The sequence below is a fragment of the Rhodococcus sp. AG1013 genome (assembly GCF_003350365.1).
GTDB lineage: Bacteria > Actinomycetota > Actinomycetes > Mycobacteriales > Mycobacteriaceae > Prescottella.
In genome coordinates this window covers 1-182702 of sequence record NZ_QQAT01000007.1, presented here as the reverse complement: position 1 = coordinate 182702, position 182702 = coordinate 1, and the positions used below count along the sequence as shown (strand labels likewise).

173 protein-coding genes, 2 tRNA genes and 5 pseudogenes are annotated in these 182702 nt (G+C 68.1%); 102 read left to right on the top strand and 78 right to left on the bottom strand.

What is annotated here, in order from left to right:
- Window positions 1-522: 522 nt before the first annotated feature.
- The 4 genes and pseudogenes from DEU38_RS11785 to DEU38_RS11765 form a co-directional block, all read right to left on the bottom strand.
- Complete coding sequence (locus DEU38_RS11785; protein ID WP_114721298.1) at window positions 523-1875, bottom strand: MFS transporter; 1353 nt, start codon at window positions 1873-1875, stop codon at window positions 523-525.
- Between the two features lie 86 nt (window positions 1876-1961).
- Window positions 1962-2184: pseudogene (locus DEU38_RS11780) on the bottom strand (integrase core domain-containing protein); the annotation flags it as partial.
- Between the two features lie 145 nt (window positions 2185-2329).
- Window positions 2330-2845, bottom strand: a complete 516-nt coding sequence (locus DEU38_RS11770; protein WP_114721415.1) for a carboxypeptidase regulatory-like domain-containing protein — start codon at window positions 2843-2845, stop codon at window positions 2330-2332.
- Between the two features lie 57 nt (window positions 2846-2902).
- Entirely contained in the window at window positions 2903-3853 is a 951-nt protein-coding gene (locus tag DEU38_RS11765) for an AraC family transcriptional regulator (RefSeq protein WP_114721296.1), read from the bottom strand.
- Window positions 3854-4089: 236 nt separating this feature from the next.
- On the opposite strand from DEU38_RS11765, the gene DEU38_RS11760 reads away from it, so the two are divergent.
- Entirely contained in the window at window positions 4090-4455 is a 366-nt protein-coding gene (locus tag DEU38_RS11760; RefSeq protein WP_114721413.1) for a YbjQ family protein, read from the top strand.
- 194 nt (window positions 4456-4649) lie between these two features.
- Here DEU38_RS11760 and DEU38_RS28435 read toward each other — a convergent pair whose 3' ends face one another.
- Window positions 4650-5798 carry a hypothetical protein gene (locus tag DEU38_RS28435; protein WP_181818749.1) on the bottom strand — a complete coding sequence of 383 codons (1149 nt, stop codon included), beginning with the start codon at window positions 5796-5798 and terminating at the stop codon, window positions 4650-4652.
- Window positions 5799-5985: 187 nt separating this feature from the next.
- Window positions 5986-7227, bottom strand: a complete 1242-nt coding sequence (wecB, locus tag DEU38_RS11750) for a non-hydrolyzing UDP-N-acetylglucosamine 2-epimerase (protein WP_114721411.1) — start codon at window positions 7225-7227, stop codon at window positions 5986-5988.
- A 247-nt stretch (window positions 7228-7474) separates the two neighbouring features.
- Between wecB and DEU38_RS11745 the strand changes: the two genes are divergently transcribed.
- The 10 genes from DEU38_RS11745 to DEU38_RS11710 all read left to right on the top strand — a co-directional run bounded on the left by DEU38_RS11745 (window position 7475) and on the right by DEU38_RS11710 (window position 17599).
- Entirely contained in the window at window positions 7475-10231 is a 2757-nt protein-coding gene (locus tag DEU38_RS11745; RefSeq protein ID WP_181818748.1) for a LuxR family transcriptional regulator, read from the top strand.
- 15 nt (window positions 10232-10246) lie between these two features.
- Window positions 10247-11101: a class E sortase gene (locus tag DEU38_RS11740; protein ID WP_114721290.1), complete on the top strand. Its 855-nt coding sequence runs from the start codon at window positions 10247-10249 to the stop codon at window positions 11099-11101.
- A 2-nt stretch (window positions 11102-11103) separates the two neighbouring features.
- Window positions 11104-11259 (top strand): hypothetical protein, encoded by a 156-nt coding sequence (locus tag DEU38_RS28430; RefSeq protein ID WP_181818747.1) that lies wholly within the window; start codon window positions 11104-11106, stop codon window positions 11257-11259.
- Window positions 11256-11786, top strand: a complete 531-nt coding sequence (locus DEU38_RS11735) for a DUF2020 domain-containing protein (RefSeq protein ID WP_114721288.1) — start codon at window positions 11256-11258, stop codon at window positions 11784-11786. The genes DEU38_RS28430 and DEU38_RS11735 overlap by 4 nt, the downstream gene beginning before the upstream one ends.
- 155 nt (window positions 11787-11941) lie before the next feature.
- Window positions 11942-12724 carry a septum formation family protein gene (locus DEU38_RS11730; protein ID WP_147283498.1) on the top strand — a complete coding sequence of 261 codons (783 nt, stop codon included), beginning with the start codon at window positions 11942-11944 and terminating at the stop codon, window positions 12722-12724.
- Window positions 12721-14331, top strand: a complete 1611-nt coding sequence (locus DEU38_RS28425) for a hypothetical protein (RefSeq protein ID WP_181818746.1) — start codon at window positions 12721-12723, stop codon at window positions 14329-14331. The genes DEU38_RS11730 and DEU38_RS28425 overlap by 4 nt, the downstream gene beginning before the upstream one ends.
- Before the next feature lie 20 nt (window positions 14332-14351).
- The gene (locus DEU38_RS11725; RefSeq protein ID WP_220181903.1) at window positions 14352-14912 is read left to right on the top strand and encodes an exosortase/archaeosortase family protein; all 561 of its coding nucleotides are present in this window, start codon (window positions 14352-14354) and stop codon (window positions 14910-14912) included.
- Entirely contained in the window at window positions 14909-16282 is a 1374-nt protein-coding gene (locus DEU38_RS11720) for a glycosyltransferase family 2 protein (RefSeq protein ID WP_220181901.1), read from the top strand. Before DEU38_RS11725 ends, DEU38_RS11720 begins: the two co-directional genes overlap by 4 nt.
- Window positions 16283-16413: 131 nt before the next feature.
- Window positions 16414-16602: a hypothetical protein gene (locus tag DEU38_RS11715; protein ID WP_114721283.1), complete on the top strand. Its 189-nt coding sequence runs from the start codon at window positions 16414-16416 to the stop codon at window positions 16600-16602.
- Between the two features lie 10 nt (window positions 16603-16612).
- Window positions 16613-17599, top strand: a complete 987-nt coding sequence (locus tag DEU38_RS11710; RefSeq protein ID WP_114721281.1) for a hypothetical protein — start codon at window positions 16613-16615, stop codon at window positions 17597-17599.
- A 26-nt stretch (window positions 17600-17625) separates the two neighbouring features.
- Here the strand turns inward: DEU38_RS11710 and DEU38_RS11705 are convergent, their stop codons facing one another.
- Window positions 17626-19365 (bottom strand): amidase, encoded by a 1740-nt coding sequence (locus DEU38_RS11705; RefSeq protein ID WP_114721407.1) that lies wholly within the window; start codon window positions 19363-19365, stop codon window positions 17626-17628.
- 238 nt (window positions 19366-19603) lie between these two features.
- Here DEU38_RS11705 and DEU38_RS11700 point away from each other — a divergent pair, with 238 nt between their 5' ends.
- The 3 genes from DEU38_RS11700 to DEU38_RS11690 all read left to right on the top strand — a co-directional run bounded on the left by DEU38_RS11700 (window position 19604) and on the right by DEU38_RS11690 (window position 23950).
- Window positions 19604-20818 carry an acetyl-CoA C-acetyltransferase gene (locus DEU38_RS11700; RefSeq protein ID WP_114721405.1) on the top strand — a complete coding sequence of 405 codons (1215 nt, stop codon included), beginning with the start codon at window positions 19604-19606 and terminating at the stop codon, window positions 20816-20818.
- Between the two features lie 31 nt (window positions 20819-20849).
- Window positions 20850-22991, top strand: a complete 2142-nt coding sequence (locus DEU38_RS11695; protein WP_114721279.1) for a 3-hydroxyacyl-CoA dehydrogenase NAD-binding domain-containing protein — start codon at window positions 20850-20852, stop codon at window positions 22989-22991.
- A gap of 191 nt (window positions 22992-23182) precedes the next feature.
- The gene (locus DEU38_RS11690; protein WP_114721277.1) at window positions 23183-23950 is read left to right on the top strand and encodes an IclR family transcriptional regulator; all 768 of its coding nucleotides are present in this window, start codon (window positions 23183-23185) and stop codon (window positions 23948-23950) included.
- A gap of 57 nt (window positions 23951-24007) precedes the next feature.
- Here DEU38_RS11690 and DEU38_RS11685 read toward each other — a convergent pair whose 3' ends face one another.
- Together DEU38_RS11685 and DEU38_RS11680 are read right to left on the bottom strand one after the other, a co-directional pair.
- On the bottom strand, window positions 24008-25309 hold the full coding sequence (locus DEU38_RS11685) for a class I SAM-dependent methyltransferase (RefSeq protein WP_114721275.1): 1302 nt from the start codon (window positions 25307-25309) through the stop codon (window positions 24008-24010).
- Window positions 25306-26736: an FAD-binding oxidoreductase gene (locus tag DEU38_RS11680; protein ID WP_114721273.1), complete on the bottom strand. Its 1431-nt coding sequence runs from the start codon at window positions 26734-26736 to the stop codon at window positions 25306-25308. The genes DEU38_RS11685 and DEU38_RS11680 overlap by 4 nt, the downstream gene beginning before the upstream one ends.
- Before the next feature lie 171 nt (window positions 26737-26907).
- On the opposite strand from DEU38_RS11680, the gene DEU38_RS11675 reads away from it, so the two are divergent.
- From DEU38_RS11675 to recR, 3 genes are read left to right on the top strand one after another with little or no spacing between them, the layout of a single operon-like run.
- Entirely contained in the window at window positions 26908-27342 is a 435-nt protein-coding gene (locus DEU38_RS11675) for an SRPBCC family protein (protein WP_114721271.1), read from the top strand.
- 50 nt (window positions 27343-27392) lie between these two features.
- On the top strand, window positions 27393-27734 hold the full coding sequence (locus DEU38_RS11670) for a YbaB/EbfC family nucleoid-associated protein (RefSeq protein ID WP_114721269.1): 342 nt from the start codon (window positions 27393-27395) through the stop codon (window positions 27732-27734).
- A 9-nt stretch (window positions 27735-27743) separates the two neighbouring features.
- On the top strand, window positions 27744-28352 hold the full coding sequence (gene recR, locus DEU38_RS11665; RefSeq protein ID WP_114721267.1) for a recombination mediator RecR: 609 nt from the start codon (window positions 27744-27746) through the stop codon (window positions 28350-28352).
- 3 nt (window positions 28353-28355) lie between these two features.
- Here the strand turns inward: recR and DEU38_RS11660 are convergent, their stop codons facing one another.
- Window positions 28356-29291 (bottom strand): LysR family transcriptional regulator, encoded by a 936-nt coding sequence (locus tag DEU38_RS11660; RefSeq protein WP_114721265.1) that lies wholly within the window; start codon window positions 29289-29291, stop codon window positions 28356-28358.
- 118 nt (window positions 29292-29409) lie between these two features.
- On the opposite strand from DEU38_RS11660, the gene DEU38_RS11655 reads away from it, so the two are divergent.
- Complete coding sequence (locus DEU38_RS11655) at window positions 29410-30747, top strand: NAD(P)/FAD-dependent oxidoreductase (RefSeq protein ID WP_258557828.1); 1338 nt, start codon at window positions 29410-29412, stop codon at window positions 30745-30747.
- 70 nt (window positions 30748-30817) lie between these two features.
- Here the strand turns inward: DEU38_RS11655 and DEU38_RS11650 are convergent, their stop codons facing one another.
- Both DEU38_RS11650 and DEU38_RS11645 read right to left on the bottom strand, forming a co-directional pair.
- Window positions 30818-32362, bottom strand: a complete 1545-nt coding sequence (locus DEU38_RS11650; protein WP_114721261.1) for an acyl-CoA synthetase — start codon at window positions 32360-32362, stop codon at window positions 30818-30820.
- Between the two features lie 115 nt (window positions 32363-32477).
- Window positions 32478-33440: a DMT family transporter gene (locus DEU38_RS11645; protein WP_114721259.1), complete on the bottom strand. Its 963-nt coding sequence runs from the start codon at window positions 33438-33440 to the stop codon at window positions 32478-32480.
- A gap of 74 nt (window positions 33441-33514) precedes the next feature.
- On the opposite strand from DEU38_RS11645, the gene DEU38_RS11640 reads away from it, so the two are divergent.
- Window positions 33515-34432, top strand: a complete 918-nt coding sequence (locus tag DEU38_RS11640; RefSeq protein ID WP_114721257.1) for a LysR family transcriptional regulator — start codon at window positions 33515-33517, stop codon at window positions 34430-34432.
- Here the strand turns inward: DEU38_RS11640 and DEU38_RS11635 are convergent.
- Both DEU38_RS11635 and DEU38_RS11630 read right to left on the bottom strand, forming a co-directional pair.
- Window positions 34411-35346 carry an oxygenase MpaB family protein gene (locus tag DEU38_RS11635; RefSeq protein ID WP_258557827.1) on the bottom strand — a complete coding sequence of 312 codons (936 nt, stop codon included), beginning with the start codon at window positions 35344-35346 and terminating at the stop codon, window positions 34411-34413. The genes DEU38_RS11640 and DEU38_RS11635 overlap by 22 nt on opposite strands.
- 5 nt (window positions 35347-35351) lie before the next feature.
- Window positions 35352-36887, bottom strand: a complete 1536-nt coding sequence (locus tag DEU38_RS11630; protein ID WP_114721253.1) for an aldehyde dehydrogenase family protein — start codon at window positions 36885-36887, stop codon at window positions 35352-35354.
- A 171-nt stretch (window positions 36888-37058) separates the two neighbouring features.
- On the opposite strand from DEU38_RS11630, the gene DEU38_RS11625 reads away from it, so the two are divergent.
- The 3 genes from DEU38_RS11625 to DEU38_RS11615 are packed head-to-tail and all read left to right on the top strand — an operon-like array spanning window position 37059 to window position 39787.
- Window positions 37059-38201, top strand: a complete 1143-nt coding sequence (locus DEU38_RS11625; protein ID WP_114721251.1) for an acyl-CoA dehydrogenase family protein — start codon at window positions 37059-37061, stop codon at window positions 38199-38201.
- Window positions 38202-38210: 9 nt separating this feature from the next.
- Window positions 38211-38891, top strand: coding sequence for a GntR family transcriptional regulator (locus DEU38_RS11620; protein ID WP_114721249.1), 681 nt, complete (start codon window positions 38211-38213; stop codon window positions 38889-38891).
- A 59-nt stretch (window positions 38892-38950) separates the two neighbouring features.
- Window positions 38951-39787, top strand: coding sequence for an oxygenase MpaB family protein (locus DEU38_RS11615; RefSeq protein WP_258557826.1), 837 nt, complete (start codon window positions 38951-38953; stop codon window positions 39785-39787).
- Between the two features lie 9 nt (window positions 39788-39796).
- Here the strand turns inward: DEU38_RS11615 and DEU38_RS11610 are convergent, their stop codons facing one another.
- From DEU38_RS11610 to DEU38_RS11585, 6 genes are all read right to left on the bottom strand, one after another.
- Window positions 39797-40411 (bottom strand): hypothetical protein, encoded by a 615-nt coding sequence (locus DEU38_RS11610; RefSeq protein WP_114721247.1) that lies wholly within the window; start codon window positions 40409-40411, stop codon window positions 39797-39799.
- Window positions 40412-40541: 130 nt separating this feature from the next.
- The gene (locus tag DEU38_RS11605) at window positions 40542-41372 is read right to left on the bottom strand and encodes a CoA ester lyase (RefSeq protein ID WP_114721245.1); all 831 of its coding nucleotides are present in this window, start codon (window positions 41370-41372) and stop codon (window positions 40542-40544) included.
- A gap of 100 nt (window positions 41373-41472) precedes the next feature.
- Window positions 41473-42309, bottom strand: a complete 837-nt coding sequence (locus DEU38_RS11600) for an SDR family NAD(P)-dependent oxidoreductase (protein WP_114721243.1) — start codon at window positions 42307-42309, stop codon at window positions 41473-41475.
- Window positions 42306-43079: an SDR family NAD(P)-dependent oxidoreductase gene (locus tag DEU38_RS11595; RefSeq protein ID WP_114721241.1), complete on the bottom strand. Its 774-nt coding sequence runs from the start codon at window positions 43077-43079 to the stop codon at window positions 42306-42308. The genes DEU38_RS11600 and DEU38_RS11595 overlap by 4 nt, the downstream gene beginning before the upstream one ends.
- A complete protein-coding gene (locus tag DEU38_RS11590; protein ID WP_114721239.1) occupies window positions 43076-44404 on the bottom strand; it encodes an MFS transporter in 1329 nt (442 codons plus the stop codon). Before DEU38_RS11590 ends, DEU38_RS11595 begins: the two co-directional genes overlap by 4 nt.
- Complete coding sequence (locus DEU38_RS11585) at window positions 44388-45377, bottom strand: alpha/beta hydrolase (RefSeq protein ID WP_114721237.1); 990 nt, start codon at window positions 45375-45377, stop codon at window positions 44388-44390. The genes DEU38_RS11590 and DEU38_RS11585 overlap by 17 nt, the downstream gene beginning before the upstream one ends.
- A gap of 125 nt (window positions 45378-45502) precedes the next feature.
- Between DEU38_RS11585 and DEU38_RS11580 the strand changes: the two genes are divergently transcribed.
- Window positions 45503-46447 carry a LysR family transcriptional regulator gene (locus DEU38_RS11580; protein ID WP_114721235.1) on the top strand — a complete coding sequence of 315 codons (945 nt, stop codon included), beginning with the start codon at window positions 45503-45505 and terminating at the stop codon, window positions 46445-46447.
- 7 nt (window positions 46448-46454) lie between these two features.
- Here DEU38_RS11580 and DEU38_RS11575 read toward each other — a convergent pair whose 3' ends face one another.
- Both DEU38_RS11575 and DEU38_RS11570 read right to left on the bottom strand, forming a co-directional pair.
- Window positions 46455-46931, bottom strand: coding sequence for a DUF4334 domain-containing protein (locus DEU38_RS11575; RefSeq protein ID WP_114721233.1), 477 nt, complete (start codon window positions 46929-46931; stop codon window positions 46455-46457).
- A gap of 2 nt (window positions 46932-46933) precedes the next feature.
- Window positions 46934-48169 (bottom strand): TetR/AcrR family transcriptional regulator, encoded by a 1236-nt coding sequence (locus DEU38_RS11570; RefSeq protein WP_258557825.1) that lies wholly within the window; start codon window positions 48167-48169, stop codon window positions 46934-46936.
- A 308-nt stretch (window positions 48170-48477) separates the two neighbouring features.
- Between DEU38_RS11570 and DEU38_RS11565 the strand changes: the two genes are divergently transcribed.
- From DEU38_RS11565 to DEU38_RS11500, 14 genes are all read left to right on the top strand, one after another.
- The gene (locus tag DEU38_RS11565; protein WP_114721229.1) at window positions 48478-49257 is read left to right on the top strand and encodes an enoyl-CoA hydratase; all 780 of its coding nucleotides are present in this window, start codon (window positions 48478-48480) and stop codon (window positions 49255-49257) included.
- Between the two features lie 258 nt (window positions 49258-49515).
- Complete coding sequence (gene fadD5, locus DEU38_RS11560; RefSeq protein WP_114721228.1) at window positions 49516-51114, top strand: fatty-acid--CoA ligase FadD5; 1599 nt, start codon at window positions 49516-49518, stop codon at window positions 51112-51114.
- A 69-nt stretch (window positions 51115-51183) separates the two neighbouring features.
- Window positions 51184-51993, top strand: a complete 810-nt coding sequence (locus tag DEU38_RS11555; protein WP_114721226.1) for an ABC transporter permease — start codon at window positions 51184-51186, stop codon at window positions 51991-51993.
- A complete protein-coding gene (locus DEU38_RS11550) occupies window positions 51993-52850 on the top strand; it encodes an ABC transporter permease (protein WP_114721224.1) in 858 nt (285 codons plus the stop codon). Before DEU38_RS11555 ends, DEU38_RS11550 begins: the two co-directional genes overlap by 1 nt.
- 1 nt (window position 52851) lies before the next feature.
- Window positions 52852-54045: an MCE family protein gene (locus DEU38_RS11545; RefSeq protein WP_114721222.1), complete on the top strand. Its 1194-nt coding sequence runs from the start codon at window positions 52852-52854 to the stop codon at window positions 54043-54045.
- The gene (locus DEU38_RS11540) at window positions 54042-55091 is read left to right on the top strand and encodes an MCE family protein (protein WP_114721220.1); all 1050 of its coding nucleotides are present in this window, start codon (window positions 54042-54044) and stop codon (window positions 55089-55091) included. The genes DEU38_RS11545 and DEU38_RS11540 overlap by 4 nt, the downstream gene beginning before the upstream one ends.
- A complete protein-coding gene (locus DEU38_RS11535; protein WP_114721401.1) occupies window positions 55091-56158 on the top strand; it encodes an MCE family protein in 1068 nt (355 codons plus the stop codon). The genes DEU38_RS11540 and DEU38_RS11535 overlap by 1 nt, the downstream gene beginning before the upstream one ends.
- Complete coding sequence (locus DEU38_RS11530) at window positions 56155-57267, top strand: MCE family protein (protein WP_114721219.1); 1113 nt, start codon at window positions 56155-56157, stop codon at window positions 57265-57267. Before DEU38_RS11535 ends, DEU38_RS11530 begins: the two co-directional genes overlap by 4 nt.
- A gap of 17 nt (window positions 57268-57284) precedes the next feature.
- The gene (locus DEU38_RS11525; protein WP_258557823.1) at window positions 57285-58301 is read left to right on the top strand and encodes an MCE family protein; all 1017 of its coding nucleotides are present in this window, start codon (window positions 57285-57287) and stop codon (window positions 58299-58301) included.
- Window positions 58298-59518 (top strand): MlaD family protein, encoded by a 1221-nt coding sequence (locus DEU38_RS11520; RefSeq protein WP_114721215.1) that lies wholly within the window; start codon window positions 58298-58300, stop codon window positions 59516-59518. Before DEU38_RS11525 ends, DEU38_RS11520 begins: the two co-directional genes overlap by 4 nt.
- A complete protein-coding gene (locus DEU38_RS11515; protein ID WP_258557822.1) occupies window positions 59505-60095 on the top strand; it encodes a mce associated protein mas1a in 591 nt (196 codons plus the stop codon). Before DEU38_RS11520 ends, DEU38_RS11515 begins: the two co-directional genes overlap by 14 nt.
- A 22-nt stretch (window positions 60096-60117) precedes the next feature.
- Window positions 60118-61020 (top strand): oxygenase MpaB family protein, encoded by a 903-nt coding sequence (locus DEU38_RS11510; RefSeq protein ID WP_114721213.1) that lies wholly within the window; start codon window positions 60118-60120, stop codon window positions 61018-61020.
- Between the two features lie 119 nt (window positions 61021-61139).
- Entirely contained in the window at window positions 61140-61814 is a 675-nt protein-coding gene (locus tag DEU38_RS11505; protein ID WP_258557821.1) for a hypothetical protein, read from the top strand.
- Window positions 61811-63001 (top strand): PrsW family intramembrane metalloprotease, encoded by a 1191-nt coding sequence (locus DEU38_RS11500; RefSeq protein WP_114721211.1) that lies wholly within the window; start codon window positions 61811-61813, stop codon window positions 62999-63001. Before DEU38_RS11505 ends, DEU38_RS11500 begins: the two co-directional genes overlap by 4 nt.
- A gap of 295 nt (window positions 63002-63296) precedes the next feature.
- On the opposite strand, the gene DEU38_RS11495 is transcribed toward DEU38_RS11500, so the two are convergent.
- The 4 genes from DEU38_RS11495 to leuA form a co-directional block, all read right to left on the bottom strand.
- Window positions 63297-64010 (bottom strand): type 1 glutamine amidotransferase, encoded by a 714-nt coding sequence (locus DEU38_RS11495; protein WP_114721209.1) that lies wholly within the window; start codon window positions 64008-64010, stop codon window positions 63297-63299.
- The gene (locus DEU38_RS11490) at window positions 64003-65259 is read right to left on the bottom strand and encodes a MurT ligase domain-containing protein (RefSeq protein WP_114721207.1); all 1257 of its coding nucleotides are present in this window, start codon (window positions 65257-65259) and stop codon (window positions 64003-64005) included. Before DEU38_RS11490 ends, DEU38_RS11495 begins: the two co-directional genes overlap by 8 nt.
- 145 nt (window positions 65260-65404) lie before the next feature.
- On the bottom strand, window positions 65405-65785 hold the full coding sequence (locus DEU38_RS11485; RefSeq protein ID WP_114721205.1) for an SHOCT domain-containing protein: 381 nt from the start codon (window positions 65783-65785) through the stop codon (window positions 65405-65407).
- A 352-nt stretch (window positions 65786-66137) separates the two neighbouring features.
- Entirely contained in the window at window positions 66138-67946 is a 1809-nt protein-coding gene (leuA, locus tag DEU38_RS11480) for a 2-isopropylmalate synthase (protein WP_114721203.1), read from the bottom strand.
- A gap of 228 nt (window positions 67947-68174) precedes the next feature.
- Between leuA and DEU38_RS11475 the strand changes: the two genes are divergently transcribed.
- The 3 genes from DEU38_RS11475 (at window position 68175) to DEU38_RS29190 (ending at window position 70299) form a co-directional block, all read left to right on the top strand.
- On the top strand, window positions 68175-68531 hold the full coding sequence (locus DEU38_RS11475; protein ID WP_114721200.1) for a hypothetical protein: 357 nt from the start codon (window positions 68175-68177) through the stop codon (window positions 68529-68531).
- A 101-nt stretch (window positions 68532-68632) separates the two neighbouring features.
- Entirely contained in the window at window positions 68633-70129 is a 1497-nt protein-coding gene (locus tag DEU38_RS11470) for a SulP family inorganic anion transporter (protein ID WP_258557820.1), read from the top strand.
- Window positions 70120-70299, top strand: coding sequence for a hypothetical protein (locus DEU38_RS29190; protein WP_258557819.1), 180 nt, complete (start codon window positions 70120-70122; stop codon window positions 70297-70299). The genes DEU38_RS11470 and DEU38_RS29190 overlap by 10 nt, the downstream gene beginning before the upstream one ends.
- Before the next feature lie 11 nt (window positions 70300-70310).
- Here DEU38_RS29190 and DEU38_RS11465 read toward each other — a convergent pair whose 3' ends face one another.
- Complete coding sequence (locus tag DEU38_RS11465) at window positions 70311-70544, bottom strand: hypothetical protein (RefSeq protein ID WP_114721198.1); 234 nt, start codon at window positions 70542-70544, stop codon at window positions 70311-70313.
- Between the two features lie 113 nt (window positions 70545-70657).
- Window positions 70658-72235: a LuxR family transcriptional regulator gene (locus DEU38_RS29185; protein WP_258557839.1), complete on the bottom strand. Its 1578-nt coding sequence runs from the start codon at window positions 72233-72235 to the stop codon at window positions 70658-70660.
- Window positions 72236-72343: 108 nt separating this feature from the next.
- Here DEU38_RS29185 and DEU38_RS29180 point away from each other — a divergent pair, with 108 nt between their 5' ends.
- On the top strand, window positions 72344-73012 hold the full coding sequence (locus tag DEU38_RS29180; RefSeq protein WP_258557842.1) for a hypothetical protein: 669 nt from the start codon (window positions 72344-72346) through the stop codon (window positions 73010-73012).
- Between the two features lie 379 nt (window positions 73013-73391).
- On the opposite strand, the pseudogene DEU38_RS11455 reads toward DEU38_RS29180, so the two are convergent.
- Window positions 73392-75575 (bottom strand): annotated as a pseudogene (locus DEU38_RS11455) (arylsulfatase).
- 109 nt (window positions 75576-75684) lie between these two features.
- On the opposite strand from DEU38_RS11455, the pseudogene DEU38_RS11450 reads away from it, so the two are divergent.
- The 5 genes and pseudogenes from DEU38_RS11450 to DEU38_RS11430 all read left to right on the top strand — a co-directional run bounded on the left by DEU38_RS11450 (window position 75685) and on the right by DEU38_RS11430 (window position 83547).
- Window positions 75685-77401, top strand: a pseudogene (locus DEU38_RS11450) (SulP family inorganic anion transporter).
- Between the two features lie 102 nt (window positions 77402-77503).
- A complete protein-coding gene (locus tag DEU38_RS11445; RefSeq protein WP_114721194.1) occupies window positions 77504-79867 on the top strand; it encodes an arylsulfatase in 2364 nt (787 codons plus the stop codon).
- Window positions 79868-79901: 34 nt separating this feature from the next.
- On the top strand, window positions 79902-81290 hold the full coding sequence (locus DEU38_RS11440; RefSeq protein ID WP_114721192.1) for a DUF1254 domain-containing protein: 1389 nt from the start codon (window positions 79902-79904) through the stop codon (window positions 81288-81290).
- A 19-nt stretch (window positions 81291-81309) separates the two neighbouring features.
- A complete protein-coding gene (locus DEU38_RS11435) occupies window positions 81310-82956 on the top strand; it encodes a SulP family inorganic anion transporter (RefSeq protein WP_258557837.1) in 1647 nt (548 codons plus the stop codon).
- A 9-nt stretch (window positions 82957-82965) separates the two neighbouring features.
- Window positions 82966-83547, top strand: coding sequence for a hypothetical protein (locus tag DEU38_RS11430; RefSeq protein ID WP_258557818.1), 582 nt, complete (start codon window positions 82966-82968; stop codon window positions 83545-83547).
- Between the two features lie 4 nt (window positions 83548-83551).
- Here DEU38_RS11430 and DEU38_RS11425 read toward each other — a convergent pair whose 3' ends face one another.
- The 3 genes from DEU38_RS11425 to DEU38_RS11415 form a co-directional block, all read right to left on the bottom strand.
- The gene (locus DEU38_RS11425) at window positions 83552-84157 is read right to left on the bottom strand and encodes a LamG domain-containing protein (protein WP_258557817.1); all 606 of its coding nucleotides are present in this window, start codon (window positions 84155-84157) and stop codon (window positions 83552-83554) included.
- Between the two features lie 95 nt (window positions 84158-84252).
- A complete protein-coding gene (locus tag DEU38_RS11420) occupies window positions 84253-84579 on the bottom strand; it encodes a putative quinol monooxygenase (protein ID WP_114721189.1) in 327 nt (108 codons plus the stop codon).
- 126 nt (window positions 84580-84705) lie between these two features.
- Window positions 84706-85905, bottom strand: a complete 1200-nt coding sequence (locus tag DEU38_RS11415; protein WP_258557816.1) for a low temperature requirement protein A — start codon at window positions 85903-85905, stop codon at window positions 84706-84708.
- A gap of 136 nt (window positions 85906-86041) precedes the next feature.
- Between DEU38_RS11415 and DEU38_RS11410 the strand changes: the two genes are divergently transcribed.
- Together DEU38_RS11410 and DEU38_RS11405 are read left to right on the top strand one after the other, a co-directional pair.
- Window positions 86042-87307, top strand: a complete 1266-nt coding sequence (locus DEU38_RS11410; protein ID WP_114721185.1) for an aspartate kinase — start codon at window positions 86042-86044, stop codon at window positions 87305-87307.
- Window positions 87308-87313: 6 nt separating this feature from the next.
- Complete coding sequence (locus tag DEU38_RS11405) at window positions 87314-88348, top strand: aspartate-semialdehyde dehydrogenase (RefSeq protein WP_114721183.1); 1035 nt, start codon at window positions 87314-87316, stop codon at window positions 88346-88348.
- 69 nt (window positions 88349-88417) lie between these two features.
- Here the strand turns inward: DEU38_RS11405 and DEU38_RS11400 are convergent, their stop codons facing one another.
- A complete protein-coding gene (locus DEU38_RS11400; RefSeq protein WP_114721181.1) occupies window positions 88418-88759 on the bottom strand; it encodes an Imm51 family immunity protein in 342 nt (113 codons plus the stop codon).
- 161 nt (window positions 88760-88920) lie between these two features.
- Here DEU38_RS11400 and DEU38_RS11395 point away from each other — a divergent pair, with 161 nt between their 5' ends.
- Window positions 88921-90441 carry an acyl-CoA carboxylase subunit beta gene (locus DEU38_RS11395; protein ID WP_114721395.1) on the top strand — a complete coding sequence of 507 codons (1521 nt, stop codon included), beginning with the start codon at window positions 88921-88923 and terminating at the stop codon, window positions 90439-90441.
- Window positions 90442-90445: 4 nt separating this feature from the next.
- Here DEU38_RS11395 and DEU38_RS11390 read toward each other — a convergent pair whose 3' ends face one another.
- The 4 genes and pseudogenes from DEU38_RS11390 to DEU38_RS11375 all read right to left on the bottom strand — a co-directional run bounded on the left by DEU38_RS11390 (window position 90446) and on the right by DEU38_RS11375 (window position 93545).
- A complete protein-coding gene (locus DEU38_RS11390) occupies window positions 90446-90901 on the bottom strand; it encodes a DUF6069 family protein (protein ID WP_114721393.1) in 456 nt (151 codons plus the stop codon).
- Window positions 90902-91196: 295 nt separating this feature from the next.
- Window positions 91197-91742: a hypothetical protein gene (locus DEU38_RS11385; RefSeq protein ID WP_114721179.1), complete on the bottom strand. Its 546-nt coding sequence runs from the start codon at window positions 91740-91742 to the stop codon at window positions 91197-91199.
- Between the two features lie 320 nt (window positions 91743-92062).
- Window positions 92063-92612 (bottom strand): annotated as a pseudogene (shbA, locus tag DEU38_RS11380) (RNA polymerase sigma factor ShbA).
- Between the two features lie 9 nt (window positions 92613-92621).
- Window positions 92622-93545 carry a hypothetical protein gene (locus tag DEU38_RS11375; protein ID WP_114721177.1) on the bottom strand — a complete coding sequence of 308 codons (924 nt, stop codon included), beginning with the start codon at window positions 93543-93545 and terminating at the stop codon, window positions 92622-92624.
- Between the two features lie 257 nt (window positions 93546-93802).
- Between DEU38_RS11375 and DEU38_RS11370 the strand changes: the two genes are divergently transcribed.
- The 6 genes from DEU38_RS11370 (at window position 93803) to DEU38_RS11345 (ending at window position 101092) form a co-directional block, all read left to right on the top strand.
- On the top strand, window positions 93803-95659 hold the full coding sequence (locus tag DEU38_RS11370) for a multicopper oxidase family protein (protein WP_114721175.1): 1857 nt from the start codon (window positions 93803-93805) through the stop codon (window positions 95657-95659).
- 157 nt (window positions 95660-95816) lie between these two features.
- The gene (locus tag DEU38_RS11365; RefSeq protein WP_114721173.1) at window positions 95817-96305 is read left to right on the top strand and encodes a DUF1269 domain-containing protein; all 489 of its coding nucleotides are present in this window, start codon (window positions 95817-95819) and stop codon (window positions 96303-96305) included.
- A 31-nt stretch (window positions 96306-96336) separates the two neighbouring features.
- Window positions 96337-97530 (top strand): AI-2E family transporter, encoded by a 1194-nt coding sequence (locus tag DEU38_RS11360; RefSeq protein ID WP_114721171.1) that lies wholly within the window; start codon window positions 96337-96339, stop codon window positions 97528-97530.
- 123 nt (window positions 97531-97653) lie between these two features.
- Window positions 97654-99192: an arylsulfatase gene (locus DEU38_RS11355; RefSeq protein ID WP_114721169.1), complete on the top strand. Its 1539-nt coding sequence runs from the start codon at window positions 97654-97656 to the stop codon at window positions 99190-99192.
- 5 nt (window positions 99193-99197) lie between these two features.
- Window positions 99198-100139, top strand: coding sequence for an HAD family phosphatase (locus DEU38_RS11350; protein ID WP_114721167.1), 942 nt, complete (start codon window positions 99198-99200; stop codon window positions 100137-100139).
- Between the two features lie 77 nt (window positions 100140-100216).
- A complete protein-coding gene (locus DEU38_RS11345) occupies window positions 100217-101092 on the top strand; it encodes a formylglycine-generating enzyme family protein (RefSeq protein ID WP_397484644.1) in 876 nt (291 codons plus the stop codon).
- 156 nt (window positions 101093-101248) lie between these two features.
- Here the strand turns inward: DEU38_RS11345 and DEU38_RS11340 are convergent, their stop codons facing one another.
- Both DEU38_RS11340 and DEU38_RS11335 read right to left on the bottom strand, forming a co-directional pair.
- Entirely contained in the window at window positions 101249-101428 is a 180-nt protein-coding gene (locus DEU38_RS11340; RefSeq protein WP_147283497.1) for a hypothetical protein, read from the bottom strand.
- A gap of 182 nt (window positions 101429-101610) precedes the next feature.
- Window positions 101611-101751: a hypothetical protein gene (locus tag DEU38_RS11335; protein ID WP_181818744.1), complete on the bottom strand. Its 141-nt coding sequence runs from the start codon at window positions 101749-101751 to the stop codon at window positions 101611-101613.
- 9 nt (window positions 101752-101760) lie between these two features.
- Between DEU38_RS11335 and DEU38_RS28420 the strand changes: the two genes are divergently transcribed.
- Window positions 101761-101916, top strand: a complete 156-nt coding sequence (locus DEU38_RS28420) for a hypothetical protein (protein WP_181818743.1) — start codon at window positions 101761-101763, stop codon at window positions 101914-101916.
- Between the two features lie 52 nt (window positions 101917-101968).
- On the top strand, window positions 101969-102406 hold the full coding sequence (locus DEU38_RS11330) for an SRPBCC family protein (protein ID WP_114721161.1): 438 nt from the start codon (window positions 101969-101971) through the stop codon (window positions 102404-102406).
- Window positions 102407-102438: 32 nt separating this feature from the next.
- Here DEU38_RS11330 and DEU38_RS11325 read toward each other — a convergent pair whose 3' ends face one another.
- Entirely contained in the window at window positions 102439-102825 is a 387-nt protein-coding gene (locus DEU38_RS11325; protein WP_114721159.1) for a TraR/DksA C4-type zinc finger protein, read from the bottom strand.
- Between the two features lie 30 nt (window positions 102826-102855).
- Entirely contained in the window at window positions 102856-103062 is a 207-nt protein-coding gene (locus DEU38_RS28055) for a hypothetical protein (RefSeq protein WP_147283496.1), read from the bottom strand.
- Window positions 103063-103435: 373 nt separating this feature from the next.
- Here DEU38_RS28055 and DEU38_RS11320 point away from each other — a divergent pair, with 373 nt between their 5' ends.
- On the top strand, window positions 103436-103966 hold the full coding sequence (locus DEU38_RS11320) for a Fur family transcriptional regulator (RefSeq protein ID WP_114721157.1): 531 nt from the start codon (window positions 103436-103438) through the stop codon (window positions 103964-103966).
- Window positions 103967-103985: 19 nt separating this feature from the next.
- Window positions 103986-105452, top strand: coding sequence for a catalase (locus DEU38_RS11315; protein WP_114721155.1), 1467 nt, complete (start codon window positions 103986-103988; stop codon window positions 105450-105452).
- A 185-nt stretch (window positions 105453-105637) separates the two neighbouring features.
- Here DEU38_RS11315 and DEU38_RS11310 read toward each other — a convergent pair whose 3' ends face one another.
- Genes DEU38_RS11310 through DEU38_RS11300 form a run of 3 tightly spaced genes read right to left on the bottom strand, consistent with a single transcriptional unit; the run spans window position 105638 to window position 109553 of the window.
- Window positions 105638-106672 (bottom strand): ABC transporter permease, encoded by a 1035-nt coding sequence (locus tag DEU38_RS11310; protein WP_114721153.1) that lies wholly within the window; start codon window positions 106670-106672, stop codon window positions 105638-105640.
- A gap of 47 nt (window positions 106673-106719) precedes the next feature.
- A complete protein-coding gene (locus tag DEU38_RS11305) occupies window positions 106720-108183 on the bottom strand; it encodes an aminotransferase class V-fold PLP-dependent enzyme (RefSeq protein WP_114721151.1) in 1464 nt (487 codons plus the stop codon).
- Complete coding sequence (locus DEU38_RS11300) at window positions 108183-109553, bottom strand: MFS transporter (RefSeq protein WP_114721150.1); 1371 nt, start codon at window positions 109551-109553, stop codon at window positions 108183-108185. The genes DEU38_RS11305 and DEU38_RS11300 overlap by 1 nt, the downstream gene beginning before the upstream one ends.
- Before the next feature lie 166 nt (window positions 109554-109719).
- On the opposite strand from DEU38_RS11300, the gene DEU38_RS11295 reads away from it, so the two are divergent.
- Together DEU38_RS11295 and DEU38_RS11290 are read left to right on the top strand one after the other, a co-directional pair.
- Window positions 109720-110535 (top strand): metal-dependent hydrolase, encoded by an 816-nt coding sequence (locus DEU38_RS11295; protein ID WP_114721148.1) that lies wholly within the window; start codon window positions 109720-109722, stop codon window positions 110533-110535.
- Window positions 110536-110720: 185 nt separating this feature from the next.
- Window positions 110721-112475, top strand: coding sequence for a cholesterol oxidase substrate-binding domain-containing protein (locus DEU38_RS11290; RefSeq protein WP_114721390.1), 1755 nt, complete (start codon window positions 110721-110723; stop codon window positions 112473-112475).
- Window positions 112476-112609: 134 nt separating this feature from the next.
- Here the strand turns inward: DEU38_RS11290 and DEU38_RS11285 are convergent, their stop codons facing one another.
- On the bottom strand, window positions 112610-113353 hold the full coding sequence (locus DEU38_RS11285) for an alpha/beta fold hydrolase (RefSeq protein WP_114721146.1): 744 nt from the start codon (window positions 113351-113353) through the stop codon (window positions 112610-112612).
- An 89-nt stretch (window positions 113354-113442) separates the two neighbouring features.
- Here DEU38_RS11285 and DEU38_RS11280 point away from each other — a divergent pair, with 89 nt between their 5' ends.
- Window positions 113443-114138 carry a YafY family protein gene (locus DEU38_RS11280; RefSeq protein WP_114721144.1) on the top strand — a complete coding sequence of 232 codons (696 nt, stop codon included), beginning with the start codon at window positions 113443-113445 and terminating at the stop codon, window positions 114136-114138.
- A gap of 22 nt (window positions 114139-114160) precedes the next feature.
- Here the strand turns inward: DEU38_RS11280 and DEU38_RS11275 are convergent, their stop codons facing one another.
- Window positions 114161-114799, bottom strand: coding sequence for a TetR/AcrR family transcriptional regulator (locus tag DEU38_RS11275; RefSeq protein WP_181818741.1), 639 nt, complete (start codon window positions 114797-114799; stop codon window positions 114161-114163).
- A gap of 74 nt (window positions 114800-114873) precedes the next feature.
- Here DEU38_RS11275 and DEU38_RS11270 point away from each other — a divergent pair, with 74 nt between their 5' ends.
- Window positions 114874-115281 carry a RidA family protein gene (locus DEU38_RS11270; RefSeq protein WP_114721140.1) on the top strand — a complete coding sequence of 136 codons (408 nt, stop codon included), beginning with the start codon at window positions 114874-114876 and terminating at the stop codon, window positions 115279-115281.
- Between the two features lie 191 nt (window positions 115282-115472).
- Here the strand turns inward: DEU38_RS11270 and DEU38_RS11265 are convergent, their stop codons facing one another.
- From DEU38_RS11265 to DEU38_RS28410, 9 genes and pseudogenes are all read right to left on the bottom strand, one after another.
- Window positions 115473-115748: a hypothetical protein gene (locus DEU38_RS11265; protein WP_114721138.1), complete on the bottom strand. Its 276-nt coding sequence runs from the start codon at window positions 115746-115748 to the stop codon at window positions 115473-115475.
- Window positions 115749-115812: 64 nt separating this feature from the next.
- On the bottom strand, window positions 115813-116853 hold the full coding sequence (locus tag DEU38_RS11260) for an ABC transporter substrate-binding protein (RefSeq protein WP_114721136.1): 1041 nt from the start codon (window positions 116851-116853) through the stop codon (window positions 115813-115815).
- 357 nt (window positions 116854-117210) lie between these two features.
- A pseudogene (locus tag DEU38_RS11255) lies at window positions 117211-117744 on the bottom strand (integrase core domain-containing protein); the annotation flags it as partial.
- Window positions 117745-117772: 28 nt separating this feature from the next.
- A complete protein-coding gene (locus DEU38_RS11250; RefSeq protein WP_114721134.1) occupies window positions 117773-118171 on the bottom strand; it encodes a YbaB/EbfC family nucleoid-associated protein in 399 nt (132 codons plus the stop codon).
- Window positions 118172-118236: 65 nt separating this feature from the next.
- Window positions 118237-118800: an LppA family lipoprotein gene (locus DEU38_RS11245; protein ID WP_258557813.1), complete on the bottom strand. Its 564-nt coding sequence runs from the start codon at window positions 118798-118800 to the stop codon at window positions 118237-118239.
- Entirely contained in the window at window positions 118797-120491 is a 1695-nt protein-coding gene (locus DEU38_RS11240; RefSeq protein WP_258557811.1) for an alpha/beta hydrolase family protein, read from the bottom strand. The genes DEU38_RS11245 and DEU38_RS11240 overlap by 4 nt, the downstream gene beginning before the upstream one ends.
- Window positions 120492-120797: a type VII secretion target gene (locus tag DEU38_RS11235; protein WP_181818740.1), complete on the bottom strand. Its 306-nt coding sequence runs from the start codon at window positions 120795-120797 to the stop codon at window positions 120492-120494. It abuts the gene before it with no gap.
- Window positions 120798-120993: 196 nt separating this feature from the next.
- Entirely contained in the window at window positions 120994-121137 is a 144-nt protein-coding gene (locus DEU38_RS28415) for a hypothetical protein (RefSeq protein WP_174907836.1), read from the bottom strand.
- 217 nt (window positions 121138-121354) lie between these two features.
- A complete protein-coding gene (locus DEU38_RS28410) occupies window positions 121355-121516 on the bottom strand; it encodes a hypothetical protein (RefSeq protein WP_181818739.1) in 162 nt (53 codons plus the stop codon).
- Between the two features lie 248 nt (window positions 121517-121764).
- Here DEU38_RS28410 and DEU38_RS11230 point away from each other — a divergent pair, with 248 nt between their 5' ends.
- Window positions 121765-121956 (top strand): tyrosine-type recombinase/integrase, encoded by a 192-nt coding sequence (locus DEU38_RS11230; RefSeq protein ID WP_258557810.1) that lies wholly within the window; start codon window positions 121765-121767, stop codon window positions 121954-121956.
- A gap of 85 nt (window positions 121957-122041) precedes the next feature.
- Here DEU38_RS11230 and DEU38_RS11225 read toward each other — a convergent pair.
- Together DEU38_RS11225 and DEU38_RS11220 are read right to left on the bottom strand one after the other, a co-directional pair.
- Window positions 122042-122115 (bottom strand) — tRNA-Pro (locus DEU38_RS11225).
- 54 nt (window positions 122116-122169) lie between these two features.
- Window positions 122170-123150, bottom strand: coding sequence for a metallophosphoesterase (locus tag DEU38_RS11220; RefSeq protein ID WP_114721131.1), 981 nt, complete (start codon window positions 123148-123150; stop codon window positions 122170-122172).
- 64 nt (window positions 123151-123214) lie between these two features.
- On the opposite strand from DEU38_RS11220, the gene DEU38_RS11215 reads away from it, so the two are divergent.
- Together DEU38_RS11215 and DEU38_RS11210 are read left to right on the top strand one after the other, a co-directional pair.
- Window positions 123215-123691 (top strand): GatB/YqeY domain-containing protein, encoded by a 477-nt coding sequence (locus DEU38_RS11215; RefSeq protein WP_114721129.1) that lies wholly within the window; start codon window positions 123215-123217, stop codon window positions 123689-123691.
- 98 nt (window positions 123692-123789) lie between these two features.
- On the top strand, window positions 123790-124575 hold the full coding sequence (locus tag DEU38_RS11210; RefSeq protein WP_114721384.1) for a hypothetical protein: 786 nt from the start codon (window positions 123790-123792) through the stop codon (window positions 124573-124575).
- A 3-nt stretch (window positions 124576-124578) separates the two neighbouring features.
- Here DEU38_RS11210 and DEU38_RS11205 read toward each other — a convergent pair whose 3' ends face one another.
- The 4 genes from DEU38_RS11205 to DEU38_RS11195 all read right to left on the bottom strand — a co-directional run bounded on the left by DEU38_RS11205 (window position 124579) and on the right by DEU38_RS11195 (window position 128406).
- Window positions 124579-125142 (bottom strand): type 1 glutamine amidotransferase domain-containing protein, encoded by a 564-nt coding sequence (locus tag DEU38_RS11205; protein WP_114721127.1) that lies wholly within the window; start codon window positions 125140-125142, stop codon window positions 124579-124581.
- Window positions 125139-125780, bottom strand: coding sequence for a DUF2231 domain-containing protein (locus tag DEU38_RS11200; RefSeq protein ID WP_114721125.1), 642 nt, complete (start codon window positions 125778-125780; stop codon window positions 125139-125141). Before DEU38_RS11200 ends, DEU38_RS11205 begins: the two co-directional genes overlap by 4 nt.
- Window positions 125781-125846: 66 nt before the next feature.
- A complete protein-coding gene (locus DEU38_RS28405; protein WP_181818738.1) occupies window positions 125847-126002 on the bottom strand; it encodes a DUF6131 family protein in 156 nt (51 codons plus the stop codon).
- Window positions 126003-126099: 97 nt separating this feature from the next.
- Window positions 126100-128406 carry a penicillin-binding protein gene (locus tag DEU38_RS11195; RefSeq protein WP_114721382.1) on the bottom strand — a complete coding sequence of 769 codons (2307 nt, stop codon included), beginning with the start codon at window positions 128404-128406 and terminating at the stop codon, window positions 126100-126102.
- 316 nt (window positions 128407-128722) lie between these two features.
- Here DEU38_RS11195 and DEU38_RS11190 point away from each other — a divergent pair, with 316 nt between their 5' ends.
- On the top strand, window positions 128723-129046 hold the full coding sequence (locus tag DEU38_RS11190; protein ID WP_114721123.1) for a WhiB family transcriptional regulator: 324 nt from the start codon (window positions 128723-128725) through the stop codon (window positions 129044-129046).
- A 126-nt stretch (window positions 129047-129172) separates the two neighbouring features.
- On the opposite strand, the gene DEU38_RS11185 is transcribed toward DEU38_RS11190, so the two are convergent.
- Both DEU38_RS11185 and DEU38_RS11180 read right to left on the bottom strand, forming a co-directional pair.
- The gene (locus DEU38_RS11185) at window positions 129173-130312 is read right to left on the bottom strand and encodes an ArsA family ATPase (protein ID WP_114721121.1); all 1140 of its coding nucleotides are present in this window, start codon (window positions 130310-130312) and stop codon (window positions 129173-129175) included.
- Window positions 130309-131349, bottom strand: coding sequence for an ArsA-related P-loop ATPase (locus tag DEU38_RS11180; protein WP_114721119.1), 1041 nt, complete (start codon window positions 131347-131349; stop codon window positions 130309-130311). Before DEU38_RS11180 ends, DEU38_RS11185 begins: the two co-directional genes overlap by 4 nt.
- Before the next feature lie 54 nt (window positions 131350-131403).
- Between DEU38_RS11180 and DEU38_RS11175 the strand changes: the two genes are divergently transcribed.
- The 3 genes from DEU38_RS11175 to DEU38_RS11165 all read left to right on the top strand — a co-directional run bounded on the left by DEU38_RS11175 (window position 131404) and on the right by DEU38_RS11165 (window position 132995).
- On the top strand, window positions 131404-131568 hold the full coding sequence (locus DEU38_RS11175) for a DUF4177 domain-containing protein (RefSeq protein ID WP_005515911.1): 165 nt from the start codon (window positions 131404-131406) through the stop codon (window positions 131566-131568).
- Window positions 131569-131573: 5 nt separating this feature from the next.
- A complete protein-coding gene (locus tag DEU38_RS11170) occupies window positions 131574-132044 on the top strand; it encodes a RidA family protein (protein ID WP_114721117.1) in 471 nt (156 codons plus the stop codon).
- Window positions 132045-132164: 120 nt separating this feature from the next.
- Window positions 132165-132995, top strand: coding sequence for an enoyl-CoA hydratase-related protein (locus DEU38_RS11165; RefSeq protein ID WP_258557809.1), 831 nt, complete (start codon window positions 132165-132167; stop codon window positions 132993-132995).
- Window positions 132996-133049: 54 nt separating this feature from the next.
- Here the strand turns inward: DEU38_RS11165 and DEU38_RS11160 are convergent, their stop codons facing one another.
- The gene (locus DEU38_RS11160) at window positions 133050-133673 is read right to left on the bottom strand and encodes a TetR family transcriptional regulator (protein WP_114721113.1); all 624 of its coding nucleotides are present in this window, start codon (window positions 133671-133673) and stop codon (window positions 133050-133052) included.
- Between the two features lie 133 nt (window positions 133674-133806).
- Between DEU38_RS11160 and DEU38_RS11155 the strand changes: the two genes are divergently transcribed.
- A complete protein-coding gene (locus DEU38_RS11155) occupies window positions 133807-134571 on the top strand; it encodes an SDR family NAD(P)-dependent oxidoreductase (RefSeq protein WP_114721111.1) in 765 nt (254 codons plus the stop codon).
- 113 nt (window positions 134572-134684) lie between these two features.
- Window positions 134685-135470 carry an MBL fold metallo-hydrolase gene (locus DEU38_RS11150; RefSeq protein ID WP_114721109.1) on the top strand — a complete coding sequence of 262 codons (786 nt, stop codon included), beginning with the start codon at window positions 134685-134687 and terminating at the stop codon, window positions 135468-135470.
- Window positions 135471-135483: 13 nt separating this feature from the next.
- On the opposite strand, the gene DEU38_RS11145 is transcribed toward DEU38_RS11150, so the two are convergent.
- Both DEU38_RS11145 and DEU38_RS11140 read right to left on the bottom strand, forming a co-directional pair.
- Window positions 135484-136041, bottom strand: coding sequence for an SWIM zinc finger family protein (locus DEU38_RS11145; protein WP_114721107.1), 558 nt, complete (start codon window positions 136039-136041; stop codon window positions 135484-135486).
- Window positions 136041-137804, bottom strand: coding sequence for a DEAD/DEAH box helicase (locus tag DEU38_RS11140; RefSeq protein WP_114721105.1), 1764 nt, complete (start codon window positions 137802-137804; stop codon window positions 136041-136043). The genes DEU38_RS11145 and DEU38_RS11140 overlap by 1 nt, the downstream gene beginning before the upstream one ends.
- 61 nt (window positions 137805-137865) lie before the next feature.
- Between DEU38_RS11140 and DEU38_RS11135 the strand changes: the two genes are divergently transcribed.
- The 7 genes from DEU38_RS11135 (at window position 137866) to DEU38_RS11105 (ending at window position 144595) form a co-directional block, all read left to right on the top strand.
- Window positions 137866-138684 carry a TetR/AcrR family transcriptional regulator C-terminal domain-containing protein gene (locus DEU38_RS11135; protein WP_114721103.1) on the top strand — a complete coding sequence of 273 codons (819 nt, stop codon included), beginning with the start codon at window positions 137866-137868 and terminating at the stop codon, window positions 138682-138684.
- A gap of 127 nt (window positions 138685-138811) precedes the next feature.
- A complete protein-coding gene (locus DEU38_RS11130; RefSeq protein WP_114721101.1) occupies window positions 138812-140287 on the top strand; it encodes a 2-hydroxymuconic semialdehyde dehydrogenase in 1476 nt (491 codons plus the stop codon).
- 29 nt (window positions 140288-140316) lie between these two features.
- Complete coding sequence (locus tag DEU38_RS11125) at window positions 140317-141096, top strand: 2-keto-4-pentenoate hydratase (protein ID WP_114721099.1); 780 nt, start codon at window positions 140317-140319, stop codon at window positions 141094-141096.
- A complete protein-coding gene (locus DEU38_RS11120) occupies window positions 141093-141560 on the top strand; it encodes a RidA family protein (protein ID WP_114721097.1) in 468 nt (155 codons plus the stop codon). The genes DEU38_RS11125 and DEU38_RS11120 overlap by 4 nt, the downstream gene beginning before the upstream one ends.
- Window positions 141557-142078: a 3-hydroxyanthranilate 3,4-dioxygenase gene (locus tag DEU38_RS11115; protein WP_114721095.1), complete on the top strand. Its 522-nt coding sequence runs from the start codon at window positions 141557-141559 to the stop codon at window positions 142076-142078. The genes DEU38_RS11120 and DEU38_RS11115 overlap by 4 nt, the downstream gene beginning before the upstream one ends.
- A gap of 3 nt (window positions 142079-142081) precedes the next feature.
- Window positions 142082-143086, top strand: a complete 1005-nt coding sequence (locus tag DEU38_RS11110; RefSeq protein WP_114721093.1) for an amidohydrolase family protein — start codon at window positions 142082-142084, stop codon at window positions 143084-143086.
- Between the two features lie 165 nt (window positions 143087-143251).
- A complete protein-coding gene (locus DEU38_RS11105) occupies window positions 143252-144595 on the top strand; it encodes an MFS transporter (RefSeq protein WP_114721091.1) in 1344 nt (447 codons plus the stop codon).
- Window positions 144596-144654: 59 nt separating this feature from the next.
- Here DEU38_RS11105 and DEU38_RS11100 read toward each other — a convergent pair whose 3' ends face one another.
- The 4 genes from DEU38_RS11100 to DEU38_RS11085 form a co-directional block, all read right to left on the bottom strand.
- Complete coding sequence (locus DEU38_RS11100) at window positions 144655-145587, bottom strand: LysR substrate-binding domain-containing protein (RefSeq protein WP_114721089.1); 933 nt, start codon at window positions 145585-145587, stop codon at window positions 144655-144657.
- Window positions 145588-145700: 113 nt separating this feature from the next.
- Window positions 145701-146558, bottom strand: a complete 858-nt coding sequence (locus DEU38_RS11095; protein WP_114721087.1) for an alpha/beta hydrolase — start codon at window positions 146556-146558, stop codon at window positions 145701-145703.
- 161 nt (window positions 146559-146719) lie between these two features.
- Window positions 146720-147394, bottom strand: a complete 675-nt coding sequence (locus DEU38_RS11090; RefSeq protein ID WP_005515884.1) for a Crp/Fnr family transcriptional regulator — start codon at window positions 147392-147394, stop codon at window positions 146720-146722.
- Window positions 147395-147607: 213 nt separating this feature from the next.
- On the bottom strand, window positions 147608-147889 hold the full coding sequence (locus DEU38_RS11085) for a hypothetical protein (RefSeq protein ID WP_114721085.1): 282 nt from the start codon (window positions 147887-147889) through the stop codon (window positions 147608-147610).
- Between the two features lie 175 nt (window positions 147890-148064).
- Between DEU38_RS11085 and nth the strand changes: the two genes are divergently transcribed.
- Genes nth through marP form a run of 4 tightly spaced genes read left to right on the top strand, consistent with a single transcriptional unit; the run spans window position 148065 to window position 151370 of the window.
- Window positions 148065-148745: an endonuclease III gene (gene nth, locus DEU38_RS11080; RefSeq protein ID WP_114721380.1), complete on the top strand. Its 681-nt coding sequence runs from the start codon at window positions 148065-148067 to the stop codon at window positions 148743-148745.
- A gap of 5 nt (window positions 148746-148750) precedes the next feature.
- Window positions 148751-149419: a TlpA disulfide reductase family protein gene (locus DEU38_RS11075; protein ID WP_114721083.1), complete on the top strand. Its 669-nt coding sequence runs from the start codon at window positions 148751-148753 to the stop codon at window positions 149417-149419.
- Complete coding sequence (locus DEU38_RS11070) at window positions 149416-150183, top strand: CoA pyrophosphatase (protein ID WP_114721081.1); 768 nt, start codon at window positions 149416-149418, stop codon at window positions 150181-150183. Before DEU38_RS11075 ends, DEU38_RS11070 begins: the two co-directional genes overlap by 4 nt.
- On the top strand, window positions 150180-151370 hold the full coding sequence (gene marP, locus DEU38_RS11065; protein WP_114721079.1) for an acid resistance serine protease MarP: 1191 nt from the start codon (window positions 150180-150182) through the stop codon (window positions 151368-151370). The genes DEU38_RS11070 and marP overlap by 4 nt, the downstream gene beginning before the upstream one ends.
- A gap of 26 nt (window positions 151371-151396) precedes the next feature.
- On the opposite strand, the gene DEU38_RS11060 is transcribed toward marP, so the two are convergent.
- From DEU38_RS11060 to nhaA, 3 genes are read right to left on the bottom strand one after another with little or no spacing between them, the layout of a single operon-like run.
- Window positions 151397-152332 (bottom strand): alpha/beta fold hydrolase, encoded by a 936-nt coding sequence (locus DEU38_RS11060; protein WP_114721077.1) that lies wholly within the window; start codon window positions 152330-152332, stop codon window positions 151397-151399.
- Window positions 152333-152351: 19 nt separating this feature from the next.
- Window positions 152352-152876, bottom strand: a complete 525-nt coding sequence (locus DEU38_RS11055) for a phage holin family protein (RefSeq protein ID WP_114721075.1) — start codon at window positions 152874-152876, stop codon at window positions 152352-152354.
- A 58-nt stretch (window positions 152877-152934) separates the two neighbouring features.
- On the bottom strand, window positions 152935-154143 hold the full coding sequence (gene nhaA / locus DEU38_RS11050) for a Na+/H+ antiporter NhaA (protein WP_114721073.1): 1209 nt from the start codon (window positions 154141-154143) through the stop codon (window positions 152935-152937).
- A 321-nt stretch (window positions 154144-154464) separates the two neighbouring features.
- Between nhaA and DEU38_RS11045 the strand changes: the two genes are divergently transcribed.
- Window positions 154465-155796 carry an MFS transporter gene (locus DEU38_RS11045; RefSeq protein WP_114721378.1) on the top strand — a complete coding sequence of 444 codons (1332 nt, stop codon included), beginning with the start codon at window positions 154465-154467 and terminating at the stop codon, window positions 155794-155796.
- Between the two features lie 97 nt (window positions 155797-155893).
- Here the strand turns inward: DEU38_RS11045 and DEU38_RS11040 are convergent, their stop codons facing one another.
- The 3 genes from DEU38_RS11040 to acs all read right to left on the bottom strand — a co-directional run bounded on the left by DEU38_RS11040 (window position 155894) and on the right by acs (window position 161024).
- Window positions 155894-156259, bottom strand: a complete 366-nt coding sequence (locus tag DEU38_RS11040; RefSeq protein WP_114721071.1) for a Zn-ribbon domain-containing OB-fold protein — start codon at window positions 156257-156259, stop codon at window positions 155894-155896.
- Window positions 156260-156388: 129 nt separating this feature from the next.
- Entirely contained in the window at window positions 156389-158719 is a 2331-nt protein-coding gene (locus DEU38_RS11035) for a LuxR C-terminal-related transcriptional regulator (protein ID WP_114721069.1), read from the bottom strand.
- Between the two features lie 376 nt (window positions 158720-159095).
- Window positions 159096-161024 (bottom strand): acetate--CoA ligase, encoded by a 1929-nt coding sequence (gene acs / locus DEU38_RS11030; protein WP_114721066.1) that lies wholly within the window; start codon window positions 161022-161024, stop codon window positions 159096-159098.
- Window positions 161025-161370: 346 nt separating this feature from the next.
- Here acs and DEU38_RS11025 point away from each other — a divergent pair, with 346 nt between their 5' ends.
- The 5 genes from DEU38_RS11025 to DEU38_RS11005 are packed head-to-tail and all read left to right on the top strand — an operon-like array spanning window position 161371 to window position 167210.
- Entirely contained in the window at window positions 161371-162990 is a 1620-nt protein-coding gene (locus DEU38_RS11025; RefSeq protein WP_114721063.1) for an ABC transporter substrate-binding protein, read from the top strand.
- A gap of 3 nt (window positions 162991-162993) precedes the next feature.
- The gene (locus tag DEU38_RS11020) at window positions 162994-163920 is read left to right on the top strand and encodes an ABC transporter permease (RefSeq protein ID WP_114721060.1); all 927 of its coding nucleotides are present in this window, start codon (window positions 162994-162996) and stop codon (window positions 163918-163920) included.
- Entirely contained in the window at window positions 163913-164782 is an 870-nt protein-coding gene (locus tag DEU38_RS11015) for an ABC transporter permease (protein WP_397484594.1), read from the top strand. The genes DEU38_RS11020 and DEU38_RS11015 overlap by 8 nt, the downstream gene beginning before the upstream one ends.
- A complete protein-coding gene (locus tag DEU38_RS11010; RefSeq protein WP_114721057.1) occupies window positions 164779-166437 on the top strand; it encodes an ABC transporter ATP-binding protein in 1659 nt (552 codons plus the stop codon). Before DEU38_RS11015 ends, DEU38_RS11010 begins: the two co-directional genes overlap by 4 nt.
- A gap of 23 nt (window positions 166438-166460) precedes the next feature.
- Window positions 166461-167210, top strand: coding sequence for an oxidoreductase (locus DEU38_RS11005; RefSeq protein WP_114721054.1), 750 nt, complete (start codon window positions 166461-166463; stop codon window positions 167208-167210).
- A 405-nt stretch (window positions 167211-167615) separates the two neighbouring features.
- Here the strand turns inward: DEU38_RS11005 and DEU38_RS11000 are convergent, their stop codons facing one another.
- The gene (locus tag DEU38_RS11000; RefSeq protein WP_114721374.1) at window positions 167616-168434 is read right to left on the bottom strand and encodes an HAD-IB family hydrolase; all 819 of its coding nucleotides are present in this window, start codon (window positions 168432-168434) and stop codon (window positions 167616-167618) included.
- Between the two features lie 556 nt (window positions 168435-168990).
- Between DEU38_RS11000 and ssd the strand changes: the two genes are divergently transcribed.
- From ssd to DEU38_RS29170, 7 genes are read left to right on the top strand one after another with little or no spacing between them, the layout of a single operon-like run.
- Window positions 168991-170148, top strand: coding sequence for a septum site-determining protein Ssd (gene ssd, locus DEU38_RS10990; protein WP_114721049.1), 1158 nt, complete (start codon window positions 168991-168993; stop codon window positions 170146-170148).
- A 5-nt stretch (window positions 170149-170153) separates the two neighbouring features.
- Window positions 170154-171341: a TadA family conjugal transfer-associated ATPase gene (locus DEU38_RS10985; protein WP_397484641.1), complete on the top strand. Its 1188-nt coding sequence runs from the start codon at window positions 170154-170156 to the stop codon at window positions 171339-171341.
- On the top strand, window positions 171338-172144 hold the full coding sequence (locus DEU38_RS10980) for a type II secretion system F family protein (protein ID WP_114721047.1): 807 nt from the start codon (window positions 171338-171340) through the stop codon (window positions 172142-172144). Before DEU38_RS10985 ends, DEU38_RS10980 begins: the two co-directional genes overlap by 4 nt.
- Window positions 172144-172755, top strand: coding sequence for a type II secretion system F family protein (locus DEU38_RS10975; protein ID WP_114721044.1), 612 nt, complete (start codon window positions 172144-172146; stop codon window positions 172753-172755). Before DEU38_RS10980 ends, DEU38_RS10975 begins: the two co-directional genes overlap by 1 nt.
- 60 nt (window positions 172756-172815) lie before the next feature.
- Complete coding sequence (locus tag DEU38_RS10970; RefSeq protein WP_114721041.1) at window positions 172816-173019, top strand: DUF4244 domain-containing protein; 204 nt, start codon at window positions 172816-172818, stop codon at window positions 173017-173019.
- Window positions 173016-173375, top strand: coding sequence for a TadE family type IV pilus minor pilin (locus DEU38_RS29175; protein ID WP_258557807.1), 360 nt, complete (start codon window positions 173016-173018; stop codon window positions 173373-173375). The genes DEU38_RS10970 and DEU38_RS29175 overlap by 4 nt, the downstream gene beginning before the upstream one ends.
- Window positions 173372-173728: an Rv3654c family TadE-like protein gene (locus DEU38_RS29170; RefSeq protein WP_174907899.1), complete on the top strand. Its 357-nt coding sequence runs from the start codon at window positions 173372-173374 to the stop codon at window positions 173726-173728. Before DEU38_RS29175 ends, DEU38_RS29170 begins: the two co-directional genes overlap by 4 nt.
- Window positions 173729-173733: 5 nt before the next feature.
- Here the strand turns inward: DEU38_RS29170 and DEU38_RS10960 are convergent, their stop codons facing one another.
- Window positions 173734-176100: a DEAD/DEAH box helicase gene (locus tag DEU38_RS10960; protein WP_114721036.1), complete on the bottom strand. Its 2367-nt coding sequence runs from the start codon at window positions 176098-176100 to the stop codon at window positions 173734-173736.
- 376 nt (window positions 176101-176476) lie between these two features.
- Between DEU38_RS10960 and DEU38_RS10955 the strand changes: the two genes are divergently transcribed.
- The 6 genes from DEU38_RS10955 to DEU38_RS10930 all read left to right on the top strand — a co-directional run bounded on the left by DEU38_RS10955 (window position 176477) and on the right by DEU38_RS10930 (window position 182389).
- Window positions 176477-176680 carry a cold-shock protein gene (locus DEU38_RS10955; RefSeq protein ID WP_005515803.1) on the top strand — a complete coding sequence of 68 codons (204 nt, stop codon included), beginning with the start codon at window positions 176477-176479 and terminating at the stop codon, window positions 176678-176680.
- Between the two features lie 177 nt (window positions 176681-176857).
- A complete protein-coding gene (locus DEU38_RS10950; protein ID WP_114721033.1) occupies window positions 176858-177442 on the top strand; it encodes a hypothetical protein in 585 nt (194 codons plus the stop codon).
- Window positions 177443-177586: 144 nt separating this feature from the next.
- On the top strand, window positions 177587-180493 hold the full coding sequence (gene topA, locus DEU38_RS10945) for a type I DNA topoisomerase (RefSeq protein ID WP_114721030.1): 2907 nt from the start codon (window positions 177587-177589) through the stop codon (window positions 180491-180493).
- A 35-nt stretch (window positions 180494-180528) separates the two neighbouring features.
- Window positions 180529-181716 carry a DNA polymerase III subunit delta' gene (locus DEU38_RS10940; protein WP_114721027.1) on the top strand — a complete coding sequence of 396 codons (1188 nt, stop codon included), beginning with the start codon at window positions 180529-180531 and terminating at the stop codon, window positions 181714-181716.
- 60 nt (window positions 181717-181776) lie between these two features.
- Window positions 181777-181849, top strand: a tRNA-Thr gene (locus DEU38_RS10935).
- 342 nt (window positions 181850-182191) lie between these two features.
- On the top strand, window positions 182192-182389 hold the full coding sequence (locus DEU38_RS10930) for a hypothetical protein (protein ID WP_031939866.1): 198 nt from the start codon (window positions 182192-182194) through the stop codon (window positions 182387-182389).
- Window positions 182390-182702 lie beyond the last annotated feature (313 nt).

Below are 182702 nucleotides of genomic sequence, written 5' to 3'. Positions count from 1 at the left end.
CCCCCGAGGATGAGGAAGAGATGATGGCCGAGGCGGCCGTGCCGGTGGATCAGGCGAGCCGTCGCGACCCGGACGAGGTCGCCGCGGAGTTCCTCGGCGAGATCCTCGGCGCGCGCAAGATCGACGGTTAGGGCGTGTCTCCTGGGCCGCGGTGGAGGGATCGGTGACGACTGCTGGTCGTGTCGGCCACCAAGCACTTGAATGATGAGCGGTGGTTGTTGATCGAGCCGTTGCTTCCTTCCTCGGACGGCCTGCGGGCCGCCTGTTCCGAGACAACCGCCGGGTGGTCGACGGCATCATCTACCGCTACCGGGCCGCAATCGCGTGGCGGCGGGACGTACCTACCGATTTTCGGCCCGTGGCACACGATCTGGAAACGTCAGCGTCGGTATGCCGGCGATGGAACCTGGGACACGATTTCGGCCGCGCTCCTCGCCCATTTCAGATACGAACCGCCTGGTCTACTGGACCGTCGGTAGACACGAACATCTGCCGCGCATACCAACACTGCAGTCGATCCCGTCACCGTTTTGCACGGCGGGCGAGGACCACGAGGCAGCCTAGGGCGAGGACGGCCAGAGCGACGATCAGCAGTCCCACCCGCCAGAGATTGTCGACCTCTCCGTTGATGAGGGCCACCATAGCCATCGGAGCCATGCCCCCGAGAATGGCTGCAGCCTGGTAGCCGAGCGAGGCGCCCGAATAGCGCACCTCCGGCGGGAAGAGTTCTGCGAACAGAGCTGCCTGCGGACCGGTCTGGAACGACATGACGACGCACGAAATGATCAGGGCGGCAGCGAGCGGCCAAATGTTCTGCGGTGACGAGGCGCCGACGAGCAACCACATCGGAACGGCCCATAGCCCCATGCCCACGATGCCGATGCCGTAGATCAGCTTGCGGCCGTAAATGTCGGACAGGTACGCGGTCAGCGGCACCATGGGTACAAGCACTCCCGCTGCCACCAGGATGATCGCGAGGACATCCGATCGGGCAATGTCGAGGGTTGTAGTGGCGACCTGTACCGACCCCGTGATGGTGAGATAGAACATCACGATGCCGACCAGATAGGTGCCACCGGCCATGATCACGGTGCCCCCGTTGTTCCGGATGACCTCGAGAATTGGGGAACGCCGCTTGATCGGTTCGGCGGCCAGCTTGGCCTCGAGCTGCTGGAACTCGGGGGTTTCTTCGAGGTAGCGGTGGATGGCGAATGCGACGAAGAGCATGAACAGGCTGATCCAGAACGGGACGCGCCAGCCCCATGACATGAACGCCTCCGGCGTCACCGCCCACGCTGCGACGAGGAAGACCGCGTTGCCGACGACCACGCCGATCGGGATGCCGAGCTGGGCGAAGCTCCCGTAGAAGCCTCGTCGGTTCGGCGGCGCGTACTCGGTGGCCAGCAAGACTGCGCCACCCCATTGCGCCCCGACAGCAAGGCCTTGGCAGATGCGCAGCAGCACCAGCATCGTCGGGGCGAGCCACACGATCGAGGTGTCCGGCACCAGTCCGATCAAGGTCGTCGCGATGCCCATGATCAGGATCGCAATCACAAGCACCGGCTTACGGCCGTGCTTGTCGCCGAAGTGACCGGAGATGATCCCGCCGATGGGCCGTGCGATGAATCCCACCGCGACGGTAGCGAACGAATTGAGTGCGGCGACAACTTCGCTCTGAGTGGCAAAGAACGTCTTGTTGAAGACCAGAGCGGCGGCCGTCGCGTAGATGAAGAAGTCGTACCACTCGAGGGAGGTCGACACGGCGGCGGCAAACGCAGCCTTACGGGCCGCTCGGCGCGGGTGCGGCGGCGCAGCGTTCGCCAGCGCAGCGCTCGGCGCCGTGGTCTGCTGCGGGGAAGCCGATGATGGGGGCATCTTCGCCTCTTTCGAACTCATGGGACGGACCGAGCGAACGCTCGGTAGCGATGTTCACGTAACATAGGTGACGCACGCCACTGCGGTCAACTTCTGGCGAGGACGCCACACTGTCGTCGAATGGGACTCCGACGGTGCGCTCCCTGGTCGCTGAGTCCCGTGAGGGCGGAGTGGGCTCGGTGGTGATTGAAGTGAAGCAAGCCGGGGTAGAGCAGTTCGGCGTTCGGCTTCCGAGGTGTAGAAGCGGGCGCAGGCCCAACCGTCACCGAGAGTGCGGTGGAACCGCTCGATCTTCCCGTTCGTCTGAGGCCACCCCTCCTCCCACCACTCCCGAGGATGAGGAAGAGATGATGGCCGAGGCGGCCGTGCCGGTGGATCAGGCGAGCCGTCGCGACCCGGACGAGGTCGCCGCGGAGTTCCTCGGCGAAATCCTCGGCGCGCGCAAGATCGACGGTTAGGCGCCGGATACCGGCGACGTCGACCGTTCGAGCGTGAAGTCGATTGTGGCCCGGTCGATTCCGCCGACACCGGGTCGGGGGTCGAGGATCGCCTTCGCCGGGGCGTCGTGCCGGATCCAGGCGTCGCGGCGGAAGTACAGGCGAGTGGTCAGGGTGCGCATCCGCGGCGCCTTGACCGTGACGTGCAGGTGCGCCGGTCGCCACGCGTTCCAGCCCTCGTTCGCGATGAACCAACCGGTCGGGCCGTCAGCCGGAATCTGATAGGGCGCAGGCGTAATCGTCGCAATCGTGAAACAGCCGTCGTCGTCGGTCGTGACCGTGACGACCGTAGAGGTGCCCGCACGGACCGTCCCGCCGTTGTCGCTGCGACGGACCTGGACGGAGACACCGCGCACACCCCGGCCCGTGTCGTCGTGGATGCGACCTGTCAGCACGAGTGGGCTGCCGACGGGATGTCTCGCAGGTGAGAAGGCCGTGGTGTGGGGAGCGGGCGAGCGAAGGCGGGTCGGCACGGACGTCGAGAAGAACACGGGGATCCCTTCGGCTGGATTATGTCGGCGGACAGAGGATCAGGTAGTGCGGAGGGCCGAGGACGGGGAGACGCCGAATCGGCTGCGGTAGGTGGCCGCGAAGCGGCCGGTGTGGGCGAAGCCCCAGCGCAGGGCCACCGCGGTGACCGTGTCGCCCGGGTCTGCGGCGAGGAGATCGTCGCGGGCGCGGACGAGGCGGATGTCGTTCAGGTACTGGGTCGGACTCCTGCCCACGTACTGCCGGAACCCTTCCTGTAGTCGGCGCACGCTCACGCCGGCCTGCTCGGCCATCTCGCCGGCCGTCCACCGGTGGGCGGGGTCGCCGTGCAGGGCGTCGATGACCCGCTTGACGATTCGTGGTCGCGCCGCGACGGCGCCCCCCGTGCCCTCCGGATCGTCCGGTACGGCCGCGAGGACGAACGCGGTGGTGACGGCGCTGAGCAGTTGGTCCGCGACCAGATCGTTCTGCAGCAGGCAGTTCGGTCCTTCCATCTGGTCGGAGAGCGATTCGACGAACCGCATCCACGTCGTCCCTGCGGGGGCGGACAGGTCCACCTGGCTTGGCAGTGGACGATCGGGGCGCGCGAGTATTCGATGCATTTCCCGTTCCAGGTACTCGTGATCGAAACGGACACCGATGATTTCGCACGAGGCAGCCCAGTGAGGGATCCGGGTGTCGGTGTCGGGTGGGCACACCGTGGCGGTGCCCGGCAGCGACGACACCTCGCGCCCGCCGACGACCGAGTCGAGTCGACCCGACACCGGAATGTTGACGCCGTAGGCTCCGGGGTGATCGGACCGGATCGAGACGTCGGCACCCCAGCCGAGTCGAGCGATGCGGACAGGTCCCTCCCCGGTGCTGCGCAGGAACGCGCCGTCGGTGTGGACGGGAGTGCGAGGTGTGAGGGTGTGCGGAAAGTAGGCGTCCGCGACTACTTGCGAGATCTCGTCCCAGTCCCGCGATTCGATCTTGCCCGACGGCATCGACATCGTTCCGACCTCCCGACTCGCGTTTCGGCTCCGCGTGTCTCAGGTGTATGAGCCAATTGAACGCCGACGGCAGGCGTGCCACCAGGGGCGCCGGCGGCTCGGTGGCAGGTTCCCGCGCGATCCGGATCGGGTTCGCGCTTCCCGGCCCGGGGCAAACGAACATTCGACCGGGCGTCGCCGAGCCGCGGCCGCAGCCGATCGGGACGTTGTCGCAGCTGTTGTCTAGCCTGATCGGCATGCTTGTTGTGACGACGAACGACATTCCCGGCTGGGAGATCCAGCGCGTGATCGGCGAGGTCTTCGGACTGACCGTCCGGTCCCGCAACATCGGTTCGCAGATCGGCGCCGGCCTCAAGTCGCTGGTGGGAGGTGAGCTCCAGGGCATGACGAAGAACCTGACCGAGAGCCGTAACGAGGCGATGAGCCGACTGATCAACGAGGCGTCGCAGCGGGGCGGGAACGTGATCGTCGCGATGCGGTTCGAGACGTCCGACCTCGGCGGCAACTGGTCGGAGATCTGCGCGTACGGCACCGCGGCCTACGCGGTACCCGTCACCGACGCCGCGAGGCAGACGGCAGCCGAGTTGGGCTATCGAAACTGACGCGAGCCGTCGAGCCGAACCGGTTCCCTGTCCCGTCCGTGGGACTGGCTGTCGGGAGTCGACGCCGCACGGTCAGTGACCGAACGGCGGTCACGCGCGGCGAGGGGCCTGCGGCAAGGACGCGAAAGGCCCTGCCCGAGATCGGAATCGAACTCGGGCAGGGCCGGTCGCGCGCGGGAACCGGGTGACCGGGCTCAGGCTGTTCCGGTGCGTCGCCGGCGGAGCAGCAGGACGCCGCCCCCGGCCAGGCCCACTGCCGCCGTGATTCCGGCGACGGCCGGGTTCACGAGGGGGACGGCGGCGGTGTCGGCGGTCGCCATTTCGAGGCAGTCGGCGGTGCCGGTGCACGAGGCCGGCACGCCTCCGGGCAGAGCGGACGGGGCGGCCACGAGGGACACGAGGTTGTGGTCGCCCTGCTGCGCATACGTTTTGGTGACCACGCTGTAGACGACGGTCACCGTCTGGCCGGGCTGCAGGGTTCCGGCAATGCCGAAGGTGTCGCCAGAGCCCTGGACTGACAGGGCGGCGTCCGAACTGGTCGGTCCGGAGACGAGGTCCGCGTCGTCGAGCAGGCCCGCGAGCGCCAGCGCCTGGTCGACCACGAGCGGTTGGGCGCCGGTGTTGGTGAAGGTGACGGTGTAGTTGACCACCTGGTTGTCGTCCAGCGGGCCCGATGCGTCGGCGGTGTGCGTCAGCTGCAGCTCGCTCGGTGCCGCGTCGAGTCGCAGCGAGACGTTGTCGGCGAACGCGTCGAGGGTGCCGTAGGCGACGGAGAAGGCGAGTTCGACCGTCACGGAGCGGGTGCCGACCGGAACGGGCGCCGAGGCGTCGCGGCGGGCGAATCCCCGTACGCCACCACGGTCGCTGTTGGTCACGGCGGGCAGCGAGAAAGTGCCCAGGACCGTACCGGACGCGTCCGTGAAGGCGTAGTTGACGCCGACGCGGTCGTTCTGGCCGGCGATCCCGCCCAGATAGGCCCCGCCGAGGGCGGTCACCTTGCCTGTGTCGATGCTGGCCGCCGACGGCGTCAGGTCGACAACCTGCGTGGCGTTCCTGTTGGAACTACCCGCGACCCCGAAGAAGCTGCCGCCGCCGTCGAACGTCTGCCCGGTCGAGCCCTTCCCGTCGACGATCAGCGGCGACATACCGGCGTATTCCCTCGACATGAAGTTGGGGCCCGCCCATCCGGTGGTGCCGTTCTCGGCGTCGCCGTTGACGATCAGCTCACCCGGTTGCGCGGCAAGCGGATCCGCTCCGGCCGGTGCCGCGGCGATCCCCCAGGTGGTCGCGGTCAGAGCAACCGCCAGACCGGAGACGGTCCTTGCGAACGACGCCATCCTCATTCTTGCTCCATTCTCGTGCCGCCTGCAGCGTCACGGGTCCGCAACAGGTGGGGACTCCCCCCACGGTCAGGTTCGCCCACGAAGTGGCACGGAGACGGTTCGGCGAGATCACTGTGCGGCCTCGCGCGCGGACTGTGCGCCATCCCGCACCGCTGCGGGATGGCACGAGCACGCTCCGACGGTCCGGCTATCCGACCGATACGGCGATTCGCGTCGAGGATGAGAAGTCACCGTCGGGTGCGTAGTCCGGCAACCGCGACCCGGCCCCGACCAATTCGGCAATCGCGGCGGCGGCGCGCGCGCCGGCGTGCCCGTCGCCGTACGGGTTTCCGGCGGCCGTCATCGTTCGGTACGCGTCGGCGTCGAGGAATAGCCGCGTCGCCTCGCTGAAGATCGCGTCCGGTCGGGTGCCGACCAGCAGAGCACACCCGGCGTCGATGGCCTCGGGGCGCTCGGTGGTGTCGCGCAGCACCAGTACGGGTACTCCGAAAGTCGGTGCTTCCTCTTGGATTCCGCCGGAGTCGGTGAGGACCAGATGGGCGTGACGGAGCGCGGTTGCCAGGTCGGTGTACTCCAGCGGCTCGGTGAGCAGAATGCGTTCGTGCCCACCCAGGTTCGCGGTCAGTGTCTCGCGCACCATCGGATTCGGGTGCATCGGGCAGAGAACGACGATGTCGGGCACGGCCTCGACGATCCGTCGCACCGACTTCGCGATCGCGCTCATCGTTGGCCCCCACGACTCGCGGCGATGCAGCGTCAGCAGAACGAGGCGTCGACCGCCGGCCAACGCGGTCTGCAGGGCGGGGTCGGTGGGCGGGATGTCGCTGGACGCCACGGTGAGCAGCGCGTCGACGACGGTGTTGCCCGTCACCGTGACCCGATCGGGCACGACACCCTCGTCGAGCAGATTGCGGCGGGCCAGGTTTGTGGGGCACAGATGCAGCGCCGTCACAGCCGCCGTCATCCGCCGATTACCCTCCTCCGGAAACGGGTTGCCGAGGTCGTGCGAGCGCAGCCCGGCCTCGAGGTGGACGACGGGGATGTTCTCGCTGAACGCGGCCAGGGCGGCCGCGGTGGAGCTGGACGTGTCACCGTGGACCACCACCGCGTCGGGGCGTTCGGCGCGGAGCACCGCACTCGCGGCCGTGGTGACGCGGCCGGACAGCCGGCCCAGCGGTTGACCCGGCTCCATGAGGTTCAGGTCGTGGTCGGCGGAGATCCTGAACGTGGCGTGGACCTGGTCGACGAGGCTGGTGTGCTGGCCGGTGACGATGACGGTCGGGTCGAGTGCGGGATGGGCCTCGAGTGCCTTCACCAGGGGTGCACATTTGATGGCTTCCGGGCGGGTTCCGTAGATGACCGCGATTCGAGCCGACCGTGACTCGCTGCGCGCGGATTGGTGCGACAATTTGCTGTCCCTTTCGCTCATCTCGATCCGCAGTCCGACTGTCGGATCGGTGCATTCGTCGACAGCCAACCCGACCTCTCGATGCTGTCGGGTCTTGCGGAGCCAGGAGGCGGGGCGCCGCACAGATCGGTGCGGCACCCCGCAGTTCCCGCACCGATTCGGTGAAATCCCCGCCGACCCGTGGTTTACGGAGGCGGAGAGCTCTGGTCAAGCGTTAGATATAGGCGATCACGATCAATATGACTGGAAGAAGGGCGCGACGGCAACGATGAACGAGGGCGGATTCCGCAGCCGCACGGCCGAGCCGATCTCCACCCTTCGACAGGTTCAGGATGCTTTCGAGGCCGCCGAACTCGGTCTCGGATCTGCGCTCGTGATCACTGGACCCACCGGGTCCGGACGCACTCGTCTGCTGGGTGAGTTGGTCGTCAATTCCTCCTTCGACACGGTCTCCATCGGCGGCGCGTCGAACGTGTGCGAGCAGGTCGACTACAGCCTGATGGCGTTGCTCGGCCGATCGGGTCGGCAGCGCGATGCTTCCCGGCGGACGGCGGGCCTCGAGATCCGCGAATCCGCGATCGCCACCCGCGCCGAACATCTGCTCGACGCGATCGCGCGGCATGCCGATCACGAGGGGCCGTTGGCGATACTCGTCGACGATGCCGACCGCATGGGGGAGGACTGCCAAACGCTCCTCGGGTACGTGGGGCGAAGGCTCGCGAATCATCGGGTCGTCCTGGTGCTCGTCAGCGGAGTCGAACCGCCCGAACCGTTCCTGCCCCTGTCTCAAGTCGCAGTGCCCCCGCTCGGGAAGGCCGCTGCAGTCGCGCTCATGACCGAGGCGCTCGGAAGAACCCCGGCGCCGGCTCTCGTCGATGAGCTGCACCGCATCTCGCGCAGTAATCCGGGTGCGTTGCTGGAGCTGTGCGAGACGGTCACCGAGCGGCAGGTCGACGGAATCGAGTCGATCCGCTATCCGATCGTGGTCAGCGGCTCCCGCGCGTCGCGTTGGATGGAGATCGACGACCGTATGACCGAGAACCAGCGGACGATGTTGTCCCTTCTGGCGGTGGCGAAGTCGGTTGCAGTACCGGATCTGCTCGAACTGGCTGCGGACCGGGCAAGCGCCGACCCCGAACGCGAGTTGGACGGATTGCTCTCGCTGCGACAGCTGGAACGGATCGGGGACCGGGTACGGATCGGCAGTCAGCTGGACCGGTGGGCCGTCTACGGGACTGCCACCCCCGGCCGCCGGGCGCTCGCGCACACCCTGGTCGACGAGCGGGGGTATCAGAGAGAGCTCGGTAGCGGACGTGACGGCGTCACGGACGCTTCGGTCCTGCGTCCTGTCGACGCGGAACTCGAGCCGCAGCAGGTCCTGGAGAACGCCGACGCGATGGCCCGCGAGTGGTCGTGTTCTGTCGCCCTGTCGATTCTGCGTGACGCAATCTCGATGTCGTGCGGCACGAGCGCGAGCGCACTGCGGTTGACCGCCGCGAAGCTCGCGCTCGAACAGGGATTCCGCAGCGACGCCGAGAGTCTCGCGGACGAGGTGGTGTGGTCGGATGCATGCGTGGCAGACCGTGCCGCGGCCGAACTCGTCAAGATCGAGGCGCGCTATCTCGCCGATCGGCCGATCAACGTCGAGTCCGTCGTCGACGCAGTGCGCGAGTGTGCCGACGAGGCCCCCGCCGCCGCGATGGACCTGGCAGGGGTCGCGATACTCTTTCAGCTCGAGCAGGGCCAGTTCTACGGTGTGTACGAGCTGTACAGGTTGGCGGAGCGTATCCACACCCGCCACCCCGGAAGCCCCTGCGATGCGCTCACGCTGGCACGCATGAGCCTGGCGCTGGTGCGGGAGAACTCCGAGGAGGCGCAGTCTCTGCACAACGAGGCGGACGCCGTCGAGCCGTTCTCCCGGCGTGACTTTCGTGAGATCGTCGCCTCGGGGATGTTCCTCACCCGGCTGGGACGGGTCGAGGAGGCCCGGGCACGGTTCGAATGCGCTTCGAATCCGTCCCTGACCCCACTCCAACGGATGTACCTGCTCACGGCGCAGGTCGACTGCGAGATCATTGCGGGAAACCCCGTCGGAGCGAGGAATCTCTGGGAACACGCCGACGCGATCCTCTCGTCGCACACGCACCTGCGCACGCTGCGGCTCGCTCAGCGCGTGCAGATCCTGGGGTTGCAGGGACAGTTCTGCGAGGCCGAACAGATTGCGGCCCAGTTGCTTTCCGTCGGTGCGTCGGGGGAGATCGACAGCCTGCAGGCGAGGGTGCTCGCCGTGCTGGGCGAGAACGCATTGATGCAGGGTGATGCGGAACGGGCGATCGCCCTGCTCGAGCAGAGCATCGACCACGTCGACCGGCATGCGTGCATCTGGAAGACGCAACGGTACGTCGACCTCATCGAGGCGCTCGTGCTTGCCGGCGACCTGCGGGCCGCGGCGCGCATGCTGGACGTGACGACCGAACGGCTGCAGCGGCGCACCCAGACGACTCTGACGTCGGCGATCCTGGCACGGGGACGGCTGCTGGTCGCCGAAATCACTGATGCCCGTGAGCTGGTCGAGTTGGCGCTGGGTTCCCGGGACGACAAGGTTCCCGCGCTGGAGCGGGCTCGTTCCCTGGCGATCTATGCCGACAGGCTGCTCGAGCACGGCAAGGTGACCCAGAGCCGTCAGCGTGCGCGGACGGCCTTCGCGCTGTTCGAGCGCATCGGCGCCGACGGGTGGATCAGTGGTGGTCGTTGGTCCACCCGCACCGGCATGGAGGCCGCCGTGCCCCCGGCATCCGGTGATCCTCGACTCGGGACGCTGAGCGACATCGAGCGGCGGGTGGTCCAACTCGTCGTGCAGGGCATGCGCAACCGTGAGATCGCTGCGCAACTGTACGTTTCGCAGCGCATGGTGGAGAAGCATCTCACCAGCATCTTCCGCAAACTTGGTATCCGTTCGCGCGCCGAGGTCTTCGCGTTGATCAAGAACGAGCAGCCGGCGTCTGCCTCGAGCATCCCTGTGTGAGGTTCCGAATCCCCTATGCCCGGACGACATCGATATTCGCCGTACAGCCCCACGCGGGTGGTCCTGGACGCGCCGGTCACACGCGCGCAACGAATCTACCGTGGGGCAGGCGAGGCGCTGCTGACCCTCGCGCTGATCGGGGTCCTGTTCATCGTGTACGAGGTGTACTGGACCGACCTCACCTCCGACCGCAAACAGCGCACGGCCACAGAGCAGCTCGATCAGCTCTGGTCCGAGCCCGACCGCGAGCGGACAGCGACCGAGTCGGTGTCCGGACCGGTCGGCTTCGCGAAGCTGCACATCCCAGCCTTCGGCAACGATTTCCAGCTGACGGTGGTGCAGGGCACGTCCGACGCCGAGTTGGAAATCGGGCCGGGGCACTACGAGGGAACCGCGCAACCCGGAGAACGGGGCAACTTCGCGCTCGCCGGTCATCGCGTGGGCAAGGGATCCCCGTTCAACGACATCGACCTGCTGAACACCTGTGACGCGGTGGTGGTGGAGACCCGGACCCATTGGTTCACCTACCGGGTGCTGCCGAGCGCGAGCGAAGCGCTGGACTGGGCGACCAACAGGAAACCTGCCACGTGTTCGGCGGATTCGGTCACCGTCACGCCACTGCCGGCGCCCTATCAGCGCGCGGTGGGGCAGCAGGTGGTCGATCCGACGGCTATCGGTGTGATCGCACCGGTGCCGATGGACGCGGATTACGCGGAGCCGCCGCAGGACGGAGTCGCGCTGCTGACGCTCACCACCTGTACGCCCCGTTTCTCGGCGACGGATCGGCTGGTCGTGCAGGCAGTCCTGGTCGACACGGCGGAGAAGGATCCGCTGAATCCCGTTGTTCCCAAGTCCCTCTCGGAAGGATAGTTGTGTACGCCTGGATCTGGCGGCATCTGCCCGGCCCCTGGCCGGCGAAACTGGTCGCCGCTGTGGTGCTCTTCGTCGCGACGGTGGCGTTGCTGATGCTCGTGGTGTTTCCCGTGGTCGAGCCGTTCGTCCCGTTCACCCGGGTGGCAGTGCTGTGAGGGCTGACCACGCGTTGGCCGGTGTCGTCGTGGCCGCTCTGCTCGGCGCAGTTGTCGGTTGCGGTGCGGCACAGGATGCGCCGGAGGTGGCGGCGGCACCGTCGGCCGTCGTCGCCGCGGTACCCGACGTTCCGGTCCCGCGTACGGCGGGCGACTGCTCGGTCCTCTCGGTCGAGCAGGTCGAGGAGCTCAACGGCGAACGGGTCGGGTCGGTGCTCGTCGATCCGACCGTCGACCCGCCCGCGTGCTTCTTCACCGATCCCGGCGGCGCCGTGGTGGCCTCGGTGTGGGTGGCGCGGACCGAGGCCGAGACGACGGCGGTTGAGGTGGTCGACCGCGCGGCCCCGATATCGACCAGCTCGCCCGCGTCGGAACCGGCGGGCTGGAGCGGCGGCCGGTTCGGGGGTCCGGACGGCGCGGTGTACGCGGTTGCACGTGGAACAACCGCGGTCGTCGTCACCACTGCACAGCCGCAGTCGGTGCGTGCGCAGCGGTTGGCGCTCGCGGTCGTCGAGACGATCGGGTGACGGGCCGGCCGAGCAGGGCGGTACGGCGCTGCGCACCATCGCGTGCGTGGTTCCGCCCTTTCGTCGCGAGCCGTGGTTCGAGTGTGCGGGGACCACTACCGTCGGTGTGTTCGCGTCGCCGCGGAGCGTGTCAGGACTCAACGAGGAGCGGTTGGTTGTTCAGGTCGATCTTTGTGATCGCGGCGGCGTCGGTGGTAGCGACGTTCGTCGTCGCGTGTGGGACCGAACCGGACACCGCGCTTCCCACCTATCAGGCCGCCGAGGGCACCTGCTACGTCCGCGAGACTGCAGAGGAGATGCTCTCGCTCAGCAACGTCTCTCCGTGGATCAATTGCGAGTATCCGCATCAGCTCGAGGTGTACGGATTCGGTGTGTTGCCGGACGATCTGCTGAATCAGCCCGATCGTCCGTCCAATGCCTTGGAGCGCCTGCAGGCCTCGGATGTCTGTCCGTGGGACGGGATTCGCGGATACCTGGGTGCACGCGAATTCGATTACCAGTACGGAATATCGGTGTGGGCGAAGTACCCGACCCAGAAGGAATGGGCCGGCGGGCTCCGCACGGTGGTGTGCTCGCTCGGTGTGCAGGATCCGCTGCAGCCGGAGAGCCGCCCCGAGTTCACCGGATCTCTGCGGAACATCATGGGACGCACCATCTCCGATGGCATTCGGCTGTGCCGTTCGGGTGAGAAGCAGACGGTGTGTTCACGTCCGCACGACGCCGAGATGACCGGGTCGATCCCCGTGCCGAACGGGGACGCCCAGGTCCGCCTCGATGCGGCCTACCGCGCCTGCCAGCCGGTGATCGACCAGTACACGGCGGGGCAGCGGCCGGACGACTTCGTGATCAAGCCGCTCGTCGGTGAGACGTCCGTGGATTGCTGGTACGGCCCGGCGACCGGCACCGTCATCGGCAGCGTGCGCGGTGGACTCAGATGAGCGACAAGTTCGAACTCGTCGACTCGGACGGTGTCGGATTCACCGAGGATCCACTGGCGTTGGTGCCCGGCACCAAGCCCCCGAAGCCGCGCCCGCGACTGCGGGCGGCGCTCGCGACGGTCTCCCGGATCTTCGGATACCGGATCGAGGGCACGGCGCTCGGCTGGGTATCGGTGGGCGCGGGCGCGGCCTTCGCGGGCCTCATGCTGATGCGTCTGTTCTACGGTGGCGCCATCGGCCTCAGTGACCAGGGCGATGGTCAGCGGCTCACGTGCGGCATGGGTCTGCGCGCCGGAAACCCTTACAACACCCCGGTCGACGACCTGGTGTACACGACGTACTTCGACCACCGGTGGTACGGCGAAGACTGCCCGTGGAACACATACGGGCAGGCGTACAACTCGTCGCAGCTCTACCTGCTTCAGCTGGCCGAGTGGTTGACTCCGCTGTTGCGCCTGCCTGGAGTCATGGACCTGCGAGCGCTCGGCGTCCTGTGCGCCGTCGTACTCGGCCTGCTCGCCGGACTCCTCTTCGCCTGGACCCCGGGATCGTTGGTAGGCAAGGCGTTCGTCGTCAGTGGCGTGTGGCTGGTGGTGGCCGACGCATCGTTCGCCGGCTACTTCGTGTCGCCCTACAGCGACACCGGGGCCATCCTCGGTGTACTGGCGTTGATGGTGGCGTCCCTGGCGATGTGGCGGGCGCAGCGCGTGCACTGGTGGCACGTCGCCGCGATTGGGCTGATCGCGCTGTTCACGGCAACGACCAAGACCCAGGCGGTGACGTTCGCCGTCGTCGCGGCCGGGCTGATGCTCTGCCGCCGTGTGGGTGACCCGGCGTCCCTCGGCCAGTATCCGTTGCAGGGCAGGTGGTTCGGAATCGGCGCGGTTGGTGCACTGCTCGCCTCGGTCGGCCAGTACCTACGCACGCAGCCGGCCCGGTTCGCCGAACTGAACCAGTACAACGCGGTTTTCGTCGAGATGCTCCCGCACAGCCCACATCCCGACCAGGACCTGGCCCGGCTGGGGCTCGATCCGTCGCTCGTGTCCGGTGTCGGCTCCCGCATCAACTCGCCGAACTCGGTCACGGAACTTCCGGGTTACCAGGGCTTCCTGGACAAGACCTCCATGTGGGATCTGCTCTCGCAGGTCTACCTGCACGAGCCCACCCGACTGCTCTCGATGATGGGGCGGGGTCTCGTGGGAATGTCCAAGCTGCGGGCCGACTACATCTACTCGTATCCGTGGTATTCGGGACGGCCCGACACCCAGGAGTGGCGGGTGTCGGTCTTCTACCACTTCTGGCGCATGATGTTCGGCGCGCTTCCGCTGCTCATCGTCGCGTTGACGCTCGTTGCATGCGTGCTGTTCATCGCGGTGCTGCGGGTGTGCCCGGACCAGCAGGACAAGAGCATCGGCGCGACCGGCCTGTTCCTCGCGGTCGCCGCGATCGCACAGTTCTGGGCGGTGAATCTCTCCGACGGTGCGTCCGATCTGATCAAGCACCTGATGCTCACCAACCTCACCGTCGGACTGGTACTCGTGCTCGGCGTCTATTCGACGGTCGTGTTGCGGTCGAGTGTGATCCGGGAACGAGGAGTCCCGAAGTGACCGCCGGACGAGGGGTGCGCATGCCGGATGCTCCGTCGGTCCGATGGATGGGGGTCGGGGTCTATGCCTTGATCATCGTGATGCTATTGATTCGCCAACCTCAGTTCCGTGCCTGGGAAGCTGGGTTGGCGGCGCTGCTCAACGGCCTCGTCGGGGCGCCCACCAAATGGGTGCGCGGGTCCGACACCTTCTATGTCGGCATCGGCACCAACAAGGTGTTCGCCCTGGAACTGGTCACCGGCTGCAGCACCGCGCTGCTGATCCTGCCGATGCTGCTGCTGGCCGCCATCTACCTCCACTTCGGCCGGGTCCGGCTGTTGCACATGACGATCGGACTGGTCATCAGCTGCGTGGCCATGCTCAGTGTCAACATGATCCGCCTGGTCGTCGTGGGGGTGTACACGGTGCACAACGGGCGCTCCGGCTTCGAGATGGCGCACACCATCATCGGGTCGCTCATCGTGTTGGCGGGTGGATGCACGACCCTGGTGGTCTTCAGTAGGTGGATCGGTCGGGCCAGCACGGTCGCGGATGGTGCCGGTCCGATCCGTGCGCGATTGAAAGAGAGTCCCCGTCAGTGACCTTCGATACCGTGCTCGGCCTGACGATCGTGCTCTCGCTGATCCTCGGCCTCGTGTTCCTGGTGTATGTGATCGCCATTCTCGTCCCGTTCCTGCGCCACGTTCCCGAACGCCCCGGCGACCCGGACGAATTCGAACTGCACTTCATCATCCCCTGCCTCAACGAGGAAGTGGTGATCGGCGACACCCTGAGCTACCTGCGGCGACACTTCCCGGACTGTCACGCGTGGGTGACCGACGACGAGTCGGAGGACGGGACGCGCGACGTCGTCGCTGCGATCGAGCAGTTCGATCCCATGGTCCACCTCCTCCCACGCACCCTCCCGAACGCCCGTACCGGCAAGGGCGACGCGCTCAATTTCGGTTATCGCGCGATCGACGCCCAGCTGCCCGACGACGTCGACCGGAACAAGGTGCTGATCTGCATCGTCGACGCGGACGGACGACCTGCTCCGAACATGCTGGAGATCTCGGCGGGCCCGGACTGCTTCGGCAACGACTACGTCGGGTCGGTGCAGGTTGAGGTCCGGATGAGCAACCGCGCGGATCCGCAGCCGCTCGGCCCGGGTCGGCAGTGGAAGAACAGGTTCGCCCGGACCCTGGTGCGTCTGCAGGATCTGGAATTCCGGGGCCCGATCTCCGCGATGCAGATGGCCCGGCGCTACTCACGGACCGTCAGCATCGGCGGCAACGGTCAGCTGAGTCGGCTGTCGGCGCTCGACGCGGTCGCGGCCCGATTCGGTGAGCCGTGGCACGGCGCACTGCTCGAGGATTTCGAACTCGGACTGCACCTGATCCTGCTGGGATGGCGCAATGCGTACACCACGGCGAGCTGGGTCGATCAGGAGGCGCTGCCGGAATTGAAACCGCTGATCCGGCAGCGGGTTCGCTGGGCGCAGGGCGGAATGCAGTGCATCCGCTATCTGCCGGCGATCTGGCGCTCACGGCGGGTGACCAACCTCGGCGCATGGGAGATCACCTATTTCATGCTGACTCCCTGGCTGCAGGTGATCGGCACGATCGTCTATCCGTTGCCACTGCTGGTGATGACCTGGAACATGGTCAACTACCCGGAGTTCTTCAAGTCGTACCTGGTGAGCGGCGGGTGGGCGCTGTTCGTGTCCTATCTGATCCTCGGTGTGGGCGAGTTTGCGATCTGGGGTCCGCTGTATCGCCGGCGCAGCGAACCGCAGCTGTCGCGTCTCCACGGGATCGTGCTGGGCGTGAGCTATGTGGGCTACATGCTGATGTCCTACGTCGTGGCGTGGAGGGCCTTCGGGCGCCTCATCAGTCGTCAGAGCGACTGGGTCAAGACGAAGCGCAACGCCGAGCGAACGTCGGTGCCGATGCACCGGATCGCCGGCACCTGAGTGGTGCGGTAGCGCGCACCGAACCCGCACATCGGGACCGCCCGGCGCTGGCGGCGGTGCTGCGCGAGGCATCATCGAGCGGGGTAGCGGAGTATCGGAGTCGAGAACGACACGAGAAGAAGAGGATTCGGATGTACACACTGGGTGCGGGGCCTAGTGCCGGTGCGGGCTCGGCGGCCGTGGCCGGTGGGGGAACGCTGGCCTTCACGGGCGCGCCGGTTGCCGGCGCCCTGGTCCTGGTGATGTTCGTACTGGTGATGGGGCTGCTCCTCGTCCGTGCATCGCGGGTGCGGCCGAACGAGCTGCCCGATCTGGCCTGACACTTCCGTCGTGCGTCGTCGAATCCTTCTGTCGGGAGCGGCGATTGCTTTCGTTGTCGCGTCGGTACTCGCCGTCGTGACGGTGTGGGACACACGTGACGCAGACCGGCTCGACGGCGGCGGACACGACGACCCGCCGACCGCCGCGTATGCGGCACCTTCCGGGGTGCCGGCCGAGCCACCGATCCGGACGCCGGACCCCGCTCGGACCGCGGGACCGTTCGTCACGTACAACACGTATCCCGGTTCGGCGCATGCGCAGTGGGGCAAGTACTCGATAGCGCTGGAACGGGACGGCAGGTACTACCTGCTGTCTGCCGGTCATGTCGGCGGCAAGGTGGGTGCGCGCCTCGAGCTCGGGTGGGCGGGGCCCACGCAGGCGGTTGTCAGCCACAGCACCCGCCGCTGGGGTGCCGACTTCGGCTCGGTCACGGGTGGATCCGGTCTCGACATGTCCATGGTGGACACCGGTCCGGAGCCCGTCTCGCCGGTGCTGACGTTGTCGGCGGCCCTCGGCGCGACGCCGGACGACGTCGTGGTGGTGCCGACAGGGTCCGGGACCGATCGAGTGACGCTGCCGCGCACGGCGAGAATCGCCGCTGTCGCCGACGACCTCGAGCCGGGGGCCGTCGTGTGCCAGTCCGGCGCCGAGTGGTTCGCGTCGGAATACACCGCGGCGGCCGGCAACGTCCGGTGCGGACGCCTGACGGCACCGTGCCCCACGACGAGCGACACCTGCAGTTTCACCGGCTTCGACGCGGCCCCCGCCGTCGCCCCGAACGATTCCGGAAACCCCGTGTGGGTACCGCGGGCCGACGGCACGGTCGCGGTGCTCGGGATCGTGTACGCCGCCGGCGGGTGCGACAGGACGTCGGGTACCTGCCCGACCGGCCTGTTCACCCGGGTGCAGGCGTACACGCGACGGGAGTGGGCGGCCGACGAGACCCTGCCGGGAGCGCCGACAGGCGAGGGCGGTCGGATCGTCATGGGTCACTGAGCAGGTCGAGTCCCGGGCGGTGACGATCAGATGGCGACCGTCGACGTCGTCGGCAGGAAGTGGAATCCGAAACCGATGTTCGCCGTGTTGGTCGGATCGGGGCCCGGACCGGGGGTGGTGACCCGGACCTGCGGGATCTGCCGCGGCGCCGGCGCCACCGGGGGTGCCTCGGTCCAATCGGGGCGCGCCGCCTGTAGTTCCAGTGCGATCTCGATCAGCGCGGTCTCGTCCCACGGGCGCCCGCCGATCTGGACCCCGAACGGCAGCCCGGTGGCCGCGGAACGTCCGGCCGGCGTGCAGATCACGGGGGCGCCGGTGAGGTTGGCCCACCGCACGTCCCCGGTCGTACCGCCGAACACCGAGACGCCCGCGATCTCGAGTCGCTTGGACCCGTCCACCTTCGAGCCCGGCACCAGGACGGCGTCGAGGTCGTTGTCGGCGAACATCCGGTTGTACTCGTGCTGGTACACCAGTCGGTTGCGGGCAGCGGTCATGTAGTCGATCGACGGAACCGCCAGTGCCGCCAGGGCGCCGGCGACGGTCACGTTGTTGTCGAGACGGTATGAGCCCAGCTTGTCGGCGAACTGTTTGTGGTAGCTGCCCATCTCGGCGGAGTCGCCGGTCAACAGGTCCGGGCCGGCGATCGGCAGCGCGACGTCGACGAAGCTGCCGCCGAGGTGTCCGATGAGATCGAGGTACTCCGCGAACAGCGTGCCGAGTGGTGCGGGCAGCGCATCGACACTGCGTCGGGCCACACCGAACCGCTTGCCCGACAGCGGTGTCGGGCCGCCCTTCGCGGCGATCGGGTAGCCGCCGGCCGGGACGTCGGGGCCGACCGTCGTCGTCGGATCGTCGGGATCCGCGCCCGCCATGAAGCCGAGGAGTAGTGCGGCGTCGGCGACGCTGCGGCCCATCGGTCCGGCGTGGTCGCGGGTCCACGTCAACGGAATGACGCCGCGGGTGCTGCACCGGCCGAACGTCGGTTTGATCGACGTGATCCCGCACGCGCTCGCCGGCAGACGGAGCGAACCGCCCGTGTCGGTGCCGGTCGCGAGCGGGACGAAACGCGCCGCGAGGACGGCCGCGCTGCCGCCCGACGATCCGCCCGGTGAGTACTCGGTGTTCCACGGGTTGCCCACCTGTTCGGTGGCGACGCCGATCGCGAACTCGTCGGTGTGCGCGTGACCCATCAACACCATGCCCGCGTCGCGCAGGCGCGTCCACGCCGTCGAGTCACCGGCGGCGATGTTGCCCTCGAGAACCTTGCTCGACGCCGTCAGCGGCAGGCCCGCGACCGCGAACAGGTCCTTGAGAGCCAGCGGCAGCCCGCACACCAGCGGGGCGTCGCCGACGGCGGCGCGGCCCTTGCCCGACAGTCGCTGCGCCGCAGCATCTGCTGCCTCGTACGCCATCTCGGGATAGATCCGCACCCAGCCGCCGGTCGCGCCGTCGAAGGCGGCGCTGCGGTTCAGGCAGGCGTCGAGCAACTCTCGGGGATGCAGCGTGCCGGACTGCAGGAGGCTGGCGGCCTCCACCGCGCTGAGCAGCGCGGGATCCGTCGCCGTGATGGATCCGGGTGCGGGAAGACCCTGCGCGGGGGCACTGCGGCGGACGGTGGATCGCGCCGCGGCCACCCCGGGGGCCGCCACCGCCGCCACCGCCGCCACCGCCGTCACGCTCGCCGCGCCTGCCGCACCGAGCGCGGCCGCGCCCAGGAAGCCCCGTCGTGTCAGCCCGGACCGCGATCCGCCCCCCACTGCACTCATCGACTTCGATCCCTCCACACTGCCCGACTCCCCAGAAGGCTAACGGCCGAATCGATCGAATGCTTGATGGCGACGCCCGCGGGAGGGTCCGGTGATCGCCTCGGTCACAGACCGGGATCGCTTCGGTCCTTCCCGCAAAATGGAACACGTTCTAAGGTGAAGCGAGCCGAGGTCTGTGCCTCGAATGGGCAGGTCGCTGCGGCGGCACGCAGACGTGAACAGGAAGGAACACCTCACAGTGACCACAGAGGCATTCATCTATGAAGCCATCCGAACCCCGCGCGGCCGGGGCAAGAACACCGGTTCGCTGCATTCGGTCAAGCCGATCTCGCTGGTCACCGGCCTGATCCAGGAACTGCGCACCCGCTTCCCGGACCTCGACGAGAACCGCATCTCCGATGTGATCCTCGGTGTCGTCTCCCCGCTCGGCGACCAGGGCGCCGACATCGCCCGCACCGCCGTGACCGTGGCCGGGATGCCCGAGACGGTCGGCGGCGTGCAGATCAACCGCTTCTGCGCCTCCGGCCTCGAGGCCGTGAACATGGCCGCGCAGAAGGTGCGCTCCGGCTGGGACGAGCTGGTCATCGCAGGCGGCGTCGAGTCGATGTCCCGGGTGAAGATGGGCTCCGACGGCGGCGCCTGGATGCAGGACCCCGCCACCAACTTCGACACCTACCTGGTGCCGCAGGGCATCGGCGCCGACCTGATCGCCACCATGGAGGGCTTCACCCGCGAGGACGTGGACGCCTACGCGGCGCGCTCGCAGGACCTGGCCGCCAAGGCGTGGGCGGGCGGTTACTTCGCCAAGTCCGTCGTCCCGGTCAAGGACATCAACGGCATCACGGTCCTCGACAACGACGAGCACATGCGTCCGGGCACCACGGTCGAGGCGCTCGGCAAGCTGGCGCCGTCGTTCGCGGGTCTCGGTGAGATGGGCGGCTTCGACGCCGTCGCGCTGCAGAAGTACCACTGGGTCGAGAAGATCAACCACGTCCACCACGGCGGCAACAGCTCCGGCATCGTCGACGGCGCCGCGCTCGTGCTCGTGGGCAGTGAAAGCGCAGGGCAGGCCATGGGCCTGACACCGCGTGCCCGCGTCGTCGCGACCGCCACCTCCGGCGCCGACTCGACGATCATGCTCACCGGCCCGACGCCGGCCGCGCACAAGGTGCTCGCGCAGGCCGGTCTGACGGTCGACGACATCGACCTGTTCGAGATCAACGAGGCGTTCGCCGCCGTCGCCCTGAAGTTCCAGAAGGACCTGAACATCCCGGACGAGAAGCTCAACGTCAACGGTGGCGCCATAGCGATGGGTCACCCGCTCGGCGCGACCGGCGCCATGATCACCGGAACCATGGTCGACGAGCTCGAGCGCCGCGGCGCCAAGCGCGCCCTCGTCACGCTGTGCATCGGCGGCGGCATGGGCGTGGCCACCATCATCGAGCGCGTCTGACGCTCACGGACCAAGCAGGAGATACGAAACAGTGAGCGATCAGAACATCATCAACTGGGAGCAGGACGCCGACGGTATCGTCGTGCTCACCATCGACGACCCCAACCAGGGCGCGAACACCATGAACGACCGCTACATCTCGTCGATGCAGGAGACCGTCGACCGGCTGTACGCGGAGAAGGACTCGATCACCGGCGTCGTCCTCACCTCCGGCAAGAAGACCTTCTTCGCGGGCGGCGACCTGAAGAACATGATGAAGGTCGGCCCCGAGGACGCCGAGCAGATCTTCAACCACAGCCTCACTCTCAAGGCCGACCTGCGTCGCCTCGAGACCCTCGGCAAGCCGGTCGTCACCTGCATCAACGGTGCGGCGCTCGGCGGCGGCCTGGAGATCGCACTCGCCACGCACCACCGCATCGCGGCGGACGTCAAGGGCGTCAAGATCGGCCTGCCCGAGGTCACCCTCGGCCTGCTGCCCGGCGGCGGCGGCATCGTCCGCACCGTCCGGATGTTCGGCCTGATGACCGCGCTGACCCAGATGCTGCTGCAGGGCCAGCAGCGCGGGCCGCAGCAGGCCAAGGAGGTCGGCCTGGTCGACGAGGTGGTCTCGTCCGTCGACGAATTGGTCCCCGCCGCGAAGGCGTGGATCAAGGCCAACCCCGAGGGCGGCGTCCAGCCGTGGGATGTCAAGGGCTACAAGATCCCCGGCGGCACCCCCGCCACCCCGGCGTTCGCGGCGAACCTGCCGGCCATCCCGGCGAACCTGCGCAAGACCCTCAAGGGTGCGCCGATGCCGGCGCCGCGCGCGATCCTCGCCGCCGCGGTCGAGGGCAGCCAGGTCGACGTCGACAACGCGCTGCTCATCGAGTCCCGCTACTTCACCTCGCTGGTCACCGGTCGCGTCGCGAAGAACATGATCCAGGCGTTCTTCTTCGACATGCAGGCGATCGGTTCGGGTGCCTCGCGTCCCAAGGACATCCCCAAGCGTGAGATCAAGAAGGTCGGCGTCCTCGGCGCCGGCATGATGGGCGCCGGCATCGCGTACGTGTGCGCCAAGGCCGGAATCCCGGTGGTGCTCAAGGACGTCACGATCGAGGCCGCCGAGAAGGGCAAGGCGTACTCCGAGAAGATCGAGGCCAAGGCGCTCTCCCGCGGCAAGACCACCGAGGAGAAGTCCAAGGCCCTGCTCGCGCTGATCACGCCCACCGCGGATCCGGCCGACTTCGCGGGTGTCGACTTCGTCGTCGAGGCCGTCTTCGAGTCGCCCGACCTGAAGAAGAAGGTGTTCCAGGAGATCGAGGACATCGTCGAGCCCGACGCGCTCCTCGGCTCCAACACCTCGACGCTGCCGATCACCGACCTCGCGACCGGCGTCAAGCGGGCCGAGGACTTCATCGGCATCCACTTCTTCTCGCCCGTCGACAAGATGCCGCTGGTGGAGATCATCCGCGGCGAGAAGACATCCGACGAGTCGCTGGCGCGGGTGTTCGACTTCGTGCAGGCGATCCGCAAGACCCCGATCGTCGTCAACGATTCGCGCGGGTTCTTCACCTCGCGCGTGATCGGCACCTTCGTCAACGAGGCCATCGGCATGGTCGCCGAGGGCATCGAGCCGGCCACCATCGAGCAGGCGGGCATGCAGGCCGGCTACCCGGCGGCACCGCTGCAGCTGTCGGACGAGCTGAATCTGACGCTGATGCAGAAGATTCGCGCCGAGTCGAAGGCCGCCGCGCTGGCCGAGGGCAAGGAACTGCCCGCCGACCCGGCCGGCGACGTCATCAACTACCTGGTCGAGGGCAACGACCGTAAGGGCCGTCTCGGCGGCGCGGGCTTCTACAACTACTCCGACGGCAAGCGTTCCGGCCTGTGGCAGGGCCTGCGTGAGCACTTCAACTCCGGTTCGGTCACGCCGCCGATCCAGGACCTGATCGACCGCATGCTGTTCATCGAGGCCATCGAGACGCAGAAGTGCTTCGACGAGGGTGTCATCACGTCCACCGCCGACGCCAACATCGGCTCGATCATGGGCATCGGCTACCCGGCGTGGACCGGCGGCGTGAGCCAGTTCGTCGCCGGCTACGAGGGCGGCAAGGCCGGCTTCGTCAAGCGCGCCGAGGAACTCGCCGCCAAGTACGGCGAGCGCTTCACCCCGCCGGCGTCGCTCGAGGCCTGAGCGGCGAATTTTCGGCAGAATCTCGAAGGTGCCCTCCGTCCGTCACCGGACGGAGGGCACCTTCGTCTCTGTCGGTGGGAACTCGTGCCTGCGGGGCGTGCGGGGGAACTATATTTCGGGGCTGTACATCTCGATGTCAGAAGGATCGGTGTCTGACCTGTCTGACCTGCCCTAGCGGACAGGACTCGGCCGTGTCGGATGATCGTGAACAGGCCCCCGCCACGTCGATGCTCGATCGGATCGAGCTGGTGCTCGAGGCGCTCGACGACAACGGGTATCTGACCCTGAGTCAGACGACGCGGCTCACCGGCATCCCCAGCTCGTCGGCGCATCGACTGCTCGAGAAGATGGTGTCGATGCGCTGGCTCAACCGTGACGGATCGCGGTACGAGCTGGGGGTTCGCCTGTTCGAACTGGGATCGCGGGCAGTGCGCAATCACTGGTTCCATCGGACCTCGTTGCCGATCCTCCAGGATCTGCACCGGTCCACCGGTGCCGTCGTCCACCTCGCGTTCCTCGACGGTGCCGACAGCATCTACTGGGAGAAGCTGTCGGGCACGTTCGGCGCCAAGGTCCCGTCCCGGATCGGAGCCCGGTATCCGGCGCACCGCTCCGCGGTCGGGAAGGCGTTGCTCATGACGCTTCCGCGCGAGGTATTCGACCAGCCGGTGTTCGCGCACCTGGAAGCCGGTGTCGTGGGCGGGCGGAAGGCTCTGGAGGCCGAACTGGATCGCGCGCTCGCCGAGGGGGTCACCTACGACCGGGGCACCGCCGTCCCGGACCTCGGGTGCATCGGGGCGCCCATCGCGCGGGGTATCCCCAAGCCCGCCGCGATCTCGATCTGCGGTCCGCTCGACCGCATCACGGGCGACCGCCGGATGGTCGAGGCCGTGCAACGAGCGGCCGCGGCGATCGAGCGCGCGGCACGTCAGGTGGATGCGGCCTCCCGCACGACGTGACGATGCCCGCCGTCCGAAGCGGACGACGGGCATCGCGATGTCAGCGCGGGGGTGCGATCAGCCCTTCCACCACGGGCGCAGCGGCACGTTCGCCTCGCCGTCGGGTCCGAGCTTGACGGCCAGCACCTGGTGCAGCTGAACGACGTTGCGTTCGAATCCCAGCCGCGAACCGGCCATGTACAGGCCCCACACCTTCGCGGTGCCCTCGCCGACCTCGGCGACGCACGCGTCCCAGTTCTCGACCAGGTTCCGGCACCAGCCGGCGAGGGTCAGCGCGTAGTGCTCGCGCAGGTTCTCCTCGTGCCGGACCTCGAGGCCGACGTTCTGGATCTCGCTGATGATCCGGCCCGAGCCGGTGAGCTCGCCGTCCGGGAAGATGTACCGGTCGATGAAGTAGCCGGCCTTGGCGCCGCTGCGGTTGTCGGGCCGGGTGATGCAGTGGTTGAGCAGCCGTCCGCCCTCGCGCAGCTTCTCCTTCATGAAGCCGAAGTACGCCGGGTAGTTGTGGACGCCGATGTGCTCGGTGAGGCCGATCGACGAGATGGCGTCGAACCCGGTCTCGTGGACGTCCCGGTAGTCCGAGAACCGCACCTCGGCCAGCTCGGACAAGCCCTCCTCGACGATCGCCTTCTGCGCCCACTCGGCCTGCTCCCGCGAGAGCGTCGCACCGATGACCTTGACGCCGCGCCGGGCGGCGTAGCGGACCATTCCACCCCAGCCGCAACCGATGTCGAGCAGCCGGTCGCCTTCCTTCAGGCCCAGCTTCTCGAAGACCAGTCGGTACTTGTTCTCCTGCGCGTCCTCGAGGCTCTGGTCCTCGGACTCGTACGCGGCGCACGTGTACGTCATCGAGGGGCCCAGCACATGCTCGTAGAAAGTGTTCGAGACGTCGTAGTGGTGGTGGATCACCTCGGCGTCGCGGGTCTTGGAGTGCCGCAGGCCTTCCGCGAACCGGCGCCACCGCGGCAGGTGCTCCTGCGGCGGGGGAGCGATGGGACGCAACTTGTCCCAGCCGATGGACCGGGTGATCGTCGCGAGCTCCTTCGCCGACGGGCGGTGGAAGTGCAGGTCGGTCATCGCCTTCAGGATCGCGTACGGATCGCCGGGGTGGACGCCGACGGCCTCGAGGTCGCCGGAGACGTAGGCGCGGGCCATGCCGAGGTCGCCGGGGGCGGTGGCCAGGTAGGTGGTGCCGCGTGTCGACTTCAGGTGGAGGCCGTACTGTGCGTCCTCCGGCCCGGTCGCGCTGCCGTCGTACGCGGTGAATCGCAGCGGGATCCGGCCGTCGGAGACGGTTTCGAGAATCTCCGCGATGCTGAGTTTCTGCGCCGTGTCGGGGTTCGTTCTGAGAGTCGTCACTTTCGTTGCACCGCCTTCGAATAGAGGTCCAGGAGACGTGAATCGGGGTCGTACCGCTTCTTGATCTGGGTGTAGTGCTGGCCGCCGTAGAGCAGCGCGAACTCGTCCTCGCCGTAGAACGAGTCGGAGTACAGGGACTTGTGGCCGTCGAGGTCGCTGACCTTCTTCTCGATCAGCCGGTTCGCCGCGCCCTCGGGTGCGCCGGCCTCGATCGGCACGGACGACCAGAATCCGACGTTGACGTAGGTGCGTCCGGGCTCGAGCGGGTACAGGGGCCACGGCCGCGTGGTGTCCGCCGCGGGATGCGCGGGATCGCGAAGGCGCAACGGGCACAGCCACAGCGGCTCGATCGGGATCTCGTCGAGGAACCAAGTAAGGAAGTCCGCCGTGTTCTCGATCGGGACCTCGATGTCCTGCACGACACGCTCACGGGGCGGCAGCCCCTTGCGGGCCTCGAGGCGATCGGCGATGTCGTACTTCTGGTCCAGCCCGATGAGCTTCCAGTAGAAGCTGCTGCGGCGGTAGCGCTTCGGCCAGAAGCGGCGGATCCTGGGGTTCTGGGTGCCGAACGCGCGCGAGCACCAGAACCAGTCGGTGTCCCAGCGCCACAGGTAGTCGTGGATGGTCAGGCGGTCCGTCTTCGGGTGGTTGACCGATTCGTGCTGGATGGACCGGTAGTAGATGTCCATGTCGGTGTAGTCACTCACCGGGCCCGGCTCGTCGGTCTGCACCCCGAGCGTCAGGTAGGCCTCCGTCGCGGTGAACACGACGCCGTCGAGGTAGTCGACCGCGATCCCGTCCCATCTGCGCTCCTCGACGATCCGGTCCATCGTCTTCTCGAGCTGCTTCAGGTCGCCGAAGCGCAGGTGTCGCAGCGCGACATAGGGTTTCACCGGCTCGAGCTCGATCCGGATCCGCGTGGAATAGCCGAGGGTCCCGTACGAGTTCGGGAACGACCAGAACAGGTCGGAGTGCTCCCCGTCCGGGGTGGCGGTGATGATGTCGCCGCTCCCGGTGAGGACGTCGATCTCGAGCACCGACTCGTGCGGCAGGCCGTTGCGGAACGACGTCGATTCGATGCCGAGCCCGGTCACCGCGCCGCCGAGGGTGATGGTCTTGAGCTGCGGAACCACCAGCGGCGCCAGCCCGTACGGCAGGGTGGCGGCCACGAGGTGCTCGTACGTGCACATGCCGGCGACGTCGGCGGTGCGGGCGTCCGGGTTCACCGAGATGACGCCGTCGAGGCCCGAGACGTCCAGTCCGGGGGCGGTGCTCTTCGCCCGTGCTCGGAACAGGTTCGACGTCTTCTTCGCCAGTCGCACGTTCGCGTCCGGGGGAATTGCCCGGTAGCTGGTCAGCAGACGATCGACTCCTGCGCGATGCGCGGCGAGTCCAGTTTCGCGGATACCACTCGTAGAGTCGGCCACACCCTGACGCTATCGCTAGTCGGATCGGCGGGCCACGGATATCCCGGTGCGTCGCCATTCTGTAGCCATGCTAACGACTTGGCGGCCGCGGCGTGAGGTGCCCGCACGATCGCCGCCATCGCGGGCGAACGTGCAGGATGGAGGGGTACACCCAGAGCAAGGAGACAGTTAGTGGCACAGGTCAGCGCCAGCAGTTCGATCACCACCACCGCGGCCCCCGAGCAGGTGCTCGCCGCCCTGTCGGACTACGAGACCGTCCGACCGCGGATCCTGCCGCAGCAGTATCTCGACTATCGGGTGCTCGAGGGCGGCCAGGGCGCGGGCACGGTTGCCCAGTGGACGCTGCAGGCCACCGAGAAGCGCTCGCGCGACATCAAGGCGTCGGTCACCGTTGCCGGCCACACCATCACCGAGAGTGATGCGAACTCGTCGCTCGTCACGACCTGGGAGGTGGCCCCCTCCGGGACCGGCTCCACGGTCACCACGACGACGGAGTGGAAGGGCGCGGGCGGCATCGGCGGCTTCTTCGAGCGCACCTTCGCGCCCCTCGGGCTGCGCAAGATCCAGGAGAAGACGCTGTCGAATCTGGTTCGCGAGCTGGGGTAAGGCCCGCGACGGACTACGCTGGCAACGCGACTTCAGAAAGGACCATTCAGGTGCAACCAGGTGGACAGCCCGACATGCAGCAGCTGCTCGCGCAGGCGCAGCAGATGCAGCAGCAGTTGATGGCCGCGCAGGCGGAAATGGCGCAGGCCGAGGTGACCGGTCAGGCCGGTGGCGGCCTGGTGACCGCGACGGTCAAGGGCACCGGTGAGGTCGTCGGCCTCACGATCGATCCCAAGGTGGTGGATCCGGACGACGTCGAGACCCTGCAGGATCTCGTCATCGGTGCGATCGCCGACGCGTCGAACAAGGCGCAGGAGTTCGCGGCGAGCAAGCTCGGCCCGCTGGCCGGCGGCTTCGGTGGGGGCGGTCTGCCCGGACTGCCCGGTTTCTAGGACCGCGCGTTGTACGAGGGTCCCGTCCAGGACTTGATCGACGAGCTGGGCAAGCTGCCCGGTATCGGGCCCAAGAGCGCCCAGCGAATCGCGTTCCACCTGTTGACGGTCGAGCCGCCGGAGATCGACCGGTTGCAGGCCGTCCTGCAGCGGGTGCGCGACGGCGTCCAGTTCTGCATCGTGTGCGGCACCGTCTCCGAGGAGGAGAAGTGTCGCATCTGCTCCGACCCGCGTCGGGACCGGACGATGGTGTGCGTCGTCGAGGAACCGAAGGACGTGCAGGCGATCGAGCGCACCCGTGAGTTCCGGGGGCGCTACCACGTTCTCGGTGGCGCGCTCGATCCGCTCAGCGGCATCGGGCCGGACCAGCTGCGGATCCGGGAGTTGTTGGCCCGCATCGGCAATCAGGAGGACGGCGTCGACGTCGCCGAGGTGATCATCGCGACCGACCCGAACACCGAGGGGGAGGCGACGGCGACGTACCTGGTGCGGATGCTGCGGGATTTCCCCGGCCTGACGGTGTCCCGGCTGGCGTCGGGGCTGCCGATGGGTGGCGATCTCGAGTTCGCCGACGAGCTCACGCTCGGTCGCGCGCTGTCGGGGCGCCGGACGCTGTAGCGGCTACCGAGCCTGCGGTGTGCCCCCGAGTCCGTGTCCCGGATTCGGGGGCACACTGCTCTGCGCGGTCACCGTCCGGCGGAGCGACTCGACCAGGTCGGACAGGCCGGGGGAGGCGGCCGCGCCGGTGCGGACGATCCCGCTCACCGGCACGCGCAGCCGGTTGCGGGCCTCCCGCATGAGGGCGAGTCCGGTGCGAGGTGCCTCGCCGACGGTGCTCGCGTAGAGGACCGTCCAGGCCCGGGGGTTGGTGATGACGTCGAGGATCGCGGTGTGGTCGCGCGCGATCGGCGGCCCGAGGTGCACCCGGCGTCCGACGTCGACGAAGGCGTTCTCGACGACCGTGTGGATCAGGACCTGACTGGGCCGCGGCGGCAGCAGCAGGGGGTAGGGGGCGAGCTCGCCCAGTTCGACGGTGGAGAACGCCGACACCGGATGCTGGCTCGACGTCGCGATCATCAGGTCCTCGACGCCCAGTTCCACCGTCTCCAGGCCCGGTCGGTCCACCTCCCCGCGGATCAGGGCGATGTCGGCGTCCCCGGCGGACACTGCGTCGATGCGGTCGGTGAAGTTCTTGATCACGAACTCGATGTCCAGGTCCGGGTGCCGCTCGCGCACGCGGGCGATGGCGTCGAGGCTCTGCGGCGCGAAGCTCATGCTCGCGGTGATCCGGATCCGGTCGCGCGGTCCCTTCGCGACGGCGAAGGCCTTGGTCTCGAGGCTGAGCACCTCCTGCGCGATCGGTACGAGCCGGGTTCCGGCCGGGCTGAGGCGCACGACCCGGGTCGATCGTTCGAACAGCGGCGCGCCGAGTTCCTGCTCGAGCTTGGTGATCTGGTGGCTGATGGCAGACTGCGAAATGAAGCAGCGCTCGGCCGCTCGGCTGAAGCTCAGCTCCTCGCTCACGGCGAGGAAGTAGCGCAGCTGTCGGAAGTCCATGACGACATACTACTTATGAGCAATCGAGATAACTGTTTTCCGAATATCCCTGATTACTGGCGCAAACGTCGTTAGCGCTCCTACGGTGTTCCTCATACATCTCGACGAGGAGGTACCCGTGAGCGAAGTAGCAGTCGACCGGACCGAAGTAGTGATCGTTGGTTCCGGATTCGGTGCCCTCGCTGCGGCGAAGAAGCTGGCCAAGGCCGGCAAGCCCTTCGTTCTGATCTCGGAGACCACCGAGCATCTCTTCCAGCCGCTGCTGTACCAGGTGGCGACCGGTGTCCTGGCCGCCGGTGAGATCGCCCCGTCGGTGCGCGCGATCCTCGCCAAGTACCCCAACGCCGACGTCCGGCTCGGCCGCGTCGTCGACGTGCACCCGGAGGAGCAGGAGCTGGTCTACGAGGCTGCCGGTCAGCGGCACACTCTCGGCTACAGCTCGCTGATCGCCGCCACCGGCGCACGGCAGTCGTACTTCGGCCGCGACGAGTTCGCGAAGGTCACCTACGCGCTCAAGACCGTCGACGACGCCGAGCGGCTGCGCGCCCAGATCGTGCGCTGCTTCGAGGAGGCTCACACCACCACCGACCTCGAGCGCCGCAAGAACCTGCTCAGCTTCATCGTCATCGGTGCCGGTGCGACCGGCGTCGAGCTGGCCGGGCAGATCAAGGAGCTCGCGGGTCGCTACTTCGAGCAGTCGATCCGCGGCGTCACCGCCGACGACGTCACCGTCACCCTCGTCGAGGGCGCCGGGGTCGCGATGCCCGCGTACGGCGGCAAGCTCAGCGAGTACACCAAGGAGTCGCTCGAGAAGTCGGGTGTCGAGGTGGTCCTGGGCACCCTCGTCACCGATATCGACGAGCACGGCGCGACCTTCAAGGCGCACGGCAGCGACACCGGTGAGCGTCGCACCGCCGAGACCATCATCTGGTCGGCGGGCGTGCAGGCCAACGACTTCGCGGCCGCGCTCGCCGAGCGCACCGGTTGCGAGACTGACCGCGCTGGACGCCTGCTGGTCAACCCCGACCTCACCGTCGGTGGCCGCGCCGACATCTTCGCCGTCGGCGACATGACGTCGCTGAACAACCTGCCCGGGCAGTCGCCTGTCGCGATGCAGGGTGGCCGGCACGTGGCCGCGACGATCCTCGGTAAGACCAAGCGCGGCACGCCCTTCAAGTTCCGCGACAAGGGCTCGATGGCGATCATCAACCGCTTCCGCGCCGTGACGAAGGTCAAGAGCATCGAGCTCACCGGCTTCGTCGCGTGGGTGCTGTGGCTCGCGGTGCACATGGTGTACCTGGTGGGCTTCCGCAACCGCTACGTCGCGGTGATGTCGTGGTTCGGATCGTTCCTCGGCCACCGGCGCCCGCACTTCCACTACGCGCAGGAGGTCGGGCCGATCGAAGCCCCGGACACCCGCCTCACCGACGACGAACCTGTCAAGGCTGCCGCTTAGCTCATCGACAACGGGCGGTTACTGCGACATCGGCCGAGAGCCGAGCGCAGTAACCGCCCGTTCGGCGTTTCTAGGCGAGGGCGCGCAGCGCCAGATCGCGCAACTCGTGCTTCTTGACCTTGCCGGTCGCCAGGCGCGGCAACCGCTCGCAGAACTCGATGGTCCTCGGAACCTTGTAGCCCGCCAGGTGGGTTCGGACGTACTCGCGCAGCCGCTCGGCGGTCACGTCGTCGGCGGGAACCCCCGGATCGAGTTCGACCACCGCGTGGACGTATTCGCCCATCTCGGGGTCGGGAAGCCCGAAGACCGCGACGTCGGACACCTCGGGGTGGGCCGACAGGCACGACTCGATCTCGGCGGGATAGATGTTCACGCCCCCGGAGATGATCATGAACGACTTGCGGTCGGTGAGGAACAGGTAGCCGTCCGCGTCGAGGTAGCCGACGTCGCCGACGGTGGACCACTGCGCGTGGTCGGGATGCCGGGAGTCGGCCGTCTTGTCGGTGTCGTTGTGGTACTCGAACGGCACGACGTCGCGCTCGAAGTAGACGGTGCCGATCTCGCCGGCCGGGAGCGGGCTGCCGGCCTCGTCGCAGATGTGCGGGACGCCGAGCACCGCGCGGCCCACCGAACCGGGGCGGTCGAGCCATTCCTGTGCGGTGATGAACGTGATGCCCATTCCCTCGGTGCCCGAGTACAACTCGCACACGATCGGCCCCACCCAGTCGATCATCTGATGCTTCACCGCGGGAGGGCACGGGGCGGCCGCGTGCAGGACGTTCTGCAGCGTCGACAGGTCGAAGCTCTCCCGTTCCGCGGCGGGCAGTTTCAGGAGTCGGACGAACATCGTCGGCACCACCTGCGTGTGCGTGACGGAGTACTGCTCGATCGCGGCGAGGAAGTCCCTGGCGTCGAAGCGCTCCATGAGGACCACCGTCGCGCCCAGCGCCTGCGCGCCGACCGACCACTGCAGCGCCGCCGAGTGGTACATCGGTGCCGGCACCAGGTAGGTGGAGGTCTCGCCCATCCCGAGCAGGCTGCTCGCGAAGTGGCCGGCGCCCATGCCGCGCGGGTCGTCGATGTCCATACCCGTCAACGGCCGTCGAATGCCCTTGGGGCGACCGGTTGTTCCCGACGAATAGAGCATCATGTCGCCGCGGGGCTGCTCCGCGAGCGGGACCGGATCGAACCGTGCCATCGCGGCCTCGTACGCCTCGAACCCGTCGACGGTGCCGTCCATCATGAACCGGTGCGGCGTGTCGGTCAGTTCAGGGAGGACCGCGACCGCGAGGTCGGTCATGCGTGTCGTCGTCACCAGCACCTTCGCCCGGCAGTCGTTGACGATGTAGGCGGCCTCGTCCGCTGTGAGATGCCGGTTCACGGCCGTGATGTAGAGCCCGGATCGGACTGCCGCCCAGTACACCTCGAAGTATCGCGGGTGGTTCTCGGCGAGGATCGCGACGTGGTCTCCTTTGCGGAGTCCGAGCGCAAACCACTGCTGCGCCAGTCGGTTCGAACGGTCCTCGAGCTCTCGATACGTCACCGTCTCGCCGGTGGCGGCCATGACGACCGCCGGCCGGTCGGGTGAGGTCGCTGCGTAGACGCCGGGATACATGAAGTCGAGCCTCCTAGCTGTTGTGGCCTGAGAGGAGTCCCGGGCCCGATCTGCCTTGCCCGCCGAAACGGCGGAACCAGGGGTTGCGCTGGAGGCACCATTGTCGCCTCCGTCACTACTGCGTGTGCCGAATCTCGCTCAGTGGGACCGCTTTCCGCGAAACGACCGGTCGAATCGAGACGAACCAGGCCGCCCCGATCACCATGGTGCAGCCGACGAGCTGCGGGAGCGTGGGGCGCTCTCCGAGCACGACCATCGCGGCTGCGATCGCGAGAACCGGCTGGAGCAGCAGGAGGGTGGCGCCGACCTCGGGTGCCAGTCGGGGCAGCGACCGGCCGAGCATGATCCAGCCCAGGAACTGCGCCGACAGTGCCAGGACGAGCAGCCAACCGAACGCACTCCACCCGGGGGCGAGATCGACCGGACCCCACAGTGATCCGACAGCCGAGCCGACCACACCCGCCGCGGCCGTCGAGACGAGGACCTGGGCGGCGGCGGTCTCGGCGGAACCGGATCGGCCGACGATGAAGATGTAGCCCGCGTACGCGACGCCGGACAGCAGCGCGAGGAACGCTCCCCACGCCAGGTCCGGGCCCGCGGACGCGCCGTCGCTCAGTCCGGCGGCGAGTGCGATGCCGGCGAACAACACCGGGACGGACACGACGAACCGCATCGGAATGCGCGTCCGGAAGATCAGGAACGAGAACAGCGGGACCACGACCACCTGGACGTTCACGAGGACGGTGGAGATACCGGCTCCGATCAGCAGGATGGACTGCGACCACAGTGCGAAGTCGACACCGAGCAGGGATCCGGCGACGGCGTAGCGGGCGACGGCGCGGCGGGACAATCCGTGTCCGGCCCGGTGCTCGCGCAGCGCGAGGAACGCGAGTGGCGGCAGCGCGAGCAGGCATCGGTAGAACACGGCCGTCGCGGGGGCCACGTCCGCGAGGCGGATGAGGACGGCCGTCAGCGAGATGTAGAGGGCTCCCCAGACGGCAACGGCCCGCGGGTCGCGGAACCCGCCGAACGCGGGGCCGGCAGCCGGGCGGGCGGTGGGGAAACGAACGGTACGCACTTCTGAGATTCTGCGTTCTACCTGCGGAAACGACAAGTAAGAAGTTCTTCTTACGATTCGGTAGTGTTTCTACCGTGTTGAACCTCGATCGAGTACGAGCGCTGTGCGCCGTGGCGCAGGCGGGGTCGGTGGCCGCGGCCGGCCGGATCCTGCATGTCACGCCCTCCGGGGTGTCCCAGCAGCTTGCCAAACTCGAACGCGAGGTCGGTGCGGTCCTGCTCGAGCCGACGGGGCGCGGGGTGCGGCTGACGCCGGCCGGTGAACTCCTCGCCCGTCGCGGCGACCAGTTGCTGTCCCACGCCTCCGGGATCGAGGCCGAGATCGTGGCGATGCGCAGTGAGGTCGTCGGCCCGATCCGGTTCGGGGCGTTCGTCACCGCGTCACGGCTCGTGCTTCCGGGCGCGGTGACGTTCCTGCTGTCCCGGTACCCCGTCCACGTGACGGTCACCGAGGCCGAAACCGAGGTCACACTCGAGTCCGTCAGCCGGGGCCGGATCGACATCGGTGTCGTCGACAGTTGGGAATCGGCGCCCGTCGAGATCCCGACGGAGCTGGAATCGCGACTGATCCACCGCGACACCGCCGATGTCGCCCTCCCCGCGGATCATCCGTTCGCGCGCAGCGCCGTGGTTCCGTTGTCGGCGCTGTCGGCAATGCCGTGGGTGGCATGGGGCTCGGGGACCGCCTTCCACGCGTGGCTCGTGCGGACGCTGCGGCGGCAGGGTTTCGAGCCCCGGGTCGACTTCGAGGCGTCCGACATCTCGACGCACCTCGCCTTTGCCGCCGCCGGACTCGCGGCGGCGCTGGTGCCGCGTCTGGCAGTCGATCGGCCGCCCGCCGGGGTGGCGCTCGTGGCCACCGAACCCCGCCTCCACCGCGACATCTACGCGGTATGGCGGGCCGACACCGGCGGACCCGCGGTGCGCGCCGGCGTCGATGCGGTGGAGGCGGCGTTCGGAAGCGGGGAAGCTCAGGACTCGCGCAGCGAGTGATCCTGCTCGACCCCCAGATCCCGCGGGCAGTAGCCCACCGGATACCCGGGGTAGGTGCGGTTCCGCGGATCGTGCGCCGACGCCGACGCCCGCCGCTTCGGGAGTAGGCGCACCACCGCCGACCTGGAACGCAGCCCCGCCTCGGCGGCTGCCTGCACCCGGGGTGAGCCCTTGGGGAATCCGAACGCGGTACTCATGCGGTCGTCGATCAGCGCGTAGACGGCCGCCGCGACGGGGCGGGCCAGGGCCTTCGGGTACCACGACTGGAACAGGCCGAGCGTGTACGTACCGATCCGGTGGTTGTCCTCGCTGTAGACGAAGTGCTCGCGCTCGTAGTCCATCTTGAAGCGCTGGAAATCCTGATACGAGTCGGGAATGTCCTTGATTCCCATGCGGATTCCCACCTGACGGTAGAAGTGGAACGACGCCAGGCGCTCGTGCGGATGCAGCCGACGCCAGCCGTACCGGTCGATCCAGTCGATCGGGTCGTACACGAACGTCGACAGCACGTACAGCATGTCGTCGTTCGAGATCGTGTAGCGGCCGTGCATGCGGTTGATGTTCCGCAGCGACTCCCGCCCCCTCGGCGAGTCGTAGCCGTGCTCGATGAGTTCGGCCATCAGGAGCGCGGTGTCGTCGTAACGCTTCTGCGGCCGGTTCTCGAATTCGCCCGTGCGGGCGAGGAGTTCGGAGATCGTCGGAACGCAGTACGTCCGGAACAGCGCGAACTCGAGGGAACGTTGGTAGTCCCACGGGAATTCGTAGCCCGCCGTGATCCGCAGGATGTCCTGGTGCCGGGTCGCTGGATCGAGTTGCTCGATCACCTCGACCCACCCCATCCGGCCCGGACCGGGCCGCTGGTCGGGGTCGGGTGGAGGGAAGGTGCCGGCGCGGCGAGAGTTGGTGAGGCTCATCCCGGTCACCGACCGTGCCGGGCCTTGAGCATCCACGCGGAGATCTTCATGTCCCGCGCGGACCGCTCGAGGGTCAGCAGGTTCAGTGGGGCCGAGAACTTCTGGACGGTCACGGCCTTGGGTCGGCTGAACTCGCGGAGGCCGTCGGCGCCGTGGATGCGGCCGAACCCGGACTCCCCGATGCCGCCGAACGGCAGCGACGGGATGCCCGCGAACCCGAGGACCGAGTTCACCGACACCATGCCGGTGCGCAGGCGGTCCGCGATGTCCTTTCCGCGGGAACGGTTTCCGGTGAACACCGACGCACCGAGGCCGTAGGACGTGGCGTTGGCGCGCTCGATGCCCTCCTCGAGGTCGCGCACCTTGTTGACCACGACGGTGGGCCCGAACGTCTCCTCGCACACGGCCGACGAGGATTCCGGGACGTCGGTGAGGATCACCGGATCGACGAATCGTTCGTGCACGGAGTCGATTCCGCCGATCACCGCGCGAGCGCCCTTGTCGAGGGCGTCGGCAATGTGGCCGCGTACGACGTCGACCTGGCGGGGCAGGGTCATCGGGCCGTACGTGTCCCCGTCCGTGCTGCCCGGACGGACGCGCTCGACCGCGGCGGTGAACTTGTCGAGGAACTGCCGGTACACCGGCTCGGCGACGTAGATGCGTTCGACGCCCGCGCACGTCTGGCCGGCATTGCCGAACGCGCCGAAGGCGGCGAACTCGACGGCCTTGTCCAGATCGGCATCCTCGGCGACCAGCATCGCGTCCTTGCCGCCGCACTCGGCCACCAAGGGGGTCAACGTCTCCGCGCACACCGCCATCACCTTGCGGGCGGTCGGGCCGGACCCGGTGAACGCGATCTTGTCGACCCCGGCCCGGCACAGGTCCGCGCCGGTGGCGCCCAGCCCCGTGATCACCTGCAGCACGGGCTGGGTCGGGGCGAGCGAGTTCCACTTGGCCTCGAGCCACTTGCCGACACCGGGGGTGAGCTCGCTGGGCTTGAACACGATCGCGTTGCCGGCGGCGAGGGCGTACGAGATCGAACCCATCGGCGTGTACACGGGGTAGTTCCACGGGCCGATGACGCCGACGACGCCCATCGGCTTGTAGCCGAGGGTGGCCGACTGGTTGGCGCTGACCAGTCCCGATGGCACCCGACGGGGCTTGAGGACCTTCTTGGCGTTGCGGGCGGCCCAGTCGAGATGCTCGACGGCGAGCATCACCTCGAGGAGCGCGTCGTCGTGCGGCTTGCCGGTCTCTGCGGACACGACCTGCGCGAGACCGTCGGCGTCCGAGGCGATCGCCTTCTTGAACTCGAGCAGCCAGTCGCGGCGTCCACGGAACCCCTGTGCTTCCCACCAGCGGGCCGCGCCGTGTGCTCGCTCGACGGCCGCGCGCACGTCGGCCGCGTTCGCGACGGGGTATTCGGCGAGCACCTGGCCGGTGCGGGGATCGAGGCTCTCGAACGCCGTGGGTGCGTCGGTGGGGGATGGAGAAGCAGGTAAACCGGGTGCCGCGTCGCTCGAAGACAGTTCTCGGGTCATGTCGGGCTTCCTCCAAGGGATCGCATCAAATATATTTGATGTGATTTACTGTGGTGACGCTCACACTATTCGGCGCGGCCGGTGCCGACAACCCCCACGCGCGGCGTCCACGCCCGGCCCGGACCGCACGGATCGCGGTTCACTCGATTCTTCGCAGGCAGGAGCACATCAATGACGATCGACTTCACCGCCGAGCAACAGGATTTCGCGCAGGCAGTGGCCGCGTTCTGTCGCAAGGAATGCGGTACCCGTGAACAGCGTGACGCCCTCACCGGACGCGGCGAGCACAACCACAACCAGGACCTCTACCTCAAGATGGCGGCGCTGGGGTGGCTCGGTGTCACGGTCCCCGAGGAGTACGGCGGATCCGCCGGCACCGCGGTCGACATGTGCATCCTGCTCGAGCAGGCCGCCCGCGGCATGGCGCCGATCGGCGGTATCGGGCCCACCCTCATCACCGGCGCCGCGTACGAGAAGTTCGGGACGCCCGCGCAGAAGGAGGCGGTGCTCGGGGGCATCGTCCGCGGGGCGTCCGAGTCGATCTCGATGTCCGAGCCCGAGGCCGGTTCCGACGTCGGCAACCTCAGCTGCCGGGCCGAGAAGGTGTCCGACGGCTGGCTGATCAACGGGCAGAAGACGTGGTGCTCCAACGCGCACTTCGCCGAGAACATCCTGCTGGTGGCGCGCACCGATCGCAGCGGCTCCAAGCATGAGGGGCTCACGATGTTCCACCTGCCGGCGGACACCCCGGGACTGAAGATCAGCGGCATCGAGACGATGGGCGGCAAGGAGGTCAACGACCTGTACCTCACCGACGTCCTGCTGCCCGACGACGCCGTGGTCGGCGAGGTGGGCCGCGGGTGGACGCAGTTGATGACCGGACTCAACATCGAACGGCTGATCCTCGGCGCCATGATGCTCGGCACGGCGCAGCGGGCGTTCGACGACGCGCTCGAATTCATCACGCAGCGAAAGCAGTTCGGCCGACCGGTGGGGACGTTCCAGGCGCTGCGGCACCGCATCGCGGACCTCGCCACCGAGATCGAGTGCACCCGGCTGCTGGTGTACAGCACGGCGCGGCTGATCGACGCGAACCCGACGAAGCTGTTCCCGCGCGAGGCGTCGATGGTGAAGCTCAAGGCCACCGAGACCGCGAAGAAGGTGGCGCTCGAGGGCATGCAGATGATGGGCGGCTACGGGTACGCCACCGAGTTCGACATGGAGGGTCACGTTCGCAAGACGCTGGTGTCGTCGATCTACGGTGGCACCAACGAGATCCAGCGCGACATCATCGGCAAGACGTACGGGTTGTAGGAGCCGATCGTGGTTGCACCGGTACGTCCGACGCGGCCGCTGCGTCGGACACAACTCTCGGACGACGTGGCGGCGCATCTGCGCGGCGCCGTGATGTCGGGGCGATTGCGGCCCGGCGAGTTCGTGCGACTCGACGAGACCGCAGCCGAACTCGGGGTGAGCGTCACACCGGTGCGCGAGGCCCTGCTGACCCTGCGCGGCGAGGGCATGGTCGAGTCGGTGCCCAACCGTGGCTACGTCGTCTCACGTCTGGCGCCGGAGGACGTGCACGACATCTTCTGGCTGCAGGGGCAGATCACCGTGGAGCTGGCGGTGCGTGCATCCAGGTCCGCGGGGACCGAGGACCTGACCCGGCTCGGGGAACTCAACGACGTGCTGCGTGACGCCGTGACACTCGCGGACCCGGACCGGATCGCGGACGCGGAGTACGAGTTCCACCGCGAGCTGTGCCGCATCGCGGGCGGACCGAAGCTGGCGTGGTTCCTGCTCAACGCCGCGCGGTACACGCCCTACCGGCTGTACGCGGCGGATCCGGCATGGGGTGAGCTGGCGGTGCGATCCCACACGAGTCTGATCGAGGCGATCCGTGTCCACGATCGGGACGCGGTAGTGCGCCACACCCGCATCCAGTTCGACGATGCGGCCGAGCGGCTGGTCGCGCACCTGGGGCGAGCGGGGATCTGGACATGACCGCGGGATCGAATCCGGTTGCTGTGGAGAGCAACTCGACTGGGAAGGGGGGCCATGCGATGGCCACCGAGACCGCTGGCCGACAGACCGGGATCCGGGCGGGGGAGCCGCCGGCCGGCACGGTCGACCTGGCCGACTTCGTCGGGGAGTCCATGCTGCTGATCGGGGCGGGGGCGACCGTCCTGCTGCAGCTGGCGCTGCCAGGCGTGGGGCACGGCGTCGCCGAGCACAGCACGACGCTCGAACGACCGCTGGACCGACTGCGCACCACGATGACGTACGTGTACGCCGTCACGCTCGGCACGCCCGAGGAGAAGCAGGCTGTGGTCCGGTTGGTGAACCGGGCACACGTCCCGGTGCGATCCGAACGCTACAACGCGTTCGATCCGGAGCTACAGCTATGGGTGGCGGCGACGCTGTACCGCAACGGCTCCGACATGTACTCGCGGTTCTTCGGTGCCCCCTCGGATGCCGACGCGGAGCGGCTGTACCGGCAGTCCGCGGTGTACGGCACCGCATTGCAGGTCGGGGACGACATGTGGCCGGCCACCCGCGCCGAGTTCGATGCCTACTGGGACCGGATGATCGCGTCGGCCGAGGTGGACGACCAGGTGCGAGCGTACGTGCGGGGCCTGCTCTCCGGTGGCAGGGCGCCGCTGCCGGTGCGGCTGGCGATGCCGCTGCAGCGGTTCTTCACGATCGGATTGCTGCCGTCCCGGATCCGTGACCAGTTCGAGCTGCCGTGGAGCCCACGCGATCAGCGCCGCTTCGACCGGTTCATGGCGGTCCTGCCCGTCGTCTACCGGCGAGTTCCGCGGCCGATCCGCCAGATCACCGCCACGTACTACCTGCGGGACATGCGCCGGCGCCTCGCGGCGCACCGGCATCTCATCTAGGTCCGTGGACTAGCCCCAGAAATCGGCCTTCGTGTAGTCGGAGAGCGGCGAGAATCCCAGGCCGCGCAGCCCCGCCGCCTCGCAGGCGCGCTTGAACTCGTCAGTGCAGACCAGCTCATGGCCGACGTCGGTGCAGATGAAGGCTGCCGCCTCGGGAACGCGCGCCTCCGCGATCTCGAACCTGGCCACGGATTCGAACCTCGGCGCGTCCGGGATGTTGCGATTGCGGGGCGCCTTACCGCCGGCAGTGTCGAACTCGAACTCGAGCTCGACGTCGGATGCCGCTACGTCGATCACCGACGCCCACTCGCCCCAGCGCAGGTAGCTGTAGCGCTTCGTCGTCGGCACCCCGCCGGACTGCAGCACTCGCACGGGCACCGACACGAGTCGGAGCCCGAAGCCGCGGCAGATCCGCACGAACTCCTCCGATGCGAGCCAGTTCACGCCCCAGTAGTCGACGTCGATCCGCCGATTCGTGGTGACGAGCTCGTAGTCCGACTCGGTCGGAGACTCGGCGGGCTCGGGATCGAACGCGTCCCAGTACCACGGCCGGTTGAGTTTCCCCTTGAGGATCGGCGGGCAACCCGGCTCCCCCGCAACGTACTCGACGATCCACAGCACCATGCCCTCATTCTGTACTGATGCCCGCGGTCGCTGTGGGTCGGAGACGGTGGAGATCGACGGTCACAGCGCGACGTCGCGCTTGGGCCCGAACCAGCAGTGCTCGCCGACGTCGAAGACGAGCTTGCCCTTGTCACCACATGGAGTCGAGCTGAGCGCGGAGCGACAGGAGGTTCCGTGCCCGCTGCAGGGCCGGCAGGTCGCTCCCGTTCTCGATGCCGCTTCCGGATGCCCCCAGCCGCGCGACGACCTGCTCGGCCCACGTGACCTCGTCGTCGGTGGGGCTGAGCGCGTCGTTCGTGATCGACGCCTGTTCAGGGCGCAGACACAGCTTTCCGGTCATGCCCATCTCGGCGGTGATTGCGGCGTCGGCGAGGATGCGTGTGGGGTCGGTGGACAGACACGGCCCGTCGATCGGCGCCGCGATGTCGGCGAGCCGGCTCGCGATCACCAGCTGGGACCGGGCGTGGGCGAGGGCGAGGGGAGTGTCGGCGATGCCCGTGTCTCGGCGGAAGTCGCCGCGCCCGAAGGCGAGACGGACGACGTGCGGGGACGCGGCGATCTCTGCGGCCCGGGCGATGCCGCGCGCGGATTCGACGAGTGCGATCAGGGGAACGGCGCCGCCGAGCGCGTCGGCCGTCGCCGCTACCTCGTCGGGTGATTCGGATTTGGCGAGCACGACACCCTCGACACCCTCGAGATCGTGCAGCGATTCCAGATCATCTCGCCAGGACGGCGACGTTCGGCTGTTGATCCGGAGCCATCCACGACGGTGCCGAAGCCATTCACGTGCGACGACTCGCGCCGCCGCCTTACCCGACGGGGGAACGCCGTCCTCGAGGTCCAGGACGACGACGTCGGCGGGGGACTTCGCGGCGCGGTCCAGTTCCTCGCTGCTCCTGGCCGGAACGAGCAGCCAGGAGCGCGCGATGGCGGCGCGGGTGGGTGTGACGGTCGAGTTCACGGGTTCCTTCGGGTGCGGCGGGAGACGTCGGTGGCGGGACGTCGGTACGTGGCTCGGCTGCCGGAAACGGCGTACACGGCTGTGGTGGAAGCGCTCACCCTCACGGGCGGGCTCCGAGATTGCCCGTGGCTTTGCCTATCCGCCAGTAGATTCCGCCTCCGATCATGCCTCCGTCCACGGGTAGGTCGGCGGCGTTGACGAACGAGGAATCCGGTCCGAGAAGGAAGAGCGCAGCCGCCGCGAGCTCAGCAGGGTGGGCGCCACGGTCCAGCAGCGTCGCGTCCCGGTTTCCGTCGTGCAGCAGTCGCGCGGTGTCCAGGTCGTGAACGGCATTCGCAGAGTTCATCATCGGTGTCTCGACGAGACCGGGGCAGATACAGTTCACGCGGATGTTCCGTGGCGCAAGTTCGAGCGCGCTCGCCTTGGTGAGTCCGCGGAGCCCCCACTTGCTGGCGGTGTAGGCGGCGCTGAAGTACCCGGTCAGACCTGCGGTGGAGGAGATGTTGACGATCGCCCCTCCGTCCTCCAGCAGGGGTGCGAGGGTGCGGATTCCGAGGTAGGCGCCGGTGAGGTTGATGCCCATGACCCGATCCCACTCGGGGAGGGTCGTCTCCGAGAGAGTCTTGCGGAGAGTGATGCCGGCGTTGTTGACGAGACCGGCGAGCGGTACCCCGCAATCACGTACCGCATCGGCGACGGTCTCCCATCCGCTCTCGGTGGCGACGTCGGCGACGATCGTGTTCAGGAGCCTTCTACCGTCGCCGACCTGCTCGATCAGGTCCACCCACCAGTGCGAGTCCTCCGGATGGACGTCCACCGCGTGTACATGTGCACCCGCCGCGGTCAGGGCGACGACCTCGGCGGCGCCCTGACCGCGTGCTCCGCCGGTGACGACGACCGATTTCCCAGTCCAGTAGCTCAGCGAATCGTCCTTCATGCCTTGGTTACTCCGCCGTCGACCAGGAAGGTCTGGCCGGTGACGTACGACGAGGTATCGGACGAGAGGTGCAGCATCATCTGTGCGATCTCGGCGGGCTCACCCATGCGGCGCAGGGGCGTCTTGCCCACGTAGGACTCGTAGTTGACGGGGTCTGCGTGCATCCAGGAACTCATGGGTGTCCGGATGTAGCCGGGAGCGATCGCGTTCACGCGGATACCGAGCGGACCCCACTCGAGGGCCAGGCACGAGGTCAGATGGACGACTGCAGCTTTCGCGGCGGCGTAATCGGTGCAGTTGGGCCGAGCCTTGAGTGCGGCGTAGCTCGAGAGATTCACGATGGACCCGCCGCCGTTGTCGACCATGACGCGGGCGGCAGCCTGTGCACCGAAGAACGTGCCCGTCAGATTGATCGCGATCGTCTTGTTCCACGATTCGAGGTCCATGTCGAACGCGGGCATCCGCGCCATGAATCCGGCGTTGTTGATCCAGGCGTCGATCTTGCCGTGGTCGTCGGCGATCCGGTCCACCGCGTCGGCGATCTGATCGGTGTCGGCGATGTCGACGGTCATGTGGTGGACGTCCGGCCGCTGCGGTTGCGTCTGCCCTGCAGCGAGATCGAGCCCGATCACGACGGCGCCCTGCTGCGCGAAGGCATCGACGGCAGCCGTACCGATTCCGCCGCCTGCGCCGGTGACGACGACGACCTTGCCTCGCAGATCCGGGTACACGGCGATCGGAGCGGTGTCGTGGGAAGTGGTGAGGTTCATGCGGCTTCCTTCTTGTTCGAGAGGTTCGTGCGGCCGATCATCTGTAGCGGAACCTTGGCCGTCTCGCGGATGATCGCCGCCGCAGCGACGGCGAGCAGTCCGAGGGCCATCACGTAGACCGAGTAGATCCAGGACATGTCGATCGAGGCCAGCCACGTGTTCAAGTAGGGGGCAGTACCGCCGAAGACCGCGACCGACAGCGACGTGATCAAGCCGACGCCACGAGCGCGCGCGGAGGTGGGAAGCTGTTCGGCGATCAACGCGGGGAAGATCGAGGCCAGTAGCGACCAGACCAGCAAGCCGAGCAGTTGAGAGGCGAACAGCGTCCAGGGCGCCGAGCCGAGGATCAGGTTGACTGGGATCACGACGACGAACACGCCGACGCCGTAGATCGCGAGCATCGGACGTCGACCCCAGCGGTCGGCCATCATGCCGCACAGCGGCAGCCAGAGGATGCAGACGAGTTGTGCCAGCAGGCTGGCGACATACGCTCCGTTGGGATCCATGCCCTTCGTCGCGATCGCGGTCGCGGGTGCGAAGGTCACCCACGTGTAGTACGTGGCGTTGGATGCCGCGCCGATCATGATGATTCTGGCGCCGATCCCGAGGAAGTCCCGGGTGCTGAGCGCGGTAGCGGGGTCGTCCGTGGTCTTCGACGATTCCTCGAAGACGTCGGACTCGGCGGCATTGCGGCGCAGGAACAAGGCGTAGACACCGAGGATGCCGCCCACCGCGAATCCGACACGCCAGCCCCAACTCTGCATGTCGTCCTTGCCGATCGCCGCGGTCAGGCCGGCCGCGAGCGCGGTGGCGGCCATGACGCCGATCGTCACGCTCACGAACACCGAACTCGACCACAGCCCTCGGCGTTCGGGCGGTGCGATCTCGGCGACGTAGGTGTAGCTGACACCGCTCTCGCCGCCGTGCGCGAGTCCCTGGGTGAGGCGCAGGACGAGCAGGAACAGCGAGGCCAAGGGGCCGACCTGTTCGTAGGTCGGTACGAGAGCGATCAGGAGACTGGTGAGTGCCAGCAGCGACATCGTGGTCACCAGCGTGAACTTGCGTCCCTTGCGGTCCCCGATCTGGCCGAAGAGCCACCCGCCGACCGGCCTCGCCACGAACCCGCCGGCGAAGACCGCGAGCGTCGACAGCAGCGCCGACGTCGGATTGTCGGAGTTGAAGAGATTCGCGGCGAGATACACCGAGAAGGTGCCGTAGAGGGTCCAGTCGAACCACTCGAGCGCATTGCCAACGGCGGCCGCACGCAAGGACTTGCGACGTGCGCTCGCGCTGAGGGTTCCGGGCGGGCTATCGATGAGAGTCATGGGTGGAGTCCTTCGCGGACAACGGCTCCGGCCGGTGTCGGGTGGGTGCGAGATGCTGCAGGAACCAGTCGGCGGCAGCCGTGCTCGTCTGCTCGAAATGGTCGGTGTACACCGAGTAGTGCCCGCCGGGGACGAGGAGAAGATCCTTGGGCGGATGTGCGGCGTTGAACGCGTCCAGTTGGAGATCGGTCGGGGTGAGGCCGTCGGCGTCGGCCACGATCATGAGCAGCGGCGTGGTGCCGATCCTGCGGACGAAGGTGCCCGGCTCGTACTGCCGGGCGAGTTCGATCGAGCGCAGCGTGATCTCGTTGCGCCAGGACGGGCAGCGGGCCGCCTCGGATGTCATGTACTCGTACGAGTCGCGCTGGGGGTAGGCCACCGGCGCATCGGGATCGGCGCTGACCGTCTGGATCGTCTGCGGTGGGGCGCCGGCGAAGCGTGCCTCGCGATCGGCCTCCAGGCGTTCCTGGAGGAGTGCGGCCTTCTCGTATGGAGAGCGTCGCAGACCTGCCTCGTATCCGCTGATCGTCGGCACCTGAGCGACGACGCACTTGACCCGCCGGTCGACCGCGGCGACGACGAGTGCATGTCCGCCGCTGTAACTGCTTCCCCAGACGCCGATCCGGTCTCGATCGATCTCTGGACGGGAGCGAGCGAACGAGATCGCGCACCGGAAGTCCTCGATCTGGCGGGCAGGATCGATCTCTTGGCGGGGCTGTCCCTCGCTCAGCCCGAGGTTCCGGAAGTCGAATGTCAGCACGGCCAGGCCCCGACTGGCCACGATCGCGGCGTAGTCCTCGAGGTCGCCACCGGTGACCATCGACCACCCGTGACCCATCACAACGGCGGGTAGAGGAGCCGAATGGCCGGCGGGGACGTACAGCGTCCCGCGAACAAGATCACCTTGTACGGAAAACTCGATTGATTCTCTGGCCCCATCGAATGTGTCTGCGGGGAACGATCTGGTAATCACTGCATCTACCTCGTAACATCGCTTCAAGCTTCCTGTCGGAGCACGACGCTATCGGTGATCCAGTTCACTGATCAACGAGCGGTTTCCGATCGATTGATCGGCTAATCCGATGAAAGGGTGTTCGGGTGAACCTGCGCTGGCTCGACTGCTTCTTTGCCCTCGCGAAGGAGCTCCATTTCGGTAGGGCAGCGGCAACGTTGTTCATCGGGCAGTCGACGCTCTCCGAGTCGATTCGGAACCTCGAGGATCACCTCGGCGGCAGACTCTTCGACAGGAGTAGTCGTAGAGTCGAGCTGTCCGACTTCGGCCGTAGAGCTCTCGAATCCCTCCAGCCCGTATGCCTGGAGCTGGTGTCCACGGTCGACCGTTGCCGCGCCATGAACAGCGGCGAGAAGGTCCCCTTCACGATTGGCTTCCTCGGGGGCGGGTTGTACGAGCTGCATCAGCCGTTCGTCCGCGAGTTCGCGGAGGAGTTTCCGGAGGTAGCGCTGTCGTTCACCGAGCTGAACTATCGGACGCACTTCTCGGCGCTGGCTGACGGTGATGTCGACCTCGCCATTTGCCGGCTGCCTCTCGGGGCTTCCGGACTGACCAGTGGTCCCGTCGTCCTCCGGGACCAGCGTGTCCTGTGCGTTCAGTCCGGGCATCCGCTGGCAGAGCGCACGCTCGTCGACCCGGAGGAACTCGCGGAGCTGAAGATGTGCCGGATTCCACCGGAATCGACAGATGTCGGCTGGCAGGACTATCACTTCCCTCGGACGACCCCGAGCGGCACACCGATCGCCTCGGGCCCGACGATCACCACGATCCGCGAAGGGATAGCCGCTGTCAGCGCGGGGGAGGGCAGCCTGATGATCACGAAGCGGGCGGTCGACTACTACGGGACGCCGAACGTCGACTTCGTGGCCATCGATCTTCCCTCGATGCCCTCGGCCCTGGTCCGACGTACCAACGACCATCGGCCGATCCTGGCGAAGGTGGATGCGCTGCTCTACAAGATCGCACAGCGGTTCGGAACCGCACCGGTGCCCGACGTCGGTGTCGGGTACGAGAGCGCGGGCGCTGTGTGACCCACGGTCAGAGCGCGACGTCGCGTTCGAGCCCGAACCAGAAGTGCTCGCCGCCGTCGAAGACGAGCGTGCCCTTGCCGTTCATGACGCCGATGACGGTGTCGTCGTCGACCTTCTTGAAGTGGTCGAACACCGGCATGCCGTCGTAGACCATGGTCGCGGTGACCTCGCCGCGGAAGACCACCTCCCACAGACTGGCCTCACCGTGTCCGGTTCCGATGTCGGAGAACAGCTGACCGTCGTCGCCGCGGCACAGCAGCGGCTGCACCTCCGACTCGCTCACGAACGCCTTGCCGTACCAATGCGCCCGCTCGAGCAGACCGCTCGTCCGGTGTCCTGTGTCGAAGGCGAATCCGCGCCAGCGGAATCCGATGAGATCGGCGGACTGGCACGGTTCGAGGCGGGCCCAGAGCGCGTCGAGTTCACGCGGGTCGATCCGATCGGTGCGGGCTTTCAGTTTCGCCACGTCGTCCTGCACGGTCATGATCAGCCTCCTGTGTCTTCTCCTGCGTGATCCGGTGCGACGTTCGCCTCGCCGAACAGTGTTGCCAGCATCAGCGTTCGGACTCGGAGTTCGTTGCCCGGGGTCGGGTCGAAGTGCATCACCCGGCCCACGTCGAGCACAAGGCTCAGCGCGGCATGGACGAGGAAGCGGCACTCGGTCGCCGAAAGTTCGGTTCGGGTCTCGCCGAGGAGTCGGGCCCACTCCTCGATGTTGAGACGCTGCACGTTGCGCAGTTCGGTGCGCTGCGCGGACGGCAGACTGCCGATCTCGGCGAAGTACACGCTCATCAACTCGCTCTGGGCGAACGACAGCCGGACGTACACCGCGACCAGTGCCCGCAGGGCCTCCTGCGGAGTCGTGGACTCGCCGAGCGCGGTGCTGACGGCGACCGTCAGTCGGTCCGCGGCACGATGGAACGCTGCGGCCAGCAGATCGGACTTGCCGGCGAAGTGTCGGTACACGCCCGAGGCGTTGATGCCTGCGGCACTGCCGATCTCCTCGATGCTCACCTCGTGGTAGCCGCGGGCGTGGAAGAGCACGATGGCCTCGTTGAGTAACACCTCCCGCTTGTTGGACAGCGGAATGCCGGGCGCTCTGGTCGATGCGGCTGTCGGCTCTGCGGGTGGGGGCAACTCGACACGGGACACGGTCCGGCAGGCGTCCAGGAGGAGTCGCTCGAGACGTTTCGGGGGCAGGTTCGACCGATGCACCGTGATGCTGCCGATGACGCTGAGCAGCGCAACGCAGATCTGCACGTCGTCGCGCTGCGGAAGATCCGGACGCAGTTCGGCGAGGGTGGCACCTATCCGGCGGTTGACGCTCTCGATCGTGGCGCGGATGCACTCCCGGTCGCCGGTGTCGAGATACCGGCTCTCCCAACGGTAGAGACCCGCGGTGCGTCGGTTGGCGACGGTGGTGCGAATCGCGGCCAGGATCTGTCCGTCGAGGCGTTCGGCGGCGGTCGCGGCCGGCGTATCGGCGTCGTCGGTGATCGCACCCTCGAGCGCGGTCGCGAGATCGGTCGCGGCATGCAGGAACAGTGCGTACTTGTTCGGAAAGTGGCGATACAGCGCGGGCCCGGAAATTCCTACCGCCGAAGCAATTTCGTCGACGCTGACGCCGTGATACCCGCGCTCGCTGAAGGCCTCGGCCGCGACCGTGGCGATCTGAGCTCTCCGGTTCTTGGGCCTGCGCCGGATCTCCGTCCGTTCCGCCACCCGAACCTCCTGACAAGTGGGGGACTGGTGTCGGCAGCATAGCGCAGCGGTGAGCCCCCGTATCCGACTTCATGATCGTTTGTCCGACCGGAGATTAGCGCGAATCCTGCTGCGCATCAGTGGTTGACAATCGATCCGCCCGACACGAAAGTTAACGCCGATTCTTATTGCGGTCCCGGAACCTGACGGTCCGCGGGTGACCATCGGCGACATTTCGACGTGCGACGAGCCGGTTCGGCGCATGATCGACGGAACTGAGTCGGCCATCGGCGTCCGGCTCGCACACTCACTCGACGAGGGGTACGGGTATGACCACGACGACAGGCAGCGGCCTGCAGCGGGCACTGTGCGATTCGGTCCTGGAACTGACCATCGCGCGGCCCCAACGGATGAACGCCGTGGACATGCCCACGATGCGCGATCTCGGTGCCGCCATCCGTGCCGCCGGCAGAGATCCGGACGTGCGTTCGATTCTCATCACCGGTGCCGGTAGCGCGTTCTGCACGGGGGCGGATCTGGCTGCGACCGTGTCGGATCCGGCGGATCCCGAGATCATCATGGACGTCGCCAACGAGGTGATCCGGGCCATCGTCGAGGTGCCGGTTCCGGTCGTCGCGGCGGTCAACGGGCCGGCCGCGGGGGTCGGGGTCTCGATGGCGCTCGCAGCCGACCTCACGTACGCGGCGGACAGCGCGTACTTCCTGCTCGCCTTCGTCGGTATCGGGCTGATGCCGGACGGGGGATCGAGCGTGCTGGTTCCGGCCGCGATCGGCCGGGCGAAGGCCGCAGAGATGGCGCTGCTCGGTGAGCGGGTACCCGCAGCCGATGCCGACCGGTTGGGCCTGGTGTCCCGCACGCTGCCGGACGACGAGCTCGTGGCGCACGCCCGCGCTGTCGCGGCCCGGCTCGCGTCGGGGCCGCGCCGCGCGCTCGAACTCACCAAGAGGGCGCTCGCGGCGGGCACACTGGCTGTGTTGGACGACGCACTCGAACGGGAGAAGGCCGGTCAGTCGGAGCTTCTCGCGTCGGCGGATTTCGCCGAGGGGGCCGCCGCGATGCTGCAGAAGCGACGTCCCCAGTTTCCCTGACTAGTGGAATTTGGTCTACTTTTCGACCGCTTTCCCTCTCGGGACGCCGTCGGACGATCGTCCGATAAGAGCTGGTGAACGGCCATTCCGGCGGAACGTGCGGGCGTGACGGTCCTGGCCGACACACCTTGGCGTGGACCGAGAATATCGATTAACAAAGTTGCTCACCGAAACCGCTCATAACATGTAATCTGCCTCACATCGAACCACGGGTCCGGTCAGGTCGGGAGGACCCGCCACGCACGAGAGGAACCCTCGATGGTCACTTCCGCTGCTGTGCCCGCCGCCTCGCTCGAGGCGCAACGGTCCCGTCGCACCAACTGGAACAACCAGGTTGCACGCCACGCCCGCATGATCCCGGAGCGCGAGGCGCTGCGCTTCCAGGGCGCCTCGATCACGTGGTCCACGCTGCACGATCGGGTCGAGAAGCTCGCGGACGCGCTGTCGCGTCGTGGCGTCGGCTTCGGGGACCGGGTCCTGATCCTCATGCTGAATCGTCCGGAGTACCTCGAGGCGGTGCTCGCCACCAATGCGCTCGGGGCGATCGCGGTGCCGGTGAACTTCCGCATGACCGTCCCCGAGGTCGCATATCTCGTCCGGGACAGCGGCTCAGGCGCGGTGATCACCGATACGACGTTGGCGCCACTCGCCGCTGCGGTCCGGGCGGAGACCGGCGGGCTGGACCTGATCGTCACGGTCGGCGCCGGCTCGGAAGGAGGCGTGCTCGGGTACGAGGATCTCGTGGCGGAGGCCGGGGAACATCGTGCCGTGCTGGATGTTCCTGACGACACCCCGGCGCTCATCATGTACACGTCGGGCACTACTGGGCGTCCCAAGGGTGCGGTGCTCACGCACAGCAACATGGAGGCGCAGGCCCTCACCTGCATTCGCGCCTTCCAGTTGAACCGCGCCGACGATATCGGGTTCTGTGCGTCCCCGATGTTCCACATCGCCGCACTGGGGTCGATGGCGCCGAGTCTGATGCTGGGCCTGACCACCGTGATCTACCCGGTCGGTGCGTTCGATCCGAACACGCTGCTCGACGTCCTCGAGGAGGAGCAGGTCACCACGCTGTTCCTGGTGCCCGTCCAGTGGCAGGCCGTCTGTGCGATTCAGCAGGTACAGCCGCGAAAGCTGAAGCTGCGCGGTATTTCCTGGGGCGCGGCCCCCGCATCGGACACCGTACTGCGGGCCATGGCCGAGACCTTCCCGGACGCGTCGAACGTTGCGGTGTTCGGGCAGACCGAGATGTCGCCGATCACCTGCGTGCTCGACGGTGAGGACGCACTCCGCAAGCTGGGCTCGGTGGGCCGGGTGATCCCGACCGTCCAGGCCCGGGTCGTCGACGACGACATGAACGACGTCGCGCCCGGCGAGGTCGGGGAGATCGTCTACCGCGGGCCGACGATGATGCTCGAGTACTGGCAGAACCCGGCGGCCACCGCGGATGCGTTCCACGGCGGGTGGTTCCACTCGGGAGACCTCGTGCGCATGGACGACGAGGGTTTCGTCTACGTGGTCGACCGCAAGAAGGACATGATCATCTCCGGCGGAGAGAACATCTACTGCGCCGAGGTGGAGAACGCGCTGTTCGCGCATCCGAAGATCCAGGAGGCGGCCGTGATCGGCCGCCCGGACCCCAAGTGGGGCGAGATTCCGGTGGCGGTGATCGCCTTGCGGCCGGACGCCGGCGGAAGCCTCACGCTCGCCGAACTGCAGCCGTTCCTCGACGAGCAGCTGGCCCGCTACAAGCACCCGAAGGCGGTCGTGTGCGTGGAGGCGTTGCCGCGCAACGCGAGTGGCAAGGTCGTCAAGGGCGACCTGCGGGGCGGGGCGGCCGCCGTCGTGCAGGGCTGACGGCGCAGCCGACCGCGCGGGGGGCCGCAGCGGTCTCGGGTTCGACACGGAACTGGGGAGGGCCGGCGAATGACGTACGAGTTACCCACCGCCAAGGGGCCGATGCAGGACGTCGCCCTCCAGAGCGGGTACCTCATCGGTTTCTCCGTGCAGGCTCTCGTCGCGCTCGTGCGGGCGCTGCTGCGCGGGCGACTCTCGCTCGGGGAGACAGTGACTCAGACGCTGTTCATCGGCCGCGTGAGTACCGGTCCCTCTCTGCTGCTGATGATTCCGATCGGGGTGTTCGTCGCGGTGTCGGTCGGTGAGTTGGCGGGGAGGATCGGCGCCGGCGGGTACTCCGGCGCGGTGGTGGCGTTCATCATCGTGGGACAGGCGTCGGCACTGGTGTGTGCACTGATGATGGCCGGGGTGGCCGGATCGGCTATCTGTACGGACTTGGGCTCGAGGAAGATTCGCGAAGAGATCGACGCGATGGAGGTCATGGGGATCGACGTGCTCGAGCGGCTCGTCGCGCCCCGTCTGGTCGCGGCTGTCGTGGTGTCGCTCGCGCTGTGCGCGATGGTCACCTTCGGCGGCGTGATGGCCTGCTACCTCTACCACATCTACGTCCAGCACCTGCCGGCCGGAACGTTCATGGCGACCTTCAGTCAGTACGGCCGCATGTCGGACTTCGTGATGGCGCTTGTGAAGGCCGCGATCTTCGCGCTCGCCTCGACGCTCGTCGCGACCTTCAAGGGTTTGCACGCCAAGGGCGGACCCCGTGGGGTCGCGGACGCGGTCAACGAGGCCGTGGTGATCGCGTTCGCGCTCGTGTTCATCGTGAACACCGCGCTGTCGGCGCTGTACACGGTGATCGTCCCGGCAGTGGGAGCGTACTGATGGTCGGCTTCGACACCAGGGTGCGATTACGCCGGGCCGTCCGGCCGGTATCCGCCGTGCTCGACGGTCTCGCCGATGTGGGCCGACACGTCACGTTCTTCTACCGCACCCTCGTCTCGCTGCCGTACGCGGCGACGCGGTATCGCAAGCACGTCCTCACTCAGATCAGCGAGGTCAGCTTCGGCACCAACTCGGTGCTGGCGGGCGGCGGGACGATCGGGATCGTGTTCGCGATGTCCCTCGCCGCTGCGATGATGCTCGGTGTCGAGACCCACCGTGGCCTCGAACTCATCGGCATGACAACACTTTCGGGGATGCTTTCGGCCATAGCGAACACCCGCGAACTCGCGCCGGTGGTGGTCGCGATCGCGCTGGCCGCCAAGGTGGGGACCGGATTCACCGCGCAGCTGGGCGCGATGCGGATCTCCGACGAGATCGACGCCCTCGACTCGATGGCGGTGCGGTCGATCCCGTTCCTCGCCGGCACCCGGGTGCTGGCCGCGATGGTGTGCGTCCTGCCGATCTTCATGATCGGTCTGCTCGCCAGCTACCTGTCGACGCGACTGGTGATCGTGTTCTGGGGCGGGGCCTCGGCGGGCAATTACGACTACTTCTTCCACCTGGCGTTGTCGCCGACCGATCTCGTGTACTCGGCGCTCAAGGCCATCGTGTTCGCGGGCGTCGTCGCCCTCGTGCACTGCTCGTACGGCTACTTCGCGTCGGGCGGCCCCGCCGGGGTGGGGCAGGCCGCCGGACGCGCGCTCCGGACCGCGATCCTCGCGATCGGCATCCTCGATGTGCTCATGACGTTCGCGCTCTGGGGCCTGGTGCCCACGATCCCCGGAATGGGGGTCTGACGTGGACGTGTACAGCCGTCGCCGAACAGCCTTCCTCGTGCGCGGCGCGATCGCTGTCCTGGTCGCAGTGGTCGCCGGCACCGCCATGGTGTTGCGGGGAACCGGTCAGTTGCACCGCGACCCGGAGGTGGTCGTCGCGATCCCGGCGTCGGCGGGACTCGTCAGCGGGGAGGCGCCCGTCCGCTACAGCGGGGTCAACGTCGGCCGCATCTCGGGGATCGAGCCGGGCACCGAGTCGTCGGTCGTCCGGCTGCAGCTCGACGCCGACGCCATCGGACTGATCCCGGCGACCGTCACGGCCCGGGTGGTACCCCGCACGTTTTTCGGGGACATCTACATACAGCTCGTCGACGATCCGGGGCCCCCGGCGCTGTCGGAGACGAGCCTGTCCGACGGCGACGAGGTGCGCGTCGACTCCGGGCCGGAGGCGGTGGCGCTGTACGGCGTCTACACCAGGCTCGTCGACGTCCTGGACCGGATGCAACCGCAGAAGATGCAGGTGGCCCTGTCGGCGCTGTCGCAGGCCCTGGACGGACGCGGCGAGACGGTGGGCCGGATCATCGGCCAGCTCGACGCCGCGTCGCGGACGCTCGCCCCGGCCGCAGAGACGTTCCTCGACGCGACCCCCGAGTTCCGGGCGGTGCTGCAGGCGTTGGACACCGCGACCCCGGACGTCGTCGCGACGCTGTCGTCGGCGGCGTCGGTGTCCAGGAGTCTGGTCGACAACGCGGATTCTCTGTCCGAAAGTCTCTCGGCAGCCGCGAGTTTCGCGCCCGTCCTGGCCGGATTCCTCGGTGGGCAGCGGGACCGGATCGTCACGGTCGTCGATTCGACCGGCGTGATTCTCGCGACCACCGCGGCGGACCCGACCGGGCTCGTCGACACGCTCGAGGGGGCGCGAACCTTCGGCGCGGCCGGTGCGCGGGTGTTCTCCACCGGCCACTTCGACATCACCGCCGTGCCGACGTTCGCGGATCCCATGCCCTACACGGCTGCCGACTGTCCTTCCTACGGCGCGCTGGCCGGGGCGTGTGGGCCCGTCGGCGTCGACGGCGGCGCCGACGAGCAGCAGGCGCTGCAGGTGCTGCAGGATCGGTTGCTCGGCGCGACAGCGGATTCGGAGCCTGCGCAGAGTCCGGTGTCCACGCTCATGCTGGGCCCCCTGGTGCGCGGAACCGAGGTGCAGATCCGATGAAGGTGGCCTGGGTTCCGCTCGCGAAGGTGATCGGCTTCTGCGCGGTGGGTGTCGTGTGCGCCTCGTTGGTTGCGAACACGCTGTCGGTCCCGGTGCACGGTGCCACCGAGCGATACACCGTCGAGTTCACCGATGTCGAAGGTCTCAACCAGGGCAATCCGGTGACGATGTCCGGGGTCCGGGTCGGCCGGGTCGACTCCATCGAGTTCGCCGACGCGGGCGGTGGCACCAGCAAGGCCGTCGTCGGGATCGAGGTGTCGTCGGACTATCCCCTCGACCGGAACGTCACCGCGGCCGTGCGGTACGGCGACATGCTCGGTGCCCGGTACCTCGCGCTCACCCCACCGCCGGGCGGCGCCGTCGAGGCGGTCGCGGCCGGTACGTCGTCGGAGGCACTGGCGCCGGGTGGCGTCGTCCCCCTCGAGCGGACCACACCGCCGGTCGACCTCACCGCCCTGATGAACGGATTCGCGCCGCTGTTCGACGCACTCGACCCCGCCGAGGTCAATGCGCTGACCCGCGGCTTCGTGGAGACCTTCGACGGCGGTGGGGCGACGGTCGCGACGCTGCTCGACCGGATCGGGACCCTCACCACCGATCTCGCGAACCGCCGGGGTGTGTTCGAGGAACTGCTGTCGAACATGAGCACCCTGATGGGATCGGTGAACTCGCGCCAACTGCAACTCGAGGAACTCGTCACCGGTCTGCGTGATCTGAGCACCTCGGTGGCCGGCAGCAACGATCAACTGGCGGCCTTGTTGGACAACGGGAATCGCGCGGTGGCGTCGCTCGCGGACGCCCTCACGCACTCGCAGGGCGCGTTCGGCAGTTCGATCACCGACCTCACATCGGTCACCGATGCCTGGATCGCGGACACCGATGCGTTCGAACGCTTCGTCGCACAGATGCCCCAGTTCGCGGATGGGGTGAACCGGATCAGCAGCTACGGCGGGTTCGTCAGCCTCTACCTGTGCAACTTCGTCCTGAAGGTCGGCGACGTGGAGGCCAACATCTTCGGTACCACCCATTCGGAGGTGTGCCGATGATGTTCCCCGTCCGGATCATCGACGTCGTCGTCGGGGTGTGGCTGTTCGTCTTCCGTGGTGAGCGCCGCCCCGGTGCGGGCACTCCGCTGGCGCTGGGCACCGTCGGCATCGTGCTGTTGGTGGCCGGTCTCGCGGCGGCGATCGGCATACCCAAGGTGTGGTACCTGGCCCGGACCAGCCCGTACACGGCCGAACTGGCCAATGCCAGCGGCCTGTCCGGCGGCGACCCTGTCTACGTCGCGGGCGTGCCCGCCGGACGCGTCGAGGGCATCGACCTCGCGGGTGATCATGTGCGCGTGGACTTCCGGCTCGACAACGGACAACCGCTCGGGAACCGGACCACCGCCACCGTGCGGCTGAAGACGGTGCTCGGCAAGCGGTACCTCGAGGTGGTCCCTGCCGGAATTGTCGACGAGGCTGCGTCCGACGGGGCGGCGGCGAACCTCATCCCGCTCGCCCGGACCACCGTGCCGTACAGCCTCGACGACATCAGCCGGGACGCCACCGATGCGGCGACTCGGATCGACGCGAAGTCGTTGGAGGCGATGATGACGACGCTGTCCGAAGTGATGCCGGACGACCCCGAGCAGCTCGGCAAGGCTCTCGCGGGTATCAGCGGAGCGTCCGCGGTCGTCGCGCAGAACGCCGAGCAGATCGACCAGTTGCTGACCATGTCGCGCTCGCTGTCGGATCTGGCCGTCCGACAGAGCGACTCGCTGACTGCGACGGTGGCGAACGCACAGACCATCGTCCGCACCCTGGCGGTGCGCAAGGAGGTGCTCACCCGGTTGGTCCAGAATCTCCGGTCCGTGCTGTCCACCCTCGCGACCACCTACACCGAACACGAGGAGGAGTTCGGGGAGATGACCACCAACCTGGTCGAGGTGACGGACACGTTGCAACGCAACGCCGATCACATCGACCAGATCCTGACCCGGCTGCCGCGGGCACTGCGCGCGGCCACCGACGCGACGGGCAACGGATCGTGGACCGACGTCACCGCCCCCGCCGCCGTGGTCCCCGATAACATGCTGTGCATGCTCGGCGTGATGCAGGGCTGCCGATGAGTGCCCCCCACCGACGGATCTCCGGCCGGATCGTGCTCGCGCTGGTCGTGGTGATCACGGTGGCGGCCGGCGCCTGGTTCGTGTTCGCGGGGACCGACCGCACGAAGACCGTGCACGTCGACTTCGCGTACGTCAACGGTCTCTACCCGGGCAGCGACGTGACGGTGCTCGGGGTACCTGTCGGCACGGTCACCACAGTGGAACCGCTGGGTACCCACGTCCGGGTGACGGCGTCGGTGCCCGACACCGTCGACCTGCCGGCGGACGCGCACGCGTACGTGCTCAACCCCTCGGTGATCAGCGATCGGCACCTCGAGTTCGGCCCGGCCTACCGCGGCGGCCCGAAACTCGAGGACGGTGCGGAGATACCGCTCGAGCGCAGCCACGCACCGATCGACTTCGACGGCCTGATGGGCAGCCTCAGCACGCTCACCGAGGCGCTGGGACCGGACGGAGGCGACGCGGGCGAGCTGCTGTCGCGGGCCGCGACCGGGATGAGCGGTCGCGGTGACGACTTCAACCGTGCGGTCCGGAACCTCGGCGCCGCAACGGGTGTCGTGGGCGCGCGCAGTGAAGACATCGGAGCCGTGGTCGAGAACCTGAACACGCTCATGGTCCAGCTCGACGAGCGGCAGGTGAGCCTCGACGCGCTGGTGTCCGACCTGGCTGCGCTCGGCGACGAATGGGCGGCCCAGGACCTCGACATCTCCCAGCCGCTGCAGGATCTGGCGACCGTCTTCGACCAGATCGACCGCTTCACCGCTGAACACGGCGACCACGTGGGGGTGATCTCGCAGAACATGGCGACCCTCGGTGACGCGCTCGCCGCGAATCGGCCGGGCCTGGCCGAGTTCATGGACCTGGTGCCGCTGCTGATGCAGAACCTGTCGAAGACCGTCGGACCCGACGACCGCGGCCGGATCCGGCTCGACATCTCCACCGCGCTCACCCAGTTCGCGGTTGCGCAGCCCCTGTGCGAGCAGTACCCGATGCCGCTGTGCACGGGCGCCGGCTTCACCAATCCGATCTCCTTCCCGATCAGCGCATCCGACCCGTTGGGTCTGGCCACGCTGCTCTCGGGAGGTTCCGCGCCGATCGGGGGGAACTGATGCGGCGCCGAGGAATCGTGACGGTTGCGCTGGCCGGAGCCCTGGCCGCCACCGGGTGCGGCACCGGCATCCAGGACCTGCCGCTGGGGCGGTCCGTGCCCGGCGACAACTACACCGTGAGCGTCCAACTCGCGCACGCCGACGGGCTCCTCGGTGCCGACGTCCGCCACGGACAGCGCGTGATCGGTCGGGTCGCGCACCTGTCCCCCGACACCGTCGGAGCGGTCGTGGACCTGAACCTGACGTCGTCGGTCGAGCTGCCCGACAACGTCGAGGCCGCGGTGGAGCTGCCGTCCGCGCTGGGCAGTCCGTTCATCCGGCTCCGGGAGCCCGAGCAGCCGTCCGGAACCGCGCTGTCCGACGGCGACGTGATCGCCCTGTCCCGCACCGAGATCGGGCCGCAGATCGAGAGCGCGCTCGCCACCCTGGGCGCGGTCCTGACCGGTAGCGGCTTCGACCAGTTGCAGACCGTGATCGGCGAACTGAACGCCGCCTTCGACGGACGACCCCAGCAGGTCCGGAACCTGCTCGACACGGTCACCGCCCTGACCGGGACGGCGACGCAGCACCAGCAGGACTTCGATGCCGCGACCGATCTCGCCGCGGACATCTCGCGCCAACTGGTGGCGCAGCTGGACGTCATCGACGGGTTCCTCGACACCGCGCCCGAGACGGTGACCATCCTGGCGGGACAGCGGGATCGCATTGCTTCCCTGCTCGATTCGAGCGCACGGCTGGCCGAGCACGTGGACTTCGTGACGTCGCAGTCGTCGACCGGCCTGGGTGCGGTGCTCGGTGACACTGCGACAGTGCTGGCATCGCTGCGCTCGTACAACTCTCGCATCGGCGAGACCCTCGCGAACATGAACAGCTTCCTCGGGAACTTCGATCGTGCGGCCAAGGGTGACTATCTGATGTTCGACGGCACCCTCGACATCCCCGCCGGCATCGAGAACCTGATCACCGGCGGGACGGCCGCACCGCCGCCCGAGGCAGGGTCGATGCGCTCGCTGTTGTCGGGAGGTATCGGATGAGGCGCGTCGTGCTGGTCCAGCTGATCCTGTTCGCGCTGACGGCCGCAGTGGTCGTGCCGTTCGGTATCGCGTACGTGGCCGGTCCGCGCGCCTTCGGAGACCCGATCCGACTGCATACGAACATGTCCGACGCACTCGGGCTCACCGCGGGAACGACCGTCACCTACCGCGGCGTGCAGGTCGGGAAGGTCGCGTCGGTGGCGCTCGACGCCGAACACGGCGGTGCGCGTGTCGAGTTCGACCTCGATCCGGGGACCCGGATCCCGCAGGACAGCATCGCAAAGGTCGGGATGGGGACCGTTGCCGGCATCCAGAACGTCGACATCTTCCCGAACACCGACGCCGGGCCGTATCTCGAGGACGGCGACACCCTGGCCGCGCCACAGGATCAGCAGCCCGTCCAGATGGACCAACTGATGGGGGACGCCGCGAGGCTGCTCGGCAGTATCGACCCCGACGCCGTCAGCACCCTCGGCACCGAGTTGGGCGCATCCTTCGAGGGGCTCGGGCCCAGCCTGACCGGACTGATCGACGACGGCGACCGGCTCACCGCTCTGCTCGAACGGCAGGCACCCGAACTGCGCTCACTGCTCACGCGCACCGCGAGCCTGGTGGGGACGATGGCAGAGGCCTCCGATTCGTTCGTCCGCGGGATGGGTGCGGCGCGCACCTTCACCGGCCAACTCGACGACAACCGGCCGGTCCTGGTGTATCTGGTCGACCGTTCGCCCGAGGCGCTCACCCGCACCAGGGAACTGTTCGACCGGTACCACGACACTTTCGGTGCGCTGCTGGCGAATCTCGCGACGGTCACCCCGGTCATCTCCGACAGACATGACGCACTGGCCGTGGGACTCGACGAGATCCCCGAAGGGCTCGGCAAGCTCGAATCGATCGTCAAGGGGGACCGGGCGGAGTTCGCGCTCGTCGGTACGCAGGGGCCCGTGTGCAACTACGACACGACCCGTCGCGCCGTGGGCGCCCTGACGCCCACCGAGCCGAACCTCACGCTGTACTGCCCGCCCGGAACCGACATCGCGCAGCGCGGATCGCGAACGGCCCCACGCCCCGACGATCTCGGGCTGCAGAACGCGACGACGCCAGGAACGGTCATCGGCCCGCCGATGGTGCAGGACCCGATCCTCGTCCCCACCGGGGTCGAGGCGCTCGACCAATGGAACCAACTGCTGGAGGAGTTCGGAGATGGCGAACGATAAGCCGGACAACGGCGACGACACCGCGACCACCGGTGCGGTTGCCACGACGGCGCAACCGGTGGTGGACGCGGCCGCGGACACGAGCGAGCCGTCGTCGACCGACCGGCGCCGGTTCGGGATCGTCCCCGTCGCGATCCTGGCGGTGCTGGCCGTCGTCCTCGGAGCGGTGGCGGCCCTGCAGTGGTGGGAGCAGCGGAAGCTCGATTCGCTGCGCGACGCGGCGATCGACACCACCCGCGACTACGCGCAGACGATGGCGTCGTTCGATTACCAGAACCTCGACGCGAACCGCGACAAGATCGCGGGGATGTCCACGCCCGAGTTCACCGGCAAGTACAACGAGATGGTCGACGCGTTGCGGACACTCGTCACCGACGGTCAGGGGCAGGCGACGGCCACCGTCACGAACATCGGTGTCCAGAGCCTCGACGATTCGAGTGCGGTGATGCTGGCCTTCGTCGACCAGGAGGCGAAGAACGTGATTGCTCCCGAAGGCAAGTCGCAGAAGTACCGGATGGTCGTGATGCTCGAACGGGACGGCGATCGCTGGATCGTCGACAACGTCGAGACCAAGTAGCCACCGGCAGCGGAGGGGTCTCATGCCGACCAACTATCTGGACCTCGCGGGCGCCGAACCGCGACTGACCAACGAGCGCACCCGGATTCGCATCGCGACCGCGCGGCGCCGGGGACGCGGCCCGGCCCGGATCTCCGATGCCCTCGACTTCTGGTCGTTCGCCGGCGGCGCGGCGAACGTCGTGATGCAGCTGTCGTGGCCGGAGGTGGGACACGGGGTGGCGGAGAGCAAGGTCGAGTCCGGCAGTCTCGTCAAGCATCCGTGGAAGCGTGCCCGCACCACGTTCACGTACCTGTCGGTGGCGATCCTCGGCACCGACGACGAGCGCCGTGCCTACCGGGAGGCGGTGAACGGCGCCCACCGGCACGTGCGGTCGGACGAGAACAGTCCGGTGACCTACAACGCCTTCCACCGGGAACTGCAGTTGTGGGTTGCGGCATGCCTTTTCATCGGGTTCGAGGACACTCACCAGCTGCTGCACGGGAAGATGACGCCCGCGCAGGCCGAGGAGTTCTACCGCTCGTCGTCGACCCTCGGCACCACGCTGCAGGTCACCGAGGACATGTGGCCGGCCACGCGCGCCGACTTCGACCGGTACTGGAACATCGCCTGCGAGCGGGTCGCGATCGACGACACCGTCCGCGGATACCTCACCGATCTGATCGGACTGCGGATGGCGTCGTGGCCGCTGCGGCTGGTGTTCGGTGCCCTCTTGAAGTTCCTCACCGCCGGATTCCTGGCGCCGCTGTTCCGGGAACAGCTCGGGCTGGAGTGGAGCGAGGACGATCGCCGCCGGTTCGAGCACCTGTTCATCTTCGTCGCGTTCGTCAACCGCTTCGTTCCCCGATTCGTGCGGCATCTGCCGAGTCGGGTGCTGATGCGTGACCTGCAACGCCGGATCCGGCGCGGCAGGCGACTCGTGTAGGTGCAGGCCGTGCCGACGTCGGCACGTTCCGGTGTTGCGCGCTGTGCGCGGGGCATTCGTCCGGTTTGATGGAGGGCACAGGGTGCCCAGCGCCCCAGGCCGGAACAGAGGACGAAGGTTTGACCGAGTCGCAGCAACCGGTAAAGACCGATGGTGCCGCCATCGACTACTTCGAGCCCGACGATCGATGGGTTCCCGTCGATCGACGATGGTTGGGCCTCGACCGCAGGACCATCGCTCCGACGCTGGTCGTCCTGGCGTTCGTCCTCATCATGGCCACGATCCTGCCCGCGATCGACGACGCGACCCCGTACGACGACCGGGTGGCCGCGGGCGACGTCATGGAGGTCGAGGGCGGCGTGACGTTCGTTCCGGCCGCGGACTGGGGAATCACCTCGGGCGTGCGGGTCGGCGACAAGCCGACTTCCGGGTCGTACCCGCCCTCGGCAAAGGTTGTGGACGGCGACGTCTCCTTCGCGGTTCGCAGCGCTCCGTTCACCGGGGATGCGGCCGGACTCCTCGACCAGATCAGGCAGACGACCGAGGCGCTCAATGGTGCCAACGGATTCCAGGTCGCCGGCGACCCGGCCGACATCACGACCGCGGACGGCGGCCGCGGTGTGCTGGCGAGGTACTCGGGCACGACGTCCGACGGCGTCATCGCGGCGTTCGTGTTCGACGGGATCGGTGTCGAGGTCGTGGCCGTCGGCCCCCCAGAGATCGACCACGATCAGTCCTCGGATATCGGACGCATGATCTCGAGCATCAGCCACCGAACGGGAGGGGGCGCATGACCACCACCGAGACGATCGACGAGCTGCAGCAGTCCCGCGTCGCGGCGATCGACAATTCCGGTTGGGGTCGCTCGTTCGCGTTCTATCAGCCGCGCAACGCCGCCTTCTGGGTGTACCTGCTGTTGGTCGCCAGCGGAATCCTGACCTTCTTCGCGATGCTCGCCACTTCGTCGGGCGCGTACGGTCGGGCGATTGCCGTCGCAGCCATCTCCTTCACCGTGTACGGGGCGGTGTTCTGGTGGTTCACCCGGCACATCGACCGGTACGCCCGCCAGCCGGTGAAGCTGATCGTCGTCGCGTTCCTGTGGGGTGGATTCGCCGCGACATGGGTGATGGCGGCCACCGCCAACGATGCCCTGCTGGCCCTGTACGCGAAGGTGTTCGGGCAGGCGTGGTCGCTCGACTGGGGAGCCGGTCTCGCTGCCCCCTTCACCGAGGAGGTCGCCAAGGGGATCGGCCTGCTGCTCCTCGTCTCGTTGGCGCCGCGACTGGTGCGAACCGCCTTCGACGGCTTCATCCTCGGCGCATTCCTGGGCCTCGGATTCCAGATCATCGAGGACATCGTCTACGCGTTGAACTCCGCCGGGTCGCAGTTCGGGGCCAACCAGGTGGAGGCCGCCATGTCGACCGTCTGGCTGCGCATGGCCACCGGAGTCACCGCCCACGTCCTCTACAGCGCGATCTTCTGCGCCGGCCTGGTCTACCTGATGGGGCGTCCGGGCGAGCCGCGCCGGGCGGGAAGAGGACTGGCGCTGATGGCGTGCGCGATGCTGCTGCACGGCGTCTGGGATTCCGCCGGGGCGATCACCCGCGGCAACGGTGCGCTGATGCTGCTGATGATCGTCGCGATGATCCTGGTCGGGCTGTACGTCGTGGTTCGCGTCTTCAAGATGACGGTTCCGCGCGAACGCGAGTACCTGCGGCACGTCATGGCGCCCGAGGTGGCGAACGGTGTGATCACCGATGCCGAACTCGAGGCGATGTGTGGCGACCGCAAGGCGCGCAGGGCGTTCCGGAAGGCCCCGGCCACCCACCACGAACGCAAACGCGCCGGTTTCGTCCTCGAGGCGGCCGGGGACCTGGCGGACGAGTTGGCGGGGTCTCGCGGAACCGACACCGGCCGCGTCGAATTCGCGCGATCCGAGGTTCGGCGGATCCGTGCCGTCGTCCCCTCGGCGAATCCGTAGGTTCCACCCCGAAACGAACGGTCGTGTTGCCCCGAGTGCTCCTGCCGGCGACGCCAGGAGCACACGGGAACTCCGATAACACTCAGGTCACATTGTTCGGGCAACAGTCACAAATTGGATCGGCCCGTTCGAGGCATTGCGGCGCGCCGGTCCGCGCGTAGTATTAGTAGTGCGGATCGAGTGAGTAATCGGTAACGGTGAAAGGCTCGTGAAACAGAGATCCGGCCGAGGGTGTGAAAGCATTCCCGGCCGAACCCCTGTCTGGGGACCTTTCCCTCGTCGGCGTCGATCCGACTCAGCGCACCCGCAACCGTTCGCGGCGCAGCTGCTCCACCTCGGGCAGGTCCAGCGGCGCCAACTCGTCCACCCCGAGGGCGCGCTTCAGCAGCAGGTCCGCCAGCTCCGGATTCCGTGCGAGTACCGGTCCGTGCATGTAGGTGCCGATCACCGAGCCCTGCGTGACGCCTTCGAGTCCGTCGCCGACGCCGTTGCCCACGCCGTGGGTCACCCGGCCCACGGGCTCGGCGTCGGCGCCGAGAGTCGTTCCACCGCGGTGGTTCTCGAAACCCGACAGGGGAGCGGTCAGGCCGTCGATCAGCGGCGTGGTGATGACCTCGCCGATCGAGCGCGTGGCCTGCGGGGTGGTGGTGGCGTCGAGCATCGAGACGCCCTCGACGCGCTCGCCGGCCGACGTCTCGTACCAGTGCCCGAGCACCTGGATCGCCGCGCAGATCGCGAGCACGGGTGCGCCACGCTCGGCGGCGCGCTGCAGGCCCGGATAGGTGTTGAGGTGGCGGGTCGCGAGGCGCTGCGCCGAGTCCTCGGCGCCACCGAGGGTGTAGACGTCGAGGGAGTCGGGGACGGGATCGCTGAGCGTGATGTCGACGATCTCGGCGTCGTATCCGCGCATGCGCAGGCGCTGCCGCAGGATCAGGGCGTTGCCGCCGTCGCCGTAGGTGCCCATGACGTCGGGCAGGACCAGGCCGATGCGGACCGTCGACTCAGACATCGCGGCTGTTCTCCTTCGCGATCGCGGTGTTGAGGTCACGGAACGCCGTGTAGTTGGCGAGTACCTCGACCCGTCCGGGCGGGCACGACGCGATCGCCTTCAACGGGTCCGGCTCGAGCGTGTGCTCGACGCCGGCGTACGTCAGGCGGACCGCGAGGTCGGTGCCGCGCTCACCGGCGGCGACGACCTTGACTCCCTCGAAGTGCTCGAAGCGCACGTCCCACAACCACGACAAATCCTCGCCGTCGGGGACCTGGCCGTTGACGGCGATGACGAGGCCGTCGACGCTGTGGTCGATCATCGACAGCGCCTCCTGCCAGCCGGCCGGGTTCTTCGCCAGCAGCATGTGCACGGAGTGCGCGCCCACCTGCACGGTGCTGTAGCGGCCGGCGACCTCCTCGACGATCGATGCGGCGGCCACGGCGTCCTCCGCCTTCGCCCCCATCGCGACGGCGGCGGCGACGGCCTGGGCCGCGTTGCCGCGGTTCGCCCTGCCCGGCAGCGTCAGCTTCATCGGGAGCACCAGCCCGTCGGGGCCGTACAGGTTGTCGTCGTCGAGCCACCAGTCCGGCGTCGGACGCGCGAAGTCGGAGCCGGTGCTGCGCCAGTTCGGGCCGTCCCACACTATCGGCTCGCCGGTGCGCGGGCAGCTCACCGAATCGCTGGCCCAACCGCTGCCCGCGGCCACCCAGATCACGTTCTTGCAGTCGTAGGCGACGGAGGTGACCAGCACGTCGTCGCAGTTCGCGACCACGATCGTGTCGGGGTGCCGTTCGAGGCCGGCGCGCAGCTTGCGCTCGATCATGTTGATCTCGCCGACCCGGTCCAGCTGGTCGCGGCTGAGGTTGAGCAGCACCACGACTTCGGGGTTCACGGCGTCGGACACGTGCGGGACGTGCAGCTCGTCCACCTCGAGGGCCGCGAGCGGGGCGTTCACGCGCGCGGTGAGCGCGGCGACGATACCGGCGTCCATGTTGGCGCCGTCGGCCTGCGTCGCGACCTCGTCGAGCGTCGCCAGCGCCGCCGCGGTCATGCGGGTGGTGGTCGACTTGCCGTTGGTGCCGGTGATCACCACGCTGCGGCGTCCGCGACCCAGTTGCTCCATCAGGGTCGGGTCGATCTTCAGCGCGATCAGGCCGCCGATCATCGAGCCCTTGCCGCGTCCGGCCTTCTGCGATGCCCACGCCGCAGCGGCCGCGGCACGCAGGGCGAGGCGTCCGCGCAGACTGATCCGAGTGCTAGTTCCCACGTGCCGAGTTTTCCACAGGCTGATCGGGGACGTCGCCCGGCGCCGGGCTGCCGCTCCGGAAACGGCGATGCCGCGCTCCCGATCGGGAGCGCGGCATCACGAAAAGCCGAGCGACGAGTGCCGCGTGGACCCGCGAGTGCCCAGGTCAGCTGGCCAGGGCCTTGGCCTTGAGCGCCTGGAACTCCTCCTGCGTGATGGTGCCGGAGTCGAGCAGCGACTTGGCGTCGGCGATCTGCTCCGCGCCGGACTTACCGGCCACCTGGCGGATGTAGGAGTCCTGCGCGTCCTTCATGTGCTGTGCGGAAGCGATGGACCGCTTTGTCATGTCGTCGCCCTTGACGATCAGGTACACGAGCGCGGTGATGAACGGGAGGATGATCAGGAAGACCACCCAGATTGCCTTGACCCAGCCGGAGCTCTTGTGATCCCGGAACAGGTCCGTGATGATCGAGAACAACAGCATCAGGTAGGCGACGAACGCGAAGCTGACGAGAATCACCCAGAGAAAATCCCAGAAAGAGTCCATGCGGACGGCTCCATTCACGTGTTCGGTCGAGAGTGCAACTGACTGTGACACAACGGCCGCCGCAATTGGGTCATTCGTTGTAGGTGAAATCCGCGTCACGATCTCGACGGCCGCGATTACCGTCGGATTCCTCGTTCGTCGGCCTCCCGCATCGGCCTGAGCGCCCACTCCTCGTCGGCTTCCGCGGAAACCCGCGGCTCGCGTCGAGGAATGGGCGCTCAGCTCAATTGCGGTGCGGTTGCGCCCCACGGCCCAGGAGCGCTGCCGCGATACCCGCTACGAATCGGAGTCCCATGCCGAAGAAGGGGCCGCACCCTCACGGATGCGGCCCCTCTCGAGGAGTTCGGAAAACTCAGTGCGCCCGGTTGACCGCCGAGACGACGGCCCGCAGCGACGCGGTGGTGATGGAGGTGGCGATGCCGACGCCCCAGACGACCTTGCTGGTGCCGTCGGGCAGGGTCACCGCGCACTCGATGTAGGCCGCGGCCTGGGCGTCGTCACCGGCGGACATCGCGTGCTCGGAGTAGTCCAGGACGCGGACGTCGAAGCCGATGGTGCCCAGTGCGTCGACGAACGCGGCCAGCGGACCGTTGCCGGAACCGGAGATCTCCTGCTCGGCCCCGTTGACCTTGACCACCGCGGTGATCGCGTCGGTGCCGCCGTCCTCCTCGGACGCCGTCACCTTCTGGCGCATGCGCTCGAGCGGGTTGACCGGGGCCAGGTACTCCTCGGAGAACACGTCCCAGATCTCCTTCGGGGAGACCTCGCCGCCCTCTCCGTCGGTGATCTTCTGGACGGCCTGCGAGAACTCGATCTGCAGACGACGCGGCAGCTGCAGGCCGTGGTCGGCCTTCATGATGTAGGCGACGCCGCCCTTGCCGGACTGCGAGTTCACGCGGATCACGGCCTCGTAGGTGCGGCCCACGTCCTTGGGGTCGATCGGCAGGTAGGGGACCTCCCACACGATGTCGTCGACATCGGCGTTCTGGTCGTCGGCCGCGGCCTTCATCGCGTCCAGGCCCTTGTTGATCGCGTCCTGGTGGCTGCCCGAGAACGCGGTGTAGACCAGGTCGCCGCCGTACGGGTGCCGCTCGTGGACGGGCAGCTGGTTGCAGTACTCGACCGTGCGACGGATCTCGTCGATGTTCGAGAAGTCGATCTGCGGGTCGACGCCGCGCGTGAACATGTTCAGACCCAGTGTCACCAGGCACACGTTGCCGGTGCGCTCGCCGTTGCCGAACAGGCAGCCCTCGATGCGGTCGGCGCCGGCCTGGTAGCCCAGCTCGGCGGCCGCGACACCGGTGCCGCGGTCGTTGTGCGGGTGCAGGGACAGGATGATGCTGTCGCGCTTGGTCAGGTTGCGGTGCATCCACTCGATGGAGTCGGCGTACACGTTGGGCGTGGCCATCTCGACGGTGGCCGGCAGGTTGATGATCACCCGGTTGTCGGGGGTGGCGCCCAGGGTCTCGACGACCGCGTCGCACACCTCCTTGGCGTACGACAGCTCGGTGCCGGTGTACGACTCGGGCGAGTACTCCCAGCGCCAGTTGGTGTCGGGGTGGTTCTTCGCCTCCTCGAGCACCAGCGCGGCGGCGTCGGTGGCGATCTTCTTGATCGCGTCCTTGTCGGCGCGGAACACGACGCGACGCTGCAGGATCGACGTCGAGTTGTAGAAGTGCACGATCACGTTCTTCGCGCCGTCGCAGGCCTCGAAGGTGCGCTTGATCAGCTCGGGACGGGACTGCGTCAGCACCTGGATGGTGACGTCGTCCGGGATCGCGTTGTCCTCGATGATCTCGCGGACGAAGTCGAAGTCCGTCTGGCTCGCGGACGGGAAGCCGACCTCGATCTCCTTGTAGCCCATCCGGACCAGCAGCTCGAACATGCGGCGCTTGCGGGCGGGGCTCATCGGGTCGATCAGGGCCTGGTTGCCGTCGCGCAGGTCCACGGCGCACCACTGCGGGGCGCGGTCGATGACCTTGTCGGGCCAGCTGCGATCCGGCAGCGAGACGGTCTCGACCTCTTCACCGAACGAGCGGTAGCGGAAAGTCGGCATCGACGAGTTCTTCTGGGTGTTCCAGATCGGCTGGTCAGCAGGCGCCGGCTTGGACGGCGGAGTGATGGTGCGCGATCCGGAAGTAAAGGCGTCAGCGGGGGACATGGGATTGATCTCCAAGTTCGAATGTGGACTTTATGAGTCCGACAGCTGAGTCGACCGGCGCACGAGAGAACCCCGCGACGGGAAGCCAGTCTGGATCAGACCCCGCCGCGGCACCCAAGGAGGAGTGCGCGCTGCATAGCTGGCACTGTACTCCTGCGTCTCTCCAGCACGCGCGGAGTGGGGAGCAAATTCACACCGAGGGCGGGGTCGACGTGGTCGACTGTGCGCATGACAGCACAGCTCGACGCGGCCCGCTCGTATGTGGCCGCCCTGCTCAGCCACGACGGAGATTCGGTGCCGTACGCGCCGAACGCGGTGCGTTACGAGATGGGCCTCAAGACGGGCCTTTCAGGAAACCACCTGCGCCGCAGCCTTTCGCGTGGCCCACAGTTCCGGGTGATCCGCGCCATCCGTGACGAGCAGTATCGAGTGGAGGGCGACGAGGTAGTGGCCGACTACCTGATCGACGCCGGCATGTTCGGTCGCACACTCGCCACCGCGCACGTTCACGAGACGTTCGTCATTCCCGCCGACGACCCGCGCATCCACCGGATCGAGGCGAAGATTCGACTGGTCGGCCGGTAGACGCGCTGGACATCATCCGCGGCGAGTGGGGACGCGGACCGCTCCGCTGCGCAGACTGGCCGACATGTCCGATGTGCGCGGGGCGGTGCGGGGATGGATTCGTGCGCGTCTCGCCGGAGCGGAAGTCCTTCAAGGCCGACTTCGTCGCGGGAATGCCCGGTGCGATCAGCAGCGTGCCTGACGGCATGGCGTCCGGTGTGCTCGCCGGCGTGAGCCCGGTCCACGGGCTCTACGCGAGCTTCGCGGGTCCCCTCTTCGGTGGTATGCAGACCAGCACCAAGCTGATGGTGATCACCACCACCAGCGCCGCCGCCCTGGCCGCGGGATCGGCGGTGGCCGACATCCCCGAAGAGGATCGGTCCGGGGCGTTGATCCTGCTCACGCTGATGGCCGGTGTCGTGATGGTCGCGGCAGCGCTGCTGCGCCTCGGCCGCTACACGCGATTCGTCTCGCACTCGGTGATGACCGGTTTCCTCACCGGCATCGCGGTGAACATCGTGCTCGGGCAGGTCCCCGATCTCGCGGGCGCCGATGCGAGCGGGTCCGTCGCGGTCGCCAAGTTCTTCGACGTGGTGTCCAACCCGTCGAGCATCGACTGGCGTTCCCTGGTGACGGGCGTGACGGCGCTGCTGCTGTCCGTGGTCCTCGCCCGCACGCGGCTGGCGCTGTTCGGCTCGCTGATCGCGCTGGTCGTGCCGAGTGCGATCGTGATCGGGTTCGGCTGGGGCACCGTGGACCGTGTGTCCGACGTCGGCACCATCCCCACCGGCCTGCCGCTACCCGGCCTGCCCGATCTGGGGCTCTTGTCACCCTCGCTGGTCAGTGGGGCACTCGCGGTCGCGGTGATCGTGCTCGTGCAGGGCGCCAGGGTGGCCGAGGCGGCACCGAACCTGGACGGCAGCCGGTCGCAGGCTGACGTGGACTTCTCGGCGCAGGGCATCGGCAACATCGGCTCGGCCTTCTTCGGGGGCATGCCGGTCGGCGGCTCGGTCGGGCAGACGGCGCTCAACGAGACCGCGGGCGCGCGCAGCCGCTGGGGCGCCGTCTGGTCGGGCATCTGGATGCTCATCATCCTGGTGTTGTTCTCGGGGCTGGTCGGGAAGGTGCCGATGCCGACGCTCGCCGCGGTGCTGGTGTTCGCCGCGGTCGGCTCCATCCGGCCGAGCCGGATCCGGACGATCCTGCAGTCCGGACCGAGCTCGCAGATCGCGCTTGCGACCACCTTCGTTGCGACACTGTTTCTTCCGGTGACCGCCGCGGTCGGAATCGGCGTAGCGCTGTCGTTGCTGTTACAGCTCAACCAGGAGGCCATCGACCTGTCGGTGGTGGAACTGGTGCCCGGTTCGGACGGCGCTCTGCGCGAGCAGCCCGCCCCGCGCGCCCTGGCCGACGGGCAGATCGTCGTCCTCGACGTCTACGGCAGCCTCTTCTATGCCGGCGCCCGGACACTGCAGGCTCGGCTGCCCGATCCGGGTGGAGCGGTGAATCCGGAAGTGATCCTGCGACTTCGGGGTCGTACCACGCTGGGTGCGACGTTCTTCTCCGCGTCCGTGACTACGCGAAGCGCCTCGACGCAGCCGGTGGGCGGTTGTATCTGAGCGGCGTCGGCGAGGGCGCCTCGCGGTACTGGGACGACGAGCGGTTGGCCGGTCAGGGAATCGCGTTGGAGATCTACCCGTCGACCGACACCATCGGGGAGTCGACGCGTCACGCGTTCGCCGCGGCGGAGAATCGCCTGGTGCGGGTGACCGAACGCCACGACGGTTGAGCTGAAACGACTCAGTCCGGCAGGCGCCGCATCTCGATGATGGTGAGTCCCAACGAGTCGAATCGCGCGAGCATGCCACGCAGTTCGGTGGGGCTGCGGACGGGGCCGTAGAGGGTGGTGTGGGCGCGAGCCGTCTCGGACACCTGCAGTTCCGGAAAAGCCGCGAGAACCCGTTCGGACAGTTCACCACCGACGAGGAACGCGTAACGCACGGTGGCCGGCCAGCCCGGATCGGATTGCGCCATGACGCCTCCCTCGGCATGTCAGGTGAACTGCCCCGACCGGGTCGCGGAACCCGGTCTTCCGAGGATGCCGTCGTGAGGTCCGGGTCACCTCACCCATCGATGGTGAATCCCGATCAGAGCAGTCCGCGCGTGTGCGCGGCGGCGACCGCGTCGCGCCGGGTGGTGACGCCGAGTTTGCGGTAGATCCCGCGCAGGTGGGTCTTGACGGTGTTCACCGATACGCAGAGGTCGTTCGCAATCTGCTCGGCAGTTCGCCACGACGGAAGTTCGCCGAGCAGTTCGAGTTCCCGGGGAGTCAGCGCCTCGGTGGGCCCCGACTCGCGGGCCGGGAGCGACGCGACGATGCGATCCGCGAAACCTCCGAGGTGTCCGAATCTGCCGTGGCTGTCCAGTAGCAGGTCTCGAATCGACGGGTCGACGTCATGGAACGGGCGCAGCACCGACTCGGGTTCGGCGAGTCGCAGCGCCTCCGCCAAGGAGGAGTGGGTACGAGCGCGGTGTCCGCGCCGGTGCGCCGCCACGGCCTCGGCGAGCCACGCAGTGATCAGGTTCGTTGCTGCAGTGCACATCAGGTTGCCGTCGAGCACCGGGACGAGCAGCTTCCGGGCCCGCTCGAGGTGCTGGTCGTGCAGGTGCGCGAGCGCATCGATCACCACCGCGTCCCCGGTCCCGGGGAGTGCGACCGCGGAACGGGCGACGCATTCGTTGGCCCACTGTGATTCGCCCCCAAGCAGATAGGCCGAATGGATCGAGGGCAATACAGCGGCCGCGATGCCCGGCGGCGGCCGGTGTCGACTCGATCCGCCACCCGCATGGATCGCGGCCACCGACCCGTGTCGATCCTGCGAAGTGGCGAGTCCGAACAGGGCGGCGAGGGACGATGCGGCCCGGGCCAGGTCGGTGTCGAGGTCCACCAGCGCCACCGTGGCAGTGCCGGCGGACTCGGTCGCGTCCTCGAGCCGGATCCATCGGCACCACGCGCCGAGCAGGGCTGCCAGGTGGGTCTCGACATCGTGCGTCAGATCCGCGTCGCGGCCCAGTTCGACTGCCTCGTCAGCGAATTCTGCTGCCTCGGAAACCCTGCCGCGACAGACGGATGCCGCCGCGAGGGCGGCGAGAGCATGCAGTACCGTGCGCGGGCTCCGGCCGGCCCGCGCGTGCGCGAGCGCTCGGCGCAGCGGGCCATCGGCCCCAGCGGCGTCTCCCTGGTAGAGCCGCCCACGCCCCAGTTGGAGCAGGACGAACGCGTCCAGTTCGGGATCGCCGGTGGTCCCGGCATCGACGAGGGACAGGCGCGCGAGTGCGGGAGTGAGGTCGCCGGTCCGGATCGCCGCCTGCACGCGCAGGGATTCGTGGAGCAGACGCTGACGATCCGCGGTTCCATCGAGCGGCGGCCAACTCGGTTCCAGCGCTGCAAGTGTGGACTCGGCGGCAAGTGTGTTGCCGATGGCAACGGCGGCCGCGGCGTCCGCCAGCCGGGCCGCGGGATGATCCCGCACCGACCTCGATGCTCGCGCGAGGAGCCGTTGGACGGCCTCACCATGGCCGTTCTGCACCAGGGTGAGGCCGGATTCGGACAGGACCCCGACTACGTGGTCGTGATCGCCGGCGTTGATGCCGTGTTCGAGTGAGAGCAGAGCATCGCCGAACTCGGTGTACCACTGGGCGGTTGCCTGCTCCAGTTGTGCCACAGCCTTCGCGCCGAGGCGCGTCGTTTCCGCGCGCAGGTAGCTTCGGAGGAGCGGGTGGTATCGAAAGACTGTGGGGGAATCCTCGATCCGGCTGAGGAGGCAGTTCTGATGCTCGAGTCGATCAGTGATGTCGTGTGCATCGGTGTAGCCGGTGAGCTGTTCGGCCAGTGCGACAGTGAAGGTGGCGGGTACCGATGTGTAGAGCAGGAACTCGCGTTCTCGGGGTTCGAGCCCTTCGAGGACCTGTTCGAAGAGGTAGTCCGCCACCGCGCGTCGATCGCCGGTGAAGTTGGCGATCAGTCCGGCGGGATCGGGGTGGCCTGCGAGCGACATTCCCGCCAGTCTCAATCCTGCCGCCCACCCCTCGGTGCGTTTCATCAGCGCGGCGAGATCAGTATCAGGAAGGTGCACATCGTGTTCGGTCAGCAGTTCGGCAGCTTCGTCCGCGGTGAAGGCGAGATCCCGGAAGTCGAGGTCGAACACTTTGCCGTCGAGTCGCAGGCGCTGAACGGCAAGGGGCGGTTCGAATCTGCCGGCGATGACGATTCGGAGGCGGGCAGGGGGAGCGCGCAGGAACGACTCGAGATCCGCGAGCGCATCAGGGTCGTGCAGCAGGTGTGCGTCGTCGATGACGAGGCGGATCGGATCGGCGAACTGTCTCAGCGCCTCACCGATCGGAAACCGTTGCGCGGGAGACGGCGGCGGCAATCCCCGGCAGATGCGGCGCAACTGGGGATCGCCCGCGTTGACGAGCGCTGCGACGAGCGTGTCGTGTAGTACGTGCGAGTCGTTGTCGTGGTCGTCGACCGTGGCCCAGGCGGTGATCGGTTGTCCACCGTCGCTGCGCGCTCGACGAGCCCAGCCGGACAGTAGGGTGGTTTTCCCTGAACCTGCAGGGGCGCAGGCCAAAGCGACGTGCACGGCGGTCGGACCCTCGAAGGCGGCGTCGAGCGCATCCGCGAGCCGTTCCCGAAACACGATCCGATCGCTCCGGAACGCTGGAATATCAGCGCCCGCAGCGCAACTCCTGTCCTGCGCGATCGACACCCGACATGCCTCCCACATAACGAGCCCTCACCCGAGAGGGCTCCCGGGTGAACCCCACGTAGCGCCCGAAGCTTAACGCGGGCAGGCGATCTTTCGCGCGATATGTCTCTCAATCTCTGGACATTGCGGCCTGCAGGTGCTTTTCGACGTCGACATACGCGTTCGTCGGCGACGTCGAAGACCACCTTGACGATCCGGCCACCTCGATACTCGAAGCGGCCGGTGTAGTCGCTGGTCACGGCATCGCCACTGTCGTAGCCGATGCACAGGCCCTCACCGCACAGGGAGAAGTGGCCGGTCATCGTGCGAATCTCCGCGGACGCGACCTCCGTGCCGTCGATGTGGAGGGCGGCGGGTCCGTAGGACTCGTGATGTTCACCCGTCCGTTCCTTGCGGAAGTCGACCCCGATGATGTGGTGGCCGGCCTGAGGCGCCGGTGCCTCCACCACCTGCACGTCTCCCACGCCGAGGAAGTTGTAGACGTACCGGACCGCGCCGTCCTTGATGTACAGCGCGTGGCCGCCGAACCGCGAACCGTGCGCGAAGATCACCCCCTCGGTGTCGGTCTCGGTGTGTACCTCGGAGAGGACCTTGAACGACACGCCGTGCGTGTTCGCCGCCGATCGCTCTGGGATCTCGCTGGTGTCGGGGTAATAGATGTACTGGCCACTCGGCGGCACCGGGACGTTGAACTCGAGCTTCAGGAAGGTCTCGAGGTCTTTACCCACCACGAGCAGATCGTTCAGGGGCAGTACCTTGTTGGCCTTCGCCTCCTCCACCCACAACGCGGACAACTCCTGCACCATCTCGGGATGATCTGCCGACAGGTCGCGCGCTTCGGAGCGGTCCTGGTCGGTGTGGAAGAGCTGCCACTTGTCCCGGTCGAAGTTGCTCATGCCGCTCATCGGGCCATGTTCGGTGACGGCCTTCCATCCGTCGTGCCGGATTGCGCGGTTGCCGAACATCTCGTAGTACTGCGTTCGCTTGCGGGTCGGCGCATCCCCGTCGTCGAACGAGTATCGCATCGACACCCCGGACAGGGGACTCTGCTTCACACCGTTCACGACGTCCGGCACGGCGACACCGCACGCCTCGCGAATGGTCGGAACGATATCGGTGCAGTGGTGGTACTGGTCGCGAACCTCGCCGCGTGCCGCGATGCCCTTCGGCCGCGAGATCACCAGCGGGTCGCAGATGCCGCCCTGGTACGTGTATCGCTTGAACATCCGGTAAGGCGTGGAGAATGCGACCGCCCACCCGGTCGGATAGTGGTTGTAGGTGTCGGGGCTGCCAAGCTTGTCGATGACCGGGAGGTTGTCCGCGATCGTGTCGGGGTAGCCGTTGAAGAACTTCCCCTCGTTGACGGACCCGTTGGGACTGCCCTCTCCGGACGCACCGTTGTCGGCGGCATAGATCACGAGAGTGTTGTCGAGCTGGCCCGATTCCTCGAGGTAGTCGATGATCCGCCCGACCTGGGCGTCGGTGTAGTCGGAGAATCCGGCGAACACCTCCGCCATCCGGCTGAAGAGTCTCTTCTCGTCGCCGTTGAGTGTGTCCCACGGCCGGACCGCATCACCCTCGGAGAACGTGCCCGGCGGCATCGGGTTGATCTCGGTGAGTTCGGTGTCCTCGGGAACGATGCCACGCTCGATCATCCGGGGCAGCACCCATTCCCGGTACGCCTCGTAGCCGTCGTCGAACATGCCCTTGTACTTGTCGATGTACTCCTGCGGCGCGTGGTGCGGGGCATGGTTCGCGCCCGGGCAGAACCACAGGTACCAGGGCTTGTCCGGCTCCGTCTGCTTGGAATCCCGGATGAAGGCCATCGCCTTGTCCGCGAGGTCCTTCGACAGGTGGTAGCCGTCCTCGGGCAGGTAGGGCTGCTCGATGTAGTGGTTGTCCTCGGCCAGGGACGGGTACCAGTTGTTGGTCTCTCTGCCGATGAAGCCGTAGAACCGGTCGAAACCCTGGGCCAGGGGCCATTCCTTCTTCGACGCACCGGCTGTCCGTTGAGATGGTGATTGCGGCCGGTCAGGAAGCAGGACCTGGTGGGGGAGCACAGTGCCGTGGTGTGCCACTGGCTGTAGGTGAGTCCGTCGGCAGTGAGGCGGTCGAGGGTCGGCATGCTCACCCGTCCGCCGTACGGCGACCAGGCGGCGGTGCCGGTGTCGTCGAACAGTACGACGAGAACGTTGGGTGCACCCTCGGGAGCCTTGTCGGCGGTGAATGCACTCCGATCCGGTTGGGAATCACGGATGTCGACATTGATGATGCCCTCGAACTCCTTGGCCATGAGATCCTCCAGCACAGTGCGGTCATGGTTCGGTACAGGTCCGTTGTCGAGATAGTGGGCGTTACGGTGCGTTTCCTCTTCACCCGTCGTGTGTGAAGAGGAACTGGTGATGGCGACGGAGCATGGCGACGTGACGCCTACGAAACGGACATGGCCCGTCTTCGGCTCGTTGCAGTCCTACCGACGTGAGTGGATCCGCCCGGACGTGGTTGCCGGGCTGACGGTGTGGGCCGTGCTGGTGCCGGAAGCCCTCGCGTACGCCACCATTGCGGGCGTTCCCCCGGTAGTCGGTCTGTACGCCGCCGTCCCGGCTCTGATCCTGTATGCGGCAGCGGGCAGTTCGCGTCACCTCATAGTCGGGCCGATGTCGGCCACGGGCCGCGTTGTCGGCAGCGATCATCGCGCCGCTGGCAGGTGCCGACGGTGGCAAGTACATCGCCCTGTCGACGGTCCTGGCGATCGCGACGGGAATCGTCGGGCTACTGGCCGGGTTGATCCGCCTCGGATTCATCGCGTCTTTCATCTCCGAGCCGGTGCTCAAGGGTTTCATCGTCGGCCTGGCGCTCACCATCATCATCGGTCAGGTCCCCAAGCTGTTCGGTGTCGAGAAGTCCGACGGCAACTTCTTCGAGCAGGCGTGGGGCGTGATCCGGCATCTCGGCGACACCGACTGGCGGACGCTGGCGGTCGGTGTGCTGAGTCTGGCGGTGGTGCTCGGCTTCAAACGGTGGCTGCCGTTGGTTCCCGGTTCCCTGCTCGCCGTTCTGATCGGTATCGCCGCGGTCGGCGTCTTCGGCCTCGCCGGCAAGGGCGTGACGATCGTCGGCCACATCGATTCGGGTCTGCCGTCGCTGGGACTGCCGTCCGGCGTGGGTTTCGACGATTACATCGACCTGCTGGGGCCGGCAGTAGGGGTGCTGCTCATCGGGTTCGCGGAGGGGCTCGGCGCTGCCAAGACTTATGCCGCGAAGGCCGGCTACGACGTGGACGCCAACCGGGAACTGATGGGTCTCGGCGCCGCCAACCTCGGTGCCGGCCTGGCGTCGGGGATGGTCGTCAACGGCAGCCTGTCCAAGACCGCCGTCAACGGCGGCGCTGGTGCCAAGTCGCAGGTCAGTGGGTTGATGGTGGCCGCGCTGACGATCTTGACGCTGTTGTTCCTGACCGGACTGTTCGAGAACCTGCCCGAGGCGACGCTGGCCGCGGTCGTGATCGCCGCGGTGATCGAGTTGGTGGACTTCGCGGCGCTGCGGCGCCTCTACGGGGTGTGGACCGAGCGGCTGGGGAGCATCTACGGCTATGCGGCGCGGGCCGACTTCGCCGCGGCGATCGCCGCGATGGCCGGCGTGCTGCTGTTCGACACGCTGCCGGGCCTGGTGATCGGAATCGGGGTGTCGATGCTGCTGCTGCTATACCGAGTGTCCCGCCCCCATGTGGCTGCACTCGTCAAGCAGGACACCCTGTGGGTGGATGCCGAACGGCACTCGGAAATCCCGACCCGGGACGACGTTGTGGTCGTGCGGGTCGAGGCGGGCCTGTTCTTCGCGAACTGTGACCATGTGAAGGCCCGCATCGAGGATCTGTGCACCGACCGCACCCGTGTCGTGGTGCTGGACGCCGAGACCTCGCCCTTCGTGGACGTCACCGCCGCGAAGATGTTGATGGAGCTTCGGGATGCGCTCGGTCGGAAGGGAATCGATCTTCGCGTCGCACGCGACATCGGCCAGTTCCGGGACACACTCGGCCGGGCTGCGACGGAGGGCCGGTCGGTGTCCGTGTACCCGACCGTCGCCGCCGCCCTGGCCGGGACCGGTGCGGACGCCTGAACGAGGTGCGGACACTCACCCGCGGTGGATGAAGCCGACGACGTGACGCGGTGCCTACGGTCACGGTACGTGCGCGAACATATACGGAAAAGGATCAACACGATGAGCTTCGATCCGAACGATCTTCAGCGAGGGACGCTTCCGATTCCCGATCTCGCGTACACCGGCACCGTCACCTATGACGCGACCGATCCGGACACGAAGTTCCCGCCGATCCGGCGGCTGTTGCCTCCCGAGGGCGCGCCGAACGTGTTGGTCGTACTGATCGACGACGTGGGGTTCGGGGCCTCGAGCGCGTTCGGTGGTCCGATCGAGACACCGAACTTCGAGCGGGTGGCCGCGCAGGGCCTCAAGTACACCCGGTTCCACACCACCGCGTTGTGCTCGCCTACCCGCGCGGCGCTGCTGTCCGGTCGCAACCACCACACCGTCGGCATGGGTGGCATCACCGAGATCGCCACCAGCGCACCGGGCTACAACTCGCTGCGGCCCAACAACTGCGCGCCCCTCGCGGAGACCCTGAAGCTCAACGGGTACAACACCGCCCAGTTCGGCAAGTGCCACGAGGTGCCGGTGTGGGAGGCCTCGGCGGTGGGTCCGTTCGACCACTGGCCGCACCCCGGTGGCGGGTTCGAGTACTTCTACGGGTTCCTCGGCGGCGAGACCAACCAGTGGTACCCGGCGATCTACGAGAACACCGCGCCGGTCGAGCCGTGGGGCACCCCCGAAGAGGGCTACCACTTCATGGGTGACATGACGGACAAGGCCATCGACTGGACGCGTCAGCAGAGGTCCCTCGCTCCGGACAAGCCGTTCTTCACCTACTTCGCGCCCGGTGCGACGCACGCCCCGCACCACGTGTCCAAGGAGTGGGCGGACAAGTACCGCGGCCAGTTCGACCAGGGCTGGGATGTACTGCGCCAGGAGACATTCGAACGGCAGAAGGCGCTCGGCGTCATCCCGCAGGACGCGGTGCTCACCGAGCGCAGCCCCGGTATCCCCGCCTGGGACGAGATGAGCGAGACCATCAAGCCGGCCCTCGTCCGTCAGATGGAGGTGTACGCGGGCTTCCTCGACTACGCAGACCACCACGTCGGCCGTCTCCTGGACGCGCTCGAGGAGCTCGACGTGCTCGACGACACCCTCGTCTACGTGATCATCGGCGACAACGGGGCATCCGCCGAGGGGTCGATGCACGGCACCACCAACGAGGGCTTCACGATCAACCACATGAACGAGATCGAGACCGAGGAGTACGTCGCCGCGCACATCGACGACATCGGGACCCCGAGCTCGTACAACCACTACGCGGTCGGCTGGGCGCACGCGATGGACACGCCCTACCAGTGGACCAAGCAGGTGGCCTCGCACTGGGGCGGTACCCGCAACGGCACCATCGTCAGCTGGCCCAACGGTATTGCGGCGCGCGGAGAGATTCGCACCCAGTTCACCCACGCCATCGATGTTGCCCCGACGGTCCTGCAGGCCGCGGGGATTCCCGAGCCGACGACGGTGCACGGCGTCACCCAGCGCCCCTACGAGGGCGTCGCCATGAACTACTCGTTCGCCGACGCCGACGCGGCCGAGCAGCACGAGACGCAGTACTTCGAGATGCTCGGCAACCGGGCGATCTACCACAAGGGCTGGACGGCGGTCGCGAAGCACAAGGACCCCTGGGTCGCGTCGGACCACGGTCTCGACGACGACGTGTGGGAGCTCTACAACGTGGAGGAGGACTGGACGCAGTCGCATGACCTGGCCGCCGAGTACCCGGACAAGCTCGCTCACCTGCAACGGCTGTTCCTCATCCAGGCCGCAAGGTTCAACGTGCTGCCGATGGACATCCGCTCGGCGGAACGGATGAACCCCGACATCGCGGGGCGGCCGGCGCTGATCACCGCGCAGAGCCAGACGTTCTACCGCGGCATGCGGCGCCTGAGCGAGAACTCGGCCATCAACATCAAGAACAAGTCCTTCACGGTCACAGCATCGGCCGAGGTGCCGGACAACGGCGTCAACGGGGTGATCATCGCGCAGGGCGGCGCCTACGGCGGTTGGTCGTTCTACGCGCTCGACGGCAAGCTCGCCTTCGCCTACAACCTGCTCGGTATCGACACGGCCATCGTCCGTTCGGACACTTCGGTGGCACCCGGAAAGCAGGAACTGCGGGCGCATTTCGCGTACGACGGCGGGGGACTCGGCAAGGGCGGCACGGTCTCACTCTTCGCCGCTGATCAGAAGGTCGGCGAGGGCCGCGTGGAGCGGACCATCCCGTTCCAGTTCACCTTCGACGAGACCGTCGATGTCGGAGCGGATCTCGCCTCACCGGTGTCGCCCGACTACGGGGCAACCGGCAACGCGTTCACCGGAACCATCGACCGGGTGCGCATCGATCTCGGCGACGACGACCACGCGCACCTGGCCGACCCGGAGCATCTGATGAACATCGCGATGATGCAGCAGTAGAGCACCGACAACGGATCCAGGGAGAGGCGGCGGAATGAGTGACATCGAGTTGTACCTGCAGAGTTCGCCCATTGCGCGGGACGGCGAACTACCCGCCCGGGACGACGTCGGAAAGGTGTTCGACGAGCTGGACTTCCAGTTCGCGACCCAGTCCTATCTGTGGGCGTTGCCGTTGGTGTCGTGGGCGCAGTGGCAGAGCGTGCACGAGAACGTATTCGGCACCGCACCTTCGGATCTCGTGGTGTACCGGACGTATCAGGATCGGCTGGGTCTCATCACCGCGAACGCGACGACGCCGTACATTCTCACCTTCTTCGAACTGAACCGGACCGGACCGATGGTGATCGAGCTTCCGCCGGGGCCGACCGCCGGTGGCTGCGCCGACTTCTGGCAACGCGAGTTCGCGACGATGGGGGAGATGGGTCCCGACCGGGGAGAGGGCGGGAAGTATCTCGTGGTGGGGCCCGGCCAGCAGTCACCCCCGGGAGACGGATTCCGGGTGCTGCAGTCGCCGATGATGCACGTGTTCTTCGGTTTCCGCACCCTCGATCCCGACCACGAGCGGTCCCGGACGCTCGTGGAAGCGGTTCGCGTCTACCCGTATGCGGAGCGCGAGAATCCGCCCCCGACCCGGCTGGTGTCACCGGACGGCCGGGAATGGTCCGGGATCCAACCCCGCGACCTCCGGTTCTGGGAACTGTTGCACGACGTCCTGCAGTCCGAACCGGTGGAGGAACGCGACCGATTTCCGATGGCCTGGTTGAAGCAGTTGGGCATCGAGAAGGGACAACCGTTCGCGCCGGACGAACGCCTGAGCAGCATCCTTCAGCGGGCGATCGACGCCGGCGAGATGTTCGCCCGGGCGAATGCGTTCGCGAAGCGGTTCCCGGGGTCGCAGTACTGGCCGGACCGCAAGTGGGACACCGCGATCGTGCTCGACAGTCCCACCCAGCGGGGCCGATACCACGACGAACTGCTCGAACGCGCGTCGTGGTTCTACGAGGCCGTGTCATTCTCCATGGCGATGAAGAGCACCATGTCGGGTCTCGGACAGGCGTACCTGGGCGCGTACTCGGACGCCGACGGGAACTGGCTGGACGGCGGACGCGCGTACACGCTGCACGTTCCGGCCGGTGTGCCGGCGAAGCTGTTCTGGTCCGCGACGGTGTACGACGTCGATACCCGGTGCCTGGTCGACAACGAGCAGGGCCGCGGCGATCGCGGGTCGCGGGACACGGACCTGGTGGTCGGCGACGACGGCTCCGTCGACCTGTACTTCGGGCCCACCGCGCCTCCGAGCCGTGAATCCAACTGGGTGCAGACCATTCCCGACCGTCACTGGTTCTGCTATTTCCGGCTGTACGGCCCGCTCGAGCCGTACTTCGACCGCAGCTGGAAACTCGGCGACATCACCGGACTGTAGTGGAGGCGCGTTGACCGCAGTGCTCGCACCGACGCTCGCCGGCTACCGGAGGAGTTGGCTTCGCGCCGACGTGGTTGCCGGACTGAGTGCCGGTGCCGTCGTGATTCCGCAGGCGATGGCGTACGCGACCATCGCGGACATGCCGGTGCAGATCGGCCTGTACACGTGCATGGTGCCGATGATCGTGTACGCGCTGCTCGGTGGATCCCGCACCGCCAGCGTGAGCACGACGTCGACCATCGCGACACTCACGGCCTCGACCCTGATCGGTGCGGGCATCGCATCCGGATCGGACGACGCCCAGACCGCGCTGATGACACTGACCCTGATGGTGGGCGTGATCCTGATCGCGGCTCGGGTGCTGAAGCTCGGGGCGATCATCGAGAACATCAGCGAGGCAACGCTGTCCGGGATCAAGGCCGGCGTCGGCCTGACGGTGGCCGCGAGCCAGTTGCCGAAGCTGCTGGGGGTTCCGGGTGACCCGGATGCCACCGGTTTCTTCCACGTGCTCGGGGGTGTGGTACGTCAACTGGGCGACGCGAACGGCGCCACCGTGGTGCTGTCGGTCGTGTCGATCGCGGCACTTCTCGTAATGGCTCGGGTGGCGCCGCGAGTGCCCGGTCCCCTCGTCGTGGTGGCGGTGGGCATTGCACTGATCGCGTTCACGGGCCTGCGTGACAGCGGGGTCGCGGTGATCGCGGAGGTTCCACGGGGCATTCCGCTGCCCGGGATTCCTTCCCTGCACGACATCGGTGCGCTGCTGCCGGGGGCACTGGCGATCTCGGTGATGGCGTTCCTGGAGACGGTGGCGGTGGCGCGCGGTGTCCGCCGGGCGGACGAGCCACAGATCGACAGCGACCGTGAGCTTCTCGCCAACGGTGCCGCGTCGGTAGCGGGCGCCTTCTTCCACACCCTGCCGCCGGCGGGCGGGTTCTCGCAGACCGCGGTCGCGCTGCGTTCCGGCGCACGATCCCAGCTGAGCGGCATCGTCACCGCGGTTCTGGCCGTCCTCGTCGCACTGTTCCTGGCACCCGTGCTCAGCGATCTCCCGCAGGCGACTCTCGGCGCGATGGTGGTGGTCGCGACGCTGGGCCTGGTGGATCCGGGTTCGTTCGTGCGCTTCTGGCGGGTCAGCCGCATCGAGTTCTGGGTGGCCGCGGTGACTGCGGTGATCGGTCTGACCGCGGGACTGCTGCCGGCGGTGCTCGTGGGCGTTGTCATGACGCTGTATCTCGTTTTGCGCGAGCTCAACCGTCCCCACATTTCGCAGTTGGTGAGGGATCTGGACGGCATCTGGACCGCGGTCGATCCGGACGGGCCACCGATCGCGTCGGATCCGCTGGTGCTCCGGATAGATCTGGGGCTCTACACCGCGAACGTGCGCGCCAATACGCGCGAGATCAGTAGGCGGGTCACCACCGCGGCCACCGCGCCGCGTGCGGTCGTGCTGGACTGTTCGCGGCTGTACCAGGTCACGACGACGGTTATGAAGAACTTCGTCGATCTCACCCGGGAACTGTCCGACGCCGGAGTGACCGTCTACTTCGCGGCAGTGCCGCCGCAGAACCTGGCGACCGTCCGCCGAACCGTCCTCGGTCGCGACTACGAGTCGCAGGGTCGGATGTTCGATACGGTCGAGGCGGCCGCCCGCACGTTGAGCGATTGACCGGGGCGCGTGACGCCCGGGTTGTTCGGTGTCGATGTCACAACCATTCGGCCCGAACGCCGCTACACCGGCCGCTCGGATATCTACCGTCCGCAGTATGTCGTTCCGATCATCGGTGATGCGGGTCCGGCCGGGAGTGCGGTCGTGGTGACACGGGTCCTGGTCGGCGTGGTCGTCGTCGCGGCGCTGTGCGGATTCGGGTTCGCGTTCTACCGGATGGTGTCCGATTTGCCGCAGACGGAGACGAGTCGTCCGATGGTGAAGGAGACATTCACGATCGGCGGACAGCCGACCACGTGCGAAGGTCTCTTCGGATCGTGCGACTTCAACCTGCAAACCTCGTTCAACCAGTGGGGGCGGAATCTGGACGTGTTCGGGGACGCGCCCACCCTGGGGCCGTACGGCCGAGAGATCGGCTTCCCGGCGTCGGCGAAGCTGGGGTTGCAGGCGTGCGAGATCGCGAGGGCGCCGGGGCGGACCTACCTCGAGTTTCTCGACGTCGCGCACGTCGAGCACCCCGAAGCGACCAGCCCCCAGCTCTTTCCGTTCTGGGACCTGGCCGCCCGGGAACTCTGCCCGATACCGCGGTGACGGGCTACTGGTGCTTGAGCACTGCCGCGAGCGCATCATCGGGATCGATGAGGTGGCTGTGGTCGTCGTCGCCGAGTTCGATGTCGGCCCAGTCGATTCGGCCGGTGAACTTGCCGCGCGGTGACTTGTAGCCCTCGTATACCGGCATCCCGGTGTCGACTCCGACGTCGAGTCCCTCGTCGAACGAGAAGTAGAGCGGGTGCGTGCGCGGCACCCGAGCGCTACCGGATTCGTCCCCGTCGATGTACAGCGTTGCCGTGCCGCCCTTGCCGATTCCGTCCCCGTCGTAGGTGAACTCGACGCGGACCTGATGCTGTCCCGGCGTGAGCGAATCGTCGGACAATGCGGTGGTGCGCTGCAGTCCGCAGTAGTTGTAGTGATACCCGAGTTTCCCGCCCTCGGTGAACAGACACCACCCGCCGGTTCGTCCGCCCTGCGTGACGATGACACCGTCGGCGCCGGTCTCAGGCACCTGAACCTGTGCGGTCAGTGAAAAGCTCCGGTTCTTGATGTTGATCGCGACGTTTTCGTTCAACCGGGTCACCCCCTCGAACAGCCGCAGCTTGTCACCCTGGACCAGGGTCGGCCGGCCGGCGATGGCCGGGTTCATTCGTTCCGCAGCGCGATCGTCGAGCGGCCCTGACAGCGCGACTGTGGCGTAGATTCCATCGCCCGAAGCCCGTCGCCTGGCGGCCAGATCGGGATCTACTGTTCGATCTCGAGTTCGCCCATGAGCGACCAGTCGACGCCGGGAATCTCGGTGTTGACGATGCGCGGAGTCTCGCGCAGTGCCGGACGCATCGCATCCAAGCCGTTCCTGAAATGCGCGGAACCGACGTGGTCGGCGCCGGCCTGTCCGTCGCGGAACGCCTCGATCAGGACGAACTGAGTGGGACTGTCCACGCTGCGGGTCCATTCGAACCAGAGATTTCCCGGTTCGGCCCGCGTCGCCTCGGTGAATTCCCGAGTGATCTCGAGCCAGTTGTCCCGGTGCTCGTCGAGGACTTCGAACTTCACCACGATGAAGATCACGATGACTCCCGTCTTCTCGTCAACGGATGACGGACACGCGGCCCACGCCTGCGGTCACGAAGTCAGTATCGGTCGTGAGCGGCGTCGCAATCAATGCCGCAACGTCGAACGCGGCGTTCAGGGCGTTCAGTGCGAACGCAATTCCCGGCGTGGCTCGGCGAACCGGAAGAACTCGAATGTGATGAGCGCGAGCAGGACCGCGGTGAGTACGCCCAGCGTCGCGAGGGCCGGCAGGTGCCACACGACGGGGATGAGGCCGAGCAAGACGATCACCGTCACGATCCGGGGCACACTCAGCAGCCCGGCTCCGTACTTCTTGAAGAACACCAACGCCGCGACGTACAGCGCGGCACCACCGAACAGCGCCACGAGTGGCCACCCGGTCAGCGGGTCCGTCAACCGGTGATGGTTGCCGTCGCCCACGTAGTAGAGGATCTTCTTCAACCCCAGCGAGAGCATCACGATGCCGATCACCATCGGCAGGTGCGCATAGCTGTAGCAGCCCTGGGCGATGAGGATGCGTCGGCGCCCGTCGGATTCCTCGAACGCGTGCTCCACTATGAGCGAGGTGACGTCGAAGTATGCCCACCACAGCAGCGACGACACCGCCAGGCCGAGGAGAGACGCGACGATGATCGCCCACGTGATCGGCAGGCTTGCGACACCGATCCCGATCGAGACGATGGACTCGCCCAGCGCGACGATGACGATCAGCCCGTGCCGTTCAGCGAAGTGGCTGACCGATCGCAGCCGCCAGCCGGTGCCGCCGATCAGGGTGCCGAGGTAGTCGCCGGCGAGGGCGAGGAACCACATGACCGTCTGCCACGGCCCGGTCAGCTGCGACGCGATCAGCAGGAAGGTGGTGCCTGCGAGCATCGACGGCACGAACCGCATCACCTGGCCGCGTAGCTGCGGATCCTCGCGACTGATCACCAGGAACATCAGGATGTGCAGCGCGCGGACCACGAAGTAGCCGATCGCGAAGACCACGGGCCCGTCGAGGCCGCCGGGTAGGTCGTCGAACGCCTCGGGGATCGTCAGGGCGACGATGAACACTGCGGACATCGCCGCGAGCATCACCACCCGGACGACGCCCTCGTCGGCCCGCACGAGGTTCGCGAGCCACGAGTAGCCCACCCAGCTCCACCACAGCACGGCCATCACCAGCACGCCGTGCAGAAGGTTGATCCCGCTGGGATCTGCCGACATCAGGTCCGTCACCCGGGTGAGCGCGAAGACGAACACCAGGTCGAAGAACAGCTCCAGCGGCGAGACGGACGCCCGTTCCTCGGTGGGGCGGGTACTCAGGCGTCGAGTGAGGTCCACGGCGACGATGCTTCCACCGACGGAGCCGACGTGCCCCGAAACCGATGGCCGGGACGGCCCTGCACCGGATCGGACGCTCGTCGGTAAGCTCGACAGCTGGACTTGCATCAATCCATCTACCCGGAGGTACACACGCGTGGCTCTCGTCGTCCAGAAGTACGGGGGATCCTCGGTCTCGAGTGCCGAGCGCATCCGACGCGTCGCTGAACGGATCGTCGAGACGAAGAAGGCGGGCAATGATGTCGTCGTGGTCGTCTCGGCGATGGGCGACACGACCGACGAACTGCTCGACCTCGCGCAGCAGGTGTGCCCGGTGCCGCCGGCTCGCGAGATGGACATGCTGCTCACCTCGGGCGAGCGCATCTCCAACGCCCTCGTCGCGATGGCGATCCACTCCCTCGGCGCGCAGGCTCGATCGTTCACCGGCTCGCAGGCCGGCGTCATCACGACCGGCAGCCACGGCAACGCGAAGATCATCGACGTCACGCCGGGCCGCGTCCGCGCTGCACTCGACGAGGGCTCGATCGTTCTGGTCGCCGGCTTCCAGGGCGTCAGCCAGGACAGCAAGGATGTCACCACGCTCGGCCGTGGCGGCTCCGACACCACCGCCGTCGCGCTGGCCGCGGCCCTGAAGGCCGACGTCTGCGAGATCTACACCGACGTCGACGGTGTCTTCACCGCCGACCCGCGCATCGTGCCCGACGCGCAGCGCCTCGACACCGTCTCCTTCGAGGAGATGTTGGAGATGGCCGCGTGCGGCGCCAAGGTGCTCATGCTGCGCTGCGTCGAGTACGCCCGCCGCTACAACGTGCCCGTGCACGTCCGCTCGTCATACACGACCAAGCCCGGAACGATCGTGTCCGGATCGATGGAGGACATTCCCGTGGAAGAAGCCCTGATCACCGGTGTTGCCCACGACCGCGGCGAAGCCAAGGTCACCGTCGTCGGCCTGCCCGATACCCCGGGCCACGCCGCCAAGCTCTTCCGCGCGGTAGCCGACGCCGAGATCAACATCGACATGGTGCTGCAGAACATCTCCAAGGTCGAGACCGGCAAGACCGACATCACGTTCACGCTGCCCAAGTCCGACGGCCCGCGCGCGGTCGAGAAGCTGACGGCGCTGCAGTCGGAGATCGGCTTCACGCAGATCCTGTTCGACGACCTCATCGGCAAGGTGTCGCTCGTCGGCGCCGGCATGAAGAGCCACCCGGGCGTCACCGCCAAGTTCTGCGAGGCACTCGCGGACGCCGACGTCAACATCGACCTGATCTCGACGTCGGAGATCCGCATCTCGGTGCTCGTCAAGGACACCGATCTGGACGACGCCGTGCGCGCGATCCACGGAGCTTTCGAACTCGGCGGCGAGGAAGAGGCCGTCGTACACGCAGGAACGGGACGGTAATTCGAGATGACCACCATCGCTGTCGTCGGTGCCACCGGCCAGGTCGGCATCGTCATGCGCACCCTGCTCGAGGAGCGCAACTTCCCCGCCGACAAGGTCCGCTTCTTCGCGTCCGCGCGCTCGGCCGGCAAGACGCTGCCGTTCCGCGGTGAGGACGTCGTGGTCGAGGACGCATCCGCGACCTCCGACGAGGACCTGAAGGGCATCGACATCGCGCTGTTCTCGGCCGGTGCCACGCTCTCGCGTGCGCAGGCCCCGCGGTTCGCCGCGGCCGGTGCGATCGTCGTCGACAACTCGTCGGCGTGGCGCAAGGACCCCGAGGTTCCCCTCGTGGTCAGCGAGGTCAACCCGGAGGAGACCAAGAACCCGCCGAAGGGCATCATCGCCAACCCGAACTGCACCACGATGGCCGCGATGCCGGTCCTCAAGGTGCTGCACGACGAGGCGGGCCTGCAGCGCCTGATCGTCAGCAGCTACCAGGCGGTCTCCGGCAGCGGCATCGCCGGTGTCGAGGAGCTCGTCGGCCAGGTCCGCGCTGTCGCCGACGACGCCGAGAAGCTGGTGCACTCCGGCTCGGCCGTCGACTTCCCGGCCCCCGACAAGTACGTTGCGCCCATCGCGTTCAACGTGGTGCCCCTCGCCGGCGCGCTCGTCGACGACGGCAGCGGCGAGACCGACGAGGACCAGAAGCTCCGCAACGAGAGCCGCAAGATCCTCGGCCTGCCGGACCTGCTGGTGTCGGGTACGTGCGTGCGCGTGCCGGTCGTCACCGGTCACTCGCTCGCGATCAACGCCGAGTTCGAGCGTCCGCTGTCGGTGGAGCGCGCCCAGGAACTGCTGGCCGCCGCCCCCGGCGTCGAGCTGGTGGACGTGCCGAACCCGCTGGCTGCTGCCGGCGGTGACGTCTCCCTCGTCGGCCGGATCCGCCAGGATCCGGGTGCCCCCGAGGGCCGCGGTCTGGCGCTGTTCGTCTCGGGCGACAACCTGCGGAAGGGCGCGGCGCTCAACACGATCCAGATCGCCGAGCTGCTGGTCCGCTAGGGACACATCTGATCCGAAGATGCCCTGTACCGATCGCGGTACAGGGCATCTTCTGTTTCGGGGTCTTCGTCAGTCGAGTTCGGAAATGGCGACCAGCCCGCCGAGATATTCGGAATCCGAGTACGCCTTGGCCAGCAGTGCGCCGAGCTCGGCGAGAGCCTCGTGGTCGGGACCGTACGCGACGAACATTCCGGCCTCGGGATCGGTGCGGAAGCGTTCTTCCAGGTGGGGTGCGTCGCGCCCCACCACCGCGTGGGCCACCGAGGCCCAGTCGTATCCGGAACCGTCGAAACCCTCCACCTGCTCGAAGATCGCGGCCACCTTGCCGAAATGCTGGTCCGTCAGCATCAGCGACCAGTTACCCGGTGACGTCTCGAAAAGCTGCAGTGGCTCGATCGAAGGTGATGTCATGGGTGCATTGAAGCAGAACCGACCGACAGGTGTGTCTCGTCGGCCGCCGGATCGCTTCGGTCGGCGAGTCCTGATGCCGCCGAGTGTAATTCGACGTAGGTTGGCCTCGACGGTGGCCGATGGTGGTCCGGCTCACGCGCGGGATCGAGAGGGTATCGACGATGGACGCTGGGAACAGTCGGGACTGGGCGCCGCTCCTGGAACGTCTGGCTGACCGTAAGTCGGCGGCGCGGGCGATGGGCGGCAGCGAGAAGGTCACCCGCTACCGGGCGACGGGACGACTCGATGCGCGCGCCCGGATCGAGTACCTGCTGGACCCGCAGTCGTTCGACGAACTCGGCCTGCTCGCGGGCGACGGCATTCCCTCCGACGCGTTCGTCGCCGGATCGGGTCTGGTCGACGGACGTCCGATCATGGTCGGCGCCGAGGACTTCACCGTCGCCGGCGGGTCCATCGGCACCGCGGCCGCCTCCAAGCGGACGCGCGCAGCCCAACTGGCACTGCGCAACCGGGTCCCGCTGGTGATGATGCTCGAGGGCGCGGGGCATCGCGCGACCAACGCGCTCGAGCGGAACCGACCCGCACCCAACGACCTGCAGGCCATTGCGGAGCTCTCCGGGCTGGTGCCGACGGTCGCGATCGTGACGGGACCGTCGGCCGGTCACGGGGCCCTCGCCGCGCCGCTGTCCGACTTCGTGATCATGATCGCCGGGCACGGCGCGCTGTTCACGGCCGGGCCGCCGTTGGTGGCGGCGTCCACCGGCGAGCAGATCGACAAACAAGCACTCGGCGGGCCGCAGGTCGCGATCGACGCCTCCGGTGTCGCCCACAATCTCGCCGACTCCGACGAGGCCGCGCTCGCTCTCGCCGGCCGGTACCTGTCGTACTTTCCGAGCAGCGCGTGGCAGCGGCCGCCGTGGGTGGGTCCCGAGGGCGGCAACCACGACGTGGGGGAGCGGGCGCTACCGGAACTGCTGGACCTGGTCCCGGTGAACCAGAAGCGCCCCTACGACATGCGTGCCGTCATCGACCGACTGGCCGACGCCGGCACGGTCACCGAGATCCAGCCCACCTACGGGAAATCGATCATCACGGCGCTCGCGCGCATCGGCGGGCACTCGGTCGCGGTCGTCGCGAATCAGCCGAGTGTGATGGCGGGTTCGGTGACGGTCGAGGCCGCCGACAAGGCCGCGGGCTTCCTGCAGCTGGTGGGGGCGTTCCACCTGCCGGTGGTGTTCCTCGCGGACAATCCGGGGGTGATGGCGGGCAGTGCGTCCGAGAAGGCGGGCATCCTCAAGGCCAGCGCCCGGATGTTCGCCGCGCAGCACCGGTTGCGGACCCCCAAGTTCCACATCACCGTCCGCAAGGCGTTCGGGTTCGGCAGTTCGGTGATGGGGATGAATCCGTACGACGACCAGTCCATGACGCTCGCGTTTCCCGCCGTCACCCTCGGCGGCATCCCCGCCGACGTCGGGGGCCGGACGGCGAAGGAGGACGACGAGACCCGGCGCGCGCTGGTCGAGAACGAGGCCTCCGGACCGTGGGCGCTGGCGCAGACGCTGTTCTACGACGACGTCATCGACCCACGCGAACTCCGCAACATCCTGATCCGCGGCCTGCGGACATCCACCCGCGACGGAAGCGGGATCGAACCCGTCGCGCACCACGGCTACCTGCGCTAACGGCTCACGGGTGCGTTGGTGCCGTCGTACGTGCGGTAGCCGCCACGCCGGACAGTAGCGTCACGATGGCGATCCCGACCACGAGGTAGATCAGTGAGCTGCCGATCTTGGACTCGGTGGTGGCGTAGACGGTGAACGGCCACAACGCGACCGCGATCGTCGCGAGCATGCAGATCCATCCGAAGAACGTCGGTGCGCGTGGTGTGGAGATCATCAGCAGGTGCAGCAGCGCCGTCGCCAGCAGCGCCGCGACAGCTGCGTACCCGGCGAGCGTGGTGACCTGCGAATCGCCGAAGGCGGTGGCGGGGGTGATCACCGGGATGTCGAGCAGGCCGCGGACGAGCAGGAGCCCCACCACTGCGGCGAGGGCCGCGACGATCGCGGTGGCGGCCCCGCCGGCCCACAGACGCTTCGCATCGAGAGTGGGTGCCGGCGGAGGGCCGGGCGGGTATGCGGTCATCGAGTGTTCCTTCCGGTCGCCGGTCGGGGAACCGTCCTGTGGACAACGTAGGTCGGCGACCATCCCGACGCCGTCACCCGTGGCGGGTGAAACATCGGACGCCGGGTGTCTGTGCCGCTCCCGATGTGGACGTGTCACGATTCGCTGGACGCGATAGTGGTTCCACGTTCGCGGACCGCATCGCCGACATCGACGCGCAGATCGTGCTCCTGTGGTCCGCCACGTCGGCGAGCACCGGTCACCGGCGCCGGCACCCCCCGACGGGTGCCGACGCCGGTGCATGACGGGCGGGCGGTCAGGCCGCCGGCATGGCCGACCCGCTGAGAAGGCCCTGGACGAATTCGGCGATGCCGTCGAGCATTCCATCCTCGAGACTGCCGAGATCGACGCTGCCGAGCAGTCCGCCGTCCGGGACGGACACGATCTGCGGCCGGCTCACCGCCGGCTCCTCACTGTTCGGCGAAACGCATTCGCCCACAACGGCGTAGAGGCCGTCAGTGAGCTCCGCGCTGAAGGTGTCCTCGTCGCCGGGGCCGACGCGCTGGGCGATGTCGGTGCGCCACGACAGGAATCCCGGGTCGTCGATCTTGCCGGGATCTGCCTCGAGTTCGGCCAGTTTGGATGACTCGAGGGCGAAGGCGCCGCACGTGCTGGTGGGCTCGCTGTTGGTGTTCTTCAGCGTGACGTTCAGTGTGTTCGCTTCCACGTTCGTCGTGACCGTCGGGCCGGTGAGCTCGACCGGTTCGGCGGATGCGAGGGCGGGTACCGCAAGCGCCGAGGCGGCGACGATCGCGGCGCCGCCGACCGTGCGGGAGAACACTTTCCGGTTACGCAACTGCATGTAGAACCCCTTCCGAAGGTGGGACGCTGGGCATGATCGGGGTGTCGGGATCGCGGCGGGATCTCCGTGTCGGGATCTCGAAACCAAGATCACCACTCCACCATCGGGGCTCGGCGCCGGGGCTGCAACAGAAGGGTCGGGCAAATGCGACATCGGCGGCGTCCGTGCCGGTGTCGCAGTGATGTGACGGTTTCCCGATTCGCCGATGAGCAGCGTCGATCCACGACGCCCCGCAATAGATAACGATACGATAACGGTATCGCTCCCGGTGTGGATCAGGCGTTGCGACTCTTGGTGTTTCGAGAGTCCGTCGCGAATTCCTAGCGGAGTCGGGTGAGCGCGCGATGCTGCGCGACCCGAACGGCGCCCGGTGTCATGCCGAGTGCGTCCGCGGTGTCGGTGGCCGTACGGCCGTCGATGATCCTCAGGTGCAGAATCGTCCGCTGCTGTGCGCTCAACACGTCGAGCATTTGTTCGGTGCGCTGCAATTGCTCCGAGCGCAGTGCGTGCTCCTCCGGTCCGTCGTCCCGCGTCGGGACGTCGGGGACGGTCTCGACCGGGACGCTCCGGTCCCTGCCCCACCGCGCGCACCGCGTCCACCACCTTGTGCGAGGCGACGCCGTAGACGAAGGCGATGAACCGTCCGCGATTCTCGTAACGAGGCAGGGCCCAGAGCACCGCGATGCACACTTCCTGGGTGATGTCCTCGGCGGACGGGTAGCGCATCCCCTGCATCCGCGACCGGCAGAAACTCAGCACCATCGGGCGGATGCGCACCAGGACGGCGGACATCGCCGCGCGGTCTCCGAGAGCGGCGGCGACCGCGACGTCGTTCAGGTCGGTGGGGGTCGAGGCGTACCGGGTACTCACCCTGCACAGCTAACTGGTGCCGACTGGGGCCTTGCTCTCGACAACCGGTGAACTTCCTGGGAGTTCTTCCGCGGGTCCCCGCAGGAACCGTCCGATCGGTCCCTCGTCCAGCGCGAGTGCCTTGGTGACCACGGTCGCACCGACGATGATGCCGCACGCGACGAACATCCAGCCGATCGCCGTGAACACCAGCCCCAGGTCGCCGAACTTGGTCTCCGCCGACGCGACGATCCGTGGGAGAGCGACGTTACCGACGATCCGCAGCGCCGTGAGGCCCACCGCGGTGATCGCCCCGGTCGACCACAGCACCCGGGCCGACAGGCGACGCTCGGTGAGCAGGTGCGGCACCAGGGTCCACAATCCCATCCAGACCGCGAACTGTGCCGCCAGTGCGAGCGGACCGCCGACGTACGCGAGGTCCCGCAGTATCCGGGTCCCGCCGACCAGTGCGGCGGACGCCGCCACCGACAGCAGCACGGCCACCCACCGCCACCAACTCGCGAGGCGGAGTGTCGGGACGTGCCACACCCGCCCGTACAACCGGCCCAGCACGCGGGCGAAGGACGTGCCGCTGAGTATCACCATGAGCAGCCCGACGATCCCGAACGCGGCGAACGACGGATCATCGATGGAGAGGCTGTCCGGGGAGAAGTCGACGGCGTCCATATCGACACCGAACTGGTCGAAGAATCCCTTGGTGAAGTTGTCGTGGCTGCCGATCGTCGATGCCGCGATGACGACCGGCAGTACCGACGTGAACGACTGTGCCGCCAGGGTCATCGAGCGGTCGACCAACTCGATGTCGACGAGCCCCGACAAGACGCGTTGCACCGTACGGCCGGGCGCGGTGCCGCGCAGCCAGCCCTGCGCCGTTTGCGAGCGGGCCGCGAGGGCTTCCTTGGCCAGCGCCACATTGAACTTCGACGACTTCACAGCACCCCGCTCATGCCCGATGAGAAGCCGGCCGTGCCGGTCTCGATGATTCCGACAGCGTAGGCGACGCGCGCAGCCGAATCGGGTTGCCGAATCGACGAAACACGGCGGGTCCGCGCGATTCGTCCTGCTCGTCCGCAACCGTCGTCGGAATCGGGACGGATCCGGGGAAACCGGCGGGGCCTCAGGAGTCGTCGGCGTACCGTCGGGGCGACGCGATCGAACGGGCTCCGGCGGGCAACCACAGGGAGTGTGACATGAGCGGACGGATCTCGCGGCGAGCCTTCAACCGCGGCCTCGCGTGGACGGCCGGCGCCGTGGGTGTAGGGGCGATCACCGCAGGAGTGCCGGGGGTGCGGGCGCAGGATCTGGGCGATCTCGGCAATATCGACCCGTCCCGCCCGCAGTTGTTCGCGTCGCCGCGTATCGAGCCCTTCGTCGACGAACTGCCCCGCATTCCGGTGCTGTCCGGCTCGCAACTGGAGCTGCGCGCCACGAGCACGACACATCGGTTCCACCGCGACCTCGACCCCTCTCCGGCGCTCGCGTACGGCGGCATGGACTATCTCGGTCCCACCATCGAGTCGCACAGCAACGACCCGCTGACGGTGTCCTACCGCAACGAGATCGGGGTCCATCCCCTCGCCGCGGACTTCGACACCACACTGCACGGCGTGACCGAGCAGGATCGGACGTCGGTGCCCACGTCGATGCATCTGCACGGCGCCGTGACACCCCCCGAGCACGACGGGCACCCCGCGTTCCTGCAGCGGCCGGGACAGGGGCACGTCCATCACTACCCGAACGGCCACGAGGCCACCCAACTCTGGTACCACGATCACGCGATGGGGATCACCCGCCTCAACGTGTACGCCGGACTCGCCGGGATGTTCCTGCTGCGGGACGAATTCGACACGGGTGCAACCGGTAACGCGTGGGGGCTGCCGTCGGGGGAGTTCGAGATTCCGCTGGTCCTGCAGGAGAAGATCTTCACCGCGGACGGACGGCAGAGCATCCGGGCCACCCCGCTGGTGCCGCAGGGGCGGTGGGACGGCGGAACCCCGGGCGACGTGGGGGTGGTGAACGGCAAGATCTGGCCGGAACTCGAGGTAGCGCGGGGCTTCTACCGCCTGCGCATCGTCAGCGCCGCGTCCTTCAGCGTGTGGAATCTGTTCTTCGGCAACCGGATGCGGTTCTGGATTCTCGGCATGGAGGGCGGGCTCCTGCCCGCGCCCGTAGCCTCCGACCGCGTGCGGCTCGCACCCGGAGAGCGGGTCGATCTCCTCGTCGACTTCGGGGCACTGGAACCCGGTGCGACGGTGGAACTCTGCAACGACGAGCCCCCGCCGCTAGGGGCGTCCCAGCGCGGTGCCCGGGCGATGCCGCTATTCTGCCGGTTCCGGATGTCGGCGGGACGCGGCTTCTCCGGGCGGGTTCCGGAGACGCTGCGCGGAGGGTCGGGGCAGCCCGCGGATCTGGAACCGGTGCCGACGCCGCAGGTGCAGCGAACGGTCACTGTGATGCAGTTGATCGACCAGTCGACCGGTGGAACGATCATGTCGCTCAACAACCTGATGTTCGGCGACCCCGACATCGAGATGCCTCGGCAGGGCACCGTCGAACAGTGGAACATCGTCAACGTCGCGCCTGAGCCGCACCCGATTCACCTCCACCTGGTGAACTTCCGCGTGCTGGGCCGGCAGAACATCGATGTCGCGGCGTACACCAGGCAGTACCCGCAGCCACCGATCGGTACCAAGTGGACGCCGCCGGCCGACGACTTCGTCACCTCCCCGCTCGCACCGCCGGAGCCGTGGGAGACCGGTTCGAAGGACACAGTCATCGCGGATCCGGGGACGATCACCCGGATCGTCGCGGTGTTCCCGACCGCCGAGCGCCTCGGTTTCGACCCCGATGCCACCTTCGGGGTGGGAGAGATCTCCGCCCCGGTGGAGGCCTCACCTCAGATGCCTGACCATCGGATGCCGGCCCATGCGGGACACGATGCCGTGCCGGCGGCGGGCCCGTTGCAGGGGTACGTGTGGCACTGCCACATGCTCGACCACGAGGACCACGACATGATGCTGGGTTTCCGCACCGTCGCCGGGGGATGAGGAGTAGGCGAGAGCCGATTCGAGATTCTGGGGACCCGCGGACCGAAGTGTCCGCGGGGCAGTTCATCCGATGGGTGTGAGGCCGCCGAGGCGATTCTGTTCGTACGGTGCCTGAGAGGCCGATGTGGCTGGATCCCACCATCTCGAGGAGTTTCCCATGGCAGGAACGCTGACCGTCTGGAAGTTCGCGTCTCCGTCCGGAGCGGACACCGCCGTCGCGACGTTGGAAGACCTGCAGAAGCAGGAACTGATCACCGTTCACGATGCGGCAGTGGTGAGTTGGCCGGAGGGGAGGAAGAAGCCGAAGACTCACCAGCTCGCCGATCTTGCGGGCGCGGGCGCGCTCGGCGGCGCCTTCTGGGGGCTGCTGTTCGGCATTCTGTTCTTCATCCCACTGATCGGGGTGGCCGTCGGTGCCGCCGTCGGCGCACTGACAGGGGCGCTGACCGACGTCGGAATCGACGACGACTTCATCAAGCGGCTCAAGGAACAGATCACCCCCGGAACCTCGGCCCTGTTCGTGTTGACGTCCGACGCGACGGTCGATCGCGTGCACGACGAATTCCATGGTCAGCACGCCGAACTGATCTCCACGAACCTGTCCCATGAGCAGGAGGCGCACCTTCGCGAGGTGTTCGCGGACTGACCGGTAACGGCTTCTCGGTCCGGGAGGGACGATGACGGGTTCACGTAAATCACGATCCGACCGGGCCGTGTCCACGGTGCCGGTGCCGACATTGACACCGGCACCGTGGGCGATACCCCGTGGCTTGATCGTGTTACTCGCAGGTGCAGGCGCGGTGGTTTCGATCGCCGGGATCAAGACCTTCGCCGGGATCCTCGGGCCGGTGTTCCTGGCCCTGATGCTCACCATCGCGGTGCAACCGATCCAGTCCTGGATGCAGCGCCGCAGGCTTCCCGCATGGCTCGGGATGATCACCGCCGTGATCGCGGTGTACCTGATCCTCATCGGCCTGGTCGGCGCATTGGCGCTGTCGGCCGCGCAACTCGCCACTCAGCTACCGCAGTATGCCGACACCGTCGACGACCTCCTGGACGGTCTCCGCTCGGCGCTGGCCGGAGCGGGCGTGAACTCCGACCAGATCCACAACGCGCTGAGCAGCATCGACGTGGGCAAGGTCGTCGCGCTGATCGAATCCGCGCTACAGAGTCTCCTCGGCGTGTTCTCCAACCTCTTCTTCATCCTGGCTCTGCTGCTGTTCATGGCGTTCGACGGGATGAGTATCGGGAAGAAGATGCAGGTCGTCGCACGCACCAGGCCCGAGATTGCGTATGCCCTATCGACTTTCGCTGCGGGAACCCGCAAGTACCTGGTCGTCTCCACGGTGTTCGGCCTGATCGTGGCGGTACTCGACGGCGGAGCGCTGTGGCTGATGGGCGTTCCGCTACCGGTGTTGTGGGCGCTGCTGTCATTCATCACCAACTACATTCCCAACATCGGCTTCGTGATCGGTGTGATCCCGCCGGCGCTTCTCGCGCTGCTCGACGGCGGGCCGGGTCTCATGGTGTGGGTGATCGTGGTCTACTGCGTGATCAATTTCGTCATCCAGTCGATCATCCAGCCGAAGTTCGTCGGCGACGCCGTCGGCATCAGCGTGACGATGACCTTCCTGGCGCTGGTGTTCTGGGCCTGGGTGCTCGGCCCGCTGGGCGCGCTGCTTGCAATTCCGATGACGCTTCTGGTCAAGGCGATGCTGCTGGACATAGACCCCGCCACCCGTTGGGTGAACGTCCTGATCGGCGAGAAGGCGGAGGACGTTGCGGTTCCGCCGGACCCCGACATTCTCTCTCCTGCAAAGGAAGTCGATGATCCGAGTCCTGAGCCGGAGTCGGTCGTGCCGGCGACGTGACATCTGTGTCCTCGTCGGTCGCCCGAGCCTCATCCCGAACGGGTGATGTGGACGGCCGGCGGAGGGCGCACCCTGATGGGGACACGGACTCAACGACATGCGGAGCGGACGAGGAGATGTGCGATGCCGGACTCGAAGCCGAACATTCTGGTGATCTGGGGCGATGACATCGGCATCTCCAACCTCAGTTGCTACAGCGACGGACTGATGGGATACCGGACGCCGAACATCGATCGTCTCGCCGACGAGGGCATGAAGTTCACCGACTCCTACGGTGAGCAGAGTTGCACCGCCGGCCGCGCCTCATTCATCACCGGCCAGAGCGTCTACCGGACGGGGATGAGCAAGGTCGGCATGCCGGGCGTCGAGATCGGTCTCTCGGCTGAGGACCCGACCATTGCGGAACTGATCAAACCGCTCGGGTATGCCACCGGTCAGTTCGGTAAGAACCACCTCGGTGACCTGAACAAGTACCTGCCGACCGTGCACGGTTTCGACGAGTTCTTCGGCAACCTCTATCACCTCAATGCCGAGGAGGAGCCGGAACTCCCGGACTATCCCGACGCGGATCTGTATCCCCGCCTGTACAACCTGCAACGGCCGCGGGGCGTCCTGCGCTCCTGGGCCACCGATGAGGACGATTCCACCGAGGATCCGCGCTTCGGCCGCGTCGGCAAGCAGCGGATCGAAGACACCGGTCCGCTGACCAAGAAGCGGATGGAGACCATCGACGACGAGATCGCCGATGCGGCTGTCGACTTCATCCGGCGCCAGCACGAAGCGGAGGCACCGTTCTTCCTGTGGGTGAACTTCACCCACATGCACCTGCGCACGCACACGAAGCCGGAAAGCCTGGGGCAGTCGGGCATCTGGCAGTCGCCGTACCACGACACGATGATCGACCACGACAAGAATGTCGGCTCCGTGCTCGATGTCCTGGACGAGCTCGGCCTCGCCGAGGACACGATCGTCATCTACAGCACCGACAACGGCCCGCACGCCAACACGTGGCCGGACGGTGCGACCACACCCTTCCGCAGTGAGAAGGACACCAACTGGGAAGGCGCCTTCCGGGTTCCGCAGGTGATCCGGTGGCCAGGGAGGATCGAAGCGGGGGCGGTCTCCAACGACATCGTCCAGCATCACGACTGGCTCCCCACGTTCCTCGCGGCGGCCGGTGACACGGACATCGTCGACAAGCTGAAGTCCGGGCACGCCGCCGGCGACAAGACCTACAAGGTCCATATCGACGGCTACAACCTGCTGCCCTACCTCACCGGGGAGGTGGAGCGGAGCCCGCGCCGGGGCATGGTCTACTTCTCCGACGACTGCGACGTGCTGGGTGTGCGGTTCGAGAACTGGAAGATCGTCTTCATGGAGCAGCGGGTACAGGGCACACTGGGGATCTGGGCGGAGCCGTTCACGGAACTGCGGGTACCGAAGCTGTTCAACCTCCGCACCGATCCGTTCGAGCGGGCCGACTCGACGTCGAACACGTACTGGGACTGGTTCCTCGACCACGATTACATCGCCCTCTACGGCACCGCGATCGCTACCGCCTTCCTCGACACGTTCAAGGAGTTTCCGCCGCGGCAGGAGCCAGCCACCTTCACGATCGATCATGCGGTGAAGAAGCTGCACGCCTTTCTGTCGCGGGACTGACCGGCATGGTGAATGCACTCGAGTCGTGGGCCGACGGGGGAACAAGATCCGCCATAGTCGATTTCGTGGATCGGGTCACGGCGGTCGGCGGACCGGACTTCGTCGAACCCGAGGACCGGGTGGCGGTCTTCGACAACGACGGCACACTCTGGTGCGAGAAGCCGATGCCCATCCAACTCGACTTCACCGTGCGGCGCTTCGCCGAGATGGCTACGGGCGAACCCGATCTGCGCCAGAAACAGCCGTGGAAGGCGGCCTACGAGAACGACCTTCAGTGGCTCGGCACGGCGATGGTCAAGCATTATCAGGGCGACGACGGCGATCTGAAGCTGCTGATGGGCGCGGTCACCGCCGCGTTCGACTCGGTCACCGTCGAGAATTACGACGCGCGGGTCCGGGCCTTCTTCGCCGGGGCGGATCACCCGACGCTCGGCCGCCCCTATTACGGGTGCGGATACACGCCGATGGTCGAGTTGTTGCGTTACCTCGAGGAGAACGGCTTCACGACCTACATCGCGTCCGGTGGTGACCGCGACTTCATGCGCCCGGTCGCCGGAAGGCTCTACGGGCTGCCGCCGGAACGCATCATCGGCAGCGCGCTCGGTCTGTCGTACCGCGAGGGCGAGGACACCACCGATCTGCTCTACAAGGCCGCGATGGATTTCTTCGACGACGGACCGGAGAAGCCCGTCCGGATCTGGAGCAGGATCGGGCGGCGGCCGATCCTGTCGGTCGGCAACTCCAACGGCGACCTTCCGATGCTGGCGTTCTCCGGGCAACCCGACCGCCCGTCCCTGCGGATGGTGATCCTGCACGACGATGCCGAACGCGAGTTCGACTACGTCGCCGGCGCCGAACAGGCTCTCGATCAGGCGCGAGAGAAGGCCTGGACCGTGGTAAGCATGAAGAACGACTGGACGAACGTCTTCTCGACGGCCGTCACCTGACCCCGAAGAGGAGCAAAGGCCCAGTGGGTGATTCGGCATTCTCCGACCTCCGAGACGTACCGGCGCAGACATTCACGATGGGCTCGGATCGGCACTACCCGGAGGAGGGCCCGGCGCACCGTGTGAAGGTCGATGCCTTCGCCATCGAGACCCACCAGGTCACCAATGCGCAGTACGCGCGTTTCGTGCGGGACACCGGCTACGTCACGGTGGCCGAGAGGCCGTTGGACCCCGCCGATTTCCCGGGGGCGCCCGTAGAGAACCTGCAGCCCGGATCGATGGTCTTCACACGCACCGCCGGTCCGGTCGATCTCCGGCACCTCAGTCAATGGTGGATCTGGACGATCGGGGCGTCCTGGCAGCGCCCCACAGGCCCCGGATCGTCGACCGCCGGGCTCGGGGACCACCCCGTCGTTCATGTCGCGCACGAGGATGCAGCGGCATACGCGCAGTGGGCGGGACGGGCCCTGCCCACCGAGGCGCAGTGGGAGGCCGCTGCGCGGGGCGGGCTGGACGGCGCCGACTTCACGTGGGGCAAGGACGGCGAGGCGGACGATGAGCGCCTCGCGAACTTCTGGCACGGCGACTTCCCCTGGCGAGCGGATTCCGGGTACGGCACCACCGCAGCGGTCGGCAGCTATCCGTCGAACGGGTACGGCCTGCACGACATGGCGGGCAACGTGTGGGAATGGACGGCCGACTGGTACTCGGACCGACATGCCGACTCGGCGGACTCGTGCTGCGCACCGCTCAATCCGCGTGGGCCGGACGTGTCGCAGAGCTTCGACAGCCGTCAGCCCCAGTTCCAGGTGCCCCGCAAGGTGATCAAGGGCGGCTCGTTCCTGTGCGCCGACAGCTACTGCCGCCGCTATCGGCCCGCGGCGCGCCGACCCCAGATGATCGACACGGGGATGAGCCACATCGGGTTCCGCTGCGTGGCGGGCACCGCGTAGTCGAACCCGGACGGGCTCCGAACAGGTTGCGGCTCATGGTCGGCCGGGCCGCCGGGGCGACGGGTCAGGGATTTCCGTCCATAGCCGAGCAAGCGGGCAGGCCGAGTTGCTCGATCCGGCTGTTGAAGTCCTCGATCCGGTCGAGGTCCGTCGTGGTCAACCCGGCGTCTGCATCGGCGCCAGATCCAGGATCCGCTGCGCTCCGTTCACGCTGAGCCCGTCGGGGCTGGAATCGATCACTGCGACGACATCGGTGGTGAGTTTCCTCCACGCGCGATGGGACGCGTCGAGGATGGCCTTGATCTGACGACCGTCGGAGACGGGCGGTTCCGGCATCTCGATCAACGTGTCGAGCGCAGGCAGGCTCGCGACGAGGGCGCTGCGGGTATTCGTGATGTTCGCCGGTGACAGTGCGGAGCTGGCGGGAATCTCGTCGAGCGCCTCCGTGGCGTCGGCGAGGGGTCCGTAGGCCGTGCAGAAGGCGTCGGCCCACGTGTCCAGTCGGCGGTCGACGTCGGCTACCAGGCGGAGTCGCCGCGGCGCACGGCGTCGGCGCCGCCGTCGACGAAGAGGACGTGGCCGGTGACGTGCGAATTCTCCGGGGACACAAGCCGGGACAGCAGCGTGGCAATCTGTGCCAGGTCGCCAGTTTGTGCCACGCTGTTAATGTGCTCGAGACGCACTCTCGGATGCGACCGCTGCTGGCGGGGCGGGCCGGGCCCGATCCGGACGACCCCGAGGGTCCGGCCGACGTGGGTGAGCTGGCGGCGTCCGCGCTGTCCGTCCTACGCCTCGATGTCCAGATTCCGGCGCGAAGCGACTAGCTCGACGAATCCGTTCGACAGACAACATGTTTCGGCAGACAAGGAGACAATCATGGTTCGGTCACTGGTGAGAAGCGTCGTGGTTTCGGCAGATCCCGATCGGGTCTGGGCCCACATCGGCGACTTCGACGGGCTCGGCGCGTGGCATCCGGGCGTCCCGCCCTCGGAGCTCGAGGGCGACACGGAGCCGACCGAGGTCGGTGCGATCCGCGTCTTCTCGATCGACGGGCGCGTCGTCGCCCGGGAGCTTCTCGTCGGCCGCGACGCGGCGGCGCGCACGTACAGCTACCAGGTGCTCGACCCGATGCTGCCGATCAGCGACTACATCGCCACCCTCGCGGTGCGGCCGCACGCCGGCGGCACCGAGATTCATTGGAGCGCGGAGTATCAGGCCGCCGACGACGCGGCGGTCGCGACGGTGGAGCAGATGTTCGGCGACGGGGTCTATGTCACCGGACTCAACGCTGTGGCAACGTATTTCGCGGACTAGCCGCGCACCGACCGCCGGCTCGCCGTCGCTTGCTAGTGGCGACGAGCCGAGCAGTCGATACACATCGTGGCGGCGGGCACCGCATCGAGTCGGGCCTCGGTGATCGGTGTTCCGCATCGGACGCAGACGCCGTACGTGCCGTTCTCGAGGCGCTGCGTTGCCGCAGTCAGGTCCTCCAGGTCGCGGCGAGCGTCGTCGAGAAGGGCCGAGACCTGGGCACGCTCGAAGGCGATGGTCGAGCCTTCGGGATCGTGCTCGTCGTCGTCCGTGGTGAACTCCGATCCCTCCACTGTTTCGCTGAAACGCCGGGTGAGTGCGGCGATGCGGCGCTCCGTGTCGGCGCGTTCCCGGGCGATCCGGGCCCGATGCCGGGAGGCGGTCGCGTCCGCGTCGGCTCCTGCGGAACCATCGTCCTGCATGGGTGTTCCTCCATCGAAGCCGGTATGCGGTCACCGAAAGTTGATCAGTAGCCCGGCCATCCACACGCAGGCCAGGGTGAAGGCTGTGATCAAGACGGCCTCGAGCAGCGTGGTGCCGACCATCAGCGCGAACAATCCGGGCACGAACACGATGAGTGCGATGCACAGCAGCCATGCCAATCGCAGTGACGTGGTTCGTATCCCGGCCCGCCGCGCGCATTGTGGAGTCTCGCGCATGTCGTCTCCCGTGAGCTGTGGTGCGCTCCTGTCGTCTGTGCCGTGCAGTACTTACTCGACGGTAGCGGAGTGGTAGCGGGGACGTGTGGGGAATCGTCCGAATTGTACTGCGGTGCAGAGACTGGCCGAATCGATTGCCCGGATGTGGTTGCGGGCGAATCCATCCCGCTCCGGGTGCCGGGTGCGGACCATTGCGCCCGCACGGCCGCTGACGGTGCGGCCGGCTCGTCGCGCGCACCGGACGGGGACTGCCTCTGCTCGGAGGGTCGCCCCGCCTCCGGTCCTCGCCGGACGGCCGACTTCCGCGCGACCACCCCATCCTGGAGGTTGTCGTTCTTTTGACTTATTCCAGAAAAGGGGCATACTGGGAACCATGCAACACGGAGAGCACCGCATCGAACCCCGCACCCTGCTGAGGGAAGCGGGCCTACGTGTCACGGCTCCCCGGGTTGCGGTTCTGAATGCTGTTGCCGCGAATCCGCATTCGGATGCGGAGGAGATCGCTGCCGAGGTGCGTCGTCAGCTCGGGACCGTCTCCACTCAGGGCGTCTACGACGTGCTGGGGGCCTGTGTCCGAGCGGGTCTGCTGCGCCGGATCGAACCTGCGGGTTCGTCGGCACGGTACGAGACCCGCACCGCGGACAACCATCACCACCTGGTGTGCCGCTCGTGCGGCACGGTCGTCGACGTGGACTGCGTCGTCGGCCACGCTCCCTGCCTGGAGCCCTCGAACGACCACGGCTTCGAGATCGACGAGGCCGAGGTGGTGTTCTGGGGTCTGTGCGGCGGTTGCCGAAGTGTTTCGGCGAAAACCACAGCAGAGACCGTTGCCAGCTCACAGAATCAAGACGATGTGCCCGGATCGGGCGGGTCGAACCATTCGAAGACAGCCACAGCCCACTAGTGCCAGGAGGCTTCGCAAAATGACGTCCGCACAGTCACGTCCGACGACGAACAACTTCGGAATCCCGGTCAGCAGCGACGACGAGTCGTTGACCGCGGGTACGCAGGGGCCGATCCTGCTGCACGACCACTACCTGATCGAGAAGCTCGCGCAGTTCAACCGCGAGCGGGTGCCGGAGCGCATCGTGCACGCCAAGGGCGGCGGCGCGTTCGGCGAACTCGTCATCACCGGTGACGTCAGCAAGTACACCAAGGCGAAGTTCCTGCAGCCCGGCAAGAAGACCGAGTCGCTGGTGCGCTTCTCCACCGTCGCCGGCGAGCAGGGCAGCCCCGACACGTGGCGCGATCCGCGCGGGTTCGCGATGAAGTTCTACACCGAAGAGGGCAACTACGACCTCGTCGGCAACAACACCCCGGTCTTCTTCATCAAGGACCCCATCAAGTTCCCCGACTTCATCCGCTCGCAGAAGCGTCTGCCGGGTTCGGGTCTGCGCGACCACGACATGCAGTGGGACTTCTGGACGCTGCGTCCCGAGACGGCGCACCAGGTGACGTGGCTGATGGGCGACCGCGGTATCCCGAAGTCGTGGCGGCACATGGACGGGTTCGGCTCGCACACCTACCAGTGGGTCAACGCTGCCGGTGAGCGCTTCTGGGTGAAGTACCACTTCAAGACCGACCAGGGCATCGAGTTCCTCACGCAGGCCGAGGCCGACACCCTCGCCGGCTCCGACCCGGATTACCACCGCGCCGATCTGTACAACGCGATCGATCGGGGCGAGTTCCCCAGCTGGACCATGAAGGTTCAGGTCATGCCGGTCGCCGAGGCGGAGGGCTACCGCTTCAACCCGTTCGACCTGACGAAGGTGTGGTCGCAGAAGGACTACCCGCTCATCGAGGTCGGCAAGTGGACACTCAACCGCAATCCGGAGAACTTCTTCGCGCAGATCGAGCAGGCGTCGTTCGAACCGTCGAACGTGGTGCCCGGCATCGGGTTCAGCCCCGACAAGATGCTGCTCGGCCGGGTGTTCTCCTACGCGGACGCCCATCGCTACCGGATCGGCACCAACTACGCCGACCTGCCGGTGAACGCGCCGAAGTGCCCCGTGAACTCCTACTCCAAGGAGGGCGCGATGCGCTACAGCTTCAACTCCGCCGACACTCCGGTGTACGCGCCCAACTCGTACGGCGGGCCGCACGCGGATCCGTCGGCCGCCGGTGACGAGGGCCTGTGGGCGTTCGACGGCCAGGCGGTGCGCGCCGGGTACATTCAGCACCCGGAGGACGGCGACTTCACGCAGGCCGGAACCCTGGTCCGCGAGGTGCTCGACGACGCCGCCCGCGAGCGTCTGGTGAGCAACATCGTCGGCCATGCGCTCGGTGGTGTCAGCGAACCCGTGCTGCAGCGCGTGTTCGAGTACTGGAAGAACGTGGACGCCGAACTCGGCAAGAAGGTCGAGGTAGGCGTGCGCGCCGGCCAGAAGTAGACCGATGAGCCCGATGGGCCCGTTCCGGAATTGGACAATTCCGGAACGGGCCCATCGGCTTTCACGAACCTGTCGGCCTCATCGACTCGTCAGGGGAGCAGGCCCCACCAGTAGATGAAGGTTGCTGCCAGCCACAGAATCAGAGTGTCCATAACCGCCTCCCGAGCATTCGAGGACTGCCTCCATCATGCCCCTCGGCGTCGGCTCTGAACAAACACGGCAATTCCGTACACGAGTACCGCCCCGATGATCCAGGCCTCCAGCACCGCGATCGCTGTGGGGAGGCCGTCGTTGTCGAAGTACGCGGTGCCGCGCAGCGCGCGAACGGTGACGCCGACCGGCAGGATGTTCGTCAGCGGTTCCAACCAACCCGGAAGGAACTGTGCGGGCAGGATGCCGGTGCTGGTCGCGTTTCCGAACACCAGCAGGACGACGGCGGCGACGAAGATCCCGGGCGGCCCGAAGAGTTTGAGCAGCGCCACGGTCGAGGCGCCGACGGCAAACGCGAGCAGACCGACGAGCGTGGCGGTCATGAGGAACGACGCCGGCAGCGCCCCGAAAACGGGCTGGACCAGCCAGGCGACGACGAGGCTCACCAGGATCGAGAAGGCCACTGCGCTGACGGCACGCCAGACGACGGGCAGTCGCGGACCGGCCTGCATGCTGGTGAGGCCGAACAGAAACGCCGAGAGGACGACACCGAAGGCGGCGTAGAACACCGACAGTCCGCGGGAATCGCCCGACGCCAACGGGACGACGTCGGTGACGGTCAGCGGCGTGCCGGTCGCCGCGGCGGCCGCCCCGAACGCACGGGACAGGACCTCGGTGACCGCCGGCCCGTTCGCGCCCGCGACGAGCAGATCCGCGGTGGGCGCACCGGCGGCCACGTACGCGCCGAAGACATCATGCGACTCGACGGCCTGCCGGGCCGTGTCGGCGGACGGGTAGACGCGCACGTCGAAGGCGTCGCCGGCGGCCGCCGACTGGGCCTCGATCGCGGCGACCACCGGCGGCGGCGCAACCACTGCGACGGGCAGATCGTGCGGTTTCGGATCGTGGAACGCGGCCAGGAACACCGCGACGAAGATGGCGCCGATCAGCAACCCGACCAGCATCGGGACCACCGTGCCCCGCACGACCGTGTCGCGCGCCGGCTTCGAGTGCTCGGCTGACCGATCCGGCTCCGAATCGTCTACTGACCGCGTCGACGTCGCTGCCATACATCGAGTGTGCCCACATCACGGTGGCGCGGTGGACGTTCTCGACGTCACGGTTCGAGAAAGCGTGCCAGGAACTCGATCAGCAGCCGCTCGCCGACCGGTGCGGGCAGTGCCTCGACGAGGGCGAGGACGTCGGCCTGGGGGCCGGTGAGCCCGGCCTTCGGATCCAGCCCGGCGAGCCCCAGCACGGCGGCGCTGACCTCGCTGGTGAGATCGGCGGGATCGATCTGCGCGGCGGCCGCGACCAGATCGGCGGGGGCGTCCGCGCCCGGGACCCCGCGGGTACGGTCCGCCGCCTTCTGCAGCGCCGCGATCAGGTCGTCGACGACCCGCTCGGTGACCGGCGTGATCGTCACATGCGTGGTGCGCGGCAGGACCGTTCCGTCCGACTGGGTGTACCGGGGCTGCGGCTGCAGCGCCCACCCGTCGTCACCCGCGGCGTCGGACCACCGGTGCGGATCGACGCGGCGCTCCGGCGACACCGACTCGTCCGTGGCGATCGCCAGCAGGGGGCCGACGGGATCGCCGACGACCCGCAGGCCCACGATTCCCGCGATCGCGCCGCGGATCCGTTCGGTCGCGCGCGCCATCGGTGCGACCAGGGCTGCGAATCCCTCCTCGCCGAGGGCCTGTGTCACCGCCCAGCCGGCCGCGATCGGCATGACGCTGCGCGATCCCAGCAGCGTCGGATTGACCACGGAGTAGCCGGGCCACGACGTGGTGGCGAACCAGTGTGCGCGGTGTCGGTCGCGGTCGCGGTAGAGCAGCAGCGACACGCCCTTGGGGGCGTACCCGTACTTGTGCAGGTCCACCGACAGGCTGCTCACGCCCGGCACCGTCAGATCCCACCGCCGTGTCAGGCCCGGCCACCACGGCAGCACCCAGCCGCCGATGCAGCCGTCCACGTGCAGTGGGACATCCTGGGCTGCACACAGTTCCGCGATCTGCTCGACTGGATCGAGGGCGCCGTGCGCATACGACGGCGTGCTCGCGACGACCAGGGCCACGTCGGGCGACAAGGCCGCGGCGACGTCCGACGGCCGCAGCCGCGCGGTGACGGGATCCACCGGCAGCACCTCGAGCCGCAGATCGAGATGCTGCGCCGCCTTGTGGAAGGCCGCGTGCGCAGTGGCGCCGATCAGCAGTGTCGGGCGGTGCTCGGCCCCCGTTCGCCTCCGCCACGTGTCCCGTGCGGATTTGACGGCGAGCATGCAGCTTTCGGTGCCGCCGCTCGTGACCGAGCCGACGACGTCCGGGTCGCCACCTGCGAGCACGCCGCGCCCCAGTTCGACGAGATCGCGCTCCATCGCCGCGATCGACGGAAACGTGGTGGGGTCCAGCCCGTTCAGCGACTGCGCGCGCAACGCCGCGGCCCCCGCGAGCTCGGCGAGTTCGGCGACGCCCGGGTCGTACACGTACGACAGCAGGCGTCCGCCCGACGTCGGGGCATCCGCCGCGCGAAGGGCATCGAGGCGGGCGAGGACGTCGGCAGGATCGTTGCGGAACTGCATCAGTGGCTTCCGTTCTGGGAGTAGGAGTCCTCGGCGGCGAGGCGGTAGCGCGCGAGCGCGACGATGCTGAGCGCGGTGAGGATCGCAGGAGCCGCGGAGATCGCCAGTGCGATGCCGTTGATCGCGGTCTCGGACTGGTCGGCGTGGTGGGCGTCGGTGGACGAGACGAACCCGGTGATCGCGAGGATCGCGAGGACCAGAGCGGGACCGAGCGCCAGGCCGATGGTCTCGACGGCCGTCCACACGCCGCTGAACGCCCCGGCGCGAACCGTGCCGCCCTCGCGCTTCTCGTGGTCGCTGATGACGTCCGGCAGCATCGACATGCCCAGCATCTGCATGCCCGCGTAGCCGACACCGGCCACCGCGACCACCGCGTACACCCACCACCCGGTGCCCACGAGCAACCCCAGCAGCGCCACGGTGGCTGCGAGGAACAGGCTCGACGCCAGCAGGTAGGCGCGCCGCTTGCCCCACGCCCGCACCGAGCGTGACCACAGCGGCATCACCGCGACCGCCGGACCGACCAGCGCGGCGAACAGGATCGACACCGACCGCTCGTTGCCGAGCACATACGTGGCGGCGTACTGCGCTGCGGCCAGCATGGTGCCCGTCGCGAAGGCCTGCAGCGCGGACGCCGTCAGCAGCATCCGGAAGGGCCTGCTGGATCGGACGACGCGCAACGAGGCCGAGAACGAGGCGTCCTCGCCGAGCGACGGCTCCGTCGGCGCCCGGCGCGGCGCCACACGGGACGCCGCGAACATGCCCAGTCCCAGCAACGCGCCGGCGACGATGCCCATGACGAGGTAGCCCCAGCGGCCGCCGCCACCCAGTTCGCGCAGCTCCGGACCACCCGCGCCGAAGAGGAGGATCGCGATGCCGAGAACCGCGACGCGCCACGCCATCAGACGCGCGCGCTCGTGGTAGTCGTCGGTGAGTTCGGCGGGCATCGCGATGTACGGAACCTGGAACATGCTGAACGCCACCGCGGATGCGATGAACGCGACCGCGACCCACACCGCACCGCCGGCGGCGTCGACCCCGTCGGGCACCGCGAAGGTGAGCGCGAAGAAGACCGGCAGCAGCACGGCGCCGATCGTGAGGAACCGCCGTCGGCTCCCGGTCCGACGGGCCCACGAGTCGCTCCACGACCCGATCGCCGGATTGAGCACCACGTCCAGCGCCTTCGGCGCGAACACCACGAACGTGGCGACGGCCGCCGCGACGCCCAAGGTGTCGGTGAGGTAGTAGGCGAGCACCAGGCCCGGAAGGGTCGAGAAGCCGCCGGTGCCGACCGAACCCAGCGCGTAGCCACGAATGGTGGCGGCGCTGAGCCGACCTGGCGCGGTGGACGAGACATTCGTGGCCGTCATGCGCGTCAATCTAGGCCAGCCGCAGGCAGGCGGGGGGCCGGTCGCGGCCGTCGGAGCGTCGTGTCGGTGGTCGTTGCTAGCGTTCCCGGCAAGGGGTCCGGGGCTGCCGCTTCGGACCCCTTCGCTGTCGGTGATCTGCTGTCCTGCTCGAAAGGTGCTGTCTCCCATGGTTATGGGTGCTACCCATGCAATGTCCGGTGCCGTGGTCGGCCTAGCCGTCGCGGACCTGCTGCCCACCGACTGGGGTGGACCCACGTCCACCGCGGAGACCTTCGCGTTCGCCGGCGTGTGCGCCGGGGCCGCGCTGCTGCCGGATCTGGACACCACCCAGTCCACCGTCGCGCGGTCGTTCGGCCCGATCAGCAGGACCCTCGCCGCGGGCGTCGACGCCCTGTCCCTCGGGGTGTATCAGGTGACCAAGGGGCGGAAGGATCCCAACCGGCGCGGTGGGCACCGCACCCTCACCCACACCGCGTTGTTCGCGGTGGGGCTGGGCGCGGGCATCTCGGCGCTGGTCGGCCAGTTCGGCCGGCCCGCCATCATCGTCACGCTGTTCTTCACGCTCGGCTTGGCGCTGCGCGGTCTGGTCGGGGACTGGGCGCGGGACAAGGGGTGGCTCGTCGTCACCGGCGCCGCGGCCTTCCTGTCGATCCTGACGTGGCAGTGGTTCCCGGATCAGGTGGGGTCGACCGGGCTCGGCGTCGCGGTCGCGCTCGGCTGCGCCACGCACTGTCTCGGCGACATGATCACCAAGGAGGGGGTGCCGTTCCTCGCGCCGTTCGTCCCGTTCGGGGGACGACGATGGTGGGAACTGCGGCTGCCCTCGTTCCTGGCGATCCGCGCGGGCGGCGGCTTCGAGAAGGCCGTGCTGGGTCCGGCGCTGACGATCCTGGCCGTCGGCCTCGCGGTCTGGTCGGTGGACGGGGCGCCGGAGGCGATCACCGATGCGTTGCGGACCTCGGTGCAGGTGACCGAGAAGTAGGGCCGACTCCGAGATTCCCTCGACCAGAATTACGGAACCACTGGCATCGGAACGAAACTTGTTCTAGTTTGGCTCGAGATCGTGCGCGGCGGACTCGACGGTGCCGCCACCCCGACGAGTGGATCGGAGTCGAACCGGTGAGTGTCGACGGCAGCGAGATGGCGACAGGCGGATCGCGTAACGGGATGTCGCGCAGGGGATTCCTCGGCCGAGCGGCCGGGGCGGCGGCGGGCGCCGCCGCCGCGGCGGGCATGGGCTGGTCTCCGGCCTTCGCGCTGCCGGCGGCGGGCTCGGCCGGTTCGGGCGGTGGCCCGGTGTCGAACCTTCCGGTGCCGCCCGCGTTCCCCCGGGACATCCCGCTGTCCCAGCTGGGCTACGTCAACTGGGCCAAGGACATCCGGTTCGACGCCGTGTGGACCGCGACCGCGCGGACACCGGACGACGTGCTCCGGATCGCGAACTGGGCCAAGGACAACGGCTTCCGGGTGCGCGCGAAGGGCACCATGCACGGGTGGAGTCCGCTCACCGTCGTGCCCGGCGAGAACGTCGAGAAGATCCTGCTCGTCGACACGATGACCCACCTGAACTGGGTGAACGTCGACCCCGTCGGGTCACCGGCCACCGTCACCGCAGGCGGCGGCGCCAGCCTCGAGGCCATCCTCACCGCGCTGCAGCAGCACGGCCTCGGATGGGCCAACTCGCCGGCCATCGGCGACCTCTCGATCGCCGGGATCCTCGCCATCGGCGCCCACGGCGCCACGTACCCGGCCGCGGGGGAGACGGTGATGCCCGGCCAGTCGTTCGGCTCGCTGTCGAACCTCGTCACCGCGATGACCGCGGTGGTGTGGGACGACGCCACCGACCGCTTCGTGCTGCGCGACTTCACCCGCGCCGATCCCGAGATCACCGCGCTGCTGACACATCTGGGCCGCAGCTTCGTCACGGCGGTGACGCTGCAGGCCGGCGTCAACGCCCGCCTGCGCTGCCAGAGCATCATGGACATCCCGTGGCAGGAGATGTTCGCGCAGCCGGGAGCGCCGGGCCGGACGTACGAGACCTTCGTGGAGACGTCGGGCCGTGTCGAGGCGATCTGGTTCCCGTTCACCGACAAGCCGTGGCTGAAGATCTGGACGCCGACGCCGGTCAGGCCGCCGGAGTCCCGGGAGGTGTTCGGTCCATACAACTATTTCTTCACCGACAACCTGCCCGAGCCGCTCACCGATCTGCTGGGGCAGGTGGCGTCGGGCATCCAGGCCGCCACCCCCGCCTTCGGGATCGGGCAGTTGGCGGCCGTACAGGCGGGCCTCGCGCTCACCGACACCGAGGACCTGTGGGGCTGGTCCAAGGATGTCCTGTTCTACCTGCGGCACACCACGATGCGTGTCACCGCGGGCGGCGGTGTCGTCGTGACGAAGCGGTCGAACATCCAGCGGGTCATCAACGAGTTCACCACGTGGCACAACGCGCGGATGACGGACCTGGCGGCGCAGGGCAGGTACCCGATCAACGGCCCGTTCGAGGTTCGCATGTGCAAGGTCGACGACCAGGCCGAGGTGCTGGTCGAATCGGCCGGGCCGCCGAACCTCTCGGCCGTGCGTCCGCGCCCCGACCACCCCGAGTGGGACACCTGCATCTGGATGAACGTCGTCACGCTGCCGGGCACGCCGGGCGCGGCGGACTACTTCCGCGACATGGAACGCTGGATGGCGCAGAACTATTCGGGCGACTACGCCACGTTCCGCTCCGAGTGGGCCAAGGGCTGGGGCTTCGACGGTCAGGGTGGCTACCGAGACCCCGAGTGGCTGACGCAGACCCTGCCCGCCGCCTACACGACAGGAATCCCGGCATCGGGGAACTGGGAGGCGGCGCGGAAGTCCCTCAACGCGCACGACCCGCATCGCGTCTTCGCCAACAGCTTCCACGACCGGCTACTGCCGTAGAGGGCGCCGTCGGGTAGTTTCGGGCGGGGTCGATTTCGCTTGGAGCTGTTGTGGTTTCTGGCGTGATCCATCCGTATGTGGCCCTCGTAACCGGGCTTTTCGATGGTCTCGGCGTCTTCAGGTCTGTCTGCGGTTCAGTTGGCTGGGGAAGTCGCTGCTGCGGCGAGGATGTGGGCGAGGTCGCCGGGGCGGCTCCACATGGGCCAATGCCCGGTCGGGAGGTCGATGAGGTCGACACGGTCGAGGTTCGACACCTCGGCGAACATGGGATGACCCGCGTTGGCCAGCTCCGTTATCTGCGCGCTCGGGATCGAGCAGCACACCAGAGTGGTCGGGACCGCCAGACGCGCATCGTTGGTGAGCTCCACTTGCTGGCGTAGCACAGGACCGGGTTCTGGAACGGCCCTGGCTCGAAAGCGTTCGAGAGCCTCGGCGCTCAGGCCCTCGAGGCTGGCCTGCTCCCCGAGCGCGTCGAAGGGCGGCAGGGGTAACTCGTCCAGATCCTCGGGCGCATCCGGGGCGAAGACACTGCCGGACGCGACGGGCCCACTGTCGACCCACACCACTCGGCTGACAAGTTCAGGATGCTGATCGAGCACAAGGCTTACCGGCGCGTTGGCTCCGCTGTGCGCCACGATGACCACCGGCTGGGCCTCTGAAGCCTCAGCCTGGGTCATGGTCTGCTCGATCGCCGCGGCCTGGTCGTCGAGCGTCCTGGACGCCCGCTCGGGGTCCCGCTCATCGAGGCCGGGAAGAGTCATCGGGATGGTTCGCCAGCCGTCAGCGGTCAGGTGTTCAAGCACCTCGTCCCATGCCCAAGCCCCCAGCCAATGGCCGGCGATCAGAATGATGGTCGGGTTGCTCGCGTTTGTCGTCACACCACGATGCTCTCAAGCCTCCAGGACAACGGTATGTCACCATTTTGGCATGATTTTTTGCCGGGGCGGGAAATGAGCCGGGGTGGGAAATGAAGAGGGCGGAGCGGCTCCACGCCCTGTCCGAGATGCTGCGACGCAGCGGACCGCGTGGATGCACTGCCGAGCGACTGGCAAAAGAGTTCGGCGTGTCCGTGCGCACGGTCAAGAGAGACCTCACCGCACTCGAGAACAGTGGCGCGCTGATCTGGTCGCGCCCGGGCCCCGGCGGTGGCTACGGGCTGGTCGCCCGAGGCACCCTGCCACCGGTCAGCCTGACCCCTTTGCAGGCAGTGGCGCTGCTCGCGGCAGTCTCTGCTGCACCCGATGCCCCCTACGCCGATCTCGCACTGGCGGGCGTTCGGAAGATCATGGACGTACTCGATCCACGGACCCGGACGAAGGCCGATGAGCTGGCCGGTCGTGTCTGGGTCAACGCGCCTCCTACACCGCGCACGATCAAGTCAGCGCTGGAGGAAGCGATGGCGGAGCAACGGGTGGTGCGTCTCCGCTACACCTCGCGTGACGGCAACACGACCACCCGCGACGTCGAGCCGGTGATGTTCGCCTCCACGAACGGTCATTGGTACCTGATCGGGTGGTGCAGGCTACGCAGCGACATGCGATGGTTCCTCGTCTCCCGTATCGAGCACGCCAGTGCAACCAAGATTGCCTGCAGCGGCCATGGCATTGACGAGATCGGCATCCCCCCAGCGACAGCAAGACCCGTGAATGGCCAAGGTGAGTGAGGCACTCGATCAACGTCTCCGGTCAGTACAACTGGACGTCGCCGACATCGAGTGGATGCGCACCCCACCCGACCGCTACCGAACGCGCGCATTGCGCAGGGTCGTCGCCGGCGCGGATCAATAGAGCGGTCAACATGGTCGCGCCGTAGTCGAGAACCTCCCTCGCGAGAGGTCCGGTCGCAACCAGCGAGGTCAGCCCGTGGCCGATGATCCAACACTGAGTGGCGAGGTCGGACGCAACGACCGCGCCGGGCAGTCGCCCGGCGAGCTTTGCTCGTTCCACAGCGCGAACGAGGTAGCTGAGGGTCTCATCTGCGGCCAGGGGATCTGCGAGTTCGACGGTGTCGTCGAACATGACGCGATAGAGGTCAGGATTCGCCAACGCATTGGATACGTATGCGGAACCCAGCGCAACCAGGTCCCGAACGGGATCGTCGGAGGCTGGGGTCTTTTCGAGAATCGCCGCCAGTCGTGTGAATCCTTCCTGCCGCACCGCCATCCACAGGCCGTCCATGCCTCCGAAGTAGGTGTAGACGGCCATTGTGGATACGCCGGTCCCGGCAACGAGTGAACGAATCGTGATCGGCTCCCTGGCGCGGAGCATCCGGGCCGCTCGCTCCACCAACAGTTCCCGAACCGCAGGATCCTTCGCTCTGACCACGCCAGAACGATACATAACGCTGCTATGTTTTATCGTGACCGCTCCGCCCTGACCAGACAGAGATGAGAGTTGAGATGCCAGTCACCCTGATCAACCCTGAAGGACTGCCGAAGCCCGACGTCTACCGGCAACTGTCGATCGCGACGGGTTCGCGGATCGTTTTCCTCGCAGGACAGGTCGCTCGTGATGCAGACGGAAGACCGGTCGGCGAGGGCGACTTCGCCGCACAGGTCGAGCAGGCGTACCTCAACATCGGAACAGCTCTCACCGAGATCGGCGGGTCATTCGACGACGTAGCGAAGCTGACCGTCTACGTTGTCGACTGGACCCCGGACAAGATGGCACTCCTGGGGGAGGGTGTGACCCGAGCGGCGGAGAAGATGGGGATCGATCCGGTCAAGCCGATCACTCTGCTGGGAGTCGCGTCCCTGGGAGAACCGGATCTCATGGTCGAGGTCGAAGCGACCGCAGTACTTCCCTAGCGTGCCGGATCGGCATTCGCCGCGGGCTGAGCGGAAAGAAGGTGGACCGGCGGCTCGGTCGCCTCACGGCGAAAGGCGCAACGCAGCTCCAGCCGAACGGAACTCTGCGAAGGCGGTGAAATTGAGCCCGGGGGACACGGAACCGCCGATCCGAACCATTCAACCACGACCCCGCCGAGGTTATTCCAGGGTCATCCCAAGAGGTCCCGGGCCCGTTCCAGCTCCATGTCGAGCAGGTCGTCGACATCGAGATCCGAGGCTTCCCGCACCGCGGACTCGAGGAGCGCCGTCGCCTCGTCGGCCCGTCCCAGCTGGTGCAGAAGGTCGCCGTAGACGACGAGCGCGCGGACCCGCAACACGCCGGGCTGCGAGCGATCGAGTAGCTCACGCAGCGTGACCTCCGCTTTCTCGACCCGGCCGTAGTCGAGCTGGAGCAGTGCCTTCTGCAGGGTCAGCGACTCGTCCATGCGGCCACGATAACGGCGAGGCCCGGCACCGAATCGGTGCCGGGCCTCGCCGCGGGTCGAACGTCTACTGCTTGCCGCCGAGCAGGTTGTCCAGGTCGTCGAGCACGATCATCGCGCCTGTCGGACCCAGCGCGAGGAACCATGTCTCGTCGGACACCTGCACGGCCTTGCCGTTCTTCACTGCGTTCATGCTCGACCACAGCGGGCCGCCCAGCACCTCGCCCTCGGCGGTGGTGTCGGGCTTGCCGTAAGTCGAGTAGAAGATCCAGTCACCGTCGGCCTGCGTGATGGTCTCGGGGCTGACCTCGACGGCCAGCTCCTCGATGTTCTGGATGTCGGGGCGGCGCAGTCCGACGTCCTGCAGGATCACGCCGATGAACGACAGGTTGCCGTACAGGCGGGTCTTGCCGCTCATGAAGCGCACCAGCGAGATCGACGGATCGCCCTGGATGCTGTCGCGGACCTCGTTCGCCCGGGTCTGGTAGTCGTTGAGCACGGACTCGGCCTTCGTCTCCTCACCGAGGGTGTCGGCGACCAGGAGGAAGTTCTCCTTCCACGGGAAGCCCGGGCGGATGCCGAACACCGTGGGCGCGATCTGCGACAGCTGCGGGTACAGCTTGTCGGAACGCAGCTTGCTACCGAGGATCAGATCCGGCTGCAGCGCGGTGATCGCCTCGAGATTGAGGTTGTTGGAGGTGCCGACATCCGGCACACCCTTCAGCTTGTCCGCGAGGTACGACGGCTGTCCGGACACACCCTCCGGATTCGCGATACCGACCGGAGTGATGCCGAGCGACAGGACGTCGTCGAGCTCGCCGCCGTCGAGCACGACGACGCGCTCCGGCTTCTTCTCGATCACGGTCTCGCCGAGCGCATGCTTTACGGTCCGCGGGAACGCGCCGGGCTGCGCGTCGCTGCCCAGTTCGGCGGTCGCGGCGTCGGCGGTGGCGAACAGGTGACCGCCCGTCGCGACGTCGGTGTTGCCGGCCGGAGCGTCGGTCGCACTGTCGGAGGAGCCGCATGCGGTGGCGGCGAACACGGTCGCGAGGGCGACCATCGCGACGCGGACGGAGGTCCGCTTGCGCAGGGACGATCGATTGAACATTAGGTCAGGCTAGCCTGTGGTCCAGGGGGGCTTTCCGGTGGGACGGCGGGAGCGGTCCTGTAAACGGAAAAGACCCGGTCCGAATAATCGGACCGGGTCTTTCTGTTCTTCACTGTCGGGGTGGCGGGATTTGAACCCACGACCTCTTCGTCCCGAACGACCTCACCTGGGCAGACGACAGGATATGGAGGCGTGAGCTGCATGAGTGAAAACGCCGTAACCAGCGAACTGGATGGTCAGCTTCGTGAGTGAGATGTGCCGAGTAATGGCAGTGCTGCGGACCCACTGCGGACCCACTCGCTTACCTGCGATCGAAAGCGACTCACGAGGATGCGGGCGGCTGGGTGTACCCGGCCATCAGGTGGGTTGCAGTCGGCTGATCGGCGGTAGTCCTTCGAGTGCGCTGTGGCGTCGTCGAGTGTTGTAGTACTCGAGCCAGGGTGCAAGCGCGTCGGCGCGTTCGGTGTTGCTGGTGAAGACCTGCCGGTAGGCCCACTCGGATTGCAGGGTCCGATTGAGGCGTTCGACCTTCCCGTTCTGCCACGGGCAGTGCGGTGTGATGAACTTCTGTCGGATGCCGTGCTCAGCGCAGACCTCCCGTAGCGACCACCGGTAGGCCCAGGCGTTGTCGGTCATCATCCGCTCGATGCGGGTGATGCCGTGGCGGGCGAAGTAGTCGATCGCACGGACCAGGAAACCCGCACGGGTGGAACCCTTTTCGTTCGGGAGGATCTCCGAGTAGGCGAGCCGGGAGTGATCGTCGATGAGGGAGTGGACGTAGTCGAACCCCACCTTCGTCGAGTAGTCCCGGATCCGGTGCTCTCGGCCATGGGCACGCCATCCGCCACCGTCGGGAATCCGGCCGAGCTTTTTGACATCCATGTGCACCAACAATTCGTCTGCGGCCAGGTCGCTGTTGTCAGATGCTCCGTAGGATCGACCTGGTGGCGTAGTATGCGTCCTCATCGTCTTCAGGTCCAGGGTGGTGGCGACGCGCAGCGGGGGCGGTCGTGCGTGTTCTGGCGATGACCTGTGCGACTCTAGGGTCGGCGGCCAGCTCGTCACGAAGGGCTTGGGCCGCTTCTTCCGCTTCGGCGCATGCTGCGCGGTGGGTGGCGGTGACGATCGCCGCGAGCGCCGTGGCGCCGCCCGCGAGGGCGGTGTCGGTGATGGTCAGTGCGGTGATGCGGCCGGCAGCATCAACTTCGGCGGTGACGTGCCCGCCCGCGGATTGGGCCCGGCCGCGCACGAGTGTCACTGACTCGTGGACTCGGCGTGCTTTCGCGGCGAGGTCGTCGAGCGGTGCGCTGCTGGTCATAGTGTCGCTCCCGGAGTAATCGGTCGGGTGTGCTGGGTGGGCGCCAATCGGGGGAGGGCGACGCGTTACGGCGTCTGTTCGGTCCGCTGGGCAGGGAGTCGGCACCCGGTCCGGGCGCTGACGAGTGCGGCGACCTGTGTGCCGAGGTGGATTTGGCTGCCGTCGTCGCTGGTGAGTACCACGTCGTGATCGCCCGGCTTGTCGACGCGGACGTTCAGCTGGGTGATCCCGAGGGGCGCGGCGATGTCACGGGCCGCCTGGAGCACGCGGGGCCAGTCGGCGTCGGGAATCGGGGTGGCGGAGACGTAGTTCGGTAAGTCGATCTCGAGTCCGTCGGTTTTGCCGAAGGCGCCGCCGCAGCTGGACTGGGTCCGCTGGCGACGCCATTCCCACTGCAGTTCTGGTGCGATGGTTGTTGCGGCGTTGGCGATCTGCACCACCGCGTCGGTGATCTGCTTTTCGGTGTCCTCGAGTGAGGGTCGGGTGGGCAGGAGGGCTGCGGCGGCGGCGATTTCCTCGTCGGTGTGGTTGTAAGGGTTGCCCATGGTGTCGAGGTCTCCGCATCCGGTGGTCAGGATTGTCACGGTTGTTGCGATCGCCGCCAGCAGCGGCAGGGTGTGTCGGTTCACAAGCGCACCGCCTGTTCGGGTAGTCCGGCCACGATCACGGCCATGTTGTATCCCGACATTCGAAGCTCCCCGTTGTCGCCTTGCTGTGAGTATTGACTGTGCTTGTGGACGCCGTCTCGTGTGACGCCGTCGGGGCTGGTGCCTGCGTTGGTGGAGAGCTGTTCGAAGTCGGAGGTGCTGGGGTCGGGTCCGAACCGGTGCGTCTTGCCGATTTCGGTGACGACGCGGTCCTCGTCGGCCTCCATCACGTAGCCGTGTCCTTCGGCGAGGCCCAGGTCGGATTCGTCGTCGGCGTTGATGCCGGGCGATCCATAGAACACGGCGTCGTCGATGGGTTGGCCGGGACCGGGGTCCTGGAGTGCCAGACCGGTGGTCAGGGACCCGTAGGAGTGCCCGAGCGCGGTGATGTGCGGGTCCGGCTGCGTGGACGCGACGTCGAGGCCGTCGTAGAACCCGGCGAGCTTCGCGGCGCCCGCGTTCGCGCGGTCCGTCTGGGCGACGTCCAGTCCGCCGCGTGCGTGGTCCGCGACCACGTTCGACGGCCCGTCGAGCTGCGGTGGTTCGTATCCCAACCACGCGATGCTCGCCACTGTCTCGTCAGCACGGCCGGCGCGATCGAGCTGTTCCTCCGCCTCGGACTGCAGGTATGTCGCTTCATTGACCATGCCGTTGAAGGAGTCGTCGATGTTGGTGTTCAGCCCGGGGGTGGTGACGGAGATGTGGTCGGCGGTGTCGGGGTCTCCGACGGCGAAGGCAGCCATGCCACGTTCGCCGGACTGCAGATCGAGCAGCATCAGACGGCCGTCTGGGTTGTCGGCCACGATGCCCTCGATTTCGTCGAGGTCACGCAGTTTCTGCTCGGTGTACCAGAGTGCCGCGTCGTCGTTGGTGAACGTGCCGCCGAAGAGGTTGTCGTCGAGGTTCGCCTGCAGGCGGTCGCGATCGGCTTCGAGACGGGCGCGTTCGTCGTCGAACCGGTTGACGTTCGCCTCGTGTCGTACGGCGGAGGGGATGCCGTCGCGGTTGCCGACCCAGTCCGGGTGCTCGTCGATGATCCGACGTCGCTGTTCCTCGGTGAGCGAGTCCCAGTACTTCTTGTTGTCGGCGGCGGTGGCGCCGGGTGCCGGCTCGGGGAGCGCGCCGGTTCCGAGGTTGCCCGCTCGGGCCTCGCCGGCGTCGCCGAGCTGGGCGGTCGCGGCGTCCAGGGCGGCACCGGCGCGGGCGTCGAGTTCGCCGACTGTCGCGAGGGCGGGGATCAGCCGGGCCTCGAGCACGGTCGCTTGTTCGCCCAGTTGTGCCTGAATCAGCATGTCGGCGACCGGGTTGCCGCTGACGAACGGTGGGGCGCTGACCCGTCCGTCGTCGGCGACCGCGAATCCGGAGGCGATCGCCTCGTCGGCGATCGAGAGGGCGGTGAGTCGGGCGGGACCGATCGAGGCCGCGGCATTCGTCAATGCGTCGGCCTGGGCGGTGACCGCTGTCGCGATGCGGCGTCCGGCTTCCTGTTCCGAGGCGGACCGCGACGAGGCGGCCGCGGCGGCGGTGCCGTGCCAACTCGACATGGCGGTGTCGACATGTGATCCGGCCGCCTGCATCGCGTCGCCGAACGTGCGGTTCGCTGCGGCGACGGCGGTGCCGGCGGCGGCGAGGAGGTCCGGTTGCCAGGTGCGGAGCTGAGACAGGGTGACCATCTAGATCTCCCCGGACTTGATATCGAGCTGCTGCCGGAAGGCGCGCTCGGCACCGTCGTAGACGTGGGCGTTCGCCTCCGAGTTCGCGGACATGTCGCGGAGCCGCTCGGCGGTGTCGCGGTGGGACCGGAGCAGCGGGGCCCCGGCGCGGGCCGCGGCCGCACCGACCGACGACCCTGGCATTGCGCCTGCTGCGGCGTCGATCGGACCGGACGGGTCGATACCCGAGATCCGATCGGCTTCGACCGTCAACGATGCAGCGAGCGAACGCAACGCCTCTGTATCGACACCCAGCTGATCTCCCAAAGCACCCCCAGTTCCTTCTGTGCCATGCGCGGTACCGCGCATGGCCGCTCATACGGCGCTCACAGCGGAGCCCTGTTTGGTTTGACGCAGCCCAGCCGTGAACGGTTCCATCACAATTACTGCAGGTTGCGATGCCTGTTCGGTCGTGGTCAGGTGAATACGATCTGGCTCTGGGCGCCGTCTTGTTATTGCAGGATCACGGTCGCTCCGCGCTTGCGTGCTTCTCGACGAACGAGGTCATGCGGATGGAGCGGGCGAGGGCGGCAGTCATGGTCGACGCCTGGTGCTCGGCCATTTCGACGAGTAGTTCGACGTCGGTGTCGGGCAGCTCCACGGTCATCTTGGTGGTCCGGAGAGGCCCCCGGTGAGTTCTCCTGCGACTCCACCGCATTCGCAGGCCTCCTGACGTGGCTCGTCGATGATCGGCCCTGGCTGAACGCGACAAGGCCGCCCCGCCAGGCTATCTGGCGGGGCGGGGTTCTTTGGCTGGAACGGTCAGCGGCCTATCGTTCGGGTGTAGCCGCGGGCATGCATGTCGGCGAGGCGATGCAGCCGAGTCATGGCGCCGGCACGTCCTGGGTGATGATGGTGCCCACCTGGACACCCCCGGCGAACCCGAACGCGTCGGCGCCGAGCTCGTTGAGGATCTCCGTTCTGGTTTCGCGGAGGTAGTCGTTCGCTTTGGTCGAGTAGGCCTGCGCCCAGTCCAACGTCTGCATCTGCGGCGGCGTGCTGGCGGGCCCGGTATGTCGATGACACTGGCCGTGAACACTCCAAGGCATTCGGCAAGAAGGTCGACGCGCAGTCGTGGCTCGATACGGCCACGGCGTCGTTGGTGCAGGGATCCCATGTCGCGCCCTCTGCTGGCAAGGGGACTGTCGGGGAGCTTGGCGCCCGGTGGCTTGCTGCGAACGGGCACGTCAAAGCGACGACCGATGCAACTCGTCGGGTGACGTGGTCGGCCCATGTGACCCCGCACGATCTGCGGCACACGGCCGCGTCGCCGGCGATCAGTGCCGGCGCCAACCCCAAGGCGGTCCAGAAGATGCTCGGACACACGAAGGCGAGCATGACCCTCGACGTGTACCCGGACCTATTCGAGGATGACCTCGAGGCCGTGGCCGAGGCCCTCGATGTCGCGGTGCGTGCAGCCCAGTGAAACTACTGCGGACCCACTGCGGACCGGAAACGAGTAGAGGCCCTATCCGATCTCCCGGATAGGGCCTCTACCTGCTCTAACACTGTCGGGGTGGCGGGATTTGAACCCACGACCTCTTCGTCCCGAACGAAGCGCGCTACCAAGCTGCGCCACACCCCGTGTTGAACCTCGGTTAGCTTACATGACCGATTCCTCAGGGGTTAAATCGGCTGGTCAGCGCCCCAAAACGGCGCTTTCCACGGCGGCCGATCCGCGAGCTTCCGTCACGGTGTCACGCGGTGCGGGGACCAACGTGAGCAGCGTCGCCTCGGGGCGGCAGCAGAACCGGGCCGGCGCGTACGGCGACGTGCCGATGCCCGCCGACACGTGCAACCGGGTGTGCGCACCCCACCGCGACGGGCCCTTCACCCGGGACCGGTCCAGCTGGCAGTTGGTGACCAGCGCGCCGTAGAACGGCAGGCACAGCTGGCCGCCGTGGGTGTGCCCGGCGAGGACCAGGTCGTAGCCGTCGTCGGCGAAGCGGTCCAGCACGCGCGGCTCGGGGGAGTGCGTGATGCCCAGCTTCAGGTGGGCGAGCGGGTTCGGCAGGCCGGCGATGGTGTCGTACCGGTCGCGCTCGAGGTGCGGGTCGTCCACACCGGCCGCGGCGATGCGCACGCCCCCGACCTCGATCTCGCGATGCACGTGGGTGGCGTCCAGCCAGCCGCGCTCGGTGAACGCGGCCCGCAGATCGGCCCACGGCAGCGGATCGCCGAGCACCCGACGGTGCTCCTTCTTGAAGTACTTGAGCGGGTTCTTCGGCTTGGGTGCGAAGTAGTCGTTGCTGCCGAACACGAACAGGCCCGGACGGGCCAGCAGGCCGCCGAGGGACTGCACCACGGCCGGGACCGACTTCTGGTGCGACAGGTTGTCGCCGGTGTTGACCACCAGATCCGGTTCGAGTCGATCGAGCTCCCGCAGCCAGTTCTGCTTGAGCTTCTGGTTCGGCATCATGTGCAGATCGCTGATGTGCAGCACCCGCAGCGTCGCCGAGCCCGGTGCCAGTACCGGCATCGTCGCCTCCCGCAGGGCGAACGCGTTGCGCTCGATCAGCGAGGCGTAGCCGAGGCCCAGCGCGGCGGCACCCGCAGTGGCCAGGGCAGCGCGGTTCAGGGTGCGGCGGGTCGGGGTATTGCGAGACAGATCAGACACCATTTCAGAATACGGGTGCACGCAATGAAGGTGCAGGACACCGCGCTGGGCGCGTACCGTTCGGCGCATGGCCGATACCACTCCCACGCTCAAGTCCACGCTCCGTGCCGACCTCACCGCCGCGATGAAGGCGAAGGATCCGCTGCGCCTGTCGACGCTGCGGATGATCCTGGCCGCGGTGCAGACGGAGGAGGTGTCCGGCAAGGAGGCTCGCGAGCTCACCGACGACGAGGTGCTCAAGGTTCTCGCCAAGGAGTCGAAGAAGCGTGGTGAGGCCGCCGAGGTCTACACCGAGGCCGGACGCGGCGAGTTGGCCGCCACCGAGCGCGCCGAGGCCCAGATCATCGACGGCTACCTGCCCACCCCGCTCACCGACGCCGAACTGGCCGATGTCGCCGACACCGCGATCGCACAGGTCGCGGAGGAGCTGGGCGAGCGCCCCGGCCCGCGACAGATGGGTCAGGTCATGAAGGCCGCGACCGCACTCGCCGGCGGCAAGGCCGACGGATCGCGCGTCTCCAAGGCGGTCAAGGACCGTCTGTAGTGCCGTGAGCCGATTTCGTCCGTAACGCCCGGACCTCCGCGCATGATGACCATGATGATCGGGGGCCGTGGGGGTCCTCCCACGGGGTGGAGGTCGAGATGGGTGGAATCGGTTCGAGGACAGTACGTTCCCTCGTCGCACTATTCGGTGTCGCGGCAGCGGTGGTGATGGCGTCGCCCGCCACCGCCACCGCTGCGGTGGTGCCCGGCGAACTCGTCCAGATCGACTGGCTTGCCGCCAACGGCGGCACGAAGGGCGTCTCCGAGTTCGCATTCCCGGTGACGATCGACGAGATCGGTGTGACCGGACCCGGGCAGACGCTGTCCGTCGGGCAGCATTTCGGATTCCAGAACTGGCAGGGCGGCTACATCGGGCTCGAGGTCCAGCGCCCCGCGATCGACGCGCCGCTCGTTGCCCGCACGGTCTTCAGCTACTACGGCCCCGACGTCCAGCACGCCGGATGCGGCCCCATCGTCCCCGGACCCGGCGGGATGACATGTCGCGGCGAGTTCTTCGACTTCGCACTCGGCAGGACGTACACGTTGCGGGTCGAACAGATGGGATCCAACTACTGGCATGCCTATGTCGGAGACGGCACGATGCAGCGGTCGATCAGCGGGGTCCAGATCACCAACGAGCTGCGCCGCATGATGCCGTTCGGTCACCAGTCTGTCGGGTACTACGGTCCGTCGGGATCGTGCGCAGAAGTTCCACATGCCCGTGTGCGTCTCGGCACGCCCGTGTCGTTCTCGACGCCGATCGACTACACGGGTGAACCGGTCCTGGTCGCGCCGCGCAGGCCGAACCTCACGTGCCTCGGCGGCATCGTCAACGACGCCGTCGCCGTGCCGGGCGGGGTCGCGGTGACCGTCGGCCGCGGGTAGGACTCACACGCGCGTCGAGGTCGACGAGAAGACGTCGACGATCGCGTCGCAGAACGCCGGCAGATCGCGGGGATTGCGGCTGGACACCAGCGCGCCGTCGATCACCACCTCGCGGTCGACGACGTTGCCACCGGCGTTGCGGATGTCCGTCCGCATGCTCGGGTACGACGTGAGGGTGCGGCCGCGCACCACGTCCGCCTCCACGAGCGTCCACGGACCGTGGCAGATCGCGCCGACGGGTTTGCCGGCCTGAACGAAACCCCGAACAAAGGAAACGGCATTCGCGTCCATCCGCAGGTGATCGGGATTGGTGGTCCCGCCGGGCAGGATCAGAGCGTCGTAGTCGGCCGCCGACGTGTCACCGACCGTGACGTCGACGTCGTACTGTCCGGCCTCGTGCACGTCGCTGCGCATGGCCTGGATCCGGCCGCCCGACAGTGAGACCAGTCGTGTGGTGGCCCCGGCCTCTTCGACGGCCCTGCGCGGTTCGACGAGTTCGACCTCCTCGACGCCGTTGGTCGCGAGGATCGCGACGGTGCGTCCGGTGAGTGTTCCCTTGCCGGTCACGGGTGCTCCCTCCTGTGCAGTCCGATGTGTGCCAGGTGGCCGTTCGAGTGTTCCGGCTCGGTCCGGGCATCGACCTCGGCGAGCACCGGGTCGAACGCCGGACCGTCGTTGGCGGGCGTCATCGCCAGGCCCGCACCCTGCCCGAAGACCAGGTGCCCGCCCAGCGCGCCGCCCGCCCCGACCGCACCGAGCGCGGCCACGGACAGCCCCACCGCCAGGGTGTCAGATGCGGCGGGATCTCGCCGACGGCGACGGAACGACGCCAGCATCAGCGTGATCCCCACCGCGTTGGCGCCGGCGTGCAGCAGGCCGACCCGACGCTGACGGACGTCGCGCTCGCTCCAGTCCGCCCAGCCGGTCGCGAGGGTCGGTGGCAGCGCGACCAGCCCGACGCCGATCAGACGGCGGGCGCTGCGGTGGTCACGCAGCACCGCGTCGAAGATCAGCGAACTGGTCCAGGCCCCGATCGGAATCGCGACCAGGACGGGATGCACCGGGTGTCCGAGCCAGTCGCCCCGCAGTCGGTCGCCGACCGGCGTGCGGCCCAGCCCGTTCTGCAGTCGGTGCTGCAGCCCGGCGCTCAGGCCGTCCAGGAACGACGCGGACTCGGCCCGGTTGTACAGATGACGAAGGTTCATCCCGTCCGGCTACCCGGGAATCGCGACCGGCAAACGCCGCGGGGGAGTGGCCGCTCAATATCACGCTCAGTACCAGTAGCGCCGACCGCCGACAGCGCGCCCCGTCGCACCGAGCAGTGCCAGGATCGCGCCGACCACGATCAACACGATCCCGATGGTCCACAGGATCGAGATGTTCGTCAGGAACCCGACCACCAGCAGAATCAAGCCGAGAACGATCATGACGGGACCTCGATCCGGTCGCGGGGAGCCGGACGGCTCCCCGCGCACCACGATTACCCCGGGCGCGGGGAGCGTAAACCGCCTCCGTGCGGGCTGATCAGCCGCCGGGCGTCGTGTTCGGCCGCGGTGCCGCGGAGCCGGGCGGTGCCGCCTTCACCGAGCCGTCGCTGACGTAGATCGTCACCGCGGAACCCGGAACCGCCAGCCCCGACGGCGCGCTGCCGGTGATGCTGCCCTGGGGCGCGTCCGACTTGGTGCCGACCGCGTTCACCGTGAAACCGGCCGCCTTCAGGGCCGCCGTCGCAGCGTCCTGGGTCATCCCGACGACGTCGGGCACCTGGGCGTTCTGGGATCCCCTGACGTACTTGTCGTCGACCGGAGGCAGCGCCGTGGGACCGAAGTTCCCGACGACGGGTGTCATCGCCTGGAACCACGTTCGGGCCGGTTCGGTGCCGCCGTACAGGTTGCCGTCACCACACGGGCGCAGCGGCGCGGAGCAGATCTCGCCCGGCGTCGTGGAGTCGCCGTAGACCAGCACGCTGCCCGCGAGGTTGTTGGTGAAGCCGAGGAAGCCCGACGACATGTGGGACTCGGTGGTGCCGGTCTTGCCCGACATCGGCAGCTTCCAGCCCGCCGCGTTCGCCGCCGCGAACGACGTGCCGCCCGGCTGGTCGTCCTTGCTCAGCGCGACCGACAGGGTGTCGGCCAGGCCCGGCGCGACCACCTGCTCGCACGCGTCCTGCGTGATGGAGACCGGCTTGCCCTCACGGTCGGTGATCGAGTCGATCGGCGTCGGCGGGCACCACTTGCCGTGCGAGGCGAGGGTCGCGGCAACGTTCGCGAGCTCGAGCGGGTTGACCCAGGTGGGGCCGAGGGTGAACGAGCCGAGGTTCTGCGACTTCTGCATCTCGGCCATGCTCTCGTCGCCGAAGCCGGACGAGCTCGTGGCGGTGTACGAGCGCAGACCCAGCCGGACGGCCATGTCCACGGTCGGCGTGACGCCGGTGGATTCGATCAGCTTGACGAACGCGGTGTTCGGCGACTGGGCGAGCGCGTCGGTGACCGACAGCTTCGCGGCGTAGTTGGGCGACGCGTTCTCGACACAGTAGGTGGCGGCCGGGCAGCCCTTCGCGCCGCCGTTGCCCATGCCGCGGGCCTCGAACCGTCGGGGGACGTCGAGCACCGCGTTGGTGCCCAGGCCCTGCTCCATCGCGGCGGCCGTCGTGAAGATCTTGAAGATCGAGCCCGCGCCGTGTCCGACGAGCGTGTAGGGCTGCGGCTGCACGGTCTGCTCCGCCGAGGTGTCGAGGCCGTAGTCGCGGCTCGAACCCATCGCCAGGACACGATGCTGGTCCTGCCCGGGCTGGACGACGTTCATGACGTTCGCGATGCCGTCGAGCTTGGGGTCGGCGTTCGCCGCCAGGGCGGACCTGACCGAGTTCTGGACGGCGGGGTCGAGCGTCGTCTTGATCGTGTAGCCGCCCTTGTTGATCTGTTCCCGGCTGATGCCGGAGGCGGCGAGGTACTGCAGCGCGTAGTCGCAGAAGAAGCCGCGGTCGCCGGCCGCGATGCAGCCGCGCGGCAGCGCCTTGGGCTCGGGCAGCACCCCGAGCGGTGTGTCCTTGGCCGCCCGGATCTCGGTGGCCCGGTCCGGAATGTTGGCGATCATCGTGTCGAGGACCGTGTTCCGGCGCTCGAGGACGCCCTCCTCGTTGGTGTACGGATTGAGGGCCGAACTGGACTGCACCATGCCCGCGAGCATCGCGGCCTGCGTCAGGTTCAGATCCTTGGCGTCGATGCCGAAGTAGGTCTGCGCGGCGTCCTGCACGCCGAACGAGCCGTTGCCGAACGGCACCAGGTTGAGGTACCGGGTGAGGATCTCGTCCTTCGTGAGCTTCTTGTCCAGCGTGAGCGCCATCCGGATCTCCCGGATCTTGCGGGCCGGCGTCGTCTCGATCGCGGCGCGGCGCTCGGCGTCGTTCCGGGCGACCACCAGAAGTTGGTAGTTCTTCACGTACTGCTGGTCGATCGTCGAGGCGCCCTGCTGGACCTCGCCGCTGGTGGTGTTCGTCATGAACGCGCGCAGCGTGCCCTGCCAGTCGACACCGTGGTGGTCGGCGAAGCGCTTGTCCTCGATCGAGACGAGCGCGAGTTTCATCTCGTTGGAGATCTGATCGCTGGGGACCTCGAATCGGCGTTGCTCGTACAACCACGCGATCGGGTTGCCGGCGACGTCGGTCATCGTCGAGACGGCGGGGACTGTGCCCTCCACCAATTCCGCCGAGACGTTGTTGACGGCGTCCGCGGCGCGGTTGGACGCGAATCCGAAGCCTCCTGCCAGCGGAAACATCAACCCGGCGAGCAGGACACCTGCGAGTGCGGAACACCCCGCGAGCTTGGCGATCGTTTTGGCTCTCGACACGCCCTACAGAGTACGTCGAACGAACCGATTGCCCCGGTGGACAGCCGCTCGGGCGTGAGAGATCGGGGGTGAAGGTGCGGATCGACTCGGGCAATTGCCGCGAAGCATGCACGGTCGTACCAGAAATTTGGTAGCTGATCTTGCGCACCGCGCGTTCTTTACCTAAATTGGCTGAAGTCAGTGTGATACAGCTAACACTGGATTAGGAATGTGGTGCAGTCCTCACGTGCTACCGAGAGCGATTGCGCGAACATCCTGAACGCCGTGGGGAACGGCGTTCGGACTGAAGGGGAACCGAATGCACATGACCACCACAGCCACACGGCTCGACTATGAGGAAGCGGAAGCCCGTATTCAGTGGGTCGCACAGGCCCGATGCCGTGAAGTAGATCCCGATCAGCTCTTCGTACGTGGCGCGGCTCAGCGGAAGGCGGCCACCATCTGCCGGCACTGCCCGGTTCTCATGCAGTGTGGTGCCGACGCCCTCGACAATCGCGTCGAGTTCGGTGTGTGGGGTGGCATGACCGAGCGTCAGCGGCGCGCGTTGCTCAAGCAGCATCCGGAGGTGGAGTCCTGGGCCGAGTTCTTCGAGGCGCAGCGCCAGCACCAGTCGGCGGTCTGAAGCTCGGACCACAGAAGTTCGGTCCTCGTCGGGGAGTAGGTCCGATCTGTAGCCCAACTTGTTCGCGAGCAGCGGCGTGCAGGCGCCGCTGCTCGCGGCTTTGAAGGCCGGATGAATCGGTGCCTCTCAGCCCTGTCGTGCGAGCTGGTCGCCGACGGCGCGCAATGCCTCGAGATCGGACACCTCGAACGGCAGGGACGGCACGCCGATGATCGGCACCCGTGGATGCGCTGCGGTGAATCGCCCGAGCAGCCGGATCTCCCGCTTCGCCGTGACCGCGCGATGCGCGTGGACCCGCAGGACAGCCGAGGTCAGCTCGTCCGCCGGCTCCACGGGTTCGCTCTCGTCCAGGAGATCGGCACCGGTGAGGGCGTGATCGGCGGGCAGCGAACACAACGTGGGATGCGTCCGGTTCAGCACCAGACCGGCCAGCGGCATGTCGTCGCCGGAGAGGCGGTCGACGAAGAAGGCGGCCTCGCGCAGCGCGTCGGGCTCCGCGGCCGCGATCACCACGAACTGTGTGCCCTCCTGCCGGAGCAACTGGTACGTGCGGCTCGCCCGCTCCCGGAACCCACCGAACATCGAATCGAGGGACTGCACGAACGCGGACGCGTCGGACAGCATCTGACTGCCCACGACGGTGGACACGCCCTTGAGTGCGAGGCCCATCGCGCCGGTGACGAGGCGACCGATGCCGCGGCCCGGCGCCGTGAGCAGCCGGATCATCCGGCCGTCGAGGAACGCGCCCAACCGCTGTGGTGCGTCCAGGAAGTCCAGCGCGTTGCGGGACGGCGGGGTGTCCACGATCACCAGATCCCACCGGTCGTCGGCCGCCAGCTGGCCGAGCTTCTCCATCGCCATGTACTCCTGCGTTCCCGAGAACGAGGTCGCGACGGTCTGATAGAAGGGGTTGGCCAGGATCTGCTGCGCCTTGTCCGGTGCGGAATGCTCGAGCACCATCTCGTCGAACGTGCGGCGCATGTTCAGCATCATCGCGTGCAACTCGCCCGTCGAGCCGGGCGCGAGCTCCACCAGCTGAGGCTCGTTGTCGAGGTCCTGCACGCCGAGGGCCTGGGCGAGGCGTCGCGCAGGGTCGATCGTCAGGACGGCCACGCGCCGGCCCTGTTCGGCGGCGCGCAGCGCCATCGACGCGGCGGTGGTGGTCTTGCCGACGCCGCCGGCGCCGCAACACACCACGATCCGGGTCTTCGGGTCGGTCAGGACGCCGGCCAGGTCGAGGGCCGGGGCGGTCCGCGGCGGGTTCATCGCACACCCTGCTCGGTGAGGCTCTCGGAGAGCTCGTACAGCCCACCGAGGTCGACGCCGTCCACCAGCGCGGGCAGATACATCCGGGTCACCTTCACCTCGTCGAGTTGGGCCGCGCTCTCGTCCTGCGCGGCCAGGGTGGCCGCGTGCTCGATGGTCTCGGTCAGCAGACCGGCGAAGTCGTCGTCGGACAGCGTGATGCCCGCCTTCGCCAAGCCGGTGTGGATCGCGTCCGCGTCGATCCGGCCCTTCGCGGCGTCGGCGAGAGCGTCCTCCGGAAGGAACGGGGTGTTTGTGCGATTGACGATCACGGTCCCCAGATGCAGGTCCGCGGCCTCGAGTTCGGCCACGGCGTCGGCCGTCTCCTGCACCGGCAGCGCCTCGAGCAGGGTCACCAGGTGCACGACGGTCTCCTCCGAGTGCAGCAGTCGCACCACACCCTGGCTCTGCGAGTGGATGGGACCACCCTTCGCCAGGTCCGACATCGCGCGCGTGACGTCGAGGAACTTTCCGATCCGTCCGGTGGGTGGGGCGTCGACCACGACCGCGTCGTACATGCGCCGGCCGGCCTTGTCGGTGCGGACCACGCACTCCTTGATCTTGCCGGTGAGCAGGACGTCGCGCAGGCCCGGAGCCAGGGTGGTCGCGAACTCGACCGCCCCGATCTTCTTCATCGCGCGCCCCGCGAACCCGAGGTTGTAGAACATGTCGAGGTACTCGAGGAACGCCGTCTCCAGGTCGATCGCGAGCGCCACCACCTCGCCGCCGCCGTCCGCGGTCGCGATCTTGGTCTCCTGCGGCGGCAGCGGCGGCACGTCGAACAACTGCGCGATGCCCTGCCGGCCCTCGACCTCGATCAGCAGCACGCGCCGACCGCCGGCCGCGAGCGAGAGCGCCAACGCCGCCGCCACGGTGGACTTGCCGGTGCCGCCCTTGCCGGAGACGAAGTGCAGTCGCGCCGTCTCGGCGTTGGGAGGCCATCCCGGCTCGGCGGGGTGCGACCGCTCCTGCGCGGCTGTGTCTGTCGGTGCTGCCACGGCACGAGCCTATATATCGAGGAGCCCACACGTGCGGGGGATAGGCTCACCGGCATGAGTGAATTGACTACCTGGGAGTACGCGACCGTGCCGCTGCTCACGCACGCGACCAAGGCGATCCTCGACCAGTGGGGTGGGGACGGCTGGGAGCTGGTGACGGTTCTCCCCGGTCCGACGGGTGAACAGCACGTCGCGTACCTCAAGCGTCCGAAGGGCTGAGGCTCGTGGCAGACACCGCACAGTCCTGGACCGCACGCCTGGCCGAGCTGGGCATCGAGCTGCCGCCGGTCGCCGCCCCCGTCGCGGCGTACGTGCCGGCCGTCCGCACCGGTGACCACGTCTACACCTCGGGGCAGTTGCCGTTCGTGGACGGCAAGCTGCCGCTCACCGGCAAGCTCGGCGCGGACGTGTCCGACGCGGACGCGAAGGCCGCCGCCCGCACGTGCGCCCTCAACGCGCTCGCCGCGATCGACGCGCTGGTCGGTCTCGACTCGATCGCGCGGATCGTCAAGGTCGTCGGCTTCGTGGCCTCGGCCGAGGGATTCACCGGTCAGCCGGGCGTGATCAACGGGGCGTCGGAGTTCCTCGGTGAGGTCTTCGGCGACGCCGGCATCCATGCCCGCTCCGCGGTCGGCGTGGCCGAACTGCCGCTGGGTGCGCCCGTCGAGGTCGAGCTCATCGCCGAGGTGCGCTGAGCAGTCCGCGAATTTGTCCGACCTGAGCCGCATTCCCGAACGGGGATGCGGCTCAGGCCGTTTCGGGCTTATCGTGGCTCGGGCGACGCTGATCCGACATCGTTGCGGGAAAGAGGATTCGTGAACGACGACGTCGTGCTGTTGGAGCGGTCCGGTGAGATCGCGATCGTGCGGCTCAACCGTCCGGATCGGTTGAACGCCTTCACCTACGACATGTGCGAGCGCATCGTCGCGGCGCTGGACGAGTGCGACGCGGACGACGACATTCGTGCGGTGGTGCTGACCGGGTCCGGCCGGGCTTTCTGCGCCGGAGCCGACCTCGCTGCCGGCGGGGAGACCTTCGTGCTCGGTACCGATCCGCAGACCGGCGGTGCACCCGCCGACCAGGGCGGCCTGGTGGCGTTGCGCCTCTATGCCTCGACGAAACCGATCATTGCGGCCGTCAACGGCCCCGCGGCCGGCGTCGGTGTCACGATGATGCTGCCCGCGGACATCAGGATCGCCTCCGACACAGCTCGATTCGGGTTCGTCTTCACCAGGCGGGGTCTCGTCCCCGAGGCTTGCTCCAGTTGGTTCCTGCCCCGGGTCGTCGGCGTCTCCACCGCTCTGGAGTGGACCCTCGGCGGAAAGATGGTGCCCGCGACGGAAGCTCTCGAACGCGGCCTCGTGCGCGAGGTCGTCCCCGCCGACCGGGTACTCGCTCGCGCGATCGAGGTCGCGCGGGAACTGGTTGCCGGGACCGCGCCGGTGTCCGTCGCCCTCACCCGGCAGTTGATGTGGCGAATGCTGGGAGCCGAGAGTCCCGAGGTGGCCCACCGTGCCGACTCGCAGGCGATCTACGTGCGTGGTGCGTCGGGTGATGTGCGCGAGGGCGTGGGAGCCTTCCTGGCCAAACGCGAACCGGTGTTCCCGGATCGGATCTCGGAGGGCCTTCCCGACCTTTTCGGCTAGTCCGCCCGGGTGCTCACTGTGGGGAGGTGCGTGCGGCTCAGTTGTCTTCGGGGTTCAGCCGACGAGGGTGCGGATGCAGCGCGCCGCGAGATCCGCCGGTCCGCCGGGGCCGGTGCTCGGGGCGTCGGTTGCCGCCCACGTCTCGACCGCGATCCGCATCGCGGCGTTCGCGGAGGCCGCGGTGAGCCGGACGGTCAGCGGGTCGGCAGTCGGCCCCATCAGCGTCGTGAGCGCCGCGACCAGTCCGTCCTCCGAGTCGGCCTGTACGCGCAGCCACACGGCTCGTAGACCGGGTTCGTCGTGCACCGTCCGCAGCAGTCCGCGGGTCCACTGCAGCATCTCCTCGGCGATGTCGTCGGACGGCGTCAGTGCCTGGCGCGTCGCCCGCTCGAGGGCGGCCTGCACGGATTCGTCCGAGGGGGCGTCCCCGTCGCCGGTGAGGTGTGCGATCCAGCCGGTGACCCCGCCGGCGAGCAGGGGTGCGACTGCCTCCTCCTTGGTGCGGAAGTAGCGGTAGAACGTGCGCAGGCCGATGCCGGCCGCCGCGGCGATCTCCTCGGCTGTCACCGCGGACGCGCCGCGTGCGGAGAACAGTTCTGCGGCGCGTCGGGAGATCTCGAGTTGTGTCTCCGCTTTCCGTCGCTCGGTCAGCGAGGTGGCGGGCTGTGCGCCGGGCATGTTCTGGGCTCCTCGGGTGGTGTCGGATCGCAGACTACCGGTCTTGTTTCCGGAAAATGCGTGACACAACGTGCCACCTCGGCCTACCGTGCCAGTAGAGCTGTGAATCAACTCTATGCGAACAGGAGAAATCATGAAGCGATTCGAAGGACGCCGAGTACTCGTCACCGGAGCCGGATCCGGCATCGGTCAGGCCGTGGTGGCCCGCATCCTCGACGAGGGTGGCATCGTCACCGGCGTCGACGTGGTCGAGAACGGCCTGGCAGTGACGCGTGAGCGCGCCGAGCAGGCCGGAGTCGCCGACCGGTTGCGCACCGTCACCGCCGACATCTCCGATGAGAACTCGGTCCGCGAGAACATCGGCGGCGCGATCGAACAGCTCGGCGGCCTGGACGTCCTGGTCAACGCGGCCGGCATCCTGCGCTCGTCGCACACCCACGAGACCGAACTCGACTTCTGGAACAAGGTGATCGGCACCAACCTCACCGGGACGTTCCTGGTGACCCGCCAGTCGCTGCCCGCGCTGCTCGAGACCGGCAAGGGCGTCGTGGTGAACTTCAGTTCCACGTCGGCGCAGTTCGCGCACCCCTACATGGCGGCGTACGCGGCGTCGAAGGGTGGCATCCAGTCGTTCACGCACGCGATCGCGCTCGAGTACGCCAGGCAGGGCCTGCGCGCGGTCGCGGTCGCACCGGGCAGCATCGCGTCGGGCATGACCAGCAACCCGGGCTTCCCGGAGGATGTCGACGCGAGCCTGATCGGCAAGCTGTACCCCTGGATCGGCGAGGGCTTCGCGGGCCCCGAGACCGTCGCCGGCGTCGTCGCGATGCTCGCGTCCGACGACGGCGCGTTCGTCACCGGCACCGAGATCCGGATCGACGGCGGCACCCACATGTGAGTGCGCTTGCCGCGCAGTAGGTGTCGTCCGGGGCGGCCGCGGCGTGGCAGGAGTCGTACAGTGATGCTCGGTTTCGCCGAAGACATTGTCGGCCCGTCACGAAAGGGGCGTCCATGACGCTTCAGCACCCCGCGTACGCCCAGCTGCGCCAGGTCACGCCGATCGCGGCGGTGATGCTCGAGAACAACCCGAGCATGTACTCGCTCGACGGCACCAACACCTGGATCCTGCGGAGCCCGGGTCGCGACGAGTGCATCGTGGTCGACCCGGGCGACGACGACCCCGAGCACCTCGCACGGGTCGCGGGCGTCGGCACGGTGGTGCTGACGCTGGTCTCGCACCGACACCACGACCACACCGGCGGCCTCGATCGGTTCCACGAACTGACCGGGGCGCCGGTGCGTGCGGTCCGCGAGGAGTTCCGTCGCGGCGGTGGCGGCGGACTCGGGCACGGCGAGTCGATCGAGGCGGCCGGACTCACCCTGCGCGTGCTGCGCACCCCCGGCCACACCGCCGACTCGGTGTCGTTCGTGATCGAGGACGACGGGTCGGTGCTCACCGCCGACACCATCCTCGGCCGCGGCACCACGGTCCTCGACGCCTCCGACGGAAATCTGCGCGACTACCTGGCGTCGATGCGGCTCCTCATCGACCTCGGCCCCGGCCGGACGGTCCTGCCCGGGCACGGACCCGAACTGCCCGACCTCGAGACCGTGGCCCGCTACTACCTCGCGCACCGCGAGGAGCGACTCGCGCAGGTGCGCGGCGCACTCGACGTCCTGGGCGCCGACGCCGACGTCCGCGCGGTGGTCGAGCACGTCTACACCGACGTCGACGAGACGCTGTGGCCGGCTGCCGAGCAGTCGGTGCGGGTGCAGTTGGAGTACCTGCGGAGCTGAGTCCCGGCAGGGCTCAGCCCGACGCCCTCTCGAAGAATGCCGCGGGATCGAGCGCGCTGACGGGTGTCCAGCGCGCGGTCGACGCCGGTACCGCCGAATCATGCAGCATCGCAGTGGTATAGCCCTGGATGTCCAGCGCGAGCTGTGGGTTCTCGTCGACTCGGTGCGCGATTTCGTAGAGGACGGCGAGCAGGTGCAGACAGGGAGCGGAGCGCGCCGAACACGAACAGTCGGTGTCCGCGAGAACGGGTGCGAGCGCGATCCCGGCGGAGACGATGTCCTGGTGGATGTCGTCGGTCAGCACGGCGGTGTCCGGAACTATCGCCGCGATGCCGGTGATCGACGCTCTGGTCAGCGGCGCCACCTCCAGTTGGGTCACCGATGCCTGACCCCCGCGGTGGATCGAGGCGCGCACGATCCGTCCCTCGACCGTCGCCTTCACGAGGTTGTTGCGTGCGAGGCTGCGAGCACGAGGCAGGAGTAGGCGCGCCGGTCCGCTCTGGCGCAGCGGCTGGGCCAGCCGCACCCAGTCCATGCCCCATGCGGTGTATCCGAATTCGTTGTCCACCATCAGTTCTCCCTCTTGCGGCGAAGGATCTCGATCAGCTGGTCGTCGTCGAGTCCCGCGAGCGCGGCGATGCCCGCCGTGTCACTCAGATCGGTGAGTGCAGCCTTTCGGTCGTGCATGCCCGCGATGTGCTCCTCGACGGTGGTGGTCGAGGTGAGTGTGGTGACGGTGACCGTGCGCGTCTGACCGATCCGGTGTGCCCGGTCGGAGGCCTGCGCCTCGACCGCGGGATTCCACCAGCGGTCGAAGTGGATGACGTCGGCGGCGCGGGTGAGTGTCAGACCGGTGCCGGCGGCGCGCAGGCTCAGGACCAGTACCGGCGGTCCGTCCTCGGTCTGGAACCGGGACACGATCTCGGCGCGTTCGGCCGGGGCCAGCCCGCCGTGCAGGAACGGCGCCGTGACGGCGAACTGATCGGCGAGATGGCGCACGAGTAGTTCACCGGTCCGGCGATACTGGGTGAAGACCAGTGTCGGGCTGGCGGTTTCCAGATTGGTGGCCAGGATGTCGGTGCACAGGTCGAGCTTCCCGGACCGGCCGGCGAGTGACTCCAGTTCGCCGGTGACCAGCCCGGGATGGTTGCAGACCTGCTTCAGTGAGGTCAGCACCGCGAGGACACGGCCGTGGCGTTCGATACCGGAACCGAACCCGTCATCGATGGCTTCCGCGAGGAGGAGGTCGTAGATCTCCTCCTGCTCGGCGGTGAGATCGCACAGCACGTCGTTGTGGATCTTCGGCGGTAGCGTCGCGGCCACCTGGACCTTCTTGCGCGCCAGCACGATCGGCTCGATGGTGTCGCGCAACCGGGTCGCGGCGGCGACCGAGCCCTCCTGGATCGGTTGGACGAACCGCCGCCGGAACTGCGCCCGGTGCCCGAGCATCCGGGGCGCGACCAGGTTCACCAGCGCCCACAGCTCGTCGAGGTGGTTCTCCACCGGTGTGCCGGTCAGCGCGATCTTCGCCGCACTGTCCAACGCCCGCGCAGCCTTCGAGATCTGGGTGCGCGGGTTCTTCAGCGCCTGCGCCTCGTCGAAGACCACCGCGCTCCAGTGCTGTCCGGCCAGCAGTTCGCCGTGTATGCGCAAGGTCGGGTATCCCACGATGACGACGGTTCCCGGTTCGGCGGGGATCTGCCCGCCGCGCCACGCCGTCGCATGTAGTCCCGGCGCGAATCGCCCGATCTCGTGTGCCCAGTTGCCGACCAGCGAGGTCGGACAGACCACGAGCTGCGGCTCCGCCTCCGCGCGACCGAGGAGGAAGCCGATGGTCTGTACGGTCTTGCCGAGGCCCATCTCGTCGGCGAGCACCGCGCCGCCATGAGCGTCGACGGTCTCCCGCAGCCAGCCGACGCCACGTGCCTGGTAAGGCCGGAGTTGCGCCTCCAGCGTCGAACGTAGTTCGGCCGCCACGGCCTCGGATTCGCGCAGGACGCGAACGGCGTGTTCCGCCGACACGATCGCGGTGCCGGAGGCGTTCGGCACCGCGTGCGCCGCGACGGGCAGGGACGGCCTGTCGGTGGCCGGCGGGGTGAGCGGGCCGCCGTCGGTGGCGTGCACTGCGTCCTGCCACAGCGTCACCGACTCTCCCGCCGGTTCGAGTGTCAGTCCGGCGAGGGTCGTGGTGTCCACGAGCGTGGTGTCCACGTCGGCAACCTCGATCGCGCCGTCCGCGCCGACCGGGAGCGCGAGCGCCAGGGTCTCGCGGTCGCCGTGGACGCTCGGGGCGGGGCCGGTGCCGCGGCCCGTCCACGTCCAGAGCGCGAACATGTGCCGATCCGGCAGGTAGGTGGCGTTTGTGCTGGGCAGAGTAGACCCCCGAAAGTAGCGTATGGTGTACGGAGTATCCCTGACAACGTACACCGTACTGGATTTGTTCCGAAGGGGCTCCGTGAGCGAGGAGATCAGCGCCGAGCAGGCGAAACAGGTGGTGAACCTGCTGTGGCGGCACGAGCTTCCGCCGCAGCCTGCCAGGCGCGGCCCGAAGCAGACGGTCAGTGTCGACGCGGTGGTCGCCGCGGCGATCGCGCTCGCCGACCGGGAGGGCTACGCCAGCGTCTCCATCCGCTCGGTCGCCACCGAGCTGGGCCTGCGGCCGATGAGCCTGTACACCTACGTCCCCAGCAAGGACGCACTCACGATCCTCATGGTCGACGCGGTCGCCGACGAGGACGCCACCTCGATTTCGGGGGACCTCGCACCGCGCGAACGGATGGCCTCCATTGCCCGTCGGGTCCGCGCCGAACTGATCGCGCATCCCTGGCTCCTGGAAGTGCCGCCCTGGCGGCTCGTGCTCGGGCCGGGGCGCATGCGCCGCTACGAACAGCAGCTCGCCGCGATCGAGGGCATCGGCCTGTCGGATGTTGCGATGGACCGGGTGATCGCGGTGCTGTCGGAGTTCGCCACGGGCAACGCCCGAGTGGCGGTCGCGGCGATCGATGCGACGCGGCAACTGAGTGACGCCCAGTGGTGGGAGGTGCACGGCCCGTTGTTCGCTGCGGCCATGCCGCCGAGTCTGTTCCCGCTGTCGTCGCGGGTGGGTTCGACGGTCGGTGAGCTGTACCAGGCGCCCGCAGACCCGGACGGCGCGTTCGAGTACGGGCTCGCCAAGCTGCTGGACGGGATCGAGCGTGAGGTTTCGGCAGACTGACACATCTCCTCTCCGCAACCCTGCGCCGGTTCTCCGCGGGCTCTGCGCGGGACGTATGCACATAAGGGCATAGGTAGAACCCGATTTGGCATTTGTTCGGCATGGATCGGGGCTCGACCATTGATCCATGACTTCAACCCTCGACGGCTGGATCCGTAACTTCGTCGACGGCGCATTCGTCGATCCCGACCCGCAGCGCGGCTTCGACCAGATCGACCCGGCGACCGGGCGGGTCCTCGCCCAGGTGCACGAGGCCGACCAGGTGCTGGTCGACCGTGCCGTGACCGGCGCGCGCCGCGCGCTGGACAACGGCTGGGCCGACACCCCGGTCCGCGAGCGCACGGCGCTGCTGCGTCGGGCGGCGGACCGCATCGAGGAGCGGTTCGAGGAGTTCGTGGCCGCCGAGATGGCGGACACCGGCAAGCCGATCACGCAGGCCCGCGAACTGGATGTCGCCCGCGCGCTCACCAACTTCCGGACCTTCGCCGACGTCGCGGCGGCCGCCGGTCAGGAATCGTTCATGACGGACCTCGCCGGGGGTCGTCAGGCGCTCAACTACGCCGTGCGCAAGCCGCTCGGCGTGGTGGCGGTGATCGTGCCGTGGAACCTGCCGCTGCTGCTGCTCACCTGGAAGGTGGCGCCCGCGCTGGCGTGCGGCAACGCGGTGGTCGTCAAGCCCAGCGAGGAGACGCCCGCGACGGCGACGCTGCTCGCCGAGGTGCTCGCCGAGGTCGGTCTGCCCGCCGGCGTGTACAACGTGGTGCACGGCTTCGGCGGCAACTCCGCCGGCGAGTACCTCACGACGCACCCCGGCATCGACGGCGTCACGTTCACCGGCTCGTCCGCGACCGGCTCGCACGTGATGAAGACCGTTGCCCCGCGGGTGCGCCCGGTGTCGTTCGAGCTCGGTGGCAAGAACGCGGCCGTCGTGTTCGACGACGTCGACCTCGACGAGGCGCTGACCGGGCTGACCAAGTCGGTGTTCACCAACACCGGCCAGGTGTGTCTGTGCACCGAACGGGTGTACGTGCACCGGGCGATCTTCGACGACATCGCGACGGGCCTCGTCGAGCGGGCGCAGCAACTGCGGCTCGGCGATCCCACCGACGAGAACACCACCACCGGCCCGCTGATCTCGCAGGCACACCGCGACAAGGTCATGAGCTTCTTCAAGATGGCCGAGCAGTCCGGAGCGAAGGTGCTCACCGGTGGCGGAATCCCCGACCTGGGCTCGAAGTTCGCGTTCGGATCGTGGGTGGAGCCCACCCTGTGGACCGGGCTGACCAACGAGGATCCTGTGCTCCGTGAGGAGATCTTCGGGCCGGTCGCCGCGCTGGTGCCCTTCGACACCGAGGAGGAGGCGATCGCGCTGGCCAACGACACCAAGTACGGTCTGGCCGCCTCGGTGTGGACCAACGACCTGCGTCGCGGACACCGTGTCGCACAGAAGATGAACGTCGGAATCTCCTGGGTCAACACGTGGTTCACCCGTGAGCTGCGGTCACCGTTCGGCGGCGTCGGGCTGTCCGGCATCGGGCGGGAGGGCGGCGAGTCCTCGCTGCACTTCTACACCGAGCCGACGAACGTGTGCGTGGCGCTGTGACTTCTGGGACTTCTGGGAAACGAGGACTGATGGAAACGAAACCACTGGACAGCAACGAGATCCAAGCGCTGGCCCGGCGCCTGGACGACGCTCAGGTCGGCGTGCACGACACCCTCAGCCTCGCCGACGACGTCGCCGTGGACATCGACGACGCGTACCGCATCCAGGAGTCGCTCATCGGCTTCCGCTGCGGGCGCGGCGAGAGGCTCCTCGGTGTGAAGCTCGGCTTCACGAGCAAGGCGAAGATGGCCCAGATGGGTGTCTCCGATGTGATCGTCGGCCGGCTCACCGATGCGATGTGCGTCGAGGACGGCGGCGACGTCGACCTGCACCGCTTCATCCACCCCAAGATCGAGCCCGAGATCGCGTACCGTCTCGCGCGCGACGTGGACGTCGACGATCCGACCGTCGACATCGAATCCTGCGTCGACGCCGTCGCTCCCGCGATGGAGATCATCGACTCCCGCTACCGGGACTTCCGCTTCACCTACACCGATGTCGTCGCCGACAACACCTCTGCGGCCGCGTACGTGATCGGCCCGTGGCAGCCGATGCGGGGGGTCGGCGAGCTCGCGGTGCGGCTCGAGGCCGGCGGCGAGTCCGTCACCGGCTCGACGGCGGCGATCCTCGACGATCCCGTCAACGCGCTGCACGCGCTGCTCGACATGAGTCGACGCCGGCAGATTCCGCTACGGGCCGGGGACGTCGTCCTCGCCGGTGCGGCGACGGCGGCGATCCCGTTCGCCGCGGGCACCGCACGGTGCGACGTCGAGGGTCTGGGCAGTGTCACGGTGAAGGGAATCGCATGAGCGACAACGCAGCCAAAGTGATCGAACGCCTCGCCACCCCGCGCGGACGGTTCCCGCACGTGAAGGTGGCCGGCGACTTCGTGTACGTCTCGGGCACCAGTTCGCGTCGGCCGGACAACACGTTCGTCGGCGTCGAGGTGGACGAGATGGGCACCACCAAGCTCGACATCCGGGCCCAGACTCGCGCCGTGATCGAGAACATCGAGGCGATCCTCGCCGAGGTCGGTGCCGAACTGAGCGATCTCGTCCAGGTCACGTCGTACCTGGTCTCGATGAACGACTTCGGTGGGTACAACGAGGTGTACGCCGAGATGTTCGACGAGACCGGACCCACCCGCACCACGGTTGCGGTGCACCAGCTTCCGCACCCGCATCTGCTGATCGAGATCCAGGGCGTGGCGTATCTGCCCGCCGACCGTCGCAAGAACATCACCACCGCCGCAGACTCGGAGGACCACTCGTGACCCGTATCCCGCCCGTCATCGACTTCCAGAAGTGGATCGCCGAGAACCGCCACCTGCTCGCGCCGCCGGTCAACAACCAGACGATGGCGCTCGGTGACGACTTCATCGTGCAGGTCGTCGGTGGACCCAACCAGCGCACCGATTACCACCTCGACCCGTACGAGGAGTGGTTCTACCAGCTCGAGGGCGACATCCACGTCGACGTCATGACCGAGGACGGACCCGAGCGGGTCCACATCCGCGAGGGCGAGACCTGGCTGCTCCCCGGCAACCTGCCGCACTCGCCGCAGCGGCCCACCGCGGGTTCGATCGGCCTGGTCATCGAGCGGGTGCGCCGCGAGGGCACCCTCGAGAAGTTCCAGTGGTACTGCCTCGAATGCAACCACCTCATCCACGAGATCGAACTGCAGGTGCGCGACATCGTCGCCGACCTGCCGCCCTTGTTCGTGCAGTTCTACGAGGACGAGCAGGCGCGCACGTGCGACAAGTGCGGCGCCCTGCACCCCGGAAAGGGCTGACGAGTGTCCGGCATCATCGACATCCACACGCACTACGTCCCCAAGGGGTGGCCCGACCTCACCGCGGACGCCGGGCCGGAGGCGCCGTGGCTGCGGGTCGAGAGCGAGTCCGAGGCCGTCATCATGATGGGCTCCAAGGAGTTCCGTCGGATCCAGGCCGACGCGTGGGACGCGGAGACCCGGCTGCGGGACATGGACGCCGACGGTGTCCGAACCCAGGTGGTCTCGCCGACGCCGGCGTTCTTCAACTACGGACGCACCGGCGAGCAGGCCGCCCGCATCTCGCGGATCTTCAACGATCTCGCGCTCGAGATCGTCGCACCCGCCCCGGACCGGCTGATCCCGTTCTGTCAGGTCCCGCTGCAGGACGCGGACGCCGCCTGCCGTGAGGTGGAGCGCAGCGTCGCCAACGGGCACCGCGGCGTGGAGATCGGCAACCACGTCGGTGACCGCGACCTCGACAGCGAGGGCGTGGTGACGTTCCTGCAGCACTGCGCGTCGCTGGACGTCCCGGTGTTCGTGCACCCGTGGGACATGGACTCGTCGCCGCGCCTGAACCGGTGGATGGCGCAGTGGCTCACCGCGATGCCGGCCGAGACCCACCTGTCGATCCTCGCCCTGGTCCTCGGCGGCGTCTTCGACCGCATCGACGAGCGACTGAAGATCGGATTCGCGCACGGCGGTGGATCTTTCGCGTTCTGGCTCGGACGGATGGAGAACGCGTGGCATCGGCGCAACGACATCATCGGTACGTCGGAGATGCCGCCGTCACACTACCTCGGTCGCTTCTATGTGGACTCCGTCGTGTTCGACGACCGCGCACTGCGCCTGCTGGTCGACACCGTCGGTGTCGACCGGGTGATGGTGGGCAGCGACTACCCGTACCCGCTGGGGGAGCGGCCGGTCGGGGAGGTCGTGCGCAAGAGTGAGTTCCTCGACGAGACCGCACGCAATCTGATCCAGCGCGGCAACGCCGAGCGGTTCCTCGGGCTCTCCGACATCGCCTGAGGCATAGCCAAATTGAGATACCCGGCGGCCGATTCGGCATTTGTGAGTCATGTCTCACGTATGCAGAATCTTCCGTACAAGGCCGAATTGGCCGCCGGATTCTCCTGGCGAAGAACGGATCTCGGAGATCCGATCGCCTCCCCCGACACCCGATAGGTATCTGCGATGACCGACAGCACACCAGGCCGGGGCACCGCCCCCGTCGCGGCCGCGCGCAGCCGCGTCGCCATGGCGACCCTGGCCGGCACCACCCTCGAGTGGTACGACTTCTTCCTCTACGGCACCGCCGCCGCACTGATCTTCAACAAGCAGTTCTTCCCCAGCCTGAGCCCCACCGCCGGAACCCTCGCCGCGTTCAGCACGTTCGCGGTCGGATTCATCGCCCGCCCGCTCGGCGGTCTGGTGTTCGGTCACTTCGGGGACCGGATCGGCCGCAAGGCGACCCTCGTGGTCTCACTCGTGATGATGGGCATCGGATCGACCCTGATCGGCCTCATCCCGAACTACGACGCGATCGGCGTCTGGGCCCCGATCCTGCTCGTCGCCATGCGCGTCGTGCAGGGCATCGGACTGGGCGGTGAGGGCGCCGGCGCGACGCTGATGTCGATGGAACACGCCCCGGCCGGCAAGAAGAACCTCTACGCCGGGTTCCCACAGATGGGCACCCCGGCGGGTCTGGTGCTCGCGAACGGCATCTTCCTCACCACCAGTTCGGTGATGTCGGACAGCGCGTTCGCCTCCTGGGGTTGGCGGATCCCGTTCCTGCTCAGCTTCGTCCTCGTCGCCATCGGTCTGGTCATCCGCCTGCGGGTCACCGAGTCGCCGTCGTTCACCGGGATCGTCGAGAACAACGAGGTGGCCAAGTTCCCGCTCCGCGAGGCGCTGAAGGTCGGCTTCCCCCGACTGTCGCTGACCCTGCTCGCGGTCCTCGCGAATTCCGCTGTCGCGTATGCCTTCATGGTGTTCTCGCTGTCGTACGGCACGCAGCACCTCGGCTACGACAAGCAGTTCCTGATCCTGAGCGTGACGGCGGCCGCGGTCCTGTGGTTCGCGTCTATTCCGGTGTGGACGAGGGTCGCCGACAAGCACGGCCGGCGCACCATGTTCATCGCCGGCTCCGCCGCGATCCTGGTGTGGTGCATCGTGTTCTTCCCGCTGCTCAACACCGAGAACTCCGTCGTCGCCGTGATCGCGTTCCTCGGCATGGGCCTGATCGTGCCCGTCACGCACTGCGTGCAGGGCAGCATCATCGCTGACACGTTCCCCACGAAGGTCCGGTACTCGGGATCGTCGCTGATCCTGCAGAGCGGAGCGATCCTGGGCGGTGGCCTGGCGCCGATGATCGCCACCGCGCTGCTCGACGCCACCGGATCGTCCACCGGCGTCACGTGGTACCTCGCGATCATCTGCGCCGTCAGCCTGTTCGGTGCCATCGCCCTGTTCCGGGTGGTGCCGGACTCGTCCCGCGGCCTGCAGCACGACGAGGCGCCGTCCGTCGTCCACGTCTGATCCTGTCGGGGGATTCGGAGCCGTCCACCTTTCCGGTGGGCGGCTCCGCCCGTTCCGGATCAGCCTCGCTGGGGCGCGATCTCGGCCGCGAACTCGGCGAGGAAGTCCACCAGCGCGGCCGCGGACGGGCTCAGCGTGCGACCGGCCGAGAGCGTGACCCCGACGCTGTGGCCGATCGGATCCAGCGTGATCGGCAGCGTGGTCAGCCGGGTGTCGTCCCGGGGGATCAGGCTCGGGAGCACCGCCACCATATCGGTCTCGAGCAGCAGCTGGCGCACCGTCAGGAACGACGTGGCCTCCACCCGGTTCTCCGGGAGGGAGAGGCTGTTCCGGGCGAAGAACTCCTCGAGCTCCCGACGCAGCGCGGTTTCCACCCCGGGCAGGATCCACGGGTACTGGGTGAGATCGCTCAGTCGGATGTCATCGCGACCCGCGAGTGGATGTCCCACGCGCGTCACGAGTTCCACCGACTCGGCGTACAACGTGCGCCGCACCGCCATCTCGTCGGTGGGGGAGGTGAGCCTGCCGACGATGAGATCGATACGCCCGGACTGCAGTTCGGTCAGCAGCATCTCCGGCGTGCCCTCGCGCACGATCACCGTCAGCAGCGGTCGCTCGTTCTTCAGTCTGGCGATCGCACCGGGCAGCAGCACGTTCGAACCCGCGAGATGTGTTCCGACGACAACGGTTCCGCGGTCGGCGTCCGCAAGCTCGACGACGTGCCGGCCGGCCTGGGTCAGTTGCGCGATGACCGCTCGGGCGTGCGCCGTGAACGCCTCGCCGAAGATGGTCGGGGTGATTCCCCGTGGGCCGCGGTCGTACAGGGACACACCGAGAATCGACTCGAGATCGTGCAGGCTGCGCGTCGCGACGGGTTGCGTGACGTGGAGTGCCGCGGCCGCGGCGACGACGCTGCCCTGACTGGTCAGCGCGTCGACGAGGAGCAGGTGGCGGAGCTTGAGGCGCCCGTCCAGCAGTTTGGGCATGTCCATGGTGGAATCCTAGCGACGACCGCATCCGACGTATACCGTCAGCGGTTTGGCGGTTGCGATGCGCAACTGTACTGCGGCGAGGCGGATTTCGAGGTCTCGGTGGTGCAGCGCCCTCAGGACGTGTGCTCGAGGCCCGCGAACAGCCCGAGCAGTGCGGTACTCAGAGCCGACGCGGGATCGGCGAGATCGAGGAACACGTCGTAATGATTGCGGTCCGGGATCACCAGGAGTTCGCTCTCGGATCGACGGGCCCACGCGCTGTGGAACCTCCGACTCTGGGCGAGGAACCCGACGCCGTCGTGCTCGGCCACGGCGACCACCGCCCGCGGACCGACCCGGTCGGTCTGCAACATCGGGCTCAGCGCACTCGCCCGCGGGGTGTCGAGGCTCAACCACTCGTTCGCGAACGAGTTCACGAGTGGCCGGATGTCGAACAGTCCGCTGATCGGCATCGCCGCGCGGACCACGTCGTCCGGCAGACCGAGCGGATCCTGCCAGCCGGGGACCATCGTGGTGGCGGTCAGGTGGCCGCCCGCGGAGCTGCCGCCCACCACGATGCGGTTCGGGTCCAGTCCGTGCTCCGCGCCGTGGTGGTACACCCACGCGACCGCCGCTCGCACCTGCCGGACGATCTCCTCGAGCGGGGTGTCGGGGGCGAGGCCGTAGTCGACCGCGACGGTGGCGATGCCGGCGGCGTCGAGCATGCGCGCCATGAACGCGGTGTGGTGCCGCGACAGCGCCCGCCAGTACCCGCCGTGGATCGCCACGAACACCGGTCGCAGCCCGGTCCCGGTTCCCCAGACATCGAGGCGCTCGAGGCTGTCGGGGTCGTAGCGCAGATCCTGGCACCCGTCGAGCCCGTCGACGGCCTCGCGCGAGCGCTGCCGATACTCCTCGATCGTGGCATCGAACAGTTCGGCGGAGACGGTGTTGCGGACGTTGTAGTCCGCATCGATCTGCGGGTCGGTCATCCTCCCATCCTCTGGGGCGAAGCGAATGCCTGTCGAATGCGAAATCCGGGCAGAGGTATGACCGTGCAGCTATGGCTACTCGACCACAGAAACGACGAAGCCGCCCGGCCCCGAATGGGGACGGGCGGCTTCGGGTCGTTCGATGCCGGTCGCTCGCGCGATCAGCGAGCGCGGCGCGCCAGACGCTCCGAGTCGGAGATCAGGACGCTCTTGCCCTCGAGCCGCAGCCAGCCGCGGTGCGCGAAGTCGGCCAGGGCCTTGTTCACGGTTTCGCGGGAGGCGCCGACGAGCTGGGCGATCTCTTCCTGCGTGAGGTCGTGCGTCACGCGGAGCGAGCCGGCCTCCTGGGTGCCGAAGCGCTGCGCGAGCTGCAGCAGTGCCTTGGCGACACGACCCGGGACGTCGGTGAAGATCAGGTCCGCGAGGTTGTTGTTGGTCCGGCGCAGGCGACGCGCGAGAACACGCAGCAGCTGCTCCGCGATCTCCGGGCGCTGGTCGATCCACGACTTCAGAGCGTCGCGGTCCATGCTCACGGCGCGAACCTCGGTGACCGTGGTCGCGGTCGACGTACGCGGACCCGGGTCGAAGATCGACAGCTCGCCGAACATGTCCGACGGACCCATGATCGTCAGCAGGTTCTCGCGGCCGTCCGGCGAACGGCGGCCGAGCTTCACCTTGCCGGAGACGATGATGTACAGACGATCGCCGGGCTCACCCTCGTTGAAGATGACGTGCCCGCGCGGGAAATCGACGGGCTGAAGCTGCTTGACCAGCGCAGCCACCGCCGAGGGCTCGACTCCTTGGAAGATGCCGGCTCTGGCCAGGACCTCGTCCACGTGCGCTCCTTTGGAAAAATCTGTTCATCAATGCAAGTTGCTGCACGTCGACTGAGGTCTCATGCAACGAGTACGAGAAGAAAGTCTACTTGGCATCGCTGTGGGACGAGTCACGGACACCACGTAGAGTTCTACAACTTTGCGAAAATCCCTCCCCGGACTGTTCGAGGAAGACACTCGAGGCCGATCGAATCGGCCGGCCGGCGCGCGGGATCAGCTGGCGCGGCGGGTGCTCTCGGGGTTTTCCAGGTCGTCCGTGTCGTCGGCGATCTCGGTCTGACCACCCTTCTTCCGGCGACGGTGGAAACGGGCCAGCGCGTGGGGGAATCCCTCGTTGGCCAGGGTCGCCACCTCGTCCTGGCTGGCCTGGTCGAGGAACTCCTCGACCTCCTGCTCGCGGACGGTGAGACGCCGAAGTCGGAACTCGACACGCTCCATCGCCAGCGCGAACAACATGAGCAGCACCGGGAACAGCACCACAGCCAGACCTTGCATACCGGGAAGTAAACACTGCGAAGGTCTCAGAATCGACACAGTCCGGAATCCGATCGGACGCCGGGTCCGTAGAGTTGTCGAGGTGCATGCGACCTCAGGAGACGACCCGAACCAGGGTGCGGGTGCCGCCGCGACAGGCGAGTCCCGGCTCGCGCTCGTGCGCCGGGCACGGCGGATGAACCGCCGCCTGAAGGTGGCGTTTCCGCACGTCTACTGCGAGCTCGACTTCACGACGCCGCTCGAGCTCACGGTCGCGACGATCCTGTCGGCCCAGTGCACCGATGTGCGCGTCAACCAGGTCACTCCGGCATTGTTCGCGCGCTACCCGGACGCCCGCGCCTACGCGGAGGCCGACCGGACCGAGCTCGAGGAGTACATCCGGTCGACCGGTTTCTATCGCAACAAGGCGAACTCGATCATCGGCCTCGGGCAGGCTCTGCTCGAGCGCTACGACGGCGAGGTGCCCGGCAAGTTGAAGGACCTCGTGGCGCTGCCCGGGATCGGTCGCAAGACGGCGAACGTCGTCCTCGGGAACGCGTTCGGCGTGCCCGGAATCACAGTCGATACGCACTTCGGGCGGCTCGTCCGGCGCTGGAAGTGGACCGAGGAGACCGACCCGGTCAAGGTCGAGCACGCGGTCGGGGCACTCATCGAACGCAAGGAGTGGACCGACCTGTCGCACCGGGTGATCTTCCACGGTCGCCGGGTCTGTCATTCGCGCAAGCCCGCGTGCGGTGTGTGCGTGCTCGCGAAGGACTGCCCGTCCTTCGGTGCCGGGCCCACGGATCCGGTTGCGGCGGCCGCGCTCGTGAAGGGCCCGGAGACCGAGCACCTTCTCGAACTGGCAGGCATGTGAGCGGTATGCGGATCTCGAATGCCGCGCGGTGGAGCCTGGCCGCGCTCGTGGTGGTGGCGGCGCTCGTCGTGGCGATCTGGCCGCGCGGCGGCAGCGACGAACAGGAGGTCGGGGACTACCCCGGTGCGGGCCGCTCGACGTCGCAGCAGGAGCGTCGGGCTTCGGACTCGCCCGAGGCCCTGGCCCCGCTGCGGGCTGAGGCCGCACTCGCACCGTGCCCCGTGGCCACCGGCCCCGCACCCGACGGTTCCGTGTTGACGGGCATCACGCTCGAGTGCCTCGGCGACGGCACCCGAGTCGACCTCGGTGGCGCGCTCGCGGGCAAGCCGGTGTTGCTGAACATCTGGGCCTACTGGTGCGGGCCGTGCCGGGAGGAACTGCCGTATCTCCAGCAATATGCGGACCGTGCGGGCGCCGCGGTTACCGTTCTGACGGTGCACACCGATTCCAACGAGGCCAACGCGCTCGCCCGACTCGCCGAGTACGACGTGCACCTGCCCGGCGTCCAGGACGGTGCGGTGCGGGTGCAGGCGGCCGTCGGGTCGCCCGCCGTGCTGCCGGTGTCCGTGCTGATCCGTCCGGACGGCACCGTCGCGAAGATCCTGCCGCAGCCGTTCCGGAGCGTCGACGAGATCGCCGACGTCGTCCAGCAGTATCTCGGCGTCGCCGCATGAGCCTCTACTACCCGCAGCCCGGCGGGGCACCCGAATGGCTGCGCGCGGTGACGAGCACCCTCCCCGCCGACCCCAACCGCGTCAACCCGGTGCTGAACCGACGGTCCCCGACGGGCGCCAGGGTGCGGCCCGCCGCGGTACTGGTGCTGTTCGGCGGCTCGCACGAGTCCGATCCGCTCGCCATCGGCGGGCTGCCCGCCGACGCCGACGTCCTGCTCACCCAGCGCGCATCGACGATGCGGCAGCACAGCGGGCAGGTCGCATTCCCCGGCGGTGCAGCCGACCCGGAGGACGACGGTCCCGTCGACACCGCGCTCCGGGAGGCGGAGGAAGAGACCGGCCTGGTGCGCAGCGGCGTCCAACCGCTCGCGACGCTGCCCGAGATCTTCATCCCGCCGTCCGGGTTCGACGTCACTCCCGTGCTCGCGTACTGGCGCGACCCCAGCCCGGTCGGCGTCGTGGACCCCGCCGAGGCCGAGCGGGTGGTGCGGGTCCCGCTGCGGGAGCTGATCGACCCGGACAACCGGTTCCAGGTCCGGCACCGCGCCGGCTACCAGGGCCCCGCGTTCGAGGTGGACGGAATGCTCGTGTGGGGATTCACCGCGGGCGTGCTCGCCGGGCTCCTGGCCGTGTCCGGCTGGGAACTCGAATGGGACCACCGCGACATCCGAGACCTCGATGCCACGCTCACCCAGGTGGACAGCGGACTGGAGAACACCGAACCCGGACACCTGCGTCCGGGTCGAGGAATGGGGGAGCGTTGAGCGGATCGGGTTGGATCGATCTGGCCGTGATCCTGGTGGCGCTGCTCGCGGCGTCGTCGGGGTGGCGGCAGGGTGCGGTCGCGTCGGCGCTCGCGTTCCTCGGGGTCGTGCTCGGTGCCGTCGCCGGCATCCTGATCGCACCGCACGTCCTGGTCCACGTGGACGAGGGCCGGATGCGGGTCCTCGCCGGCATCGCGCTGATCGTCGCGCTGGTCGTGATCGGCGAGGTCGCGGGCATGGTGCTGGGGCGGGCGGCCCGCAGCGGCATGCACAGCCCGGTGGCTCGGTCAGTGGACAGTTTCGTCGGCGCAGGACTGCAGTTGACCGCGGTGCTGGTTGCCGCCTGGCTGCTCGCGATCCCGCTCACCTCGTCGACCCAGGCCAATGTGGCCGGCGCGGTCCGCGGATCCAAGGTGCTCACCGCCGTCGACGACGTCGCCCCCGACTGGCTACGCCAGGTGCCCAGCGAGTTCTCGGCACTGCTCGACACCTCCGGACTTCCGGACGTCATCGGTCCGTTCGGCCGCACGCCGATCACGAACGTCGAACCGCCGGACCCGAGCGTGCTCGCGAGCCCGGTGGCGCAGCGGCTGCAGTCGAGTGTCCTGCGGATTCGCGGCGTCGCACCGAGTTGCCAGAAGGCGCTCGAAGGCTCCGGATTCGTGGTGGGACCTGAGCGCGTCATGACCAACGCCCACGTCGTCGCCGGGACGTCGGCGGTCACCGTCGACACCGCCGACGGGCCGCTCGACGCCCGCGTCGTGGTGTTCGATCCGGCCGTGGACGTCGCCGTGCTCGACGTGCCGGGGCTGCGGGCCACGCCACTCACCTTCGCCCCCGAGCAGGCGCGGACCGGTGACAGTGCCATCGTCCTCGGCTACCCGGGCGGTGGGCCCTACACCGCCAGCGCTGCACGCATCCGTGAGGTTCTGGACCTGCGCGGCCCGGACATCTACCGGTCCGGCACGGTCGAGCGTGAGGTCTACACCGTGCGCGGGTCGATCCGTCAGGGCAACTCGGGTGGCCCGCTGGTCGACGAGAAGGGGCAGGTCCTGGGTGTGGTGTTCGGTGCCGCCGTCGACGACAGCGACACCGGGTTCGTGCTCACCGCCGATGAGGTCTCCCGCCAGCTCGACCTGGCCGGCCAGTCCACGGAAACGGTCGGGACCGGGGTGTGCATCGTCTGAGTCCGGGTGGCCTGTGCCGCCCGGGCTCAGCGTGAGGCGAGCGCGAACCGCGTCAGTTCCGCGGTGACCTCGTCGGGGGACTCCTGGTGTGCGAAGTGGCCGGCGCCCGCGATCCGGTGCAGTTGCTGTCCCGGCGCGTGCGCGGTGGACTGCTCGACGGTCCTCGCAAGGACGTAGCGGTCCAGCGTGCCGTGGATCTGCAGGACCGGGATCTGAACCTGCTTGTCCATCGCCGTCATGAAGCGGTGGCCGTCCGGGCGGAACTGGCTGCGGAACGCCCACCGCTGGTACTCCAGCGCCGAGTGCGCGACCCGGGGAATCTGGATCGCCGACCGGAGCCGGTTCGCCACGTCGGCGAACTGCTCCGACTGCGGCCACGCCGGACCGGATCGGGCGCGCAGGAGGCGTTCTACCTCGGCGCCGTCGTCGCAGACCAGTCGTCGCTCCGGCCGCCACGGCACCTGGTAATCGAGGAACGTCGGCAGCAGCGCGGACCGCTGTCGGCGGTCCTTCAGAACGGACTGCTTGAGCGCGATCGGGTGCGGCGAGCTGATCAGACCGATCGACCGCACGAGCCGCGGGTGCAGCAGTGTGGTCGCCCAGCAGACAAGTCCGCCGTCGGCGTGGCCGATGAGGGTGGCGTCGGTGTGGCCCATCGCCCGGATCAGTCCCGCGATGTCACCGGCGAGCGTCCAGCCGTCGTAGCCGCGGGGCGGGGTGTCGGTGTCGCCGTAGCCGCGCAGGTCGACCGCGACGGTGCGGAAACCGGCGTCCGCGAGTGCGGGCAGCTGGTGGCGCCACGTCCACCAGAAGTCTGCGAAGCCGTGCAGGAGGACGACGAGCGGCGCGTCGGGGCGTGCGGGGCCGGTCTCCGCGGTGTGCATGCGGATGCCGTTCGCATGGATGTCACGATGCGTCCACGGTCCGTCGAAACGGACCGTGGACGGGTCGGGCTGTGTCACTGATTCGACCACCGCCGGATCAGCCGGCGGTGCCCGTTCCGGTACCCAGCGGGGACGCGGTCTCCGGGCGCTGGCCCGGCAGCACCGTCGCGGCCTGCTTGAGGGAGTCGATCGTCTTGTTCGGCGCGCGCACCTTGCGGACCCGCATGTAGCCGAGCAGCGCGAGTATGCCGGTGACGACCAGCATCAGCACGAAGACGATCAGGAACGACGCCCAGCGATCGAGCCACACGCTGAGCAGCTCCGCGAGGAAGAAAAAGAAGAAGAACGCGCTGAACACCAGCACGGCCAGCGCCAGGATGAAGAACAGGCTGCCCTGCAGCCCCTTCTTGACCTCGCTGGTGACCTCGGACTTCGCCAGCTCGACCTCGGCGCGGAACAGCGTCGACACCTGGGCGGTCGCGTCGCGCACCAGGGTGCCGATCGACGCGGTCTCCGGGTTGTGGAGGTCGGTGAGGGGAATCGAGGAAACCGTGGTCGGGACGCCGTCGCCGGTGAACCGGCCGCCGTCTCCCGTGACTCCGTTGCCGTTGGTGACGCTCACTTCTCGACCCCTCCAGGTTGTTCTGACGCGCTGGTTACTGCGACCCGCGAGCGGTCACTCACGAGCCCTCGGTAGCGGCGCGGGCCTGATGGACCCGTCCGCGTCGCAACAGTAGCGCCGATCCGAGCAGTGACGCAGCCAACGACGTCACGAGCACCGCGGCCTTCGCGATGTCCGCTTCGCTGCCGTCGCCGATACCCGCCAGAGCAAGATCGGCCACCAGAAGGCTAACGGTGAACCCGATCGCGCCGAGCACCGACAGGGCGAACATATCGCGCATGCCCAGGAGTCGGGGCTTGGTCGCGATGCCCAGACGGATCGCGAGCCACGAGATACCGAAGATTCCGACGGTCTTGCCGACCAGGAGTCCGAGGATGATTGCCAGGCCGATGCGATCGGTGAACAGCTGCCCGAGGACCTGGCCGTTGATCGGGACGCCGGATGCGAACAGGGCGAACAGGGGCACGCAGATCGCCGCGGAGTACGGCTGCAGCCGGTGTTCGAGCCGGGTCGCGGGGGCGTACTGCTCGCCCGGATCGGTCCGGACCCGGGTGAGCAGGCCTAGCGCGACGCCGGCCAGTGTTGCGTGGATCCCCGCCTCGTGGACGCTGTACCAGGTCAGCAGGGCCAGCGGGACGTACAGCAGGGGTGTCGTGATGCGGCGCTTCTGTGCGTACCAGTAGACGACGAGGCACACGATCGCCGTCAGGATCCACAGCATCGCGATGGAACTGGTGAACAGCACCGCGATCAGCACGATCGCGAGCAGGTCGTCGACCACCGCGAGGCTGAGCAGGAACACGCGGGCGCTCGCCGGGATCCGCGAGCCGGTCAGCGCGAGCACACCGAGCGCGAAGGCGATGTCGGTGGCGACCGGGATCGCCCAGCCGCGGTCCATGCCTGGGGCGCCGGCGCCGACGACGGCCGCGATGATCGCCGGCACCACGACGCCGCCGCACGCGGCGATGATCGGCAGCAGCGCCTTCTTCCGGTCGGCCAGTTCGCCGACCACGAGCTCGCGTTTGAGCTCGAGACCAGCGACGAAGAAGAAGATCGCGAGCAGACCGTCCTGTGCCCAGGTGCCGAGGCTGAGGTTCAGGTGGATGGCGGCGGGGCCGATCTGCCAGTCCCGCAGTGACGTGTAAGCGTCGGCGAAGGGAGAGTTTGCCCACAGCACGGCCAGAGCGGCGGCGATCAGCAGGATGGACCCGCCCACCGTTTCGGTGCGGAGGTAGCGGGCGAGTTCGGAGCGTGCGGCAGAAATCAAGGAAAGCCTCTCACCTGGGGTTACGTCGGGTACGACAAAGCTGTCGCCGACCAGACTTCCCGGCACTCCTCCTAGATCTTAACGGGTTCTTTGCAACCGTTCAGTCGGTAACCGTCGGTTGCGACTTCGTGTGCGCGCCGTGTTCAATTCCTAAGGTTTGGGATCGATTTCCATTCAGTGGAACTTTGGGAACCAGCTCACGGGCGGGGGAGCCATCGAGATGTTTGTGCAGGAGATTGTCACGTGAGCAAGGATGTCGAGTCCGCCGAGCGCGGACAGGACGAGTTATCGACGGCCGGCGCCCCGGCGGACGCGTCGACGGTGGGCGGCGTCCCGCGCAGCCGCATCGTCGTCGCGAGCATGGTCGGAACCTCGATCGAGTTCTACGACTTCTACATCTATGCGACGGCCGCGGTATCGGTCTTCCCGCACCTGTTCTTCCCCAAGGGCAACGACACCACCGCGCTGCTGGCGTCGTTCGCGACGTTCGGTCTGGCGTTCGTCGCCCGGCCGCTCGGTTCCATCCTGTTCGGTCACTTCGGTGACCGCATCGGTCGCAAGGCCACGCTCGTCGGATCGCTGCTCACGATGGGCATCGCGACGTTCCTGATCGGCCTGCTGCCCACCTATCACGCGGTGGGGCTTTGGGCGCCGGCGCTGCTGGCCCTGATGCGTTTCTGCCAGGGTCTCGGCCTCGGCGGTGAGTGGTCCGGCGCGGCACTGCTGGCGACGGAGACCGCGAAGAGCGGCAAGCGGGCGTGGGCCGCGATGTGGCCGCAGTTGGGCGCACCGATCGGGTTCTTCTTCGCCAACGGCCTGTTCCTGCTGATCACGCTCACTCTCGGCTACACCAGCAGCTCCGATCCCGACCTCGACAGCGCATTCCTGTCGTGGGGCTGGCGAATTCCGTTCCTGTTGAGCGCGCTGATGGTGATGATCGGTCTGTACGTGCGCCTCAAGCTCGAGGAGACGCCGGTGTTCGCCCGGGCCGTCGCCAACGGCGAGAAGGTCAAGACCCCGCTCAAGGAGGTCTTCAAGACCAGCTGGCGTCAGCTGATCATCGGCACGTTCGTGATGCTCGCGACGTACACGCTCTTCTACATCATGACCACGTGGGTGCTCAGCTACGGGACCGGCAAGACCGCCGCTGACGGCGGGTACGGTGCCGGATTCCAGTACCGCGACTTCCTGGTTCTGCAGTTGGTGGCGGTGCTGTTCTTCGCGGCCACGATCCCGCTCGCCGGTTGGCTCGCCGACCGCTACGGGCGCCGCATCACGCTGCTGGTCATCACCGCCGCCATGATGGTCTTCGGTCTGACGTTCGGTCTCCTCCTCGGGACCGAGGGCATGACCGATGCCCGGATGCTGGTCTTCCTGATCATCGGCATGGTGTTGATGGGCCTGACGTTCGGCCCGATGAGTGCGGTCCTGCCGGAGTTGTTCCCGACCAATGTCCGGTACACGGGCTCCGGCATCGCGTACAACACCGCGAGCATCCTGGGCGCCGCGGTGGCCCCGTTCATCGCGACCTGGCTGGCCACGAGCTACGGCGTCGGCTGGGTGGGTATCTACCTGCTGATCGCGTCGGCGCTCACGTTCGTCGCGCTGCTGGTGATGCGCGAGACCAAGGACGAGTCGCTCGACGAGATCTGATCCCGGCCGGGATACGAAGGAGGGTGTGACCGTCGCGGTCACACCCTCCTTCGTTCTTTGTCGAGGTTCCTGCCTCTGCCGGCTCGGCCGAGGCAGATCAGCACGTCTGCTGGACGAACAGCGGGTAGGGCTCGCCGGACATCATGCGGGAGTAGCGGACGCGGGGACGCTCGGCGCCCTCCATCGGAGCACCGTCGATCCAGGCGTAGGTCCACGGTCCTTCGTCGAGTGCGACGATCGCCATCGTGTACGGGATGACATCGGTGTACGTCCGGCTGGGGGAGACCTCGAGGACGGTCCAGGCGACGATCGACCCGGTGCCCTCCGACGGCGTCCGGCTGATCTCGGTGCCGCGGCACGACGAGCACGTCGACGCCTCCGGGGCCAGGAGTGAGCCGCAGTCGTCGCAGCGGCCGATCGTGAAACGGTCCACGGTGGTGGTGCGGGGAGGTTGGTTCTGCATCGGGATACCTCGACTTCGTGAAGCTTGGGATGTCCGACTCCCACAGTTCCAACTGCGACGCAAGAGCACGACGGTAGAACTGCCGGGGGACATACCTATTTCCCGATCGGGTAGGTGCCCGGGCCCGTGTCACACGGCGTCGTCTTCGACCTGTTTCCCCTGTTCGACGACCCAGGCGGCGATCTGGGTGCGCGAATTGAACCCGAGCTTCGCGAGCACGTGCTCGACGTGGCCGTGGACGGTGCGCTGCGAGATCACCAACTGCTCGGCGATGGCCCTGTTGGTCAGGCCCTGCGCCACCAGTTCGGCAACCTCCTGTTCGCGTGGCGTCAGATCGGTGGCGGCGCGCTCGGCGGAGCCCTGACGGGGGAGCTCTCCCTCGGCCGCGAATACGACGATCTCGTCCCGCGTGAACCCTGATCCCTGGCGGACGGCCGCGTCGAATGCGCGGTCACCGAGAGCGCGCTGACACAGGCCACGGGCCTCCTCGCGGCTGTACCGCAGCGCCGGGATGACGACACCCGGGTTTCCGGCCGCGGACCACAGGGTGTCGGCGGCACCGAGCAGGGTCGCGCCCCGCGGGAAGTCGTGCGTCGCCGTGGCCGTCCAGGCGAGCGCTTCCACACAGACCGCGGTCCCCAGCAGGTCGTCGACATCGCCACTCAGCTTCACCGCCTGCTCGAACAGGGGACGCGCCTCCTCCGGAGCGTCGTGCCACAGCGCGAGTCCCTGCATGCTCAGGGCGTACGAGCGATAGATCGATTCTCCGTGGGCGCTGGTGATGTCGAGGACCTCGGCGGTGTACCGGGCGGTCTCCTCGCGCTCGCGGAGTACCGCGGTCGCCGTTGCCAGGCCGAGCACGGTGGTGACGTGCCGGAGCCGATTCCGGCCGGCGCGGACGGTGTCGAGGATGCTGCGGAGCAGCCGGATCGCTTCGGACGGGTCGCCGGCGTAGATCTGCAGGTGTCCGGCAGCATGGATGACGTCGACGTCGGTCTCGCGATCCCCGATCCGGGCGGCGACGTCGGATGCCTCGGCGACCAGGGCTTCCCCCGCTGCGACGTCGCCCTGGTTCGCGGCGAGGAGCGCTGCCGCGGCCAACGCCTTCTCCCGTTCGGGCGTCGGATCGCCGGCCTGCGCCGCCAGGGCCCGGCCGAGCCAGAGACGGCCCTCGTTGAGGAGGCCGCGGGAGATCCAGAAGATGTAGAGCACGTTCGCGATGCGGAGGCCGTTCTCGGCCTCGCCGGGCTCGGTCATGCAGTACTCGAGCGCATCGCGCAGGTTGGACCGTTCGCGCTGGAGTCGTGCGACCCACGCGGGCTGGTTCGGGCCGATCCACTCGTCCTCGCACTGTCGCGTCAACGCCTGGTACCAGTCCCGGTGCCGGCGGCGCAGCGCGTCGTGCTCGCCGGCCGCGTGCAGGCGCTCGAGGCCGTAGTCGCGCAGCGTCTCGAGCAACCGGTATCGCACGACGGTGTCGTATTCCTCGCGGATCAGGATGGACTTGTCGACGAGGGAGGCGACGATGTCGAGCAGATCGTGCGCGGTGAGGTCGCCGGCCGCGATCGCCTCGGCCGCATCGAGTTCGAATCCGCGCGGGAAGATCGACAGCCGCCGCCACAGCCCCTGCTCGGTGGGGGTGCACAAGTCGTGGCTCCAGTCGATACTCATGCGCAGGGTCTGCTGACGGTCGGGCGCGGCTCGGCTGCCTCCGGTGAGCAGGCGGAACCGATCGGTCAGCCGCTCGAGGACCTGGTTGACCGACATGGCCCGCAGTCGGGCCGCCGCGAGTTCGATGGGCAGGGGAAGCCCGTCGAGCTCGGAGCAGATCGCGAGGATCGTGTCGCGGTTGTCCTCGGTGAGTTCGAATCCGGGAACCGCGGCGGCGGCCCGCTCCACGAACAGGTTCACCGCCTCGTACTGTGCCAACGCCCGCGTCGGCGTCGATCCGTCCGGGACGGGGAAGCTCATCGGGGGGACGCGGAACACGGTTTCCCCGCCGATCGCGAGCGGCTCCCGGCTCGTCGCCAGGATGCGCAGTTCGGGACACGCCCGCAGCAAGGCCTCGGCGAGTTTCGCGACGGCATCGATCAGGTGCTCGCAGTTGTCGAGTACGAGCAGCTTGTTCCGGGAGGCCAGGTAATCGGTGAGGATCTGCGTGGTGGGGACCGCCGACTGCTCCCGCAGGCCGAGCGTCGCCGCCACTGCCTCGGCTGCCAGCTGCGGGTCGCGCCGCTCACCGAATTCGACCAGCCACACACCGTCGTCGAAGGCGCGCCTGGAGTCGGCGGCGACCCGGAGCGCGAGTCGTGTCTTGCCCACTCCGCCGATGCCCGTGAGCGTCACGAGACGGGAGGCAGAGAGGAGTCGTCTCGCCTCGGTCACCTCGTGGCGACGTCCGACGAAACTGGTCAGATCGAGGGGCAGGTTTCCGATCCTGCCCCGCATCGCGGGCGCCATCGTGACCCTCGTCTCCGGGACCCTGCGCTCTCGGGCCCCTGCGGTCACGCTACGCCTGTGCGCTGCACCGGTGCTGTGACCTGGTGATCTGTCGTACTGGTGAGGTTTGGCTGCGTGGCCGGCGTCGATCCGCCCGCCGCGATGGGAGACGTCGTCGATCTCTGCAGCGCAGCGGAACCGATCGTCACGAAGATGGCGGCGAGTAGTGCGCCCGCGATCAGGTCGGTGAGCCAGTGGATCCCCAGTCGGAGACCTGACCGCCACCAGGGTCGACGTCATCCGGGGCGGCCCCCGAACTCGACTCGATCTGACATCCTCGAGCGGCGTCCACTCCGGTCCGGTCGGGACCGGAGAGGACGCCCGGCAGGACGCCGGACTACTGGCCGCGGATCGCGTCGAACACCTTGGGGTCGACGAGGGTGGAGGTGTCGCCGAGGTCGCGTCCTTCTGCGATGTCGCGCAGGAGGCGGCGCATGATCTTGCCGGAGCGGGTCTTGGGCAGTTCGGGCACGACGGTGATCTGCCGCGGCTTGGCGATGGGGCTGATCTCGGTGGAGACCTGCGCGCGTAGTTCCGAAATGAGTTGTTCGCCAGTATTTTCCATGCCTTCGCGGAGGATGACGTACGCGACGATGCCCTGGCCGGTGGTCTCGTCGGCGGCGCCGACGACGGCGGCCTCGGCGATGGCGTGGTGTCCGACGAGTGCGGATTCGACCTCGGAGGTGGAGATGCGGTGGCCGGAGACGTTCATGACGTCGTCGACGCGGCCGAGCACCCACAGGGCGCCGTCCTCGTCGTACTTGGCGCCGTCGCCGGCGAAGTACCAGCCTTCCTCGGCGTAGCGGGACCAGTAGGTGTCGCGGTAGCGGTCCATGTCGCCCCAGATGCCGCGCAGCATCGACGGCCACGGCTCGTCGAGGACCAGGTAGCCGCTGCCGCCGGCGCCGAGTTCACGGGCTTCGTCGTCGACGATCTTCGCGGAGATACCGGGCAGCGGGGCCATCGCGGAACCGGGCTTGGTGGCGGTGATGCCGGGCAGCGGCGAGATCATGATCGCGCCGGTCTCGGTCTGCCACCACGTGTCGACGATCGGCGCGGTGCCGCCGCCGATGACGTCGCGGAACCAGCGCCATGCCTCCGGGTTGATGGGCTCGCCCACCGAACCGAGCAGCCGGATCGACGACAGGTCGTGCGCGTCGGGGATCTCGCGGCCCCACTTCATGAACGTGCGCACCAGCGTCGGCGCGGTGTAGTAGATGGAGACGCCGTACTTCTCGATGATCTGGAAGTGGCGGTGCTCGTCGGGGGAGTTGGGGGTGCCCTCGTAGACCACCTGCGTGACGCCGTTGCTCAGCGGCCCGTAGACGATGTAGCTGTGTCCGGTGACCCAGCCGATGTCGGCGGTGCACCAGTAGACGTCCTCACCGGCCTTGTGGTCGAACACGTTGTGGTGCGTGTACGACGCCTGCGTCAGGTAGCCGCCGGAGGTGTGGATGATGCCCTTGGGCTTACCCGTGGTGCCGGACGTGTAGAGGATGAACAGCGGATGCTCGGCGTCGAAGGCCTGCGCCTCGTGCTTGTCGGACGCCTTCTCGACGGTGTCGTGCCACCACAGGTCCCGGCCGTCGGTGATGTCGACGTCGGCACCGGTTCGCTTGACCACCAACACGTTCTGCACGGACTCGGCGCCAGCGACGGCCTCGTCGACGGCCGGCTTGAGCGGGGCGGCCTGGCCGCGACGCCACTGTCCGTCCACGGTGACGACGAGCTTGGCGGCAGCGTCGTCGATGCGTGAACGCAGCGCGGTTGCCGAGAATCCGGCGAACACCACCGAGTGGGTCAGGCCCAGGCGGGCGCACGCGAGCATCGTCACGATCGCCTCGGGGATCATCGGCATGTAGATCGCAACCCGGTCACCCGCGACGAGACCCAGCTCGGTGAAAGCGTTTGCTGCGCGGCTGACTTCGGCGAGCAGGTCGTTGTAGGTGATGTCGCGGCTGTCGCCGGGCTCACCCTCGAAGTGGATCGCGACGCGGTCGCCGTTGCCGGCGAGGACGTGCCGATCGACACAGTTGTAGGCGACGTTCAGCTCGCCGCCGACGAACCACTTGGCGACGGGGGCGTCGGACCAGTCCAGGACCTCGGTCCACGGCGTCGCCCAGTCCAGCCGGCGTGCCTGGGTGTCCCAGAAGGCGAGCCGATCCCGATCGGCCGCGGCCTGCAGTTCGGGGCCGGCATTCGCGGCGGCCGTGAACTCTGCGCTGGGCGGGTAGACCTCGTGGGCGTCGGTAGCACTGCTCGTCATCTCGGCTTGCCTTCTTTCGGTCGAGTCCTCGGGCGGAGCCTCGGGAAATGTCACTGCGACGGTTCTCGCACGTGTGAGGGTAGTCACACGTGACCGGCGTCGCAGGGTCGCCTCCCGCGGAGCGGTCGCTGCCTGCGACTACCGGTCGATTCTCTGCGACGGATGGTTCGCGCGCACGGTTTGCACCCGGACATCTCGCCGCGGATTCGGCGACGCGGCTCGGTACGACGTTGCGATCGGGCTTCGAAACGGTGCCGATCCGACCGGGGGCCACCGGACCCCGGCGGCCGCGATCGAAGGCTGTCTATCGTCGCAACCACCAACCGAGCACTTCGGGAGGTGGGCAGTGGCTGTTCGACGACGGATCGCACGCGCCGCGGTGTCGGCGCTGGTGGTGGCACTGGCCGCGTCGCTGCTCGCGGCGTGCACCGGCGGGGTGGGTTCGGGCACGGGCATCGTCTACGCGTGGAGCGGCGAACCGCAGAACCCGCTGATCCCGACGGACACGAGTGAGAACACCGGTGGTCGGGTCCTCGACGCGCTGTTCGCGGGCCTGGTCTCGTACACCGCCGACGGCGGGGTCGAGAACGAGGTGGCGCAGTCGATCGAGACGGCGGACGGGCAGAACTACACCGTGACGATCGAGGACGGGTGGACGTTCACCGACGGCACCGCCGTCACGGCGCGGTCGTTCGTCGACGCGTGGAACTATGGCGCCCTGTCCACCAACGCACAGTTGCAGTCGTCGTTCTTCGACCCGATCCAGGGCTACGACGACGTCGCGGTCGCGAATCCCACGGCGATGACGATGTCCGGGCTTCGGGTGGTCGACGACCGCACGTTGACGATCACGCTGAAGCAGCCGGAGGCGGCGTTCCCGATGCGGCTCGGGTTCGCGGCGTACTACCCCCTGCCGCGGGCCGCGTACGCCGACATGGCCGCGTTCGGGCAACATCCGATCGGAAACGGCCCGTATCGGCTCGCCAACGACGATGCGTGGCAACACAATGTGCGCATCGATCTGCTGTCCAACCCGGACTATCGCGGCAATCGTTCCGCCCGCAACGAGGGCGTGAGCTTCGTGCTCTACAGCAATCTCGACACCGCGTACACCGATCTGTTGTCGAACAACCTGGACGTCCTGGACGGGGTGCCGTCGAGTGCACTCGACACGTTCCAGGACGATCTGCCGGGGCGCACCGTCAACCAGCCGTCCGCGACGATCGAGACCTTCACGATCCCGGAACGCCTGCCGCGCTTCAGCGGCGAGGAGGGCAGGCTGCGCCGGCAGGCCATCTCGCAGGCGATCGACCGACAACAGATCACCGACCGGCTGTTCGCTGGCACCCGGACACCGGCACGGGACTTCACCAGCCCCGCCGTGCCCGGCTGGACCCCCGACCTGGTGGGAGTCAGCAACCTCGACTTCGCGCCCGACCGCGCCCGACAACTGTGGGCGCACGCCGACGCGATCGCACCGTGGAGTGGGACGTTCGCGATCGCCTACAACTCCGACGGCGGACACCAGGACTGGGTGGACGCCGTCTGCAACAGCATTCGCAACACCCTCGGCATCGACGCCCGGGGTGCGCCGTATCCGACGTTCGCGCAGTTGCGGACCGAGGCCACCGAGCACACGATCCGGACGGCGTTCCGGTCCGGTTGGCAGGCCGACTACCCGCAGCAGTACGGGTTCCTGGCGCAGAACTATCAGACGGGAGGCAGTTCCAACGACGGCGAGTACTCCGACCCGGAGTTCGACGCCCTGCTGCGCGCGTCGGCGGGCGCGACCGATCCGGTCGAGGCGCAGCAGTTGATCGACCGCGCCCAGGAGATCCTGCTGCGGGACCTGCCTGCCGTGCCCAACTGGAACCGCAACGCGTCCGGCGGGTGGTCCGAGTACGTGACCAACGTCCGGATCGGATGGGACGGTGTGCCGCTCTACTACCTGGTCGAGAAGAAGTGACCCATGCTGCGATACACCGGCCGCCGTGTCCTGCAGATGATCCCGGTGTTCCTCGGGGCCACGTTCCTCATCTATGCGCTGGTGTTCCTGCTGCCCGGGGATCCGGTCGCCGCGCTGGCGGGTGACCGGGCGCTCACGCCGGCGGTCACCGAGCAGCTGCGCGCGCGGTACCACCTGGACCAGCCGTTCCTGGTGCAGTACCTGGAATACCTGAAGGGCATCCTCACCTTGGACTTCGGGACGTCGTACTCCGGGCGTCCGGTCAGTGAAGTTCTGGCACAGGCATTTCCGATCACCCTGAAGCTTGCGGTGATGGCGGTGGCGATCGAGACGGTGCTCGGCGTGGGGGCCGGACTGCTCGCGGGCCTGCGGCAGGGCGGCCTGTTCGACAGCACGGTGCTGATCCTGAGTCTGGTACTCATCGCGGTCCCCGTGTTCGTGATCGGGTTCCTCGCCCAGTTCTTCATCGGAATCCGTTGGGGCCTGGCCCCGCCCACGGTGGGCGCCGACACCAGCGTCGCGCGACTGTTGCTGCCCGCGTGTGTGCTCGCGTCGGTGTCGTTCGCGTACGTCCTGCGGCTCACGCGCACATCGGTCGCCGTCACCCTCACGGCCGACTACGTGCGGACCGCGACCGCGAAGGGGCTGTCCCGGCCGCGGGTCGTGTGGGTCCACGTGCTGCGCAACTCGCTGATCCCGGTGGTCACGTTCCTCGGCGTGGACCTCGCGGCGCTGATCGGCGGTGCCGTCGTCACGGAGGGCATCTTCAACATCAACGGCGTCGGCGGCACGATCTACCAGGCCGTCATCCGCGGTGAGGCGCCGACGGTCGTGTCGTTCGTGAGCGTGCTGGTGGTCGTGTACCTGGTGGCGAACCTGCTCGTCGATCTGTTGTACGCGGTGCTGGATCCCAGGATTCGCTATGTCTGATCCGTCCGGGGGCGGCGGCATGTGGGCATCGGCCTGGCAGCGACTGCGGCGGCGGCCGATGTTCTTCGTCGCGTGCCTGATCCTGTTCGTCGTGGCGGCGGTGGCGCTGTTCCCGTCGGTGTTCACGGACGTCGATCCGCACTACTGCACGATCGCGGACAGCCTCGCACCGCCGCGCGCCGGGCACTGGTTCGGGTTCGATCGTCAGGGTTGTGACGTGTACGCGCGGACGGTGTACGGCGCGCGGCCGTCGGTGACGGTGGGCGTGTGCGTCACGGTCGCGGTGACGGTGACCGGTGTGCTGTTCGGTGCGTTGGCCGGCTACTACGGCGGCTGGGCCGATTCGCTGCTGTCGCGCGTCGCCGACATCTTCTTCGGGATCCCGCTGATCCTCGCGGCGATCGTGCTGATGCAGTTGTTCGCCGACCGCACCATCTGGACGGTGGTTGCGGTGCTGGCGCTCTTCGGGTGGCCGCAGATGGCGAGAATTGCTCGTGGAGCGGTCATTTCGGCGAAATCGCACGACTACGTCCTCGCGGCGCGGGCGGTGGGAATGACTCGTCCGGGGATCCTGCTGCGCCACGTGCTGCCCAACGCGCTCGCCCCGATCATCGTCGTGGCCACGATGTCGCTGGGCACGTTCATCGTTGCGGAGGCGACGCTGTCGTTCCTCGGGATCGGGTTGCCGCCCAGCACCGTGTCGTGGGGCGGCGACATCAGTACCGCGCAGGTGACGCTGCGGCGGGGCTCGCCCATCCTGTTCTATCCGGCCGGAGCCCTGGCCGTCACCGTGCTGGGGTTCGTGCTGCTGGGGGACGCGCTGCGGGACGCCCTGGACCCGACCACGGCGAGGCGACGATGACCGATCCGGTGCTCGCGGTCGAGGGCCTCGCGGTGACCTTCGGGTCGGGTGCGGGCGCGGTGCACGCGGTGCGTGGCGTCGACCTGACGGTGCATCCGGGCCAGACGGTGGCTGTCGTCGGCGAATCCGGTTCCGGCAAGTCCACGCTCGCGCACTCGATCATCAATCTGCTGCCCGGCTCGGGGCGGGTGACCGGGGGCCGGATCCTGTTCGACGGCGTGGATCTGGCCCGGGCGTCGAAGCGCGAGTTCGTGCGCGTGCGCGGGAACGGGATCGGATTCGTGCCGCAGGACCCGGCCACCAACCTCGATCCGGTGTGGACCATCGGATTCCAGGTACGGGAGACGCTGGCCGCCAACGGGATTGCAAAGGGACGAAGCGGGCGCCGGCGGGCGGCCGAACTGCTCGGGGAGGCGGGCCTGGACGACGCCGAGGCGCGGGCCGGGCAGTATCCGCACGAGTTCTCGGGCGGTATGCGTCAGCGGGTGTTGATCGCGATCGGCCTCGCGGCGCGTCCGCGCCTGCTGATCGCCGACGAGCCGACCTCGGCGTTGGACGTGACGGTGCAGCAGCGCGTCCTCGACCACCTCGCGGAGTTGACGGGCGAACTCGGCACGGCGGTGCTGCTCATCACACACGACCTGGGTGTCGCCGCCGAGCGTGCCGAGCACGTGGTGGTGATGCGCGCGGGGTCGGTCGTCGAATCCGGTCCGGCCGAACGGATTCTGCAGGACCCGGAGCATCCGTACACGCGCCGGCTCGTGGCCGCGGCGCCGTCGTTGTCGGCGGGGTCGGTGCGGCCTCGTCCGCCGGCGCCGAGTGCCGCACCGCTGCTCGTCGTCGCCGGCCTCCGCAAGGTGTTCCGGCATCGCGGCGCGCGACGCGGCCGTCACATGGACGGCGGCGTCGTCACCGCCGTCGACGACGTCTCGTTCGCCGTCGAGCGGGGCACCACGACCGCGATCGTCGGCGAGTCCGGATCCGGTAAGTCGACGGTCGCGCGCATGGTCCTCGGACTCCTGACACCCGACGCCGGTTCGGTCGTGTTCGACGGCACGGACATCGCGGCACCGGAGCACCGGGAGAAGGACTTCCGACGTCGGGTCCAGCCGGTGTTCCAGGATCCGTACGGCAGCCTGGATCCCACGTACTCGGTGTTGCGCATCGTCGAGGAGCCGTTGCGGGTGCATCGGATCGGTGGGCGCGGCGACCGAGTCGACCGGGTGCGTGAACTCCTGGATCGGGTCGCGTTGCCGGCGGAGATGATGCGACGCTTCCCCGCCGAGCTGTCCGGCGGTCAACGCCAGCGGGTCGCGATCGCGCGGGCGCTGGCGCTCGGGCCGGATCTGGTGGTGTGTGACGAGGCGGTGTCGGCGCTCGACGTCGTGGTCCAGGACCAGATCCTGCGGCTGCTCGACGAGCTGCAGCGCGAGCTGGGTCTGACGTACGTGTTCATCAGTCACGATCTGGCCGTCGTACGCCGGATCGCCGACCGGGTGGTGGTGATGCACGACGGTCGGGTGGTCGAGTCCGCGCCGACCGAGGAGGTGTTCGAGCGCCCCGGCCACGAGTACACCCGGCGGCTGCTCGACGCGATCCCCAGCGGCCGGCGGCCGCGACCGGACCGCGGAGGGGCGGGCGGGGCGGCGGGGTAGCGTCTGCAACCGTGAGTGATCCCGTGACTGATCCCCTGCAGCCGCTGTTGGACCTGCCCGGTGTGCGCGAGGCAGCGGACCGCGCGCGCGACGCGCTCGGCGAGGTGCATCGGCACAAGACGAACCGCCGAGGTTGGCCGCAGACCGCCACCGAGGCGTCCGTCCGCGCCGCCCGCGCGTCCGCGTCGATCGACGGCGGGTCGACCGAGCTGCCCCTCCCCGGGACCGTCGGCGATCCCGTGCTGTCCGGTGCGTTGCGCGTCGCGCAGGCCCTGGACGGGGATTCGCTGACGGTCATCCTCCCCACCTGGCAGCGCGCCCCGCTACAGGCCCTGGCCCGCCTGCACCTGCTCGCGGCCGCGGACCTCGTCGACGATCCGGAAGCGCTGGGACGCCCGCGCAGCGATCCGGGAGTGGGGGAGCGGCTGGACATGCTGGCCCAGCTGATCACCGGGGGCACCCGGGTTCCGGCGCCGGTGCTCGCGGCCGTCGTCCACGGCGAGTTGGCCGCACTCCGACCGTTCGGGGTCGCTGACGGCATCGTCGCCCGCGCTGCCTCTCGACTGGTGGCCATCTCAACCGGACTGGACCCGCACAATCTGGGTGTGCCGGAGGTGAGTTGGATGCGGCGGGCTCCGGCGTACCGGGACGGCATCACCGGATTCGCGTCGGGCACGCCGGAGGGCGTGGGCAGCTGGGTGATCCTGTGCTGCGGCGCGCTCGAGGCCGGAGCGCGGGAGGCGATGTCGATCGCGGAGGCCGCCGCCGGCTGAGGTGTGATCGGGCGCGGGATCGTGCCCGCACATGCGAAGCGGGTGGTGTCACCGACGATGATCGGTGCCGCCACCCGCTAGCACGGACTGCCGGGTTACCAAGCGTGCAAATGTGGGTTGTGTGTCAACGGCCTCGGCGTGGGCTCGGGCGGTGCCGGGTCGTCCCCGCAACCAGTGCGGAGTCCTCACCGTCAGTCATCCGAGTCACGCAGGCCCACAACGCTTCTGCCCTTATAGTGGCTTGCTGCTTCGCGTGGGTGCCTGGTGTCCGTGCTGGGAAGTCCGTTTGGGGGATCGATCCTTCTCTTCCGGATCGGTCCTGGCCTGTCGGCCTTCCGTAACTCCTTTGTACCCCGTGCTCCGACCCACTTCAAGTGGCAATTTTCCTTTGTGGCAGATGCGCGTTCATCGCTTCCGGCGTCGCATGCTGTAGGTGAACACGCCCGCGACGGCGGCGCTCGAGAGCACCGCCGCGGCCGCCGCTACGGTGGTGCGTGACGGCGACTGGAGCCGGGCGCGCAGCGAAACCGGATTGGAGAAAGACAATACGGGCCAAGCGCTTTCGGCGGCTGCTTTTCGCAGAGCCCGGTCCGGATTGACCGCGGTCGGGTGGCCGACGGCCTGCAGCATGGGTATGTCCGTCACCGAATCCGAGTACGCGTAGCACCGCGACAGGTCGTAGCCGTGCCGGTCGGCGAGCGCGTGCATCGCCTCGACCTTGCCGTCGCCGTAGCAGTAGAACTCGAGCTCGCCGGTGTACCGGCCGTCCTCGACCACCATGCGGGTCGCGGTGCTGTGCGTGGCGCCCAGGGCCTCGGCGATGGGCGCCACCACCTCCTCGCCCGACGCCGACACGATCACGATGTCGTGGCCGCGGAGCTTGTGGTCCGCGATGAGATCGGCCGCCTCGGCGTAGATCAACGGATCGACGATGTCGTGCAACGTCTCGGCGACGATGCCGCGGATCTGCTCGACGTCCCAGCCGGCCGTCATATTCGTCAGATGCGTACGCATCCGCTCCATCTGGTCGTGGTCGGCGCCGGAGAGGAGGAAGAGGAACTGCGCGTAGCTGCTCTGCAACACCGAGCGGCGGGTGATGAGCCCCTGCGCGAAGAACGGCTTGCTGAACGCCAGTGCGCTCGATTTGGCGATCACGGTCTTGTCCAGATCGAAGAACGCGGCCACGCGGCCGCGTTCGGTGAGTTCGCTCGGGGAGGCGTTCACCTGACCGAGGATAGGCGAGGGGCTGCGCGCCGCGATCGACGACACGGGATGTGGCGGGGCGGGCGGTGAGGTCTAATCGGACGTTCCGGGCGGGCCTGCGAATTGATGAACTTGCAAATAAACCTGGATCTGGGTGTATTATTGCTTCTACCTGGACGCGATCCAGGCGTGTTCAGCCCGACCCCCCGGGGCTGAACTCTGACGACCCCCGCCTCCTCCCCCCCTGGCGGGGGTCGTCCCCTAACTTCTCCTTTCCCGGTTCGAACTCGCGGTGATGACGCGCGCTCGCCGTCCGTCCGCGGTTCCAGATCCTGTGGTTCACCAAGGTTTCCGTCCGGCGTTATCCGGGGCATTTTCGCAGCGTTCCGTCGGGATTCCCGGGTTCCCGGCGTGCGGCCGCGGGCGGCAATCCGCTGCCGGGCGCGGTAATTCGGCCTCATCCGTGCCGATCAAAAAATCGTACGTCTGTACCAGAATTCATCCACAGCCCCCGATTCTGTGCACATTCCCCGAAACCTGCTTTTCTGTCGGGTCGGTGGTGCGCAGGCTTGCTGTCATGGACATCGATTCCCGCGCGCCGTCTGCCTCCGGGCGGCCCGGAGTGCTCGCGTTGGTGAGTGCTCGCGCCGTGGTGCAGACCCTGCGCTCGGTCGCGGCCGCCACCGATCAAACGTTTGACTCGATGTCGGGGCTGCCCGGACGGCGAGCGTGGGAGCAGGCGGACCTGGTGGTGGTGGACACGACCGCGGCGCGGGAGTGCGCGGCGCGACTCCCGCGCCGCGACCGGGTGCTGCTCGTCTGCGACGGTCCACCCACGCTGCCCGACTGGCAGGCGGCCACGGCGGTCGGTGCCGAGAGTGTCCTCGGCGTCCCCGAAGACGAGGCCGCGCTCGTGACGGTGTTCGGCGATCGGGGTGCTGGACGGCAGGGCGACGGCACCGTCGTCGCGGTGATCGGCGGCTGCGGTGGCGCCGGCGCCTCGACGCTCGCGGCAGCCGTCGCGGTCGAATCGGTCGGGTCCCGGGCTCCCCGGCGGACACAGCGGCACGGGCCCGGAAGGACCACCGCATCGTCGACCTCGTCGACGATCCTGCTGGACGCCGACCCGATGGGCGGGGGAGTGGACCTGCTCCTGGGTCTCGAGAACGCGCCGGGGCCGCGGTGGTCGGGCCTGACCGTCGAGGGCGGGCAGGTCTCGGCCGAGGCCCTGCACGCGGCGCTGCCGTCGCCCCGTCCCGGCGTCGGTGTGCTCGCGTGCGACCGCGGCCGCGCCCACGTCGCTGGGCCCACGCCGGCCGCGGTGACGGCAGTTGCGGAAGCCGGCCGCCGGGCCGGCGAACTGGTGGTGTGCGACATCCCTCGGCAGGCGTCGGCGGCCAGCGACAGTCTGCTCGACATCGCCGACATCGTCGTGGTCGTGGTGCCGGCCACGGTGCGGGCGGGTCTGGCGGCCGAACGGGTCCTCGCACGGATCGCCGAGCGAAACCCCAATCAGGGCATCGTTGTTCGGGGTCCTGCTCCGGGCGGACTGCGCGGCGCCGACCTCTCCGAGACGCTCGGGGTGCCGTTGATCGCCGCGATGCGACCGGAGTCACACCTCGATGCGATGCTCGAACGGGGCGGACTCGACCTCGGCTCCCGGTCTCCGCTGGGCGCGGGGGCGCGCGCGGTACTCGACCTGCTCGGCGCCCGGCCGGTGCGGTGGTCCGCGTGAACGCGGTGACTGCGGTCAACACGCTCGAGTCCACCGATCTGCTCGAGCGGGTGCGTGACCGCCTCGCGCTCACCGAGGGCGAGCTCACGCCGGCGACGGTGGCGGCGGCCATCCGCGCCGAATCGGGTGGGGTCCTCGGGGACACCGACCTGCTGGCCGCGCTGCGGATGTTGCAGACGGAACTCACCGGCGCGGGCCCGCTCGAGGCGCTGCTCGCGGTGCCCGGTGTCGCGGACGTCCTGGTGACGGCGCCCGATGAGGTGTGGATCGACCGCGGCACCGGACTCGAGCGGACCGCGGTGACCTTTCCCGACGAGGCCGCGGTCCGGCGGCTCGCGCAGCGGCTGGCACTGTCCGCGGGGCGCCGTCTGGACGACGCGCAGCCCTGGGTCGACGGACGCCTTCCGTCGATCGGCCACGGCGACTTCGGGGTTCGCCTCCATGCCGTGCTCGCGCCGGTCGCGCAGGGCGGCACCTGCGTCTCGCTGCGGGTGCTTCGGCCCGCGACCCAAGGGCTCGACGAACTCACCGCAGGCGGTGCGGTGGACCCTGCGGCACGCGCGCTGCTCGACGCGATCGTGCGGGCGCGGCTCGCGTTCCTCGTCACCGGCGGAACCGGTGCCGGCAAGACCACCATGCTCGCGGCCATGCTCGGACAGGTCGGTGCCGCGGAGCGGATCGTGTGCGTCGAGGACGCCGCCGAACTCGCACCCGCGCACCCGCACGTGGTCCGCCTGGTCGCACGCGCACCGAACGTCGAGGGGGTCGGCGAGGTCACGGTGCGGGACCTGGTCCGGCAGTCCCTGCGTATGCGGCCCGATCGCATCGTCGTCGGTGAGGTCCGTGGTGCGGAAGTCGTCGACCTGCTCACTGCGCTCAACACCGGCCACGACGGCGGCGCCGGGACGGTGCACGCCAACTCTCCAGGGGAGGTCCCGGCGAGGCTCGAAGCTCTCGCGGCGCTCGGTGGGCTGGATCGGCAGGCCCTGCACAGTCAGCTGGCCGCAGCCGTCCAGGTGGTGATGCATGTCCGGCGGGATGCGTCGGGAGGCCGCAGGCTCGTGGAAATCGGGGTCCTGGAACGGGATTCGTCGAGCGTCGTTCGCGTCGTCCCGGCGTGGACGTGGGAATCCGGCGTGGGACCGGGGTACCGGGCGTTGCGCGAGCTACTGGACGCCAGGTGTGCGCAGTGATCGCGGCGATACTGTGCCTGGCGGTGGCGATTCTGGCCGCCCCGAGCGGAAGCACGCGTCGGAGGCTGCGATCGATGTCGTCGGTCATGCCCAAGCCCTCGACTCCGTCGTGGATGTCGCGGCTGAGGCTCTCGCCGTTCGATCTCGCGCTCGCAGGGTGCATTCCGCTGGCCGTACTGGGCACGCCGACCGCCGCAGTCGCGGCGGCGGTCGGGGCGGCCACTGCGCGGGGACGCCGCCGCCGGCGCTCCGCATCGGCGCACCGGGAGCGGGAACGACGGAGCGTGCTGGCGGGCCTGGATGTCGTGATCGGTGAGCTGCGGGTCGGGGCGCATCCCGCTGCGGCGTGCGAATCCGCCGCGCAGGAATGCGACGGGGCGGCCGCGGAGGCGTTCCGGAGCGCGGCCGCGCGCGCCCGACTCGGTGGCTCCGCGGCGAGCGGCCTGGTGGCGAACGGGGGCATCGTGGCCGATGACCTGCGGCGTATCGCGGACGCGTGGGCGGTCGCCGAGGCCCACGGTCTCGCGTTGGCCGAGCTTCTCCATGCCGCACGGACAGACCTTTTGGGACGCAGCCGATTCCGTACCCGTGCCGAAGCGGGATTGGCGGGGGCGCGGGCCACCGCGGCGGTCCTGGCCGGGCTGCCGGCCCTCGGAATCGGGCTCGGTCAACTCATGGGTGCGTCCCCGGTGCGGGTCCTCCTCGGTGGGGGCCTCGGCGGCGCGCTGCTCGTGACCGGCACCGTGCTGGTCGCGGTCGGGTTGCTGTGGACAGACCGCATCGTCGGCCGGGTGGTGAGCTGATGTGGCCGGCGTTGATCCTGGTGGCGGCGGCGGTCCTCGTCGTACCCGGATCGGGTCGGGCACGACGGCGGTTGCGGGCGTCCGGGGTGCCGAACATCGGAACATCGAACACCGGAACGGCGGACGTCCACATCCCGAACGCGGGCGCGGCCGGTGGTCCGGCGGACCCGATGGCGGTCGCGGGCGCGTTCGACTTGTTGGCGGCATGCCTCAAGGCGGGGCTGCCGGTGTCGACGGCGGCCGCCGCCACCGCGCGGTCCGCACCGAGCCCGCTCGCGGATTCCTTGCGGCGTACGGCGGATCTGTTGGCGCTCGGTGCCGATCCGGCGACAGCGTGGGATGTCGTGGCGGCGGAACCCGCGACGGAGGCGCTCGCCCGGATGGCGCGGCGGTCGGCGCGATCGGGTGCCGCACTGTCGGCGGCGATCGGGGAACTGGCCGCGCAGCAGCGCGGCGATGCCGAGGACGCCGCGGTGGCCGCGGCAGAGCGGGCCGGCGTCCTCATCAGTGGTCCGTTGGGACTGTGCTTCCTGCCCGCGTTCATCTGCCTGGGAATCGTCCCGGTGGTGATCGGGTTGGCCGGTCAGGTGCTCCAGGGTGGGCTCCTGTGACCGGGGGAGGGGTGTCCGGCGCGGAAGGGCCGTGCCGGAATCGATCGAAAGGGAAGTCCGATGTGGGGGAAGAAGTTTCAGGAGATGCAGGCGCGACTCGTCCTCGCGGCGACTGCGGACGACGGCATGTCGACCGCGGAGTACGCGATCGGCACCATTGCCGCCGCTGCGTTCGGCGCCATTCTCTACACCGTCGTGACCGGAGACTCGATCGTCTCCGCGCTCACCGGCATCATCGACAAGGCGTTGGCCACGTCGGTGTGACGGCGGCCAGGTCCGTCCTGCGGCGGGAGCACGGTGCGGTCACGGTGGAGGCGGCGATCGCGATCGCCTCCATCGTGACCGTGGTGGTGCTCTGTGTCGGGGCGATCGTCGCGGTGTCGGCGCAGGTGCGATGCATCGACGCGGCCCGGGAAGCGGCGAGACTGGCCGCCCGCGACGACCGCGCCAACGCAGTGTCCGTGGCCGGCCGGGTCGCGCCATCCGGTGCGGAGATCACGCTCGACGACGACGGGGAGTTCGTCGTGGCCACCGTGCGGGCGCGCGCATCGCTGCTGCCGCTGGTCGAGTTGTCGGCCGAGGCGGTCGCGGTCCGCGAACCGAGGGTGGCGGACGGGTGACGCGTCTTCGGGAGGACGAGTCCGGCGGTGCGACGGTGTTCGCGTGCTTCGCGCTGGCGGCGCTCGTCGCAGTCACGGCCGGACTCGTACACGTCGGCGGGGCGGTCGCCGCTCGTCATCGGGCGCAGGCGGCCGCGGATCTGGCGGCGCTCGCGGCGGCCTCCGCGCTGTCCGACGGCGACGAATCGCCCTGCGAGGCAGCCGTGTCGATCGCAGTCCGGATGGGCGCCACGGTGCCGAAGTGCACGGTGAGCGGCTGGGACGTGGTGGTCGGGGCGGAGGTGCGGGTGGGATCGGTGTCGTTCGTCGTCGGCCCCGCTCGCGCAATTGCGCGGGCCGGACCGGCCGAGTGAGCGCGTCAGGCCACCGTGCGGTCCGGGTCCACCGCCGCCAGCACCGCGGCGAGAACCCGGACCGCGCCGTCCTTGTCGAGCGGATGGTTGCCGTTGCCGCACTTGGGGGAGTGCACACACGAGGGGCAGCCGGCGGCGCACTCGCACGAGTCGATCGCGTCCCGGGTCGCGCTGAGCCAGCGGACCAGTTCGGCGTGGCCGCGGTCGGCGAACCCGGCCCCGCCGGGGTGGCCGTCGTAGACGAACACCGTCGGCAGGCCGGTGTCCGGGTGCAGCGCCGTCGAGACGCCGCCGATGTCGCCGCGGTCGCACGTTGCGACCAGTGGGAGCAGCCCGATCGCGGCGTGCTCGGCGGCGTGCAGCGCGCCGGGGACGCGATCGGCACCGATGCCCGACTCCTCCAGCAGTTCCGGTGTGATCGTGTACATCACGGCCCGGGTCTGCAGGGTCTGGGCGGGCATGTCGAGTTCCACCGAGTCCAGCACCTCGCCGGACGACAGCCGGCGCAGGTAGCCGACCACCTGGTGCGTCACCTCGACCTGCACCAGCGCGACGCCCACGTCGCCGTACGGCTTGTGTTCGGCGACGTCGCTGATCGCGATGTCCGTGATCTCGCGGGCCGATGTGGTCCAGTCCGGATCCTCGGAATGCACCAGGGCAATGCCCTCGTCGAGATCCAGATGGTCCACGACAAACGACTCACCCTGGTGGATATGGACGGCCCCCGGGTGCGCGGTCGCCGGGGCGCGGCCGGTGTCGACGGTGCCCAACAGTCGCCCGGATTCGCCGTCGACGATGGCGACCTGGCCGCCGATGCCGCCGCGAATGTCGAGGTTGCTGTGCGGATCGGACTCGGCGGTGACGAACCAGCCGTGCGCCCGACGCCGGATCAGGCCCTGCGCGGCCAACTCGGTCAGCACTTCCGTCCCGCCGAAGTCGGTGACCTCGGCATCGGACAACGGCAGCTCCAGCGCCGCACACAACAACTGTGGGCCGAGGACGTACGGGTTGGTCGGGTCGGTCACGGTCGCCTCGACCGGACGATTCAGCAGCGCCGACGGGTGGTGCACCAGATAGGTGTCGAGTGGGTCGTCGCGCGCGACGAGCACCACGAGCGATCCCTCGCCGCGCCTGCCGGAACGCCCGGCCTGCTGCCAGAACGAGGCGACGGTGCCGGGGAAGCCGGCGACGACGACGGCGTCGAGTCCGGCGATGTCCACCCCGAGTTCGAGAGCGTTCGTCGTGGCGACGCCGAGTAGCCTGCCGTCGGCCAGCGCGGTCTCGAGCTCACGGCGGTCCTCGGCGAGGTATCCGGCGCGGTAGGCGGCCACGCGCCCGGCCAGGTCCGGGTCGATCTCGGTCAGCGCTCGACGGGTGCCCATTGCGGTGAGTTCCGCGCCGCGGCGCGACCGGACGAAGGTCAGCGTGCGGGCGCCTTCGACGAGCAGATCCGCCATGATGCGCGACGCCTCCGATCCCGCGGCCCGTCGGACCGGTGCGCCGTTCTCCCCGGTGACCGAGGTGAGCAGCGGCGGCTCCCACAGCGCGATCGTGCGGGGCCCGTGCGGTGAGCCGTCCTCGGTGACCTCGGCGCACGGGGCGCCGATGAGCCGAGACGCGGCCGCGCCGGGATCGGCGGTGGTCGCGCTGGCGAGGACGAACACCGGGTTCGCTCCGTAGCGTGCCGCAATGCGACGCAACCGACGCAGCACCAGGGCGACGTTGGATCCGAACACGCCGCGATAGGAGTGACACTCGTCGACCACGACGTACCGCAGATTGCGGAACAGGTGCGACCAGCGTTGGTGTGAACGCAGGATCCCGATGTGCAGCATGTCCGGGTTCGTGAAGATCCAGCGGGAGTTCGCCCGCGCCCACTGGCGGACCTCGGTCGGGGTATCGCCGTCGAAGCCGCTCGGGTGGATCGACCCGAGTTCGGGTTCGGACTCGGTGAGCGCGATCGCGGCGCGCAACTGATCGGCGCCGAGTGCCTTGGTCGGGGACAGATACAGCGCGGTCCCGCGGGAATCGCCCGCCAGGGCGGTGAGGACCGGGAGTTGATATGCCAGCGACTTACCGGACGCGGTACCCGTCGCGACGACGACGTGTTCGCCGGCCGCTGCGATCGAGGCCGCCTCGGCCTGATGGCTCCACGGTTGTGGAATACCGGCGGCCCGCAACGCGCGTACTGCGGCATCGGCAGCCCACTCGGGCCATTCGGCGAATCGGGAAACCCGCGGCGGAAGTTCGGCGGTGAACGTCAGAGGTTGTTCGCCCGCCGGTGTACCTGCCAGTACACGCTCGAGAAGTGTCCGCCCGAACGAGTTGTCGCCGTTTTCTCCCGTGTCGCGGGAGTGGGGCGAGGGGTTCACGGGGCCTCTTCCGGAATTGTCGTCGGTCGGCGTCCTGGGCGCGTTGCGTGCGCTGGACCTGCGGTTTTGATCCTATCCGCGGCCGGGGCTGGGTGTTCGGGAGGGGTGTACCCGACAGTAGTTGGAGTGGCACTTGGTGCAAGATCAACTATTTGCAGTTTTTGTTCGTCTTTCGACTGTTGCGGGCGCGTCGGACGTGGTTGACTATGACCTGGTCGCAGCTTCTGTGTTCGTTTAAACGCCCGCAGGATCGATGTTGCGAGCGCGGTGCTTATGCGTTCCTGAGGGGGAATCGAGAAAGTACAGCGGTCGGAACCGGCCCGATGGACCGGAAGTGCTGTCCATCGAATCCGGTGTAAGAAAGAGAAGGAAAAGCATGGCACAGGGCACTGTGAAGTGGTTCAACGCGGAAAAGGGCTTCGGCTTCATCGCACCCGAGGACGGCTCCGCTGACGTCTTCGTCCACTACTCGGAGATCCAGGGCAGCGGCTTCCGCACCCTCGAGGAGAACCAGCGCGTCGAGTTCGAGGTCGGCCAGGGCACCAAGGGTCCGCAGGCCACCGGCGTTCGCGCGATCTGATCTGTTCACCAACTGAACGATTGATTCAAGGCCGGTCCTACTGACCGCTGCCTGACTCGTCCCCTGTCACCGGCAACGGTGGTGGGGGACGAGTTCGTTGTGGGGTGATTCCCCGTCCCGCGTGGCAGATGCGCGATCCGCGGGAATGATGCGGGATCTTGGCCTACTGTCCACCTTGTGGCTCAGCTGTCGTTCTTCTCCGCCGAGTCGGTGCCGCCTGCGGTCGCCGACCTCGGTGGCCTGCTCGCGGCGCAGGGGCAGGTGGTCACCTCGAAGGAGGGGGCCCGGGTATCCGTCGTTGTCGACAGCAGGTGGCGGGCCGAGGCGATCGCCCAACTGATGCGGGACGCAGGCCTGGACGCCGAGATCAGTACATCCGAGGAGGGGCGCCCGCTGGTGCGCACGGCCCCGGTTCCGCAGCTGGCGGATCTGGCGACGCAGTGGACACGCGGCGCCGTCAAAGCGGTACCGGACGGTTGGATTCCGGGATCCCGGGAGCAACGAGCGTGGGTACTGGCATCGGGACGGGTCGAGGCGGACGGCCAGCGTTACGTGCTCGGCCTCGACCCGCACGCCCCCGACACGCACGTGGTGCTCGCCCAATCGCTGATGCGGGCGGGGGTGGCGCCGACGATCGTCGGAATTCGGGGGGCCTCCCCGGGATTGCGCATTTCGGGTCGAAGACGGCTCATGCATCTCGCGGAGAACATCGGTCTGCCGCCCGACGATGTCGATGCCCGACGTAACTGGCCGCACATTTGAGCGAACGGAGCGGGACGGATATGCGCGTTCATCTTCCTGGTGTGACACCCTGTAACTGACCGGACCCGGTATAACGGGGGCGGAGACGAGATTCGCATCAGGTGCGCAGCGGCACTGATCGAGCATGAAAGGTGCGGACAGCTGGTGGCATCACGGGAGAAGAGCACGGCGGACGGAGCGTCCGCCACGCGCCGCCTCGTCATCGTCGAGTCACCGACGAAGGCCAAGAAGATCGCGCCCTACCTCGGCAAGAATTACGTCGTGGAGGCCTCGGTCGGGCACATCCGCGACCTGCCGCGTGGCGCCGCCGACGTACCCGCGAAGTACAAGGGTGAGCCGTGGGCCCGGCTCGGTGTGAACGTCGACCACGACTTCGAGCCGCTGTATGTGGTCAGCCCTGAGAAGAAGTCGAAGGTCACCGAGCTCAAGAGTCTGCTGAAGGACGCCGACGAGCTCTACCTCGCAACCGACCCCGACCGCGAGGGCGAGGCCATCGCCTGGCATCTCCTCGAGACGCTCAAGCCCAAGATCCCGGTCCGTCGGATGGTGTTCCACGAGATCACCGAGCCCGCGATTCGCGCGGCCGCCGAGGACACCCGCGATCTCGACAACGATCTGGTCGATGCGCAGGAGACTCGCCGCATCCTCGACCGTTTGTACGGCTACGAGGTCAGCCCGGTGCTGTGGAAGAAGGTCATGCCGCGGCTCTCGGCGGGCCGTGTCCAGTCTGTTGCGACGCGCGTCATCGTGCAGCGCGAACGTGAACGGATGGCGTTCCGGTCGGCGTCGTACTGGGACATCTCGGCCACGCTCGACGCGGGCGCCGAAACCAGCCCCCGCAACTTCGGTGCGCGTCTGGTGGCGGTCGACGGCGCTCGTGTCGCGGCCGGTCGTGATTTCGGACCCGACGGCAAGCTCAAGTCCAGCGGCGTCACCGTGCTCGACGAGGCCTACGCGCGCCGGCTCGCGGAGGCGCTCGAGGGCGTCGACCTGGTCGTTTCGTCCGCAGAGGACAAGCCGTACACCCGTAAGCCGTACGCGCCGTTCATGACGTCGACGCTGCAGCAGGAGGCCGCGCGCAAGCTGCGCTTCACCTCGGAGCGGACGATGCGGATCGCGCAGCGTCTGTACGAGAACGGCTACATCACCTACATGCGAACCGACTCGACCACGTTGTCGCAGTCGGCGATCTCCGCGGCCCGCGCGCAGGCCACCGAGCTGTACGGCGCCGAGTACGTGCACTCGAGCCCGCGTCAGTACACCCGCAAGGTGAAGAACGCGCAGGAGGCACACGAGGCGATCCGCCCCGCCGGCGACGTGTTCCAGACCCCCGGCCAGCTGCATTCGCGCCTCGACAACGACGAGTTCCGCCTGTACGAGCTGATCTGGCAGCGCACGGTCGCGTCGCAGATGGCCGACGCTCGCGGCACCACTCTGACGCTGCGGATCACCGGCACCGCCGGCACCGGCGAGGAGTGCACCTTCTCGTCGTCGGGTCGCACCATCACGTTCCCGGGCTTCCTCAAGGCGTACGTGGAGAGCGTCGACGAGGAGGCCGGTGGCCAGTCCGACGACGCCGAGTCGCGCCTGCCCGCGCTGACGCAGGGCCAGGGGGTGACCGCCACCAAGCTCGACCCGGACGGCCACACCACCAACCCGCCGGCCCGCTACACCGAGGCCAGCCTCATCAAGTCCCTCGAAGAACTCGGGATCGGCCGACCGTCGACGTACTCGTCGATCATCAAGACCATCCTCGACCGCGGCTACGTCTACAAGCGCGGCAGCGCGCTCGTTCCGTCGTGGGTCGCGTTCGCGGTGATCGGCCTGCTCGAGTCGCATTTCGGTCGGCTCGTGGACTTCGACTTCACGGCTGCGATGGAGGACGACCTCGACGAGATCGCCGGCGGCCGCGAACAGCGTGGCAACTGGTTGTCGGGGTTCTACTTCGGCGACACGGCGGCGGCCGACGACTCGATCGCGCGCGCCGGCGGCCTGAAGAAGATGGTCGGTGAGAACCTCGAGGACATCGACGCACGCGAGATCAACTCGATCCGGCTGTTCGACGACGCCGAGGGCCGCGAGGTCCACGTGCGGGTCGGCCGTTTCGGTCCGTACCTCGAACGCATGGTGCAGAACCCGGACGACCCGGACGGCGATCCGATCTCGCAGCGCGCCAACCTGCCCGACGACCTGCCGCCGGACGAGCTCACCCCGGAGTACGCGGAGAAGCTGTTCTCGACCCCGCAGGAGGGACGCAAGCTGGGCGTCGATCCGCTCACCGGGCACGAGATTGTCGCGAAGGAGGGCCGTTTCGGTCCGTACGTGACCGAGATCCTGCCCGAGCCCGCCCCGGAGCCGGAGCCGGACATCGTCCCGGTCGAGACCTCAGCCGACGGCACCGTCAAGACCAAGGCCGCCGCGAAGAAGGCACCGGCAAAGAAAGCCGCGAAGAAGGCTGCCGGCCCCAAGCCGCGCACCGGCTCGCTGCTCAAGTCGATGGATCTGGAGACCGTCACGCTCGAGGATGCGCTGCGCCTGCTGTCGCTGCCGCGCGTCGTCGGTGTCGATCCCGAATCGAAGGAAGAGATCACCGCGCAGAACGGCCGCTACGGGCCGTACCTGAAGAAGGGCACCGATTCTCGTTCGCTGGAGAACGAGGAACAGATGTTCACGGTGACCCTCGAGGATGCGCTCAAGATCTATGCCGAGCCCAAGCGGCGCGGACGCCAGGCTTCGGCGGCGGCCCCGCTGCGCGAACTCGGCAACGATTCCGCGACCGGCAAGCCGATGGTGATCAAGGACGGCCGCTTCGGCCCGTACGTAACCGACGGCGAGACCAACGCCAGCCTGCGCAAGGGCGACGAGGTCGAGTCGATCACCGACGAGCGCGCGTCCGAACTGCTGGCCGACCGTCGGGCTCGTGGTCCGGTGAAGAAGAAGGCCGCGGCGAAGAAGGCGCCGGCCAAGAAGGCTGCCGCGAAGAAGACGGCGGCCAAGAAGGCGCCCGCGAAGAAAGCTGCGGCGAAGAAGACCACGGCGGAGAAGCCGTGACCCGACTCGTCGGCACGGATCGTTAGGCTCGGCGCGTGGCGGGTGTATTCGATCGACTGGTCGGCCAGGAGCATGTCGAGGCCGAGCTGACGGCTGCCGCCACCGCCGCGCGCGGGGGCGACGCCGGTTCGCGGATGACGCACTCGTGGCTGTTCACCGGCCCGCCCGGCTCCGGCCGCTCGGTCGCGGCGCTCTGCTTCGCGGCGGCACTGCAGTGCACCTCCGACGGCGCACCGGGCTGCGGCCACTGCCAGGCCTGCACCACGACGATGGCCGGCACCCACGGTGACGTCCGGCGGGTGGTGCCCGAGGGACTGAGCATCAGCGTCAGCGAGATGCGCGGCATCGTGCAGACGGCGTCGCGCCGGCCCAGCACCGGGCGGTGGCAGGTCGTCGTGATCGAGGATGCCGACCGGCTCACCGAGGGCGCCGCCAACGCGCTGCTCAAGGTTGTCGAGGAGCCGCCGGACCGTACCGTGTTCCTGCTGTGCGCGCCGTCGGTCGACCCGCAGGACATTTCCGTCACTCTTCGGTCGCGTTGTCGGCACGTTCCGCTGGTGACGCCGTCGGTCGACGCGATCGCCCAGGTCCTGCGCGAACGCGATCAGCTCGACCCCGAAACCGCAGACTGGGCGGCGTCCATCTGTGGTGGCCATGTCGGGCGTGCCCGACGCCTCGCGAGTGACGAGGACGCGCGGTCCCGCCGCAAGCGGGCGCTGTCACTGGCGAAGGCGGCGATGCGGCCGGGCACTGCTTATGCCGCGGCCGAGGAACTCGTCCAAGCCGCCGACCTCGAAGCCAAGGAGCTCACCGCCGAACGGGACGAGCGGGAGACCGAGGAACTGCGGACGGCGCTGGGTGCCGGCGGCACCGGCAAGGGTGCGGCCGGTGCGCTGCGCGGTTCGGCCGGTGTACTCAAGGATCTGGAACGACGCCAGAAGTCGCGGGCCACGCGAACCGGCCGGGATTCGCTCGACCGCGCGCTGATGGATCTTGCGGGTTTGTACCGCGACGCACTGGCCTACTCGTTCGGGTCGGGCGCAACGCCCAACCATCCGGACATGTCCGAGCAGGCCGCAGACCTCGCGTCCCGGGCGTCGCGGGAGGGATTGCTGCGCTGTATCGAGGCGATCCTCGACTGTCGGGAGGCGCTTGACATGAACGTCAAGCCCAAGTTCGCGGTCGACGCGCTCGTGGCGCGACTGGGTGCAGAGTTCGCGTAGAGACCCCGATTTGCTTTCGGGGCGGGGGTACACGCTAGACTCGCACGCGCCGAGAGGCACGCTGCCTTAGCTCAGTCGGTAGAGCATTTCACTCGTAATGAAAAGGTCGCGAGTTCGATTCTCGCAGGCAGCTCCGAAAGGGCCCCTCACCTGGGAAACCAGGTGAGGGGCCCTCTTTCGTCGGTGAGCGCGCATGCCGATCCGGGCTCCGGTGGAGGGAGCGGAGCCGGCCGTGCCCGCCGCGGACGCCATCACCACCGATGCGGTCCTCTGTCGGCGGACAATGGAGTGCACGGGAGGGTCCATTCCCGACAGAAGGGTTGGCAGTGCTGATGGAGATCTTCTGGTTGATCTTGTTGATCGGTGCGCTCGTGATGCTGATCCCGACCGCGAAACGGGCGTTCCGACGAAACGATGACGACTGACCTGTCCGAACCGCTCGACAAGGGTGGTCGAGACCCGCCATGCTCGGAAGGTGAGCGAATCACTGAAGGTCCGCGTCCGGGAGAAGCTGTTGCGGCAGCTCGCGGAGAACGGCGGACACCCGGTCGAGGAGTTCGAGGGAGACGATCCGCGACTCGTCGCGATCGACGGCGACCTGGCCGCACTCGACGAAGTTGCGGAGGACGACCCTCTCGTCGAAGAGTTGGCCGCCAAGTACTGGGTCCCGTAGTCCCTCAGTACGCGATTCGCGGGCCTTTCGGGCCGTTCGGGGCCTCTGACCAGGCGGTTTGGCATTCGGTGACAGCTTCGCGTAACTTATTCCAGGTCAGAGCGACACGGACACCGACCCGGACCTGAGGGACTGGGAAAACGAGGTTGTACGGAGAGCGCCTGGCGAATCTGCTTCGATCGGTTCTGGTTCACGGATTTGCGTCCGGGTCCGGATCTGGTTAGGCTGGAACAGTTGCCCCGAAACGAGGAGCCTGAGGGTTTCGAGTGGTGGTGTGCGCGTGTTCTTTGAGAACTCAACAGTGTGTCGATGA

Bases quoted from the DNA above. Each gene is read 5' to 3' on its own strand.
- DEU38_RS11085 (WP_114721085.1), bottom strand. From the start codon at position 147,889: ATGCAAGGTCTGGCTGTGGTGCTGTTCCCGGTGCTGCTCATGTTGTTC.
- DEU38_RS11785 (WP_114721298.1), bottom strand. From the start codon at position 1,875: ATGCCCCCATCATCGGCTTCCCCGCAGCAGACCACGGCGCCGAGCGCT.
- DEU38_RS11200 (WP_114721125.1), bottom strand. From the start codon at position 125,780: ATGAACCTTCGTCATCTGTACAACCGGGCCGAGTCCGCGTCGTTCCTG.
- DEU38_RS11555 (WP_114721226.1), top strand. From the start codon at position 51,184: ATGACGTACGAGTTACCCACCGCCAAGGGGCCGATGCAGGACGTCGCC.
- DEU38_RS11475 (WP_114721200.1), top strand. From the start codon at position 68,175: ATGACAGCACAGCTCGACGCGGCCCGCTCGTATGTGGCCGCCCTGCTC.
- DEU38_RS11565 (WP_114721229.1), top strand. From the start codon at position 48,478: ATGACCACGACGACAGGCAGCGGCCTGCAGCGGGCACTGTGCGATTCG.
- DEU38_RS11340 (WP_147283497.1), bottom strand. From the start codon at position 101,428: ATGCCGGAACCGCCCGTCTCCGACGGTCGTCAGATCAAGGCCATCCTC.
- DEU38_RS11635 (WP_258557827.1), bottom strand. From the start codon at position 35,346: ATGAGCCTCACCAACTCTCGCCGCGCCGGCACCTTCCCTCCACCCGAC.
- DEU38_RS11135 (WP_114721103.1), top strand. From the start codon at position 137,866: ATGGTGTACGGAGTATCCCTGACAACGTACACCGTACTGGATTTGTTC.
- DEU38_RS11400 (WP_114721181.1), bottom strand. From the start codon at position 88,759: ATGACATCACCTTCGATCGAGCCACTGCAGCTTTTCGAGACGTCACCG.
- DEU38_RS11395 (WP_114721395.1), top strand. From the start codon at position 88,921: ATGGACGCTGGGAACAGTCGGGACTGGGCGCCGCTCCTGGAACGTCTG.
- DEU38_RS11520 (WP_114721215.1), top strand. From the start codon at position 58,298: ATGAGGCGCGTCGTGCTGGTCCAGCTGATCCTGTTCGCGCTGACGGCC.
- DEU38_RS10975 (WP_114721044.1), top strand. From the start codon at position 172,144: ATGTGGCCGGCGTTGATCCTGGTGGCGGCGGCGGTCCTCGTCGTACCC.
- DEU38_RS11100 (WP_114721089.1), bottom strand. From the start codon at position 145,587: ATGGACATGCCCAAACTGCTGGACGGGCGCCTCAAGCTCCGCCACCTG.
- DEU38_RS11705 (WP_114721407.1), bottom strand. From the start codon at position 19,365: ATGAGTGCAGTGGGGGGCGGATCGCGGTCCGGGCTGACACGACGGGGC.
- DEU38_RS11595 (WP_114721241.1), bottom strand. From the start codon at position 43,079: ATGAACCTCACCACTTCCCACGACACCGCTCCGATCGCCGTGTACCCG.
- DEU38_RS11035 (WP_114721069.1), bottom strand. From the start codon at position 158,719: ATGGCGCCCGCGATGCGGGGCAGGATCGGAAACCTGCCCCTCGATCTG.
- DEU38_RS11330 (WP_114721161.1), top strand. From the start codon at position 101,969: ATGGTTCGGTCACTGGTGAGAAGCGTCGTGGTTTCGGCAGATCCCGAT.
- DEU38_RS11600 (WP_114721243.1), bottom strand. From the start codon at position 42,309: ATGAAGGACGATTCGCTGAGCTACTGGACTGGGAAATCGGTCGTCGTC.
- DEU38_RS11425 (WP_258557817.1), bottom strand. From the start codon at position 84,157: ATGAACCCGGCCATCGCCGGCCGGCCGACCCTGGTCCAGGGTGACAAG.
- DEU38_RS11150 (WP_114721109.1), top strand. From the start codon at position 134,685: ATGACGCTTCAGCACCCCGCGTACGCCCAGCTGCGCCAGGTCACGCCG.
- DEU38_RS11300 (WP_114721150.1), bottom strand. From the start codon at position 109,553: ATGACGGCCACGAATGTCTCGTCCACCGCGCCAGGTCGGCTCAGCGCC.
- DEU38_RS11715 (WP_114721283.1), top strand. From the start codon at position 16,414: ATGTACACACTGGGTGCGGGGCCTAGTGCCGGTGCGGGCTCGGCGGCC.
- fadD5 (WP_114721228.1), top strand. From the start codon at position 49,516: ATGGTCACTTCCGCTGCTGTGCCCGCCGCCTCGCTCGAGGCGCAACGG.
- DEU38_RS28405 (WP_181818738.1), bottom strand. From the start codon at position 126,002: ATGATCGTTCTCGGCTTGATTCTGCTGGTGGTCGGGTTCCTGACGAAC.
- DEU38_RS11015 (WP_397484594.1), top strand. From the start codon at position 163,913: ATGTCTGATCCGTCCGGGGGCGGCGGCATGTGGGCATCGGCCTGGCAG.
- DEU38_RS11075 (WP_114721083.1), top strand. From the start codon at position 148,751: ATGCGGATCTCGAATGCCGCGCGGTGGAGCCTGGCCGCGCTCGTGGTG.
- DEU38_RS11040 (WP_114721071.1), bottom strand. From the start codon at position 156,259: ATGCAGAACCAACCTCCCCGCACCACCACCGTGGACCGTTTCACGATC.
- DEU38_RS28410 (WP_181818739.1), bottom strand. From the start codon at position 121,516: ATGCAGACGTTGGACTGGGCGCAGGCCTACTCGACCAAAGCGAACGAC.
- DEU38_RS11660 (WP_114721265.1), bottom strand. From the start codon at position 29,291: ATGGACTTCCGACAGCTGCGCTACTTCCTCGCCGTGAGCGAGGAGCTG.
- DEU38_RS11125 (WP_114721099.1), top strand. From the start codon at position 140,317: ATGGAAACGAAACCACTGGACAGCAACGAGATCCAAGCGCTGGCCCGG.
- DEU38_RS28415 (WP_174907836.1), bottom strand. From the start codon at position 121,137: ATGACCGTGGAGCTGCCCGACACCGACGTCGAACTACTCGTCGAAATG.
- DEU38_RS11535 (WP_114721401.1), top strand. From the start codon at position 55,091: ATGTTCCCCGTCCGGATCATCGACGTCGTCGTCGGGGTGTGGCTGTTC.
- nth (WP_114721380.1), top strand. From the start codon at position 148,065: ATGAACCGCCGCCTGAAGGTGGCGTTTCCGCACGTCTACTGCGAGCTC.
- DEU38_RS11175 (WP_005515911.1), top strand. From the start codon at position 131,404: ATGAGTGAATTGACTACCTGGGAGTACGCGACCGTGCCGCTGCTCACG.
- DEU38_RS11440 (WP_114721192.1), top strand. From the start codon at position 79,902: ATGAGTGACATCGAGTTGTACCTGCAGAGTTCGCCCATTGCGCGGGAC.
- DEU38_RS11540 (WP_114721220.1), top strand. From the start codon at position 54,042: ATGAAGGTGGCCTGGGTTCCGCTCGCGAAGGTGATCGGCTTCTGCGCG.
- DEU38_RS11405 (WP_114721183.1), top strand. From the start codon at position 87,314: ATGACCACCATCGCTGTCGTCGGTGCCACCGGCCAGGTCGGCATCGTC.
- DEU38_RS11070 (WP_114721081.1), top strand. From the start codon at position 149,416: ATGAGCCTCTACTACCCGCAGCCCGGCGGGGCACCCGAATGGCTGCGC.
- DEU38_RS28055 (WP_147283496.1), bottom strand. From the start codon at position 103,062: ATGCGCGAGACTCCACAATGCGCGCGGCGGGCCGGGATACGAACCACG.
- DEU38_RS11500 (WP_114721211.1), top strand. From the start codon at position 61,811: ATGACCACCACCGAGACGATCGACGAGCTGCAGCAGTCCCGCGTCGCG.
- DEU38_RS11625 (WP_114721251.1), top strand. From the start codon at position 37,059: ATGACGATCGACTTCACCGCCGAGCAACAGGATTTCGCGCAGGCAGTG.
- DEU38_RS11020 (WP_114721060.1), top strand. From the start codon at position 162,994: ATGCTGCGATACACCGGCCGCCGTGTCCTGCAGATGATCCCGGTGTTC.
- DEU38_RS11265 (WP_114721138.1), bottom strand. From the start codon at position 115,748: ATGGACGAGTCGCTGACCCTGCAGAAGGCACTGCTCCAGCTCGACTAC.
- DEU38_RS11510 (WP_114721213.1), top strand. From the start codon at position 60,118: ATGCCGACCAACTATCTGGACCTCGCGGGCGCCGAACCGCGACTGACC.
- DEU38_RS11215 (WP_114721129.1), top strand. From the start codon at position 123,215: ATGGCCGATACCACTCCCACGCTCAAGTCCACGCTCCGTGCCGACCTC.
- DEU38_RS11290 (WP_114721390.1), top strand. From the start codon at position 110,721: ATGTCGCGCAGGGGATTCCTCGGCCGAGCGGCCGGGGCGGCGGCGGGC.
- acs (WP_114721066.1), bottom strand. From the start codon at position 161,024: ATGACGAGCAGTGCTACCGACGCCCACGAGGTCTACCCGCCCAGCGCA.
- DEU38_RS11010 (WP_114721057.1), top strand. From the start codon at position 164,779: ATGACCGATCCGGTGCTCGCGGTCGAGGGCCTCGCGGTGACCTTCGGG.
- DEU38_RS11130 (WP_114721101.1), top strand. From the start codon at position 138,812: ATGACTTCAACCCTCGACGGCTGGATCCGTAACTTCGTCGACGGCGCA.
- DEU38_RS10970 (WP_114721041.1), top strand. From the start codon at position 172,816: ATGTGGGGGAAGAAGTTTCAGGAGATGCAGGCGCGACTCGTCCTCGCG.
- DEU38_RS11325 (WP_114721159.1), bottom strand. From the start codon at position 102,825: ATGCAGGACGATGGTTCCGCAGGAGCCGACGCGGACGCGACCGCCTCC.
- DEU38_RS10955 (WP_005515803.1), top strand. From the start codon at position 176,477: ATGGCACAGGGCACTGTGAAGTGGTTCAACGCGGAAAAGGGCTTCGGC.
- DEU38_RS11445 (WP_114721194.1), top strand. From the start codon at position 77,504: ATGAGCTTCGATCCGAACGATCTTCAGCGAGGGACGCTTCCGATTCCC.
- DEU38_RS11250 (WP_114721134.1), bottom strand. From the start codon at position 118,171: ATGACCAGCAGCGCACCGCTCGACGACCTCGCCGCGAAAGCACGCCGA.
- DEU38_RS11305 (WP_114721151.1), bottom strand. From the start codon at position 108,183: ATGCAGTTCCGCAACGATCCTGCCGACGTCCTCGCCCGCCTCGATGCC.
- DEU38_RS11355 (WP_114721169.1), top strand. From the start codon at position 97,654: ATGCCGGACTCGAAGCCGAACATTCTGGTGATCTGGGGCGATGACATC.
- DEU38_RS11140 (WP_114721105.1), bottom strand. From the start codon at position 137,804: ATGTTCGCGCTCTGGACGTGGACGGGCCGCGGCACCGGCCCCGCCCCG.
- DEU38_RS11310 (WP_114721153.1), bottom strand. From the start codon at position 106,672: ATGGCAGCGACGTCGACGCGGTCAGTAGACGATTCGGAGCCGGATCGG.
- DEU38_RS11740 (WP_114721290.1), top strand. From the start codon at position 10,247: ATGCCCGGACGACATCGATATTCGCCGTACAGCCCCACGCGGGTGGTC.
- DEU38_RS11575 (WP_114721233.1), bottom strand. From the start codon at position 46,931: ATGACCGTGCAGGACGACGTGGCGAAACTGAAAGCCCGCACCGATCGG.
- DEU38_RS11160 (WP_114721113.1), bottom strand. From the start codon at position 133,673: ATGCCCGGCGCACAGCCCGCCACCTCGCTGACCGAGCGACGGAAAGCG.
- ssd (WP_114721049.1), top strand. From the start codon at position 168,991: ATGGACATCGATTCCCGCGCGCCGTCTGCCTCCGGGCGGCCCGGAGTG.
- DEU38_RS11155 (WP_114721111.1), top strand. From the start codon at position 133,807: ATGAAGCGATTCGAAGGACGCCGAGTACTCGTCACCGGAGCCGGATCC.
- DEU38_RS11190 (WP_114721123.1), top strand. From the start codon at position 128,723: ATGCACATGACCACCACAGCCACACGGCTCGACTATGAGGAAGCGGAA.
- DEU38_RS11320 (WP_114721157.1), top strand. From the start codon at position 103,436: ATGCAACACGGAGAGCACCGCATCGAACCCCGCACCCTGCTGAGGGAA.
- DEU38_RS11210 (WP_114721384.1), top strand. From the start codon at position 123,790: ATGGGTGGAATCGGTTCGAGGACAGTACGTTCCCTCGTCGCACTATTC.
- DEU38_RS11550 (WP_114721224.1), top strand. From the start codon at position 51,993: ATGGTCGGCTTCGACACCAGGGTGCGATTACGCCGGGCCGTCCGGCCG.
- DEU38_RS11260 (WP_114721136.1), bottom strand. From the start codon at position 116,853: ATGTTCAATCGATCGTCCCTGCGCAAGCGGACCTCCGTCCGCGTCGCG.
- DEU38_RS28425 (WP_181818746.1), top strand. From the start codon at position 12,721: ATGAGCGACAAGTTCGAACTCGTCGACTCGGACGGTGTCGGATTCACC.
- DEU38_RS11295 (WP_114721148.1), top strand. From the start codon at position 109,720: ATGGTTATGGGTGCTACCCATGCAATGTCCGGTGCCGTGGTCGGCCTA.
- DEU38_RS11120 (WP_114721097.1), top strand. From the start codon at position 141,093: ATGAGCGACAACGCAGCCAAAGTGATCGAACGCCTCGCCACCCCGCGC.
- DEU38_RS11590 (WP_114721239.1), bottom strand. From the start codon at position 44,404: ATGACTCTCATCGATAGCCCGCCCGGAACCCTCAGCGCGAGCGCACGT.
- DEU38_RS11345 (WP_397484644.1), top strand. From the start codon at position 100,217: ATGGGCTCGGATCGGCACTACCCGGAGGAGGGCCCGGCGCACCGTGTG.
- DEU38_RS11515 (WP_258557822.1), top strand. From the start codon at position 59,505: ATGGCGAACGATAAGCCGGACAACGGCGACGACACCGCGACCACCGGT.
- DEU38_RS11240 (WP_258557811.1), bottom strand. From the start codon at position 120,491: ATGGTCACCCTGTCTCAGCTCCGCACCTGGCAACCGGACCTCCTCGCC.
- DEU38_RS11650 (WP_114721261.1), bottom strand. From the start codon at position 32,362: ATGTATCCCGGCGTCTACGCAGCGACCTCACCCGACCGGCCGGCGGTC.
- DEU38_RS11315 (WP_114721155.1), top strand. From the start codon at position 103,986: ATGACGTCCGCACAGTCACGTCCGACGACGAACAACTTCGGAATCCCG.
- leuA (WP_114721203.1), bottom strand. From the start codon at position 67,946: ATGTCCCCCGCTGACGCCTTTACTTCCGGATCGCGCACCATCACTCCG.
- DEU38_RS11220 (WP_114721131.1), bottom strand. From the start codon at position 123,150: ATGGTGTCTGATCTGTCTCGCAATACCCCGACCCGCCGCACCCTGAAC.
- DEU38_RS11725 (WP_220181903.1), top strand. From the start codon at position 14,352: ATGCCGGATGCTCCGTCGGTCCGATGGATGGGGGTCGGGGTCTATGCC.
- DEU38_RS11280 (WP_114721144.1), top strand. From the start codon at position 113,443: ATGAAGAGGGCGGAGCGGCTCCACGCCCTGTCCGAGATGCTGCGACGC.
- DEU38_RS11615 (WP_258557826.1), top strand. From the start codon at position 38,951: ATGGCCACCGAGACCGCTGGCCGACAGACCGGGATCCGGGCGGGGGAG.
- DEU38_RS11765 (WP_114721296.1), bottom strand. From the start codon at position 3,853: ATGTCGATGCCGTCGGGCAAGATCGAATCGCGGGACTGGGACGAGATC.
- DEU38_RS11630 (WP_114721253.1), bottom strand. From the start codon at position 36,887: ATGACCCGAGAACTGTCTTCGAGCGACGCGGCACCCGGTTTACCTGCT.
- DEU38_RS11390 (WP_114721393.1), bottom strand. From the start codon at position 90,901: ATGACCGCATACCCGCCCGGCCCTCCGCCGGCACCCACTCTCGATGCG.
- DEU38_RS11145 (WP_114721107.1), bottom strand. From the start codon at position 136,041: ATGGTGGACAACGAATTCGGATACACCGCATGGGGCATGGACTGGGTG.
- DEU38_RS11495 (WP_114721209.1), bottom strand. From the start codon at position 64,010: ATGTCTGAGTCGACGGTCCGCATCGGCCTGGTCCTGCCCGACGTCATG.
- DEU38_RS11385 (WP_114721179.1), bottom strand. From the start codon at position 91,742: ATGCAGTTGCGTAACCGGAAAGTGTTCTCCCGCACGGTCGGCGGCGCC.
- DEU38_RS11610 (WP_114721247.1), bottom strand. From the start codon at position 40,411: ATGGTGCTGTGGATCGTCGAGTACGTTGCGGGGGAGCCGGGTTGCCCG.
- DEU38_RS11760 (WP_114721413.1), top strand. From the start codon at position 4,090: ATGCTTGTTGTGACGACGAACGACATTCCCGGCTGGGAGATCCAGCGC.
- DEU38_RS28435 (WP_181818749.1), bottom strand. From the start codon at position 5,798: ATGAGGATGGCGTCGTTCGCAAGGACCGTCTCCGGTCTGGCGGTTGCT.
- DEU38_RS11365 (WP_114721173.1), top strand. From the start codon at position 95,817: ATGGCAGGAACGCTGACCGTCTGGAAGTTCGCGTCTCCGTCCGGAGCG.
- DEU38_RS11485 (WP_114721205.1), bottom strand. From the start codon at position 65,785: ATGGACTCTTTCTGGGATTTTCTCTGGGTGATTCTCGTCAGCTTCGCG.
- DEU38_RS11530 (WP_114721219.1), top strand. From the start codon at position 56,155: ATGAGTGCCCCCCACCGACGGATCTCCGGCCGGATCGTGCTCGCGCTG.
- DEU38_RS11350 (WP_114721167.1), top strand. From the start codon at position 99,198: ATGGTGAATGCACTCGAGTCGTGGGCCGACGGGGGAACAAGATCCGCC.
- DEU38_RS11465 (WP_114721198.1), bottom strand. From the start codon at position 70,544: ATGGCGCAATCCGATCCGGGCTGGCCGGCCACCGTGCGTTACGCGTTC.
- DEU38_RS29180 (WP_258557842.1), top strand. From the start codon at position 72,344: ATGCTCGAGTCGATCAGTGATGTCGTGTGCATCGGTGTAGCCGGTGAG.
- DEU38_RS11185 (WP_114721121.1), bottom strand. From the start codon at position 130,312: ATGAACCCGCCGCGGACCGCCCCGGCCCTCGACCTGGCCGGCGTCCTG.
- DEU38_RS11270 (WP_114721140.1), top strand. From the start codon at position 114,874: ATGCCAGTCACCCTGATCAACCCTGAAGGACTGCCGAAGCCCGACGTC.
- DEU38_RS11360 (WP_114721171.1), top strand. From the start codon at position 96,337: ATGACGGGTTCACGTAAATCACGATCCGACCGGGCCGTGTCCACGGTG.
- DEU38_RS11745 (WP_181818748.1), top strand. From the start codon at position 7,475: ATGAACGAGGGCGGATTCCGCAGCCGCACGGCCGAGCCGATCTCCACC.
- DEU38_RS11095 (WP_114721087.1), bottom strand. From the start codon at position 146,558: ATGACCGACCCGCAGATCGATGCGGACTACAACGTCCGCAACACCGTC.
- DEU38_RS11105 (WP_114721091.1), top strand. From the start codon at position 143,252: ATGACCGACAGCACACCAGGCCGGGGCACCGCCCCCGTCGCGGCCGCG.
- wecB (WP_114721411.1), bottom strand. From the start codon at position 7,227: ATGAGCGAAAGGGACAGCAAATTGTCGCACCAATCCGCGCGCAGCGAG.
- DEU38_RS11370 (WP_114721175.1), top strand. From the start codon at position 93,803: ATGAGCGGACGGATCTCGCGGCGAGCCTTCAACCGCGGCCTCGCGTGG.